This window comes from Sedimenticola thiotaurini (genome assembly GCF_001007875.1).
Classification (GTDB): domain Bacteria; phylum Pseudomonadota; class Gammaproteobacteria; order Chromatiales; family Chromatiaceae; genus Sedimenticola; species Sedimenticola thiotaurini.
The window spans coordinates 2,703,742-2,934,427 of the sequence record NZ_CP011412.1 but is presented as its reverse complement, the minus strand read 5'-3'; the positions used below and the strand labels follow the sequence as shown (position 1 = coordinate 2,934,427).

The window sequence follows — 230,686 nt, the reverse complement described above, 5'->3', positions numbered from 1 at the left end:
ACACCCGGCTGTACCATCGAGGCGCTGGAGTTCTCCGACCTGATGGATGAGTTCCAGTCACTGGATACGGATATCCTGGGTGTCAGCATGGACAACTGCCTCAGCCATGGGGACTTCCGGGACAACAACGGCCTGACCATCGGGCTGCTGGCCGATATCGACGGCACGCTGTGCCAGGACTATCACGTCTGGGCGGAAAAGGAGGCCCATGGGGAGAAGCGCATGGTGATTGTGCGCTCCACCTTCGTGATTGACAAACAGGGCATCATCCGCCACGCCCTTTACGACGTAAAACCGAAAGGCCACGCCCGTGCCGTGCTGGAACTGGTGAAGGCGCTCTAGACAGCCGCTTCCGAACGCCAGGGATGGCTTGAATCATTCGGTTTCCCCGGCAAACCCCAGACGCTCAAACAACCCCTTCAGCTCCCCATCGGGAGCAGCCGCAATGGAGAGATCCACCCCGCTGTAGGGGTGCCGGAACTCCAACCCGGTAGCCATCAGCAGCAGCCGATAGATCCCGAACTGCTCCCGGAACAGCTGGTTATGCCGCCCGTCACCGTGGGTGGTATCCCCGACAATCGGGTGGAAGATGTGCTTCATATGTTTACGGATCTGATGCATGCGCCCGGTGGCCGGACGTACTTCCAGCAACGAGTAACGGGCCGTGGCATAGCGCCCCACGGCGATCGGCAACTCCACGGTAGCCAGCCGGCGATAACCGGTCACTGCCGCCTGAGCGGGCTTATGCGGCTCCTCCCGCAGGGGATAATCGATCAGCGCCGCCTGATCCGTATAACCCCGCACCACCGCCAGGTAGCGCTTCTCCACCTGGCGCTGCTCAAACAGCTGCACCAGGCGCCGTGCTGCATCGGAATCAAGAGCAAACACCAGCACTCCGGAAGTGGGCCGGTCCAGCCGATGCACCGGGTAGACCCGGCGGCCGATCTGATCACGCAGCAGCTGAAGGACAAAGCGGTTGTCCTCCGAGATACGGGTCCGATGCACCAGCAGCCCGGCCGGTTTATCCACCGCGATGTAGTGTTCATCCTGGTACAGGATCGTCAGCTCACCCATCGGCGCATCATGCCACACTTTGCGGATCACAACGGCATGGGTTAATGTGCCGGGAACGGCATCCGCTTGGCCAGACAACGTGAAATTCCGCACCCAGATACTGCTGTTCTTTTTTGCCCTCGCCCTGACTCCGTTGCTGATTGCAGTGGTGATCAATCTGCCATTGGTGCTGGAGCGCATGGACCTGTTTTATCAGAAGGCCCATCTGCAGAACCTGCGTGCCGATTTCCGCGACCTGGATCAGCATCTGGCCAGCCGTCACGAAATGGTCCGCCTGCTGGCCAAATTACCCGAGCCGGGCGCGGTACTGGGGAACCAGAAGGAAAACGACAACGAGCAGAATATCGATCTGGCCCGCACCCGTTATATCCAGTGGATCAACCAGATCCTCCATGAACAGCTGGATATCGTGCAGATCGTGTTTCTCGACACCCAGGGCGATGAGCGGTTCTGGCTCGACCGGGATCCGGATGATCAGTCCTGGCAACCCACGGTAAAACGTCCCGGCCGCGCACCGAAGGCCCTGATCGAGGCCGCCCTGCAGGCCGAACCGGGCCGGGTGCTGGTCAGCGCCCTCAGCCTCAACCCGGATGCCGGCGCCCTGGACCCACGCCGTTTCATGACCCTGCGTCTGCTGACCCCGATCATCAACCGGGAGAACGGTGCCATCATCGGCGTGGTGATGCTGAATATCGACGTGGGTGGTATCGCCCGCTTCTACCGGGATACCCTGTGGGTCAACAATGACGGCGAGTTCCTGGAGATACCGGCCCCCGGCGCACCCAGTGGTGACGCCTTCACCCGTTACCCGGGACTGGAGTCACTGTTTGCACAGGAGAAACCGGCACTCTGGAAAGGCAGCGGCGAGCAGATCATGTGGGTACCCATGTTCCGTACCGAACAGTCCGGGGCACTGTGGGTAGGCAGGCTGGTCGATCCCTCTCCCATCGCCGAGTTCCGCAACGCCCTCACCCTGCGGGTATTGAGCATCGTGTTCCTGCTGACCCTGGGCACCTGGCTCGCCTCCCGTTGGCTGGCCAAGCGGGCGGAGCGCCTGAGCCGGGAGTTGACAGAGGGTATTCAGCAGATCCTGGAGCAGGAGAAGCCGGTGCGCTTCAACTGGAAGGGTCCCCGGGAGCTGAAACGGTTGGGCAGCAATCTCTCCCGGCTGGCCGAGGAGCATGTGCAGAACTCCCGTAACCTGCGCGCCCATGCCCGGGAGCTGGAGGCGTCCAACCGCTATAAATCCCAGTTTCTCGCCAATATCAGTCACGAGTTGAAGACACCGCTCAACTCCATCCTGCTGCTCTCCAAACTGCTGGCCAACGCCAGACAGGGGTTGAGCGAGGAGCAGCTCAAACAGGCGCGGGTGATCCATGAGGCGGGCAGTGACTTGCAGGCGCTGATCGACAATATCCTGGATCTGTCCCGCATCGAGGCGCGCCGTACCCCACTGCACGTGGAAACCGTCCACTTGGCGCCGCTGCTGCACAGCCTGGTGGAGCTGGTCCAGCCCCAGTTCGATGCCAAGGGGCTGGCGCTGCGTCTGGAGATCGCCGGCAATGCCCCCGGTCAGCTCATCAGCGACCCGGAAAAACTGCGCCAGATCCTCAAGAACTTCCTCTCCAACGCGGTCAAGTTCACCGCATCCGGCGAGGTCCTGATCCGGGCCGAGCCGGCGGATCCAAGCGCCGGTGAAACCTACTCCCTGCAGATCAGCGTCACCGACCAGGGCATCGGCATTCCCGCGGAAAAACAGGCTGAGATATTTGAGGCGTTCAAGCAGGCCGATGGCGCCACCAACCGCCGCTATGGCGGTACCGGCCTGGGACTCACCATCAGCCGACAGCTGGCCCGGCTGCTGGGTGGCGAGATCCGTCTGCACAGCAACCCGGGGGAGGGCAGCCGGTTCACCCTGCTGCTGCCGGCCGCACTGGATTCCAACCAGCCCGTTTCGCCACCGCCGGAGACGACCACCCAGCGGGACGAGACGGCGGCAGTGGCATCGTCGGATCGGATCGACTGCTATCTGGGCCGCCATTCAATCCTGGTGGTGGACGCCAACCTGCACAACCTGCTGCAGCTGACGCCTCTGCTGGAACAGGCCGGTCTCAGGGTCACGGCGGCTGAAGATGCCACCGAGGCGGCGGAACTGCTGGCGGATGAACCATTCGCCCTGGTATTGATTGACATCACTCTACCCTGCGCAGAGTGCTGTGATACGATAAAAAGCATCAAACAGGCCCAGTCGGTGCCGGTAATCGCCATACTTGCCGATGCGGACCCGGAGATTGAGGCCGCCTGCCGGGCCGCCGGTGCGGACGCCCTGATCCGACGCCCGTTCGATGGCAACCAGTTACACCGGCTGTTGAGGCAGTACCTGGCCGCAGACAGTAGATGATGCATAATTGGCAGGAGAGACAGTTTCCAGCGCTACAGGCCGCCCGCCGGTATACCACACAGGGATGTATCCCATGAAAAATTGGCAGAAGAGAGATTTTTCACGGCCGCAGACCGCCCGCCAGGGTAGGACGCAGAAGGGGGTTGCCGGGGGATGGGCCGCATGAACCGCTACAGCGGCTTTACTCTCCTGGCCGTGGATGACCATGAGCACAACCTGTTCACCCTGCGCACCCTGTTGCAGCAGCATATGGATGTGACCATCCTGGAGGCCACCTCCGGCCAACAGGCGCTGGACATTGCCCTGGGCGACGCCCATATCGACCTGATTATCCTGGATATCCAGATGCCGGAGATGGACGGCTTCCAGACCGCCTCCATGCTGAAGATTCGCAAAAAGACCCGGGATATTCCCATCATCTTCCTTACCGCCGCCTTCAAGACCCAGGAGTTTCAGCAGAAGGGCTATGAAGTAGGCGCAGTGGATTATCTGCTAAAACCGATCGACGACAACCAACTGATCAACAAGATCAGCACCTATTTCCGGCTGATCGAAAAAGAGCGCGACCTGAATCGGGAACTGGAACGGAAGGTTGCGGAACGCACAGCGGAGCTGGCCCAGGCCAAACAGCACCTGGAAAATATCATCAACTATATGGGTGAGGCGCTGCTGGTATTGAGCCCGGAAGGCAAGATCCGCGAAGTCAACCCGGCCCTGCGACGCATGCTCGGCTACAGCGATGAGGCGCTGCTGGGGATGGGTATCGGGGATATCTTTGAAGAGGAGGGGGACGAACAGGCCGGCGCCTTTATGGGCACCTGGCTGGAGGCTTTGATCCGGGTCGGCGCATTGAAGCAGATCGAAGCCCGCTTCATCGGCCACGACGGACGACGTATCCCGATCCTGTTCTCCCGCACAGCGATCAAGGACGACCAGGGAGAGATCTCCCATATTCTCTGTATCGCCAAGGACATGAGCGGCTACGTTCGCCAGGATACGGAGACCACGGATGGGCGGTCTCCCGGCAGCGGCATGCACCTTGAGTAGTAACTGGAGTTAATCATGAGTGACCAAAACAACTTCGACCTGGAAAATGAAGACACCACGCTGACGGCCAACGCCCTGAAAGCGATGGCCCATCCGCTGCGCTGGAAAATCCTCTGTTCGCTGGGCGATGATGAACTGTCGGTGGGAGAGATTGTAGAGCGCACCGGGACTTCACAGAGCAACATCTCGCAACACCTGGAGCAGCTCCGCAACAAGCATATCGTGGTCTCCCGGAAGGAGGCCAACCGCATCTATTACCGGATTCGCAACGGCCAGTTGCTGACTCTGATCGGCACCATGCGTACCGTGCTCTGTCCGGCCAACCTGGATGAACGCCGCCCGCCTGAAAAGGACTAGATTGGACTCCCCCAGACCGGGCATTTTTACCGCCAATCCGGTATTCTTGGCCGGATGACACCCGAGCAATTTTATCAACACCAGCTGCAGCAGGAAAACGTGCTGCCGGACCCGCAACAGGCAGCGGTGGTGGCGGAACTCCAGGCCCTCTACGACCGCTTGATCCAGCCCCCCGCACCGGCCCCTGAGCCGGACCTGCTACGACGCCTGCTGATGCGGAAAGCCACTCCGGTACGCCAACCGGTCACCGGTCTCTACCTGTGGGGAGGCGTCGGTCGGGGCAAGACCTGGCTGGTGGATCTGTTTTTCAACCGACTGCCGTTTAAAGACAAGTTGCGGGTCCATTTTCACCACTTCATGCGGGATACCCACGAAGCCCTGGCCCGACGCAAGGGGGTCAAGGATCCGCTCGACCAGGTAGCCGAATCCCTCGCTGCCCGCACCCGGATACTCTGCCTGGACGAGTTTATCGTCACCGACATCGGTGATGCCATGATCCTGGCCCGACTCCTCACCTCTCTGTTCAATCGGGGCGTCACCCTGGTCACCACTTCCAATACGGAACCGGATAATCTGTACCGCAACGGTCTGCAACGGGCCAGCTTCCTGCCGGCCATTGCGCTGATCAAACAGCACACCCGGGTGATCCATCTGGACAGCAGCACCGATTACCGGCTGCGCTATCTGCAACAGGCGACGGTCTACCACACGCCGCTGGCACCGGAGGTGGATGGACGACTCTGTGAAGAGTTTGAACGTCTGGCCCCGGAACCGGGCCAGGAGGGCGGCAGCATCTCCCTGTACGGACGGGAGATTCCGGTCCGGCGGGTGGCTGACGACCTGATCTGGTTCGACTTTTTCGCTATCTGCGGCGACCAGCGCAGCCAAGCCGACTACCTGGAACTGGCGCGCTGTTATCACACCGTCATTATCTCGGACATCCCGACCCTGACCAGCCAGTTGGATGACGCCGCACGACGCTTCGTGTTCCTGGTGGATGAGTTCTACGACCGACGGGTAAAACTGATAATCAGTGCGGCGAGCGGCCCGCTGCAACTCTACCAGGGGGAGCGGTTGCGTGCCGAATTTGAGCGCGCCGTCAGCCGCCTGCAGGAGATGCAATCTATTGAGTATCTATCACGGGAGCACCAGGCATGAGCAATGAAATCATCGACTTACAGTCCCGCCTCGCATTTCAGGAAGACGCCATTCAGGAGCTCAACCTGACGGTCTGCCAACTACAAAACCAACTCAACACCCTGCAACTGGCGATCCGGGAGCTGCATAAACAGATGCAGAATCTGGCGCCACCGGACGGCACTGGCACCAGCGCCACCGAAATCCCGCCGCACTACTGATTTGGTTCCGCACCAGCTTCCGACCTGCCACAGCTGTCCGCATAACAGCCGCGCTCCGGGTTGCCACCCGGAGCACGTCCGCCCTTGAACACGCCGTAGCTACAAAACCCCAGCGTCACAATCGCATCATCTTATCTTGACATGCTAATGATAATGATTATCATTTGTTCTTCGTTTAACAAGGAGAGACGATCATGCGATGTGTCATTGATGCCTGGCTGGAACGTAGCGACCCCTTCCTGCGACTGCTGGATGCCGAAACGGGTGAAGAGATCCTGCGTTGCGGTAGCGCCTGGGTTCGGCCCCTGCTGGAGAGCGGCGCCCTGAGCCTGGAGGAGATCCAGGATGAAGGGCTGAGCTATGCCGAACGGCTGGGACTCAATCTTCATCAACCCTCAACCTGCTCCATCTGACCATGTGCGACCTGATTAAAAAACCGTTTAAACCGCCCCGGACCGTCTCGACCCGGCGTCTCAAGCTATGGGAGACAGAGCGGAGATTTCACTGCGCCATCCTGGGTACCTGCCTGAGTCTGGCTGAGCTGCATAAAATCATTCGCCAGACCGGCATCCTGCAGGATCCCAGGCCCAGCGATTATGACGCCCACAACGCCCTGGTCGGATGTGCCGGCCAGGAGTGTCATGCTGCCCGCCATCTGACCCGTTTTCTGGACAAAAAGTATCGTACGCCGATCAATCAACTGGCCAAAGCCGACGCCAAGGAACTGGCCAACTATTGGCAGCAGGCTCTGCGCAGCGGCAATGTGGCCGGCCCCCTCTGGGCCCTGGCGACCCACCCGCACACACCGACCGAACTGCTCCGGCAGGTGTTTGGTGATGTACATATGCTTTCTCACCTCGCCGGGGCATCCAATCGCGCCGACCTGCAGCGGATGACCGCACTGGAAGAAACCGTCACCGAACTGCGGGAAACAGCCGCCCGTAACAAGCGCCAGCATCTGCAGCAGCTGGCGCAACGGGAGGCCGTTATCCAGCAACTGGAGGCGCAACTGCTGAACCGACTCTCCCGTGACAAAGGGACCGCCGAAGCGGGTCGCACCGATCAGGAGGAGCAGCTGGCCGCCAGTCGTCAGGAGCTGAGCCGGGTGGTGCGACAACTGGAACGGACCCGGCGCCGACTCACCACCCTGACTCGGCGCAACGAACAACTGCAGCAGCGACTGGCCAGTATGCGGACCCGGCTCAACAGACTGGAGGATGAGCAGCAGGCCAGTGAGCTGGCCCTGCAACAGCTGCTTAGCAGTGATAATACATCGGAGCAGCCGACCGCTGACCTGAGCGGCAGAAAAATCGTCTATGTGGGAGGACACCCCTCCCTGTCACCTCATTTTCGAGCCCTGGTGGAGAAGTGCCACGGACGATTCGAGCATCACGACGGCGGTGTGGAAGAGAGTCGTGCCAATCTGCACTGCCTGCTAAGCAAGGCAGACATGGTGTTCTGCCCCATCGACTGTATCAGCCACGATGCCTGCCAGAAGGTAAAACGCTTCTGCAAGCGGAACGCCAAAGCCTTCATCCCCCTGCGCAGCTCCGGCCTGTCGGCCTTTGCCAAAGAGCTGTCCCAGATCCCGCACACCCCGAACTGAACCCAACTGAGCAGCAAAACCATGACACCAAATATCGCCTTGAAACTACCCGCCCGCCATGAGCGCCGGCACAACACAGGCAAGCCCTCCGCCGGACTGCTCTGGGCCACCACCCTGACCGCCATCCTGCTGGCCGGGCTGGTGAGTCTGATAGGGCAGTAACCCATATTGGAAGGCCACTTTCTCTATCCATCCAGTCATCCACTACTAGGTGGTACAGATCTTTACAACAGCAACAACCTATCTACACATACTAAGGGGACAACGTGAAAAAGCACTTCTTAAACGCAGCCATTATCTCGCTACTAACCGCCAACAGCGTACAGGCCGATAATCTGGCCGATGCCTTCAGTAACGGTACCGTCAGCGGCGACCTGAATCTGTATTACAAAAATATCGATAGCCGCGTCGGTGCCGACGCCGGCTACAGTACCGGCAACCTGGGGTTGAAGTACGAAACGGCACCTCTGAACGGTCTGCAACTGGGTCTGGCCTTCCGTCACGGCAGCGAAGTAGACGAGGACAACCCGGGGGACTCGGACGAGGGTGTGGGCAGCCTGCTGACTGAAGCCTATATCAGTTACCAGGGCGACGGCTTCGGGGCCGTACTGGGCCGCCAGGCGATCGACCTAGAGTGGATCGGGGATTACCACGAGGCGGTCACCCTGACCAGCGATCTGCTGCCGGCAACCGAACTCACCGTCGGCTACAGCCGCAGTATTGCGGTGGCGGATGAGGATGATCTGCAACACAGCTTCACCGATATCGGCGATGATGGCGCCTGGTTCCTGGACGCCAGTATCAACCCGGCAGAGGGTCTGACACTCAACCCCTACTATATCCATGAGGACGAGGTGTTCGACGGTCTGGGCCTGAAGGCTGACTTTGAACACGCCTCCGGCCTGGGCATGACCGCCCACTACGCCACCTCGGATGTGGATGTGGCCGGAGAGTCTGACGGCGCCATCCTGCACCTGGAACTGCGCGGCACTCTGGGCGGTCTCGCCCTGGCGGCCGGCTATATCGACACCGACGATCAGGGGGGTGTGGGACACCTGGACGACCTGGGTGACAATATCAGCCCGCTGGAGGAGGGCAATCAGGTCTATGGACCCGATGCCCAGACCTGGTACCTGGGCGGTGAATACAGCATCGGCCGGGCAACCATCGGGGCGCTGGTGGGCAATACCGACTATGCCGGTAACAGCGAAGAGCAGGAGATCAACCTGATCCTGGGTTATGACCTGGCTGCTGTGGCCGAGAACCTGAGTGTGAGCCTGGTCTATGCCGACATCGATGCCGAAGCGGGCAACGATGACTATGAGAAGCTCACCCTGATGCTCAGTTACGGATTCTGAACCGTCCTATCGCTGGTCTCAGGACACAGAAAACCCCGGCCGGTTTCCCGGTCGGGGTTTATTTTGCAGGGTACTGACGACAGTCAGATTCAGTCGCTGCCCCAACTTTTTCCTTTCACTCCCGGGCTGTGATAGGCCTGACTCAGACGGTGCACCGCCTCCACCAGTACGCCGGCATGATCCGGGTTCACATCCGGATGGATGCCGTGGCCGAGATTGAACACATGGCCGGGTCCGTGGCCGTAGCTGGCCAACACACTCGCCACCTCTTCCTCGATACGCTTCGGGTCCGCATAAAGAATGCTTGGATCCACATTGCCCTGCAGTGCGACCCGATCCTTGACCTGAATACGGGCATCCGCCAGATCGGTGGTCCAGTCCACACCGAGCGCATCACAACCAGAGCGGGACATGGCGTCCAGCCACTGGCCACCACCTTTGGTAAACAGGATGACCGGCACCTTGCGACCTTCACTCTCACGCACCAACCCTTGGACAATGCGCTCCATATAGGCCAGAGAAAAGAGCTGGTAATCCCGTGGTGTCAATACGCCGCCCCAGGTATCAAACACCATCACCGCCTGGGCACCGGCGGCGATCTGGGCATTCAGATAGCTGATGACCGACTCGGTCACCTTGTCCAACAGGGTGTGCATCAGATCGGGCCGGTCGAACATCATCTCCTTCACCTTGGCGAAGTTCTTGGTGCTGCTGCCCTCCACCATGTAGGTCGCCAGGGTCCAGGGACTGCCGGAAAAGCCAATAAGGGGCACCCGTCCGTCCAGTTCACGACGGATAGTACGCACTGCATCCATAACGTAGCCCAGATCGTCCTCCGGATCGGGCACGCCAAGGGCAGCGACTGCCGCTTCATCCTGTACCGGCCGCTTGAACTTGGGTCCCTCACCCTCGGTGAAATAGAGCCCCAGTCCCATGGCATCCGGAATAGTCAGGATGTCGGAAAACAGGATCGCCGCATCCAACGGAAAGCGCTCCAGGGGTTGCAGGGTCACCTCGCAGGCAAGTTCCGGATTCATACAGAGATCCATGAAACTGCCCGCCCGGCTCCGGGTAGCTCGATATTCCGGCAGATAGCGCCCAGCCTGTCGCATCATCCAGACCGGAGTCATGTCGACGGGTTCACGTAACAGGGCGCGGAGAAATCGATCGTTTTTTAAGCTGGACACAGCGTATATCCTTTGTTGACACCAAGAGACCACCGGCCTGCGTTGCCGGTGAGAGTGCGAGTTTACACCTAAACAGCCCTTGAGACACGGCGCCCTTGGCATGGAATGCCAGCCAGTCCGCCCGGCTGCTACGTGAATCACGCTGGATGGGCGGCCAGCCCGGCACAATCGGTCGGGGAAAGCGTGTTTACCACCTTGGCGGCCTCCGCCACCGTGGAAAATTCCCACAGGCTTTCCGTACCCGATGTTCGGCCCAACGCGGCAAACCAGCCCATAAAAAAGGGTGGCGACCCTCCTGGCCACCACCCTTTTTTTCCAACCGCCTCCGGCGATATCTGGTTAACGGGGAAGTTCGGAACTCCCCATCAGGTACTCATCCACGGCCCGGGCGCATTGACGTCCTTCGCGGATCGCCCAGACCACCAGCGATTGTCCGCGGCGCATGTCGCCAGCGGAGAACACGCCACCAATGGAGGTGCGGTAAGCGTCTGTACCTTCGGTTCCGCCCTTGACGTTACCGCGATCATCCAGCTCCACGCCCAGTTCCGCAAGCATCCCCTCGTGCACCGGATGGACGAAACCCATCGCCAGGGTCACCAGGTCGGCCTTGATTTCAAACTCGGAACCTTCCACTTCGGTCATTTGCCAGCAGCCCGACTCATCCTTGTGCCACTCCACCTTGACGCAGCGAGCCGCCTTTACATTACCATTTCCATCATTCAGAAACTCTTTGGTAGCGACGCTCCACATGCGCTCACAGCCCTCTTCCTGGGACGATGAGGTGCGCATCTTGTTGGGCCAGTAGGGCCAGACCATCAGCTTGTCCTCCTTTTCGGGAGGACGGGGCAGTATTTCGATCTGGGTGACACTGGCAGCACCTTGCCGGTTGGCAGTACCAATGCAATCGGAACCGGTATCACCACCACCGATCACCAGTACATGCCTGCCCTCGGCAGAGATGAAATTCTCACCCACATCATCACCCTGCACCCGGTGGCTGTTCATGCGCAGGTAGTCCATGGCGAAGTGAACACCATCCAGTTCCCGCCCCGGCACCGGCAGATCCCGGGGTTTCTCTGCTCCGCCGGTCAGCACCACCGCGTCAAACTTGTCCACCAGGGTCTTGGCAGAGATATCCACACCAATATGGGTATTGGCGTGGAATTTGACGCCTTCCGTCTGCATCTGTCCCATGCGGCGGTCAATCACTTTCTTGTTCAGTTTGAAATCGGGAATTCCATAACGCAGCAGACCGCCAATCCGGTTCTCTTTCTCAAATACCGAAACCGAGTGGCCGACACGGGCCAACTGCTGGGCACAGGCCAGGCCGGCCGGACCGGACCCGACGATGGCAACCCTTTTACCACTCCGATGGCGGGCGATCTGGGGCTGAATCCAACCCTCTTCCCAGGCCCGTTCAACAATCGCCAGCTCGATACTTTTGATAGTGACCGGTTCATCCATCAGGTTAAGCGTGCACGCCTCCTGGCAGGGGGCCGGGCAGATACGCCCGGTGAACTCGGGAAAGTTATTGGTTGAATGGAGTACTTCAACCGCCGACTTCCAGTCCTTGTGATAAACCAGATCATTCCAGTCGGGGATCAGGTTATCCACCGGACAGCCCTGGTGACAAAAGGGAATACCGCAATCCATGCAGCGCGCACCCTGAATACTCAACTCATCCCTGCTCAGTTCGATGGTGAACTCGTCAAAATGAGTCAACCGGTCTGCGACCGGCGCGTAACTGCGGTCCTGACGTGGATACTCCTTGAAACCTGTTGGCTTACCCATGATTACTGACCCCCCTTGGCAACTTCACTACTACTCGCCTGCGCTGCCTGCATCTCCAGCAGGGCGCGACGATAATCCACCGGCATCACTTTGACGAACTTCGGCAGATACTCACTCCAGTTGTCGAGAATCTTCTTTGCAACTGCGCTGTTGGTGTAATGCAGATGGTTCTCCACCAGCTGCCTGAGTCGGATGGCATCAAACCGGGTCATGTCATGACTCACATCGACACGGCCCTTGGTCTCCAGATCTCCACCCTGATGATCCAGACTCTCCAGGGCATCGTCCTCATCCTTGATCGGCTCAAGTTCCACCATGGAGAGGTTACAGCGCTGTTCGAAGGTACCATCCTCATCCAGCACATAGGCGATACCGCCGGACATACCGGCGGCAAAGTTGCGCCCGGTGGAACCGAGACAGACCACCACACCACCTGTCATGTACTCACAGCCGTGATCACCCACGCCTTCGATGACTGCCGTCGCACCGGAGTTTCTTACTGCAAAACGCTCACCCCCGACGCCCCGGAAATAGCACTCGCCGGCGATCGCTCCATACAACACGGTATTACCGACGATAATGTTCTCTTCCGCCTTGCCGATGGCCGACTCCGCCGGCGGATAGACCACGATACGGCCACCGGAGAGTCCTTTGCCGACATAGTCGTTGCCCTCGCCAGCAAGTTCGATGGTTACGCCCTTCGCCAGCCAGGCACCCAGCGACTGACCCGCTGTGCCCCGTGCTTTGATGTAGATGGTGTCATCCGGCAGACCGGCATGGCCATAGCGCTCAGCAACCCGGCCCGAAAGCATGGTGCCGAATGTGCGATTGTAGTTATGGATGTCGATGTCGATCCTGACCGCTTCACCCTGCTCCAGGGCCGGCTTGGCCAGCTCGATCAGCTGGTGGTCAATTGCCGCATCCAGACCGTGATCCTGCACCTCGTTATTGAAGACAGCCACGCCCTCCTCTGCCACTGGCTTGGCCAGTACGCGGGAGAAGTCGAGCCCCTTCGCTTTCCAGTGATTGACCGCCTTGCGGGTATCCAGTCGATCGCTCTGGCCGATCATCTCGTTGAAGGTGCGGAAGCCCAGTTTCGCCATCAGCTGGCGCACCTCTTCCGCAACGAAGAAGAAGTAGTTGATCACATGTTCCGGTTTACCGGTAAATCGCTTGCGCAACTCCGGGTCCTGGGTGGCGACACCGACCGGGCAGGTGTTCAGATGGCATTTGCGCATCATGATACAGCCCTCAACGATCAGCGGTGCGGTGGCGAAACCGAACTCATCCGCGCCCAGCAGGGCGCCGATCACCACGTCACGCCCGGTGCGCAGACCACCATCCACCTGAACCGATATACGGCCCCGCAGCTTGTTCAGCACCAGGGTCTGATGAGTCTCAGCCAGTCCGATCTCCCAGGACGATCCCGCATGCTTGATGGAGGTGAGGGGCGACGCGCCGGTACCACCGTCATAGCCGGAGATGGTGACATGGTCGGCATGCGCCTTGGAGACGCCAGCGGCCACGGTACCCACGCCGACTTCGGAGACCAGTTTCACTGAAACCCGGGATTTGGGCTGCACATTCTTCAGATCGTGGATCAGCTGGGCCAGATCCTCGATAGAGTAGATATCGTGGTGTGGCGGCGGCGAAATCAGTCCGACGCCCGGGGTGGAGTGACGCACCCGGGCGATCTGGGCATTCACCTTGTGGCCGGGCAACTGACCGCCTTCACCGGGCTTGGCGCCCTGTGCCATCTTGATCTGAATATCGTCCGAGTTGACCAGATACTCGGTGGTCACACCGAACCGGCCGGACGCCACCTGCTTGATGGCAGAGCGCTGCGGATTGGGCGACCCATCGGGCAGTGGATTGAAGCGGCTCGGCTCCTCGCCACCCTCACCCGTATTGGATTTGCCGCCGATAGCATTCATCGCCACTGCCAGGGTGGAGTGCGCCTCGTAGGAGATAGAACCAAACGACATGGCTCCGGTGGCAAATCGTTTTACGATCTCCTTGGCCGGTTCCACCTCTTCCAACGGCACCGGCTCATTTGCCCAGTTGAAATCAAACAGCCCGCGAAACGCCAGAAGGCGTTCATCCTGCTCGTTAATCAAGCGTGAATACTCGGCATACGTTTTGGCATCATTGGCCCGCGCGGCGTGCTGCACCTTGGCGATGGTATCCGGAGTCCAGGCGTGCGCCTCACCCCGCAACCGGAAGGCGTAATCGCCACCCACATCCAGATGGTGGCGATAGATCGGGTTGTTGCCATAGGCATTGGTATGCAGACGTAATGCTTCCTGGGCCACTTCATCCAGTCCGGCACCTTCGATCATGCTGGTGGTGCCGGTGAAGTACTGCTCGATGAAACTGCTTGCAAGACCTACCGCGTCGAAAATCTGCGCACCGCAATAGGATTGATAGGTGGAGATGCCCATCTTGGACATCACCTTTTTCAGACCCTTGCCGATCGCCTTGATGTAACGTTTCTGCGCCTTCTCGAATTCCAACGGCTCAGGCAGAGATGGCAACAGGGATTGGATGGTGTCAAAGGCCACATAGGGGTTGATCGCCTCCGCACCGTAGCCGGCCAGGGTGGCAAAATGGTGCACTTCGAGCGCGGCTCCGGTCTCTACCACCAGACCCGATTCGGTCCGCAGACCTTTGCGAATCAGGTGATGATGTACCGCCGACACCGCCAGCAGTGCCGGTATGGCGGCGTGGTCGGCATCGACGCGCCGATCCGAAAGAATCAGGATATTGTATCCCTCCAACACCGCCTTCTCGGCCGCATGCCCCAGTGCGTCCAGGGCCAGTTTGAGGCCGGGCACACCCTTGGCTGCCTCGAAACAGATACTCAGGGTACGGGTACGGAAGGCACCACCGGTGTTATCTTCAATATTACGAATCCGCTCCAGGTCACTGTTGGTCAATATGGGCTGGTGCACTTCCAGCCGCATGGCGGGTTCGCTCTGGCCGATGCCTAGCAGATTGGGCCGGGGACCGATCAGAGACACCAGTGACATGACAATCTCTTCCCGGATCGGATCGATGGGCGGATTGGTCACCTGGGCAAAATTCTGCTTGAAGTAGGTCGACAGATGCCGGGGCCGGTTGGAAAGCACCGAGGGCGGATTATCCGCGCCCATGGAGCCGGTCGCCTCCTGGCCGGTCAACACCATCGGTGTCAACAGGAACTTGATATCCTCCTGGGTATAGCCGAACGCCTGCTGGGTATCCAGCAGGGTCTCGGGATCCGGTGACATGGCCCCCACCACCTCCGGCAGGTGATCCAGGTGAATCTGGGTCTGATCAAGCCACTCCTGGTAGGGGTGTTCCGTTGAGAGCTGCTGCTTGATCTCCGCATCATCAATGATGCGCCCCTCTTCCAGGTCGATCAGGAACATCTTGCCCGGCTGCAGACGCCACTTCTTGATAATGCGCTCTTCCGGAATATCCAGCACCCCCATTTCGGAGGCCATCATCACCATATCATCATCGGTGATCAGGTAACGGGCCGGACGCAGACCGTTACGGTCCAGGGTGGCACCAATCTGGCGGCCATCTGTGAAGGCAACCGCTGCCGGACCATCCCAGGGTTCCATCAGAGCGGCATGGTATTCATAGAAAGCGCGGCGGGAGTCATCCATCAGCGGATTACCCGACCAGGCTTCCGGGATCAGCATCATCATGGCGTGTGCCAGGGAGTAACCACCCTGCACCAGCAGTTCCAGTGCGTTATCAAATGAGGCCGAATCTGACTGCCCTTCCGGGATAAGTGGCCACACCTTGGCCAGATCCTCACCCAGGATCTTGGACGCCATGGAGTGCTTACGCGCAGCCATCCAGTTGACATTGCCCCGCAGGGTGTTGATTTCGCCATTGTGGGCGATCATGCGGAACGGGTGGGCCAGGTCCCAGGTCGGGAAGGTATTGGTGGAGAAGCGCTGATGCACCAGTGCCAGCGCTGACACCATGCGCTCATCCTTCAGGTCTGGATAGTATTCACCCACCTGATCGGAGAGCAGCATGCCCTTGTAGGTGATGGTGCGGGAAGAGAACGAAGTGAAGTAAAACGACTCCCCCTTCTGCAGGCCCGCCTCACGGATCACCTTCTCGATCTGCTTGCGAATCACGAACAGCTTGCGTTCAAATGCCGTCTGATCGGGGCAGTTATCACCACGTTGGATAAATAACTGCTTAATATAAGGTTCGGTTGGCTTGACGCTATAGCCCAATCCCTGGTTGTCCACCGGCACATCGCGCCAGCCGATAATCACCTGCCCCTCTTCCTCGACAAAACGACTGACCGTGCCCTCAGCCTGTTCCCTGGCTGCTTCGTCGCGAGGCAAAAACAGCATGCCGATTGCGTATTCGCCCGGTTCCGGCAGATCGAAATCGACTACTTCCCGGAAAAAGGTGTCGGGAATCTGAATCAGGATACCAGCGCCGTCACCAGCACGGGGGTCGGCACCAACCGCACCTCGGTGAGTGAGCCGTTCAAGGATCTCCAGCCCCTGCTCAACAATGGTGCGGCTCTTGCGGCCCTTGATATTGGCGACAAAACCGACGCCACAGGCATCGTGTTCGTTACGGGGATCATACAGTCCCTGCTTCGTTGGCAAACCGCCTAGACCCATCTTAAACCTCATCTTATCGGGGCAGAATACCGCAAAATAACTGCTCTCTACCCGTTGTAAACATGGACGCAAGCCCAATAACACAGACCCCAGGGTTCGTCCAAACTGGCTGAAAAATACCCACTATAGGAAATTCCGGCCGGAAAGAACTCTCCAGCATAATGGAAAACGCTGCTTCAAGCCAGTATTTTGCCAGTCAGCTTTAATTCCCCCTGCCGGGAAGGAGCGTACGGGGATGCCCTATCCGTTACTGACTTATGGCAGCCTGGATAGAGGCATAGGTGCGCGGCCAAGGCTCGCTCTTGCGCAGCGCGGTCGGCAATGAGTCACGACCCTTTATTGCCGCGACCCGATCCGGATAGACGCCATAAATAACCGAAAACCACGGCTGACCTGCCCGGATTGTCTTGAAGTAAGTGGCTTGCCCCGTCAGCTGGTGCCGACTGATGAAACGCTTGGCCGCCGCGACATCTTGCACACCAACCAGTTGCAGTGTGTACGCCTCTGGTCTCTGGGTCAATATCCATTTTTCGTCCTTGATGGGTTCGGACCCGACCACGGGCTGCCCAGGCGCCAACTTCTTGGGCGCTTCGTTCTGCTGCTGTGAAACTTGTGGCTGATCTTGCAACCCCTTCTCCCCATCATCAGGCGACGCAACAGCCATGCTGTCTGCTGCTTGATTCCCGGCGCTTTCCGTCTCTCCAACAACAGCGGCATCGTCCTTGCTGGTTGGTTGCACCGACAGGTCCGGGGCATACACGCCTTCTAACCCGGTATCCGCCCCAGCCACCGGGTCTGCGGGTGGCTGGTCCGGTTCAGCCTGACTGGATTCCGGCTCATTTTCCGGCGTGGGATTGGGCGGTAGCGGCAAGGGTGTGGCTTGGCGCCTCTCCGGTAAATCCACACTGGGTACGGCGGTCATCCCGACAGGCCGGTCATCTTCAAACAGAGAGCTCTGCTCCACTGGAGCCGGCCCGGTATCCGGCGACTGGTTACTGGCCAACGCGGGGAGTTTCAGCGGACGCAGGCCATCTGTTCGGACATTGGACGATTCATCCACTATCGGCGTTGGGCCATTCTGGCCAAACAGCTGGTTTATTTCATCCTGGTAGACCAGCGTCAGTATCAGTAACAGACCCAACAAGGGGGCACCGACCAAAACGGCCAGCGGGAGATCAGTCAGCACGGTGCGAATATCAAATGATCGTTTTCCAGCGGGATCTACAGGAACGGAACTGGTCGATTCTGGCGCATCGGCAAAAACCGTATGCAGTTGTGCCTCAAGCAGCCCAGGTACGCCGGCTGATTCCCGGATTATCCGTTCGAGCCGACCAGCCGCCAACTTCAATTCCCGCTGCTTACCTTCGCCGGCCAGCTGAAATTCCATAAATGCCTGCGCCTGATCCCTGTCAAACAGAGGCATATCAAGGGACTGGATAATCTGCAGATTCATCGCTTGAACCTGCGGCATCTGTAGATGGTTATTGATATCGGGAGAAGCAAACAGCACGACCCGAATCAATGCCCGACTTCCGGGACGACGCTCGAACAACCGGAACAGAGCGATCAGGGTAGCAACGGGCAACAGATGGGCATCATCTACAACGATTACAGGTAACCGTCCTGCCGCATGCAGCATTTCAAAACGCTTCAGCAATCCATTGATATTCGCGGTGGTAGGGTCGATTAGACCAAATCGGCGAAACAGCAGGGAGTAGAACTGATCAGGTTGCAGCATGGGGTCCGCTGTCAAACAACTCACCATCCATTCATCACGGGCCAGAATGCGATATTGCTGCAACAGGGTACTCTTTCCGGCACCCTCCACACCCTTGATCAAGAGGATTTTTTCGCTGTTATCGGTGAGATGTCGCAGCAGATCCAGGCGCTGTCTGAGTTCAGGTGTGGAAAAAAAGGTCGAAGTCACTTGCGAGGCGGGATCAGCGCCATGCGGATGAAATAGTGCGGCACGCTCTTCGGCGTCAGCCGGAAGCTCTTCCATACTCATTCAGAGTTACCTGCAATAGATTCGCATCAAAATCGTCAGTGACTGTCGCATAGCCCAACCGCTGCATCAGAACCAGGCGTATTTTCCGGGCCAGCACTTTTTTATCCACCGACATGATCTGAAGAAACTGTTCAGCACCTATCTCCTCTGGTGGGAGGATAGGAAGGCCAGCCCGGGCGACCAGAGCCTCGACCCGTGCTTGATCCGCCTCACTAATCCAACCCAGTCGGCGGGACAGATCGGCCGCCATACAGATGCCTGCGCCGACCGCCTCACCGTGTAGCCATTCACCATATCCCATACCGTTTTCGATGGCATGCCCAAAGGTGTGTCCCAGGTTGAGCAGGGCGCGATTACCCGCCTCCCGCTCATCAGCCGCAACTACGTCTGCCTTGTCCTGACAGGATCGTTCAATGGCATAGGCAAGTAGTTCCCGGTCACGGGCCATCAGCCCATCCATATTTTTTTCCAACCAGACGAAAAACTCCGGGTCGCCGATCAAACCGTACTTGATCACCTCTGCCAGCCCGGCGGAGAGTTGTCGGTCATCCAGGGTCGACAGGGTCTGAATATCAGCAATAACGCACTGGGGCTGATAAAAGGCGCCGATCATATTTTTACCCAACGGATGGTTAACGCCAGTTTTTCCTCCCACTGACGAATCCACTTGAGCCAGAAGGGTAGTAGGCACCTGTATAAAATAGACGCCACGCTGATAACAGGCGGCTGCAAATCCAGCCATATCACCCACTACGCCCCCACCAAGACCAACCACCGTGCAGTGTCGGTCGAAGCGATTTTCCAGTAGCGAATCAATGATCTGCTGCCACACTTCCAGCGTTTTATACTGCTCACCATCGGGCAGTATGACGGTCTCAACCTGATAATCCTGGAGCGCTGATTTAACCTTGTCCAGATAGAGTGGAGCTACCGTGGAGTTGCTGACCACCAGCACTTGCTGCCCATGGATATGGGGACGATATATGGCGCTATCTCCAACGAGATCTGAACCAATGTAGATAGGGTATGATCGCTCTGCAAGATCTACTTTCAGGATACTGGTTGGATTATTCATTGACTAACTGTTTCTTCCATCTCTTACAGAATCGCCTGCAATGGTAATACCCGACAGCGGGCAATCAGGCAAACAGCCCTAACATGACAGGACCATAGGCCTCATAACATTCCTATTAATCGCTTACCGGTTAACCAGGTTGGCGAACACGTTTCCGGATGATTCCGGGCAGACAGGCGTGTGGCCGGTTATGCATGTGCAACAATCGCCCACGATCAATCGGATCTGAGTTTTTTGACAATTTCATTGGCCACGGCCGATGCACTGCGCTTCTCTGAAGTAATGACGATATCGGCCGTCTCCCGGTATAACGGGTCCCGTTCTGCCATCAAAGCCTGTAGGGTACCTAATGGATCCGCGGTCTGCAGCAGTGGTCGGTTACGATCCCGTAATGTACGCTCATACTGCTGCTCAGGGCTACAGTAAAGATAGACGACGAAACCGCGGCTACTCAGGTTGCGCCGATTTTCCGAATTCAGGATAGACCCTCCTCCGGTTGCCAATACCAGACTGCCACGCTGGGTCAGCTCATCAATGACGGCACTCTCCCGCCGACGGAATCCCTCTTCGCCCTCGTAGTCAAAGATAGTTGGGATATCAACACCGGTTCGACGCTGTATCTCATGATCCGTGTCATCAAATTCAAGACCCAGCAACGATGCGACCTGGCGCCCAATAGTGCTTTTTCCTGCCCCCATGGGCCCGATCAGAAAAATGTTGTTAGGTTGATTCATAGAGCGCCAGGTATGACAGATTTTCCATCGACAGACAATTAGAAAAAGGGCAATTCAGCCATATTAGCCCATATTATAGCCACCAGGGCCGCTCTTGGAGCTGAATATTTAGGACCCAAACTAAGAAGGGTCTATCCAAGACAGACCCTTCCCGGTTCAACCAACTGCCCTGCGTATCAACGGGCGGCGGAGAGCGTATCCTTGAGGATTTTCGGGGTTACGAAAATCAACAACTCCTTGTTGTTGTCTGTGCGTAACTCCTGCTTAAACATGAAGCCGACATAGGGTAGATCTCCGAAGAACGGTATGCGCTCACTACCCACCGTCTCCTCGCGCTCGAATACGCCACCCAGCACCACGGTCTCACCATTTTCCACTAATACAGAGGTCTCAATGGAGCGGGTATCTAACGGCGGCACACCCAGTATCGAGCGAGTGAAGTCGGCATTATCCTTGTTGATACTCAGATCCATGATCACCCGGTCATCCGGAGTGATGTGGGGCGTTACTTCCAGCTTCAGGACCGCCTCTTTAAAGGACACGGAAGTAGCACCACTGGAGCTGGCCTCCTGGTAGGGGATCTCCACACCCTGCTTGATCACGGCGGTACTCTGATCCGAGGTCACTACCCGAGGACTGGATACAATCTCACCCTTGCCCTCCTGCTGCATGGCCGACAGTTCCAGCTGTAGCAAGTAAGAACCAATCTTGCCGGCGATGAAGTTCAAGGCGCCACCTCGATCGGTGCTCAACGTCTGGGGCAGATTTACTAACAGCCCCTCCATGCCATCTCCGGCAGGAGACTCCAGAGAGCCTTCGTGTAGCCCGGCAGTATTGCCGATATAGCCCTCTTCTGTACCGTTGATAGCAAGGAAATTACCATCCTGCTTCAATTGAGTACTGAGGCCGAAGCGAACACCGATATCCCGGGCAAAGTCATCATTGGCAATAACAACCCTGGACTCGATCAGCACCTGTCGTACTGCAATATCCAGTCGGTTGATCAGTCGACGGATATCATCCAGCTTGGCCGCTGTATCACGCACCAGCAGGGTGTTGGTCCGCTCATCATAGGTGACATTACCCCGTTCCGGCGTCAGCAGCTGGTTGCCTTCCGCTTTCAGCAGTTTCTGAATATCTTCCGCCTTAGCGTAATTGAGCTGAATATATTCTGAAAACAGCGGTGCCAGCTCCTCGATCTGCCGCTGGGACTCCAGTTCCAGCTTCTCCCGGGCTGCGATCTCCTCGGTCGGCGCAATCAGCAACACATTGCCATTCTGACGCATTGAGAGACCACGGGTCTTCATGATAATGCTCAGCGCCTGATCCCAAGGGACATTCTTCAGCCGCAGTGTAATGTTGCCAGTCACCGTGTCTGACGTCACCAGGTTCAGACCGGTAAAGTCCGCCAGCAACTGCAACACGGCACGCACCTCAATATCCTGGAAATTAAGTGACAAGCGCTCACCGGTGAAAGTCTCCTTGCGACGCTGTATCTCCTCTCTTTCCTCTTTAGTCAGAGCACGGAACTCCACCGTAAAGAGGTCGTTTGCCTGGTAGGCAAGATGTTCATACTCACCCTTGGTGGTTATCTCAATATGGACGTTGTCACCCTGGCTGGTAACTTCGAACTGCTTTACCGGAGTGGCAAAATCGCCCACATCGAACTTACGCATCAGGTTTTCCGGCAACGAGGTATCCAGAATATCCAGTACCACTCGCCCACCTTCCTCACGCAGGTCCACTGCCGCTGCCGGATTACCCAAGGTCAGAATCACCTGTCCTTCACCGCCATCACCCCGCCGAAAATCCACATTACGTAGACTGTCTGTAGACCCTTCGCCACCACCGGTGGCCCTGGCTACAGTACTGGCCATGGATCCACCGGAAGCGCTGCTCGACGCAACAGCAGCGCCACCTTTTATGGTGATTTCAAGCTGATTTCCATTAACCGCCACATCGTGACCAGTAGCCTCTATCAGATTGACTACCACCCGGGTACGATCCCCAGCTTCGATGGCGGTCACACTGCGCGCCATACCGATTCCGATCGCCTGGGTCTTTTTATCCAGACCATTCGACATACCGAAAAAATCCAACGCGATGCGCGCTGGGTTATCAGTAGTAAACATCTGCGGCTTCTCAATGGGCCCATCCGCCCGGAGGGTGATGACAACATCATCACCCGGCAATGCGGAGAAGGTCAGTTCCTTCAACGTATTTTCAGCCGCCTGAACGGAAGTTAAGAAGGTGGCGAACAGGAGAAAAACAGCCCAGAACATCCGCAGGGGATTCATTGAACCGCGCATAGTGCCCTCAGCATGGGTCCACCGTTTAAAATTAAGTGGTTTAGTATTCATCAACATAGCCCTGTTATTCTCCTGCCAATGCCAGCGAGGCCTGCCGCTCGCGGTAGCCGCCCTGACCGTCCGGAATAATCTCCGTCAAGTCCACCTGGTTCTCAGTAATCTGGGTAATCTGTCCATAGTTGGAACCGAGATAATTGCCCGTTTTTACCCGGTGAATCGTCTTCTCTTGTGTCTGTATCAACGCCCAGGTGACACCCATCTGCTCAAGCAGCCCAACCATCCGCAGCGAATCAAGTGGATAACTCTCCAACTCCTCCTTGGGACGGTTAAAATCGGGCTGCAGACCATTTGAGGCCACCTGCCCCATCGTCTCCTCACCCTGATCCTGGGATTCAAACGGGCTACGCCGCCCATCACTAATATAGGTGAAGGTTTCTATGGGTTTAATCTCAGGCAACGGCTCGATATGCCCAGCCTTTCTCGACTTAACCTCATCCACGTAGCTTTTCAGATCATGCATACTTCGATCTGCACAGGCGGACAACAACAATACCGACATCAGCGGTACGATCAGACGAATGATCTTTTTATACAGCATCAATTCGCCTCCTCTTCCAAATATCGATAAGTCTTTGCGGTTGCGGACATCTCCAACTCACCATCCTCACGGGGGGTAACCGATACATCGTGTATGGTGACAATGCGCGGCAACGCGGCCAGGCCGCTGATAAAATTGCCCAGCTCGTGATAATCACCAAACACCCGTAACTGAATAGGAAGTTCAGCATAAAACTCCCGTGGCACCTCTTCCTGTGGCTCAAACAGTTCAAATTCCAACCCGGAAGCCAAACCGGTTTGCGACACATCGACCAACAGGTCAGCAACTTCGGTCTTGTTCGGCAACTGCCGCAGCATGGCGCCAAAGGACTGTTTCATCTCCTCCAGCTGCTTTTTGTACTTCTCAAGGTTTACCGCTTTGGCCTGTTTGCTTTCAAACTCTGTCCGCAGCGCCAGCTCCTTCTTCTCTGCCGTCTCCAGATTGAGCAGCTGATCTTCCGTATTGAAATAGTACCAACCAACAGCAACCGCAACGCAGAGCAGCAGGATCACCAATCCCTTTACTGGTGTCGGCCAGTTCCCGATATTATTTAGGTCAAGCTCGTTCAACTCTTGAAGGTTCATTCCTGACCCTCCTTGTCCTTGTTGGGATCAATCTGTTTCGCCATCAAAGTGAACGTACCCTTCGAGTTATCGGTGCTCTCGATCACCTTTAGCGATGGATCTCCCATCCACTCGGATGCATCGATGTTACGCATGTAGGCGGAGACCCGGGCATTGGATTCAGCCACCCCATCCATGGTCACCCCATTACCTTTCTGCTCAAGCTTGGTGAGGTAAGTACCATCCGGGATGGTCGATACCAGCTCATCAAACAGATGGACAATCTGCGGCCGACTGCCCTGCAGTGACTGAATGACGTTCATACGGGCAATCAGTTGGGCCTTCTGCTTCTCCAGATCTTTAATCTCTTTGATCTTCTTATCAACAATCGCGATCTCTTGTCCCAGATAGCTGTTGCGAGCCTCCTGATGACTGATCATATCTTCGATGAAAAAATGCACACCACCAGCGGCAGCACCGGTCAGAATCAGTGCAAGCAGCACCGACATGCCAAAATCCTTTTGGCGTTTTTTTCTGAGATTTTCCCGCCAGGGAAGTAGATTAATATGAGCCATATCAGTCGAAACTCCTTAATGCGAGTCCGCAAGCAATCATCAGCGATGGCGCATCGTTACTTAAACCCTGGGGCTTAACGTTGGATGAAACAGACATGTTTGCAAAGGGATTGGCAACAATTGTCGGAGTACCGATCTTCTCCTCTATCAATTCATCCACTCCCGGTATCGATGAACTACCGCCTGCGAGGACGATATAGTCAACACTGTTGTAGGCACTTGAAGAGAAGAAGAACTGCAATGAGCGGCTGACCTGTTGCCCCATAGCCTCTTTAAAAGGCTCCAACACCTCGGGCACATAATTATCCGGAAGTCCGCCTTGCCGCTTGGCCATCCCAGCCTCTTCGTGGGAAAGCCCATACCGGCGTTGAATCTCCTCGGTTAACTGACGACCGCCAAAATTCTGTTCCCTTGTATAGATAATCTTGCCATTGCGCAGAACATTCAGGGTAGTGGTCGTGGCACCTATGTCCGCAATTGCTACTGTCTGATCATCGCCGCCATCCGGCAGTTGATCCGCGATCTGGGTAAAGGCGTTCTCCATGGCGTAGGCTTCCACATCCACTACACTTGCTGTCAGCCCGGCAATCTCTAGTGCAGCCACCCGATCATCAACATTTTCACTTCGGGAGGCCGCCAGCAACACATCCATCATTTCCGGATTCTTTTCCGATGAGCCGAGTATCTCAAAATCGAGATTCACCTCCTCAAGTGGATAGGGGATGTACTGATCGGCCTCAAGTTGAATCTGGCTCTCCATCTCCGAATCGGAGAGTGAGGCCGGCATAGTGATGATCTTGGTGATCACTGCGGAACCGGATACCGCCACAGCCGCCTGGCGCGCCTTACTGCCGGAGCGCCTAACCACATTGTGGATCGCTTGCCCGACAGCATCCACATCGGCGATATTTTTCTCGACCACCGCATTGGCCGGCAAGGGCTCTACAGCGTAGGCCTCCACACGGTACCGTGCACCCGATCTACCTGAGGACTTACTCAATTCAAGCAATTTTACTGCCGTCGAACTGATATCCAGCCCAAGCATTGCCTGCTTCTTGGATCCGAAAAAAGGGACCATCGCGTTTCCTTTCTCGCAATTATATTATGGCTTTACGGAGAACTTTTAGGTTTTCCTTTAATTAGAATAGTTAACTATATAGCAGCAAATGATTTTCTTGTGAAGTATTTTTTCTCTGAGACTGTCACAACAACACATTTTTGTTAAAATAGCCACATATCCCGGTCAATATTATTCTGGATCCCCATCAATCCTCAATCCGTGAACTGGCTCATGAAGTGGTTAATGAAACTAATCAGGCTCTTCCTTTGGCTCGGCCTACTGGGATCCGTCGCCGGCGCTATCACCGTAGCGTCACTCTACTATTACCTGGAGCCGACTCTCCCTTCCATTGAGAACCTGAAGAGTGTCAAATTCCAGGTTCCACTGCGCGTCTACTCCCACGACAACAAGCTAATCGCCGAGTTTGGCGAAATGCGCCGCATTCCCCTGGAGTATGATGCCATACCAGAGCCCATGATTCAGGCATTTTTAGCCGCCGAGGATGATCGCTTTTTTGAGCACCCGGGTGTGGATTACCGAGGCCTCATGCGGGCCGCCTATCAATTGCTGCTCACGGGGGAACGCCGTCAGGGCGGCAGTACGATCACCATGCAGGTGGCACGAAACTTCTTTCTTTCCAGCGAAAAGACCTTTACGCGCAAGTTCAGCGAGATATTCCTCTCACTCAGGATCGAGCATGAACTGACTAAACACGAGATTCTGGAACTCTATCTGAATAAGATCTATATGGGCAACCGGGCCTACGGGGTCGGCGCTGCCGCCATGGTCTACTACGGCAAATCGGTTGATCAGCTGACACTGCCCCAGGTGGCGATGATCGCCGGTCTGCCCAAAGCACCCTCCCGGTATAATCCATTGGCAGACCCCGAGCGGGCGCTGGAGCGACGCGACTATGTGCTTGGTCGGATGGCCAAACTCGGCTTCATCACCGATCAGGAGAGGGAAGAGGCCAAGGCAACCCCGGTGACCGCTTCCCTGCATACTGCCCAGACCGAAGCCGATGCCCCCTATATCGCCGAGATGGTCCGGGCGGAAATGTTTGAGCGTTATGGCAACGAAGCCTATACCACCGGCTTTAATGTCTACACGACGATTGACAGCCATTTGCAATCGGCTGCCAAACGGGCCGTCAGGAATAACTTGCAGGCGTACGATCTTCGGCACGGCTATCGGGGCGCCGAACAACACTTCGATCTTTCCGGAGACGAGACAACCGATGAGTTGGATGCACTGCTCCGGGATCACCGTATTGTGGGCGATCTGATGCCTGCTATCGTCACCGGTATCGACGAGAAGAGCGCCACGCTCTATCTTGGCGAAGGACGTTATGAAACCCTTCCCTGGGAAGGCTTGTCCTGGGCCAGACGGTTCGTAAACGAAAACCGGGTAGGCGCAAAACCCAAGAAGACCGATGAAATCATCACACCGGGGGACTTGGTGCGGGTATTGACAACGGAAACTGACAGTGGGCCCGGTTTACGGCTAGCCCAGATACCGGCTGCTGAAAGCGCCTTTGTGTCGCTGAATCCAGATAATGGTGCCATTCAGACGCTGGTCGGGGGTTACGATTTTTACCACAGTAAATTCAACCGGGTCACACAGGCGCTGCGCCAGCCCGGCTCTGGCTTCAAACCCATCATCTACTCGGCCGCCCTGGAGGCGGGCTTCACCGCTGCCAGCCTGATTAACGACGCGCCGGTAGTGTTTGACGACCCCAGCCTGGAGGGCGCCTGGCGACCGGAGAACTACAGCGGCAAGTTCTTTGGCCCCACCCGGCTGCGGTATGCACTAACCAAATCACGTAACCTGGTCTCCATCCGCCTGTTACGCTCCATGGGTATTGAACACGCCCTGGAGCACGCCGGAAAATTCGGCTTCAACCCGGACGACCTACCCCACAATCTTTCGCTGGCACTGGGCAGCGCCGCCGTCACCCCTCTGCAGATGGCCGCGGCCTACGCCATTCTGGCCAATGGTGGCTACAAAGTGGAGCCTTACTTTATTGAACGTATTGAGAGAGATAACGGGGAACTGCTGTTTCAGGCCACTCCGGCCACTGTTTGTGAAGCATGTGAAGAGTCCGAGTCAACTGAACTACCAATTGCACCAAGGGTTATCTCGCCACAAAATCACTATTTGATGAACTCGATGATGCGCGACGTTATTACCCGCGGTACCGGAATCAAGGCCCGCTCGCTGGGCCGCAGGGATCTGGCAGGCAAAACCGGCACCACCAATGACCAACGTGACGCCTGGTTTGATGGTTTTAACCGCTCCCTGGTCGCCATTACCTGGGTCGGGTTCGATTCAGCCAAACCGCTCGGTCGGGGCGAAGTGGGAGGACGTGCTGCGTTACCTGCCTGGATCGAATTCATGCAAACCGCCCTGAAGGACATCCCGGAACAACCACTAAAAGTGCCCACCGGCATGGTCACGGTACGCATCGATCCGCGCACAGGCATGCGCGCCAGCGTTGACCAAAAAGACGCTATCTTTGAGGTGTTCCGCAGCGAAAACGCCCCCAAGGAACTCCCCAGGGACAACAGAACCAATCCCGGCCCAGGCGCACCTTCCAAGGATGCTGCCAATGAGGAGCAGATTTTTTAACCAGGAGCAGCCACATGGCCCGTCGCTCAGCGCCCCGTGGGCTCAGACACCAGATCGCCATTGCGGCGGCTCAATTGATCGCTGAACAGAGCGACCTCAGTTTCGCTCAGGCACGCAACAAGGCGGCCAAACGACTGCGGTGCACTGATCAGCGGCAATTACCGGAAAACCATGAAATTGAACAGGCTCTGAAGAGCCACCTGGAACTTTTTCAGGCATCCTCGCAAGCCACGGAACTGCACCATCTGCGGGAGAGCGCAGTCGGTGCCATGCGCCTATTCAGCCAGTACCAACCACGCCTGATCGGCCCGGTTCTGACCGGTATCGCCAACCGGCACACCCCGATCACCCTTGTACTCTTTTCAGATACGGTCGAAACGGTGGCGATTTCCCTGATGGATTGGAAAATTCCCTGTCAACAACGGGATGTGCTGCTGGACTACAGCCATAAAAAAAGGATTGCCAGGACTGTTTTCAGCTTTCAGGCGGGTACCCACCAGGTGGACCTTCTGGTACTACCGAACACCGATCGACACAACCTGCCATTGGACCCTATAGAAGAACGCCCCCAGAAGGGGGCGTCATTGAACCAGTTGTTAGCACTGCTGGAGCAGGATTAACGTTTGGCTACCGGCACATAATCACGCATGGGCGCACCGGTGTAGAGCTGTCGTGGACGACCAATCCGGAACTCCGGATCGTTCATCATTTCCAGCCAGTGGGCAACCCAGCCAACCGTCCTGGCCACGGCAAACATCACCGTGAACATGCTGGTGGGAATCCCCAATGCCTGATAGATGATACCGGAGTAGAAATCGACATTCGGATACAGCTTGCGCTCAACGAAATACTCATCCTCCAACGCCACTTTTTCAAGCTCCAGCGCCAGCTCGAACAGAGGATTGTCATTATCCTTCATGTTCTCAAGCACTTCATGACACACTTCGCGGATCAGCGTAGCGCGCGGATCAAAGTTCTTGTAGACACGATGACCAAAGCCCATCAGACGGAATGGATCATCCTTATCCTTGGCCTTGGCGATGTATTTGTCGATCTGGGAAACGTCGCCGATCTCGTTCAGCATATCCAGCACGGCTTCATTGGCACCGCCGTGTGAAGGCCCCCAGAGGGACGCAATACCGGCAGCAATACAGGCGAACGGGTTGGCCTGGGAACTACCGGACAGACGCACGGTGGAAGTACTGGCGTTCTGCTCGTGATCAGCATGCAGGATGAACAGCGTATTGATCGCCTTCACCGCAACTGGGTCAGGGGTATACTCCTCACACGGATTACTGAACATCATGTGCAGGAAGTTTTCACAATAATCGAGATCGTTACGCGGATAGACAATGGGCTCGCCAACATTATGCTTGTAGCTGGCTGCCGCAATGGTCGGCATTTTTGCAATCAGGCGGTGGGCGGAAATTTCCCGATGCCGTGGATTATTGATATCCAGGGAATCGTGATAGAAAGCTGACAGAGAGCCGACTACGCCAACCATAATACCCATGGGATGGGCATCGTACTGGAAACCATCGAAGAAATTCTTCAGGGTCTCCTTGATCATGGTGTGATGACGGATAGTGCTCTCGAATTTCGTCAACTCGACAGCTGTCGGCAATTCACCATAAATCAGCAAATAAGCAACTTCGATAAAACTCGCCTCTTTGGCCAGCTGCTCAATGGGATAACCACGATAACGAAGGATACCCTTATCACCATCGATATAGGTGATGGCACTCCGGCAACTAGCCGTGGCGACAAACCCGGGATCGTAGGTAAACATCCCGGTGTGCTTGTAAAGGGTCGAGATATCTGCGACTTCCGGCCCTTCAGTGCCCTTATACACGGGTAGATCTACAGAGGTTCCATCCGCAGTGTTGGTTAAGGTTACTTTTTTATCTGACATAAGTTCACTTTCTCCTGCCATAAACTGGCTAATCCCCCTTTTATATAACAGTCAGACGATCAGAACAACCCCTGAAGCAAATAATAGGACGACCATCCTAACGATACTTCACCTTTTTCGCCTGATTATTAGTCCGTTTATACGCCAAAACTGCGCCATATTGCCCCGCAAAGCAGGAAACCTATCGATTTTACAGGCGCCGAAATGCTATCAAAACCATATTTGGACGCAATGACTGCATTATTTAATACAGTACATTGAAATAATGAATACTACTGAATAGCAAAAAAACGAGTGGAAACCGATCGAGCTCACTACGCGAACGCGTTAAGCATAGACCACCCTTGAGGGCATACGCGTTTTGTTATCAAGGTGCCCAGACTGACAAACCCTGGCTGCGCTCCGGACCACCTGCAGCCTTACTTTTTCAACCCATCCCGGACAAAATAAAAGGCACCGAGGTGCCTTTTATTTACTTCTGCATGCGTTACGCTTAACCGCGTGAGTAACGCTTACGGAACTTATCTACACGACCGGCGGTATCCATAATCTTCTGCTTTCCGGTGAAGAATGGATGGCAGGCTGAGCAGACTTCCACTTGCAGATCCTCACACAGCGTGGAACGGGTGGTAAATTCGTTCCCGCAGCTGCAAGCCACTTTAATCTCTTCGTACTTGGGGTGGATTTCCGCTTTCATGACAGCCTCTAAATGAACTCAAACTACCCGCAATCAGGACGGGGTGAACGGGGCATTATAATTATGGATAACCCTGGGCGCAACCCCCCTTAATCTCCGGGGGTTCTGTCTTTCGCCAGGGGAATCACCTTGGCACGCGCTGTTATACGACTGGAGCGGGGGAAACCTTCCTCGGTCAGTTCTTGCAGCCGTTCCAATAAACCATCCCGGCCCATCAGGCGATCCCACATCATTCGGGAGATCCGTACGCAAGCACCCATTGGGCTCTTACAGCGACGTCGCTCCTGGTCAATACGCCATTGCAGGCGCCGCAGCCGGTCCCGCTGCTCTTCCGATGCCTGCTCGATAACCTGGTTGATCAGGGTACGACGTAAGGCTTCAAAGGCCGGCATGTCGGTACTGGCCAGCTTCAGCCACTGATCGAAATCCACTTTCTGTTGATGAACTGCCGGTTGCATCCCCATCCCTCCTTCCCGGTAAGGGAACAGCCTTGCCACAGTTACAGGCTTGTAGTCTGTCAATGAAATCCTAGCACACAGATGCAACTACTGCCGTGAGTCGCACTTCCCGGTCAGTGGCGCCTTCACAATAACGCAGCCACCACATCATCCAGAAAAATCCATCCCGTTTCAGAGGTTTTCACCCTGCCATCGTGATGAACCAGCAACCCCTGCTCCAACAGACCTTCCAGTCGTGACCAGAGGTCAGCTTCCACCAGCCCGGTCCGCTCGGTAAAAAGCCCCACCTCAAAGCCTGCTTTTAAACGCAGGGCATTCATCAGGAACTCAATCAACCGGTCACTCGAGTCAAGCTCCCTGCGTCCCGATACGGCGGCAGCGCTGCCAGCACCCGCCATATAGGCTTCCGGACGCTTCACCCGCCAGCTCCGCTCTATGCAGCCGGTCAGGGCATTCGTCAGCTTGCCGTGGGCGCCCGCACCAATCCCGATGTAATCGCCGAAACGCCAATAGTTGAGATTGTGCTGACAGGCATACCCCTCCCGCATATAGGCAGAGACTTCATACTGTATATAACCGGCCGCCTCCAGCAACCGGCACCCGGCAGCCTGGATATCACCGGCCGTATCATCACTCGGCATGGCCCGGGGTAGCTTATGGTGGAACGCCGTATTCGGTTCGATGGTCAGCTGATAATAGGAGAGATGTTCGGGAGCCGCGGCCAATGCCAACTCCACATCGGCGCAGGCCATCGCCATGCTCTGCCCCGGCAGACCACACATCAGGTCCAGATTGATGGAGTCAAACCTGGCTCCACGGGCACTCTCAATCGCCTCGAACACCTCATCCCGACCATGAATCCGCCCCAATCGCGCCAACGAGTCCGAATGGAAACTCTGTACACCGATAGAGAGCCGGTTCACACCTGCCTGCCGATATCCCTGATAGCGCCCCTGCTCCAGGGTACCGGGATTCGCCTCCAGGGTTACCTCCATTCCTGGCGCACAGGTAATACGCTGCCGAACCCCCTCCAGCAGTTGATCTATCGAATCGGCGGAGAACAGACTGGGCGTACCGCCGCCGATAAACAGGCTCTGCAACTCGCGCCCCTGAATTGCAGCCAACGACAATTCAAAATCCAGATCGGCAAGCAGGGCAGTGATATAACCGGCCTCTGACATATCCAACCTCAACTCATGGGAATTGAAATCACAATAAGGGCACTTCTGCACACACCAGGGCAGGTGTATATAAAGCCCCAGGGGCGGCAATGACGACCAGCCACTCATCGGTTTTTTCTCTCCATCCGCACCATCAAAACAGGTTTTCGCCCCATCAACATTAACCACTTTGCAACACTACCCACAGGGAGTAGCATAATGGCCCATTTGTCAATAAATAACTCGCATGAGGGTAACAATGTTTGAACAGCTCAGCGCCGCCCCGGCCGATCCCATCCTTGGTTTGACGGAAGCCTTCAAGAAGGATACCCGTACCGGCAAAATCAACCTCGGCGTCGGAATATACAAAGATGAGGCGGGCACTACACCTATACTCTCATGCGTGAAAAAAGCTGAAGAGCAACTGCTGTCCCAGGAGACCACCAAAAGCTACCTGAGCATCGAAGGCACGCCAGAATATGGCCTGGGCGTGCAACGCCTGCTGTTCGGCAGCGACAGCGATATCATCAGCGCTGGCCGCGCCCGTTCGGCCCATGCCCCCGGCGGCACCGGCGCACTGCGTGTCTGTGCCGAATTCATTGCTCGCCACCTGCCCAGCAAGCGCATCTGGGTCAGCAACCCCACCTGGGCCAACCATGGCAATGTGTTCAAGGCGGCCGGCCTGGAAGTGGTCACCTACGACTACTACGATGCAGAAGCCAAGGACAAGGACTTCGCGGCCATGAAAAACTCCCTGCAGCAGGTCGCTGCGGGTGATACCGTACTGTTCCACGGCTGCTGCCATAACCCGACCGGCATCGATCCGACCGCCGAAGAGTGGGAAGAGCTGGCCAGGCTTTCCGCCGCCGGCGGCTGGCTACCCTTGTTCGACTTCGCTTACCAGGGATTCGGCAAAGGCATTGAAGAGGATGCTGCCGGTCTGCGTATCTTTGCAGAGCACAACCCGGAGCTGCTGATAGCCAGCTCCTTCTCGAAAAACTTCGGTCTCTATAACGAACGGGTGGGCGGCTTCACACTGGTCGCCAGGGATGCAACCCAGGCGGATAACGCATTCAGTCAGGTGAAATCGATCATCCGCGCCAACTACTCCAACCCACCGTTCCATGGTGGCGGCATCGTCACCACCGTTCTCAACAACGCCTCCCTTTACGCCGAGTGGGAGAAAGAGGTGGCCGAGATGCGGGACCGCATCCAGGGAATGCGCGATCTGTTCGTGGACACCCTGAAAGAGAAGGGAGTCAGCCAGGACTTCAGCTTCATCAGCCGCCAGTGCGGTATGTTCTCTTTCTCCGGGCTCAATCCGGATCAGGTGAAGCGGCTGAAAGACGAGTTCGCCATCTACATCGTCGGTTCCGGCCGGATCAGTGTTGCCGGCATGACGCGCAATAATATGGACGCCCTCTGCAGCGCCATTGCTCAGGTGCTGTAAAAAGGGCCTTTCCCCGGGATGACCCACTCACCTGCGTTTGCCGGGTGTGGTCCCGGGGGGAGGAGGGGAAACACAGCTCCATCTGGTGAGCCGGCCCGATCAGCAACAACCGATTATGAACCAGAATAAAAAAGCCCGGGTTAAACCCGGGCTTTTTTGCGCAGTGAACAGCTATTAACTGTTGGCAAACTCCACACCCTTGGCAATATTGCCTTCCAGGGTAGGCAGCATCTCATCAAACAGCTTCTGCTCATAGGCACTCAGGGTACCGGCCGGCAGAATCTCCTCAACGCCGTTCTTGCCCAGGCGAACCGGCAGGGAGAGGAAGCGGGTCGGCTGATTCTCAACCTCAACGTAGGTGCAGATGACTGACTCCTTACCATTCAATGCATCCAGCAGAACCAGCGCGAACCGCGCGCCCGCATCCGCCATAGAGAGGGTTGCCGATCCGCCACCCGCCTTGGCTTCCACCACCTCGGTACCTGCATTCTGAATCCGTGGAGTCAGACTCTCGATCTCTTCCTGGGTGAATTCAATACCGATCTGGGACAACAGCGGCAGAATAGTGTTGCCACTGTGGCCACCGATCACCGGAATATCCAGGCTGGTGGGATCCAGCCCTTTTAATTCGGCTACGAAAGTGTTGGAACGGATAACATCCAGGGTGGTGATACCAAACAGCTTGCGCTTGTCATAAACGCCGGCTTTCTTCAGTACCTCGGCGGCAATTGGCACAGTGGAGTTGACCGGATTGGTAATAATGCCGTAGCAGGCATTGGGACAGACTTTGGCACCGGTTTCGACCAGCGATTTCACGATACCTGCGTTGACGTTGAACAGGTCATCACGGGACATACCCGGTTTACGTGGCACACCTGCCGGAATAATCACGATATCGCTATCCGCCATCGCTGCTTCCAATTGATCAGCCCCATGACCGGTTACTTTCACCGGGGTCGGGATATGGCTCAGATCTGCCGCGACGCCAGGCACCATCGGATTAACATCGTACAACGCCAGCTCTGAACCGGCGGGCATGGCATTTTTAAGTAGGAGAGCCAATGGCTGGCCGATGCCGCCGGCAGCGCCAAGAACAGATACCTTCATGAGATTAATCCTCTGCAGTAGTGTTAAGAGTTAACTTAGAATAGCTGAAAAATCGGACAAAATAGTACGGCATTTCCAGATAAGAATCCATGTTCGATAGAAAAAACCGCACGAATAATAGGATGATTATACTATTTTTAAATTATTTTCCGTTGAGAATGCCAAAAAAATAACTAATAACTGCCATAATTCAGGTTACTATTTAATTGTATTGGTATAACCTATTCGATAAATCTATATTCATTATTGGTTTTTTTAATCCATATTTTTATTTAGTCCGAAATTTACAATCCTGTATATATAAAAGGTATCGAACATGACAGACGAGTTACGCGAAGCGTCACTTGATTATCACCGTTTTCCCAAACCCGGAAAGATGGAGATCGTTGCGACCAAGAAAATGGTCAATCAGCGCGATCTCGCGCTCGCTTATTCACCCGGTGTGGCGGCGGCTTGTGAAGAGATCGTCCGCGACCCGAACGAGGTGGCTAACCTCACTTCCCGCGGTAACCTGGTAGGCGTTATCACCAACGGAACCGCCGTGCTCGGTCTTGGTGCCATCGGCCCGCTGGCGGCCAAACCGGTAATGGAAGGTAAAGCGGTTCTGTTCAAAAAGTTTGCCGGGGTGGATGTTTTCGATATCGAACTCAATCTGAGTGACCCGGAGCAGATCATCGAGACCGTTGCCGCCATGGAGCCGACCTTCGGCGGCATCAACCTGGAGGACATCAAGTCGCCGGAGTGTTTCGAGATCGAGCGCAGACTGCGCGAACGCATGAAAATTCCGGTGTTCCATGATGATCAGCACGGTACAGCTATCGTAGTGGCGGCAGCCGTGCGCAACGGCCTGCGGGTGGCCGGTAAGAATATCGAAGAGGTGCGACTGGTCTGCACCGGCGCCGGCGCCGCAGCGCTGGCCTGCCTCAACCTGCTGGTGAGCATGGGGCTGAAAAAAGAGAATATCCGGGTCGTTGACCGGGACGGCGTAGTCTACAAAGGGCGCAAGGCCGACATGGACCCCTATAAAGAGGCCTATGCGGTTGAAACCGACGAACGCACCCTGGATGACGTAATCAAGGGCGCCGACATTTTCATGGGTCTGTCGGGACCGGGCGTCTTGAAACAGCACCAGGTCAAAGAGATGGCCAGTCCGCCATTCATTTTGGCCCTGGCTAACCCAACCCCTGAGATCACTCCTGAAGAGGTGCTCGAAGTGGCGCCGGACGCGATCATCGCCACCGGCCGTTCAGACTATCCGAACCAGGTGAACAATGTGCTCTGTTTCCCGTTCCTGTTCCGGGGCGCACTGGATGTGGGTGCCACCACGATTAATGAGGAGATGAAAATCGCCTGTGTGGAAGCGCTCTCCGATCTGGCCATGAAAGAGGCTTCCGATCAGGTGCAGGCTGCCTACGGTGGCCAGGCGCTCCACTTTGGTCGCGAGTACCTGATTCCCAAACCGTTCGACCCAAGACTGATGACCGAGCTGCCGATGAAGGTGGCCAAGGCCGCCATGGACTCAGGCGTGGCTACCCGACCGATCCAGGATTTCCACGAATATCGCCGCACTCTGCGTATGTTCGTGTTCCGCTCGGGCCTGGTTATGAAACCGGTGTTCGAACGGGCCATTGCCAATCCGCAACGGGTGGTATTCGCTGAAGGTGAGGCGACCCGGGTGCTGCAGGCGGTACAGGTGCTGGTGGATGACGGCATCTGCAAACCGATTCTCATCGGACGCCCGGAAGTGATCGCCGAGAAGGCCAGGAACCTCGGCTTGCGCTTCAAGCTGGGAGAAGAGGTCAAGGTCGTCAACATGAACGACAACCCGAACTTCGAACGGGACTGGCAGCATTATCATGAGATCGAAGGGCGCAACGGTGTCTCCCCGGCCTTCGCCCGCGGTGTCGTGCGCACCCGCTCCACCGTACTGGCCGCGTTGCTGACGCGTCAGGGGGATGCGGATGCGATGATCTGCGGTGTGGAAGGGGCCTACATCCAGCACCTGAAATATCTGCGCAGCATTATCGGCATGCGGGCCGACACCACTGACTGCTCCGCCATTACTATGCTGATTCTGTCCAAGGGTACCTTCTTCCTGACCGACACCCACGTGACCCCGGATCCCACGCCGAAACAGATTGCCAAGAAGACCGCCATGGCAGCCGACGTGGTGCGGCGCTTCGGCATGGCACCCAAGGCGGCGCTGCTGTCGCACTCCAACTTCGGCAGCCGGGACAACGTCTTCTCCCGCAAGATGAAGGAGGCTCGCCGTATTCTGCACGAACAGTATCCCGGCGTGGTGGTGGAGGGTGAGATGCATGCCGACTCGGCCCTCTCCGACGAGATCCGTGACAAGATTTTCCCGCACTCGCGTTTCAAGGGTGCCGCCAACCTGCTGGTGATGCCCAGCCTGGACTCGGCCAACATCGCCTACAACATGGTCAAGATGCTGGGTGATGCGGTGCCGGTGGGGCCCATGCTGACCGGCTTGAAATATCCGGCCCATGCGGTATCCGATTCAATCACGGTACGCGGCATTGTCAACATGAGTGCTGTGGCGGTGGTTGATGCACTGGATTGGAAGGCCGCACAAGAGGCCGGTTAATCCGCTTTAACAGATCGCACCTCATCAGCAGGGGGCACAACGGTTGAGGCCGTTGCGCCCCCTGCTTGTATCCGGCTCCAATGGTCCGTACCGGGCCAGATAAAAATGCTTGCAGATGTAACTGCTAAATCAGTAGCCGGATAAACCTTTGCCCGGCCGAACTACCCACAACGTGGCAACGGTTGAATCACGATTCAGTTTGCACTCACTGAATCAATCGCCTATATATAGATCTCCTATGCTGTTCCAATAATAACATCACCCAGACAGAGGAGCTCCAGATGAAACGTCGTGATTTTCTGAAAAAAGCCGCGGTTGGCGCGGCTGCCGCGAGCGCTGCTCCGGCGGTACTCGCCCAAAGCAAAAAGCGGATCCGCTGGCGTATGGCCACCAGCTGGCCGAAGGCGTTTGACATTATCTTCGGCGGTGCCGAATCGGTCGCAGCAAGAGTCAAAGCCATGACCGGTGGCCAGTTTGAAATCATCCCCTACGCCGGCGGTGAACTGGTCGGTGGTCTGGAGGTATTTGATGCGGTGTCCCAGGGTACGGTGCAGATGGGCCATACCGCCTCCTACTATTACATTGGCAAGGATCCCGCCCTGGCATTCGACGCAGCCGTGCCCTTTGGTCTCACCTTCCGCCAGCAGAACGCCTGGTTCTACCAGGGTGGTGGTCGTGAAGCGATGCGCGAGATTTTCGCCGAACACAATATTGTCAACTTCCCGGCCGGTAACACCGGTGTCCAGATGGGCGGCTGGTTCCGTAAAGAGGTCAATTCCCTCGACGACCTGAAGGGTCTGAAAATGCGTATCCCGGGACTGGGCGGCAAAGTGATGAGTCGCCTCGGCGTCACCGTGCAGGTGATGGCCGGCGCGGAGATCTATCCGGCCCTGGAACGGGGTGTGATCGACGCCACCGAGTGGGTCGGTCCCTACGATGACGAAAAGGCCGGCTTCTACAAAGTTGCCCCCTATTACTACTATCCCGGCTGGTGGGAGCCGGCACCGACCCTGAGCCTCTATATCAATCAGAAGGCGTGGGACAGCCTGCCCAAGGAGTATCAGGAGATCGTCGCCTCCGCCGCAGCGGAATCCAATCTGAATATGATGTCGGAATACGACACCCATAACTCGGCAGCGTTGAAGCGGCTGGTGGAGAAGGGCACCAAGATCCGCGAATACAGCACCGAGATTCTGGAGGCGGCACGGAAGGAGTCTCTCGCACTCTATGATGAACTGTCGGCGGAAAACGCCCGGTTCAAGAAGATTTATGCCGATTGGCGCGCCTTCAAGACGGACTCGGACACCTGGTTCAGTTCCAATGAAACCTCCTACGCCCGCTTCAACTACAAATAAGCGGCCCTGGCGTAGAAACTGAAAGAGGCCCCGGTACCGCATGGAACCGGGGCTTTTTTAAACGAGAGCCCCGTCCCCTTCACTGGATTACTTTTCGGGAAAAAGTAACCACAACCCTCGCGCCACCAAGCCACCCCGGCGGAGTTCCCTGCGGTTCTCGCCGGCACCGGGGCGCGCGGAAGTCGGATCACTCTGCGGAATCCAAACCCTGAATAACGTCTTTTATGATGAACAACCCGATTGGTGAGCTGCATGACAGTGCACTTCCCCGTTCAGCCTGTCGAGCATCACAGGAGTGAACGGAAACAGGCGCGAAATTGTCTGAGCCGCTCAGACCGAGAAGCGCAGAGTACCGGAAGGGCAGGCTGACCGGGGAGAGGCTTTGGGGCAGTGTTGGCTACAAAAGTACTTCGCCCAAAACCGTCAGGCCGGGCGAAGTTCCTTTAACAGCTCAATCCTCTCTTCACCGTCACCTGCGGAGAAACTTTTTTATGACAACACAGGCGACTGTGACCCGACCGATAGGGCGGCAGCGGTCAGCTAATAGGATTGACCGACCCCTTGACTCAACAAACCGGTCACCAGTTGAGGATAGTAGAACAGCGCCAGCAGACCGATCAGCTGAATCACGATAAACGGGATGGCCCCCCGATAGATATCCGCCGTAGTCACCGACCTCGGCGCCACGCCACGCAGATAGAACAGAGAGAATCCGAACGGCGGCGTCAGGAAGGACGTCTGTAGATTCATGCCGATCATCACACCGAACCAGACCAGAGCCATGCGTCCCGGTTCGTCAAACTCGGCAAACATCGGTGCCAGGATCCGCACCACCACCGGCGCCAGCAGGGGCACGATAATAAAGGCGATCTCAAAGAAGTCGATAAAGAAGCCCAGCACGAACACGGCCAGATTCACCAGGATAAGGAAACCCACCACACCGCCGGGCAGAGAGGTGAGCAGGTCCTCCACCCAGAGATCGCCATACAGACCCCGGAACACCAGGGAGAATGCCTGGGAACCGACCAGGATAAACATCACCATACTGGTCAGCTTGGCTGTTTCGGTCATACTGTCCAGCATCGACTTGAGGGTCAGGCGCCGTTTCATGAGGGCCAGAATCATGGCACCCACTGCGCCGAATGCGCCCGCCTCGGTGGGCGTTGCCCAGCCGCCAAAGATACTGCCCAGCACCACCACAATGAGCGCCAGCGGCGGAATCATCACCAGGCTGATTTCACGGCTCAGCTTTTTGCCTTCCATTGCGCGCGCCTCTTTCGGCATGGCCGGCGCCATGGCCGGGCGGAACATCGCCACCAGACCGATATAGGCCATATACATGGCCGACAACAGCAGACCCGGAATCAGTGAGCCGACAAACAGATCACCCACCGGCGCACCGAGCTGATCCGCCAGGACAATCAGCACAATACTGGGCGGAATCACCTGGCCGAGGGTACCGGAGGCGGAGATGATGCCGCAGGCGAGGGATTTGGAGTAGCGATACTCCAGCATGATCGGCAGGGCGATCAGTCCCATGGCCACCACTGTGGCACCCACCACGCCAGTGGCAGCCGCCAGCAGCGTGCCCACGATTACCACCGAGAAACCGAGTCCGCCCCGCACCCGACCGAAGGCGATACCCATGGTCTTGAGCAGATCCTCGGCCAAGCCGGTTCGCTCCAAAAGCATGCCCATCAGAATAAAGAACGGCACCGCCAGCAGGGTATAGTTCTGCATTACGCCGAAAATGCGTTGCGACATGGCCTGCAGCAGCACGAAATCGAACAGCTCCATGTTGATACCAATGACGGCAAAACCCAGGGCGGTGCCACCCAGGGCAAAAGCCACCGGATAGCCCATAAAGATCAATAACAGCGCTCCCCCGAACATGATGGGGCCCAGCAGATCCGGATTCATATCCCATCCTCCTCTTTTACCTGGCGGGGGTAGGGGATCAGGCCCCTGAGGAAAGCGATCTGTTTAATCAGCTCACTCAGCCCCTGAAAAATCAGCAATACGAAAGCGGTGGGTATGGCGCTCTTGATCAGGTAGCGCGGCAATCCGCCCGGATCGGGAGAACCTTCCAGGATGGCCCAGGAGTCCGCCGCATAGCTGTAGCTGACCCAGACAATCAGAACCGACAGGGGCAGCAGGAACAGGCAGGTACCAATGATATCGATCCACGCCTTGGTTCGTTCCGAAACCCGCGAATAGAGAATATCGACCCGCACGTGGGCCTGATGCTTCAGGGCGTAACCGGCGCCCCACAGAAACACCAGACTGAACATAAACCACTGCGCTTCAATATAGGCATTGGAACTGAAATCCATACCGATGGTCTGGCTCAACTTGCGCGTGACAGCGTTATAGACGCCCAGCAGAACCATGATCAGAACCAACCAGGATATCAGCCGCCCAACCCGTTCATTCACGGCATCGATCATGCCGGAAAAACGTAAAAGCATTTGCATAGAGTGAAGTCCCCTCGGGGTAATTATTATACTGCACTGCGCTTAAGCCCCTGAACAATACAAGATTCAACGACCGGACACCACCTTCGGGCCAACCTCACAGAAGCCGTGCCACGGCAGCGCTTTACGGCAATCCGGTTGTGGTCCAGAATTCCGCTGACCAATTCCACTGCACATGGGCCGAACCCACTGATGGTTGAAAAAATATTCTGGCAGGATCCCTATCTGTCACGGCTGGAAGCAACAGTGGCTTCCGTCCGGGACAACCATATCACCCTGGATCGCACCATCTTCTACGCCTTCTCCGGCGGCCAGGAGAGTGACCGGGGCACGATAGGCGGCCGGCCGGTTGTGAGCGCCGGCAAACAGGGGCATGAGATTATCTACACCCTGGATGCCGGGCATGGGCTTAAACCGGGTGACCTGGTAGGGATCGAAATCGACTGGCCACGTCGCTATCGACTGATGCGTCTGCATTTTGCCTGTGAACTGGTGCTGGAACTGGTTTACCGGGCGCACCCCGGGATTGAAAAAATCGGCGCCCATATCGCCGAGGAGAAGGCGCGGATCGATTTTCTCAGCGGCGAAAGTCTGGCCAGCCTGTTGCCGGAGGTGGCCGCCCAGGTGAATGCCCTAGGGGAAGAGGATCGGGCAATCATCAGCGACTTCAGCGACCGCGCCACCGAAAAACGCTTCTGGGCGATCGACGGCTTCTCCCCTGTGCCCTGTGGCGGCACCCATCTGAAACGGACCGGCGAGATCGGCACGGTAATCCTGAAACGCAAAAATCCCGGTAAAGGTAAAGAGCGTATCGAGATCCGGCTGGAGTGACCAGATGAAGCCAGCCGACCCCGGAACCTACCAGCCGCCACCCGATACCGGTCTCGATATCATCTACCAGGATGAGGCGTTGCTGATCCTGAACAAGCCCAGCGGCCTGTTGTCGGTGCCCGGCCGGGGGGTAGACAAGCAGGACTGCCTGGCCCGGCGGGTGCAGGCCAGAATAGCGGACGCCATGATCGTACACCGCCTGGACATGGACACCTCCGGCATCATGATCATGGCCCGGGGTGCTGACATGCATCGCGCCCTGAACCGCCTGTTCCAGCAACGGGAGATCGGCAAGCGCTATATTGCCCTGGTGGCCGGCCGGCTCGACCCACCCACCGGGACCATCCGCCTGCCGTTGATAACCGACTGGCCGAACCGGCCCAGGCAGAAGGTGGATCACCGCTTGGGTAAACCCTCCGTGACCCACTATCGATTGCTGAGCTACCAGCCGGAGCAGGTGTGCAGCCGGGTGGAACTGATCCCGGAGACCGGCCGCTCGCACCAGCTGCGGGTGCACATGCTGGCTCTGGGACACGTGATCCTGGGCGACAACCTGTACGCCGAGGGGGAAAACCGTCAACGGGCGCCACGCCTGCTACTGCATGCCAGTGAACTCTCCCTGCGTCATCCGCTGACTGGCGAGCCGCTGCGCTTTACTTCCGAGCCCCCCTTTTGACCGGATAACGGCCCGATTTTCGACCCGGCCAAACTCTGCCATAATTACACCATAGAGCGTAATAACGTCGGGTCACGCCACCGGCGGCCACACAAGGAAGACAAGTTCATGGCTGAACAGACCCTATTGCTACTGGAGGATGATGTCCCGCTGCGGGAGTACTACAGTCTGTCGCTGGAGGCCCGGGGCTACGCAGTGATCCAGGCGGAGGACAGCCGGGACATCCTGAATCTGGTCACACAGCACCAACCGGCCCTGATCATTACCGATCTGGTAATGCCGGATCACGACGGACTGGAAGGGATCTTCAAACTGATCGATCAGTGCAAGATCCCGGTGATCGTGATCTCCGCCTACCCGGAATTCATCCAGTTCGCCAAGCCGGTGGTGGTTGCCACCTTTATCAAGCCACTTTCGGCTGATGTGCTGATTGAAGCGGTAAACAATATCCTGCACCCGAAAGACACAACCCTGGCAGAGAAGATATAGCAAATAGCGCAGCTAGATCTGTTGCAGGTTGGCGTAGGCGACCACCAGCCACTTGGCACCCGCCTGTTCAAAGTTCACCTGTACCCGGGCGCTGCCGCCCTGACCCTCGGCATTCAGCACCACCCCTTCACCAAATTTCGGATGCAGTACCCGCTGGCCCAGCTGGAAACCACAGGCTTCATCGGCGAATCCACTGGATACCGCCCCCCCATAGACCGGACGACTCACCTGCGGACGGGAGCGAATCTCCCGTACCAGTTCAGCAGGGATCTCGCGCAGGAACCGGGAGGGCAGGGGATAGGATTCACTGCCATGCAGGCGCCGACTCTCGGCGTAGGTAAGGTATAGCTGCTCCATAGCCCGGGTCATCCCCACGTAGCAGAGTCGCCGCTCCTCCTCCAGCCGCTCGGGATCTTCCGCCGACATGCTGTGCGGGAACAACTTCTCCTCCACCCCGGCCATGAACACCAGCGGAAACTCCAGCCCCTTGGCCGAGTGGAGGGTCATCAGCTGCACACAATCCTCGAACTGGTCGCCCTGGTTCTCCCCGGCCTCCAAAGCCGCATGGGATAAGAACGCGGTCAACGGATCCAGCTCATCTTCTTCCGGAACCGTCTCGTAGGTGAACTGGCGCGCCGCGTTAACCAACTCCTCCAGGTTCTCCACCCGGTCCTGCCCCTTGCCGTCACGACTTTTGCGGAAATGCTCTGCCAGCCCGGAGGACGAGATCACCTGGTCGGCGATTTCGTGCAGCGCCAGCCCCTGGGTACTGGCCTGTTGCTCGGCGATCAGCTCCAGGAATCCGTTTAACGCACCGGCCGCCCGCTTGGCCATGGCACCACCTTCAACCAGCTCCCGGGATGCCTGCCACAGGGAGCAGCCGAAATCCCGGGCGTGGGCGCGGACCGCATCCAGGGTGCGCGGGCCGATACCCCGCGGCGGCTGATTCACCGCCCGCTCAAAAGAGGGATCTTCTTCCGGATTCGCCACCAGGCGCAGGTAGGCGAGGGCATCCTTGATCTCTGCCCGCTCGAAGAATCGCAGACCGCCATAGACCCGGTAGGGCAGCTGGGCCTGGATCAGGGCCTCTTCAAACTGCCGCGACTGGGCGTTGGAGCGGTACAGGATGGCACACTCATCCCGGCGGTGACCCTCTTCGGTGAAATGGCGAATCCGCTCCACCACGAAGCGCGCCTCATCCACCTCATTGAAGGCGTTATAGAGCAGAATCGGCTCACCCTCGCTGCCGTCAGTCCAGAGCTCCTTGCCCAGCCGGGACGGGTTGTTGGCGATCACCGCATTGGCCGCCTTCAGGATGGTGGCGGTGGAGCGGTAGTTCTGTTCCAGTCGCAGCAACGGCGCATCGGGGAAGTGTTTGCGGAAATCCCGGATATGTTCCACCCGGGCGCCGCGCCAGCCGTAGATGGACTGGTCATCATCACCCACGGCAAACAGGCGGTTATGTTCCCCGGCCAGCAGTCGCAACCAGGCGTACTGAATAGTGTTGGTGTCCTGGAACTCATCCACCAGGATATGCTGAAAGCGCTCACGATAGTGGTGCAGAATATCCGGTCGGTCGCGCAGCAGTTCATGGGCACGCAGCAGCAGTTCGGCAAAATCCACCACGCCACCACGATCACAAGTGGACTGGTACTCGGCGTAGATACGGATCATGGTGCGCAGATAGGGATCGCCTCCATCATCCATGTGCTGGGGCCGTACTCCCTCATCCTTGCGGCCGTTGATAAACCACTGGGCCTGCCGCGGTGGCCAGCGTGCCTCGTCCAGATCCATGGCCTTGAGCAGCCGTTTGATCATGCGGTACTGATCGTCAGAGTCCAGAATCTGAAAACTCTGCGGCAGATTGGCATCCTTCCAGTGCGCCCGCAGCAGACGATGGGCCAGACCATGGAAGGTACCGACCCACATACCACCCACCGGCTGGCCGAGCAGATCTTCAATACGCCCCTTCATCTCCCGGGCTGCCTTGTTGGTAAAGGTGACAGCCAGGATGTTCCAGGGCGACGCACCCACCACCTGCAACAACCAGGCGATCCGGTGCACCAGCACCCGGGTTTTGCCACTGCCTGCCCCGGCCAGCACCAGCATACCGCCCGGCGGGGCGGAGACCGCCTCCCGCTGGGCATCGTTCAAACCTTCGAGAATATGTGAAACGTCCATCGGATTATCTTAACAGTGGTTGCCCTGGATCACGACCTGTTGTGTGGCGGTAAACCCCAGTGGAACAAAGGTGCTTTAGTTGACCACTGTCATACCCATATGGATCTTCCTGTTTTATAAAGAAGTCGAATGCAGCCAAAAGATCGCCAACCAGCCGCTGCATTCGGTTAACAACAAACCCGCGTGCAGGGAGTCACGCAACAGGGATCCGGGAAGGAAGCTCACGGGCATTGATCGCGTCATGCCCGTCTTTTTTTGTCAGGGCAAAGCAGCCAGCCGCCTGCTCCAAACGGGCCGGTCGTCTCACGCTTCGCTCATGGCCCCATAACGCTTGCGCAACCGGGGCTTCTCGATCTTGCCGGTGGCATTACGCGGCACCTTGTCGAAGTGGAACCGTCGGGGTCGTTTATAGCGGGGCAGTCGCTCTGCATAGGCGAGCAGCTCCTGTTCCGTCAGGGAGCGTCCCTCCTTCATCTGGATAATGGCAGTGACCAGCTCTCCCAGTCGCTGGTCCGGCGTGCCGATCACCGCAATATCCTGAATATCCGGGTGCTCCAGAAAATAGTGCTCCACTTCTACCGGCGAGACATTCTCACCGCCGGTGATAATGAGATCCTTTTTGCGATCCACCAGCCAGATAAAGCCCTCTTCATCCTGGCGGGCAATATCACCGGTAAACAGCCAGCCATCCTGGAGTGACTCAGCCGTTGCCTCGGGATTGCGGTAGTAACACTCCATCACCCCGGGCCCTTTCACCAACAGCTCACCCGCCTCGCCCGGGGGTAACCGGTTACCCTCCGGGTCCACAATACAGGCCTCCCAGTCAAAACCGGGCTTGCCGATAGCGCCTACCTTGTGACCGTTCGACACTCCCAGGTGGACACAGCCGGGGCCACTGCTTTCGGTCAAGCCGTAGTTGGTATCGTACTCGTGGTGCGGAAACAGCTTGCGCCACGCCTTGATCAGATTGGGTGGCACCGGCTGGGCGCCGATATGCATAAGTCGCCACTGATCGAGCCGGTAGCGACCGAAATCCAGCTCGCCGTTCTCCCAGGCGATCAAAATATCGTGGGCCCAGGGCACCAGCAGCCAGACAATAGTCGCCTGCTCTTCCGAGACCGCCTCCAGAATCCACTCCGGCCGCGCCCCCTTCAGCAGCACCGCCTTGGCCCCCACGACAAAATTGCCGAACCAGTGCATCTTGGCGCCGGTGTGGTAGAGCGGCGGGATGCAGAGGAAGTTATCTTCGTGGGTCTGCCGGTGGTGTTGATTCTCCACATAGCAGGCGTGTTCCAGATTGCGATGGGTCAGGCTGACCGCCTTGGGCGTACCGGTGGTGCCGGAGGTGAAGTAGAGCGCCGCACTGTCGGTGATCTCCATCGACACGTCAGGCTGCCGGGCATCCGCTCCATCAACAAAACCGGCGTAGGGTGTGGCGAAGGCGGGACAATCACTCTCCGGGCCGACGTAGACGTAGTGCCGGATAGTCTCATCCAGTGCCGTTTTAACCGCCTCGATCCGCTCGATGAATTCCGGCCCGAACAGCAGTACACGGGCTTCGGCAATCTCGTTGCAGGTCTGGATAATCCCGGCTTCAAAGCGGAAGTTGAGCGGAGCGGCTATGGCACCCGCCCGCAGTATGCCGAAATAGCAGGGCAGCCACTCCAGGGAGTTCATCATCAGGTGCAACACCCGATCGCCCCGTTTCACCCCCTGCGCCAGTAGCGCGTTGGCCAGGCGATTGGCCTCCTGGTCGAACGATCGCCAACTGATCTCCCGCCGCAAGCCGGTGGCAGGGTCACGCTCCACCAGGGCAATTTCTTCGGCATACATGCGCCCGTTACGGGCCAAAATTTCGGTAATCAACATTTCTGGGACTGGCCTGCCACTTGGTTAACAGTGACCCCTGAGACAGCCCCATTTCTTTTTTGCGCAGGGGTTAACCAACACGGGCGGGCTGAAAACAACACAGGTCTTTTGGGGCTAATCTAACACAGAAGCCTGTGCCGATTCTCCTCATTGCGCCGGCTGGATCGTAGCGATGGCTCCCAAAGTGGCCTCAATATCGCTATAGCGCGGCAGATTGGCCCGGGGCAGATCGTCCATGGCATCGAAGCAGCGCAGGCGCATCACGTTGGGTTGCTGTTGCGACGAGAGCCAGAGATCGTAGTAACGCGCCACCGAAGGTGGACCACCGCCCTCGCGGCTGAAGGCCAACAGATTGAGCGCGGCAACCTGCACACGGGGCCAACCGACAATCTCGGTCTGGCCCTGCTGTACCCGCTCAACAGTAAAGGTATCCGGTGCAATCTGCTGGGGTTCCTGTACCAGATAACGGACCTCGAAATTGCAGTGGGGCCAATACTGGTCCAGATCTTTGAAGCGGGTCACTTCACCCCGCTGGATAAACACCCGGGTATGTCCCGGCCGGATCTCCAAAGGCTGGTGCAGAATAATCTGGCTACCGACCGGCACCTGGTAGAAGGGGGAGGCGGGGTCCCGCACTGCAGCCGGGGTACAGGCGGCCAGCAGGAGCGATGTGGCCAGGATCAGAATCCATTGCATCGGGTTGTTCATAATGGGCCTCACTGTGTTGACCAGATCGGCAGGCGATCCGGTCGAATAGGTTCTCTGCTGATTATAAGACCAGATGCCCCGGCGTGTCCCGGCTCTTCTCCGGTTTGCCGGGATCTTCACTGGCCGGGAGGATTTCCCCCCTGGCGCAGGGTGATCCACAATCCGTAGGCTCGCTCGATCCGCGAAGCGAGCGCCTGCAGGCTGAAACTCCCCGCCAGTTCCAGGTGCATCTGACCTTCGATAAACAGTTTCACCACCGGTAAGCTGAACACCCCCTGCTGCGCACAGATCTCCCGGCTCTGTTCACAATCCACATAGAGCAGCACAATCTCCGGAAAACGGGATGCCACCAGTTCAGAAAGCTTTGGTTTGAGTGCCTGACAGACACCGCAATGGGGGCCACCAAACAGCGCCAGCAGGGCGCCGCTGCGCTGCTGTTGTTGGAACTCCTCCAGCGTGGAGACTGTTTTCATCCGTTACCCATCCTGATTGTTCCAATACCTGATCAACAACCTGTGACTACTCCCGGTTCCGGGGATACAACTGCACAATACCACTCTTGCCGTTAAAATCACCCACGATCCAGATCTGCTCAAATGGATGCTTGCGCGGCACCTGGATGCGGTGCTGCATGGCCGCTATGACGTTGGAATTCCAGGCCGGGTGTGCATTCCGTATAACCAGCCAGACCCGCCGGGTTTTATACCGTTTGGTGGCCTTGTTAGCGAGGATGCGGTTCAGCGCATTGAGCAGACGGTGGTGGGGATCGGTATCCTGCTCCATTTTGCGCAACTCCTGGCGGGTTTTCCTGCTCAGGTTGCGACCCAGTATTTTCATCGCCTCCTGTTCCGTACCGTACAGATGGGCGATTTCCAGATCGAGCCGCTCCCCTTCAAACTGACAGGAGACGTCCGGTTTGATCGGCCGGTTATGCCAGATGTGCCGGATCGGTTTGCCCGTGTCATGTTCGTACCAGCGCATGAAGAGCTTGGCCGCCTGGTGCTCCAGTCGGATCTTCTCCTGTTGGCTGGTCTCGCTGGCCGGCATGGTCGGATATCTGATCGGCAATAGGGCTGAATGGATTAACTACCTGTTCAGAGCGTTGCGATAAAGGCCCGGATACCATCCAGGAGCATCTGGGTGGCGAGTATCACCAGGATCATACCCATCAGGCGAACCAGCGCCCGGGTCCCCCGGTTACCAATCACACTCAGCAGGTAGGGGGAGGCCACCAGCAGCAGGGTTGAACCGAGCCAGGCGATAAACAGCGCCACGCTCCACTCGAGGATCTGGCCGGGTTGATTGGAGCTCAACAACAGCAGGACCGCAATGGTGGACGGTCCGGCGATGAGCGGAACCGCCAGCGGCACGATGAAGGGGTCTTCATACTCGCTATCATCATCCCCGGTCTGGGCCGGAAAAATCATGCGCAGGGAGATAATAAACAGCAGGATACCGCCGGCGATACTCAGGGACGGCTGGGTCAGACCAAGAAACCCGAGAATGCTATTACCGGCGAGCAGGAAAGCGAGCAGGATCACCAGGGCGATCAGCAGCTCCCGGACCATCACCAGGCTGCGGCGGCGCCGCTCCAGTTTGGACAGCACGGCATTGAATACCGGCACATTCCCCAGAGGGTCCATGATCAAAAACAGCGTCACCGCCGCTGCTGCGATATCACTCCAGTTCAAGATATCCCCCTGTTTCCTTGTATCTCTGGTGATCAGCGAACGACCGACTTGATCGCCTGATTGTAGTGGCCATCCATACTCACAGCCCCCGGCGGGCCCGTCAACCACCGCTGCTGAGTAACAACCTGCGCCCTAGTCGGACAGGTAATACTCGACCGTTGAGACCACCCTGATCTTCTTGATATGGGGATTGTTCTTATCCCGTGCAGAGATGCTGAACTGGCCCTGGGATGCCCGCTTGATCTTGCCCAGGCTGCTGCGGGAGTCCGACGCAAACTTCTCGGCGACTTCCCGGGCCTTGGTGGTGGCCTCTTCAATCATGGCCGGTTTGATCTCATTCAGCCGGGTGAAGATATACTCGGTCTGGGACTGGTAGAGATCCCCGGTGAAGACAATACCCTGCTTCCCCAGTTCTGACAGGGAACCCATCAAATTTCGCACCGCCGGAATATTCTTCGAATAGACCGTCACGGTTTGCGAGGCCGTATAGCGGAACTCGGGCCGGGCACTGTTACCGTACTGCTGCGCGGATTTGTCCGTGATAGCGGGGGAAGTGAAGGAGACCTCTTCGGCAGCGATACCGTTTTCAACCAGAAAATTCTTGATCTTCCCGGCATTACCCTCCATCACATCGTAGAGGCTCTCCAGATCATTGCTGGCGGCCGAGAACTGGATCGGCCAGATCACGATATCGGCGTCATACTCCCGCTCCGACAACCCCTTCACCGTCACACTGCGATCAAACTGCTTGTATTGAATCGCCGCATTCGCCAGCAGATAACCCAATAGGGCCAGACCGACGCAGATGAACGCACCGAGAATAAAGGCGCTGCTCCTACCGGTTGATTGCACTTGCTACTCCTTCAGATTGGAACTCAATGGTTGATCGGACCCGGTCTTGAAAAAACGCCCGGCACAGATGTCCCCGCCGCACCACCATAACCACCGGTACAGCGCATGGGGGGTGCCGAACGGCGGTTCCAGTGAGTGGTGATCCTTGCCACCGGGTTAGCATAATCAGCTATTTCGACGGGGCACCCAGGTGCGTGTCTCGCCATTCGCCACCAGCGTCTCGCCAACCCACGCCGCCGCATCCAGGTAGACACGCTGCTTGTCCGGCTCAATACGGGTGACGGTCAGACTGGCCGTTACCGTATCGCCGATATGTACCGGCTTGAGAAAATTGATCTGCTGCCCCAGGTAGGCACAACCGGGGCCCGGCAGCCGCGTCCCCACCAGAGTCGACCAGAGACTGGTGGTCAACATACCATGCACAATACGCTCTTTAAAGCGGGTGCATTCGGCAAACTCCCGGTTCATATGCAGTGGATTATCGTCACCGGAGACAGCGCTGAACATCAGCACGTCGGCCTCGCTGATGGTCTTGGAGACAACCGCCTCCATACCCACCGTGATATCTTCCAGGTAGTAGCCGTGCAGTTTCCCGAATAGCTCGTCTTTCATCATCATTGGTTCTCCGCCTGATCCCGTTGATCATAGCGGAACCCGATCCGGCAGCAAACGGCCAGCCGGATAGGCCGGTGCCCTCGCCATGACAGATCGCTGCCACACATCTCTAGACGACCGGTCTAATTGAGAGTAGGGTACACCCATGGTTACCGAACCGACTGACATACGCCAACATATAATCGATACCGCCAACCCCCTGATTCTGGGTAAGGGGTTTACCGCCGTCGGGCTGAGTGAACTGCTGGCGGCGGCCGGCGTACCCAAGGGGTCGTTCTATCACTACTTCAAGTCCAAGGAAGCATTCGGCGAGGCGTTGCTGGAGGATTACTTTACCGACTACGAAGCACGCCTGAGAACACTGCTGAAGAGCGGCCAGGGCAGCGGCGCGGAACGCCTGATGCAGTACTGGCAGTTGTGGCTGGAGACCCAGTCCGGTGAGGGGACCGCAGGCAAATGCCTGGCGGTAAAGCTGGGCAGTGAAGTGTCCGACCTCTCTGAATCGATGCGCACCGCCCTGGAGCGGGGCACCAGCCGCATTATTCAACTGATCAGCGAATGTATCGAGGAGGGACAGGCGGATGGCTCTCTGCCCGGGAATCTGGATGCGGCCAACAGTGCCCTGACACTCTACAACCTGTGGCTCGGGGCCACGGTGCTGACCAAGATCCGCCACGACCAGACTGCCCTGGAAGCGGCCATGGCCACCACCCGGCAACTGCTCAGACAGACGGGTTGAACCGCCAGTCACTCTATACTTAACCACAAACCCTCGAATCTGGTTGCGTTTGCAGCACCTGATTTATCCAAATGCTAGACAACTGGTCCGATAATTGAGGAACCCATGCTGAATTTTGAATTTTACAACCCCACCAAAATTGTCTTTGGTGATGACACCATCGCCCGGCTATCCGACCTGGTGCCGGCCGACGCCCGCGTCCTGGTACTGTTCGGCGGCAGCAGCGCCCGGAAAAACGGCACCCTGAATGAGGTCACAGAAGCGCTTGGGAGCCGAACCGTCCACCAGTTCGGCGGCATCGAGCCCAACCCCTCCTACGAGACGCTGATGGAAGCGGTCACCCTGGTCCGCAATGAGAACCTGGATTTTCTGCTGGCGGTGGGTGGTGGCTCGGTCATTGACGGCACCAAGTTCGTCGCCGCGGCGGTCAACTTTGCCGGCGATCCCTGGGAGATCCTGCTGAACCACGGCACCAACGTGGCGGGCGCCTTGCCTTTCGGCACCGTGCTCACCCTGCCCGCCACCGGCTCGGAGATGAACTGCGGTTCTGTCATCACACGTCGGGAGACCCAGGCCAAGCTGGCGTTCCTGAGCCACCATGTGTTCCCGCAATTCTCCATCCTCGATCCGACCAAGACCTACACCCTGCCACCCCGGCAGATCGCCAACGGCGTGGTGGATGCCTTTGTCCATATCGTCGAGCAGTACCTGACCTACCCGGTGGGCGGTCGGGTCCAGGACCGGTTTGCCGAAGGCCTGCTGCAGACCCTGATTGAGGTGGGGCCCCTGGCGCTGGAGACGCCACAGGATGCCGACGCCCGGGCCAACCTGATGTGGACCGCCACCCTGGCGTTGAACGGACTGATCGGCGCCGGCGTACCCCAGGACTGGGCCACCCATATGATCGGCCACGAACTGACCGCACTGCACGGCATTGACCACGCCCGCACCCTGGCCATTGTCCTGCCGTCCCTGCTCAATGTGCAGCGGGAGCAGAAGCGCGCCAAGCTGCTGCAATACGCCAGCCGCGTCTGGCAGCTTAACGAGGGTGATGAGAATGAGCGTATCGACGCGGCGATCCGCCGCACCGTGCAGTTCTTCGAATCCCTCGGCATCAAGACCCGTCTGTCTGACTACGATCTGGGGCCGGACACCATCGATAAGGTCGTGGATCAACTGATCGCCCACGGCATGACGGCGCTCGGTGAACAAAAATCCATCACCCCCGAGGTGAGCCGCACCATCCTTGAAGGGGCACTCTGAAATGGCCACCACCCAGCGGCTGGAAAACGCCATTCCCCAACCTGGCCGGGGTGCGCCGCTGGCGCGGGTACGCTATCTCAGGCTTGATCCCTCTAGTCGGGCCCCATGAGCGATACGCCCGCCTAGAGGGCATGGGTTAGTATCAGAGAGTCTTTGGTGGACAGTCTGAAGCAGACACCACCAGCCGTGGTCGGCCTGCTGGAGGGACACAACTTTGGCAAACTGCTGATTGGTGTGGCTGGCACCTGACCGGGATTCGGCCGGGACTTTACAGAACAGGTAATCGGGTTTTATCGGGAACGTTTATGAGTCACAGTGAAGCGCACCGCTCACACCGATCGGGCTGGTTAAGGGCCGCCGTGTTGGGCGCCAACGACGGCATCGTCTCCACCGCCAGTCTGATTATCGGTGTGGCCGCGGCCAGCACCAGCCAGGAAGGGATTCTGCTGGCCGGCGTGGCGGGACTGGTCGCCGGCGCCATGTCCATGGCAGCCGGAGAGTATGTCTCGGTCAGTTCCCAGTCCGATACGGAAAAGGCCGATCTGGCCATGGAGAAGCGATCCCTGGAGCAGGATGTCGAGTTTGAACAGGCCGAACTGGCAAGCATCTATGAAGGACGGGGCCTTGAGCCGACCCTGGCACGCCAGGTGGCTGAACAGCTCATGGCCCACGATGCCCTGGATGCCCATGCCCGGGATGAGATAGGCATCTCGGTAACCGGTAACGCCCGGCCAGTTCAGGCGGCGTTCGCTTCCGCCGCCACTTTCACCATCGGGGCAGCCCTGCCGCTGCTGGTCGCCTGGAGCCTGCCGGGGGATCAGCTGATTCTCTTTGTGGCGCTGTTTTCACTGCTGTTTCTGGCCCTGCTGGGGGGTATTGCGGCCCGGGTGGGTGGCGCATCGATAACGGTTGGCGCGGTCCGGGTAACCTTCTGGGGCGCCCTCGCCATGGCACTGACTGCCGGGGTAGGGCGACTGTTTGGCGTTGACCTCTGAGGCGATACCCTTGCTGCCGGCTAGTCGTTCAGCAGCAGATCCTTGGCCTGATTGATCTTCGAAGCCAGATAAGTGGAACCGCCACGATCCGGGTGCAGTTTCTGCATCAGACTGCGATGGGCGGCACGGATCTCCTCCTCGCTGGCGCCCTCATCCAGGCCGAGAATCTCGTAAGCCTCCTGTCGAGTCATGCCGCCGGACGCTGCCGTTGAAGCGGATTCTCCCTGCGATGCCTGGGCGTCCTGCCACTCATCCCCATGCACCCGGTCCAGGTAGGCGCGCAACAGCTGCGCAGACTCCTCATCTTCCCGGGCACATTGGGCCAGCAGTTCCATCAGCTGCTCCATGGTCAGCTGATCCAGACGCCGACCGGCAAAAGTCCCCTCCAGCACCGCGCCGCTCATCTCGCCAGTGTCGTGATCCAGAGTCATGCGTAAAAAACGGCTCTCCACCACCGACTGCTGGCCGCTGGATGGCCCGGTTGCCCGGCCCACCTGGGCACCCTTGTACAGCTGATAGATGCGCTGCAGAAAAGGCGCATATCGTAACAACAGCAGCAGCAGACGCTGGACAAAAGGTAGCAGCGCACCCACCAGGGCGAACACCCAGTTCAGGCGACCGGTGGCGGCCAGCGCGATGAACAGCAGGCCAAAGGTAATGGCCGCTGCCTGCAACCGGGTCTTGGGGGGTTGTTTGAAAAACCAGCGAAAGGCGAGATAGCAACCGACAATCGCCGCCAGAATAATCAGTATTCGCACGGGCACTCAAACGCCTTGTTACCGAAACATAGCCAGACGGTGTTACCGCCGTTTGCCGATTTATTCTAACCAGTCGCCGGTGAGAAAGCTTGCGCTTTTGTCTGGCCGTGGACTACCCGCCGCATGGGGCAGGTCGACCCGGTGGCTAACCCTTGTTGATCTGGCTGGTGAGCAGCTTGGTCACACCTCCCCGGGTCTTGCTGAAGTTTTCCAGTGCACGGCGGCCACCCGCCGCGTAGACCGCCACCGCACTCAGCAGGTCACGGAGTTGCTGGGCACTGCTGGCATCGAACGGACAGTAGGCGCCATCGGTCAGCCGGGCGATCTGTTTAAAGGCCCGCTTTGCGGCGGGCTGGTTCCCCTCCTGGAACAGGAATACCGGCACATTGTGCAGCGCCAGTTCACCCGCCAACTGGCACAACTCGTCCACCTCTTCCTCCAGGCAATCGCCGACGAATACCACTGCGTCCACCGGCTTCTCACGGGTTTCACGAATGGCATGGCGCAGAACCTTGCGAATCTGGGTATGGCCACCGAGGCAGTGTACCGCCAGCATGCGCTGCTGCAGATCGGTTTTATTGGATAACCAGTCACTGGCGCTGAATTCGTTGAACCCCCGGTAGAAGCACAACTGGATGCTGAGACCACCGAGCGCCGCGGTCTCTTCGAACATCTGGGCCTGGATGTGGCAGGCGTGGTCCCAGGTAGGCTCCCGGCTGGCCGTGGCGTCCATGGCGAAGATCAGGCGCCCGGTGCGACCGGTTGGCTTTCGCACCGGTGTAGTGGCCACTTTTTTCAGGAAGGCGTCAATTTCGGAACGGTTGGATGTTTTGACCAGTTTGTCTTTTGCCATAATCTCCTCTTCGTCGCTGACTGCCGTTCTGCCATTCGACCCCAAAAACCGCCGTTCGTTAACCGGCGAGGCCCAGCCGCCACACCGGTTACCAGTTTGACCCGGATTACCCGCAGGTCAAGCCGTCTCCTTTTCGACACGGAAGCGGGGCAGTCCAAAGGATATCAGAACGGTCAGGGCCAACATGGCACCGGAGATCCAGAGACAGGCCGCTAATCCGGCGCTCCCCTGGCCGGCCATCTGGAACACCCAGCCGGACAGAAGGGTACCGATCAACCGCCCCATGGCGTTGGCCATGTAGTAGAAACCCACGTCCAGCGAGACGCCGTCACTACTGGCATAGCTCACGATCAGGTAGCTGTGCAGCGAAGAGTTGACCGCGAACACCGCGCCGAACAGCAGCAGGCCAGCGATCAGCACGGTTGCCCGGTCCAGTTCAGTAGACAGTCCAACGGCAATCAACACCGGCAGCAGGGTCAGCAGTGCAGCCCAGATAATGGCAGCCCGCCCATCCGGCACCCGGCCCGCCGCCTTCCCGGTAATGCGCGGCGCAAACGCCTGTACCAGGCCGTAGCCGATCACCCAGAGGGCAAGGAATCCACCGGTCTGCCAGTAGTCCCAACCCAGTGTTCCGGACAGGAAAACCGGCAACGCCACCACAAACCAGACATCCCGGGAGCCGAACAGGAACATACGGGCTGCCGAGAGCAGGTTGATCGCACGGCTTTTGGACAGGATGTCCCGGAAGCGGGGCTTGGTTGTTGCCTTACCCAGGGACTTTTTCAGCAGCACCAGGCTGAGCAGCCAGACCAGTGTCAGCATCACCGCCATGGCGACCACCGCACCACGAAAACCGATCCACATCAGCAGCCCGCCACCCATGAAGAAACCGGCCCCCTTGAGGGCGTTCTTGGAGCCGGTCAGGATCGCCACCCACTTGTACAGAGTGCCCTGGGCGTCACCCGGCACCAGCAACTTGATGGCGCTTTTGGCGCTCATCTTGTTCAGATCCTTGGCGATCCCCGACAACGCCTGCGCTGCCATCACCCAGGGCACGGTGAGCAGGGTCGCCGGCACCAACAGCATTGAGAGCGCCACTACCTGCAGGAACAGACCGATATTCATGGTGCGATTCAGGCCCAGGTGGGCACCGAGCCAGCCCCCCACCAGGTTGGTAATCACCCCGAAGATCTCGTAGAACAGGAACAGCAGGGCGATCTCCAGCGGCGTGTAACCCAGCCCGTGGAAATGCAGCACCACCAGCATTCGCAGGGCGCCATCGGTCAGGGTGAAGGCCCAGTAGTTGCCGGTCACCAGCAGGTATTGGCGAACCGCCGGGGAGAGCTGTTTCAGCATGCTCAGGCGCCCTTATCCAGTCGCGCCACTTTCAGTGCCAGCTCCGCGGTCCGGTTGGCGTAGCCCCATTCATTGTCATACCAGGCATAGATCTTTACCTGGGTGCCGTTCACCACCAGGGTGGAGAGGGCGTCAATAATGCTGGAGCGGGGGTCGGTCCTGTAGTCGACCGAGACCAGCGGGCGCTCCTCGTAGCCGAGGATATCCTTCAGTTCCGATTCCGCCGCCGCCTTAAGCAGGCCGTTGACCTCTTCAACAGTGGTCTCACGGGCCACTTCGAAGACACAGTCAGTGATAGACGCGTTGGCCAGGGGTACACGGATGGCATGTCCGTTGAGCTTGCCCTGCAGCTCGGGGAAAATGTGGGTGATGGCGGTGGCCGAACCGGTGGTGGTGGGGATCAGGCTCATGCCGCAGGCGCGGGCACGCCGCAGATCCTTGTGGGGTGCGTCCAGGATGGTCTGGGTATTGGTGATATCGTGAATGGTGGTCATGGAGCCGTGGCGGATGCCCAGCCCCTCATGGATCACCTTCACCACCGGCGCCAGACAGTTGGTGGTGCAGGATGCCGCCGTCACAATCGGGTGCTGAGCCGGATCGTAGCGATCATCGTTCACCCCCATGACCACATTCAGCACCCCCTCTTCCTTCACCGGCGCCGTCACCACTACGCGCCGCACTCCCTGATCCAGGTAGGCTTGCAGTAACGACCGGGTCTTCATCTTGCCAGAGGCTTCGATCACCAGATCACAGCCGGACCAGTCGGTTTCGGCAATGGCGGTGTTACGAGTGACACTGATTGAGGTTTCGCCGATCAGCAGGGTCTCCCCTTCGGTCCTGGCCTCATGCTGCCAGCGACCATGTACGGAGTCGAAATTGAGCAGGTGGGCCAGGATGGTGGCATCGCCGGCCGGGTCATTGATCTGCACAATCTGCACATCGGACTGCTCGAACAGCGCCCGCATGGAGAGCCGCCCCATGCGGCCAAAACCATTGATGCCGATTTTGATGGACATACTATTTGCTCCCGATATTTATCTCTGGCTATAGGAATAGGGGGGACCATCACTGGTTCCCGGGTTAGTGGTGTCTGTCACAATGCCGGCACGGTATAACGCCTTGCCCATCGCAAGGATGCCCCACCCGGGCGGATAGAAACCGCGCTGCTGCATCAACCGCACCCGGTTAAACAGGCTTCACCGGCGGCGGGACGGTGCGCCATCGCCTCCAGACGGGCGCTGGCGGCAGCGAAAAACTCCTGGTTATTTTCCGCTGTGGTGCGGATCACCGCTTTCATCCAGTCACTCATCAGGGGATGCAATCGGTAGAAGACCCACTGACCCTGGCGCCGGTCCAGCAACAGGCCCGTCTTGCGCAGCTGGGCCAGGTTGCGGGAAATCTTCGGTTGCGGCTGCTGCAGGGCTTCAACCAATTCACAGACACACAGCTCCTGGTCCCGCAGCAGCAGGAGGGTTTTCAGGCGCACCTCATCAGCCAGGGCCTTGTAGAACTCCAGGGGTGACAGGCTTGGATAGAGCGTGCCGGTCGCCTTGCTGTTCACCTCAATGAACAGCCGGATACGCTGAATGATTGCCTGGAGGGTCTTGGGGATGGCCTGGGGATCACTGCTGCTCCTGGGGTCATCGAAATCCCAGGCCAGTACCACACCGCTACCGGGCCAGTTACCGCACTCCTGGCGGGCTTTGCTGCACAGGGTGATGACGAAATCAAATGACTGGTCAGCAAACCGGTCCAACGGTTTGGCATGTAAACCGTTGCTACTGATACCCAGCTCTTGCAGCGCCTCCAGCACCCGGGGGTCCACCTGATCCGGCTCGGTGCCAGCACTGAACACCTGGAATTGACCCTCCCCGTAGTGGCGCAGCAGCGCTTCGGCCATCTGGGAACGGGCCGAGTTTTCGGTACAGACAAAGAGAACTTTTTTCACACGCCCACCCTGCGGTTGATTTGCCGGGCAGTATATATCTGTTTTATTGCATATTCATTAAATCGTATATGAAAAAGAGGCAGCACTCGATTATTCCGCTCATCTGCTCACCTGGAGCAGATGGATTCTTCCGATGCAGTGTGCTGCCAGCCGGTGGCGCTGTGGGACTTGTGAGTAACCGTTCCCTGGCCTGTTTGAATGGAATGTGGCGTTGTTGCGGTATCGGCATGGCGACCTGGCCATTGCCGGGAGAGAACCGGGTCGCTTTGATAAGCGGTGGTGCCGAGGAGTTAGTCGGACGAGCGTGATGGGCCACCCACACCAGACAACTTGACATGTCACCCGCTGGCGGGAAAACGGACCGGCTTCGGATGGCCCTTTTTCCGGTCCGATGAGTCAAACCGGATCGTGCCCCCGGTTCTTCCGCTGGTGAATGGAGAGAGGAGTTGGGTTACGTCACTATCGACGCAACCCAACCGCTTATCTGCGTGACGATTCGTCTCCTGGAACCAACTTAGGCGGCGGCACTTTCAGCCGTTTCCACGTTGTGGGTCAGCAGGTACTCGAACGCCGCCAGTGACGCCTTGGCCCCTTCGCCCATGGCAATCACGATCTGCTTGTAGGGCACCGTGGTCACGTCACCACAGGCGTAGATGCCGGGCGCAGAGGTTTCACACTTTTCATTGATCACGATCTCACCCCAGGGCTTGGTCTCGACCAGGTCGGCAACCACCTGGCTGTTGGGGACCAGACCAATCTGCACAAACACGCCGGCCAGCTCTTCCTGTTTCACTTCGCCGGTTTCCCGGTCCTCATATTCAACGCCGACCACTTTTCCATCTTCAGCCAGAATCTGCCTGGTGGCAGCATTGCTGATAATGGTGATGTTGTCCCGGGCGATCGCCTGGTCGATCAATACCTGGTCGGCCTTGAGTTGCGGCAGGAATTCGAACACCGTCACCGAGTGGACAATACCGGCCAGATCCAACGCCGCTTCGATACCAGAGTTACCACCACCGATCACCGCCACGTCCCTGCCTTTGAAGAAGGGGCCGTCACAGTGGGGGCAGTAGGCCACTCCGTTTCCAATATTCTCCTTCTCGCCGGGAACACCCAGTTCCCGCCAGCGCGCACCGGTTGCGACGATCAGAGTGCGGGTCGAGATCACCTCACCGCTGGTGAGGGTCACCTTTTTTACATTACCCTGCTCAACGCCGGTCACCCGCAAGTGCTCCTTGACAGTGATGTCGTAGTCATTGAGGTGGGTCTGCAGGGCACCGGCCAGCTCCGGGCCGGTCGTTTTGGGTACCGAGATCAGATTCTCAATACCCATCGTGTCCTTCACCTGACCACCAAGACGCTCTGCGATCAGGGTCACTTTTAAACCTTTACGTGCACTGTAGATGGCAGCAGCCACACCGGCCGGTCCGCCACCGATCACGGTGACATCCTGCAGTGGAAGTGCCGGTTGGTCCACGGCCTGGGTGATCTCCGGTTCATGCTCGATCAACTTGTCGAGCAGTTGCGCCGCATCCACCTTACCGTTGGCGAACAACTCCCCGTTCAGGTATACCGTGGGAACGCCCTGAATATCCCGCTCTTCGATAATTTCGGGAAACAGTCCGCCGTCAAGCATCTCCGAGGAGATGTCCGGATTCAGCAGGGCGAACTGGTTAAGTGCCTGCACCACGTCCGGGCAGTTGTGGCAGCTGAGACTGATGAACACCTCGAACTGCAAAGGCTTGCGTACCTGCTTGATCAGGTTGGCGATACTGTCATCCAGCTTCATATCGCTACCGGAGGCGTGCAGGATGGCAAGGATCAGGGAGTTGAATTCGTGGCCACCGGGAATACCGGAGAAGACTATGCCGGTCGGTTGGCCATCAACCTCCAGCGAAAAACTCATTGGGCTACGCAGTCCGGCATCACGCTCCTCGAAATTGACGTTGTCAGAGATGCCGCTTATGTCGGCCAGGAAACCGGCCTGTTCGCCACGCTTTGGGTGGTCGCCGGTCTGCAGCACCAGGGTGACCGGTTTCTGCATATTGGCGAAGTATCCGCTGAGGGCCTGTTTTATTTCGGGGGTGATCATGATACAGCTCCGTATTCTTTTTGGGCCGGGCGCCCTGACCAGCAGGGCACCCGGTAATGCGATGATTTAGATCTTGCCGACCAGGTCCAGGGAAGGCGCCAGGGTGGCCTCACCCTCTTTCCAGGCCGCCGGGCAGACTTCACCCGGGTGGTTGCGCACATATTGGGCGGCCTTGACCTTGTTCAGCAGGTTCTCGGCATCACGACCGATACCCTCGGCGGTGATCTCCACGGCCTGGATGATGCCATCCGGGTCGACCAGGAAAGTACCGCGATCAGCCAGACCCTGATCTTCCCGCATGTTCTCAAAATTGCGGGTGATGATGCCCATCTGGTCGCCCAGCATGGGGTACTTGATCTTGCCAATGGTCTCGGAAGCCTCGTGCCACGCCTTGTGGGTGAAGTGGGTATCGGTGGATACTGCGTAGATCTCCACGTCACGCTTTTGGAACTCTTCGTAGTGATCGGCCAGATCGCCCAGCTCGGTCGGGCAGACGAAAGTAAAGTCGGCCGGGTAGAAGAAGAACACAGCCCATTTACCCTCAAGGTCTTTTTCAGTGACCTGGAAGAAGTCTTTCTCACCGGCTTTGAATGCGGTGGCGGTAAACGGCTTGATCTTGGTGTTAATTACAGACATCTCTAATCTCCTACGGAATGAAGTCATCGGGTTATAAAATTTAATCCTGCGTCGTTAAGAGCAGATGGCAATACTGTACGGATAGGGCATGATACCGTAAATTAGATTGTATTGATAATAATGTTCTAATAAATTGAATAATGGATTGGGCCGGAGTAGACTGAACCCATGATCTCCCTGAAACAGATCCACTACGCCCTGGCGGTTGAACGCACACTGCATTTTAAAAAGGCAGCCGAGGCCTGCGCCGTTTCCCAGTCAGCGCTCAGCACTGCGCTTTCTGAGATGGAAAAGCAGTTGGGTTTTCAGATATTCGAACGCAACAACAAGCAGGTCCTGGTCACGCCACTTGGAAAACAGGTGCTGGAGAAGGCACAGCAGATCAAGTTCCTGATGGATGACATTGAGAAACTGGGCGAAGCACAACAGGAACCACTCAATACCACCATGTCACTGGGGATCATCCCCACCATCTGTCCCTATCTGCTGCCGGTGGTACTGCCGACCCTGCAGGCCCGTTATCCCCGGCTACAGCTGCATATTTCCGAAGAACAATCCCATGTGCTGGTGGAACAGGTACGCCATGGCGATCTGGATGCCGCCATCCTCGCCCTGCCATTCAGATGCGATGGCCTGCTGACCTTCACATTCTGGGCGGAAAACTTCTATTGGATCACCCATGTTGACGATGATCTGGCCCGCAAACAGCAGCTGAGCAAAGACGAGCTGGATCCGCAGCGGCTGATGCTGCTCAAGGAGGGACACTGCCTGAAGGATCACGCACTGGCGGTTTGCCACCTCCAGGAAGTCTCGGCAGACCACCTCAGCGCCACCAGTCTCAACACCCTAGTCCAGTTGGTGGCGAACGGCCTGGGTACCACCCTGGTGCCGGAAATGGCACTACCGCAACTGGTGGAGAGCAATCCCAGAATCGCCAAGGTACCCTTGGCTGAACCTGGCCCGCACCGTGAAATCGCCTTTGTGGTGAGGCCCAACTACCCCGGGCTTAAGAATATCGAGCTTTTGATGCAGCTGTTCCGGGATCAACTGAAGCAGTTATGATCAACCTTGTGCCGGGTTGGCAAGGTCAGTTGTACGAAGGAAATAATGTTGCTACTTAAGTCCTCTCTAAATTATTGATTTACTGCCATCTCAATAACCATATCCCGGTAAAGTCTCTACCTTCAGCAGAGCAAAGCTCATATTAAACCGTAATATCAAATAATAAAGATCGTACCAAATCTCTATCTAATTATTTTTACAAAATATTTGGCCGCACGGCATATGCCCAGATACACATTACCGGATTACCACTTTTCGGTAGGGAAATCGAGCCCTATAGCAAATAATTTCCACCCAGATACCTTCCTTGCTGCTATGAAAAAGTAGGATGCCGATGAACAGACATCTGACAGCCAAAAGAAGACTTCCGGTTAAACGACTTCACAGGCTGAAAACATCCAGAAGCTGCCATTTACCGCCATATTTAGTACCAAAAAAAGTACATCCCTAGGGCTAGGCACGGCCAAAACTCTTGGTACTTTTAACCTTTTTGCGAATAACCTTTTCAAGCATCTGAGTTGCAGCCAGCAGATCGTAGCCACTTATATTGACCACCAGGTTGGCATGCGTCTGGAGTTCTTCGAGCACGCACTGGCGAAAGCCTGGATCCAGTGTATCTATATCCTCCACTGTGGTACCACGGGCATGAAGGCGCCTTTGTCGTTCCGACTCGTTGAGTATCAGCAATACGCTCAAATCTGGCTGAATCAAGCTCTTGCTGAGTTGATCTAATTCGGCTGTGACACCACGAGCCTTCGCATACGCTATCGTCGAGGCCCAATAGCGATCCATGAAGACCCATTTGCCACTCTCTACCTTTTTGCGTGCCTTCCTGCCCTGGCTGGAAACACTGGCCGCATAAAACAATGCCTTAGCCAGCTCATCGTCCGAAAAATCATTCATGATCACCCTGCGACTATCGTGTAGCGCTTCGCCCGGTGTACTCATGGCAAGGCCGGAAAACTCTCTTGCCAGTTGCTCGACCAGTGTGGATTTACCAATGCCATCCAACCCTTCTACAGCAATAAAGTATCCCATCTCAATTCTCCTCCAACTCACGTGCAATGCGGGCCATCTCGACATGATCTTCTTCGGAAAAGGTGTTGCTGGAAACCACGATGGGAATAGGCTGATCTGAACTCTCCTTGAACCCATAGCGCTCTTTCTGCTCGTAGAGGGGCGTGCCGCGCAGCAGCATCAATGGCCATGCACGTATCCGCGGGATTTTCTGTTGCTTGCACCAGTCAACGCTCTCCAGAAAGCTTTTCAATGTCTGTTTTGGCAAGCCATAGATCAGAGATACCTCGAAATCGATCTGTCGCTCATGTAACTCTCGGATAACGCTGCTAACTTTCTTCATGCTGTTTGGGCGACCGATAGAACGATATTCGCCCTCTATGATCGTCTGCAAACCGAACTCCAGGGTCACGTTAAGACCTTCGAGCGCATCCAGAAACTGGGGAGTACACGCCTCAAAGCGGCACTGCAATGAAATCTGGGCACCCACACCAGCAGTCTTGATGCTGTTCAGTATGCGGATAGTTCGTGTTTGGTCGACATGAAAGACCGGATCAAGAACAGAAATTCGTTTCACACCTGCGGTAGCAAACAGTGCCAGCTCCCGCTCAAGGCGTTGCTCACCGAAGAAGCACCGGTCCTTTTGCCACTTACCTAGCTCCCTGTGCTGGCAAAAGGAACACTCGTATGGACAGCCACGTTGGGTCTCCCACCGAATGCTTTCGCGAATTTCGGCCGTCCCAAGCAGATAGGGTGAGGGCAAGTCCAGCAGCTCAAGTTCCACCTTAACACCCAGATCGGGTTCACCAGCGACGTGGATCCCACTGTTATCGGGCAGTATTTCACTAGCGAGGCCCACCATAGCCATCTCTCCATGGCCACGGACGAAATAGTCTGCATCCGGATACAAATCCTCCAGCTGACCTTTAGGCGTATTGGAGATCTGTGGCCCCCCCAGCACGATCTCTACGCCCGCACCTCTTAATTGACGGATCAAGTTACAAACCTCCAGATCGTTCCATACGTAAGTACTGAAGCCGACCAGACAACCTTCGCCTACCTCCTCAATGGCCTGAAACAGTTCGTCACGCACGTTAGCCAGGGAGAAATCGGGGCTGTTGATCTGGGCATCGATGATCCGCCAAGATACTCCAGCATCTTCGAGAGCTGCGGCGATTGAGCTGATTCCCAGACCGTACTTGCCGTCCTGTGGACGTGGATACTCCATAGAAACAAGAATGACCGACTTCATGGTGCAACCTCCTGGCATGCATCGTCCTGCCAGCGGTTTGCCAACGCAGTACTTGCCTTTGGGTAAGGGCCAAAGTGGCGCTCATATAATTCGACGGTCAAGGCAAAGCGGATTTGTTGTTCACGGTAGTCCTCCTTCCCATAGATACCGAAGTAGGGGTAGTGATCTATAAATCGGCCAAATACCTTCTCGCAATCCTCACGGTAAGCGCGAGTATCAAGGATATGAAAATGCCAGAGCTTGTCTACGTCATTGCTGGGTATCAGTGATATACCCGGATAGAAGAGCTTCAGGGCAAGAAAACGGCGGTATTCATGTTCGGTGCTATACCATTCCTCTGGAGTCATCTCTGCATCACTTGTGGCTGTGAACTTGTGTTTAAGGCGTTCGAAATCCAGCGCCTGTACCACAACAGGTAAGCCTGAGGTGTCATCCAGCTCCACATTCGCTGCAACTATTGAAATGCTTGTGTCAACAGTTTTCTTACTCATATTAATTTCCTTAAAAATATCGAATAAACAAAAAGTTATCGATGACATCACCTTCGCATAAGGATTTTTTGTAACTGTTGACGCGTGATCAGACAATACGGCACCATCACTCCCATTGCGCGAAAGTAGAGCAGCCGGAATCTACGACCTATTTTGAAACGGATGAGGTTAGGGTTATGGCGGATACGCTTCCCGCCTAGTTCGGTGTAGGGCGTTCCCTCAGATAGCTTTTTATCTAGCTCAAGGGCTTTTTGTAAGTAACAGAATGGAACCTGCGCAGAGCAGGTATTGAGAATGTCTTGTAGTGTTTGCATAACTGGCTCCTTTGTTTAGGTACAGGGCCAGTTTCGGGTTGCGTATTACGCAAACAACATGTTTTTACTCTAGTGAAGCTAACAGTTCGTCAAACTCTGATGCTTCTTCATATTCTTTTTTAATCAGTGACTTATATTTATTGACGGTCTCATTGCCTGAAGAGACCTGTTGTGCTGCTTTCCACGCCATTTCGATATCACCGGCCAAATAGTGGGCCATCATGCTGTCCGAAGCCGACAATGCGGCGGTTTGTGCCAGAAAGGCTTGAATGGTGTTCATTCCACTCTCTAACACGATCTGTGGAAGCGTCTCAAAAGGGTTCTTGAGGCGTACTTGAGTGAGATCAACATCACTACCAAGCACCTCGATAAATTCCAGGGTTTCAGTGGGTAGTAGGCTTATACCTAATAGCGTATTACGGCCTATCAGTATGATTTCTGCCAACTCCGCCATTTGTTTGCGGAAATCGTGGTTGTTCTCGGTCAATAGCCTGCGAACAGTGCGCGTTTCACTGAACAGTCCCTGTAATACAACGGCGTTAAAAAGAGTCGTATGTTGGTCATGGCTGATAGTTATATTGTCTTTATGGACCACTGTATCGCGATGTACAGGAATGAAACCGCTCTTCTCTCGGGTAAAATTATCCAGACAGTCCTTTATCTTTTTATGTCTGGACAGTTTAATCCCGAAAAGCAGGCTAATTACCTCCGGAATAGACATGCGATTTTCATTATTTGGCACAGGCATGATCCAGCATTCTTTCCACATTAGAGTAAGCATCCAGTTCTGCTATGGTCGATGCTATGTCATACCAGTTTCTATAACAGCTGTTGTGGTTGGTATGCTCTTCAATCATACCGCGACATATGCCTGCTCTCATTGCCTCGGCAACTGAGGTAGACATACCAGCAATAAATCGCTGCTCACCTTTCTTGTTGTATATAGCGATGAGTTCTTGGCAGTTTATTGCAAGCGCTTCTGCTGTAATTGACCCTGCTTGAGCTCCAGCGAATGGTGCTGATAATAGCGTTGTTACAACAGTAAACTTAGTCAGCAACATTGTGATACGGGAAGTAGTCATTTGCTCACCTCCGCGGGAACATCGTCACCGTTGTTCAACCCCTTATTTTTGCTTTTTACGGGAGCTGCAAGGTAGGTGCAGATTGCTACGCCAATATATTCAATAAATTGCAGAATATTTTCGTACCTGGAAATAAAGTTGACACTCTCTTGCTGAGCCGAAATAAAAATGATAGGTACCGAGAATAACAAGAAAAGCCACCCTAAGTTTCTAAGTGGCAGATACAGAGCTTTGATCCACGGCATCTTGTATTCTGAAGCAGCGTTGATATGCCTCCTTACAAGAAAAAAGAAAACAACAAAGAAGAACATCTCAAGAGAGGATATTTCGAGGAAGCTTATACTCTGCTCAAACGCTTCCCAAATAACACTAATAAACTCAAGAAAGCCAAAAAGAATGAGGATGGATTTCCCGATAAATAAAAACGCAGTTTTAATTATTTTTCTAGGTATTTTTGTTAAGGGAATTTGAGTTGTGTTATCCATGCTGTTTGTTCAATAGTTTTGTTGTGTTTATTCAATAATTAATTCCACAAACCAAACAACGGCAGCGCTACAATTCATATTGACAGTTGTGGCACTGTAACTGTCCATATTCGTCTGGTCAGAATACCTATTTACATATCGCGAACGAAAATATGATGTCAATAGCGGCTGATAGCTCAAACGACAGACCCCATCCAAAAGCAGACAGTTAACTCCCAGCATCAGCCGACCATCGTAGCAGCGTGAGGCTTGTGGTATTCGCCACAAACGAAACACCAGTCAGCTGGATGCAATTGTTATCCGCGATCATTTCTCCAAAGTCTCTGAATACTCGATTATTTCCGTCAACACATTAACAGGATGCCTTGGACTTATCATAAATCTATATGCCTTAGCCCATTGAACTTGATTGAAAGGTGCCCCATTTTTGACTTTGAGAGGATAATACTGAGAGGCAGGCTCCTCGAATTTGTCATCCATACATAGTATTCGCGTAGGACTTAATGGAAACGTGATAAGCGTTCCTTTTGTTCCAAGACCAAACCTTTCCCTTTCCTGGTTCTCTGCTATAACAGGATTGTCGGTTGTAATAAATACCGGAGCCTCAGAAATAACAACTGACCATCGCTTTTTAATGAGCAGTTCAGCAATTACGCCTGTTTCAGACTCAATAAGAGAAGTAAAAAATATTTGATGGTCATAATCTGTTGCATTCTTATAGTTATGCCATTCAGAGCTGTCTAGCTCGTATTCTTTCCCTTCATATATATAAGACCCGTACGGCCTACCTTCAGAATCTTTTGGAGCTTTTTCCCAAACCGACACCATCATGTCATGTATTTTTTTAACTTCTGCGATTTTACAGGGGTGGCGTAAAATCAGTGTGGCCACAAAAAGGGAAACAGCCATTCTTATGTGTTTATCTGACAAATTTACGTAGTCATGGGCAATCGTCGGCCATACCTTACTGATCAATTCTTCTAAGTCAGTCAACTTGTCATCCGTTTTCCAGTCTCTTTTACCTTCCGGACAAGCGGGAGTATATAGATGCCTCTGAGCAGCTATATCTTCCACGTTAACTAACAGTGGATCACCTTTCTCTCTATGGAATGCCCAAACCTTTTTCATTTTGGCATCTCTAGTTTCTGGAGTAGAAAACTCTTTCAAGTAGAACTGCGGAACCCAATGCTGTTTAACTGACTTTGACAAATCCTCCCCCCTGATGGACTTAGCTATGGGGCTGGCCGCCACGCAGCGGTGGCACATCCTAGCTGCCCAAAGGCAGCGACATGAGTACTTGTTAGGTTTTCTTCACTGAATTGATAAGAGTGTTTACGTGCTTTCTGGCTAGCATTCGCATTTCCTCTTCATTTTTCCCATTTAGAACGTGTGAAAATCGATACATTTCTTGTTCTTCCTGTAATTCGTAATTGCCATCCTTGTTGTATTGCTTCCAGGCGACCTCAATGCCCTGAACATGCTTCGATGGAACGGTTGCCTTTAACTTTAGATAGGCAGCCAAATGAATGGAATAGTTGTTTTGAAGGATTTCCAATGCTTCCCCGATTCCTGGCTCTTCAACCGGAGCATGGAGTTGCACCATTGTTTCGGTGAATGCAGCACAGAATTCTGCTTTGGCTTGTTGTATCATAAGATTTTTAGCTGTATTACTCGATAACCGAGCACCAATCCAGACACCGGCCAATGTTCCGGCAACCCCGATAATCGCCGCCCAGATTTCATTGGACATATATTTCTCCATGCTCCTTTCGAAACTTAAAATTTGATTACCAGCAAACTCGCACAATCAATTGCAATACTGGACTTATCGTTCCATCCAAGTTCTATTTTCGGGAGTAATATTGGCGCAAAGCATCCCACCCATGGAAGTTCATTCCTTAATATTTATGAGTTTATCAGCCGATAATCCTGATGAATAGCCACAAATGAACGGCAGCTCCATGTCGCCAGCATACCTTCGTCGCCTGACATCCAGAAGCTGCCGTTCATATCGATGTCCGTCTTGTCTGTAGAGAATAGATCGGTCCCTTTACTAGCCCAAAAAGCCTATTGATAGCATAATTCTTAATATTTACCGCTACTTAATGACACTTCCAAGTAAACCCATCAATTTAAAACGTCATTTAAAACCCGACACAGCATGACGTTTCGGCACAAACCATCCATACATCCGTAGAATCTTTTCTGAAACTTAGCCATCTACCACCAGAAGCATTGCTACCAAATTCAAGAAAGATTATCCTCAACAAGTACCATCTAAAGTTGGACTAGCATGTAATTCACTAAAAATATAAGCCCTAAATTGATTCGAGTGAAGGGAATAGCGAGATATAAATGAAAGGCAACTTATTAGGGGATATTAGAGCCGAGCACGACATTAATATGCTCGACCAAGCTTTTCTTGAAACCTCAGATTATAAGTCACTCTTGGAGTCTACCGACCGATGTGTTGTCGTAGGAAGGCGAGGAACAGGTAAAAGTGCACTAGTCCACAAGCTAAGCAAATATTGGCAAAAACAGAGCCGAACATTTGTCATAGTTGTGACCCCCCAGGAAGACCAAATAATTGGTTTGAGGGGCCTAATGAAAATCTTTGATCATAATTTCATGCAAATTAAAGCAACCGCAAAAATAGCATGGCGGTACGCTTTATACATGGAACTAATCACTAGATTGAGCGGTCATTACAAGCTTAGTAAATTAGTCGAAAAAGCCACACTAGCACCACATATAAAAGAGTGGGCAGGTAACCAAAAAAACATTTCAACTAAGCTACGACAGAAACTTCGTGCAGTAATTCGTGACGACCTTTCCGCAGAAGAAAATATTGCCGATCTGTCCATAAATCTCGATTTAGACGAAATCGAAGAAGCACTATCGAATGTTTTTGCAAGAAGCCAACAGAAATTTGTCTTATTGATTGACAAATTGGATGAAGGGTACTCCCCAGACGGGATGGGGGTAGCATTAGTTGATGGATTCGTACAAGCAGTTATAGACCTCAATTCACATTCACCCCAAGTTGCCAGAAGCTTAGTTTTCTTGCGCGACAATATGTACAGGTCTATCTCGATAAACGATCCTGATTTCACAAGAAACATAGAGGGCCAAGTTCTAAGGCTTCACTGGGATGATTACGGACTTTTTAATTTAGTATGCAATCGTTTAAGAGTGGCCACAAAATCTGACCAAGAAAATAACACGCGCGTTTGGAATGCACATACCGCTCGGGAGCTCAAAGGGAGGGAAGGGTTTCGAATTGCTCTACGACTAACCTTGTATAGACCTCGAGATATATTGGTACTCCTAAATAATGCATTTCTTCATGCAGTAGGACAAAATCGGCAAGAAATTATTCTTGAAGATATAAATTCCTCCGCAAAATCAATATCAGAGAATCGCCTAGTTGACCTGCACAAAGAATACGAGACAATTTTCCCAGCCCTGAATCTTTTTACTGCATCCTTTTCTTCAGGGAAGTCTGAGTTATCAATTAAAGATGCAAGATCAAACATTTCCCCCATCTTGCAAAAAGATGATCACTCTATAGATATACAAAGGGACCTTTCCATATTTGAGAATTCCACACAAGTCCTCCAACGCCTTTACGGAATCGGCTTCATCGGAGTGTATGATGAAAAAGCCAGCTCATTTGTTTTCTGCCATGATGGTAGGGATCCCGCAAAAGAAATCTTGAACGACTCCAGACTACTAATACATCCATGCTATTGGTTAGCCTTGAATTTGAGTGAAAATACGCTTGATCCAGATCAAGCGGAAGATATTTATGATGAGTATGATATTGAAATCAGCTCCATAAGCGAGGAGCAAAGACAAGCCAGAATCGGCCAAATATTAGAAGAGCTAAAAGCGATTGAAAAGGGAGAGAAAGGTTGTTATTCGTTTGAGGAATGGTGCCTACAGGCAGTGAGATTGATTTTCGCAGGTGTACTTTCAAATATAGAACTTCATCCGAATAAGAATGCACGACAACGCCGAGATATAGTAGCCACAAATATGACATCGGCACCAGTATGGAAGAGAATTCATTCTGATTATGGGACGCGACAAGTAGTTTTTGAAATAAAAAATTATTCCGACCTAAGTGCAAATGAGTATAGGCAAATGAATACTTATCTAGCCAACGATTATGGTCGCTTAGGATTCATAATTACTCGCGCGCAAGATAATAATCTTGAAAAGGGAAAGGAATTAGATTGGGCACGCGAACTTTACTTCAACCATGATAAAAAAATCGTCATCAAACTGTCAGAAAAATATCTACTTAAGCATCTCTCAAAACTGAGAAGCCCTCAAAAACATGACGCAGCAAACAAAGAGCTAAATAAGTTGATTGATACATATGTGAGGCGCTATCTCGTCCTTTGATCAAAAGAACGCATCCTGTACGTCGGTGTGAACTAGCACCACTTTGGACACTTTTACAAGAATAGCTTTTCATAATTCTCTGGTGATTGGTAGCCTATTCCTGAATGTAAACGCTCTCGGTTATAAAACTCAATATACTCAACCAGATGCGCCACCGCACTGATGTCATTTTCAAATAGCCTGCGATGAATGAATTCCGCCTTCATAGTGTGAAAAAATGATTCGACAAAGGCATTATCCAATGCAAAAAAAGGGGACGCATTTATTTTCCAGGCCCAAAGTCCGCTCCATGTCGATAGCTGCCTTTAGGTGGATTAATTTAGAAAAATTCTGACAAGACCTATCACTCAGATTCAGGTCTAACGGTAATCCCCCCGAAAAATAGTGGCGTTTATAAGTAGAATTTTCCAATATAGAGATTGAAGGAGAATCTACATGAAGAAATCCCGCTACAGTGAGTCCCAGATCATCAGCATCCTGAAGGAATCCGAGAGCGGTATACCAGTTGCTGAACTCTGCCGAAAACACGGAATGAGCGACGCTACCTTCTATAACTGGCGCTCCAAATTCGGGGGCATGGACGTCTCCATGATGAAACGGATGAAGGAGTTGGAAGAAGAGAACCGTCGCCTGAAGAAGATGTACGCTGAAGAGCGGCTGAAGGCAGAGATCATCCAGGAAGCGCTTGAAAAAAAGTGGTAAGGCCATCTCGCCGCAGGGAGATGGCCAGGCAAGCGGTTGAACAGCGACAGATTTCGATCCGTATGGCCTGCCGCCTGTTCGGTATCAGTGAAACCTGCTATCGATACCAGGTCAAGCTTTCGGGTGAAAATGCCCATATAGCGGACTGGCTGCTGAGATTGACGACCACTCACCGGACCTGGGGCTTCGGGCTCTGTTTTCTGTATCTGCGCAATGTGAAGGGCTATGGCTACAATCACAAGCGTGTGTACAGGGTCTACCGGGAGTTGGAACTCAACCTGCGAATCAAGCCAAAACGGCGCTTGAGGCGGGATAGGCCGGATGAACTGGCCGTGCCACGCCAGATCAATGATATGTGGTCAATGGATTTCATGCATGACAAATTGAGAGATGGGCGTAGCTTCCGCACCTTCAATGTGATCGATGACTACAACCGGGAGGGGCTGGGTATTGAAGTGGATTTGTCACTCCCGGCGCTGCGAGTCATCCGGAGCCTCGAGCGGATTATCGAATGGCGAGGAAAGCCCAAGGCGATCCGGTGCGACAATGGCCCGGAATATCTCAGTGGCAAACTAGTGGAATGGGCCAACAAGCAGCGCATTCAGCTTCAGTACATTCAGCCAGGAAAACCACAACAGAATGCTTATGTGGAACGATTCAATCGGACAGTCAGGCATGAGTGGCTGGATCAACACCTGTTTGAATCTATTGCTCATGCCCAGGATACAGCAACGAAATGGCTCTGGAGCTACAATAACGAACGGCCTAATATGGCACTTGGTGGAATAACCCCGATTCAGAAGTTAACCCGAGCTGCATGACCTCTACTTTTGAACGTCATTAAAAATGGGGGGATTACCTAACTGACTTCGAATTACTTTTGCCTACCCACTCTCCTCAGTGCCGGCGCAGTAATGCCACTATTGCTCGCTTGTCGATATCCAGATGCTTCCAGTCGTTTGTTGGGTGTAGGTTCGGAAGTTTCAATCAATGACATCAGCCGGTCAGTATCCCCCAATACTCTCGTTAAACGGACTCGGGTCGATACTTTTAAAGGGCATCCGGAATAGTCTGTGTTCAGCCCCGGCGAGACACTCCGATCCAGATTGCTGGTGAACGTAGATTCCGGCGGAATTAAAAGGCCCCAGAAATTCCAGATTGATATTGATCATCCCTGGTAGCTGATGACAATTCCGAGGCTTTTTTCGACCTGTGTGATTTGCTGAGCGGAGTTCGGAGACTTCTCAACGAGAGAACAGGTTGTTGCAATGAAGTTCATGCCTCTGCAACCACGCAGCAGCGCATCACCGGATGGAAGGCCGAAATCTAGACGAAAAACCCAGTACAAAGGGATGGCCTGCTTTTTCTCGATCAACTGCGAACCGGTTCCTTATTTTCCAGGTAAATACTTTATTTTCTCCGTACAACAGTTGCCCATTGGCTGCCCGTGCTACTCCACCGTGACCGATTTGGCCAGGTTTCTGGGCTGGTCCACATCGGTACCCTTGAGCAGGGCGACGTGGTAGGAGAGCAGCTGCAGCGGCACGGTGTAGACGATGGGGGCGGTGGTGGGGCAGATGTCGTCCAGGGTCAGGCTCTGGTAGTTATCCAGTTCGATCTTTACCCGCTTGTCACTGAACAGGAACAGTTCGCCGCCCCGGGCCCGTACCTCCTGCAGGTTGGAGAGCACCTTCTCCAGCAGCGGGTCATCGGGCAGGGCACAGACCACCGGCATCTCGGCGTCCACCAGGGCCAGCGGACCGTGTTTCAGTTCTCCGGCGGGGTAGGCCTCCGCGTGGATGTAGGAGATCTCTTTCAGTTTCAGGGCGCCTTCCAGGGCGATGGGGTAGAAGGGGCCACGACCCAGGAACAGGGCATGGCTGCGCTCAGCGAAACCTTGGGCCATCTCCTCGATCTGGTCATTCAGTTTCAGCACCACTTCCATCTGGCGGGGCAGGGCGTGCAGCTCTTCGACCCAGGTGTTGAGCTGTTCGGCATCGACACCCTGGCGACGGGCCAGCGCCAACACCAGCAAGCGCAGGGCCACCAGCTGGGTGGTGAACGCCTTGGTGGAGGCGACCCCGATCTCGGGGCCGGCACGGGTCATCAATGCCACATCGGACTCCCGTACCAGGGAGCTTTCCGGCACATTGCAGATCACCAGGCTGCCGATATAACCCTGCTGCCGGCTGCCGCGCAGGGCGGCCAGGGTATCGGCGGTCTCACCCGACTGGGAGATGGTGACAAACAGGGTATCCGGCGATACCACCGATTTTCGGTAGCGGTATTCGCTGGCCACTTCCACGTTGCAGGGGATACCGATCTCTTCAAACCAGTAGCGGGCCACCATGCCGGCGTGATAGGAGGTGCCGCAGGCGATGATCTGAATACGCTTGGTGCGGTCCAGCAGTGATTTGGTTTCGTAGCCGAAGCTCTCTTCCAGCAGGCGTCCCTTGTGGATGCGCCCCTCCAGGGTCTCGGCCACCACGGCCGGCTGCTCGAAAATCTCCTTCAGCATGTAGTGACGGTAGGGGCCCTTGTCGGTAGCGGTGGGGTTCAGCTTGGATGAGACCACCGGCCGTTCCACCGGGTTACCTTCGCTGTCGAACACCTGCACCCCTTCGCGGCGCACGTCGGCCAGATCACCCTCTTCCAGGAAGATAAAGCGCTGGGTTTCAGTGAGCAGGGCGAACACGTCGGAGGCGACAAAGTTCTCCCCGTCACCCAGGCCGACAACCAGCGGCGAACCGGCCCGGGCCACTACGATCCGGTCCGGATCATCGGGGCTGGCGACCGCCAGGGAGTAAGCACCTACTAGGCGCTTGACCACCGATTTGAACGCATTACAGAGATCATTACCGTCCTTCACCGCATCCGCCATCAGGTGGGCGATCACTTCAGTGTCGGTGTCGGAGGTGAACCGGTAGCCCTTGGCAATCAGCTCTTCACGCAGTTCGGCATGGTTCTCGATAATGCCGTTGTGCACCACCGCCACCTGCTCACCGCTCATGTGGGGATGGGCGTTGCGCTCAGCCGGCATGCCGTGGGTGGCCCAGCGGGTGTGGGCGATACCCAGTTCACCCTCGATAGGGTTCTCCTCCATACGCTGCTGCAAAGAGGCCACTTTGCCCACGGAACGAATCCGCTGGATTCTGCCGGCGCTGTCCCGAATAGCGATTCCGGCGGAGTCGTAGCCCCGGTACTCCAGGCGACGCAGACCTTCAATCAGGATGGGGGTAATGTTTCGCCGGGCTACGGCACCCACAATGCCACACATAGTTCGCTTTCCTTTTTTGTCGCTTCCATCGGCGTCATCAGGACGCCCGCTACATCGATTGGGTAATCAGTTGTCCTGCTTTTCCGGTCGTTTCCAACCCTTCAGGCTGACCTGCTTGGCGCGGCTCAGGGTCAGGGTCTCAGCCGGGGTATCCCGGGTGATGGTGGAACCCGCGCCGATGGTGGCGCCGGCTCCCACCTCAACCGGTGCCACCAGCTGGGTGTCCGATCCGATAAAGGCGTGGTCACCGATCACGGTGCGGAACTTGTTCACGCCATCGTAGTTGCAGGTGATGGTGCCGGCACCGATATTCACAGCGCGACCGATACTGCAATCGCCGATATAGCTGAGGTGGTTGATCTTGCTGCCGGCGGCCACGTCGCTCTTTTTCAGTTCCACGAAGTTGCCCACGTGCACCCCCTCGGCCAGGGTGGTGGCGGGGCGCAGCCGGGCGAAGGGACCGATAATGGAGTCGGCACCGACCACTGCATCCTCGATCACACAGTTCTCCTTGATCCAGACCCCATCGGCGATGCGGCTGTTGCGGATCACCGTGTTGGCGCCCACCCGGACACCGTTACCCAGGGTCACCTCACCCTCGATCAGCACGTTCACGTCCAGCTCCACGTCCTGGCCACTCTGCAGGCGACCGCGCAGGTCGAAGCGGGCCGGATCGCGCAGTGTCACGCCCTGGCGCATCAGCTGTTCGGCCTGCACCTGTTGATAACGGCGCTCCAGGGCCGCCAGCTGTACCCGGTCATTCACACCTTCCACTTCAAAGGCGTCCGCCGGATGGGCGGTTTTCACCTCGATCCCTTCCGCCACCGCCATAGCGACGATGTCCGTGAGGTAGAACTCGCCCTGGGCATTGTTGCTATCCAGACGGTCGAGCCAGTCGGCCAGCCGGGCCCGGTCGGCAATCAGGATGCCGGTGTTGATTTCGCAGATCTGCAGTTCGGCTTCGGTCGCATCCTTCTGCTCCACGATCCGTTTCACCCGGCCATCGTCCCGCACAATGCGGCCGTAACCGGCCGGGTTGTCCAGGGTAACGGTGAGCAGGGCCAGTGCACTGTCCCGGGCCTGTTCTATCAGACCGTGCAGGGTAGTCTGGGTAGTGAGGGGCACATCGCCATAAAGCACCAGCACCCGATCCATGTCGGCCATGGCGAACATCGCCTGTTCAACCGCGTGGCCGGTACCCAGTTGCTCCGCCTGCTCCGCCCAGACCAGGGCGGGATCATCAATCGCCTGCCGGACCAGATCGCCGCCATGACCATACACCACCGCCACCTTGTCGGCACCCAGCCCCCGTGCCGTATCGATCACGTGGCCAACCAGCGGTCGTCCGGCGATGCGGTGCAACACCTTCGGCTGTGCGGACTTCATCCTGGTTCCCTGTCCGGCTGCAAGGATCACAACACCCAGCTTCATATCTCTCCCTCTTATAAATTGCGCGCTGTTCGGCAACGTGCCGATCAGTTGATGGAACAGCCACCGGTGGGCGGGGCCATATCTTCCATGGTAGCGTCACGCACTTCTACAATCTTGATCATCACTTTCAGGGTCTTACCCGCCAGTGGGTGATTCCCGTCAACGGTCAGCTTGTTGTCTTCGATCTTGCTGACGTAGAAGGTGCGGGTCTCACCATCTTCATTCTGCATCTGCACCTCGGCTCCCAGCTGACGAAACTGGGGCGGCACATTTTCGATATCGTCGGTGAAGGTCAGCGCCGGATCATGCTCACCGAAACCATCTTCCGGTGGTACGATCATCTCCACTTCGTCACCGACGCCTTTGCCGGCCACCACTTTGTCCATGCTGCCGATCAACTCGGTCTCGCCGCCATGAACATAGCTGACCGGGATGTCATTCTGCTCCAGCACATTCCCTTCCAGGTCGGTAATGTGGTAGGTGAGAGAGACAAATTTTCCTGGTTTGATGACTTCGCTGGCCATAACTTACTGCTCCGCTTGAGTGAATAGAGCCTCCCGTAAGGAGGCCCGTGAGTATACCATCCGCAGCGCGCCACTGACTAAAGCGGAGCGGGATTTTCCCTGAGCCCGGATGTTGCTGGCTATCAGCGTCATTAAACACCCATTCAGACCATGGTTTTGGCGGATCGCCAACCATAGCAGGCGGCCAGATGGGCGGATTTCTACCCATTTGGTCAATCAGGCCGTTTTCCAGATTTCACCCCACATCCATGTATATCAGTAGGTTAGCTGACAACCACCGATTTAATAGTAATTGGCACCGCCTTTGCTAACCTTAAAAGACCGGTTCGACCCGCGATCTGTCTCTATCAGTGACCGGCAGGGACCTAAGATAAACATGCTAATCAGGAGGAATCCAATGCACAAAGCTCTGATCGGCCTCGCCGTTACTGCAGCACTCTCCATCTCGTCAGCCACCGCCTTTGCCAACTGTGACCCCGGCGAAATCGTCATCAAATTCAGCCACGTCACCAATTCCGATAAACATCCCAAGGGCATCGCCGCCTCCCTGCTGGAGAGCCGGGTCAACTCCGAGATGAACGGCAAGGCCTGCATGCAGGTGTTCCCCAACTCCACTCTCTATGATGATGACAAGGTGTTGGAAGCCATGCTGAATGGTGATGTGCAGATGGCCGCCCCTTCACTCTCCAAGTTCGAGAAGTTCACCAAGAAGTTCCGCATTTTTGATCTGCCCTTCCTGTTCGAGGATGTGGATGCTGTGGACCGGTTCCAGAACTCACCGGCCGGTGAGAAATTGAAGAGCTCCATGAAGCGACGGGGCCTGCTGGGTCTGACCTACTGGCACAATGGCATGAAGCAACTCTCCGCCAACAAGCCGCTGATCAAGCCGGAAGATGCCCGGGGACTGAAGTTCCGGGTGATGGCCTCGGATGTGCTGGTGGCCCAGTTCAACCAGCTTGGTGCCAACCCCCAGAAGATGTCTTTCAAAGAGGTGTACGGCGGTCTGCAGACCAAAGTGGTGGATGGTCAGGAGAACAGCTGGTCCAACATCTACGGTAAGAAGTTCTTCGAAGTACAGGACGGTGTAACCGCCAGTAACCACGGTATTCTGGACTACCTGGTGGTGACTTCCGACGAGTGGTGGGAAGGACTGCCCGCTGATATCCGCGCGCAGTTGTCCCAGATTCTTAAAGAGGTGACCGAAGCACGCAACTCCGAATCCGCCAAGGTCAACGCTGAGGCGATGCAGCGGATCAAGGATGCCGGTGGCGTGGTGCGCACCCTGACCCCGGAACAGCGTCAGGCCTGGGTCGATGCCATGAAGCCGGTCTGGAAAAAGTTTGAGGCCGATATCGGAGCTGACCTGATCGAGGCAGCGATGGCGTCCAACAAGCAGTAAGCAGCCTTTCCGCGTAACACCGGGCGACCACCAGCAGGCGGTCGCCCGGACTTGATAGAACCCCGGCTTAAACTGCCTTCGAGGAGGCTGTGATGCACCCCTTACCCCCATCCCGACTATCCAGAGCCATGGACCAGATAGAGGAGACAGCGATCGCCGTCTGCCTCGGTCTCATGACCCTGATCACCTTTGCCAATGTTATCGCCCGTTACCTGTTTAATAACAATATCCTCTGGGCTCTGGAAGCCACGGTGTTTCTGTTTGCCTGGCTGGTACTGATGGGTTGCTCCTACGGTGTCAAAAAACAGTTTCACATCGGCGTGGATGTAGTGATCAACATGGTGTCGCCCAAGTCGCGGCGGATTATGGCCATGTTATCGGTTACCGCCTGCCTGGCATTCGCTGTTTTGCTGCTGATCGGCTCCTGGGAATACTGGTATGCCTTTGCCACCAAACGCGCTTTCCTGGAGACCAATGACGTGCCGATGCCCGCTTTCCTGCAGTTTTTCGCCACCTGGCTGAATGAGGGGGAACTTTACGAAAAGATGCCCCGCTTTATTCCCTACGCCGCTTTGCCATTGGGCATGGGCCTGCTGACCCTGCGTTTTCTGGAAGTGGCCTGGAAGGTGATCAAGGGGGAGCAGGACTCCATCATCGCCAGCCATGAAGCGGAAGCTGCGGTCAGTGAACACCCAACCCATCACGCGGGAGAGAACTGAGCATGGATATTCTGATTCTCTTCGGTATGGTAGTTGGCTTCATGCTGATCGGCGTGCCGATCGCCATCTCCCTGGGCCTCTCCAGTGTGATTTTTCTCTTCATGCACTCCGACGCCTCTCTGGCCTCGGTGGCACAGACCCTGTTTTCCGCCTTCTCCGGACACTACACACTGTTGGCCATTCCGTTCTTTATCCTGGCCTCCAGCTTCATGTCTACCGGCGGCGTGGCACGGCGCATCATCCGTTTCGCCATCTCGGTGGTGGGCTGGTTTCCGGGTGGCCTGGCCATGGCCTCGGTGTTCGCCTGCATGATGTTCGCCGCGCTGTCGGGTTCATCCCCGGCAACCGTGGTGGCCATCGGTAGTATCGTTATCGCCGGCATGGTCAACGCCGGATACACCAAGGAGTTTGCCGCCGGTGTGATCTGTAACGCCGGTACCCTGGGCATCCTGATACCGCCCTCCATCGTCATGGTGGTCTACGCCGCAGCAACCGATGTGTCGGTGGGCCGTATGTTCCTGGCCGGTGTGATCCCCGGTTCATTGGCCGGCATCATGCTGATGATCGGCATCTATATCGCGGCCCGCATCAAGGGCCTGCCGTCCCAACCCTTTGCCGGTTGGGGCGAGGTATTTGCCTCGGCCCGGGACGCCGGTTGGGGCCTGATGCTGATTGTGATCATCCTGGGCGGTATCTACGGTGGTATCTTCACACCCACTGAAGCGGCTGCCGTTGCAGCGGTATACGCCTTCTTTATCGCCAACTTTATCTACAAGGATATGGGACCGCTGGCGGGCGAAAACCGGAGCAACTTTTTTGTCGGCCTGATCACGGTGTTTTGGCACAAGGATACCAAGCATACCCTGTTCGAAGCGGGCAAGCTGACCATCATGCTGCTGTTCATCATCGCCAACGCCCTGATCCTCAAGCATGTGCTGACCGAAGAGCGTATTCCGCAAATGATCACCGAGGCCATGCTCTCCGCCGGCTTCGGGCCGATCATGTTCCTGATCGTGGTGAACGTGCTGCTATTGATTGGTGGCCAGTTCATGGAACCCTCCGGTCTGCTGATTATCGTGGCACCCCTGGTGTTCCCGATCGCCATGACCCTGGGGATCGACCCGATTCACCTCGGCATCATCATGGTAGTGAACATGGAGATTGGTATGATCACGCCGCCGGTTGGCCTCAACCTGTTCGTAACCGCCGGTGTCTCCCACATGTCCATGATGCGGGTGGTGAAGGCGGCGGCACCCTGGCTGGCGATCATGTTCCTGTTCCTGATCATCGTCACCTATGTGCCCTGGATCTCCACCTGGCTGCCCACCCTGATGATGGGTCCGGAGATCATCACCAAGTAAAACCTGGAAACCGGCGCAGGAGCTATCACCTCCTGCGCCTTCCACAACCTCTATTGAGATTGACGCCATGAGCATCCCGACATTCAAGACCATTCTCTACGCCACCGACCAGGGCAAACATATGCGGCCGGTATTTCGCCACGCCATCAGCCTGGCACAGCATTACCAGGCCAAGATCATCATGCTGCATGTGGCGGAGCCGATCGGCAATACCGGCATGGCGGTGCTGGAGCTCTATGTCCCCGAGATGAGTGAGGATTTTGAACATGAAGAACTGAAGAGCATTCTCGGGAGGATGGAGCAGCGCCTGGAGAAATTCTATATCGAGGAGTTGGGTAAGGATTCAGACCTGGTTTCCGATGTCACCGTGGTTACAGGCAGACCTGCAGACGAAATCAACAAGTATGCCGCCGCCCACGATGTGGATCTGATCGTCATGGGTACCCACACCAATGACAGCTTCGGTGCATCCCTGCTGGGCTCCACTGCAAGAAAACTGATCAATATGACCGATCGACCGGTTTTGATCGTACCGGTAAAGAGTTAGTTCAAGCTGCCGCTAACACTCTTTCAAGGCGCAACCGTTGGCAATGGGGGCGACAAGGCGCGGTCCGCTTCGGCGGGCTGCGCCTTTTTTGTTGGCCCAAGCCCCACGGCAACCGATCCTGTCGGTTGATGTGTGGAGCAGGCAGCGCCCTATTTGAAATTACTTTTATCCAGGCCGTACTTCTTCATCTTGTCGTAGAGGGTTTTGCGCGGCACACCCAGTGCGGACATGGTCGCCTTGATATTTCCCTTGTGGCTGATCAGCACCTGTTCAATGACACTTTTCTCGAAACAGTCCACCTGTTCCGGCAACGCCACCTGGTTGGAGTTGCGCTCCTCGTCGGTGCCGTACAGCAGATGTTCCATGTCATAACCACAACTCTCACCCAACAGGGTGTAGCGTTCCGCAAGATTTCGCAGTTCCCGCACATTACCCGGCCAGTTATAGGTCAACAGGGTACGGATCTGCTGACTGGCGGGGAGGGGGGCCTCCATCTGATAACGGGCATTAGCCACCAGCAGGAAGTGATGGAACAGCAGGGGAATATCCTCCCGCCGATCCCGCAGGGGTGGAATCTCCAGGGTCACCACATTGAGTCGATAGAGCAGGTCCTGGCGGAAGGTGCCCGCCTCGCACGCCTCTTTCAGGTCGATCTTGGTGGCCGCCACCACCCGCATATCCAGCGGAATCAGCTTGTTGGAACCCAGCCGCTCAACTACCCGCTCCTGCAGCACACGCAGCAGGCGCACCTGCACCGGCAGGGGCATGCTCTCAATCTCATCCAGGAACAGGGTACCGCCGTTGGCGTATTCGAACTTACCGATGCGCCGCTCATTGGCGCCGGTGAAGGCACCCGGCTCGTGGCCGAACAGTTCACTCTCAATCAGGTTTTCCGGCACGGCGCCGCAGTTGACGGCGACAAAGTTTTTATCCTGCCGCGTAGAGTGTTCATGCAATGAACGGGAGACCAGCTCCTTGCCGGTACCGGTTTCTCCCATGACCAGGATATCCGCCGCCGCATTGGCCACCTGGGCAATGGTGGCGCGTAACCGCTGCATGGCCGGTGTGCGGCCGATAATACGGGGACCGGGAACATCCTGGGCCTCCAGTTCCCGGCGCAGCGAACGGTTTTCCAGGGTCAGGGCACGCTTGTCCAGCGCCCGGCGTACGGTCTCAATCAGTTTCTCGGCCGCGAACGGTTTCTCGATAAAATCGTAGGCTCCATCCCGGATCGCGCTGACCGCCATGGTAATGTCCCCATGGCCGGTGACCAGGATGACCGGGATATCCCGGTCGATCTGCAGGGCCCTGTCCAGAAACGTGAGACCATCCATACCGGGCATTTTAATGTCGCACACCACCACACCCGGCCACTCCAGTGACAACAGAGGTAATACCTTCTCCGCACTGTTGAAGCTCTGCACGGTAAAACCGGCCAGCTCCAGAGTCTGCTGGTTGGCCATGCGGATGTGCTTTTCATCATCGATGAAAAAAATGGTTGGATCGGCGTTATTCATTGTCTGGATAATTCAGCTTGCCTGGCCAAGTCTGCCTGTTCGGTTGTCTGCTGCCCCATATTCGCAATATTCAGTTGCAGGGTAAATATGGCACCCCCTTCCGGACAATTGGCCGCAGTCAGTGACCCGTCCATCATCTCGACAATTCGATAGGAGATAGAGAGGCCCAGGCCGAGGCCGCGATCCTCCGACTTGGTGGTGAAAAACGGGTCAAATATCCGTTCCAGGTTGGCTTTCTCGATACCCGGCCCGTTGTCCAGGATCTTGATAATTGCTTTGCCCTGCTGTCGTGCCACGGCGATCTCAATCCACCTTTCATCCTGCTGTTCCACCGCATGCACCGCATTGGTCAGCAGGTTAACCAGCACCTGTTCCAGCTGCACCATGTCCGACATGACATAGAGCTCTTCCTTGAGGACATTGCGACGCAGGGTGGTCCCGGTATCCTTCAGTTGGGGGCCGACAATTTTCAGGGCGTTATCGATAACCGCCCGCAGGGACACCACCACGATCTGGCCCGATGTTTTGCGGGAGAATACTTTCAACTGACGACTGATCTTGGCCATGCGCTCGGTCAGTTCAGCGATCTGTTCCAGATTCCAACAAGCCTCTTCCGGACGATCCCGGGTAAGCAGCGCCCGAGCGTTGTCGGCATAGGAGCGGATTGCCGCCAGCGGCTGATTCAGCTCATGGTTGATACCCGAGGACATCTGACCCAGTGCCGCCATCTTAGCGGCCTGGATCAGCTCATTCTGGGTCTGGCGTAGAGTTTCATCCGTACGCCGGTGCTCTTCAATCTCCTTCATCAGGCGCAGGTTGGCCTGGGTAAGATCGGTGGTCCGCTCCTGAACCCGGCGCTCCAACACCTGTTTAGCCCGCTTTTCAAACCGCGCCCGCTCCTTGATGCGCCGGCTGCGTTGCACGATGTAGAGCACCAGGAGGATGATGGCGATGTAGAGAATCGCGGCGAACAGTACTGACTTCAGCATCTGTCCGTTTACCACGTCAAGACTGGCAAACGTGTGGACCCGCCAACCGGCTTCCGCCATCTCCTGTACCAACATCAGGTGATCGGAGTGACGAGACACACCCATATTGACAACCTGAGCGGTTTCGTTAAGCCGGTCTTTACGGGTAATGGAGAGGGTGCCGATCTCCACATCCCCATAGCGACGACTGGCATAAATACGCTTCAGTACCTCGTCATCCAGGGGCGACAGGCTTTTATAACGCCACTCATCATTGGTGGAGACGAAGATCACCCCATCAGGATCGGTAACGACGAAGTTCTCTTTTAATCCACTCCAGCTCTCTTCAAATTCGTTGAACTCGATCTTCATCACCACGGCGCCCTGGATCTTCTTTTTGTCCCGCACCGGATAGGCAAAGTAGTAACCGCGTCGGTTAGAGGTTGAGCCAAGCGCGAAATAGCGGCCCAGTTTGCCCTGCATGGCCTGTTTGAAGTAGGGCCGGAAACCGAAGTTGCGGCCGATGAAAGGGCGATCAGAAAGCCAGTTGGATGCCGCGATGGTCCAGCCCTGGGCATTCATCAGGTAGGTATCGGAAGCGCCCGCCACATTATTGATGCTCTCCAGATACCGGTTCAGCGCTGTGATGGTGTTGACGTCGTTGGGGTACTGCAGGAAATTCAGCAGCAGGCTGTTGGTGGCCAGCAGCTCCGGCAGAATCTCATATTTCTGCAACTGGCCCTGCAGGCTGGCAACGAACAGTTTGAGTTGATGCTGGTTCTGGAGTTGCAGGTTCTCCAGTGCCAGTTGCCGGGACCAGTGCCCGGTAAGCCACAGCACCAGGGCAAACAGGACGGTTACCGCCACCAGCAGGAGTTTGCGGTGGGTTCTTTTCAGGCTGATATGAACGAATTTGATATCCATAATCCGAACTGAAGTATAGGCCCACGGGGGCGATTATTCCTGCACTCCAAACCCGCTCGAACCGGCACCGGACCTGGCGGTAGACCCGCTCGTTCACCGGGCGGGCGGGCTGTGCTCTGGTTCATTGCAATCGATACCCAGACCACCTGGATTATGTCAGGGGAAAAAAAACCCCGCCAATATGGCGGGGTCTTTTTGCACAGCATCTGAATCAGGACTTCTTGATCTTGCGAAGCTTTTCGATCGCCCGAAGTTGCGCCACAGCTTCGGCCAGTTCGGCCTGTGCCTTGGCATATTCGAACTGCTCTTTCTGACCAGCCAGAGCCTCTTCGGCGCGTCGTTTCGCCTCAATGGCCGCGGCCTCGTCTAGATCACTTGCCCGCACAGCGGTATCGGCCAGCACCGTCACCATATGCGGCTGGACTTCAAGAATGCCCCCGGAGACGTAGAAATGCATCATCTCCTTGCCGTTTTCCACTCGCACATCGCCGGGCTTCAGGCGGGTCACCAGCGGCGTGTGCCGCGGGGCGATACCCAATTCACCCATCACGCCGGGGGCGTAAACCATTTCGGCCTGGCCTGAATGGATCTCACCCTCTGCACTGACGATGTCGACATGTATAGTCATGGACATTTAGATTCTCCGGACTTGTTTAGTCGCCTGCACCGCGCTCGACTGCTTCCTCGATACCGCCGACCATGTAGAAGGCCTGTTCCGGCAGGTGATCATATTCACCTTCCAGGATCGCCTTGAAGCTGGCAATGGTATCTTTAACCGATACGTACTTACCGGGTGAACCGGTAAAGACCTCGGCCACGAAGAAGGGCTGGGAGAGGAAACGCTGCATCTTACGAGCACGGGCAACCGTCAGTTTGTCTTCTTCTGACAGTTCGTCCATACCCAGGATGGCGATAATATCTTTCAGTTCCTTATAGCGTTGCAGGGTACCCTGTACGCCACGGGCCACGCTGTAGTGCTCTTCGCCGACGATATGGGGATCCAGAATACGCGAGGTGGAGTCCAGCGGATCCACAGCCGGATAGATACCCAGCTCAGCGATCTGACGGGACAGTACCAGGGTCGCATCCAAGTGAGCGAAGGTGGTGGCAGGGGAGGGGTCAGTCAAATCGTCCGCCGGTACGTAGACCGCCTGGAACGAGGTGATAGAGCCGGTCTTGGTGGAGGTAATACGCTCCTGCAATACACCCATCTCGGCCGCCAGTGTCGGCTGGTAGCCCACCGCAGAAGGCATACGACCCAGCAGTGCCGATACCTCGGTACCCGCCAGGGTGTAGCGATAGATGTTGTCCACGAACAGCAGCACGTCACGACCTTCGTCACGGAAGTTCTCCGCAATGGTCAGACCGGTCAGGGCCACGCGCAGACGGTTTCCAGGGGGCTCATTCATCTGACCGTAAACCAGGGCCACTTTATCAAGTACGCCACCTTCAGCCATCTCGTGGTAGAAGTCGTTACCCTCACGGGTACGCTCACCCACACCGGCAAATACGGAGAATCCGGAGTGCTCGACAGCGATATTACGGATCAGCTCCATCAGGGTCACGGTCTTGCCCACGCCGGCGCCGCCGAACAGCCCGACCTTACCACCCTTCACGATCGGCATGATCAGGTCGATCACCTTAATGCCCGTCTCCAGGATTTCGGTAGCCGTGGACTGATCTTCCAGTTTCGGTGCGACACGGTGAATCGGCATAAACTCATCGGTCTTGACCGGACCGGCCTCATCCACCGGGTTACCCAGCACGTCCATGATCCGGCCCAGGGTACCCTGGCCGACCGGGACGGTTATGGGGGCGCCCGTATTGACTGCTTCCACGCCTCGCTTCAGACCGTCGGTTGAACCCATCGCAATGGTACGGGCGATGCCGTCACCCAATTGCTGTTGAACTTCAAGGGTCAGACCCACTTCTTCGATCTTCAGCGCATCGTAGACCTTCGGCATATGACCCATGGGGAACTGTACGTCCACCACAGCACCGATGATTTCCACCACTTTACCCGAACTCATCTCTGGTTCCTCTTGTCGCTGTCGACGACTCTCTAATGTTTAAAAACTTAACCTGTTCTACACAAGGACTTATACGGCGGCGGTACTTAAACTGCCGCGGCGCCGGCCACGATCTCGGAGATCTCCTGGGTGATGGCTGCCTGACGCGCCTTGTTATAGACCAACTGCAACTCATCGATAAGGTTACCTGCGTTATCGGTCGCCGCCTTCATGGCCACCATACGGGCAGACTGTTCGCAGGCACCGTTCTCAACTACTGCCTGGTAGACCAGCGACTCGATGTAGCGGGTCAGCAAGCCATCCAGCACCTCTTTCGAATCGGGCTCGTAGATGTAGTCCCAATGGTGCTTCAGCTCCTGCTCGGTTTCGCCGGCAATCGGCACCAGTTGCTCGATGGTTGGATCCTGGGTCATGGTATTCACAAAGCCGTTATAGGCTACGTAGATACGATCAATGTCACCATTCTCGTAGGCATCAAGCATCACCTTGATGGTACCGATCAACTGCTCGATACGGGGTGCATCGCCCATGTGCGTGGCCTGGGCCAGCACCTTGCCGCCAAAACGCTTGAAGAAGCCCAGTGCCTTGGATCCGATGGTGCAGAAATCAACCTGAATACCGGCTTCCTGCTGCTGGCGGATCTCCCGCACCAGCTTGCGGAACAGGTTGCTGTTCAAACCGCCGCAGAGTCCACGATCGGAAGAGATAACGATATAGCCGACCCGGCTCACGTCACGCTCTTTCATAAAGGTGTGGACATACTCCGGATGCGCGTGGGCCAGGTGACCAATGACGTTCCGCATCTTTTCCGCATAGGGACGGGTTGCGTCTTTTCGGTCCTGCGCCTTGCGCATCTTGGCAGCTGCCACCATCTCCATCGCGGAAGTGATCTTCTGCGTGTTCTTGATGCTGGCAATCTTGGTGCGTATCTCTTTTGCGCCTGCCATGATTAAACCTTATCTCTCAGCTTTAATGGACGTCATGCTTACCAGGTGTGGTTGGCCTTGAAGTCCTTGATGGCGTCATGCAATGACTGGGCAATCTCGTCATTGTAATCGGCCGATGCGTTGATCTGATCGCTCAGCTCTTTCTGATTGCTGCGCATATAGGAGTGCAGCGCCGCTTCAAAATCCACCACTTTGTTGGCTGGGATGTCATCCAGATAGCCTTCATTGGCGGCGAACAGCGAGGTGGCCATCTCAGCGATTGAAAGCGGCGTATACTGCGGCTGCTTCATCAGTTCGGTTACCCGCTCACCACGCTCCAGCTGGGCGCGGGTTGCGTCATCAAGGTCTGATGCGAACTGCGAGAAGGCTGCCAGCTCACGATACTGGGCCAACGCCAGACGTACACCACCACCCAATTTCTTAATGATCTTGGTCTGGGCAGCACCACCCACACGGGATACGGACAGACCGGCGTTGATTGCCGGGCGGATACCGGCGTTGAACAGGTCCGCCTCCAGGAAGATCTGTCCGTCGGTAATGGAGATCACGTTGGTCGGTACGAAAGCCGATACGTCACCACCCTGCGTCTCAATAATGGGGAAAGCGGTCAGTGAACCGGTCTTGCCCTTGACTTCACCGTTGGTGAACTTCTCCACGAACTCCTCGTTAACCCGGGCAGAACGCTCCAACAGACGGGAGTGCAGGTAGAAGACGTCACCGGGATAGGCTTCACGACCAGGGGGACGACGCAGCAACAGGGACACCTGACGATAGGCCCAGGCCTGTTTGGTCAGATCATCATAGATGATCATGGCATCCTGGCCGCGGTCACGGAAGTACTCACCCATGGTGGCGCCGGCGTAGGGAGCGATGAACTGCATGGCGGCTGAGTCGGCAGCCGGAGCGGCAACGATAATGGTGTGCTCCATGGCGCCGTGCTCTTCGAGCTTGCGTACCACCTGCGCGATGGTGGAGTTCTTCTGACCCACTGCCACGTAGATACACTTAACGCCGGTACCCTTCTGGTTGATGATGGCGTCGATGGCGATGGCAGACTTACCGGTCTGACGGTCACCGATGATCAGCTCACGCTGGCCACGACCTACCGGCACCATGGCATCGATTGCCTTGAGACCGGTCTGCACCGGCTGATCCACCGATTTACGATCGATCACACCCGGAGCCACCTTCTCAATCGGGGAGGTTTCAGTAAATTCCACATCACCCTTGCCGTCCAGCGGGTTACCCAGTGAGTCAACAACGCGACCCAGCAGGCCTTCGCCGATAGGCACTTCCAGTACGCGGCCGGTACATTTCACTGCGTCGCCTTCGGTCAGGTGAGTGTACTCACCCAGGATTACCGCGCCGACGGAGTCACGCTCCAGGTTCAGAGCCAGACCGTAGGTATTACCCGGAAACTCCAGCATCTCGTAAGACATGGCGTCTTCCAGACCATGGATTCGGGCAATGCCGTCGGTCAGACTGATGATGGTGCCCTCGTTGCGGGCTTCAGTCTTCAGATCGAACTTTTCGATCCTGTTTTTGATCAGTTCGCTGATCTCGGATGGATTGAGTTGCATGATGGCTTCTCGCTTAGATTCCTAATTCGTTCGCCAGTTGCTGCAGCTGCCCGCTGACGGAACCGTCAATCACCATGTCGCCAGCTCGAATGTGAACGCCACCTATCAGGTCTGCATTCTCTTCGCTGGTGATGGTTATGTCGTATCCCAGTTTGGCTTTCAGCGCATCGGCTATTTGGGTTTCCTGATTCGGCTCCAGGGCAAATGCAGAGGTTACGTGCACATGCTGTATCCGCTGACTTTTGGCTTTCAGTTGCTCGTAGAGTCTGGCTATCTCACCCGCCAGGGTAAGACGTCCATTGGCTACCAGTACCTTGACCAGGTTCTTGCCCTCTTCGTTGAAGCGGTCACCCCCGATTTCGATAACCAGATCCGCAAGATCTGACCGGTCGAATTTGGGATTGGTGATAACCCCGGCCATGGTTGGATCGCCAACCACTGCCTCAAGAAACTCAAGAGTTTCCGACCAGGGACCTAATGTATCGGTCTCTTTGGCCCGGTTAAATACCGCTTCCGCGTAAGGACGGGCTATTGTGGTTGTGTCTCCAGCCATAGCAGCGCCTTAGATCTTCTGAGCCAGTTGTTCGACGATATCCTGATGGGCAGAAGCGTCGATCTCCTTGCGGAGAATTTTGCTTGCACCCAATACCGCCAGCTCGGCTACCTGTTGACGCAGCTGTTCACGAGCACGATTGGTCTCCTGCTCGATCTCCGCCTGGGCAGCTGCAAGAATACGTTCGCTTTCGGCACGTGCGTTGCCCTTGGATTCATCAACGATCTCGGAAGCACGCTTCTGAGCCTGGTTAATGATTTCGGCTGCCTGGCTTTTCGCTTCGCGGATAGCCTCTTTAGCACGTTCCTTGGCCAACTCCTGTTCGTGCTGGCCGTGTTCTGCGGCTGCCAGTCCGTCTGCAATCTCCTTTCGACGAGTGTCGAGGGCGCCCATGATCGGGGTCCAGACAAACTTCATCGTGAACCACACAAACACCGCAAAGGAGAGAAGCTGACCAATAAGAGTCAGATTTATGTTCATCCCGGATTTACCTCGCTTTTGACGAGATGATAGTCAGTATGTTCGTTGATAACCAAAATTACCCGGCAACCGCGAACAAGACGTACATCGCCAAACCAACAGCGATCATGGGAACGGCGTCGACCAGACCCATAACAATGAAGAACTGGGTACGCAGCATCGGAATCAGCTCAGGCTGACGGGCTGCACCCTCGAGGAAACGGCCACCCAGCACACCGATACCGACTGCGGCACCCAGTGCACCCAGACCCATCATCAATGCACCAGCGATGTACAACAGTGCAGTTGCTTCAGTCATTTCTATCTCCCGTTTGTCGTGAGGTTGTTAAGTTAATCGAAAAAACTACAAAGAAATCAGTGTTCGTTATGCGCCATGTCCAGATAAACGATGGTCAGGGTCATGAAGATGAACGCCTGCAACGTGATAATCAGGATATGGAAGATTGCCCAGCCCAACTGCAGTACACCGCCGAACAGTCCCAGCACGATACCGGCGTTGTACATCAGGGCGATCAGAATGAAGATCATCTCACCGGCGTACATGTTGCCGAACAGTCGCAGTGCCAGGGAAATCGGCTTGGCAATCAGGCTGACGAATTCGAGGACGAAGTTGATCGGAATAAACAGCAGTTTGACGATCACATTGTCTGAAGAGAAGGGCTGCAGGGTCAGTTCACCCATGAAGCCGCCCACGCCCTTGATCTTGATGCTGTAGTAAAGCGTCAGCAGGAACACGCCGATCGCCATACCGAAAGTACCGTTGGGATCAGTCGAGGGCACCACTTTCATGAAGTGGATACCCAGGGCGCCGCTGATATAGGGGATCACGTCGACCGGCACCAGATCCATCAGGTTTTGCAGGAAGATCCAGACGAAGATGGTCAGCGCCAGGGGAGCCACCAGGGGATTGCGGCCGCTGAAGGAGCCGCGCACGCTGTCGTCGACAAACTCCACCAGCCACTCGGCGAAGTTCTGCAGGCCGCCCGGTACTTCGGAAGTGACCCGATCGGCGACCTTCTTGCCGAAGTAGATGAACAGGCCGCCCAGTAATATCGACCAGAACATGGTATCGACGTTAATGGCCCAGAAACCCATCTCTTTCGCCTCGGCCGCACTGTGGGCAAGGCCCCAGCTACCGTCGGCATGCTGACCGAAGGTCAGGTTGGTCAGATGGTGCTTAATGTATTCGCTAGAGGTAAGGGTATCGCCAGCCATTGTGCTATCACATAACCAAAATTTGATGTTAATCCAATAGTTGAACCACCACGATCGGCATCAACTGTACCAACAGAAAGATGCCCAACAGTGCGCCAACACTCAGTGGCTTGATCCAGAGGATGACCCCCGCAAAAAGCAAACCCGTCAACACGAGTTTCAAGATCTCTGCGCCGTAGAAGCGGGCCAGCAGTCTGCCCGGCTCCTGGGCGGTATACCGGACAAAAATCCGATAGGCAAACAGGACATTCCCCAGGGTTGCTATCAGCCCGCCCGCCAGTCCTGAGTAAGCATAAACACCGCCCGCGACCAGCAGCAGTATCAAGGCCGCAGTCAAGGACGTTACTAATTGTGCCAGGACGGTGCGGTAGGCTTGGCGCTTATCCGCCAGATGCATCGATCAAAGATCCCCAGCAGTTAAAACCGCACTCAAAAAGCCGGCGCAGTATAAATGTTGCGCCGCATAAGGTCAAACGATGGGCAAATAAGTTTTATGATTATACCGAAAATAAACATTGGTTCATCACCGGCATATCGCACCCAACCTACTGTATATGTTCCAGTATTCCGTCCAGTTCATCGAGACTGTTATAGCTGATCACCAGCTTGCCTTTGCCACCGTTACCCTGCTGCAACTTAACGCGGGCTCCGAGGCGCTCGGTAAGGCGGTTTTCCAACGAGCGGATGTTGGGATCTTCCCGTACCGGCTGTTTCGCCTTCGCTGATCCCTCACTTTCGCCCTGCAGGCGACGCACCAGCTTTTCGGTCTCCCGAACCGAAAGCCCCTGCAGGCTGACCTGCCGGGCCGCTTCGCTCTGCAGACCCCCCTTCAGGCCGAGCAGGGCACGGGCATGCCCCATCTCGATGCGCCCCTCTTCGATCATGCTCTTTACGTCCGCGTTCAGCTCCAGCAGCCGCAGCAGGTTGGTCACGGTGGTGCGGGATTTGCCCACCGCCCGGGCAATCTCCTGGTGAGTCAACTCAAATTCGTTCAGCAGCCGGTGCAGGGCACCGGCCTCTTCCAGCGGATTCAGATCGTCGCGCTGGATATTCTCAATCAGCCCCATGGCCATGGCGGCCTGGTCGTTAACATCCCGGATAACCACCGGTATCTCGCTCAGCCCGGCCTGCTGGGAGGCGCGCCAGCGCCGCTCACCGGCAATGATCTCATACTGATTGCCGTCCACCGGTCGCACCACGATGGGTTGTACCACGCCCTGGGCGGCGATGGAGTCCGCCAGCTCCTGCAGACTCTCAGGATTGAAATCCCGACGTGGCTGATAACGGCCGCGCCGGATCAGATCGACCGGCAGGGAGGTGAGGCTGTCGGCCGATTGGCCGGCCTCGCTTGATGATTGCTCCTCCTTACCCGTCGGATTCCCCAGCAGGGCATCCAGTCCGCGTCCGAGGCCTCTTTTTTTTGCTGCCATGTTCTGTTTCCGCATAGACGCACGCCACCAGGCATGCGTGATCTTGTCTTGTTCAGGCCGGTGCAGCCATGCGTTTTTCCTGTCTGCGCATCAGCTCGCTGGCCATGGCCAGGTAGGATACCGCACCGCGCGACGATTTATCATACAGTAAAACCGGCAGCCCGTGACTCGGCGCCTCGGCAACCCGGATATTGCGCGGGATGATGGTACGGAACACCTGGTCGCCAAAGTGCTGGATCAGCTGGGCCGACACTTCGTTGGTCAGGTTGTTGCGCGGATCGTGCATGGTGCGCAGGATGCCGTCAATCACCAACTGGCTGTTGCGGCTACCCTGGATCTGCCGGATGGTATTGATCAGGGCGGACAACCCCTCCAGGGCGTAGTACTCACACTGCAGGGGGATCAGCACGCCATCCGCCGCCACCAGGGCGTTGACGGTCAGCATGTTCAGCGATGGCGGACAGTCAATGACGATGTAATCATAACGATCCTTGGCTCCGGCCAACGCCAGGCTGAGGCGTTTCTCCTTCAGCGGGACATTCATCAGCCCCACCTCAGCAGCGGTCAGATCGGCATTGGCGGGCAGCACGTCGAAGCCCGCTTCGGGTGCCTTCACCACCGCATCATTGCAGTTCGCCTCACCCAGCAGCACATCGCAACTGGAGCTGTCGAGATTGTGCTTGTCCACACCACAGCCCATCGTGGCGTTGCCCTGTGGATCCAGGTCCACCAGCAATACCTTGCGCTTGAACGATGCCAGCGACGCCGCCAGATTAACCGCCGTGGTGGTTTTACCAACCCCACCTTTCTGATTTGCGACACAGATTATTCGACCCATAGCCCATTTCCGCGCTAGTACCCGGCCATGCCGGGTTTCCAAAACCCCCGCCCAGGTTGTCCTGGCGGGCCGCTCAGAATATCAGAAAGCGGGGCAGATGTACGAACTTTGCCCCGATCAGCAGACGTTGTGTGATGCGGATTGCACCGTCGGTGCCTCCCCGTGCCCGGTGTTACTTGAACAGCGCTTCCGCTGCCTGGCGATAATCCGCTCCACTGTCGCTCTCCGAGCGGGGATCGGCGGTCGCCTCGAAATAGTCACAGTAGTTGGCACGGGTCTTGTCCAGCACCTTATCCGCCTGGGGTTCCCGGCACTGGTTGGTGAAAGCCGGATCATACCAGCGGCAGTTTCGACACGCCCGGGTCGGCTTGCCGCACTTCAGACAGAGGGTCTCCCGACCATAATCGTACTTCGACAATTCAGTTCCGCACTGCCAGCACTTACCCGCCACGGTTGTTGTCATACCCACCTCTCTGTCGGGATTCCGATGACCCGGAAGATTATTACTCTTCGGTTTACGCAACGGCAAGCCGGATTGCCCATCCGGGCCGGATACACTCTCCTATACTGGGAGCAAACCACCCCATTTCCGGATGACCGGACCGCCATAGGAATGAACCGCAGCCAATGGAGCGATCGACTTGCAGTTCCCCGGGCACTAACGCATATTTAAGGGACCCGTGTCCCGGAGACGCCGCACGACGGCAAGGATTGATCCATGTATGAAACCTTAAACGAGCTGGGCGTTAGCGATCTCGACCAGATCGAACGTTATACCCTGCGGCAGGAGGGGGATGAAGACATCCTGAAGATCTACTTCAAACGCAAGAAAGGCGAGCTGTTCCCCCACAGCATGAAGTTCAGGCACGGGCGCTCGAAAAAGATGGTGCAGGTGGACAGCGGTACCCACAAGTACAAAGAGGTCAGTGAAATATCCCCCACCATGCTGAAGCTTACCCAGGAACTGGACCAGCTGGTGCACCATGAAGAGAATGTGGCCGATTTTAAAAAGCGCATCCTGAGCGATATCGATCACCTGGAGAAGGTGATGAAGCGCAAGCTGGATCAGCTCAGAAACGATATCGAAACCCTGGAGTAGGGGGTTCCGGCAACCGACTCAGGGTCCGCCTCGCACCAGGAAGCGATCCAACTGATTTGCGAAGGCCTGACGATCACTCTTGTCCAGGGCCGGCGGGCCGCCCGTATTAACGCCGCTGCTGCGCAACTCATCCATAAAGTTCCGCATCGCCAGCCGTTCCCGGATATTCTCCCGGGTATACAGCTCACCCCGGGGGTTAAGGGCGTAGGCACCCTTGTCGATCACCCCGGCCGCCAGCGGGATATCGGCGGTGATCACCAGATCACCGGCCTCTGCCTGGCGGATGATTTCGTTATCCGCCACGTCGAACCCGGCCGACACCTGAATGGAGCGGATATAGGGGGAGGGCGGGGTTCTGATCGCCTGGTTGGCCACCAGAATAACGGCTATCTTCATCCGTTCTGCCGCCCGGAACAGGATCTCCTTGATCACGTTGGGGCAGGCATCCGCGTCGACCCAGATCTGCATCTCATCCTCCAACGACTGCGTATCAACGCAGCCCATTAATATTGCTTACTCAGCCGACCGACCCGCCCGCACCCGCAGGGCGTGGCGCTGACCATCACTCCCCGGCACCCGCAACGGCACCACTTCAACCCGGTAACCCGCTGCCTCCAGTTCGGCAATCTCGTCTTTTGGCACGGTACCCTTCATGGCCAGCAACTGGCCCCGATCCGCCAGCAGATGCCGGGTCAGCTGCACCATCTTGGGCAGGGCGGCAAAGGCCCGTGCCGTAATGGTGTCAAAACCGGTCCCGGCCTGGTAAGCCTCCACCCGGGTGCGCACCACTGCCACATTGGGCAGTCCGAGAGTGACCAGGGACTGCTGGACAAAGCGGGTCTTCTTGCCGTTCGAATCGATCAGCACAAAGCGGCTGTCGGGTTGCGCCACCGCCAGGGGAATGCCCGGCAGACCCGGCCCGGTGCCCACATCCAGCACCCGTTCACCGGTCAGCAGGGGCAGGATCGACAGGCTATCGAGCAGCTGGCGGGAGACCATCTGCTCGGGATCGCGGATCGCGGTCAGATTGAACGCCCGGTTCCACTTCAGCAGCAGACCGAGGTAATCGAGCAACTGCTGCTGTTGCTCCAGGGAGAGGTCGATGGCCATGGCCCGCAGGCCATCGCTCAGCTGGTGCCGCCAGCGGGTCAGGTGTTCGGTCATGATTTACGCTTCAGATGGATCAACAGCAGGGAGATGGCAGCCGGAGTCAGGCCGGGAATCCGGCTCGCCTGGCCGATCGTGGCCGGGCGTCGCTTGATCAGCTTCTCCCGCACCTCCGCCGACAGGCCGCGCACCTTGGCATAGTCAAAATTGTCCGGCAGTTTCAGTGCTTCGTTGGCCCGCAGACGCTCGATCTCCACCTGCTGGCGCTTGATATAACCGGCATAACGGGCCTGAATCTCCAGCTGCTCCGCCGCCTCGTTATCGGTCAGCGCCGGGCCCAGGTCCGGCAGGCTGCAGAGCCGCTGGTAATCCACGTCCGGCCGCGCCAGCAGATCCAGCGCCCGGGTCTCCTTGGAGATGGGGCTGTCAAACAGCGCCGTCACCTGCTCGGCCAGGGGCGTCCGGGGTTGCACCCAGATATCCCGCAGCCGCTGCTGCTCCTGTTCGATCGCCTCGCGCTTCTGTTCAAAGCGCTGCCAACGCTCATCCGGCACCAGCCCCAGCCGGCGACCCTGCTCGGTCAGGCGCAGGTCGGCATTATCCTCCCGCAGCAGCAGGCGGAACTCGGCCCGGCTGGTGAACATACGGTAGGGCTCCTGGGTCCCCTTGCTGATCAGGTCATCCACCAGCACGCCCAGATAGGCCTCATCCCGGCGCGGGCACCAGGCCGCCTGGTCACGCAGTTTCAGTACCGCATTGAGTCCGGCCAGCAACCCCTGGGCCGCCGCCTCCTCATAGCCGGTGGTGCCATTGATCTGACCGGCGAAGTACAGCCCGTCGATGAAACGCGTCTCCAGGCTGGGGCGCAGATCCCGGGGATCGAAGAAGTCATACTCGATGGCGTAACCGGGCCGCATGATACGGGCCTCGGCAAACCCCTCCATGGAGCGCACCAACGCCAGTTGCACATCAAAGGGGAGGGAGGTGGAGATGCCGTTCGGGTAGACCTCGTTGCACTCCAGCCCCTCCGGTTCGATAAAGATCTGGTGGGAGCTCTTGTCGGCAAAGCGCACCACCTTGTCCTCGATGGAGGGGCAGTAGCGCGGACCAACCCCCTCGATCACCCCGGTATACATGGGCGAGCGGGACATGCCGCCGCGAATGATCTCGTGGGTGCGCTCATTGGTATGGGTGATGTGGCAGCTCACCTGGCGCGGATGCTCGTCACGGGAACCCAGAAACGAGAACACCGGCGCCGGGTCATCCCCCGGCTGTTCGGCCAGCTGGCTGTAATCAATGGTGCGGCTGTCGATACGGGGTGGGGTTCCGGTCTTCAGCCGCGACACATGAAACGGTAGCTCCCGCAGTCGCCGGGAGAGGGCATTGGCCGGGGGATCGCCGGCCCGGCCGCCTTCGTAATTGTTGAGTCCGATATGGATACGGCCACCAAGAAAAGTACCGGTGGTGAGCACCACAGCGTTGGCGCGGAACTTGAGCCCCATCTGGGTCACCACGCCAGTGACCCGCTCCCCCTCCACGATCAGGTCATCCACCGCCTGCTGAAACAGATCCAGGTCGGGCTGGTTCTCCAGGGCATAACGGATGGCCGCCTTGTAGCGCACCCGGTCCGCCTGGGCGCGGGTCGCCCGCACCGCCGGCCCCTTGCTGGCGTTAAGGATGCGGAACTGGATACCGGCCTGGTCGGTGGCCCGGGCCATGATGCCACCCAGGGCATCCACCTCTTTTACCAGGTGGCCCTTGCCGATGCCGCCGATGGCAGGATTGCAGCTCATCTGGCCCAGGGTCTCGATATTGTGGCTCAACAGCAGAGTACGGGCGCCCATGCGCGCCGCCGCCAGGGCCGCCTCGGTACCGGCATGGCCGCCGCCGACCACAATCACCTCGTAGCTGTCTGTATAGAACATAGTATCCCGAACCAAGATCGAATCAGCCGGGTAGTGTACCCCTTGTGGGCCGGTAGCTGGAACAGGCAGACAGCGGGAACAGTACCCTTGACTGAGCGGATAACGGTGCGGCACCCCGCCACAACCGGGGAATTGCGGTGCCGGTTGGCGTTATGGGGACACCATCATCCGGAACTCTTAAAAAAACTGGTACTCTTTCAACCGTATCAGAAAATCGGGAGTGATTATGAAGCAGTTGCTGGATCAAGCGGTGGCCCAGGCCGGTAAAATCATCGTCGGCAAGGAACATACAATACGGCTGGCCCTCACCTGTCTGTTGGCCAACGGCCATCTGCTGATCGAGGATCTGCCCGGGGTGGGCAAGACCACTCTGGCCCACACCCTGGCCCGTCTGTTGGGACTGCAGTACCAGCGCATCCAGTTCACCAGCGACCTGCTGCCGGCGGACATTATCGGCGTCTCCATCTACAACCGGGGTGACGAATCGTTCCAGTTTCATCCGGGACCGGTATTCAGCCAGCTGCTGCTGGCGGATGAGATCAACCGGGCCACCCCCAAGGCCCAGAGCGCCCTGCTGGAGGCGATGGAGGAGCGTCAGGTGACCAGCGATGGCCAGACCCGCAACCTGCCCCAACCCTTTTTTGTCATCGCGACCCAGAACCCGGCCCACCAGGTCGGTACTTTCCCCCTGCCGGAGTCGCAACTGGATCGCTTTCTGATGCGGATCCAGATCGGCTACCCGGATGCACAGGCGGAGCGGGTCCTGCTGGCCGGCGAGGATCGGCGCAACCTGCTGGAGCAACTCGCCCCCTGTCTGACCCTGGAACAGCTGCGGGAGTTACAGCAGCAGGTGACCCGGGTGCATGTGTCGAACGCTCTGCTGGACTACATCCAGGCCCTGCTCAAGTTCAGCCGCAGCAGCCCCCGATTCCAGCACGGCCTGTCGCCCCGGGCCGGCCTCGCCCTGATCAACAGCGCCCGGGCCTGGGCGCTGCTGGCCGGCCATCCCCAGGTACTGCCGGAGGATGTGCAGGCAGTGCTGGCAGCCACGGTGACCCATCGTCTGCAGGGAGGCGGTGACGGCGGGATGGCTGAAGAGCGGGGCCTGGCCCAGTATCTGCTGGAATCCGTGCCCCTGCCATGAGGCTGAAGATCCCGGACCGGTTTATCCGGCGCTGCCACAGCGATGCCCAGGGCAACACCAGCGTCGGTGCTCAGCAGATCTATATCCTTCCCACCCGCCAGGGGCTCGGTTTCGCCCTGCTGCTGTTACTGATGTGGATCGGATCGATCAACTACGCCAACAATCTCGGTCTGCTGCTCACGTTTCTGCTGGCCGGACTCGGCCTGGTGGCCATGCTGCATACCTGGCGCAACCTGCTCGGGCTGCAAATCCGTCCGGGACGCTGTGAACCGGTGTTCAAAGGACAGTCGGCCAGATTCGAGATCCTGGTCAGCCATACCGGACGGGATGAACGGCCCGGCATCCAGTTGCAGGTTGCTGCCGGCGAGCCGGTGGCGGACGATCTCCCGCCAGCGGGCGAACAGGCGTTTACCCTGCCGGTTCGAGCCGAGCGGCGCGGTCGACTACTGCTGCCCCGCTGCACCCTGAGTACCCGTTATCCACTCGGCCTGCTGTATGCCTGGAGCTACCTGGAACTGGAGGCGGAAACCCTGGTCTATCCGGCGCCGGGGCCACGCAGCCGGCTCACCAGTCAACCCAGTTATCAACCCAGTTCCCAGGGCGACAAGGGTGTGGGGAGCGACGACTTCATCGGCCTGCGGGGCTACCGGCCCGGCGACTCGCCCCGGCAGATCGACTGGAAAACGGAGGCCCGGGAGCAAGGGCTGCAGACCAAACAGTTTGGCGGTGACCGGGCCGACAGGTTGTGGATCGACTGGGCCAGCTATCCAGGCCTGGAGACCGAGGCCCGGCTCAGCGCCCTGTGCCGGGCGGTACTGGATGCGGCCGAACAGCAGCAGGCGTTCGGGTTGCGCCTGCCGGATCAGGAGCTGAAGCCGGCCCGGGGTGAGACACAGCTGCAGGCTGCATTGACTGCCCTGGCCCTGTACGGGGAGACGCCGGCATGAGTCAGCCGCTGCTCAGCAGCCGGACGCAGCTGTCACTCACCCTGATCACCCTGCTGGTGGTGGCCCCCCATTTCACCCGGCTTGATCTGCGTGTCAGCCTCGCTTTCATCGCGGTCATTCTGCTGCGGGTCGCCACCCTCTATCTGCCTCGCCTGCAGATCGGCCGCTGGCTGCTGCTGGCTATCACCCTGGTTGGCCTGGCGCTGATTCTGTCCCTCTATCCGCTGTTGATGGGCCTGCCGGCCAAGGTGGCGCTGCTGTCGCTGATGCTGGGACTGAAACTGCTGGAGTGCCGCCGTGGCCGGGATCTCTACGTCGTGATTTTTCTCGGCTACTTCTCCCTCATCACCCACTTTCTGTTTGACCAGACCATGCTGACCGTCGCCTATATACTGGTGATGGTGGTGGCACTCAGTGGTCTGCTGGTGGAGGCCGCCCACAGCCGCAGCCGGAGCGGCTGGCCGACCGCTTCGCTGCGTACCGCCGCCAGCATGGGCCTGCAGGCCATACCGGTGATGCTGGTGCTGTTCTTCCTGTTCCCACGCATCGATGGACCACTGTGGAACCTGGGCGTGGATAACTCCACCGGGCAGACCGGTCTCAGCGACAACATCACCCTGGGCAGCATCAGTCAGCTGATCCGCTCCCGGGCCGTGGTCTTCCGGGTCGAATTCGATCAGCAGGTCCCCGCGCCACCCCAGCGCTACTGGCGCGGCCCGGTGCTGTGGCGGACCGACGGCCGGCGCTGGAACCAGGCCCGGCTCAATGACACCGATGCGGTCAGGTACCGCAGCAGTGCAGCGCCGGTCAGCTACCGGGTAACCCTGGAGCCATCACCCAACAACTGGCTCTATGCCCTGGACCTGCCGGACAGCCTGCCGCTTGGGGCCGAACTGACGGCCGATTTTCAGATCACTGCCAAGAATATCCGCCAGCGGCGTTACCGCTATGCCGCCACCTCACGTCTGCAGTACCAGACCGGCCCGCTGAGCGAACAGCAGCGCCACCTCGGGTTGCAACTGCCCGGCAGCGTCACCCCGCGCATGCGGGCCCTGGTGAACCGTTGGCGGGCAGAGTCCGCCAACAACCGCCAGCTGGTCAATCGGGCACTGCAGTTTTTCCGCAATGAACCTTTCTACTACACCCTCAATCCGCCCCCGCTGGATGGGAACCCGATCGATCAGTTCCTGTTCGACAGCCGGCGCGGCTTCTGCGAACACTACGCCACCAGCTTCACTCTGCTGATGCGACTGGCCGGCATCCCGGCCCGGGTGGTGACCGGCTACCAGGGCGGTGAACTGAACCCCCTGGGTGACTACCTGATCGTGCGCCAGTCCGATGCCCACGCCTGGAGCGAAGTGTGGCTGGAACAGAGTGGCTGGACCCGCATCGACCCCACCGCCGCCGTGGCACCGGAGCGCATTGAGCGCTCCTTTGAATTCGATCTGCAGGAGAACAGCGCGCCCGGTTTTCCGGTCATCTTCTCGGCCGGGGACAACGCCCTGCTGAACCGGTTGGCAAAACAGTTCCGTCTCGGCCTGGATGCCGCCAACGCCTCCTGGCACCGCTGGATTCTCGGCTACTCCAGTGAACAGCAGCAGCACCTCCTGCAACTGCTGGGATTCGGCGCCCTCTCCGCGTTCAAACTGGCACTGACCATGATGCTGGCCATCGCCGCACTGGTTCCGTTGCTGATCCTGCTGTTGCGCTGGCGCGGCCGGGGCAGGGTCGATCCGGTACAGCGGGACTATGCAACCTTCTGCCGTCGCCTGGCCCGCCGGGGGCTGCGGCGTCTACCCCACGAGGGGCCACAGGATTTTGCCCGCCGGGTGATCCGGAAACGGCCCGATCTGCAGCGACCGGTGAGCGCCATTGTGAATCTCTACATCAGCTTGCGCTACGGCAGTGCGGATGATCCCCGGCAGCGCCGGCGCTTGCATCAACTGGTGCGCAGCTTTCGCGCCTGACAACAAACCCCGGCGGCAGGCTGAAGCGGTGGATAATCGCCGCCAATTGATGCAGCGCAACTCAACGGGAATATTTACCGGAATAACTTATTGCACTGCAACAAATGACGCGCAATACTGACCCCATTGATCATCCCATGATCAATTCAGCGAGCTTGACCAACCACCCGTACAGGCAACAGCAGCGGGTCGGGGTCACCCTCAGACCGGAGGCAAGGGAGCCGTTCCAGATCTGAGATCTGCTACGATTTCCCAGCCCTCAACAGCATCTGTAGTTGGCGCAAGGCCACAACAACCGGAACACGCCGTACCAGCGCCACTACGTGAACAGGTCGACACTGCAGAGGTCGATTTGTAGCCAGTGACGTTGCCCACCCCAATCCGGCCACGCCCGCTACAGGGATACTCCCAGTGATCACCACCAGGGAATGGCATCATGAGGCAAAGCTATATTGAGAACCGCACTTTCGATGAAATCCAGGTAGGCGACTCGGCGAGCCTGGAGCGCTGTCTGACACTACAGGACATAAAACTGTTTGCGGTGATGTCCGGCGATATGAATCCGGCCCGTGTGGACGAAGCGTATGCGAAAACCAGTCACTTCCACGAGATCATTGCTCACGGACTGTGGGGCGGCGCCCTGATCTCAACGCTCCTCAGCACCCAACTGCCGGGACCGGGCACCGTCTATCTCAACCAGTCATTAAGCTTTCACCGCCCGGTGGCGCTGGGCGACCGATTGACCGCCACGGTCACGGTCAAAACCAGGGATGCCAGACGACATCGACTGGTCTTCAACTGCCTCTGCACCAATCAAACGGGCCAGACCGTTATCCATGGTGAGGTGGAGGTACTGGCGCCAACGGAGAAAATCAGACGCCCACGCTGGCTGCTACCGGAAGTACAGCTGCCCGAACAGGTTCACCTGCAGCGATTGCTGACCCGCGCCAAGAGCTATCCGCCCCTGCGCACTGCGGTGGTGCATCCGGTGGACAAAACCTCCCTGGCAGGTGCCGTGGCGGCCGCCGAGAATGGCTTGATCGTGCCCACACTGATCGGTCCTGAAAGGAAGATTCAGGCAGTCGCCGCGGCAGAGAATATAGATCTGGCGCCTTACGAACTGATCACCACGGAGCACAGCCATGCGGCCGCCGAGCGGGCGGTTGAACTGGCCCGCGTGGGTAAAGTCGACGCCTTGATGAAAGGCAGCCTGCATACCGATGAGTTGCTCCACGCCGTGGTTGCGCAGGCTACCGGACTACGCACGGAACGGCGCCTGAGCCATGTGTTTGCCTTCGATGTACCAAGCTATGGCCAGCCGCTGTTTATCACCGACGCCGCCATCAATATCTATCCGACCCTGGCCCAAAAGCGTGACATTGCCCAAAACGCCATCGACCTGGCCCACGCACTGGGCAATCCGCAGCCCAAACTGGCCATTCTGTCAGCGGTGGAGACAGTGACACCCGCCATCCAATCCACCCTGGATGCCGCGGCCTTGTGCAAAATGGCCGATCGCGGCCAGCTCACCGGCGGCCTGATCGACGGTCCGCTGGCGTTTGATAACGCGGTTTCTCCCGAGGCGGCGGCGATCAAGGGGATCGTCTCACCGGTTGCCGGACAGGCAGATATACTCCTGGTGCCCGACCTGGAGGCCGGCAATATGCTGGCCAAGCAGCTGGAGTATTTGGGCGGCGCCACATCGGCGGGGATCGCCCTGGGTGCCCGGGTACCGATAATTCTCACCAGCCGCGCAGACCACACCATTGCCCGACTGGCCTCCTGTGCGCTGGCGGTGATGCTGGCCCATTATTTCCAACAGCGGAAACGGCCATGAACGGTAGTCCCTCAATACTCAACCACCGCCTGTCCAGCACCGTTTTTGTTCAGCCAATTTGCCGTTCAACCTAACCGAGTAATCCGTGATGTCCCAATCCACAGAGCCCACCAAACCAAGCCCCGAGGAACAGCGTGACGCCGGGACTGTACAGACCGCACCGCTGACCGGATTGACAACCGAACAGGCGGCGCAACGCCTGACCCGGTATGGTCCCAACGCCTGGAGTGAACGACACGTCAGTCGGTTGCGCCAGCTACTCGGTTATTTCTGGGGACCCATTCCCTGGATGATCGAGATCGCTGCCCTGCTGTCCGCCGTGGTGGGCCACTGGGCGGATCTGACCATTATCCTGGTCTTGCTGGGATTCAACGCCGGGGTCGGATTCTGGCAGGAGTACCAGGCCGGCAACGCCATTGCCCAGTTGAAAAAGAGTCTGGCGTTAACCGCTCGCGTGCTACGGGATGGCCAGTGGCGGGGAATCCCGGCCCGCGAGCTGGTGCCGGATGATGTGGTGAGAATACGCCTGGGCGATGTGGTGCCGGCGGATATTGAGCTGCTGCAAGGGGACTATCTCACCATCGATCAGTCGGCGCTGACCGGTGAGTCCCTGCCGGTGGATAAAAAAGCCGGCGACACCGCCTATTCCGGTACCGCGGTCAAGCAGGGCGAGATGGTCGGTCGGGTCACAGCCACCGGCATGCAGACCTACTTTGGCAAGACCGCCGGACTGGTCAGCTCGGCCAAAAGCGCGTCCCATTTTCAGAAAGCGGTCATGGCCATCGGCGACTACCTGATCTATCTGGCGCTGGCACTGGTAGTAATCCTGATTCTGGTCGGCCTGGAGCGTCAGTGGCCACTGCTGGAGTTGGCCCAGTTCGCCCTGATTCTGACCGTAGCCTCCATCCCGGTCGCCATGCCGGCGGTGTTATCCGTCACCATGGCAGTCGGCGCCCTGGCGTTGTCCCGCAGGAAAGCCATCGTCTCCCGACTGGAATCGATCGAGGAGATAGCCGGCATGGCAATTTTATGCTCGGACAAGACCGGCACCCTGACCCAGAACCGCCTCACCCTGGGCAACCCGGTCTGTTTCGCCGCAGCCGATAACGATGCCCTGATCCTGGCCGCCGCCCTGGCTTCCAAAGCGGAGAACGGTGATCCGATCGATCTGGCGGTGATTGCCGGGGTCCGCGACCCGGCAAGCCTGAACGCCTATCACCAATCCCACTTTATTCCCTTCGATCCGATCAGCAAACGCACCCAGGTGACGGTGCAAACCGACAACGGCAAACCGTTCAAGCTGAGCAAAGGGGCACCGCAGGTGATCATGCAGCGCTGCCAACTGGACGACGTCAGCCGGGCGGCGGCCGAACAGCGGATTGAACAGCTGGCCAACAAGGGCTTCCGCACACTCGGCGTTGCCCGGCAGGATGACCGGGAGTGGCAGTTCCTCGGCCTACTACCGCTGTTCGATCCACCCCGGGATGACGCAGCAGAAACCATTGCCAACGCCCGCCGCCACGGGGTGGACATCAAAATGGTCACCGGCGACAACCTGGCCATTGCCCGGGAAACCGCCGGCCAACTGGGACTGGGCGACCACATCCTGTCGGCAGATGGATTGAACCTGTCGCCGGACGGCCAACTGGCGCCGGAAGTGACCGCAACCCTGTCCCAGGCGGATGGCTTCGCCCAGGTGTTTCCGGAGCATAAGTTTGCCCTGGTGAAGGCGCTGCAGGAACAGGGCCATATCGTCGGCATGACCGGTGACGGGGTTAACGATGCCCCGGCCCTGAAGCAGGCTGATGTAGGCATTGCCGTGTCCGGCGCCACCGACGCCGCCCGTGCTTCCGCCGACCTGGTGCTGACCGCGCCGGGACTTTCGGTGATTGTGCAGGCGGTGGAGGAGGCGCGCCGGATCTTCCAGCGCATGAACGCCTACGCTATCTATCGCATTACCGAGACCATCCGCATCATGATCTTCATGGTCCTGGCCATTCTGATGTACGGCTTCTATCCCATCACCGCGGTGATGATCATTCTGCTGGCCCTGCTGAACGATCTACCGATCATGACCATCGCCAAGGACAACACCTGGCTGCCCCCGAAACCGGTGCGCTGGGAGATGACTCAGGTACTCAGTGTGGCCTCGGTGCTCGGCATCATGGGCGTGGCGTCCACCTTTTTGCTGTTGATCATTGCCCGCACCTGGCTGCAACTGGAGATGGATCAGATACAGACGGTGATATTTCTCAAGCTGGCTATCGCCGGGCACCTGACCCTGCTGGTGGCACGCACTCACCGACCGTTTTTCGCCCCACCATACCCGGCACCGATACTCTTGGTCGCCATTCTCTGTACCCAGTCGATTGCCGTACTGATTGCCGCCTTTGGCTGGTTTGTCACCCCGATCCCCTGGTCCATGATCGGTGGCATCATCCTCTATGCGCTGGCCTGGATGCTGATCAATGATCTGATCAAGCTCGCGGTTTATCGGGTAATAAATCGCCAGGCATCCCATCAGAAACGGTTTTTAAGTGCGCTAAAGCAGTCGTTCCACCAGCACCCGCCAGCACAATCCCGCTAGGAGTCAACCCATGACGGAACAATCCATACACAAGTCAGGCTGTGAAAACAGCGTACCCTTTTTCTGGCCTTTTGCCGCCGCCGCAGCCCTGGCTGAGAGTGAGTGGCAACTGCTGTTAGACAATCTGAAGTTTATTGCCGAGACGGAGAAGATCGACCACGGTCTGCAACCGGCATTCGCCACGCCAAACAGCATCGCGTTGGCACTGCACACCCTCAAGCTGCGGGACTTTTCCACACCGTCCAGCGCGGCCAACCGTAGCCTGGTACCCACCATCATCGACGCCCCCTTCGCCGGGCACAGCGCCACGATTGCCGATTATCACTCCGGCCAGAGCCTGGTCGAGACCCTGCTCGGCAACGGTTTGGAACGGATTCTGGTCACCGATTGGAACAGCGCCACGCCGCAGATGAAGGACTACGATATTGACAACTACCTGGCCGAACTGAATGTCTGTGTGGACGATCTGGGCGGCCGGGTCAATTTTGTCGGTCTCTGCCAGGGCGGCTGGATGGTGGCCATGTACGCCGCCCGCTATCCGCACAAGGTGAACTGCCTGGTGCTGGCCGGCTCACCCATCGACACTGCCGCCGGCAACGGACCGATCAAGCAGCTGGTGGACCGCTTACCGACCCGGTTCTACGAGCAGTTGGTGAAACTGGGTGACGGGTTGATGCCCGGCAGGTTCATGCTCCAGGGCTGGAAAAACATGCATCCCGACAAACAGTATGTGGAAAAATACATCGACCTGTACGAGCACATAGATGATCCCGCTTACCTGAGCAAACAGGAGACCTTCTCCCGCTGGTATGAAAACCCGCTGGATCTGCCCGGTCGCTGGTATCTGCAGGCGATCACCCAGCTGTTCAAGGAGAACCGCCTGGCAAAAGGGGAGTTTGTCGGTCTCGGCAAACGCCTGTCGTTAAAAGAGATCACCTGTCCGGTCTATCTACTGGCCGGGGCGGGGGACGATATCACGACCCGGGAGCAGGTCTTCAATGCGGAAAACTACCTGGGCACACCGGCCGGACAGGTGGTAAAAACCCTCGCTCCTGGGGGCCATATCGGTCTGTTCATGGGGGCTCGCACCCTGGCCGAATACTGGCCCGCCATCGCCCGCTGGATCGCCGCCGGTGGTAAGGAGGGAAACCAATGACCCGCACCTGCACAGCCCTGGCCCTGCAGGGTGGCGGGGCCCTCGGCGCCTACGAATATGGCGCACTCAAAGCGCTGTATGAACAGCCCGGTTTTAATCCGGCAGTGGTTACCGGCGTCTCCATCGGTGCATTCGCGGCCGCCGTGCTGGTAGGGCCCCGGGGTGATCCCATCCGCGCGCTGGGAAAAATGTGGCAGCAACTCACCCTGCCGGACGCGCCCTTTGTATCGGATACGCTTCAGGCCACTTTGTCTCTGTTCGGTAATGAGGCGATGTACCGACTCAATCCCGGTTACCTGACCGCGCCCTGGCTGGCTACCAGCGTGTACGACACCGAACCGTTGCGCGAATCACTGCTCCAGTGGGTCGATTTTGACCGTCTCAACAACAGCGACACATTCGTGGCGGTAACAGCGGTGGATATTGAGTCGGGGGAGCTGATCGAGTTCAACAACCGACAGGGACTGACGATCGACCACATTCTGGCCAGCGGCAGCCTGCCCCCCGGCTTCCCGGCGGTGACTGTGGACGGGCACACTTACTGGGACGGTGGGCTGGTCTGCAACACGCCACTGCGCGCCGCCATCAACGCCCTGGAACAGATCGCGCCGGCCGGGGCGGAGGTGCGACGGGAGCTGATCGTGATCGACGCTTTCCGTCAGCAGGCGCCGCTTCCCGGACAGTTTACCGACGTGATCGAGCGGGCCTTCGAGATCACCTTTGCCAGCAAGCTGAAACTGGACCTGAAGCTGTTCCGCAAGCTCAACGCCATCATCGAGCTGGTCGATGAGATCGACCAGGCGTTACCGGTGGATAGTCCGATCCGCCAGCTGCCCGCCTACCGGCGTTTACGGGACTATCGCCATATCGATCAACTGCTGGTGATCAGCAACCAGGCGGACGGGGAGTTGGGTGGGCCAGCCGACTTTTCCGCGGCCACCATTCAGCGGCGTATCGCGGCGGGCTACCGGGACGGCCAACAGGCGATCCAGGCCAATCAATCAGCCCCGTAAGATGGCCCGTTTTTATGCCCACAGGGGAGACTGACCGGATAGGCTGGTCAGGTTGTGTTTGCCCATGGGGAGACAGCAGATAACAAAAGGCCGGCATTGACCCCTACCCACCCGGCGCAACCGGGAATCTGTCCGGCTGCACTGGAAGGGTAGGCACGTTGATTGTGTCCACGGGAGAGCAGCGAGCCACTAAAAGGGCGGATACTGACCCGGGGATCGATCCGGTCTGTGGTTACCAGTTCTCGCCCAACAGCTCGAAGTGGGCCTGGGGATGGAGGCAGGCAGGGCAGATCTTGGGGGCCGCCTCGCCTTCATGCAGATAGCCGCAGTTGCGACAGCGCCACACCACCTTGCCGTTACGTTTGAATACCCGACCCGCTTCCAGGTTGTCGGCCAGATCCTTGTACCGTTTGTGATGCTGTCTCTCGGCCACACAGATCGCATCAAATGCCGCAGCGACCTGATGAAAACCCTCTTCCCGGGCCACTTCGGCGAAGGCCGGATACATATCGCTCCACTCGTGCTCCTCACCGGCGGCGGCGTGGCGCAGATTTTCCAGGGTGGTGCCGATCAGTCCGGCGGGGTAGGTTTCGGTGATCTCCAGATCACCCCCCTCCAGGAATTTGAAAAAGCGCTTGGCGTGCTCCTTCTCCTGATTGGCGGTCTCTTCAAAGATGGCGGCGATCTGCACCAGCCCCTCTTTGCGCGCCACACCGGCAAAGTAGTTATATCGGTTGCGCGCCTGGGATTCGCCAGCAAAGGCGGCAAGCAGGTTTTTCTCCGTCTGTGATCCCCGGATGCTCTTACTCATGATGTTACTCCCGCTGAAACCAGAAAATTAATGGGTTTATTTTACCCCTTCCCTCCCCGGGAATACCACCGGGAGACATAGGTAGCCAGCAGAATAGCCGTGAAGATGGTGGTCATACCGACCACGTGATAGGACTGGAAATGCTCGCCCAGAAAAATCACTGCCAGCAGGCTGGCGAACACCGAGATCAGGTTGGTGAACAGGGCCGCCTGGTTGGCACCACCCAGCAGTACCGCCTTGTTCCAGAAGTAGTAGGAGAGCAGCGAAGGAAAGATGCCCACGTAACCCAGAATCAGCGCCGTATCCATACTCAGGCTGAAGGTTTCACGACCCTGGATATCCCAGAGATAGAACGGCAGAATGCCGCAAATACCGAGCAGGATCAGCAACAGCAGCAGGCCCAGCCGGTCCAGCTCCGCAGGCAGCTTTTTCATCAACACGGAATAGATTGCGAAACCGGTCACCGCGATCAGCATCAGCAGATCGCCGGGATTCAGCTGCAGACTGGCCAGCAGTTGCAGATCCCCCCGGGAGACCACCCAGCAGACCCCCACCAGGGCCAGCAGCATACCCAGTTTCTGCAACCAGGTGGCCCGCTCATGACCAAACAGCCAGGTGAGCAGGAACACTTCCAGCGGCATAGTGGCACTGACCACCCCCACGTTGATGGCGCTGGTGAAGTGCAGCGCCACATACTGCAGGGAGTTGTAGAGGGACACACTGAGCAGGGCCAGCAGCAGCAGCAAGCGGAAGTGCCGGCGGTAGTAACCCATGTCCCGCAGGCAGGCACGCCAGGCAAATGGCAGCAGGATCAGAAACGCCAACACCCAGCGCCAGAACGACAGTTCGATACCCGACATGTAATTGAGAGCCAGCTTACCCACCACCGCGTTACCACCCCAGAACAGGGTGGTCAGGGTCAGCAGCAGGGCCGGGCGCTCCAGCCAATGGGTTGAACTCACGCCGTCAGCTCCAGCGGCACAGCCTCTCCCCAGGGCTGGTCATTCAGCCATGGCCGATAGCGACCCATCCCCATCATGGCAGGCAGGACTCGAAGTGATCCACCGACACCTCCAGCAGGGCGGAGTCCCGGATGGTGTCAGGCAGAGAGTCCACGCAGGCGGCGATAACCCCATCCGCATCGGCACCAAATGCACCCTGTTCCGTCATGAACCGGTCCAGACCGGCACTGCCGGCGCGGATCATCTCCCGTGCCACCGCGTGGGTGGCCAGGCTCTGGCCGGGATAGCGGTTCAGCAGATAGGAGAAGCTGAAGGCGGTATTGGTCATGGCCTGGATGGAGATGCGGGGCAAGCCGGCGGCTACCGCCAGACGGGCGGCATAGATCGCGTCCACCACTGCATGGTGGATACTGAAGCCCTGATCCCAGCTGTCACTGGCGATACCCTTGCCCAGGGCCACGTCCCACTGCCGGGTACCACCGGCGCCACCATTGAGAAAACCCAGGTAGTCGTACTGCCCGTCTCCGCCCAGTTGGCCCTGGTTGAAACAGTCGGCATGGATGGCCGCAGCGGTGGCAATACCGTTCAGGCCATTGAACACCATGTGATGCCCCACCAGCTTGGTAATGGCACCGGCGCCGGGCGCCGTACCAAAGTAACGGGGATGCCCCAGTCTCTGTAACAGGGGCAGCAGTCGCTGATAGAGTGCCTCGTCACCGCTGGCCAGGATCAGCATCCCCTTGGGATCCGCCCCGCCCAGTTGCGCCCCCAGGGGCCCCCCGGTGAGGGGATAGTTGACATAGTCCACCCGCCGCGCAGTACAGAAGGTGGTGGCGGCCTCGGCAAAGTCGGGGCTGACGGTGGAGAGATGCAGGATAAACGGACGCTGGCCGGCGACGGCGCTCAGCCGGCTGGTCAACTCACTGATGATCGCCACGTCATCGCCATTCTTACCGGCACAGACCACCACGCCATCCAGATCCCCATCGCCCACCAGTTGTGGCAGGGTCGGCACCAGAGCAGCGCCATGGGCCTGCCAGTCTGCCCGGTACCGGTCACGCAGACCACCCTTGCTGCCACGATCATGCACCCGAAGTACCCGGGCCGGCCCATCCTGGCCCAGATGTGTGGCGGCCGGTCCGGCCATCATTCCCAATCCACCGACATAAGCGAGTTTCAACATGTTCTGTTCCTGTTTCAGTGCACGATTTTGGCCGACTATGTTAGCAGACAGTCGGCAACTGGCGGGTTTGCAATGGCTGGAGTTTCCCCGATAGAGTAGGGCCATCGCAAGCTGAACCGGACACCACCCATTGATGAACAAGCCAATCCACCGGCTGCTGCTGGTCCTGCTGCTGATCGGGCTGGCGGCCTGCGCCTGGAAAATCTGGCAGCAGGCCACCGCCTATGAGCAGCAGACCCTGGCGATCATTCAGCAGTTGCAGGCCTCCAGCCAGCTGGAGAGCAGCGGCCGCCAGCTGCTGGAGGCATTGAGTTTCGGCCTCTATGACGGTTACAGCCAGCAACTGGAGGCGCTGAACCAGCAGAAATCCCTGCAGGCGGCCTACAAGGCCTCGGTCGATCAACTGACCCTGCTGTTTCTCGTGGATGGGGCCCTGCTCCTATTGATCGCCTGGCTGCTGCGACACCGCACCGGCGATCTGGGCTACGCCATGCTGACAGTGGGTGTGGTGGCATTGATGGTGGGCCTGACCACACCGATCCTGTCGGTGGAAGTAAGTAAGACCCTGCCAGTGCTGGGCGAGACCGTGCTGCAGTTCCAGTCGAAGGGGATACTCACCACCGTCAGTGGTCTCTGGGAACACGGCAACCGCTGGCTGGCGCTGTTGCTGCTGCTGTTCAGTGTGGTGCTGCCCCTGCTGAAGACCGGCGTCGCCTGGTTGACCCTGTTCAGCCGCACCCATCATCTCTCCCTGCGCGGTCTGCACCTGAGTCACCACCTGGGCAAGTGGTCCATGGCCGATGTGTTCGTGGTGGCCATCCTGGTGGCCTACTTCTCCAGTAACGCCGGAGGTCTGACCCAGGCGGAAGTGCAGGCCGGTCTCTGGTTCTTCGCCATTTACGTGGTACTGTCCCTGCTCGGTTCCCAGTTGATCAGCCGGCAACTGAGCCAGATGCCGCAACGGGAAGCGCCGCTCAGTTGACGCTGAGCATATCCGCTTTGGCCAGCAGCAGTTCCCAGGCGGTCTCAAAACGGGGCGGCACCACCTGCTTGCGGCGCTGACGCGGCAGATCATCCAGCAGGCAGGCCCCCGCCGGTTTATCCTTGGGAAACCGGCAATCCCCGGCAAACAGCACAATACCGCTGACCGGGATATTGGGCACCAGGGATTTCACCGTGGCACTGATCAGCTGCAGCTCATGCAGGGGATTGGGAAAACGGTTGGAGGCACCGCGCCACACCTGGGCCCACTGATCCGTATCCTTACCGCCGAAGATGTTGCCTTCGTACCAGTTGACCATGACCAGCAGAATCCCCTTGTGGGTCAACACCACATAGTCGGTTACCAGTACACCATCGAGACCGTCCGGCACCAGCAGATCCCGGTGTACCTTGGGGCCCAGGCGCCGGATGGCCTGACGGAGCTGATACTGTTTCAGGGAAGCCGACAGGCGTTGCCGGAACAGGAGCAGGGGAACTACCAGTACCAGGGCCGCCAAAGCCACCAACAGCCACTGAAACTGCACGGATGAGAGGGAGAACATGGTGTTATCTGAAAACCTGTCCGGAAAGTATCCAAAATTCAGGGTGCCGGGTACTCGGCCCAATAGTTGAGCGCAGAGTTTCGCCAACAAAGGGGATCAGAACAACCCCTCCATGATATTTTGTGAAGTTCAGCCGACGGTCGACGGCAAATTTGCCATACTAGTAAGGTTGTATTTAGGAATTAATAGAAGTTACTCTTCCTGTGATGTAGAAGAGAACGTACCTGTTATTCATCCGTGGAGACACAAGGAGGTCGGTATTCTGCGCATATTTCCCACCCACTTTGGCCTGATGCTCTGCCTGTTGTATAGCTGCTCCCTGCACGCTGCGGAGGCCATGAAGTTCGGCGTACTGAATCAACACCCGGTCACCGTGGCCGCCCAGATCTGGAACCCGATGCTGCTGGAGATCAGTCAGCAGACCGGTATCCCACTGGCCCTGTCTATGGGCCAATCCGCCCCCGAGACCACCCAACGCACCCTGGCGGGAGAGTATGACTTCGCCTATACCAATCACCTCTTCTCGCCGGAACGACAAAAGATCGGTTTCCAGGTCATAGCACGGCTTAATCGACCCGCCATCAGGGGTCAGATCGTGGTGCCCATCGATTCTCCGCTGCAGAAACTGGCCGATCTGAACGGCAAGAAAATAGTGTTTCCGTCCAAAGAGGCGTTCGTCGGATACCATGTACCGAGCCAGGCGCTGAGCCGGGCCGGTATCTCTGTCAGCAGCGCTTTTGCCGGCAACCAGGAGGGGGCGATGCGTCAACTGGCCACCGGCATAGTGGATGCCGCCGCCGTCAACGACCGGGTGATGCACGCCTTCGCCATGCGCACCAAATTCCGCTACCGGGTACTGTGGAGGTCGGAGCCTTACCCGGACCTGGCCGTCATGGCCCATCCCCGGGTACCGGCCGGAATGGTGGCGCGGGTCAGGGACGCCCTGCTCAGCATGCACCAACGGGACAGCGGTCGCAGGGCACTGGAGAACGCCAACCGGTTCCTCAGGAGCACGGAACCCTTGATCTTCGTCCCTGCCAGTAATGCCGATTACGCACCCTACAGCCGGTTCTGGCGCGAACAGGCCGAACAACCATGAACTCATGGCGCAGACTGTCGCTGTTCTGGAGACTGTTTCTACCCATTGCCGTAGTGGTGTTTTGTGCCGGAAACCTGCGCATCTGGACCTTTATCAACGAGGAGCGGATCAACCAGATCAGCACCCTGGAACACTCCCTGGAAGTGGCCGCCGCAACCCTGCAACCCATCATAGCCAGGGGCGCCATTACCGGTGACTATGCCACTGTCCAGGCCCAACTGGAGCGGGAGGTACGGCTGCGCCCCTACCTGGCCCGGGCTGAATGGCGCTTGGGCGACGGGCGTCTGAAGGCGGAATCCAAGCCTGCGAAACAGACCGTGCCGGCCTGGTTTGAACGACTCTCCGGTATCCAGTCGTTTGAAATTACCAATCGGGTGGAGCTGGGCGGCGTCGACTATGGCCAACTGATCCTCTCCTGTAACCCGCAACAGGCTCAGAGCCTGATCTGGGAACGGGTGGTGGCCCGGATAGTGAGCCTGGGGGTAATCATTTCTGCGCTGTTTCTTATGTTGGCACTCACACTGCGCACTTCCCTGAAGGCACTGACCCGGCTGGTGACTGCTTACCAACAGTTTCTGCAGGACCACGGTACCCGAGTCGTCGTTGGTGGTGCCCGGGAGATTCAGCAGCTCGGCAACGCCTTTAACACCATGGCCGACGAGGTGGAAGCGACTCTCAAAGCCCTGGCCGAAGCCCAGGCCAGTGTGGAGAAGGAGGCGGAGTTGAATCACGTGACCTTGATGTCCATCGGGGAAGGGGTCATCACCACCGACGCCAGCGGCCTGGTGTCCCAGATGAATCCGGTCGCCGAACAACTGACCGGCTGGCCCCTGGAGGAGGCGACGCAAAAACCCCTTGCTGAAGTGTTCCACATCGTGCGGGAGACGTCCCGGGAGGTGGTGATTAACCCGATCAGCCAGAAGCTCACCGGAGAAAAGAGCACCAAGAAGGAGAGCGGCATTCTGCTGATCAGTCGGGATGGCCGGGAGACTCAGATCGAGGACTCGGCCGCACCGATCCGTTCTGAAGACGGCAAGGTTTTCGGCTACGTTCTGGTTTTCAGTGATGTGGGCGAAAAAAAGGCGCTGCAGAAAAAAATCGGTTGGCAGGCAACCCATGACGCCCTCACCCAACTGCCCAACCGGTCACTGCTGGCGGATCGGTTAGCCCAGGCGGTGGCCCGCAGTGATCGGTCAAATCAGTTAATGGCGGTGGGCCTGCTGGATCTGGACGAATTCAAACCGGTGAATGACCGACTCGGCCACGCCAGTGGCGACCAGCTGCTTAAACTGGCTGCCGGCCGCATGCATGAGGCCCTGCGCAGCACCGACACGCTGGCCCGTCTGGGTGGAGACGAATTTGTGCTGGTGCTGTCCGACCTCACCTCCCTCGATGAAGCGGAAACCATATTTCAACGTCTGCTGAATCACCTGGCGGAACCCTATCCGCTGGATGAAGAAGTGGCGCGGGTTACCGCCAGTCTGGGATTTACCCTCTACCCACTGGACCAGGCAGACCCGGACACCCTGCTGCGGCATGCCGATGAGGCGATGTATGCAGCGAAACATGCGGGTCGCAACCGCTATCACCTGTTCGATGCCCAACACGACCAGAAACTGCAGACGCGCCGGGAACGGACAGGAGAGATACGGGAGGCGCTCAACAGCGGCCAGTTCGAGCTGTTTTATCAACCGAAAGTAGACATGCGCGAGGGCAGAGTAACCGGATATGAAGCCCTGGCGCGGTGGCGCCACCCGGAGCATGGCATTCTCTCGCCGGCAGAGTTCCTGCCCTACATGGAAGACAATGAGCTGGCCGGTGAACTGGGACGTTTCGCCCTGAAGGCTGCACTGAGCCAGATCGCAGAGTGGCGCGAAGCCGGCTACACTGACTGGTCGGTCGCAGTCAATATTGCTCCCTACCACTTTACATCCGTCGATTTCCTGGAAGATCTGACAAACGCCACGGAGCAATTCCCGGAGATCCCACCCGAATGCCTAGAGCTGGAGATCGTGGAATCGACCGCTATTGCCGATCTGCAACATGCCGCCAATGTCATAACCGCCTGCCATGACCTGGGTATCCGGCTGGCACTGGACGACTTCGGAGTCGGCTACGCCTCGCTCTCCTATCTCAAATGTCTGCCGGTGGATATGCTGAAAATCGACCAGAGCTTTGTCCGGGACGTGCTGCTCGACAAAGGCGATCTGGCGGTGGTGGAGGCGGTGATCACCCTGTCCAACCTGTTTGGACGCGAAGTGGTGGCAGAAGGGGTTGAGCAGGCGGAGCAGTATCTGTTACTGCTCAAACTGGGCTGCCACATGGCACAGGGTTACGGCATCGCCCGGCCCATGCCCGCCAACCTGGTGGCCGACTGGGCCGCGAACTGGCAGCTGGATCCGGATTGGCAATAACGGTAACCCCCGGCGGATCACTATGCCCAGGCAGGTTGAAATCTAATAAGTAGCGGCCGGGATTTTCAGGGATCTGGATATTGGCATCCCAAGCTCGTCTTTAGGCATCACTTTCCGATACAGAAACTGCTGAAGATCTGCCCCAGCAGATCATCGGCGGTGAACTCGCCGGTGATCTCACCCAGTGCCTGCTGGGCCTGGCGCAGGTCCTCGGCCAGCAGTTCGCCCGAGCCTTGATCCTGTAACGCGGCCTGCCCAGTCAGTAAGTGGTTACTAGCCCGTTCCAGGGCGTCGAGGTGGCGTCGGCGGGCAATGAACTCGCCCTCCTGGCCGCTCTGATACCCCATGCAGTGCTTGAGGTGTTCCCGCAACAGATCCACCCCGGCGCCGCTCCGGGCGGAGAGGGCAATCTCCACTGTGGCATCCGATTCCTGCAGCCCGGGCGGGGTGCCGGTCTGGTCAATTTTGTTGCGGATAAAGGTGACGGGTGTGTCACTGGGCAACAGGCTGGTATCGAACGCCTGGTGCTCGGGATCCAGCCTGTCATCGAAGATCCACAGGATGCGGTCGGCCCGGCTGATCTCTTCCCGCGCCCGCCGGATACCCTCCTGTTCCACCGCGTCACTGCTGTCCCGCAGGCCGGCGGTATCCACCAGGTGCAGCGGCATGCCGTCGATCTGAATCTGCTCCCGCAGCAGGTCCCGGGTGGTACCGGGGATGTCAGTGACGATGGCCGATTCCCGACCCGCAAGGCAGTTCAACAGACTGGATTTACCGGCGTTGGGCAGGCCGGCGATCACCAGGGTCATGCCGTCCCGCATCAGGCGGCCCAGTTGGGCGCTCTGGCGTACTCCGTCCACGCTGCGGATGATCTCTTCCAGGTCACCGGCCACCTTGCCATCGGTGAGAAAATCGATCTCCTCTTCCGGGAAATCGATGGCCGCTTCCACGTACATGCGTAGTAGCGTCAGCTGTTCCACCAGTTGATGAATACGCTGGGAGAACTCGCCCTCCAGGGAGCGTACCGCCAGACGGGCGGCGGCGGCGGTACCGCTTTCGATCAGGTCGGCCACCGCTTCGGCCTGGGCCAGATCCAGTTTGCCGTTCAGGAAGGCGCGCTGGCTGAATTCGCCCGGTTGGGCCAGACGCACACCACACGCCAGCACCCGTTGCAGCAGCAGATCCATCACCACCGGACCGCCATGGCCCTGCAGTTCCAGCACATCTTCGCCGGTAAAGGAGTGGGGACCCGGGAAATAGAGCGCCAAACCTTCGTCCAGCACCTGCCCATCGGCAGCGCGGAATCGGGCGAAGTGGGCCTTACGGGGTTCCGGCAGTTTGCCGGTGAGGGCGGTGGCAACGCTGGCGGCCAGCTTGCCGGAGATGCGGACGATGCCGACCCCGCCCATGCCGGGCGGGGTGGCTATTGCCGCTATGGTCTCCTGGGCGTCCACAAAATCAGACGCATCAGGCCTTGGCGTTAGCGGCATTCTCGATCTGACGGGTGATGTACCACTGCTGTGCAATGGAAAGCACGTTGTTGGTCACCCAGTAGAGCACCAATCCCGATGGGAAGAAGGCGAAGAACACGGTGAACACCACCGGCAGGGCCATCATGATCTTGGCCTGCATGGGATCGGGCGGGGCCGGGTTCAGTTTCTGCTGGATGAACATGGAGATGCCCATGATCAGCGGTAACACGAAGTAGGGATCCTTGGTGGAGAGATCCTGAATCCAGAAGATGAACGGCGCCTGGCGCAGTTCCACACTCTCCAGCAGTACCCAGTAGAGGGAGATAAACACCGGAATCTGCACCAGAATCGGCAGACAGCCGCCCAACGGGTTGATCTTCTCTTTCTTGTACAGCTCCATCATGGCGGCGTTGAGCCGCGCCTTGTCTTCTCCGTAGCGATCTTTCAGCGCCTGGATACGCGGCGTCATGCGCCGCATGTTAGCCATCGATTTGTAGCTGGTCTCGGAGAGCTTGTAGAACACCGCCTTGATCAGCAGGGTTAGCAGAATGATGGAGAGACCCCAATTGCTGACCAGGCTCTGGATCTGTTTCAGCAACCAGAAGATCGGCTGGGCGATGACTGTCAGCCAGCCGTAATCCACACTCAGATCAAGACCCTTGGAGATCGCCTTCAACTCTTCCTGCAGCTTGGGGCTGGCCACGAAGCCGGTGCTGAAGGTGTGGTCCTCGCCCTGTTGAACCGTCACGGCCGGGGTGTAAGCGCCCAGTACATAGCGCTTGCCGGACAACACATTGGTGTAGAAGGTGTCGGCCTGATCCACTGGCGGAATCCAGGCTCCCAGGAAGTAGTGCTGCAGCATGGCGATCCAGCCGCCTTTTACTTCACGGTTGAGCTTGGACTCTTCCATGTCCTCGAAATTGATCTTTTCGTACTTGTTCTCTTCGCTGTAGATGGCGCCACCGGTGTAGGTGTACAGCAGTTTGGACGCCGCACTGCCATCTTCAGCCGGGGTGCGCACCAGTTGGCGATACTCGCGGGCCACCCAGGGCTTGTCGGAGCCGTTCTCCACGATATGCTGCACCGTCACCAGGTAGCTGCCCCGCTGGTAGGTGAATCGCTTGGTTACCTTGACCCCTTCCGGGCTGGTCCAGTAAAGATCCACATTCAGCTGATCTTCACCATCGGCCAGTTGATACTCCGTATTGGCCGCCTGGTAAGGCGTCTCATGGGTGGGCGCCGTACTACCTTCACCGGCAATCAGGCCGGACTGGGCGATAAACAGGTTGGGTGGCTCCGGCTTCATCAGTTGGAAACTGTTCTGCTTGTCACCCAGGGTGGCGGGGTAGTCGTTCAGGAACACCTTCAGGACATTGCCGCCCACGGTGCCGATCTCCATGGAGTAGAGGTCGGTTTTTATTTTGATGGTGGCCGATGTGGGGGCGGGGATATTATCCGGTGCAGGGACAGCCGCGGTGGCTGAGACACTGGGTACCGCCGAGGGAATGCCATCGTCGGCCGCGGGCACGGCTGATGGTACAGCGGAGGAGGCGCTATCACTGCCGCTGACCGCTGATTCTACCGCCGCAGTGGCCGCTGGTTGGGGTCCATAATCCTTTTCCCACGCCTGCCAAAGCATCAACAGAATGAAAGCCAGCGCGAAAAACAGTATCAGGCGAAGATTATCCATGGACTATCTCAAACTCGAATTTGGAAGTTGCAGGAGCCAATTGGCAAAGCGCCTATTATGGCCTGAAATCATCTCCGGGCGCAGCCTTTTCCGACCTCAGTTCCCGACTGTCGAGATTGCCTGAACGGCCTTTTTCCAGTGCCTGTCGAGAGAGTCCCGCAGTTGATGCTTATTGGAAAGGTCGATTCCACGAGCACAGAGTACTACCAGATCTAAGCCCGCCAAATCATGCTGCTGGTGTCTGAAACTCTCCCTGATCAGACGTTTAACCCGGTTTCTGTCAACGGCCCGCTTCAGAATCTTTTTTGCCACCGCTGTTCCCAGGCGGGCATTGGACTTGCCATTGGCCCGGAACAGTACGGTGAAGCAGCGATCCGACGATCTGCGGGAGTTCTGAAACACCCGCTTGAATTGCGCAGGTTTAAGTAAACGCAGATCCCGACCGAAAGATGCCTTGCGATCTTGCAAAGCGGTGCCGGACTTCAGGTCGCCAGGCGGGCACGTCCTTTCGCACGGCGTGCATTTAAAATCTTGCGGCCATTGCGCGTTGCCATGCGGGCACGGAATCCATGATTACGCACACGCTTCAAATTGCTCGGCTGAAAAGTTCTTTTCATGACAAATACCAGGTAATTAGGTTTAAACGGGACTGTTTTGTGCTGGCGCACGAAAAAAGCCCTCGAAAAAGGGCGCGTATAGTACGACGCGGGAGCGCTGCATGTCAACAATATCGCCCCCCGGGATCGCCAGCTAACCCGCTGATTTCTCAGAAACTATGGGAGGGGGAGGGGAGAGGAGCGAAAATTCCCATCGAATCAACAACCTGTCCCCAAAGTTCCAGCGAACAATTAATAAATCTGCATAAAAAACATATTTTTAGCTTTCAGATAGTACTGGCGGCTGATTGATCCAGGACCTTTTTTATACTCGGTCAAAGCTATGGATAAGCCAGAAAAAGCGGAGTAAACTTTTGCCTCCGCAGTTCAAATTACTCGAACCTGGCTGACATTTCGGGCGAGGTCGCTGTGGCATTAGTAAACCAAAGGCATTCATCGAAGCGGGCCGACAACAGTAACTGGCGGATCCCCACATCACCACGAAAAGAGAATTTTCTTTCTCATTTTCAAACGAACAAGAGTGGATAAAGCGTGAATTTTTGGAGCAAGTGCATAGATCACCTCGAACATGATCTGCCACAGCAGCAATTCAATACCTGGATTCGTCCCCTACAGTCGGTTGAGGAAGCGCACAACATACGTTTGCTCGCGCCGAACCAGTTTGTCCTCAACTGGGTTCAGAACCACTATCTGGACAATATCACCAGCTATCTGCAAACCATCGCCGGAAGTAACGCACCCACAGTGTCGTTGGAGATCGGCAGCAGAGCCAACACCCGAAACAGCCAGGAACAACCGACAGGCTCCCCGATCAGTAGTCAGGATAAACCCAGGGCCAGGGCACCGCGCCCGGAAAACGACGCCCCCATGCCCAGTAACCTGAATCCCAATTTTGTATTCGATACCTTCGTACAGGGTAAATCGAATCAGCTCGCCCGGGCAGCTTCCATACAGATCGGCGAGAATCCCGGCACGGCTTATAACCCACTGTTTATCTACGGTGGCGTTGGGCTGGGTAAAACCCACCTGATGCACGCCATCGGCAATATGATCCTGGATAACAACCCCAAAGCGAGGGTGGTCTATGTCCACTCGGAAGGATTTGTTGCCCAGATGGTAAAGGCGCTCCAACACAACACCATCGACGATTTCAAACGCCGTTTCCGCAGCGTCAATGCGTTGCTGATCGATGATGTTCAGTTTTTTGCCGGCAAAGAGAGGTCGCAGGAGGAGTTCTTCCACACCTTCAATGCCCTGTTTGAATCCCAGCAACAGATCATCCTCTCCAGCGATCGCTTTCCAAAGGAGGTCTCCGGTCTGGAGGAGCGGCTCAAATCCCGTTTTGGTTGGGGACTGACCGTCGCTATTGAGCCACCTGATCTGGAGACACGGGTCGCCATTCTGAAAAGCAAGGCGGACCAGCTGTTCGGCGTGGATCTGCCCAATGAGGTGGCCTTTTTTATCGGCAAGCGGGTTCGTTCCAATATCCGGGAACTGGAAGGGGCGTTACGCCGCATTATTGCCAATGCGGAGTTTACCGGTCGTCCCATTACCCAGGAGTTTGCCAAGGACGCCCTGCGCGACATGCTGGCCGCACAGGATAAACAGGTGACTATCGAAAATATTCAGAAGACAGTGGCGGAATATTTCAAGATAAGGACTTCCGATCTGTTGTCATCAAAACGCAGCCGCACGATTGCCAGACCCCGGCAAATTGCCATGAGCCTGGCGAAGGAGCTGACAAACCATAGCCTGCCCGAAATAGGGGAGGCTTTTGGCGGACGGGATCACACCACTGTGCTCTATGCAACGCGTAAGATATTGGAGTTGAAAGAGAGCGATCATCGGGTCGAAGAGGATTATGGAAACCTGTTAAGAACACTCACCAGTTAATGTGGATAAACTGTTGATGTTTTTGAAACAAAACAGCATGCTTAAGTTATCCACAGACGACCAACACCTCTTACGGAATCGATACGGCTGTTATCAACAGGGGAAAATCAATATAACTTATTGAATAACAAGGGAATAACAAGGTTGATTAACAGAAAACCGGCTGTGTAATAATAACAGTAAGTCTATATAAATATTTTATATCTATTAAAGAGTGCTTCGCCATGAAGATCCTAACCACAAGGGATAATCTGCTAAAACCCCTACAACAGGTCAGTGGAGTTGTTGAGAGAAGACAGACTCTGCCTATACTCGCCAATGTCCTGATCAATGCAGGTCAAGGAAAGATCAATATCACAGCGACTGATCTGGAAGTTGAAATGAAAACCACCACGCTGATGGATTGTGACAGCGAATCGGATTTCACTCTGCCAGCCCGTAAACTGCTGGATATCTGCAAAGCACTTCCGGAAGACGCCAATATCGAATTAAACGTGGAGAGCGAACGGGTTGTAATCAAATCTGGTAGGAGTCGGTTCACATTGGGCGTACTCCCAGCCAATGATTACCCATCCATTGAGCCTACCGCCAGCAGCCATCGGTTCAGCGTTACCCAGAAGCTGTTAAAAAGATTGATAGAAAAAACCCAGTTCGCCATGGCTATCCAGGACGTTCGCTACTATCTGAACGGATTACTACTGGAGATGAGTCAGAATCAGATACGGGCTGTCGCTACCGATGGTCATCGTCTGGCACTCAGTGAAGCGGATTGTTCATTGAACCAGGAGACCGGACTACAGGTCATTCTACCTCGCAAAGCGGTTCTTGAACTGGCTAGACTTCTGTCGGACTCTGATGAAACCATTGATGTGGATGTCAGTAGTAACCACATCCGTTTCATTATGGGGGAGACCAGCTTCACTTCTAAATTGATAGATGGAAAGTTTCCCGATTATCAACGGGTCATTCCAACTAACATGGATAAGGAGATTACCGCGGATCGTGATCAGCTGAAGCAGGCCCTGATGCGGACGTCCATCCTCTCCAATGAAAAGTACCGCGGAATTCGTTTTCAATTCTCCAACGGATTGTTGCAACTGTTGGCACACAATCCTGAGCAGGAGGAGGCTGAAGATGAAATGGAGATCGACTATCAGGGCGATGAACTGATCATCGGATTCAATGTGGGCTATCTGATTGAAGTGCTGAATGTTATCGACACCGACTCGGTCAAGCTCTATCTCAGTGACTCCAATAGCAGCTGCTTAATCCAGAACAAAGACAGTGAACAGAGTCGTTACGTTATTATGCCCATGCGGCTTTAGTGTGAAGGCAACAAGAGAACCGGCAAACTCTGCCGGTTCTCGATACTCCTCTCTCTGCACCCGAAAAACGGGTACCTCCCGTGGCCATCAAACAGCTTAAAATTCAGCACCTCAGAAATATTACTGAGGCAGATGTTCAATTTTCCGATGGTATCAATTTTATCTCAGGCAGAAACGGCTCAGGAAAGAGTACGCTGCTTGAGGCTATCTACATGCTGGGGCGGGGCAGATCCTATCGAACGACGAAGTTTGGCCCGGTTGTACAGCAGGGTGAAAAGACAGTTTCCCTGTTTGCCATATCTTCTCTTGATCGGCTTTATCGAATTGGTCTGCAAAAAACGGCTACAACTACAGAAGTTAAAGTTAACGGAAGTAGTATAAACCGTTTATCAGACATTGCCCGCATCACGCCCCTGCAAATACTAACGCCACTCTCCCACGAGATACTGGAGAGGGGGCCCGAGTACCGTAGGCGTTTTATGGAGTGGGGTGTGTTCCACGTGGAACACTACTATTTCGAACTTCTAAAAAAATATTTGAAGGCGTTACGGCAGCGAAATTTTCTGCTTCGCTCTGATCCAACAACCGTACCCAGTTGGAATAAGATAGTTGGCGAGCTGGGCGAATCCCTTAATGCCATCCGAGAATCATACTTTGTTGAATTAAAAAGCGCATTTCAGGCAGAGATTAATGCGCTATGTTTACCCAACAACATTTCCCTCGGTTGGCGTCGGGGTTGGGACGACGATAAGAGTCTGGAAACAGTACTTGTAGAAAAGCAGCCGGTCGATATTAAACAGGGCTTTACCCATGTAGGGCCACATCGGGCAGATCTAAGAATAGTTTACGATGGTCGGTCGGCTTTCACCGGCATATCCCGGGGGCAGCAGAAAATGATTATATCTGCCCTTCACCTGGCTCAGGCACGGCTTACTCAAGATAAAACCGGTAACAAGCCTATTATTCTTTTCGACGATTTGGTTGCAGAATTGGACCGTGAAAATCGGGACATACTATTAAACCGGATTAATGACTTTGGCTGTCAGGCGTTTGTAACCTCCACCGATCCGTTAGGAAGCAGGGGGTTTTCTGACGAATTGCATCTAGGTATAGATCAGGGAATCGTAAACAGGGCGAATTGAGCCAATATATATACGGTGTTCCACGTGGAACACCGCTGATTTAGAAACAAATAAGAATGCGGGATGGTGTATAATAATCGGCTCGCAAATAGGAGTTTTTTATGACGTACGACTCATCAAACATCAGGGTGCTAAAAGGGTTGGACGCGGTGCGTAAACGGCCCGGTATGTATATAGGTGATACGGATGACGGAACCGGCCTGCATCACATGGTATTTGAGGTCGTGGATAATTCAATTGATGAGGCCCTGGCCGGTTACTGTTCTGAAATAACAGTGACGGTTATGGACGATGCCACCGTCAAGGTAACGGATAACGGTCGGGGTATTCCGGTAGATATTCATCCGGAAGAGGGAAGATCCGCTGCGGAAGTAATCATGACCATCCTTCATGCAGGGGGGAAATTTGATGACAACTCCTACAAGGTGTCAGGTGGATTACATGGGGTCGGTGTATCAGTGGTCAATGCCCTGTCCGAAAACCTCAAACTCTATATTCACCGCAACGGCCATACCCATTATCAAGAGTATGTGCATGGAGAACCCCAGGGGCCGTTGACTGTTATAGGCGATACCGATAAAACCGGTACCGAGATAATATTCAAGGCCAGTAAAGAGACGTTTACCAATATCGAATATCATTATGAATTGTTGGCCAAGCGTCTCCGTGAGCTCTCGTTCCTCAACTCCGGTGTACGTATCAAGTTGATGGACCAGCGCACCGACCGACAGGATGTGTTCGAATACGAAGGTGGCATCAAAGCGTTCGTTGAACATCTGAATCGCAAGAAGACACCCCTGCATGAAACCGTGTTTAGCTTCTCCATTGAGAAAGATGACGTGGTGGTAGAGCTGGCCATGCAGTGGAATGAGTCCTATCAGGAGAGTATTTTCTGCTTCACCAACAACATCCCCCAGCGGGATGGGGGAACCCATCTAGCCGGGTTCCGGGCAGGTCTTACCCGGACCCTGAACCAATATATCGACCAAGCTGGACTGGATAAGAAGCAGAAAGTGAACACTTCCGGTGATGACGCGCGGGAAGGTTTGACCGCCGTACTCTCTGTCAAAGTACCAGACCCGAAATTCTCCTCCCAGACCAAAGATAAGCTGGTTTCATCAGAAGTGAAAGGCATCGTTGAATCTGTTCTGGCTGATCGTCTAAGCGCGTTCCTGCTGGAGAATCCAACAGAGGCAAAACAGATAGCCGGGAAGATGATCGAAGCCGCCCGAGCCCGGGAAGCGGCTAGAAAAGCGAGAGAGATGACCCGTCGCAAGGGTGTACTGGATGTGGCGGGGCTGCCCGGTAAACTGGCTGACTGCCAGGAGAAAGATCCGGCGCTTTGCGAAATCTACCTGGTGGAGGGTGACTCCGCCGGTGGGTCTGCCAAGCAGGGCAGGGACCGCAGAACCCAGGCCATCTTGCCGTTGAAAGGTAAGATTCTCAATGTCGAGAAAGCTCGTTTCGATAAAATGCTCTCTTCCGCCGAAGTGGGAACCCTGATTACCGCACTGGGATGCGGTATAGGACGGGAAGAGTTCGATCCGGATAAACTGCGTTATCACCGCATTATTATCATGACCGATGCTGACGTGGACGGTGCCCATATCCGTACCCTGTTGCTGACCTTCTTCTATCGGCAGATGCACGAGCTGATCGAGCGGGGGCATGTCTATATTGCCCAGCCACCCCTGTACAAAGTAAAAAAGGGTAAGCAGGAACAATATCTAAAGGATGACAACGATCTGAACGCCTATCTGCTACAGGCGGCGCTGGATAATGCGGCTCTCCATGTCAGTAAGGATGCACCGGCCCTATCAGGGGTCTCCCTGGAGGAGCTGTCTAAACAGCATCTCGCAACCATGGCGACAGTGAAACGGTTGGCCAAGCGTTACGAGCCGTCGGTGATCGAAAAACTGATCTACATGCCGAGAGTGACCGACGAGCTGATCGCGGATGAAGCGGCCTTCTCAGCCTGGTTGCAGGAGTTGAACGCCCGGTTAAACGCCGAGCAGAATATATCGAACCGGTTCGATATCAACGTCCAGGCGGCGACGGAAGATCAGCCCGCACAGATCAATGTGATTCAGTATGTGCACGGCATCAATACCGAATCGGTCATACCACTGGAGTTCTTCAACAGCAACGATTATCGGCGCATGGCGGAGATGGGTGAGAAGCTGGATGGCCTGCTCTCCGAAGGTGCCTATATCAAACGGGGCGAACGGGAGTATCCGGTGCAGAGCTTTTCACAAGCGCTGGATTGGCTGCTGGAGGAAGCGAAACGGGGTCAACATATCCAGCGCTATAAAGGTCTCGGTGAAATGAATCCGGATCAGCTCTGGGAGACAACCATGAACCAGGAGTCGAGAAGACTGCTGCAGGTCAATATCGAGGACGCAGTTGGGGCGGACGAGATCTTTACGACCCTCATGGGTGACCAGGTTGAGCCGCGCAGGGACTTTATTGAGCGTAATGCACTGACGGTCGAGAACCTGGATATATAATCCATCGCCAATGTAAAAAAAGGGCCTTTAAGGCCCTTTTTTTACCTGTGCAGTAGTAATGAACTGGGTAACTATAGTAAGTACTTACATCCTGCTTATTGGATATGGGATAAGGTATTTTCTATCCAGGTTTCCACTTCCTTGTTGATATCAGCGGCCTTTTTTCCCTGACTGGAAATCGGATCACCCACCACTACCTTGATAACGCCCGGATATTTCCTAATATCACGGCGTCGCCAGAAAGTTCCGGCGTTGTGGGCAATGGGGATCACCGGTACGCCGCTCTTTTCTGCCAGCAGGGCACCACCCATGCCATACCGCTTGTGCTCTCCGGGGGCCACCCGTGTACCTTCGGGGAATATGATCACCAGTCTGTTCTGTTTTAAACGTTCCAGGCCGATTTCAATAACCTGCCGGGCTGCCTGACGCCCCGCCTTTCGGTTAATGGCGATGGGTTGCACCGTGGCGGCAGCCCAGCCAAAAAAGGGTACCCACATCAGCTCCCGCTTCAGCACCCATGCCTGCTCCGGTGGCAGCAGGGAGCGCAGTGCCATGGTCTCCCAGGCTGACTGGTGCTTAGCCAGAATGATGGCGCCCGATTCGGGAATCTTCTCCAGACCTTCAATTTCGTAGTCCAGCCGGCAAAGATGCTTGAGAAACCAGAGATTGACCGTGCCCCAGCTGTTGGCGATCAGGCAGCGTTGCCGGTAGGGTAGCAGCCAGCCCACTACGGACAGCACACTGGCCAGAATCACCGTCGTGATGACCAGGCTCACCAGGTAGAGTAGGGATCTAATCAGTATCATGATTCTCTATTCTTCTTGTTGTACCAGCGTTGCCACCAGATCACTCAGCGAGTTATAGACCGGTATGGTCGGGTCGAGGCGCGGATCTGTTTCTGTCTGTTCACCCCTGCCGGTGCGCACCAGTATGGGCTGGGCGTCGGCTGCCATGGCAGCCTGCAGATCTTCCAGGCTGTCTCCGACGCAGCGTACCTGCTCCAGGCAGACATGAAATCGTTCGGCGACCTGATTCAACAGGCCTGGGCTGGGCTTACGGCAATCGCAGTCTGAATCGGCACCATGGGGACAGAAGAAGAGGCCATCGACACGGCCCCCCTCTGCGGCCAGTGCCTGGCTCATTTTGTTATGGATGGCGTTCAGGGTATCGATAGTGAAACGCCCCTGAGCCAGACCGTCCTGGTTGGTGATGACCACCACTCGGTAGTCCGCCTGGTTCAGCTGGGCTATAGCCTCCAGGCTGCCCGGGATGGGAATCCACTCCCCGGGCGAGGCGATGAGATCATCTGACCGCTCATTGATGACACCGTCCCGACCCAGGATGATCAGCTTGTTGGTAGGCATGTTAGTTAGCACTCACTGGCGCTGGATTAAACGGCTCATCGTTATTCCGATATCATCTAGCCTGTAATAGAGATATATCGGCAACACCGAGGAACAGCTGGTTCAGACGATTGAGCAGGGCCAACCGGTTGCCCCGTATAGCCGGATCTTCCGCCATGACCATCACCTCATCAAAGAACTGATCCACCGGGGCCTGTAGAGTCGACAAGGACTGCAGTACCGATTCATAAGCCGTCTGTTCCATCAGGGGCGTGATCTCTTCCACTTTCTGTTCAATGACCCTGTGCAGATTTTGCTCCTGGGTTGAATCAAACAGTGCCGGGTCCACACTCGCCGGGATCGGCTGATCACTCTTTTTCAGAATATTGTGGATGCGCTTATTGGCAGCGGCCAACGCATCGGCCGCTGCCAGCTTGCGGAACCCGGCCACCGCTGCCACGCGGCGATCGAAATCGGCGACCGATTCTGGCCGTATGGCCGCCACGGCTTCAAACAGGTCCACCGGCAGTTGCTGCTCCAGGTAGATCCCTTTGAGACGTTCCAGCATGAAGTTATAGACCTGCTCCACACAGTCCGCCTCGGTTATGGCAGTCTGTAGTTGTTCTGCAGCTACTTCCAGCAACGCATGTAGATTCAGGTTAAGTGAGTGCTCACGCATGATGCGCAGGGCACCCAGGGCGGCGCGGCGCAGGGCAAACGGATCCTTGTCGCCGCTCGGTTTCATACCGATGCCGAAGATACCCACCAGAGTATCCAGCCGCTCCGCCAGTGACACTGCGATACCGGTTTTGGTCTGGGGCAGGCTGTCGCCGGAGTAGCGGGGCATATAAAACTCATCCAGGGCCTGGGCGATCTCGTCCGGTTCGCCGTCCCGTCGGGCCTGATAACGTCCCATGATGCCCTGCATATCGGGGAATTCGTACACCATCTCGGTCATCAGATCACACCGGCTCAACATGCCGGCCCGTTCCGCCATGGCGCTGTCGCCACCGATCTGCCCGGCAATCAGGCCGGCCAGGGTGGCCACCCGCTGGCTCTTGTCATGCATGGAGCCGAGTTTCTGCTGGAACAGCACACTCTTCAGCGAGTCGATGCGGCTGGCCAGGCTCTGTTTTCCATCCTGCTGCCAGAAGAACATGGCATCGCTCAGGCGTGGCCGGACGACCCGTTCGTTGCCCTCTTTGATCAGTTCCGGTTTCGGGCTGTCCACATTGGCGATGGTGATGAAGTGATTCATCAGCTGCCCCTGCTGATCCACCAGGTGGAAATACTTCTGGTTTTTCTTCATGGTGCTGATGAGGGCTTCATGGGGGACTTCCAGGAAGCGCTCTTCGAATCCGGCCGAGATGGGAACCGGCCACTCCACCAGTCCGGTCACTTCATCCAGCAGCGCCTCGTCAATCGGCGCCTGACCGCCAATGGCGGCGGCGGTCTGGCTCACCTGCTGGCGAATGCGTTCACGTCGCTCGTTGAAATCGGCAATTACGTAACCCGATTCCTGGAGCAGTTGCCGGTAGCGGTCCGGGCGATCCACCCGGATCGGCTGAGGGTGGTGGAAGCGGTGACCCCGGGTCTGATCACCCGCATCGGTGTCCAGCAGTCGACAGGGCACCACCTGTTCCCCCAGCAGAAACAGCAACCACTGAACCGGGCGTACAAACTGGGCCTCTGAACTACCCCAGCGCATACGCTTGGGGATGGGCAGACGGTTAAGCGCCTCCTCGGCGATACCGGGCAGCAGTTCCAGGGTCGGTTTGCCTTTTTCCTGGAATCGGTGCACCAGCCACTCTCCCTTGTCGGTGCTAAGGCGCTCAAGCTGATCCACCGTGGTTTGGCAGGAACGGGCAAAGCCCTGGGCGGCCTTGGTGGGATTACCATCGGCATCGAAAGCGGCCTGCACGGCAGGTCCGCGACGTTCGGTCTCCCGGTCGGGTTGGGCAGTGCTGCAGGACTCGATCCAGAGGGCAAGTCTGCGCGGCGTGGCGTAGGCATGCACCTCACCATGGGGCAGATTGGCGCGCTTGAGTCCATCCACAAAGGATTGGGTCAGGGCATCAGAAAGCTTTTTCAGGGCGACCGGAGGGAGTTCTTCGGTGCCGAGTTCGAACAGCAGATCGGCACAATCAGCCATGGGCCAGCTCCTTCTTGTTTTTCAGCATGGGGAAGCCCAGTTTCTCCCGGGCGTCGTAATAGGCCTGGGCGACAGCCCGGGCCAGGGCGCGCACGCGCAGAATGTAGCGCTGGCGCTCAGTTACAGAAATGGCGTGGCGGGCATCCAGCAGATTGAAGGCGTGGGAGGCCTTCAGCACCTGCTCGTAGGCCGGCAGGGGTAGACCCTGTTCAATCAGCTTGTTGCTCTCTTTCTCACACTGATCGAAATAGCTGAACAGGAAATCCACGTCGGCGTGCTCAAAATTGTAGGCTGACTGCTCCACTTCGTTCTGATGGAACACATCCCCGTAGGTGACCGGGCCATCCGGACCCTGGGTCCAGACCAGATCATAGACGCTCTCCACGTTCTGCAGATACATGGCAATGCGCTCCAGACCATAGGTGATCTCACCGGTCACGGGTCGGCAGTCGAGACCGCCCACCTGTTGAAAATAGGTGAACTGGGTGACTTCCATCCCGTTCAGCCACACCTCCCAGCCCAGTCCCCAGGCACCAAGGGTGGGGGATTCCCAGTTGTCCTCGACAAAACGGATATCGTGCACCTTGCTGTCCAGCCCGAGCAACTCCAGGGAACCCAGGTAGAGCTCCTGGATGTTCAGGGGCGAGGGTTTCAGTGCCACCTGGAACTGATAATAGTGCTGCAGCCGATTGGGATTCTCACCATAGCGGCCGTCGGTGGGGCGGCGGGAAGGCTGCACGTAGGCGGCACTCCAGGGCTCCGGACCGATGGAACGGAGAAAAGTGGCGGTATGGAAAGTACCGGCCCCCACTTCCATGTCGTAGGGTTGCAGGATCACACAGCCCTGTTCTGCCCAGTAGCGCTCCAGGGCGAAAATCAGGCCCTGAAAGGTCGATGTATCAGGACCATTAATCGAATTCGTCATAGTTAAGGTCGAGGCTCTTTATATAAGGAAAAACAGATCCGCCCAGTATATCGTTTCGGCGACGGATTGTTGAGTCTGGGCCCGGGACAATCTGGTCCGCCTCAGCCGTTCTAAGCGCCGTGGCGGCACCGGATGATGGCCCGACAGGGGATCAGGGTTTCTTACACAGTGATTTCAAGGTGCCTGAATGGGGCTTGGTGAATCGTTCTGGTCAGTCTCACCCGGGTTCAATGCGTACCAGGTATTGCACCACAACTCCTCGAAATAGGTGTGGATGGGCTCCTCGATGACCCCATCGAGACGCAGGCAGATCATTCGAATGACACCGCCGTAAGCGATCATGGCGGCACTGAGTGGTTGCATCGCTCTGATCTCACCACTGGTTACGCCCTGGTAAACAAAATCCCGCATGCGGGCAAACGGAGTGGATGAGCAGATGGCCGGTTCGTTTGGCAGAAACTCCTTGTGTCGGGCGTGGATAATGAAATCCATCACCTGTGGTGCGGACTCGGTCAGTTCGAACAGCAGCTTCGCCACACCCCGACAGCGTGACTCGGCATCACTGCAGCGATCCTCGATCAGGTTGATCTGTTGGGTCATGAAATCGAGTAACTGCTGGTAGAGAGCCCGGGCGATGCCCTCCTTGTCGCCAAAGTTGTTGTAAACAAAACCGATCGATACACCGGCCTGGTCTGTGATGTCATGGATCGAGGTGTTGAAAAAACCTTTGCTGACAAACAGACCCAGGGCCGTTGACAAGATGGCGGCGTGGCGGGGTGGAAGATCCGCAAAAAACGTTTCAGATAGATTTTCAGACATGGGCGCAAATTAGAAAGAGTGTTGATACTTGTCAAGGCGTGGCCCGATGACGGGGCGTTCAAGGGGAATAAACATTTCTTTGATGTGAACTAAGCCAAACGCTTACAATATCGGGCCGATCACCGCCAGACTCCTGATACCATCATGACTAAACAACGCAAGGCCGTAGCCCTCATCTCCGGTGGCCTGGATTCACTACTGGCCGCCAAGGTCATTCAGCAACAGGGCATCCATGTAGAGGGGATCAATTTTTTCACCGGATTCTGCGTGGAGGGTCACACCCACGCGATTCGCCAGAAGGATCGAGACCGGCCCAAGCGCAACAACGCCCTGTGGGTGGCGGAACAGCTGGGTATCAAGTTACACATTGTGGATATTGTGGAAGAGTACAAGGATATTGTGCTGAATCCCAAGCATGGTTATGGGGCGAATCTGAATCCCTGCCTGGATTGCAAGATCTTCATGGTGAAGAAGGCCCAGGAGTGGATCGAGACGCATGGGTTCGATTTCATTATCACCGGCGAAGTGGTGGGACAACGACCCATGTCCCAGCGCAAGGACACCATGCCGGTGGTGGCGCGGGATTCCGGAGCCGAAGATCGCCTGGTGCGGCCGCTGTCGGGCAAAAACCTGCCGCCGACTCTGCCGGAGCGGGAAGGGTGGATAACACGGGATAAGTTGTACGGTTTCAATGGCCGCAGTCGTAAGCCGCAGATGGCCCTAGCGGAAGAGTTCGGCCTGAAGGACTACGCTCAGCCCGCCGGAGGCTGCTGTTTCCTGACTGATGCCCAGTACTCGGTCAAGCTGGCGGATCTGTGGCAGGCCCGTGGTGAGAAACGCTACGAAATGGATGACATCATGCTGCTCAAGGTGGGAAGGCATCTGCGCCCCAGAGCCCATTTCAAAGTGATCATCTCCCGGGAAGAGGGGGAGGGCAATTTCCTGCAGGGTTATCGTAAACAGTTCGTCAGTCTGGCCACCACCAGCCATGCCGGGCCGCTGGCGCTGCTGGATGGCGAGGTGAATGATGATGATATCGAACTGGCCGCCCGGCTGGTGGCCCGTTACAGCCAGGGCAAGCAGGCGGACCAGGTGGAACTGACCGTGACCGGGTTGGATGGCAGCCGGCAGCAGCTGTCGGTGAAGCCGCTGGGCGCGGATGAGATTCCCCAGGAGTGGTATATATGAAACCGGTCATTGTGGATGCGCGTCGCCTGCTCTGTCCCATGCCGGTGATCCGGGTTCAGGACCGGGTCAAAGAGCTAGCGCCGGGAACCCGGGTGGAAGCGGTATGTACCGATCCCGGTGCCCTCAATGATATTCCGGCCTGGTGCCGCATCAATGGTCATAAACTGATCGAGACAAGGACCGAAGATAACGAGTACATCATCGTAGTCGAGGTGGGCGAGGACAACTGATTCAATGAACCAGGTTAGCGAACAGAAGCACCTGCGTTATCAGGCCATCCAACGGGTCACCATTGTCGGGGTGCTGGTCAACCTGCTATTGGCTGCCAGCAAGACCATTATCGGCATAGTTGCCCAATCCCAGGCGCTGGTGGCAGACGGCATTCACTCGTTGTCCGATCTGTTGTCGGACGGGCTGGTCTATTTTGCCGCCAAGCAGGCCAACCAGGGGCCGGACGCTGAACACCCCTACGGCCACGGCCGTTTTGAAACCGCTGCGACACTGGGTCTGGGTGTCCTGCTGTCGCTGGTGGCAATCGGTATCACCTGGGATGCGGTATCACGACTCTTTTCACCCGATGCCCTGTTGCACCCGAAACCCCTGGCCCTCTATGCAGCGCTGTTCTCAATCCTGGCCAATGAGGGGCTCTACCACTACACCGCTGCGGTAGCCCGCAAGATCAAGTCGGATCTGCTGCACGCCAATGCCTGGCATCACCGCTCCGACGCCCTATCGTCTGTGGTGGTGCTCATCGGTGTCGGGGGGACCATGGCGGGTCTGCCTTACCTGGATGCCATCGCAGCGGTGGGCGTGGGGCTGATGATTGCCAAGATCGGCTGGGATCTGGGCTGGCCGGCCTTCCAGGAGCTGGTGGATGAGGGACTGGATCAGGAGCGTCTGGAGAGCATCCGGCAGATTATCCACCAGATCGGCGGTGTGATGGATATCCACATGCTGCGGACCCGCCGTATCGGTGGCGAGGCCACGGTCGATGTGCATATCCTGGTGGAACCCTGGTTAAGTGTCTCGGAAGGACACATGATCGGCCAGATGGTGATTGATCGCCTGCTGAAAGAGATATCCGAAGTGATGGATGTCACGGTACATATCGATCCGGAAGATGATGAGAAGGCGATCCCCTGTGAAGGATTGCCCCTGCGGGCCCAGGCCGAGAAGTTGCTGGCCCAGCAGTGGTGCAGTATCCCCGGTGCGGAAAAACGGTTACGGGTGGTACTGCACTATCTGGCGGGAAAAATTAACGTGGATGTCTACTTCTCGCTGGCGGATCTGCCCGGGGAGGAGACGCGCCGGGAGTTCCAGCAGTCACTCCAGACGAAGGCGGCAGAGTTGCCGGAGTTCGGAGTGGTCCGGGTCTATTATGGATGATGCACTATAATAGTGCGCTATGGTCTGAAAACGCATCGATATGGTGCGCTCGTTCTCCAGGATAGTGCTCCCTCCGCTCCATGAGCGCCGGGACTGCCAGACAGGGGCTTCCATACAAACGGGGTTAATCCACTGTAATACAGTCTATTTCGTGCTTCGGCGTGGAAACGTAGTAAAATTACCCGGATGGTTCGGGTCGGGGGTAGACAGACACCTGAACTGTGGCACAGTACTTGCTAATTACAGGACATGCCTTGGCTGCCCCGTAACGGGGCATCCCAACTCGCAAGATTTAACATTGATGGCCACGCTGTGGTCCATTCAAATTTAATACTAACTGCTGGAGAACCTCATGGCCTCAAAAGTCCTGAAGATGATCAAAGACAACGAAGTCAAGTTCGTTGATTTCCGCTTCACTGATACCCGCGGTAAGGAACAGCATGTTTCTGTACCGGCCCACACCATTGATGAAGATCTCTTCACCGACGGCAAGATGTTTGATGGTTCTTCCATTTCCGGTTGGAAGGGGATCAACGAATCCGACATGATCTTGATGCCGGATGCGGAAACCGCTGTTCTTGACCTGTTTGCGGATGAAGTGACCCTTAACATCACCTGTGACATCCTTGAACCTTCCACCATGGAAGGCTACGAGCGTGACCCCCGTTCGGTGGCCCGCCGCGCTGAAGCCTACCTGGCCTCTACCGGCATCGCTGATGCCGCCTTCTTCGGTCCCGAGCCTGAATTCTTTGTACTGGATGACGTGCGTTGGGAGTCCGAGATGAGCGGCTCCTTCTACAAGATTGATTCCGAAGAGGCCGGCTGGAACTCCGAGCGGGTCTACCAGGATGGCAATATCGGCCATCGTCCGGGCACCAAGGGCGGTTACTTCCCCGTTCCCCCGGTTGATTCCCTGAACGATATCCGTGCCGCCATGTGTCTGGCCATGGAAGAGATGGGTGTGCCGGTGGAGGTGCATCATCACGAAGTGGCAACCGCCGGCCAGTGTGAGATCGGTACCAAGTTCGCTACCCTGGTGAAACGTGCCGACTGGGTACAGGTGCAGAAGTACGTCACCTGGAACGTGGCACACGCCTATGGCAAGACCGCCACCTTCATGCCGAAACCGCTGGTGGGTGATAATGGCTCCGGTATGCACGTACACATGTCCCTGGCCAAGGGCGGTGAGAACCTGTTCGCCGGTAACCTCTACGGTGGTCTGTCTGAAACAGCGCTCTACTACATCGGTGGCATTATCAAACACGCCCGTGCCCTGAACGCTTTCACCAACCCTTCCACCAACTCATACAAGCGTCTGGTACCGGGCTTTGAAGCACCGGTGATGCTGGCCTACTCCGCCCGTAACCGTTCTGCGTCGATCCGTATTCCGTTCGTGAACAGCCCGAAAGGCCGTCGTGTTGAGGTCCGTTTCCCGGATCCCACCGCCAACCCCTATCTGGCCTTCTCCGCTCTGATGATGGCTGGTCTGGACGGAATCCAGAACAAGATCCATCCGGGTGAGGCGATGGATAAGGATCTGTATGACCTGCCTGCCGAAGAGGCTCTCTCCATCCCGACCGTCTGCCACAGCCTGGATCAGGCCCTGGAAGCCTTGGATGCGGATCGTGAGTTCCTCACCGCCGGTGGTGTGTTTACCGATGACCTGATCGACGGCTTTATCGCTCTGAAGATGGATGATGTGACCCGTCTGCGTATGACCACCCATCCGGTTGAGTTTGATATGTACTACAGCCTGTAAACGATCCACTTAGCAGGGATTGTTGAGAAACGCCCCCATCCGGGGGCGTTTTTTTGTTCCGGGTTCATCACCACTGTCTCTGTTCCGGCGATGGCTGGACCAGCATGGGATAACGTCTATCGACTCTTTTATACCCCTGATCCGAACAGTAGTTGAGGCGGCCCCCGGTCTGGGCTATTCTCAATGGTATGAGAAGCATCCTGTTCATCTGTATCATGTCTCTGGCGCTGGGCAGTCAGGCAGCGATCTATAAATGGGTCGACCGCTCCGGTGCGGTGCACTATTCAGATACCCCGACACGGGATGCCGAGCAGATCCAACTCTCCGATCCCACCATCTATACTCCGGTGAGCAGTGACCTGGAAAACCGCACCGGTCAAGCCCCGTCACAAGCCGCCAAACCGGCTAAATACAGCAGTTTCACCATCGTGTCACCCGCCAGCAATGAAATGGTGCAGGCGAATGGCGGCACGGTCACTCTCGCTTTCCAGACAGAGCCGGCGCTGCAGAGCGGGCACTACATTCAGGTGGTGCTGGATGGACGGATTCAGGATCAGCACGCAACCGGCCTCCAGTTTCAGCTCCACAATCTCAGTCGGGGCGCCCATATGATCCATGCCAGTATCCATGATGCGGCAGGACGTCTGGTGGCGCGCTCCAATATTGTGCAATTCTTCGTGCGCCAGGTCACCGTGATTGAAGATGGTAAGTCCCCTGAACTGCCGCCGTCCGGCAGCTCTGGCAGCGGTGGTGATGCGCCCCAGTATGCGCCGGATTCCGGGTCGGACTACACTGGCGATGCGCCGACCCCGGGTGGTGCCGACGCCTTTAATCCGACCAGCAAACCGATTTCCTCCACGCCGGGCCGGACCAATCCCGCCTTCAGTCCAAACTATTGAGTGGTGGAAAGGGTCATATAGCGATTAAAATCGGCGATAGATATTCTATCTGTCGCTAACTGTAGTGATTATCAGCCATAATCACCTTACCAACCCCCATTTTATCCACCCCACTGGTTGTCCATTTGTTCCCTGATCCAAGCCGGTGATTTGGCGGGTGGTTGGGTTGCCTGAGCCAGCCTATGCACTAAAATAGTGCATAGGCTGGCTGGCCAACAACGTCGTCTTTTTGCGAAAAATCCCATCACGCCTTGGTTTTAAGCCAGTTCTCCCCAGAACCTATTCTTGGTTCGCTTTTTGCATCGGCTTTTGTGATGAAGGATATGATTCAGATAAACGAAATTTCCCAACAGCGGATTCTGGAGAACCTGAGCAGCGCCGTGCTGCTGTTTGACCAGTCACTCTGTTTGCAGTACATGAATCCGGCGGCAGAGATGCTGTTTGAAATCAGTTTTCGCCACACCGTGGGTAATTCGGCCGAGTCGATTATCCAGTGCCCCGGGGGACTGCCCCGGGAACATCTGGAACAGGCCCTGCGCACCGGTCACCATTTCACGGAGCGCGAGTTGTGTCTGCCGCTCCCGGATGGCAAACGGGCCACTGTGGACTGCACGGTCATCCCCCTGTCTGACAGTGAGGGTGAGACGGCCCTGCTGATCGAGATTCAACAGATTGATCGGCAGTTGCGCATCAGCCGCGAGGAACAACTGCTCTCCCAGCACCAGGCCGCCCAGGAGTTGATCCGTGGCCTGGCCCACGAAATCAAGAACCCTCTGGGGGGACTGCGTGGTGCCGCCCAGTTGCTGGAACAGGAGCTGGATGATCCGGGTCTGTGTGAATATACCCAGATCATTATCAATGAAGCGGATCGGCTGAAAAACCTGGTTAACCGGATGCTTGGATCCGACCGGCTGCCCAATCTGAAGCAAGTGAATATTCACACACTGCTGGAGCGTGTGCGCAATCTGGTGCTGGTGGAATCGGGTGAACGGCTGACCATAGAACGGGATTACGATCCCAGCATTCCCGATATTTGCGTGGACAGTGACCGGATCATCCAGGCCCTGTTGAACATCCTGCGCAATGCGGCACGTGAGATCGGCAACTCACCTGATGGCCGCATCCTGCTGCAAACCCGCATCCTGCGTCAGTTCACTATCGGTAATCGCCGCCACCGGCTGGTAGCACAGATCAGCATTGAGGATAACGGCCGGGGTATACCGGATTCGATCCGGGAAAAGCTGTTTTATCCCATGGTGACCGCCAGCGATGATGGCGTGGGCCTGGGACTCACCATTGCCCAATCCCTAATCAACCAGCACAGCGGACTTGTGGAGTGCAGCAGCGAGCCGGGAAAAACTGTATTTACTGTGTTGTTACCTGTGGAGAATCCAAATGCCACCAATTAACAGTGTCTGGGTGATTGATGATGACCGGTCGATTCGCTGGGTATTGGAGAAGGCATTCGAGAAAGCCGGAATGGCGGTCAGATGCTTCCCCAGTGCAGATGGCGTCATGGATGCCCTGGTGCATGAACAACCGGATGTGGTTGTGTCCGATATCCGTATGCCCGGTATGGACGGGCTATCATTACTGGAAAGAATCATTGCGGTCTATCCCGATCTGCCGGTGATTATCATGACCGCGCACTCCGATCTGGACAGCGCCGTAGCCGCATTTCATGGTGGGGCATTCGAGTATCTGCCGAAACCATTTGACGTGGATGAGGCGGTGGAACAGGTCTCCCGTGCCTGTCGCAAGAGTCGAAGCGGATCGGTTCAGGTGGAGGAGCTGCAGTCGAGTCCCGAGATTATTGGTGAGGCGGCGGCCATGCAGGAGGTGTTCCGGGCCATCGGTCGCCTGGCCCGTTCCAACATCACAGTGCTGATCAATGGTGAGTCGGGTACTGGTAAGGAGTTGGTGGCCCATGCGTTGCACCGGCACAGTCCACGCGCTAAACAGCCATTTATCGCCCTGAATATGGCTGCCATACCCCGGGATTTGATGGAATCCGAACTGTTTGGCCATGAGCGCGGGGCTTTCACCGGTGCCCAGGGTCGCCGGGTGGGGCGATTTGAGCAGGCTGATGGGGGCACGCTGTTCCTGGATGAGATCGGTGATATGCCGGCAGAGTTACAGACCCGGCTGCTGCGGGTGCTGGCCGACGGCGAGTTTTACCGGGTCGGGGGACATGAGCCGGTGACAGTGGATGTGCGTATTATCGCCGCCACCCACCAGAACCTGGAACAGTTGGTGAAATTGGGCAGTTTTCGAGAGGATCTGTTCCATCGACTCAACGTCATCCGTATCCACATCCCCTCTCTGCGGGAGCGGCGGGAGGATATCGGCCTGCTGATGCGCCACTTCCTCTCGCTGGCGGCGGAGGAGCTGGGGGTGGAGAGCAAGACCCTGCTGCCAGAGACACTGGCTACCCTGGAACAGTTGGATTGGCCCGGCAATGTGCGCCAGCTGGAAAATACCGCGCGCTGGCTGACGGTGATGGCCTCCAACCAGGAGGTACATGTCAAGGATCTGCCATCGGAGCTGTTGGAGTCGGAGAAACCCCAGACCCAGGATGATGACTGGCGGGCGTCGTTGCGCAGTTGGGCGCGCCAGCGTCTGCAGCAGGGACAGGTGGCGCTGCTGGATGAGGCCACCCCGGAGTTTGAAACCATAATGATTGAAACAGCCCTGGAACAGACTGGCGGCCGAAAGCAGGACGCTGCTAAACTACTGGGCTGGGGCCGCAACACCCTGACCCGGAAAATCAAGGAACTGGGTCTTGAGGCTGGCGATGCCTGATAGAAGTAATCATTAGGAATATCAAATGGATAGCAGCACTATTGAATTGCCTGGTTCGACCATAGAGAGCATCCGGGTAGAGGGCGATACGGTAACCGTACGCTTCTCACCCGCCATGATTATCAAGACGCTGTCCGGCTCTGTTGAGCGGACCCGCTGGCGCCAATCGGGTGAACTGGTCTTTACCGAAGCGACGCTGGAGGGTGAACCACCCGAAACGCCGGTGGTCTGTGCAGGTGGGGATGTAGGGCAGAGTGTCTACACTTACCGGGACATGATCCCGCTACCGTTTGAGGGGCGTGGCCGGGCCAATTGTGACCTGCGGTTTGAGGGTACCGATCGGCGTCTACAGGTCGTGGGTGAGGCGGTTAAGTTGAATATGGAAGATCGCCCCTACTACATCGAGCACATCCGTCCCGCCTGAGCCCTGCAATCTGTCCTGGCTGCTGTGCCGTGGAGCGAATCACTCAGCCGGCAGGGCCAGGCTGCGGATCGGCACCAGCAGCTCCGGCGCATCCCACTCCCGGCTGCCCAGGGCCCGGAACGCCAGACGTCCCTGTTTATCCACCACGTAGGTGATGGGCAGGCGGGTTGCCTCCCATGCGCTGGAGACGCGGCTGTCCGGGTCGAGCAGAACGGGGAAATCCATCTGCTGCTCCTTCAGAAACCGCTCCACCCGGGCCGGTTGTTCGCCCGAATTGATGGCCAGCATTTCCACATCGTATTTTCTCAGCCAGGCGGCCGCGCGGTTCAGCGATGGCATCTCCCGCCGACAGGGCGGGCACCAGGTTGCCCAGAAGTTGATCACCACCACTTTGCCACGGTAATCGGCGAGAGAGACCGGATTACCCAGGGTGTCCCGCAGTGTGAAAGCGGCGGCCTCTTCGGGAGGATCGATCTGGGTCAGCAGGCGGGCGGCGGATGCCGAACCCGAGCCCAGCAGCAACGCAAGGAGAAGCAGGCGGGCGTAAGTCTTTACAGCGTTCATTCGGTTTTCCTGGTGTGGTGTCTGATGCACGGCAGGCATCAAATATTTAGCAGCGCCTGGGCGTGTTGGATCTGATCCTTAGCCTGTTCCAGGATCTTCAGGCTCATCCGGGGAGTCAGTTCACCCAGCTCCAGACGGCTATGGGCCGGCACTTCATCAATTGCCGGCAGGTGGCGGCCCTTGTTGTCACCGATGTAGCTGTGCAGCTGGGCGATTATTACCAGATCGCAGTAATCCGGTGTCGTGCCCTTGTTACGCATCCACTCTTCACCCTCCAGCGCCGCGGTGACGAAGTCCGCGGAAAAATTCCATTTTTTAAGGATCATGCCGCCAATTTCAGCGCGCAAATTCTGCACGGCCTGATCGAGTGCTTCAGGGTCCATGGTCTCGTCGGGAAACTTCTGTGCATAGTTGATGATAGCCACCACGCCGATATCGTGCAGCAGCCCCACCAGCATGGCGTGCTCCGGTTTAAACCGGGAATCGTTGCCGGCCAGCACATAACAGATCGCCGCCACGTGGGTACTGTGTTTCCAGAGCGCCTTCATGCGATTCCGCAACAGCGCTGAATCGCTCTGGAACAGCTCCCGCAGGGCGAAGGAGAGCACCAGCTTCTGAGTCACATCGGCTCCCAGTCGAACCACGGCGGCACTGCAGGTCTCCACAGGCGTACGGCGTCCATAGATAGCGCTGTTTGCCGCTTTGATCAGCTTTGCAGTCATTACCGGATCGATCTGGATGATTTCAGCAATATCGTGGGCATCACTAACCCCATCTTCCAGCGCCCGGCCAATTCGCACAGCGACCTCCGGCAGACTGGGGAGCTTTAACCGATCATTTTTCAGATCGGTCAGTAACAGGTGTGAAAGTTGGTCTTCGAATGCGTTCGGGTCACTCTGGAAATCACCAATCACCTCGTACCCGTCCACACCGCAGGCGGTGCCGTGGTTGTGGGCAATATCTTCCAGGTAGGCATTATCGATCAGCAGGTAGCGCACTTCGGTGCGTGCGGTAACTTTGTATTTACGGGGGCGCAGCTGGGCGATGGGGGATTTGGCTGACGGGTCACCCGCACTGATCTCCCGTCGATGGTTATCCGCCGAGTCCAGGACCAGGGTTCCCTGGAGCAGGAAGTAGGTGTTGTTGTCATCACTGCCCAGCTCTATCAGTACCTCACCCGGTCGGGCGGTTTTAATCTCGGTAACCCCGGCCAGCAGTACCTGTTGCTGTTCGCTCAGTGCCTGCAGCGGAATAAACTGTTTCAACTCTTCTGTGGTGGGGTGATTTGATTGACGATCCATTTGCTAAACCCTATAAACGTCTGCCCGTCCTCTCCGGAAGCGGGTCCTGATTGATTCGAGCACACTGAAGCAACCTGGTGGGTAATAAATCTGCAAGTCAGCCTGTTCAGCAACACCGGGTTGCCGGTCGCGGACTGTTCAGCGTTAAAGTTCCGGTTAACTGTCTGACTGATGCCATATTGTGCTTTTCCAGATAGGCCTTTATACCACGGTTTATCTTCCCGCAGATCAACGGGTCGTAAAAGAGCGCGGTACCGATGCCGACTGCGGAGGCCCCCGCAATCAGGAACTCAATGGCGTCCTCGGCAGTGGTGATGCCACCCTGACCGATGATGGGAATACCGTGCTCCCGGCACACCTGGTACACCTGGTGGACTTTTAGTAGGGCGACCGGCTTGATGGCCGGGCCGGACAGACCGCCCTGATTGTTGCCGATAATGGGTGTGCGACTTTCAATATCAATGGCCATGCCCATCAGGGTGTTGATCACCGCAAAGGCGTCCGAACCGGCCTCGATGCAGCCCCGGGCATTGGCGGCGATATCGGTCTGGTTGGGCGAGAGCTTGGTGATCAGGGGTTTGCTGGTGGCCCGGCGACACGCCTCCACCACCCGGGCCGACATGGCTGGATCATTACCGAATGCGACGCCACCCTCCTTGACGTTGGGACAGGAGATGTTGATCTCGATGGCATCAATGGGTGAGTCATCAAAACGCCGGGTAACCTCTTCATACTCCTCGATAGTGGAGCCGGAGACGTTGGCGATAAAGCGGGTTTCGGAGAAATCCAGGGTCGGCAGAATCTCCCGTACCACCTTGTCCACCCCGGGATTCTGCAGCCCGATGGCGTTGAGCATACCCTCGGGGGTTTCGTAGATGCGGTGCGGGGCGTTGCCCAGCCGTGGCTCGCCGGTGGTCCCTTTCAGGCAGATGGCGCCCGCATCCCGGTTGCTAAAGCCGGCTACCCGCGTGTACTCTTCGCCGAAGCCTACACAGCCGGAGAGCAGCACCAGGGGAGTGTTGAAGTTGAGTCCGCAGAAATCAACGGCCAGGGGCGAGTCACTGATTGTCGTCATCGAATGGTTCCAATGTCATGTTTAACGTAGCACTGTATGAGCCGGAGATTCCGCCCAATACAGGTAATATCATACGCCTGTGCGCCAACAGTGGCAGCCGGCTCCATCTTATCCATCCGCTCGGTTTCACCCTGGAGGATCGCCAGTTGCGCCGGGCAGGACTGGATTATCACGACCTGGCCTGTCTGCAGGAGTATGCGGATATGGCGACCTTTCTCTCCCAGCATGCCCCCCGGAGGTTGTTTGCCTGCTCCACCCGCGGCAGCCGCTGTTACAGCGAGGTGGACTACCGGCCGGATGACACCCTGCTGTTCGGCCCGGAGACCCGGGGTCTGCCCCAGACCCTGCTGGACCAGTTGCCACCGGAGCAGCTGATCCGCATACCGATGCAGGCGGGCAATCGCAGTATCAATCTCTCCAATGCGGTGGCGATCATCCTGTTCGAGGCGTGGCGCCAGCAGGGGTTTGATGGCGCGGTTTAGTCCACCGGTCAACCGGCCTCGGGCCGGGGGTCTCGATCCAACAACGCCTGCACGGCGGTTCTGGGATCCAGTCCTTCGTAAAGTACCCGTTCGATCTGCTCAGTAATCGGCATCTCCACGCCCAGTGACCTGGCCCGCTTGTGGATCTCCCGGGTCGCCATCACCCCTTCCACCTCCTGGCCGATCTCCTGTTTCGCCTGGTCGATGGTCAGACCCCGCGCCAGTGCCAGACCCATGCGGCGGTTACGTGACTGGTTGTCGGTACAGGTCAGAACCAGATCGCCCATGCCGCCGAGACCGATAAAGGTCTCCATCTTGCCACCCAGGGCCAGCCCCAGGCGCATAATTTCACTCAGTCCCCGGGTGATCAGGGCGGCGCGGGCATTGGCGCCGAAGGCGAGGCCGTCAGAGATACCGGCACCGATCGCCATGACGTTCTTGGCCGCACTGCCGATCTCCAGGCCGATCACATCGCTGCTGGTGTAGGCGCGAAAACAGTCAGAGTGGAAATAGCCGGCAATCCGCTTGGCATAGTCGTGGGAGGTGGAAGCAACGGTGACTGCCGTGGGCAGACCAGCCGCCACCTCCTTGGCAAAACTGGGACCGGAGATGACCGCCGTGGGGCGCTCTGGACCCAGGATATCCTCCGCCACTTCGTGCAGCAGCTGACCTGAGGCGGGATCGAGCCCCTTGGTGGCCCAGCAGACCCCGGTCCGTTCCGCCAACAGGGGTTCAACCGATTTGAGAACCGCGGCGAACGCATGACTGGGGACGGCGATCAGGATCTCGTCGGCATCGCGCACCGCGTCCGCCAGTTCCACCGTCGGAGTCAGTCCGGGCGGGAACGGGATGCCGGGCAGGAAGGTGCTGTTTTCACCCTCCCGGGCCAGTTGGCGAACCTCTTCAGGCAGATGTCCCCAGAGCCGCACACGGATGCCATTGCGCGCCAGCAGGATCGCCAGGGCGGTACCCCAGGATCCGGCGCCGAGAACGGAAAAGACGGGTGCTGCGGACATGACGGATCAGTGCGGGGCCGGCTCGGCGGGTTGCTGCTTGCTGGCCTGCTCCTGCTGATGCTGGGCATAGAGCTGGTCGAAGCTCACCGGTGTGAGCAGCAGTTGGGGGAAACTCCCCTTGCTGACCAGATCGGAGACCACTTCCCGGGCATAGGGGAACAGGATGTTGGGACAGTAGGCACCCATCAGGTGACCCATCTCCGCTTCCGGGAAGTCCCGCACAGTGAAGATACCTCCCTGCTGCACCTCCACCAGGTAGGCGGTCTTGTCGCCGAGTTTGGTGGTCACGGTGACCGTCAACACCACTTCGTAAAGGTCTTCATCCAGCTTGCTGACAGCGCTGTTCAGACTCAGGCTCGATTCCGGTTTCCACTCCTGGGTGAAAATGGCCGGTGAGTTGGGTGTCTCGAAAGAGATATCCTTCACATAGATGCGTTGCAGTGAAAACTCGCGGCTGGGTGTGGTGGCTTGATCATTATCCGTCATGTCTTGAATCTCTGTGGTCTGTCGTTGTGTGGAATTCGGGGTTACTTTTTACTGATTGGCAGGCTGTCGTTCTGCCAGGCAAGCATGCCGCCCTGGAGATTATAGACCGGCTCGATGCCGGCATTCCGCAGCACCTTGCAGGCGGCGGCGGACTGCGCTCCGGAACGGCAGGCGACAATAATCGGCTTCCCCTTGTGTTTGGTCACCACGCTGATCTGGTTCTTCAGCGCGGTGCTGGGAATGTTGATGGCATTCACGATATGACCGTTGTTGAAGTCCGCAATCGGTCGCACATCCACTACCACGGCATCCTCCCGGTTGATCAACTGGGTGGCCTGTAATGGTGTGACAGAGGATTTTCCTCCCATCCCGGCCAGCAGGTTCTGCACGAGCAGTACCAGCACCACCACCAGGGCGGAGAACAGAATAATGTGGTTTGTGATGAATTCGATAAGCTGTTGCATGGATTTCGGCTGCTGGAAGTTGTTGGTAATGGATTCACAAAGGAGGCACATTCTAGACCAGGGGGCTACGCGGTACCACGCTTTGTGCGGAATATTACCCCGGATGAGTGATCGGTAGGCGACTATCGAGGATTATTCGGGCTGGAAATCGGGGGTTGCCACGGAGCCGGGAAGGTCTGCCGGTTCAGTTAGCTATCCGCAGCCTCGGGGGAAAAACGGACACCCGATAGCTCGTGTGTCCGTTTTCGATGCCCCTATCGGGATTCAGTGTCCGTGGGAACAGAACACCTCGCGCATCATGCCTATCAGCTTCAAGGTACGTGAATCACTCACCCGGTAGTAGACCCGGTTGGCGTCTTTGCGGGAGGCCAGGATGCCCTTGTCCCGGAGTATGGCCAGATGTTGCGAGATATTGCTCTGGGAGGTGCCGACATGTTCGACAATCTCCTGAACGCTCACCTCTTCATCACCCAGGGTGCAGAGGATCTTCAGCCGCAGGGGGTGTGACATGGCCTTGAGTGACCGGGATGCGCGTTCGATATCCTCGTCATCGGCCATCAGGTCGACGTCGGAGTCAAAGGCGTGCTTGGAGTCAAGCACCGGGACCTTGGGAGTTCCAAACTTATGTTCCATAAAATACCGGACCTTGGTTAATAATCAGCTGTAGTGATCTGGATGAACAAGCGTTGAATATCAGCTACTTAAGGCTGGGCGTGGCCCAGCAATAAAACGGGACCACAGGGGTTAAGCTTCACCCCTTTGCCTATCTCCGGTACTGCAGGCAACCAACTGAAACACAACGAGCCTTTATAAAAAAACAATAATAAACTGTTTTACGTAAATATATCCGCTTTTTCAATCAGTATAAATTGTTTTCCCATAATTAATAACTGGTTTTATTCAACCGGACTTAATGTTGAAGTGGTTAAAATGGTGTAATATCACCGCTATTTTCAATGGGTTAGCCGGGATATCCGGCGACCAATCTAACGGAGTCGGTAACGGAGATGTCTTTCAGAGCAAAACCAGCAGTGCTGCTGATCATGGATGGCTGGGGATACAGTGAAGAGGCCCGGTCCAATGCCATCATGGCCGCGGATACGCCGGTGTGGGACAGCCTCTGGGAGCGATATCCCCATACCTTGATCAACACCTCCGGTGCCGAGGTGGGATTGCCGGATGGCCAGATGGGTAATTCCGAGGTGGGGCATCTCAACCTGGGGGCTGGCCGGGTGGTCTACCAGGAGTTTACCCGGGTCAGCCGTTCGGTGCGCACCGGCTCCTTCTTCACCAACCGCACGCTGGTGGATGCGGTTGACGGGGCGATCAGGAAAGATCGAGCGGTCCATATTCTGGGTCTGCTCTCTCCCGGCGGCGTGCATAGCCATGAAGAGCACATTCACGCCATGGCAAAGCTGGCGGTTGAACGGGGTGCCAGCCGGGTTTACGTACATGCATTTCTGGATGGGCGTGACATGCCGCCGAAGAGTGCAAGCGCCTCCATCCAGGCCATGAACCGGGTATTTACCGAGCTGGGGGAGGGGCGTATCGCCTCCATTATCGGCCGTTTCTACGCCATGGACCGGGATAATCGCTGGGATCGGGTGCAGCGGGCCTTCCAGCTCCTGGTCGAGGGAGAGGCGGAGTTCACCGCACCCGATGCGGAGCTGGCGCTGCAACAGGCCTATCAACGGGATGAGACGGACGAGTTCGTTAAGGCCACCCGTATCGTGCCGCCGGGGGAGCAGCCGGTCACCATCGAGGATGGGGATGCGGTGCTGTTCATGAATTACCGCTCCGACCGGGCACGGGAGCTGACCCGCGCATTTATTGAACAGGACTTTGATGGTTTCGAACGACCACGGGTGCCCCGGTTGAGCAGCTTCGTCAGCCTGACTGAATACAACAAGGATTTCGATATCCCGGTGGCCTTCCCGCCCGAGCGGCTGGATAACGTATTTGGTGAATACATCTCCAAGTTGGGGCTGCGGCAGCTGCGCCTGGCGGAGACCGAAAAGTATGCCCACGTCACCTTTTTCTTCAACGGCGGCCGGGAGCAGGTGTTTGAAGGGGAAGATCGTATCCTGATCCCCTCGCCCAAAGTGAATACCTATGATCTGAAGCCGGAGATGAGTGCACCCCAGGTGACGGACGCCCTGGTGGAGGCGATCAAGAGCGACAAGTATGACGCCATTATCTGCAACTACGCCAACTCCGACATGGTGGGACATACCGGAAAGTTCGATGCCGCGGTAGCGGCTATCGAGGCGCTGGACCGCTGCCTGGGACGGGTGGTGGAGGCGATCGAGCAGAGCGGTGGTGAAATGCTGATCACCGCCGACCATGGCAATGCGGAGCAGATGGAGGATGTGGAGAATGCCCAACCCCACACTGCCCACACACAGAACCCGGTCCCGCTGCTCTATGTGGGACGTCCGGGGCAGCTCAACCAACGGGGCGCCCTGTGTGATATCGCGCCGACCCTGTTGACCCTGATGGGATTGGCGGTGCCCTCCGAAATGCGCGGACACAATCTGCTGCAGCTGACCGAACAGGAAGCCACGACTGGTTCACAGAAGGACTGATGGCTCCTGAGTTCTGCCGGCGCCTGGCCGTTATACTGATTCCGATAACGCTACTGTCGGGTAGTGCGCTGGCCGCCTCGGAAGATGGGGTGATCAGTAGCAGGGAAGGTGAACTGAAGCAGCTTCAGAAAGAGATCTCCACACTGCAGCAGCAACTTAGCGGTCGCGAGCGGGAACGCCAGGCCCTGCAGGAGCAGCTGCGCCGAGCTGAGAAGGCGATCGGTAAGACGACACGTGATCTGCGCGACCTGGCCGCCAGTCTGAAACGGCAGCAGCGGCTGCTGGATCAACTTCAGGCCCGGCGCACGGATCAGCTGAAGGCTTTGGAGGAGAACCGACAGGCATTGAAACAGCAGATGCGCTCGGCCTATGCCATGGGGCGTCAGGAGCGGCTGAAGATTCTGCTCAATCAGCAAGACCCTGCCGTGGTAAGCCGGCTGCTGATCTATTACGACTACCTCAACCGCTCCCGGGCCGAGCAGATCAGCCGGCTCGACCAGGCGCTGAAGGCGCTGCAGGAGACCGAATCGAACCTGCTTCTGGAGCGTGAGCGGATGCGCCAGACCCAGGCGCAGGTGCTGGCGCAACAGCGCAGCCTGGACCAGGAACAGCAGAAACGGCAGCAGGTGTTGGCGCTGCTGAACCAGGATATCGAGAGTAAGGGAGAGGTGCTCAAAGGCTACCAAAGGGATGCCCAGCAGTTGCAGAATCTGCTCAAGAAACTCCAGGCAGAGATCGTCAATCTGCCGATCGAAACTGAAAAACACAAGCCATTCAAACAGCTGAAGGGTCGCCTGAAGTGGCCGATCAAGGGTCGCCTGGCCACCCGGTTCGGTACCTCCCGGGCGGGCGGCCTGAAGTGGGATGGTGTGGTGATCGCCGCCCGGGAGGGGGTGGAGGTTCGGGCAGTACACCACGGCCGGGTCGCTTTTGCTGACTGGTTGCGTGGTTTTGGCCTGTTGATGATTATTGACCATGGTGATGGCTACATGAGTCTTTATGGCAATAACCAGAGCCTGTTCAAGGAAGCGGGCGACTGGGTAGAACCGGGTGAGCCGGTGGCGCTGGTGGGTAACAGTGGTGGCCAGGCCAATCCGGGGGTATATTTTGGTATACGCTACAAGGGTCGCCCGGTAAATCCGAAGCGGTGGTGTGAAGCAACGCAAGGTAACCGGGTAGGTGCCTTGGGACGCGACGCCTTGACGGGACTGGTGCAACTGGCCACCCTGCACCTTTCTGATCCCGCCGCCAGCATTGCGATGTCACGCGGCAATCGAAGCAGAGAAGCAAGATATGAAGAGAAGATTTGACTCGGCACGTGCACTGATTCTGGGCTTGATTCCTGGAGTGTTGCTGATCCTGGCCACAGGCGTTTCCGCTGAAGAGCCGAAAGCGCCCCTGCCGATGCAGGAGCTGCGTGCCTTCGCCGAGATATTCGGGCGAATCAAGGAGAGCTACGTGGAGCCGGTGGATGACAAGGCGCTGCTGGAGTCTGCCATCCGCGGCATGTTGGCGGGGCTGGATCCCCACTCATCCTACCTGAACGAGGAGGAGTTTGACGATCTGCAGGCCGGCACCAGTGGTGAGTTCGGCGGGCTGGGCATCGAAGTAGGCCAGGAGGACGGCTTCGTCAAGGTGATCTCCCCCATCGACGACACCCCCGCCCAGCGGGCCGGCGTGAAGGCCGGTGATCTGATCATCCGGCTGGATGAGAAGCCGATCAAAGGCATGAGCCTGGAAGAAGCGGTCAATCTGATGCGTGGCAAACCCGGTACCAAAGTGGTGCTCACCATTGCCCGGGAGGGGGAAGAGAAGCCGCTGCGTATAACGGTGGTGCGGGACATCATCAAGGTTGCCAGTGTCAAGGGGCGTATGCTGGAAGAGGGCTTTGCCTATGTGCGACTCTCCCACTTCCAGTCCCGTACCACCGAGGACATGCTGAAAAAGATCAGTGAGCTGAAGGCCGAGTCCAAAGTGGGCATCAAGGGCCTGGTGCTGGATCTGCGCAACAACCCGGGTGGCATTCTGAACGGAGCGGTCTCCGTCAGTGACGCCTTCCTGACCGATGGTATCGTGGTCTATACCCAGGGGCGTGACGAAGAGTCACGGCTTGATTTCAATGCCGCCCCGGATGATGTGCTGGATGGGGCACCCATGGTGGTATTGGTCAACGGCGGCTCCGCATCCGCTTCCGAGATTGTGGCCGGCGCCCTGCAGGATCACCGACGGGCTATCATCATGGGTAGTCAGACCTTCGGCAAAGGTTCGGTTCAGACCATCATCCCGGTCAGCCAGACGGCAGCAGTGAAGCTGACCACGGCGCGTTATTTCACACCCTCCGGCCGCTCCATTCAGGGCGAGGGGATCAAACCGGATATCGTGCTGTCTGACGCCAAACTGACCCGCAACGAGACGGATGACGCGATCCGTATCAAGGAGGCGGATCTGGCCGGTCACCTGGAGAACGGTAATGGCAAGAGCGAGCCGGAAGAGCAATCGGACCAGCCCGGACCCGATGTGGGTGACGACTACCAATTGAGCGAAGCCCTCAACCTGTTAAAGGGCATCGCCATATTCAATAACTGGGACTGAGATGACCGCAACAGGTGGGTGCCGACTGACTCTGCTGCTACTGTTGTTGGGCTTTGCCTGGCCAGCAGGATCGGCCGGTGCCGCCGCCACTCCGGTGATTACCATCATTATCGATGACATGGGTAACCACGGGGGGTGGGGCGATGCTGCTCTGGCGGTGCCGGGTCCGGTGACCTATGCGTTCCTGCCTCACACCCCCCACGCCAACCGGTTGGCCCTTAAGGCTCACGCTGCAGGCAAAGAGGTGATGTTGCACCTGCCCATGCAATCCCATGATGGCAATGCCCTGGGCCCCGGCGCCCTGACCCTGCACATGACCGAGACCGCCTTCAAGCGCACCCTGGAGGAGAATCTGAAAGCGGTTCCCTACGTCAAAGGCATCAACAACCACATGGGCAGCCTGTTGACCCGCCACCCCGGCGCCATGGCCTGGCTCATGCAGGGAATACGTTCCCGGGGCGATCTGTTTTTTATCGACAGCCGCACCACCCTGGCCACAGTGGCCAGGCAATTGGCAGTGGAGTACCAGGTGCCGAGTGCCAGTCGGGATGTGTTTCTGGATAATAGTCGCGATCCGGCGGCTATCAGTCGCCAGTTCGACCAGTTGTTGAAGCGGGCCCGCCGCCAGGGTTACGCCATCGGTATCGGTCACCCCTATCCGGAAACCAGCCAGGTGCTGGCGCAACGGTTGGCGGATATGGAGGCACTGGGTGTGCGCCTGATACCCGCCTCGGAAATGATCAACTACCAAAGGAGCAGAACCCTATGGCACGCATCCTCGTCCCCCTCGCCCACGGTTGCGAAGAGCTTGAAGCAGTAACCATTATCGACCTGCTGCGTCGGGCCGGTCAGGAGGTGGTCACGGCGGGTCTGGAACCGGGACCGGTGACCGCCAGTCGTGGCGTGGTACTGCAACCGGATGTGACGCTGGATGAGGTGCTGGAACAGCCCTTCGATATGGTGGCACTGCCGGGGGGATTACCGGGTGCCGACCACCTGGATCGGGATCCACGTATTCATGCGCTGCTGGAACGGGTGGCGTCACACCAGGGCTTCACGGCGGCGATCTGCGCGGCGCCTAAAGTGCTGGCTAATGCAGGACTGCTGAATGGCCGTCAGGCCACCGCTTATCCGGGGGTGTTGGAGGGCATGCAGCTGGGCGATGTGCAGCTGGCCGCATCCGCGGTGGTCAGGGACGGTCAGGTCATCACCTCCCGGGGTCCCGGTACCGCGATGGATTTCGCTCTGACCCTGGTCGAGGCGCTGGCCGGCCGGGAAAAACGTGATGAGGTGGAGGCGGGGCTGGCGCGTTAGCTACCCCACCGTCACCGTTTCAATCCCCCAGGCTGGTGCCGACACGGCGGGCGCTGAGGATCCAGGGATGATCCAGGGGCACCAGCTTCTTCACACCGGCCACCTCCTCCAGGGGTACCGGGACGGCTGCTTCCCCGGCCGCCGCCACCATCACTCCGTAACACTTCTGCTGAATCAGGTCGGCACAGGCGCTGCCCAGGCGGGTGGCCAGCAATCGGTCCGCCGTCGACGGTGAACCACCCCGTTGCACATGGCCAAGGATGGTGACCCGACTCTCCAAACCGGTGAGTTGCTCCAGCTGTTCCGACAGCCGGACGGTGTGATTACCCAGGTGATCCGCCTCCAGCGCCGCCAATTTTTCCCTGGCGCGCTGTTTGTCATGCTTGTTGGAGGCCTTCTTTTTGCGTTTTTGAATAGCCCGGAACCTGGCTACCTGTTGTAACGAGCGGGCGCCCTCCGCCACTGCCACGATACTGAAGCGCTTGCCGTTCCGGGCACGCTGGCGGATCGCTTCAGCGACCCGCCGGATATCATAGGGGATCTCCGGTAACAGAATCACGTCGGCTCCCCCGGCGATACCGGCCCCCAGGGCGAGCCAGCCGGCCCGGTGCCCCATGATCTCCACCACGATGACCCGGTGATGGCTGTGGGCGGTACTGTGCAACCGGTCGATTGCTTCGGTGGCGATACCCAACGCGGTATCAAAACCGAAGCTGGTGTCCGTCCCAGCCACATCGTTATCAATGGTCTTCGGCAGGGTGATGATATTGAGTCCCTGCTGTTTCAGGCGCAGGGCGTTCTTCTGGGTGCCGCCACCGCCCAGGCAGATCAGCACATCCAACCGGTGTTGCCGATAGTTGCGCACAATGGTTTCGGTCATGTCGGTGGGCTTACCGTTCACCAGCATGCGGTGCGGCTTGTCCCGACTGGTACCGAGAATGGTGCCACCTTGGGTCAGGATACCGGACAACTGCTCCCCATCCAGGCGCATGGAGCGGTTCTCCATCAGGCCCCGAAAACCGTCCCGAAAGCCGATCAACTCCATGCCGTAGTGTCCCTGCACGCTCTTGCCAACGCCCCGAATGGCGGCATTGAGTCCCGGGCTGTCACCACCGGCGGTGAGGATACCAACTTTTCTGGTCACGCTAATTATCCCTGGTATGGGTAAATCGATGTATGACAAGATAGCAAAACATGGCGGGGAACGGCAGCGCTCCCCGGCCCATGGCCACAGCATAAGAACAAGCACGGAGGTAGCCATGCCCCCCGATAAGCTTTGCCGGTGGTATCTGCACTTGACCCTGATCGCCACGATAGTGGTTCACCCGGTGTTGGCCGACGGTTATGACGTGGTGACCCTGAACAATGGTGATATCTATAACGGCACGGTGGCTCAGCCTTACTTTACCCTGGTGACCCGCTATGGAGAGGTAACCATCCCCTATGCGCAGATGGCGCTCCTGCGGCGGGGTGGGGCGGATCAGTCAGATCTGATCCAGACCCATCGGGGCGATCGTTTCAGCGGCCGATTGAAGGAGCGGAGAGTCACCGTACTGCGGGTACTGGATCCCCTGTTACCGGTGGCAACGGAGGATATCTCCGACATTCTGTTCGCCCACCGCCAGTTTCGCCCCAGGCCCTTTCGGAGCCCGGATTCGGTAATTACCCGGAGTGGTGACCGCTTTGCCGCCCGTCTCCTGACCGGGCTGTTACCCCTGATCGGTCAGGATGGACCCAGGTTGACCAATCCCGATGAAATCCAGCGGCTGGATGTGGCCACGGACGATGAGGGTGACGACTACCTGGCCCAGATAGTGACCAATACCGGTGAAGTGCTACAGGGAAAATTCAATCTGGAGAGCGTGGTGGTGGAGACCGCTGTTGGTGTCACCCTGACAATTCCCATCACCGAACTGAGCCAACTGGCGCTGCGGGTCAACCGCCCCGGTCACCCGCCGCTGTTTCGATCTCTGCAGCGACTCAACCCGGCCAACCTGATCCAGGATCGGATGCGGGATGGTACACCGGGACCCCAGATGCGGGTGCTGCGGGGGGGCCGTTATACCCAGGGTGACCTGCAGGGTGACGGGGATGGCGATGAGCGCCCGACCCGTCTGGTCTCCCTGCAACCCTTCGCTATCGGAGTCTACGAGGTGACATTCGAAGAGTATGACCGGTTCTGCCGGGATACCGGTCATCGCCGGCCGGACGACCAGGGTTGGGGGCGGGGCGACCGCCCGGTAGTCAATGTGACCTGGGTAGATGCCAATCGCTTCGCCGACTGGCTCAGTCGTCGGACCGGGCAACGCTACCGGTTGCCGACCGATGCAGAGTGGGAGTACGCCGCCCGTGGTGGCACCAGCAGTCGCTACTGGTGGGGTGACGATGTTGTCCCCGGGCAGGCCAACTGTGCCGACTGCGGCAGTCTCTGGGATGGGGAGAAGAGTGCCCCGGTAGGACGGTTTCTGCCCAATCCCTTCGGGTTGCACGATACGGCCGGTAATGTTTTTGAATGGGTTCAGGAGTGTTGGCGGGATGATTTTTCCATCCCCCCCGGTCAGGACGCCGGAGTAGGGGATGGCAAGTGCGGTAAGCGGGTCATCCGGGGCGGCGCCTGGAGTTTTCCCCACCAGGAGGTGCGTCCAGCCAATCGCTGGCGGGACTTTCCCACCCGCCGGAGCGATGACACCGGTTTCCGGTTGGTACGGGAACTGCGCGCCGATTGAAACAGGTCGGCTCTCCGGTTGCGGAAAATTGTCGATGATGGACAGAATCGACCGGTGCTTCGTGGTAACTTTAGGCTATTTTGCACCAATCTTAATAGGGAACGTTTATGGCATATACCCTGGCCCTGCTTGGCGGGGTGATTTCCGCCGGATTACTGGGCACATCGGCGGCGATATTTGGTGCTCTTATCGGTTTTCTGCTGGGTACGGCTTACCGCCAGGGTCGACGGCTGGAGCAGCTGGATCGGGAACTGGAGCAGTTGCGCAGCCGTCTGGCGCACCCGGCGGAGGCCACTGCCGGGGAAGCGGGCGAGGTCCCGCCGGCGACATCGGCAGCGGCTTTGTCAGCGGAACCGGAAGAGCTGGACTTCGACCTGGAACTGGTGGAGGAGACGCCGCCACCCCGTTCCCCATCCCGCCCATCGGTGCGGCCAACACCGGAACCCCACGCAGCCAATCTGTTCGACCGGGCGGTGGCATGGATTCGGGATTACTTTACCGGTGGCAACCTGATTGTCCGGGTCGGAGTGATCGTACTCTTTTTCGGTGTCGCCTTTCTGCTCAAATATGCCGCCGAGCACAGCCAGATCTCCATCGAGTTCCGCCTCATGGGGGTGGCGGTGGCCGGTATGGTTCTGCTGATCCTGGGCTGGCGCCTGCGCAGCCGGCGGGCGCTTTATGGTCTGGCGTTGCAGGGCGGCGCTGTCGGTCTGCTCTATCTCACCGTGTTCTCGGCCCTGCGCCTCTACAGCCTGCTGCCGGCAACGCTCGCCTTCGGCATGCTGTTGCTGTTCGTCACCCTCACGGCCCTGCTGGCCCTGCTACAGAACGCCAGTTCCCTGGCGATTCTGGCCACGGCGGGGGGATTTCTGGCCCCGGTGCTCACCTCCACCGGGGAGGGGAGCCACGTCGCCCTGTTCAGTTACTACCTGCTGCTCAATGGAGGTGTACTGGCGATCGCCTGGTTCAAGTCCTGGCGCCTGCTCAACCTGGTGGGGTTCGGATTTACCTTCGTGATCGGAGCGCTCTGGGGTTATCACTATTACCAGCCTGAATTCTTCACCAGCACCGAGCCCTTCCTGATCGCCTTTTTCCTCATGTACGCCGCCATTGCGGTGCTGTTTGCCTGGCGCCAACCGCCCAACCTGAAAGGGGTGGTGGATGGCACCCTGGTGTTTGGTGTGCCGCTGGCCAGTGCCGGCCTGCAGGCGGCGCTGGTGCGGGACATGCCCTACGGCCTGGCGTTCAGCGCCGTTGCGCTGGGCGGGTTTTACATCCTGTTGGCCAGCCTGCTGTTCAAACGGGGCGGTCATCCGCTGCGTATGTTGTCGGAGAGTTTCCTCGGTACCGGCGTGGTGTTTGCCACCCTGGCGATTCTGTTTGCCCTGGAGGGTCGGCTCAGCTCCGCCTTCTGGGCGCTGGAAGGGGCGGCCATGATCTGGATCGGCATCCGTCAGTCGCGGCGCCTGCCGCGGCTGTTTGGCCTGCTGCTGCAACTGCTGGCCGGCCTGCTCTACCTGGATGACAGTCGCTGGATGGGTGATGCGTTGCCGCTGGTCAACAGCCAGTTCCTGGGGGCCGGGCTGATAGCGCTGGGTGGTTTGTTCACTGCCTTCTACCTGGATCGCCATGCGGACAAGCGGGCTGACTACGAAAAGTGGGTGCCGCCGCTGTTCTTCTTCTGGGGTGTGCTCTGGTGGCTGGGTGCCGCTATCCAGGAGCTGGATCGTTACGCGAACGGCTACATCGAATGGGTATGGCTGCTGGTAATGCTGGCCCTGACGGCCGGGCTGGCGGAGTGGTTGCGATTGCGCCTGCCCTGGGGACGGCTGCGTCTGGTTACCCTGGGTCTGTTGCCCGCCCTGGGTCTCGTGGTGCTGGGCGTCTGGTTGGATCTGTCCCATCCGCTGAAAGGTATGCTCCTGCCGGCCTGGCTGCTGGCCTTTGTCGTCCAGTATGGCCTGCTCTATCGCCAGGATAGCGACACAACTTCGATCCGGCCGCTGTGGCATGGCGGCAGTTTCTGGTTGCTGACCTTCCTGCTTACTGTTGAAGCGGCCTGGCAGCTGGACCAGGCGATCGCCGGCAGCCATCTGTGGGAGATGATCCCCTGGGGTGCGGTGCCCATGCTGCTGGCCCTTGGACTGCTGACGTTGGGACAACGTCTGCGCTGGCCGGTACAGCGCCATCTTCTGGCTTACAACATCCAGGTGTTGGCACCAGTGCTGGTCTATCTGCTCGGTTGGGCCATGCTGGCCAATGTGGTCAGCCCGGGCAATCCCTGGCCGATCGATTATCTGCCGGTCCTCAACCCGTTGGATCTGACTATCCTGGCGATCCTGTTGCTGCTGCTCAAGTGGTGGCAACGGACTGACGACTGGCTGGAACAGCACGGCGTCCGGCCCGGTTACTATTTCGCGGGTCTCGGAGTGGCCCTGTTCCTCTGGCTGAACGGCATGGTGGTTCGGGCCGTGCACCACTGGGGCGGAGTGCCGTTTGACGCTGATCTGCTGATCCAATCCCAGGTGTTACAGGCGGCGCTGGCGGTACTCTGGGCCAGCATCGGCCTGGGCAGTATGCTGGCGGGGACCCGCACCGGTCGCCGATCGCTGTGGCTGTCGGGAGCCGGCTTGATGGGGCTGGTGGTGCTGAAGCTGTTTTTGGTGGATCTCTCCAATACCGGTACGGTGGCCCGTATCGTCGCCTTTATTGGTGTCGGGGTGTTGTTATTGATCGTGGGATACTTCTCGCCCGCACCGCCCCGCCAGAGCGGGAAGGTGGCATTGAATCAGGAGGAAGGATGATGAGATGGGTCTGTCTGATGTTGACCCTGCTGTGCGGTGGCCAGTTGCTGGCCGATTCGCCTAAGGGCCTGGAACAGGACGACTTCGCCTGGGGTATCCGGCTGCAACCGGCGGCCGCCAGTCCGTTCTACCAACTGGAATTACCCCTGGCGGTCTACCGGGGTGTGCAGCGTGCTGACCTGGGTGATCTGCGTCTGTTTAACGGCCAGGGGGACCGGTTACCCCATGAACTGACACTGCCGACGGCGCAGCTGCCGGATCGTGAACGGATTGAGCCGGTGGCCCTGTTCCCGCTGTATGGCAGTCGGACGGCGGATCTGCAACTGCTCTCCATGCGCATCAGCCGACAGGACAGCTCCGGCTCCATGAGCCTGGAACAACACCAGCTGCAGCGCGACCGGGAGGAGGTGTTGCGCGGTTATCTGCTGCAGCTTTGGCAGGGCGAGCGACCGCTCACGATCCGTCGACTGCAGCTCCGTTGGGCGGATGCGTCAACCGGTTTCATCAAACGACTCCGGTTGGAGCAGAGTGACGACCTGACCCACTGGCGTGCGCTGCCGGGGGCGGCGGTTATGGCCGATCTGGCGTTTGCCGGTGAACGCTTGGTGCGGGCCGAGATCCCGCTGCAGGGTGTGACCCAGCGCTTTCTCCGCCTGACCCCGGTCAGCGGCGACATGCCCCTGGCGTTGAGCGCCGTTGATGCCGTGATCCAGGAGAATGGTTCAGCGCGGCCACCGGTGCTGTTGGCGGTTGACACACTCTATTCCGGTGCACAGGAGGGAGAGTACCTGTTCGAGTTGCCCGGTCCGTTGCCGGTGCGCGCGGTCGAACTGCTGCCGGCGGAGTCCAATACCATCACCCGGGCCACGCTCTATTCCCGTCCTGCGCCGGGGTCCCCCTGGGTGCAGCGCGCCCAGGGTACCATCTACCGGCTGCTGGTTCAGGAGACACCCCTGGAACAGACGGCCCTTCCGGTCGGGCGCGTCACGGACCGTTACTGGCGTTTGACCGTGGATGCGGCCAGCGGTGGGCTGGGTCGTCAACAGCCCACCATCCGGGTTGGCTGGACTCCCCACCGGCTGCGCTTTTCCGCCCGGGGTGACGGCCCCTACCTGCTGGCCTACGGCAGTGCAGCGGCCGGCTTGCCGTCAGCCAGCTCCCTGCTGGCCGATTTCAGCGAGCTTGAACGTGGCCAACTGGTGAGTGAACAGATCCGTGCCGGCCAACCGTTTGAGCTGGCCGGGCGGGCCGCCCTGGAAATTCGTCAGGTGTACGACTGGAAGCAGTGGTCTCTCTGGGGAGTGCTGATACTGGCCACACTGTTGCTGGGCTGGATGGCCTGGTCGACGTTACGCCAGATGAACCGCAAGGATTCGGCGTCCGGCGACTCCTGAGAGGTGCGGTCAGGCCTTGAACCAGGTGCGGATCAGGGCCAGGCCGCCCAGGCCCGCAAGACCGATACCGGCGGGGGTGACTACGCTGGCGGGCAGCAGTTGACCGGGACCGAGCAGCAGTAGCAGAGTACCGGTCAGCAGCAGGCTGGCGCCGCTGATGGCGGTCAGCAGATGGCGTTGATGGCGTCGGTTGTCCTGGCGCAGCTGCTCCAGCTCAGCCGATTTCCAGTTCAGTTGCAGGCGACCCTCGGCCGCGTCCAGCAGCACCTTGTGCAGCAGGATCGGCATGTCGGCGGCATACTCGGTCATGATGGGCAGGTTCTTTTTCAGCTTGCGGGTGAACGCCTTGGGGCCCACCTGCTCTTTCATCCAGCGCTCCAGGAACGGTTTGGCGGTGGCCCAGAGATCCAGTTCCGGGTAGAGCTGTCGGCCCAGTCCCTCGATATAGAGCAGGGTCTTCTGCAATAGCACCAGCTGGGGCTGCACCTCCATATCGAAGCGGCGCGCGGTCTGGAACAGGTTGATCAGGAAGTGGCCGAAGGAGATCTCCCGCAGGGGCTTGTTGAAGATCGGCTCACAGACCGAGCGGATGGCCGATTCAAACTCCTCCACCCGGGTGCCGGCGGGCACCCAGCCGGATTCCACATGCAGCTCTGCGACCCGGTAGTAGTCCCGGTTGAAGAAGGCCAGCAGATTCTCCGCCAGGTAGCGCTGATCCTCGGTGGTCAGGGAGCCGACAATACCGAAATCCACCGCGATGTAGCGGCCACCGGGTTCCACGAAAATATTGCCCGGATGCATGTCGGCATGGAAGAAGTTGTCCCGGAACACCTGGGTGAAGAAGATCTCCACCCCCTGGATACCGAGCTGCTCCATGCTGATGCCGGCGGCCTTGAGGGCGGCGATATTGCCCACCGGGATGCCGTGGATGCGCTCCATCACCAGTACATTATGGCGGGTGTAATCCCAGTAAATCTCCGGTACGAACAGGATGTCACTACCTTCCCAGTTGCGCCGCAGCTGAGCGGCATTGGCCGCTTCCCGCTGCAGGTCCAGCTCGTCCAGGATGGTCTTCTCATAATCCCGCACCACCTCGATGGGACGCAGACGGCGGCCATCCTTCCAGTAGCGATCGGCCAGCCCGGCAATGATATAGAGCAGGCCCACATCGCGCCGGATGATCCGCTCGATATCCGGGCGCAGCACCTTGACCACCACCTCTTTACCATCCTTCAGGGTGGCGGTATGGACCTGGGCGATGGAGGCCGAGGCGAGGGGCGTCTCATCGAAGGAGTCCAGCACGTCTTCAATGGGGTAGCCGAACGCCTGCTCGATGATGCGTCGCGCCTGTTGGCCGGAGAAAGGTGGCACCGCGTCCTGCAGCTTGGCCAGTTCATCGGCGATATCAGCCGGTAGCAGGTCGCGGCGGGTGGAGAGGATCTGGCCGAACTTGATGAAGATCGGTCCCAGGTCTTCCAGTGCCCGGCGAATGCGCACCGGGTAAGGCGGCAGCTTGCCCCGACGCAGCCAGTAGAAGGGCGACAGGTAGAGCAGAAAACGGACCGGTCGGAACAGGTGGGTGGCCAGGATCACTTCATCCAGGCCATGGCGCAGCAGCACCCAGTTGATATGCAGCAGGCGCAGCGCCTCGGTGGGACGGATCACGGGGTCTCCTCGTGGGGATTGTGCTTGTTGGGTTCCAGCAGTTTGAGCCGGGCTTCCAGGCGTTCCACATCGTCCCGCAGCGCATCCACCGCGGCCAGAAACTGTTCCACCTCACTCCGTTCCGGGAGTATCTTCAGCTCCTTTTGCAGCAGTTCCTGCAGGTCCAGCTCCAGGGTATCCAGGGTGCGGCGACCCCAGCCACCCAGCTGGCGGACCACACCGGCCACATCTTCGGCCACCAGGCTGCCGGTGTAGCGGCCCAGCTGGGCCTCCCAGTCGATCGACATGCCGCCCAGGATCTTGCCCAGTTGATGGGCGAGGTCGGTATCACCGCTGATCTTCACCGCGCCGCTGAACAGCTGGTCGGAACTGGTGGCCTGGTTGCCCATGCGGGCCAGGGCCAGCGGTGTGCCCTGCAGGGTGCAGTCCGGTTCATCTTCGCAACGGGTGAACAGCTGTACGCCGGCGGGACCGGGGATCAGGTAGATGGTCTGGTTCAGCCCGGACAGCTCGAAGGCGATCACTTTACCGTGCAGCCGGGCCATCTTTGCCGCAGCCGCCGGATCCAGGTTGAGATAGCGGTTGAAGGCCTGTTCGAGGCCGGCGATGGCGACTCCGGAGAGACTCATGGCTGTCGCGTCCGGTTAAAGCTTGAAACCACGATGGACGGCGACGATGCCGCCCGTCAGGTTGTGATAATCGCAGCGCTCCAGGCCGGCCTGCTCCATCATGCCCTTGAGGGTATCCTGGTCCGGATGCATACGGATAGATTCCGCCAGATAGCGGTAGCTGGCCTCGTCATTGGCCACCACCTTGCCGATCTTGGGCAGGAATTTGAAAGAGTAGAAGTCATACAGGCTCTGCAACGGTTTACCACGGGGGTGGGAAAACTCCAGCACCAGTACCCGGCCGCCCGGTCGCAGAACCCGATACATCTCGTTCAGTGCCTGCTGTTTGTCAGTCACGTTACGCAGGCCGAAAGCGATGGTGATGCAGTCGAAACTGTTGTCGGGAAACGGGATCTGCTCGGCGTTTACCTGGGTGTAACAGACATTGCCCACCAGCCCTTCATCGGCCATGCGAACCCGGCCCTGATTGAGCATGGATTCGTTGATATCGGTCATCACCACCAGCCCATCGGGCCCCACCAGGCCGGCGAACCGGGCCGCCAGATCGCCGGTGCCGGAGGCCAGATCGAGGATCTTCTGACCGCGCCGGATGCCCGCCAGCTCCACCGCAAAACGTTTCCAGAGCCGGTGAATGCCAAACGACATCAGGTCGTTCATCAGGTCATAGCGGGACGCCACGGAGTCAAACACGGCCCGCACGCGTTGTGCCTTTTCCTCGGCCTTGATGGTCTGGAAACCAAAGTGGGTGGATTCATTCTCCGTCATGTTGCTGCCTTGAACAGATTGAGTGGTGGATGCAGTGACTGCTGAATGGTGCAGAGTGTATAGGGTTTTTGCCATTTCAGGAACAAATGGCCGGCTTTCCGGATTACCCAGGCCCGCCGGATGCCCAACGGCATCCGATTGCGGACCCGGTCAGTTGGTCGCCTTACGCTGGTGGCCGGCCTCTTCCAGGCGTTTCAGATAGCTCTGCCAGTTCTGCTCATAGTTGGCGCCCAGGCTGTAGAGATACTCCCAGGAGTAGATGCCGGTGTTGTGCTCGTCATCGAAATGGAGCACCACCGCGTAGTTACCCACCGGGGTGATCTGGGCGATATTCACATCCTCCTTGCCGATCTGCAGCACCTCCTGCCCGGGCCCGTGGCCCATCACCTCGGCGGAAGGGGAGAAGACCCGCAGGTATTCGCACGGCAGTTTGAATCTGGCGCCGTCGTCAAAGCTCACTTCGAGAACGCGTGAGTGCTGGTGAAGATTAAGTTCAATGGGTACGTGTTTGGACATCTCATCTACTCCTACAGGATGAACCGGCTGAGATCCTCATCCGAGGCCAGCTCGGAGAGATTGTTGTCTACATAGGCGGCATCGATGGTGACGCTGCTGCCGGGTACCTCGGTGGCGGTGAAGGAGATACCCTCCAACAGCCGTTCCATCACCGTATGCAGGCGGCGGGCGCCGATATTCTCGGTACCTTCGTTGACCTGCCAGGCGACCTCGGCAATACGCCGGATGCCCTCCTCGGTGAAATTGAGTTTGACCCCCTCGGTCGCCATCAGGGCGATATACTGTTCGGTCAGGGAGGCATCCGGTTCGGTCAGGATACGGATGAAATCCTCCGTGGTCAGGGCATCCAGCTCGACCCGGATCGGCAGCCGCCCCTGCAGCTCGGGGATCAGGTCCGACGGCTTGGCCAGGTGGAAGGCGCCGGAGGCGATGAACAGGATGTGGTCGGTGCGCACCATGCCCTGTTTGGTGGAGACGGTACAGCCCTCCACCAGCGGCAGCAGATCCCGCTGAACGCCCTGGCGGGAGACATCGGGACCACCGTGCTCGGAGCGGGCGGCCACTTTGTCCAGCTCGTCCAGGAACACGATACCCTGCTGTTCCACCTTCTCCAGGGCCTGCAGCTTCAGGTCCTCGTCATTGACCAGCTTGGCCGCCTCTTCATCCTGCAGGATGCGCAGGGCGTCCTTGACCCGCAGCTTGCGCTTCTGGGTGCGCCCGCCACCGATGTTCTGGAACAGCCCCTGCAGCTGGCTGGTCATCTCCTCCATGCCCGGCGGGGCCATGATCTCTACCCCGAGGGCGGCGCCCGAGACCTCGATCTCGATCTCCTTCTCATCCAGCTCGCCGTTACGCAGCTTGACCCGGAACTTGTCCCGGGTGGAGGCGCCCACCGCACTGCTGCTGTCGCTCTCCCAGCTGCTGGGGCGGGGCAGCAGTACATCCAGCACCCGCTCTTCCGCCGCGTCGGCGGCCTGATCCTTGACTTTCTCCAGCGCCTGCTCCCGCACCATCTTCATGGCGGAATCGGCCAGGTCCCGGATAATGGAGTCCACATCCCGGCCTACGTAGCCCACCTCGGTGAACTTGGTGGCCTCGATCTTGATAAAGGGCGCGTTGGCCAGTTTGGCCAGACGTCGGGCGATTTCGGTCTTGCCGACTCCGGTGGGGCCGATCATGAGGATGTTCTTCGGTGTGATCTCACTGCGCAGCGCCTCATCCACCTGGCTGCGCCGCCAACGGTTACGCAGGGCGATGGCAACGGCGCGCTTGGCGGCCGACTGGCCAATAATGTGCTTGTCCAGCTCCTGGACGATCTGTTGGGGTGTCAATTCAGGCATGATGTTCAGGAATTACTCTTCTGCATCGAGTTCTTCGATGACGAGGTTGTGGTTGGTGAAGACGCAGATATCGGCGGCGATGCCGAGACCCTTCTCGACAATCTCCCGGGCGCTCAGATCGGTGTTGTGCAGCAGCGCCTTGGCCGCTGCCTGGGCGAAGGGACCGCCGGAACCGATGGCCATCAGGTTATCTTCCGGCTCGATCACGTCACCCAGGCCGGTGATCATCAGCGAAGCGGTTTTGTCTGCCACCAGCAGCAGCGCCTCCAGCTTGCGCAGGGTCCGATCGGTGCGCCAGTCCTTGGCCAGTTCCACTGCGGCACGCATCAGGTGGCCGTGGTGTTTCTCCAGTTTCGCCTCAAACCGTTCAAACAGGGTGAAGGCGTCGGCGGTGGCACCGGCAAAGCCGGCCAGTACCTGGTTTTTGTAGAGCCGGCGCACCTTGCGGGCATTGCCCTTCATGACGGTGTTGCCCATGGAGACCTGGCCGTCGCCGCCGATCACCACCTTGCCGTTACGGCGGATTGAGAGAATTGTTGTGCCCTTGATCGGCTCCACTGCGTTGCCCCTTGTTAATCAGTAATGGCTATTCTAACCGATCCAACATGGGGAGAATAACCGCCATTTTCAAGGCTATTGGCCGGGGCGATCCGGTACGACCTTTTTACGGGTATAATCCGCGCCTGTCCCGGGACTGTCCTGTCGTTTAGCCTTTGCGGAGTTCACATGAGCATCATCCACTGCATCACCCACCAGTTGCATCCCGACGAGAGCGGCGCGCCGGCCCTGCGTCTGCGCGACGCCGAGCTGGCTGTGGATGGGGCGGTGGAGGAGCTGGCGGCAGAGCTGAAACGGGCCTACCTGGGCCGTATCAATCGGGAGCACGGACGCTTTTCGGATGCCGCCCGGGAGAGCGGAATGGCCCATGAGCTGGAGCGGTTCGTGACCGGCCAGCAGGATTTCGTCGCCCTCAGCAGGCAACTGGCCCAACAGCTGTTGCAGCAGTTGCAGGAGCAGGGTGCCGAGTTGCGCGGTCACCTGGTTCTGCTGCTGGAGCAGCAGCATGAGCAGCAGGCGTTCTACCTGTTTGTGGTGAGCCAGCGGGTGGCCAGCCGCATCAATGACCGGCAGGAGATCGAGCCGGTGCTGACCCTCGATTTCGGTGCCTCGATGATGGCCCTGAAGGTGGATCTGACGCTGTGGCAGGGGGATGAGGGGGGCGCCTATCTCTCCATGAGCCCCTCCCGGGCCCGGGGCATGGCGGAACTGCTGGAGCAGCTGGCCGGTTTCAGCGCCGGTGTGGACAAGGCCGCGGCCACCCGGGACTTTCTGGAGCGGATCGAGACCTTCTCCCAGCAGCTGCCGGAAGAGCAGGTGAGTGATTTCCGCAACCAGGTGGTCAACTACTGCGTGGAGCAGGATCGGCAGGATGCCCCGGTGGCCATCAACGAGCTGTCCCAGGCACTCGATGGGGTGGACAACGCCGCCTTCTCCAACTACCTGGCGGACCATCTGCCCGCCGATGAGGGTCGGCTGTTACTGGACCGCAAGAGCCTGCAGCGCTATGTCCGGTTTGCCGGCCGGGAGCGGGATCTGGCGATCAGCTTCTCCTCCAACCAGCTCAACAAGCGGGTCCATTATCAGCCCGAGACCGATACCCTGAGCATCACCGGTCTGCCGAAAATGCTGCGCAGCCAGCTGCTCGGGCATGGAGAGGAGTAGGCCCCGACATCCCGCCTATCCGCCCGCTTCCAGGCGGGCCAGTTCGTTGTCACTGAAACCACACTGCCGCCGTGCTGCATGATTGAACGGGCCGCGCGGGACATGGCCCAGGTAGCGCTGCAACAGCTGGAAGAACGTGTCGTCCGGGTCCAGCCCCTGCTGTTCACAGCGGTAGCGGAACCAGCGGGTGCCGGCGCTGACGTGGCCGATCTCATCGTTGGCGATGGTGGTCAGTATGGAGACGGTACGGCTGTCGCCCAGCTCCCGGAACTTCTCCAGGGTGCCCGGTATCACATCCAGCGCCCGCGCTTCGAAAACCCGGTGCACGATACCCATGCGGTCCATCAGCTCATGGGCGGTCTCCACCGCGCTGCCCCACAACTGGTCATGGGCGCTGAAATCACCATAGTCAAAACCCATGGCGCGCAGCTGGCCGCGCAGGGCGAGGAAGTGCTCACTCTCCTCACCGGCACACTGCAGCCAGTCTTCGTAATACTCCCGGGGCAGACCACGAAACCGGTAGATGGTGTCCCAGGCCAGGTTGACCGCCGTCAGCTCGATATGGGCCAGGGCGTGGATCAGGGCCGCCCGCCGGGTCAGGGAGCCGAAGCCCCGTTTGCTGACCTGTTGCGGCGGCACCAGGATGGGGCGCTCCAGGCGGCCCGGTTGCATGAACTGCTCGGGCTCATCATCACTGTCCCAGTTCAGATTGCCGGCCCGCCAATCGGCCACCAGGGCCAGGGAGGCGTCCAGCTTCTCATCCGGATCGGCGAGCAGAAAACAGTGTTTGGCGGCGGCGAAAAGATTGGTCAAACCGGACTCCCGGGTGTTGGTTGCAGGGCGCATTTCAGGGTTGGACGGAGCGCGCCCGGTTATTGTACCGACTCCGGCTGCCGCCAGACAGATGAACTGGCATATACTGGAGACATCGAGTCAGGCTGTGGTCAGCGGGATGCAAAACATGCGTGAAGAGAACGAAACCCACCTTATACTGCGCGTTATCGAGCAGGAGGATTATGCCCAGGTTGCCGAGTTGATGGATCTGGTCTATGCCGATATCGGCGGTGCCTGGCCGAAGGAGACCATCCAGGCACTGATCAAGGCGTTTCCGGATGGCCAGATCTGTATCGAGGATAACGGCAAGATCGTGGCCGCCGCCCTGACCATCAAGGTCGATTACCACCGCTACTCCTTTGTACACAAATACCGTGATCTGGTCAGTGATCAGCACATCGCCCGCCACAACGAGAAGGGTGATGCCCTGTACGGCCTGGATGTGTTTGTGCACCCCGATTACCGGGATTTCCGGCTGGGCCGGCGGCTGTACGATGCGCGCAAGGAGTTGTGCCGTGCCCTCAACCTGAAGGCGATTCTGGCCGGGGGGCGTATCCCGGGTTATAACCGCCACGCCAATGAGTGCAGCGTGGCGGAGTATATCGACAAGGTGAAGCGGCGTGAGCTGCACGATCCGATTCTGTCGTTCCAGCTCGCCAATGATTTTGATGTCAAACGGCTGATGTCCGGTTACCTGCCGGAGGATACCAAGTCCCGGGGGTTCGCCACCCTGCTGGAGTGGCACAACATCCTGTTCGAAGAGGATGGGGACTTCAGCCATGGCGCCGAGAAGAGCATTGTCCGTATCGGCATCGTGCAGTGGCAGATGCGGGCGGTGATCTCGCTGGAGGATCTGTTGAGCCAGGCGGAGTTCTTTGTTGACTCCCTGTCCGATTACCAGTCCGATTTTGCCCTGTTCCCGGAGTTTTTCAGCGCCCCCCTGATGGGGCTGGCGCCGGAGAAAAATTCGGTTCAGGCAATCCGCTTTCTGGCTGGTTTTACTGAGCAGATCCGGGCACGATTCTCCCAGATGGCGGTCACGTACAACATCAATATTATCGCCGGCAGCATGCCGGTGATGGAGGGCGACCAGCTCTACAATATCGCCTACCTGATGCATCGGGATGGTCGGATTGACGCCCAGCACAAGATCCACATCACCCCCCATGAGCGGCGCGACTGGGTGATCGACGGTGGCGGAGACGTATCGGTATTCGATACCGACGCCGGCAAAGTCGGCATTCTCACCTGTTACGACGTGGAGTTTCCCGAGCTTGCCCGCCTGCTGGCCGACCAGGGGGTGCAGATCATTTTCGTGCCGTTCTGGACCGATACCAAGAACGGTTATCTGCGGGTACGTATCTGCTCCCAGGCGCGGGCGATTGAAAACGAGTGCTACGTGGCGATCGGCGGCAGCGTGGGCAATCTGCCCCGGGTGGACAATGTGGCCATCCAGTATGCCCAGTCGGCGGTGTTCTCCCCGTCCGATGTCTATTTCCCCCATGATGCGACCATCGCCGAGGCGACCCCGAATGCGGAGATGATCCTGTTTGCCGACGTGGACCTGGAGAAGCTGAAGCTGCTGAGTACCGAAGGTTCGGTCACCAACCTGAAGGATCGCCGACTCGATCTCTACCGGCTGGGCCTGGATAAGTCCGGGACGGCCGGGGAGTGAGCCGGCCCGGTCAGTCGTCGTCCTTTTTCCGGCGCGCCCGGGGATGGGCGCTGTCATAGACCTGGGCCAGATGCTGGAAATCGAGATGGGTGTAGATCTGGGTGGTGCTGATATCGGCATGTCCCAGCAGCTCCTGGACCGCCCGCAGGTCGCTGGAGGACTCCAGCAGATGGCTGGCGAAGGAGTGGCGCAGCATGTGCGGATGGAGTTGCTGCTGACAGCCCTGCTGTCGGGCCCACTGGCGTAGGCGTTGCTGGATGCTGCGGGGGCGTAACCGGGTGCCCCGCTGGCTGACGAACAGCGCCTGCTCATCCGGTCGGGCCAGCTGGTTGCGCACCTGCCGCCAGGCCCGGATGGCGGCCAGCGCTTTGCTGCCCACCGGCACCCGGCGACTTTTCGCCCCCTTGCCGATCACCTCCAGGGTGGCATCGTCCGGGTCGATATCGTGCAGATTGACCGAAACCAGCTCCGCCAGCCGCAGGCCGGAGGAGTAGAGCAGCTCCATAATGGCCAGATCCCGCAGCACCAGGGGGTCGTCACTGCTGACGTCCAGCAGATTGCCCAGCTGATCCACGTCCAGGGTGGCGGGCAGGTGGCGCTCGGTTTTCGGGGCACGAATTCCGCTGGCGGGGCAGCTTCTGGCCCGGCCTTCCCGGATCAGGAAGCGGAACAGGCTGCGCAGGGCGGAGAGTTCCCGTTGCAGGCTCTTGCCGGAGATGCCGCTGCGATGGCGTTTGGCCACGTAGGCGCGCACCTGGTGGGCGCTGAGCTGGTCCCAGTCGGGTAGGGGGAGTGTGCGGCACCAGTCGCTGAAACGCTCCAGATCACGCCGGTAGTTGCTCAGGGTGTGCCGGGAGAGACGCCGCTCGAACTGCAGGTGGGAGAGAAACGCCTGCAGTCCCTGTTGCAGCCGGTCGGCAGGGGGCATCAGCTGCCCGGTTCCGACACCACTTCCAGGGTCTTGCTGACAATCTCACCCAGCCGGATCAGGTAGTCGGTGCCCATGCCGGGATGGAAGCGGTGCTCGCTGTGGCTGCCGATCGCCAGCACCCCCAGCAACCCCTCACCCCGGATCGGAATCAGGGCGGTGGAGGCGATATCCTCCGCCTGGGGGCCGAACAGGTATTCCAGGCGTTCGGCCGGCAGTCGGCCGCAACGGGGCCGGTTGCCGTCGAGAAAATCCCGGAAACCGTCCAGGTCCGGGTTGCTGGCGTGCTCCATCGCGCTGGCGGAGTAGAGATGCAGCTCCACCGCCTCGGCGCGGAAATCATCATGCAGCAGATCCTGCAGGGTGTTGATCACCTCTTCAAAGTCACAGCACTCGATCAGTTTCACCGTCAGGCGGTGCAGCCGCTCATTCAGCAGCTCGTTCTCCCGGGCGATGGCGACAAACTCTTCCAGCTTCTGCCGATCCTGCTCGGCCTGTTCCCGCAAGACGGCGACCTGACGCTCGATCAGGGAGACGGTGTTGCCGTTGTTGTGCGGCAGCTCCAGCTTGGTCAGCAGCTCCGGGTGGCGGTCAAAAAAATCGGGATGGTTGTTCAGATACTCAATCAGATTCTGTTCGATCTGGGGATAATCCGGGGTTGGCTCGGGTTGTGAGCTCATAGTTCGATGCTTCCTTCAAAAACCGAAGCGGCCGGACCGTACATCAGCACAGGCGCCTGTTCGTCAGGCCACTCTATCATAAGTGATCCGCCCGGCAAGCTGACCTTGACGGTTTTGTTAAGTAGTCCCCGCAGCCGGCCCGACACCACAGCGGCACAGGCACCGGTGCCGCAGGCCAGGGTCTCGCCCACGCCGCGCTCGAAAACCCGCAGGGCGATGGCATCTGCGGAGAGGATCTGCATAAAGCCCACATTGACCCGCTGGGGAAAACGGGGATGCTGTTGCAGGGCGCTGCCGATCTGCTCCAGGGGCGCATGCTCCAGGTTGTCCACCACCATCACCGCATGGGGGTTACCCATGGAGACCACGCCCAGGGTCAGGGTCTCGCCCTGCACCTCGACCTGATACTCGGCAGCCGCTTGATCGGCTACAAAGGGTATCTGGCCAGGCTCCAGTACCGGGACGCCCATGTTGACCCGGATCATATCGTCCGCTTCCATCAGGAGCGTGATCACGCCGGCCTTGGTGCCGACCCGGATCTCCCGCTTGTCGGTCAAGCCCTTGTCGTGCACATAGCGGGCAAAACAGCGGGCACCGTTGCCGCACTGTTCCACCTCGTCCCCGTCGGCGTTGAATATGCGGTAATTGAAGTCGGTGTCCGGCAGGGTGGGTGGCTCCACCAGGAGAATCTGATCGCAGCCGATGCCGAAGTTGCGATCACCGATATGGCGGAACTGTTCGGGGGTCAGTTCCAGCGGCTGGCTGAAGGCGTCAAACACGACAAAGTCGTTGCCCAGTCCGTGCATCTTGGTGAAGGCATATTTCATTATGGTATCCGGCTAGTTGTCCTGGCTCTCTTCCTGCTGCTGGGTGGCCGGGTCCGGCAGATAGAGTGCACCCTTCTGGCCGCAGGCGCTGAGCATGCTGCTGGTACCCAGCACCAGAATGACCAGCCAGAGAAGATAGCGAGACCAGCAAAACATGGCGTGTAGCTCCGAATTTTTTCAACAGCCGGCATTGTAACCCTGGCGGTGGCCAAACCCAACCGGATTTGCTGCTGGGCCTCGCCGCAGGTGGGATCGGATCACTGTTGCAGCTTGAACAGTGCCTGATTGAGACGCTCCTCCAGCCGCTTCTTGAACTTCAGAAACTGGATCGTGGTGGCATCTTCTTCAGAACCGATGCCGGAGAGCTCCAGGCTGGTGAGGTAGATGGGGTAGGCCTTGTGACCGATACGCTGTTCCAGCAGATGTTGTGCCACGGTGCTGTAGAGTGTGTCACCGTACTCCAGTGAGCTGAACTCCCGTTCCCCGCAGATCAGCAGGTGGGGGGCCTGGTTCAGATCCAGGCCCTCACTGACCAGGCGCAACTCCATGTAGCTGTCGGGCAGGCGGTGGCGCGGCGGGGTTCGTGGCTCGGCCAGGTGTTCCCCATTGTGGTGGCGTTGCAGCTGGTAGAACTCCGGTGCATCCAGCAGGTAACGCTGGGCCGGCTGGTCTCCCGGCAGGCTCAGGCTGCGTTGCAGCAGCATCCCTCTGAAAAAGCGCTGTTGCTGCACCAGCAGGTAGTGTTCGTCCGCCTCCGGCATCTGTTGATGGAACAGTGCACCGTGCTCGTCCAGGATATACAGCTCGGTCTGACCCTGCTCGATACGGTAAAAAATCTGAATGGTGCCGGCCCGGTTGTGGCGCAGGATGCAGGGCAGCGGCGTGCTGGCCAGATTGATACTGTCGATAGTGGTGGGGCGGTAGCTGCGCTGGGGTTCCGCCAGTATGTCCAGCAGCTCCTGAAGATCGTTGAGCGGAAAGTAGGAGAACTTGTCGTTCTGATAGTGGATCAGGTAGAAATCATCTTCGATCTGCTGCACATAGCGACTCTCCAGTCCGCTGCCCGCCGGGCTGAAGCAGTGCAGGACGTCGTTGAACAGCTTTTCCACCCGTCTGGCGGTGCTGCTGCCCCGTACCGAATTGTAACAGTGGGCGGTGGCGCGCGGCGGTTGCCGGGCTGGGTCGCCCTGCAGGCTCATGCGCAGGAAATGGCACAGACACTCCAGCAATCCCCGGGTGCCCTGGTGATAGGTGACCAGGGTCTCACCCCAACTGGTGGTGATCAGCTGCTCCACGGTGGCCACCAACGAGCTGTGCGCTGAACCGAAACTGAGCGGGTCACTGCGCTCCGTGGTGAGCTGTTTGCCCACTTTCGCCAGGTAGCCCATCGGGTCGATACCGGTATTGATGAACAGGGTGCAGGAGAGGGCGTAGGGGGGCTTTTTCAACCGGCTCATGGGCACCGCTACGGTCTCATGGGGCGGATAGGCGTTATGCAGTGCGCCGACCAGGGCCGCCAGTTCCGCCTGACTGACCGGATTCTCCTTGGGATAGAGGGTGATGATGGTGTTCAGGTTGATCAGGCGGTTGAGGTGGCACCAGGCCAGCACCTCACCCAGGCAGGCGGCACTCTTGAGTGGACTGGTGACCCGGGCAGCCTGTTCATTCACTTCACCCAGGTAGAGAAACCAGGCGTACTGATCGCCCTGGGTGCGACTGTAGTGGAGCGATACCCGCTCTTCGTAAAGACCGCGGGTAATGCCGGGATTGATACTATCTATCTTGCCCGGGCGTTTCTCCAGGGCGGTATAGAGTTTGCGCCCGAGCAGGCTGAGCTCGGCCGGGTCGATGGTCTGGGTGGAGGCGTACTCCCGGGCGAAGTCGGTCAACAGCCGGTAGCTGTAGCTGAGCTCCCGGACCAGGTTATCCCGTTCATCCATCACCTGGTCGATCTTCCAGCTCTGGCGGGCATCCAGATTGACCAGCAGGCCCTCACCCCATCCCCACTCCCTGGTCAGGGATGTCACCATCTCCCGCTTCCAGTCCTGCCGGCTACGCAGCGGGGCGCGGCTCAGGACCTGCTCGGATTTGAAGTAGAGGCAGCGCCGCGCCAGCTCCAGCCGTTCCGGTTCACCGCGCTCCAGCAGATACTCCTCCACCCGCCGGTACATCAATACATAGGGATCCAGCTCGCGCCGGTCCAGTTCACCACTGTAGATAGCTTTTTTGGTCTCCAGGCAGAGCCAACGGATATGGGGGTATTCCCGGGCATAGGCTTCGGTCAGGAACAGCTTGAGAATGGTTTTGTAGGGCGACTCCACACCCTTGAACAGCTGCCAGTGGGCGGCGCCGACAAACTCCTCCACCGGGATCGCCTCCAGACTGCCGAAGTCCAGGCAGTCGAGGGGGTCGACGAAGCGCTTGTGGAACAGCATCTGCACGTAGCTGGTGTAGTTCGACTCCTCCTCCGGTGGCACCATCCACCAGATCGGGTAGCGTCCGGCCAGCAGTACGCCGGTGCGGTAAAACTCCTCCAGCAGCAGGTGGGGCTGGGTTGTGCCACTGCTCTCATGGGACAGGTCATCCAGCCGGCCGGCGCGGAAGGCATCCACATCCATGAGGAAAAAGTGCACTTCCAGGTTCAGCTCTTTACCCCACGCCTCCAGTTTGCGGGCCTTGGCACGCAACTGTTGGCGCTGATCGTGATCGAGCTCCGGATCGTGGCAGAGCCAGATATCGAAATCGCTGCCCCGGGTGTGGGCGATACTGCCGATGCTGCCCATGAGATAGAGCGCCTGGATATGAAACCGCCGCCGGGCACGCTTTTTATATTCAAAACTGCGGCTCAGTTTGCGCGCACTGCGCAGTACCCCCAGGGTGGGTGTGTAGTCGGGAATACCGATGGGTGTTTCGCTGCCGGCAAAGCCCGGCAGGGTGGGATGGTTGATGTGAAACAGCAGGGGCAGAAGGTCAACAAAGACCCGTTGGCTCGGGGTCAGCTCACGGGCAATGACCCGCAGCCGCTCCCGGTGCAGTCCCATAAAGCGGCGGCGTACGGTCAGCAGTTCCCGACGACCGATGCCGTCCTTGTATGAGACCGCATCGGCCACTGTTCACCCCTCAGGCCGGGCCGTCGCCGGCACCGTTTTCGGCCAGGTTGGCGAACGCCTGCTTCATCAGCAGTCGGGCGTCCTGGCCTTTGCGCCACTCGGCCAGTCCGAACTGCAACGCCAGGGAACCGGTGGTATGGGGCGCTGGCAGTGCCAGCTCCGAGAAACTGGCCAGCATCTTGTCCATCAGGTCGTGGCCCTGCTGCAGGCTGGTTTCCGGCAGGATGATAATAAACTGGCTCTCTTCCCAGCGGGCGATCATATCGACCCAACGGAGCCGGTCGCGCAGGTAACGGCTCACCGCCAGGATCACCTCATCCGGTATCGCGCCGGCACCGTCCCTGTCCGCCAGCTGAATAACCGCCAGGGTGAGCGGGTTCTGGTAGCGTCGACTGCGGGCCACCTGGGAGTTCAGGGCCCGGGTCAGTGCCTGACGGTTAGCCAGGCCGGTCAGCTCGTCGGTGATGGCCAGCTCCTGCACCTGCTGGTTAAGGCGCTGATTCTCCTCCTGTAACTGCACCAGTTCGGTAATATCCTGGAAGAATTTTACCTGGTACATGTCCGGATCGGTGGCGGGCGGGGTGACCACGGTGCACTGCAGCCAGCGCTCCTGTTCCACGCCGCTGCCGAACAGGTGCATCAATCCGCTCTCCTTGAACAGACCCCGATGGGAGGTGAAGGGGAACTGCTCCCGGGACTGTCCCACCAGCTGGTCGGCGGTCAGTCCCAGCATGCGTTCCAGGGCCGGATTGAGCCAGCTGATGCAACCGTCCCGGTTGAAAAACATCACCCCGCAGGGCGCATCCTGTAGCGCCTGGCGGGTTGTACTGCTTGCCTGAGTCAAAACCAAGATCCTCCAAACCGTATGTCCGGGTTGGCGCCGGATAAGCCCATCCGTCGTCCGCGCCTGTGAATACCTGCAAGTTACTCAAAATTGGTGGCTGATCGTCACGTCACACGCCAGCGCTGACCGCTGGCGGTTAAAGATCGACCTTCAACAGACTATAATGCGTCCGAATGTAGTTAAACTTTAGTCCCTAACACTCCGGGCAGTGGATCATTTTTCCGACCAACCCGGTTGGTACAAGGAGGCCGGATGGAAACGAGCGATCTCGTCACTGGTGCGGAGTGGCATCCGGGAGACCCGCTATGGCGACGTGTCCCCACCGCTGACCCCGGTGGTAAGTATCTGGCGGATTTCATGCTGCTGATACCGGGCCTGAAGCGTTGGGCCCCGCAGCGCCTGGAACAGCTGCATAGGGAGCTGCATACACTGTTCCGGCAGCATGCGGAACAGGTGGTATTTGCCGACCTGAATATGAAACTGAATCTGCTCTGGATCAGCCACCGGCAGGGTAAGGGGGTGTCGCTGACCCTGTTCGAGGCTATTCGGGAGCGGGTACCGGAGGCGGTATTGGTGGCTAACCAGGCCGAGGTGGAGCTGGGTCTGCAGCGCCGACGACGGCGCTGGAGTCTCCGCCGGCTGCTGGGTCATCATGGCGGCTGAATCCTGACCCCGGCTATTGAGCCGGGTCGTCGTACTCACCGGCCCGACGTGCGTCCCCGTATACTTTCTCTGCCGGGTAACGGGTTTCGTTGATGGCAATCTTGCGGTTGGCAGCTTCGATCAGGTCGATATCCAGTCGCTCGGCAGCACGGATCAGGTAGATCAGGATATCCGCCATCTCCAGGGCCACCTGCTCCCGCTTCTGTTCCGACAGCTGCTGGCTCTGCGCCTCACTCAACCATTGGAAATGCTCCACCAGCTCGGCACATTCGGCGATCAGCGCCATGGCCAGATTCTTCGGGGAGTGGAACTGTTCCCAGTTCCGCTCCCGGGCAAATGCCAGCAGGCGCGCGTTCAGCTGGGCCAGCGAATCGGTCGTTTCGTCACTCATCGGTAAACCATACCTGGAGTTCCGCGATGCGCTGTTCCAGCTCGGCGGCCGGGTAGGGCTGTCGTTCACCACAGCCCCATACCGGGCCCGGCCAGCAGGGGTCATCGGTCCGTCTGGCCACCACGTGCCAGTGCAGCTGCGGGACCAGGTTGCCCAGGGCGCCCAGGTTGGTCTTGGCTGTCCCGTAGCACTGCTCCAGGACCCGTGCCGCGTGACTGCTTTCAATGATCAGCAGGCGCTGATCACTCTGCTCCAGCTGGTGCACCTCGGTCACCCCGGGGCGCTGCGGAACCAGAATCAGCCAGGGGAAGCGGCAGTCATTCATCAGCCGCACTTCACACAGGCTCAGGTGGCAGATCAGCCGGGTATCGGCAGACAACCGGGGGTGGAGTCGAAACACCGTCTACCGGTCCTGCCAGTTAGGCGGACGTTTTTCCGTAAAGGCATCAATACCTTCGCTGACATCCGCGAACATCATGTTGTCGGCCATCGCGGTACTGGCAAACTGGTAGGCCTGCTCCACCCCCATCTCCAGCTGCTTGTAGTACATCGCCTTGCCGTGGGCAATGGAGGCTCGTGACTTGTTACAGATGGTGCGGGCCAGTTTGAGTACCTCTTCGTCCAGCTGCTCCAGGGGGACGGCGCGATTGATCAGGCCCTGAGCAGCGGCCTGCTGGGCGGAGATAAAGCCACCGGTGAGCAGCATCTCCATGGCCTGTTTGCGTCCCACGTTACGGGACAGGGGCACGCTGGGGGTACCGCAGAACAGACCCACATTGATACCCGAGACGGCAAAGCGTGATCCCTCTTCCGCGATGGCCAGGTCGCAGGAGGCTACCAGCTGGCAGCCGGCGGCTGTGGCGATGCCGTGTACCCGGGCGATGACCGGTTGTGGCAGGCTGGTGATGCGGGTCATCACCTGACCACAGTGATCGAACAGCTGTTGAAAGTATTCCCGTTCGCTCTGGGTGCGCATCTGCTTCAGATCGTGTCCGGCGCAGAAGGCGCGACCATTGCCGGCGAGAACCACCACCCGCACGCTTTCATCTTCCGCGATGGCGTCCAGGGTGCTGTGGAGGGCATCCAGCAGCTCTTCCGACAGGGCGTTGAACTGGTTGGGACGATTCAGCGTCAGGTAGGCGATGTTGTCACGATCTTCGCGTAGCAGCACGGCTTGGTCAGCGGCAGTTTGGCTCATGGGCTCCTCTCTCCTGTTTGGTTTCTGTGGTAACTATACATGCAACGGCCAGGAAAATGCAGGCGCCTGGTGGCAGGTAGGGTGGGCGCCCTGTTGTGCCACCCTGCGGAGATCCCATCCTGAACAGGCGCCTGTAGCCGGGCTCGGTCAGTCAGTATTCACTCACTGTCCAGCCGCTGACGGGCACGGCTGATAGCCGCCCGCACCTGGGCCGGTGCGGTGCCACCAATATGGTCGCGGGCCGCCACCGAACCCTCCAGGGTCAACACCTGGAACACGTCATCGTCGATCTGCTCGGAGAATCCGCGCAGCTCTTCCAGGCTCAGATCGGCCAGGTCACACCCTTTGCTGACGCCCAGCGCTACGGCCTTGCCCACCACTTCGTGGGCATCCCGGAACGGGGTTCCCTTGCGCACCAGGTAGTCGGCCAGGTCGGTGGCGGTGGCGAAGCCTTTCATGGCCGCTTCACGCATGCTGTCCGGTTTGCAGGTGATGGCCGGAATCATGTCGGCGAACACCTTCAGCGAGCCCTTCAGGTTGTCCACGGTGTCGAACAGCGGCTCCTTGTCCTCCTGGTTATCCTTGTTGTAAGCCAGGGGCTGGCCCTTCATCAGGGTCAGCAGACTCATCAGGTGACCAAATATGCGGCCGGTCTTGCCCCGCACCAGCTCCGGTACGTCGGGGTTCTTTTTCTGCGGCATGATGGAGGAGCCGGTGCAGAAGCTGTCGGAGAGATCGACGAAATTGAACTGGGCCGAGGACCAGATGATCAGCTCTTCCGACATGCGCGACAGGTGCATCATGATCAGGGCGGCGGCAGCGCTGAACTCGATGGCGAAATCCCGGTCGCTGACCGAATCCAGGGAGTTCTCGCTGGGCCGGGCAAAACCGAGCAGTTCAGCGGTGTAGTAACGGTCGATCGGGTAGGTGGTGCCGGCCAGGGCGGCGGCGCCCAGCGGCATGATGTTGACCCGTTTATTGCAGTCCGCCAGCCGCTCACGATCCCGCTCCAGCATTTCGAACCAGGCCATCAGATGGTGGCCGAAGGTGACCGGCTGGGCGGTCTGCAGGTGGGTGAAGCCGGGCATGATGGTGTCTGCCTCCTGCTCCGCCTTGTCCAGCAGGGCCTGCTGCAGGCGCAGGATTTCGGCCCGGATGGTTTCGATCTCGTCCCGCAGGTAGAGTCGTACATCGGTGGCCACCTGGTCGTTGCGCGAGCGGCCGGTATGCAGTTTCTTGCCGGCGTCGCCAATGGCGCTGGTGAGGCGCGACTCCACGTTCATATGCACATCTTCCAGCTCCACCGACCACTCGAACTGACCGGCTTCGATCTGGGCCTGGATCTGTTGCAGGCCGGCGATAATGGTGTCACGCTCCTCGACGGTCAGGATACCGGCCTTGGCCAGCATGGTGGCATGGGCGATAGAGCCCTGGATGTCGTAGCGGTAGAGGCGCTGATCGAACTCCACAGAGGCGGTGAACGCCTCCACAAAGGCGTCGGTGGGTTCGCTGAAGCGGCCGGACCAGAGTTTTTTATCGCTCATGAGACTAATATTCCTGCGTGAGAACCAGGCATCGGCTGGATGGGTGATAGAGAGTGTAAGATATTAGCCCGAATTATCTTGCAGGGGCGCGGGACGTGCAAAGCGGGCTGAGTAGCGAAAGCTGCTACAGGCTCTTTTCCGATGGTTGCGGTTCGCGTCTGTATCAGCACGGGTTTTCTTTGCGTTCCTGGCGTCTTTACGAGAAATTGGTCATAAAATTCGGGTTAGTCCATGGCCTTTGACTGATCGCAAAGAGAATAAACGAACAGGTAGCTGCCAGGGCGGTGCGATTGTATCAGGAATCGGAGCCAGGTTAACGCCTGAAGGGGAATTGCCGGGGCATGAAGCAGAAAGGATTAAAGGGGAACGTACCGGAACGGCGCCAGACCACCTATCTGCCCAACTTCTGCAGTATCCGCATGGTGTTCGGGGTGGTGATCTCGGCGGAACTGCTGGCGGTGATACTGACCCTGGCTGCGATCGACTCGTTCAGTGAGTTTGCCAGCGAACTGAGTCTGCGCTCTCTCTACATCCAGTGGATCGCTCTGGTGGGCAGTGCCCTGATCTGCCTGTTGCGGCCCTGGATCAGCCATCTGCGAACCTGGCAGGTGGGCCTGATTATCTGGTGCAGCCTGATGGGGGTCACCCTGGCCGTCGCGCTGCTGGCCATCTGGGCCCTCTCCATGCCTGCCGGGGAGACCTTCCTGCTTAAAAGTCTCGTCATCAGCGCCATTGTCTGCGCGGTGCTGATGCACTACCTCTCGATCCAGTATCGCTGGCGCCTCCAGGTGGAGGCGGAATCGAAGGCCCATCTGCAGGCTCTGCAGTCACGCATCCGGCCCCATTTTCTGTTCAACAGCATGAACACCATCGCCAGCCTGACCCGTACCGATCCGGCCCTGGCGGAGGAGGTGGTGTATGACCTCTCCGACCTGTTCCGGGCCTCGCTGGCGGATGCCCAACGCATGTCCAGCCTGGGGGAGGAGATTGAACTGTGCCGTGGCTACCTGCGAATTGAAGGGCAGCGGCTGGGGGACCGCCTGCGGGTCAAATGGGATCTGGAGGCGCTGCCGTTGGATGCGGAACTGCCGGCACTGATCCTGCAGCCGCTGCTGGAGAATGCCATTTATCACGGCATCGAACCCTCCACCCAGCCCGGCCTGATCCAGATTACCGGGCGCTACCGGCGCAAGCGGGTCAACATCAGCATCCGCAACACCCTGCCGGTGGGTGGCAACAAAGCGCGTCGTCCGGGTAACCGGATGGCCCTGCAGAATACCCGTGAGCGATTGCAGGGATTTTTTGCCGAAGAGGCCTCCCTGACAGTTGGTGAAGTGGATGGTGATCACCAGGTGCGGGTGGTGTTCCCCCATCCCTGGAAGGAGCAGTGAGGTGGCTCGATGAAAATATTGATTGTTGATGACGAAGCCCATGCCCGGGCGCGTCTGCGCAGCCTGATCGAAGAGATAGGCCCGCCCTGTCATGTGGTGGGGGAGGCGGACAACGGTCGGGATGCGGTACAGTTTTCCCAGCGCAGCGAGGTCGATCTGGTGCTGATGGATATCCGCATGCCAGGGATGGATGGGCTGGAGGCGGCTGCTGCGCTGACCGCTATGGCGACGCCGCCGGCGGTCATTTTTGTCACCGCCTATGATGAACACGCACTGGCCGCCTTCGAGCGCCATGCGGTGGATTACCTGTTGAAACCGATCCGCCGCGAGCGCCTGCAACGGGCTATGGAGAAGGCTGTCACCCTGAGTCGACCCCAGTTACAGGCGCTGCAGGCGTTGCAGTCGCCGCTGGAGGAGGCCTATATCAGTGTCAGTTTCCGGGGCGGCCTGCAACGGATTCCCCTCAGCGAAGTGATCTATTTTCAGGCCGACAACAAGTATGTGACAGTTTGCCACACCGCCGGCGAGGCGTTGCTGGAGGAGTCGCTGAAATCACTGGAAGAGCGGTTTTCCGAGCGACTGATCCGTATCCACCGGAACGCCCTGATCATGCAGGAACGGCTGCTTGGCCTGAAACGGCTCGACGGTGGAACCTGCGCCGTGACCCTGGCCGGCAGTGCGGCGGAGCTGGAGGTGAGCCGGCGGCATTTGCCGGAGGTGCGGAAACTATTGCGGGGACGGGCGTGACGGGGTTATCCGGCGGCTGTTGGCAGAGCGCTTAATCCGCCATCACCGCCAGGCAACCGGGGCTTTTCTTGGCCTGGTACATGGCCAGGTCGGTGCGCTTGATGAAGGTGGAAACTGACTCATCCTCCCGGTATTGGGCAATGCCGATACTGAGTGAGACCGGCTTACCCTCCCGTGATATCTGCACCAGGTTGGCCGGCATATGGCGGGAAAAATGGTCTATCAGGCGCATGGTGAGATTTTGCGCCTGCTGTTGCGGGGTTTCCGGCAGCAGCAGCATGAATTCGTCGCCGCCGTAGCGAAAGCCGTAGTCGCTGTTGCGTAACAGGGTAGCGATGCAATCGCCGACATAACGCAACGCCAGGTCCCCTTCGATATGGCCCAGGGAATCATTGACCGATTTAAAGTTGTCCAGGTCGATGCAGATCAGGCTGAGGGGGTGTTTATAACGGTTGCTGCGACCGATTTCCCGCTTCAGCACGGTCTGAAAATGGCGTTGGTTGTAGAGGCCGGTCAGGTTGTCGGTAACGGTCAGCAGCTTCAGTGAGCGTTCCAGTTCCAGGCGTTCGGTGAGGTCCCGGAAGAAGCCGATACTGCCCACTTCCCGGCCATCTTGTTCCACCAGGCTGGCTGAGAGCTGGATCGGGATGCGTTCGCCGCTTTTTGATAGCAGGTGGGTATTGTGACCGATAATCTGCCCCCGGATACCCTTGCTGTCGGAGTACATCAGGCGTTTGATCTCGCGGGCGCTCTCCCGGGATGGATAGAGTTTGGCCACCTGCAGCTGTCCGATCACCTCATCCCGGCTGTAACCCAGCATGCGTTCCGCTGCGGGATTGAACAGCGTAATAATACCGTTTCGCCTGATGCCGATTACCGGGTCCGGACAAATCAGTGCCAGTTCGTCATTGAGCACATTGGATACCATAGGATTGGTGTGTCAGACAGGGGTCGGACCAGACTATCGGCATGATTGATGTAACCTTGAGTTTGGTGAAGCAACCCGACGGGCCGGTGAATCCGGCACGTCAACCGGGGGCTGGTATTTGCCTGTACCAGCCAGAGATTATAGCATGCGCCTTTTTTCACCGAGAAAACTGTGATGTCCCAGCCCTTACGAATCGCTACCCGAAAATCCCCGCTGGCCATGTGGCAGGCGGAGCATGTCGCCAAGCTGCTGAAAGAAACGCATCCCGGCCTGGAGGTGGAACTGGTCGGTATGAGCACCCAGGGTGACAAAATCCTCGATACCCCGCTGGCCAAGATCGGTGGCAAGGGACTTTTTGTCAAGGAGCTGGAACAAGGCATGCTGGATGGGCGGGCCGATATTGCCGTCCACTCCATGAAGGATGTGCCGGTCGAGTTGCCCGACGGGCTGCACCTGGCGGTCATCATGGAGCGGGAAGATCCCCGTGACGCCTTTGTCTCCAGTCGCTACAGTCGGTTGGAAGAGCTGCCGGAAGGCTCGGTGGTCGGTACCTCCAGCCTGCGGCGCCAGTGTCAGTTGGCGGATCGGCGGCCCGATCTGAAAATAGTTCCCCTGCGGGGCAACGTCAACACCCGGCTGCGCAAGCTGGATGAGGGCGAATTTGACGCCATTATCCTGGCTGCAGCGGGTCTCATCCGGCTCGGCTACCAGCCACGCATCGCCTCCTACATCGAGACCGGGGATAGCCTGCCGGCGATTGGTCAGGGCGCCATCGGCATCGAGTGCCGGATCGATGATGAACGGGTCAATGCCCTGATTAAGCCCCTGCACGATGGGGATACCGCCTGTTGTGTGGAGGCGGAGCGGGCCATGAACCATCGCCTCATGGGGGGCTGCCAGGTACCCATAGCCGGCTTTGCGGTGCTTAACAACGGCAAACTGTTCATGCGCGGCCTGGTGGGTGAACCGGATGGAAGCCGTATTATGCGGACCGAGCGCAGTGCTCCGGCCAGTGAGGCGGACTCCCTGGGTATCGCTGTGGCGGAGGATCTGCTTGGGCAGGGCGCAGACCAGGTGCTCAAACACCTGTATGAGAAGTGAGACGATAGCCATGTCCTTTCTCCCATCCACCTCCGACTGCAATCTGTCCGGTGTTGGCGTGCTGGTGACCCGCGCTGAACATCAGGCCACGACCCTGTGTCGCATGATTGCTGCCCGTAACGGCCGGGCAGTGCGTTTTCCGGCGGTGGAGATTATCGATCCGGCCGATCCGCAGCGGGTGGCTGAACAGCTGTCCCATTTCGCCGACTACCAGATGGCGGTCTTTGTCAGTCCCAATGCGGTTCTCTGGGGAATAAAGCAGTTGCCGGATCAGAAAATACCGCCCGGCGTCGCCCTGGCCACCGTGGGTAAACGGACCGCCCAGACCCTGGCGGAAGCCGGTTATGCGGTGGATGTGGTACCGGAAACCTCCTTTGACAGTGAGGGGCTGCTGGCGACTCCGGAGCTGAAGGATGTGGCCGGCAAACGCATTCTTATCCTGCGCGGAAATGGTGGTCGTGAACTGCTGGCCGATACCCTGGTGGAGCGTGGTGCGACGGTGGATTTTGTCGAAGTGTATCAACGTCGCTGCCCCGACACGGATCCGGATCCCCTGATTCGGCGCTGGCGGGATGACGTGGACGTGGTTACAGTGAGCAGTAATATCCTGCTGGATAACCTGTTCACCATGCTGGGTGAGGCAGGCCAGCCGCTGCTGCAACAGACACCCATGATCGTGATCAGCGACCGGATGCGCCAGCATGCCCGGGAGCTGGGGTGCCATGAAGTCTATCTGTCACGCAGTGCGGACGAGCAGGATCTGTTTGAGGCGATCTGCCTGTGGGCCGGAAATCGCTGACGGCCCGGTCTGCCCTGTTTGTCGGGCAGAGCCCGGGTCACAGTGTCCACGGGGTATTCCGAGTATTCCGACAGGTGGTGCTTTGCTAGACTACTAAGGACTCCGTACCGCAACTTGATGAACGAAACTGCAGTGAAGCGGCGCCACGACGGGGACCTCCGGCGCGCTGCATCCATACCAACCGGTCAGCCCGGTTGCCACACACAACCAGACGGAAAAGTGAATGAGCAAGAAAGACGCGAAAGATCCAGACAAGGATGAGGCGGTCCTGGACGCGGCGCCAGCGATCGAGGATGCCGAAATCATTGAAACGACAGAGGCCGTGCAGGAGCCGACGCCGAAGGTTGCCAGCAACAAGTCCGCATTGCCGAAACTCTCCCTGGTCTTTTCACTCGTCGCCCTGATTCTGGTTTTCGTTGCACTGGGCTACGGCTATCAGTACTGGACCGGTTTGCAGGCGTCGCTGCAGCAGATGAACCAGGCACTGGGCAAGGCGGACACGGAACAGCAGGCCCTGCAGGACAAGCTGGCAACCGTGTCCCAGGCATTCGAGCAGCAGAAGCAGGCGTTTGATGAGCAGCGCGGTGCGCTGGAGAAGCAACAGCAGATACTGGCCGAAGCACGTGAACGCCTCAGCCAGCAAGCCAGCGAGATGCAGAACTCCCTGGAGACCATCTACAGCCGGGTCGGACGCAGCAGCAACGCCTGGATGGCGGCCGAGGCGGAGTACCTGATGCGGGTGGCCAACCACCGGTTGCGCCTGGCGGGTGATGTGAATACCGCCATCCGCGCCCTGGAGGCGGCCGACGGTCGGTTGCGGGATAGCGGTGATCCGGGCTGGATCGAAGTCCGGGAACAGCTGGCCAAGGAGATCGCCACCCTGAAAACAGTGGGCCAACTGGACCGGGTGGGATTATCGGCCCGGCTGAACGGGCTGAAAGATCAGATCCAGGCACTGAAACTGGTGGGACTCAGCTACTCCCCGCCGCAGCCGGCGCCGAATGAGAGCCAGGACGCCGACCGGGAACGCAGCGTGGAGAGCCTGTTGAAGGATGGCTGGGAGGGTTTCAAATCGATCATGGTGATCCGGCACCGGGACAAACCGGTCAGCGCCATGCTGCCCCCGGAGCAGCAGTTTTTTGTCTATCAGAATCTGCAACTGCAACTGGAGGCGGCCCGCCTGGCGCTGCTGAAGGGTGACACCCAGCTGTATGGCTCCAGTCTGGCGCAGGCAGCCAGCTGGGTTGGTGAATTTTTTGATCCGGATGCAACCGCCACCCAAGCGGTCCAGCAGGAGATCAGCGCGCTGCAAGCGGTGGATATAAATCCCCAATTGCCGGATATTTCCCGTTCCCTGGCTGCCCTGCAGGCGCGCATGAAGGCGGCCGGAGAAGAGGATGCCCAATGAGATTTCTGATACTTGGATTGCTCGGTTTAGCTGTGTCAGTACTGCTGGCGCTGGCGGTAAAAGAGGATAACGGCTACATCCTGATCGGTTACGGGCAGTGGACCGTGGAGGGGAGTCTGGCTTTCTTCCTGATAATGAATCTGCTGCTGTTCGGTCTACTCTATCTCACTTTGCGGATCCTCTCGCGGCTGGGTGCTACGCCGCGAAAATTCCATGACTGGCGTCAGGTTCGCGGTGCCAAGCGTGCCCGGAAATCACTCATCCACGGTTTGGTGGAGCTCTCTGAAGGTGACTGGAAACGGGCCGAACGGGATCTGGTGCGTCTTGCCGACAAGTCGGAGACCCCCCTGTTGAACTACCTGGCGGCGGCCCGTTCCGCACAACAGCAGAACGCCCATGATCGGCGCGACCACTATCTGCAACTGGCCCATGAAAGCATGCCGGAGGCGGATGTGGCGGTGGGCCTGACCCAGGCGGAGCTGCAGCTTGATCATGCCCAGCTGGAGCAGGCGCTGGCCACACTCAAACATCTGCGGGAGATCGCCCCGCGCCACACCCATGTACTGAAACTGCTGAAGGAGCTGTATCAGCGGTTGGGTGACTGGCGGGAGCTGGGGCTGCTGCTGCCGGAGCTGAAGAAGCGCAAGGTGGTGGAGCCGGAGGAGCTCCAGGCGCTGGAGCTGCGGGTATACCAGAACCAGATCACGGAGGCGGCCCAGGATGAGAACCTCACCCAGCTGCAGACGGTCTGGAACCGCATTCCGTCGGCGATCCGCCTGCGTGAGGAGATGGTGACCACCTATGCCAACCATCTGATGAACCGGGGCGAGCACAACCAGGTGGAGCGTGTCCTGCGTGACGCCATTGAACGCAACTGGAGCGAGGATCTGGTGGAGCTTTATGGACGAGTGCCGGCGGATGATCGGGCCCGCCAGCTCTCCATGGCCGAAGCCTGGTTGAAGAACCAGCCCCGCAGTCCGGTGCTGTTACTGACCCTGGGACAGCTCTGCCTGGCAAACAAGCTCTGGGGCAAGGCGCGGACCTACCTGGAGACCAGCATCGCCATTGAACCGAGCAGCGCCGCCTACCGGACCCTGGGCACCCTGCTGGAGAAGATGGGTGAAAAGGAGAAGGCGTTCGACTGTTTCAAGGCCGGACTGGAACTGGGCAGCGAACACCCCGCCTCGGTCCATCTGCCAGCGTCACTGACACTGCCGGGGGCCGCTTCGGAGCAGGAGGACGGAGAACCGGAGACACCACCCAAGCTTGAGGTGGTCAACCGGCAGTAGCTAATGGCACGCCCGTACCAATTGTGCGAACGGCGTGAGCTGCGAAAGGTGCTGCGATCGCAGCTCACGCCGTTGCTACTGTCAGGATGACGTGGCGAGCCAGTCGGTATATGGGCAGCCGCCAGGTTTACTTGTTGGGATTGTCCTGGGCCCACTCGAATACGTCAGAGAACATCCGGTCCCGATCCAGACCCGCTTCCACAAAGGCGTCCCGGGCCGCAAAAATCATCACCGGCGGGCCACTCATGTAGAGATCGAACGGACTCATGTCCGGGTGATCCCGCAGCACCGTCTCATGCACAAACCCCCGGGCTCCCTGCCAATCCGCGTCCGGTTCGGATAGCACGGCGGTGTAGTCGAGTTGGGGATGTTGTTGGGCCCACTGTTCGGCCAGTTCTCCCAGGTAGAGATCCCGCTTGCTGCGGACTCCCCAGTAGAGATGGATCGGCCGTTTATCACCAATATGGAACGCGTGTTCGATAACCGCCTTCAGGGGGGCGAAGCCGGTGCCGCCAGCCATGAAAATCAGCGGCCGGTCGGAATCCTCCCGCAGGTAGAAGCCGCCCATGGGTGCGGCAATCTCCTGGCGATCCCCGACCTGCATCTTCTCGAATACGTAGTCGGTAAATTCGCCCCCGGGGACATGGCGGATGTGCAGCTCGATCAGCTCATCGTCGTGCGGGGCGTTGGCCATGGAGAAGGCGCGCCGGCGACCATCCTCCAGGATAAAATCAAGATACTGACCGGCCAGGTACTGCAGCCGTTCGTTCTCCGGCAGTCGCAGGAAGACGCGCATCACGTCATGGGAGAGCTGATCCATCTGCTCTACGGAGCAGATCAGATTGCGCACCTCTTCATCCGACTCCGTTTCGATCTCATGGGCGCGCAGGGTAATATCGCTACTGGGTATGGCCTGGCAGGTGAGACAGTAGTCGTCCGGCTTGTCGCTGGTGATTATCTCGTCATCATCAGGATAGATGACCGTGCCGGAGACCAGGGTACTGGCACAGCTGCCACAGGCACCATTACGGCAGCCATAAGGGAGGGAGATCCCGTGGCGGTCAGCGGCCTCCAGGATAGTCTCGCCCTTTTCGGTGGTAAAGCTGTGTCCACTGGGTTCTACTGTTACTACAAAACTCATAAAAATCCTTCATTTTTTTCCAGGCTATCGTGGAATTCTCTACTATTTTACTGTGAAATACAAAAGTGATGACACATAAGGTGATATTTGGCTGCGGCTATCTGGGCCGCCGCGTCGCCCAGGCCGAGCTGCAGGATGGGGCTTCGGTAACGGGCATTGTACGCACTCAGGCCAGCGTGGCAACGCTGCAGATGGCTGGAATTCCGGCCAGAATCCTGGACCTGGATGCAGCACTGCCGACGGTCGACATACCGGATCTGCAGGGTACGGAGCTCTACTATTTTGCCCCGCCACCCCGACAGGGTGTGGCCGAGACCCGGGTCGGTCGATTGATTGCCGGCTTTGCCCGGACCGGCCAGCCCCGCCGGGTGGTCTACCTCAGCACCACCGGAGTGTATGGCGACTGCGCCGGCGATTGGGTGGATGAGACCCGGCCGGCCCATCCCCAGGTGGATCGCGCCCGCCGACGCTGGGATGGTGAACAACAGTTCCGGGCCTGGAGCCGCTCCACAGGTGGGCAACTGGTTGTTCTGCGAGTGGCGGGCATCTACGGCCCGGACAAGCTGCCGCTGGCTCGCCTGGAAAGGGGTGAGCCGACGGTGCAGGAGTCGGAGGCGCCCTTTACCAACCGCATCCATGTTGATGATCTGGTGCAGGTGTGCCGGGCGGCCATGGCCCGGGGCGGTGACGGCGAGATCTACAACGCGAGTGATGGCTGTCCCGGCAATATGACCGACTACTTTAACCGGGTGGCCGACTGGGCCGGACTGCCGCGTCCGCCACAGATTTCCCTGGCGGATGCGGGTTCCCGGCTCTCTGCCGGCATGCTCTCTTACCTGCAGGAGTCCCGCCGCCTGGACAGCCGCAAGTTGCAGCGGGAGTTGGGGGTGAAGCTGCGTTATCCGGATCTGCAAAGCGGACTGGCGGGGTGTCGTTGAAGGTTATGATAAGCCTGGTTGCCGGGCTCACCTGAGTAAAGGGTTATTTAGGGGCTTTTGCCCAGCCTTCGGTCAGGTACTTTTGTGGCTAGACCCAGATGAGTGAGGGAAGTACAGGCGCACCCTTGATTCCTTCCAGACCTTCAGCCACATGTTGGCGGTAGAGTTCAGCGTGTTAGTTGATTATGAGACATTGTGTCGCTTCGCGACGCTGCTTCAGTATACGGGGGATCCGGCCCCCTTCGCCGGGTTACTTTTACGGGTAAAAGTAACCAAAACCCCCGCTCCACCACGCCACCCCTGCGGGGTTCCCTGGGTTTCTCGCCAGCGACGGGGCGCGCATAACTCGCTGCGCTCAGACAAATGGGCGCCAGTTTCCGTCACTGGCTGCGATACTCGGTGGCGTGGAAGTCGGATCATCCTTCGGTGCCCGAACTTCGATTGAAGTTTTTGAATGAAGAACAAGCCGATTGGCAGGCGGTATGGCAGTGCACCTCCCCGTTCAGCCTGTCGAGCATCGCAGGGCTGAGCGGAAATACGCGTGAAATTGTCTGAGCCGCACAGCGGCGAGTTTTTTCACGCGCCGCTCAGGCCGAGAAGCGCAGAGTACCCGCAGGGCAGGCTGACCGGGAAAGGGTTTTGGGTACTTTTGGCCACAAAAGTACCTCGCCAAAAGGCCGTAGGCCGGGCGAAATTTCTTTTAAAATGAGGATTCCGGTCCTGTGGACCGGGTTACTTTTACGGGTAAAAGTAACCAAAACCCTCTCTCCACCACGCCACCCCTGCGGGGTTCCCTGCGTTTCTCACCAGCGACGGGGCGCGCATAACTCGCTGCGCTCAGACAAATGCGCGCTATTTTCCGTCGCCGGCTGCGATACTCGGTGGCGTGGAGGTCGGATCATCCTGTGGAACCCAAACTTCGAATGAAGTTTTTATATGAAGAACCGCGGATTGGCAGGCTGTATATTCGTGATATTCGTGCGCCGCTCAGGCCGAGAAGCGCAGAGCACCCGTAGGGCAGGCTGACCGGGGAAAGGGTTTTGGGCAGTTTTGGCCACAAAAGTACCTCGCCAAAAGGCCGTAGGCCGGGCGAAATTTCTTTTAAAATGAGGATTCCGGTCCTGTGGACCGGGTTACTTTTACGGGTAAAAGTAACCAAAACCCTCTCTCCACCACGCTACCCCTGCGGGGTTCCCTGCGTTTCTCGCCAGCGACGGGGCGCGCATAACTCGCTGCGCTCAGACAAATGCGCGCCTGTTTCCGTCGCCGGCTGCGATACTCGGTGGCGTGGAAGTCGGATCATCCTGCGGTGCCCAAACTTCGATTGAAGTTTTTGAATGAAGAACAAGCCGATTGGCAGGCGGTATGGCAGTGCTCCTCCCCGTTCAGCCTGTCGAGCATCGCAGGACTGAGCGGAAATACGCGTGAAATTGTCTGAGCCGCACAGCGGCGAGTTTTTTCACGCGCCGCTCAGACCGAGAAGCGCAGAGTACCCGCAGGGCAGGCTGACCGGGAAAGGGTTTTGGGTACTTTTGGCCACAAAAGTACCTCGCCGAAGGCTGGGCGGGAAGTGATTCAACCGAAGATCAAGCGTTGTTTATAAAAAATCACTGATGGGGTCAGACACTCCAGCCAAATCGGGTTACTGATTCTCCAGCCAGGCCAGTATCGGATCCCACAACTCCTCGTCCTGCCACACCATGGATGGCGCCATCTCGAAAATACCCAGGCCCCGCTCGGCGGCCCGGATATAGTTCTGGCTCTCCCGCAGATGGGTCAGGAATGGTACGTTCAGATGGGCCAGATACTCTTCCAGCTGCCGGTAGATCAGGGTGTTTTCCCGTACCCGGTTGGCCACGATGGCGATTTGGGTCTGCTGGCGTGATACCCGGCCGCTGCGCAGCAGCTCCTCCAGAAAACGGCTACAGGCGCGCATGTCAATCGGCGAGGGGAGTACCGGTACGATCAGGGACTGAACCCGTTTCAACATGCTGTTGATCTCGCTGCCGTGGGTGCCGGCGGGTGCGTCCATGATCAGGATATCGGTGCCCCGGGCCGGTCTTACCGGGTTTCGGGTGGCATCGATGCCCTGGATATCCGGTATGCCCTCGTAGTCCTTGCGCGCTTCCAGCCAGTCCAGCGAGGACCCCTGTGGATCGAAGTCGGCAAGCGCAACGGTAGCGCCCTCATCGGCGAACCAGGTGGCGATATTGGTTGCCAGTGTGGTCTTGCCACAACCCCCCTTGGCATTCATCAACATGATGGTACGCATCCTGACTTCTCCTCTGTTCTTGTTCTCAGTGGTCCGCAATTATAGCCCCAGAGCAGTGGCCCGATTCAATCATTCGGATTGCTGATATCCAGGCTCTCCCAGATCTCGTCCACCCGTTGTTTCACCGCTGCATCCATGGTGATGGGACGGCCCCACTCCCGCTGGGTCTCGCCGGGCCATTTGTTGGTGGCGTCGAAGCCGATCTTGGAACCGAGGCCGGAGACCGGCGAGGCGAAATCCAGGTAGTCGATCGGCGTGTTCTCGATCAGGGTGGTGTCCCGGGCCGGGTCCATGCGGGTGGTCATGGCCCAGATCACATCATTCCAGTCCCGCACGTTCACATCGTCATCGGTGACAATGACGAACTTGGTGTACATGAACTGGCGCAGGAATGACCAGATGCCCAGCATCACCCGCTTGGCATGACCCGGGTACTGTTTTTTCATCGATACCACCGCCATACGGTAGGAGCACCCCTCCGGCGGCAGGTAGAAGTCGACGATCTCCGGGAACTGCTTCTGCAGGATCGGCACGAACACCTCGTTCAGGGCCACCCCCAGGATGGCCGGCTCGTCCGGTGGCCGGCCGGTGTAGGTGCTGTGGTAGATCGGGTCGCGCCGGTGGCTGATGCGCTCGATGGTGAACACCGGGAAGTGGTCCACTTCGTTGTAGTAACCGGTGTGATCGCCGAACGGCCCTTCGGGGGCCATGTCGTCGGGGTAGAGATAGCCCTCCAGGACAAATTCGGCCGAGGCGGGTACCTGCAAATCGTTGGTCAGGCAGTGGGCTACCTCGGTGCGGCTGCCGCGCAACAGGCCGGCAAAGGCGTACTCGGAGAGGGTGTCCGGTACTGGTGTGACCGCCGCCAGGATAGTGGCCGGGTCGGCCCCCAGGGCGACACTGACCGGAAACGGCTCGCCCGGATGGCGCTGTTGCCACTCCCGGAAGTCCAGTGCACCGCCCCGGTGTGACAGCCAGCGCATGATCACCCGGTTTTTGCCGATCACCTGCATGCGGTAGATGCCCAGGTTCTGCCGGCTCTTCTCCGGCCCCCGGGTGACCACCAGGCCCCAGGTGATTAGCGGCCCCGCATCCCCGGGCCAGCAGGTCTGGATCGGCAGCTCTGCCAGGTCGATCTCCGGCTCTTCCAGTACCACCGCCTGACAGGGTGGCCGTTTGACCTCCTTGGGCGCCATGTCCAGCACCTTGCGGAATACCGGCAGCTTGGACCAGGCATCCTTCATCCCCTTGGGTGGTTCCGGCTCCTTCAGCATGGCCAGCAGCCGGCCCACCTCCCGCAGCGCCTCCACCGACTCCTCGCCCATGCCCAGTGCCACCCGGCGGGGCGTGCCGAACAGGTTGCCCAGCAGCGGAAAGCGGGAGCCCTTGACCCGCTCAAACAGCAGGGCCGGTCCCCCGGCACGCAGGGTGCGGTCGCAGATCTCGGTCACTTCCAGGTGGGGATCCACCTCGACCCTGACCCGCTTCAGCTCGCCCAGCGCCTCCAGTTGTTCAATAAAGTCACGCAGATCTGAATATTTCATAAATTCCTAGACCCGGAGGCCGCCATAGCGCCGCGCCAGGCGGTAATTTTTAAACGCCACACCGCCGATAAAGCTGAACAGCATGGCCAGCAACAGCAGTGGCAGTTGCCACGCCTCGAAGCGGTCCGGGGATCCGCCGGCTGGCAATGGCTGATTGCTGCCGGCCAGCCGGGCGATCTGGGCCAGACGCTGTTCCAGATTCTCATTGGCCTGGCGCAGCCGCTCCAGCTCGCTGTTGTCGGTGGTCCCGGCGGAGGTGGCTGCCAGCTGTTGCTCCAACTCGGCGATCCGTTCCAGCAACGGACCGTTGTCCCGGGGGGCAGGTTGGGTTTTCAGCCGGGCATTCTCGGCCCGGGCATCCGCCAGTTGCTGTTTCAGGCTGTTCAAAACCGTATCATCGGCACTGCCGTTGTCGACCGCTTGATCCTTGCCCTGGGCTTTCAGCTGCTGTTCCGCCGCCCGCAGCTGCTGTTGCAACTGGCTGTTTTTAGCCTGCAGCTCCAGCAGCATGATGCGGGCCGGTTTCTCATCGGTGATGAAGCGGCTCTCCACCCAGCCCTCACTGCCGTCGCCCAGGCGGACGCGGGTGAAGCTGCCCTTTTTTTCCAGCCGCTCCAGCGGCGTGTCGCTGGGCAGGACCCGAATCGGTTGGGTGCTGTTATCCGGCTCCGCATAGAAACCGGCCAGCAGTTTGTCGGTGATGCGGGCGCCCTGGGCGCTGCCGAGGGTCAGGCCACCCAGCAGCAGGGCCAGCAAAACGCCTCTCAACGCCCTGCCTGTCATGGGCTGATCCCGCTGTGGCGCAGCAGGGCGTCAATCTGGGGCTCCCGGCCGCGGAAGGCGACGAACAGCTCCATGGCATCCTTTGAGCCACCCTGTTCCAGGATGTTGTGCAGAAACGACTGGCCGGTCTCCCGGTCAAATATGCCGCGCTCTTCAAACAGGGAGAAGGCGTCCGCCGAGAGTACTTCGGCCCACTTGTAGCTGTAGTAGCCGGCCGCATAGCCGCCGGCGAAGATGTGGGAGAAGCCGTGGGCAAAGCGGTTGAACGGGGGTGGCTTGATCACCGCCACCTGCTCCCGTACTTCGTTCAGAATGTCGTAGATGCGCCCGCCCCGGGCCGGGTCGTACTCCCGGTGCATGCGGAAGTCGAACAGGCTGAACTCCAGCTGCCGCACCATCTGCATGCCGGACTGGAAATTCTTCGCCGCCATCATCTTCTCATACAGTGCCTGGGGCAGCTTTTCACCGGTTTCGAAGTGGGCGGCGAACAGGTCCAGGGCCTCCCGCTCCCAGCACCAGTTCTCCATGAACTGGCTGGGCAGCTCCACCGCGTCCCAGGCCACGCCATTGATACCGGCTACCCCCGGGTAGTCGACCCGGGTCAGCAGGTGGTGCAGGCCGTGGCCGAACTCGTGGAACAGGGTCTCCACTTCGTCATGGGTGAACAGGGCCGGCTTGTCGCCCACCGGGGGCGAGAAGTTGCACACTAGGTAGGCCACCGGGATCTGGTCACAGCCGGGGGTGAACATGCGGACCATGCATTCGTCCATCCAGGCGCCGCCGCGCTTGTTCGGGCGGGCGTACAGGTCCAGGTAGAACTGGCCCTGAAGGGAGCCGTCGGGATTGCGGATTTCAAAAAAGCGCACCGTGGGGTGCCAGGTCTCCACGTCGGTCACTTCGCTGATCTGGATGCCGTACAGCTTCTGCACCACGGCGAACATGCCGGAGACCACCTGGTGCTCGGGGAAGTAGGGTTTCAGCTCCTCCTGGGTGATGGCGTAGCGGTGCTGGCGCAGCTTCTCGCTGTAGTAACCGATGTCCCAGGCCTCCAGCTCCGTGACACCGTGCTGCTCCCGGGCGAACGCCTGCAACTCCGCCAGCTCCCGCTCGGCCTGGGGCTTGGAACGCTCCGCCAGGTCGGTGAGAAACTCGATCACCCGGTCGGTACCGGGGGCCATCTTGCGGGCCATGGAGCGTTCAGCATAGTTGTCGAAGCCGAGAATCTGTGACTGCTCGTGGCGCAGGCGCAGGATCTGCTCCATCACTTCGCTGTTGTCCCACTTGCCGGCATCGGGGCCCTGGTCGGAGGCGCGGGTGGCGTAGGCCTCGTACAGCTCCCGGCGCAGCTCCCGGTTATCGGCATAGGTCATCACCGGCATGTAGGAGGGGAAGTCCAGGGTCAGCATCCAGCCGCTTTGACCGCGCTGTTCGGCGGTCTGGTGGGCCAGGTCCAGGGCGCTTTGGGGAAGACCGGCCAGTTGGTCCGGGTCGCTGATCAACTTGCTCCAGGCGTTGGTGGCGTCCAGCACATTCTCGCTGTACTTGCTGGTCAGGCTGGAGAGCTCCTGGCTAATCTCCTTGAAGCGCTGCTTTTTGTCCGCCGGCAGGTCAACACCGGAGAGGTGGAAGTCACGCAGGGCATTCTCCAGCAGTTTGCGCTGCGCCCCGTCGAGCGAGCTGTCCTGCTCATAGACTGCCTTGTAGGCGGCGAACAGCTCCGCGTTCTGGCCCATCTCGGTGCCGTAGTCGGAGAGCTTCGGCAGGCAGGCGTTGTAGGCCTGGCGCAGCTCATCGCTGTTGAGTACCGAGTTGAGATGGCTGACCGGCGACCAGGTGCGGTTGAGGCGGTCCTCCATGATCTCCAGCGGCTCCACCAGATTGGCCCAGGTGAATGGCGGGGTCTGGGCCAGCAGTTTTTTGGTCAGGGCGCGGCTGTCGGCCAGCAGTTGATCGATGGCCGGTTCCACGTGTTCGGCGCGTATTTTACTGAAGGGGGGCAGCCCCTCCAGGTTCAACAGGGGGTTATCCATGGTATTCAGGGTTCTCCGAAGGCATACGGCATTGGGTATTTATTCTGACATAAATCGGCACAGGGGGTGAGAGGCCCGGGCTATGGTTCCGGATGCTAGTGGCTGAAGGCCTGGCCCAGGAGCCAGACAGCGGCGCCGCCGGCGATAAAAAACAGTGCGATGGCGCCGAACGCCTTGAGCCGGTAGCGCCGCACCAGCTCAAAGTCCTCCAGGGTGGAGAGCAGAAACGGCTGGCGACTGGAGTCGGGTGCACTCAGACGGTTTTCAATCAGGTTACTCTGCTGCTCAGCCAGCTCCAGGCGGGCCTGGGCCTGGGCCGCCTTGCGGGCGGTCTCCCACTCCCGGTGGTCGATCTGTCCGTCACCGTTCAGATCGAACCGGCCCAGCAGGGTGGCCCGGTCACGTTTCCACTCCCGCAGCAGGCTGCGGGTCAGATCCGCCCGGCTCTGCCGGTGATCCAGCTCATCCAGGCTCTTGAACTGGCCGATGGCGTAGAGCCGGTCACCGGGGTAGATGCGCTCTTCAGTGTAGCGGTAGCGACTGAAACCGATCTGGCGGTTCAGCACACCGAGCAGCTTCAGCAGGGGGGTACGCTGTACCCGCTGCCGGCCTGGCGAGCGATCCAGCGGATAGCGGGTGTTGCCATACCAGACACTGCGATCGCTGGGCGTTACTTCGGCCCCCTCGGGATCGACCAGGCAGTGGCCGGTCTCGTCCTCGAGCAGGAACAGGCCATCACTGGTTTCGCTCTCCACCGTGCGCCAGTTCTTGTCGCCGCTCTTTTCGATCCTGTAGCGGTACCAGCAGCAGGCGCTGCCGGTGAGGGGGGCCAGGATCGGCTCGCCGGCCATGGGCCGGGCGTTGCCCGACAGTTCCACGTAGCCCTGGTGGGCGGAGCGGATCTTTGCCGTTGGTGCGTCCTCGATCAGCCGGGCGCGCCCCAGCCAGCGGAAGGCGTAGTAGAAACCACCCAGGGCCGCTACCGTGCAGAACAGCAGCAGCGCCCAGAACTCAAAAACCGAAAAGTGGATGAATTGGGTGTTCAGACTCATCCGTTAAACAGGGATTTCAGATCCACATCCTGGATCTCCTCGGGGGAGAACTCCAGCAGTTCGGCGGCCTTGAAATTGAACAGCCGGGCGATGATCAGGTCGGGGAACTGCTCGATGCGCACATTGTTGTTGTTGACGCTCTCGTTATAGAACTCGCGCCGGTCGGCGATACTGTTCTCCAGGCCGGAGATGCGGCTCTGCAGGTGCTGGAAGGTCTCGTTGGCCTTCAGGTCGGGATAGGCCTCGGCCACTGCAAACAGGTTGCCCAGTCCCAGTCGCAACTGGTTCTCGGCTCCGCCCAGGGCACCGATGTCCCCCTGTTCCCGGGCGCTGGAGACGGCGGCCCGGGCCTTCATCACCTGCTCCAGGGTCTCCTGTTCATACTGCATGTACTGTTTGCAGGTCTCCACCAGCTTGGGCAGCTCATCGTGACGCTGCTTCATCAACACATCGATATTGGCCCACGCCTTGGTGACGCCGTGTTTGAGATTGACCAGGCCGTTGTAGATGGCAATGGCGTAAACGGCGATGGCGACCAGAATACCCAGGGTGACGAAAGTACCGATTTCCATAGAGAGCTCTCCCGAGTGAGCGGTTATTGTTCCGGGGTCACTATACCATCCCGACAGGCAGTGTGGTTGTGGTGACAGGACAAGTTCTGCTCTCCGCCTTTTACTTACCGGACAACCGCTTGTCCGGCCGTTTACCGAGAAGTTGGCCCAACAGCTGCTTGGAGCGGGCGGCAATGGAAGCTTCGCTGAGTTGGCGCTCCCGCAGTAACAGCCGCTCCATCACGAAAGACTCCTGGTAGAGGATATGCTCGGCGGGCGGGCTGTAGGGGGTATTGATGGTGATACGGGCGATGCGGCCCAGATTGATGCCCCGGCCATCGTCCAGCAGGATCAGGTGGGGAGCCAGTCCCCGGGCGGGGTCGGGGCGGGGAAAATCGAGTACATCAATCAGCTCGAACGGGGTGTCGGAATAACGCACGCCCAGGTTGATCGCCTCCGGTTTCAGCTCCACCAGGTAGATCATGCTGCCGATGGAGCGACGTAACCGCTCCACCTGCTGACTGTAGTCGGCCGAGGGCCAGAGCCGCTCCCGGGCCAGGGATCCCATAGTGATCTCCTGGCGATTGTCCTGTCCCATTCAGCCTCCCGATCGCTATCCGTTTGATGACGACAGCCCGCAGCATAGCCGGTTTAGGGCGACCATTTCCAGACCGTGACGGCGTTAGTCGCGCTGGTTTCAGGGGCCGGGTTTTGTTCCGGCGGTTGAGCCACTAGACTAACGGTATTGATTAACAGCGCCTGTGACAGGAGATGCCCATGTCCAATATCCGTACCTTCGATGGCAAGTCCCCTCAACTGGGTACCTCGGTCTGGGTTGATCCCAGTGCAGTGATCATTGGTGATGTGGTGATCGGCGATCAGGCCTCCATCTGGCCCATGACCGCCATCCGGGGCGACGTGAACAGCATCCGTATCGGTGCCCGCACCAATATCCAGGACGGCAGTGTGCTGCACGTCACCCACGCCGGTCCGAGCGCACCGCATGGCCACGCCCTGACTATCGGCAACGATGTGACCGCCGGCCACAAGGTGCTGTTACACGGCTGTACCATCGGTGATCGTTGCCTGGTGGGTATGGGGTCGATCGTGATGGACGGGGCAGTGCTGGAGCCCGACCTGATTCTGGCGGCCGGCAGCCTGGTGACCGAGGGGAAGGTGCTGGAGAGTGGTTATCTCTGGTGCGGTTCCCCGGCCCGGCGGCTGCGCGAGCTGACCGAGAAAGAGCTGGGGTTTCTGCCCTATGTGGCGGAGCATTACGTGAAACTGGCGCAGAAGTACCGCGCCGGCTGAGCGGGTTCCCAAGTTTTGCGGGGTGGGCCGGTGGCCGCTCCTGCTTCCAGTGTTGGATGTTCCGCGTGGGCACAAAAGCCGTGCCCACCCTACCGGTTTGGGGGGAAGTGGCGCGCGGGTTGGGCGCCTAGTCTGTGCCTATCTCTTCTCCGAATATCGTATCTCTCGCGTGGGCAAAAAAAGCGTGCCCACCCTAGCGGCCGGCTGACTTGGTCCCGAAGGCGTTGTCAGGCGCGCAGCTGCGCCATGACCGGGCCGGTGTCTGGGCGCACGCCGCGCCACAGGAAGAATGACTCCGCCGCCTGTTCCACCAGCATGCCCAGTCCGTCCAGCGCCTTGCCGGCGCGATGGGCCTTCCCCCAGCGCACAAAGGCGGTGGGTTCGTTGGCATACAGCATGTCGTAGATCCAGCCGCCGGGTGTCAGGATGTTGTCCGGGATTGGTGGTACCGCGCCCTGCAGACCGGCGGCGGTGCCGTTGATGATCAGGTCGTACTCTCCCCCCTCCAGTTCATCCAGACCACAACCCTGCACCGGTCCCAGGGATTGCAGCGCAGTGGCCAGCTGGCGCGCCTTGGCGGCGGTCCGGTTGGCGATCACCAGCTGTTCCGGGCCACACTCCAGCAACGGTCGTACCACGCCCTTGGAGGCGCCCCCGGCGCCCAGCAGCAGCACCCGGCAGCCACTCAGCAGGTAGCCGTGATTGACCGTCAGATCCCGCACCAGTCCGGCACCGTCGGTGTTGTCGCCGCGCAGCCGCCCATCTGCCAGGCGGATCAGGGTGTTGACGGCACCGGCGCTCTCGGCCCGGGGCGTGCGCTCATCCGCCAGCGCCCAGGCCCGTTCCTTGAATGGCACGGTCACATTCAGTCCCTGGCCACCGCCGGCAAAAAAGCGCCGCACATCGGCTTCGAAATCATCCAGATGGCCCAGCAGCCGCCCGTAACTGAGCGTCTCGCCGGTCTGTTCGGCGAAGGCCTGGTGAATCATCGGTGACTTGCTGTGTTCGATGGGATTGCCGATTACGGCGTATCTGTCGGTCATGGGCTGGATCTGCGATAGGGCAAGGGGATCGGTGCCGGCTCCGGCACCGATCCCGGGTAACTATTCCGCCAGCCACTCGGCCGCGGTCTTGGCGAAGTAGGTGAGGATACCGTCCGCACCGGCCCGCTTGAAGCAGAGCAGGGACTCCATCACCACTGCCCGTTCATCCAGCCAGCCGTTCATGGAGGCGGCTTTGAGCATGGCGTATTCGCCGCTTACCTGGTAGGCGAAAGTGGGGACGCCAAAGCTCTCCTTGACTCGGCGCACAATGTCCAGATAGGGCATGCCCGGTTTCACCATCACCATGTCGGCGCCCTCGTTCAGGTCCAGCTCCACCTCCCGCAGCGCCTCGTCGGAGTTGGCCGGGTCCATCTGGTAGGTGTACTTGTTGCCGCCGCCCAGGTTGGCCGCGGAGCCGACCGCGTCCCGGAACGGGCCATAGAAGCTGGAGGCGTACTTGGCTGAGTAAGCGAGGATCCGGGTATGGATATGTCCGGCCGACTCCAGAGCAGAACGTACCGCACCGATGCGTCCGTCCATCATGTCGGAGGGGGCCACCACGTCGGCACCGGCAGCGGCATGGGAGACCGCCTGTTTCACCAGTACCTCGACAGTCGCCTCGTTCATCACATAGCCGGTCTCATCCAGCAGACCGTCCTGGCCATGGGTGGTGAAGGGGTCCAGGGCCACGTCGGTGATCACCCCCAGATCCGGCAGGGCATCTTTCAGGGCCCGCACCGCGCGCTGGGCCAGCCCGTCCGGATTGAACGCCTCCCGGGCATCCAGTGACTTGGCGCTTTGCGGTGTGACCGGAAACAGCGCCATGGCCGGGATACCCAGGGCAGCCACCTCCCGGGCCTCCTTGACCAGCAGATCGATACTGAGGCGCTCCACCCCCGGCATGGAGGTGACGGCCTCCCGTTCACCGCTCCCCTCCAGCACAAATACCGGGTAGATGAAGTCGGCTGGGGTGAGCCCGTTTTCCCGCATCAGCCGGCGGGAGAACTCATCCCGGCGCATACGGCGCGGGCGGGCGGCGGGGAAACGGGCGGAGAGGGCGGTTTTACTCTGCATCGGTCTAGCTCCAGGATGTCGCTGGGATTAAGGGTGTGGATTGGCCAATCAATCCCATAAGATACCCCACACAGCCGGTCCGGCTCCACCCGCAGTTGTGCGATGTGGTATCTTTGCCCGGCTTCGATAGGCAGGTAGGAGTCAGAGGGCTATGCAGCAGTCACCCTTTATATTTGATGTGGATGTGGACGGGTTTGAGCAGCGGGTGCTGGCGGCATCGGCGCAACAACCGGTGCTGGTGGACTTCTGGGCCGAGTGGTGTTCACCCTGCCTGGCTTTGGCACCCGCCCTGGAGCGGGTTGTGGTTGAGCGCGCCGGTGAGGTGCTGCTGGCCAAGGTGGAGGTGGATGACAATATGAAGCTGGCGGGGCACTACCGGTTGCGGGGTTTCCCCACGGTGATCCTGTTCCATCACCAGCAGGAGCTGGCCCGCTTCAGTGGCGCCCGTGCCATTCACTGGATCGATGAGTGGATCGATCAACACCTGACCTGACGATACTCAATCCTCACCGGGCGTGGTTTCTGAAAAATCTTACAGGCAGCTAGGGATAGTTACGCAGGTGGAGTGCCTGTGGCGGTTTACACTGCTACGGCAATTAACCCGATGAATCTGAACAAGATTCCCGATTGCCGGAAATCAGCCGGAGATGTTAAAGAAACTCCATGGGGTTCCGCTACACAACTGACTGTTCCCGGTTTCTTATAGATTTTAATTACTCCTGGAGAGGGATCTACAGGATTTGTGGAGACAATAGCGATGGAAAAAACAGCATCGATTTCATTGGCACGCCGTCGGATTATCTTCGTGCTGCTGCTGGTCTGTCTGCCATTCACCGCGGTTGCGGAAGAGCTGGCCGGCCCCCAACAGGTAATTCAGCGGATCTCCGATGAGTTACAGGTAGTCCTGATGGAGAACCAGGCGCGCATGCAGGAGGATCCCGCATTTGTCTACCAGCTGGCCAATGATGTGCTGCTCCCCCATGTGGATTTCCACCGTGTCTCCAGTCTGGTACTGGGTAAGTACTGGCGGCGGGCCACGGCCGAGCAGAAAAAGGCCTTTTCCCGTGAGTTTCAGCGTCTGCTGGTCCGCACCTACGCCACCGCTTTCAGGGAGTTCCAGGGCTGGGAGATCAGTTACGCACCGCTGCGTATGAGCGAAGGGGACAGTGATGTATCGGTGCATACCCAGGTGAAGCGCGCCGGCGCTGCACCGGTGGAAGTGGTCTATCGCATGCACATCCGGGATGGTGACTGGAAGGCCTATGACGTAAAGATCGAAGGGATCAGCCTGGTCACCAACTACCGCAGCAGTTTCGCCAAGGAGGTGCGTCGCAAAGGTATGCAGGGGTTGATTCAGCGCATCACCGAGCTGAATGACAGCCGGGTTAAACAGGTCGCTGACAAGGGCGCGAGTTGATCCATCGGGATAAAAAACCCCAAACAGATCACATAAATTGGCTATAGTTTTGGCCCGAATGGCCGTTACAGTCAGTGAAGGTTGCAGTGCAGGCTTTCACGCTAGATCCGGTAGTTTGAAGTTTCATTGTCGTATCGATGGGGTGGTGTCAGCGCCCCTGAATATACTCCTCCAGCGCTTGTAAAGGCGCATTCGGACTCATCCCCTTCCCATGATGAGTCCGTTTTTTTTACCGGCAAAAGTAACCAAAACCCGCGCTCCACCACCCCACCCCTGCGGGGTCCCCTGGGTTTCTCGCCAGCGACGGGGGAAAGGCTTTTGGGCAGTTTTGGCCACAAAAGTACCTCGCCACAGGCCGTCAGGCCGGGCGAAATTCCTCTAGTAGGTCAACCTGTTTTTAACTCGGGGAAACCAGCCCTTCGGGCCGGGTTACTTTTACGGGTAAAAGTAACCAAAACCCCCGCTCCACCACGCCACCCCTGCGGGGTCCCCTGTGTTTCTCGCCAGCGACGGGGCGCGCATAACTCGCTGCGCTCAGACAGATGCGCGCCTGTTTCCGTCCCTGGCTGCGATACTCGGTGGCGTGGAAGTCGGATTACCTTGCGGAACCTGAATCTCGGGGGCTGTTTTCTGATGAACGAGCAGATTGGCAGGCTGTATATTCGTGCGCCTCCCCGTTCAGCCTGTCGAGCATCGCAGGGCTGAGCGGAAATACGCGTGAAATTGTTTGAGCCGCACAGCGGCGAGTTTTTTCACGCGCCGCTCGGACCGAGAAGCGCAGAGTACCCGCAGGGCAGGCTGACCGGGAAAGGGTTTTGGGTACTTTTGGCCACAAAAGTACCTCGCCAAAAGGCCGTAGGCCGGGCGAAATTTCTTTTAAAATGAGGATTCCGGTCCTGTGGACCGGGTTACTTTTACGGGTAAAAGTAACCAAAACCCTCTCTCCACCACGCCACCCCTGCGGGGTTCCCTGCGTTTCTCGCCAGCGACGGGGCGCGCATAACTCGCTGCGCTCAGACAAATGCGCGCCGTTTTCCGTCGCTGGCTGCGATACTCGGTGGCGCGGAAGTCGGGCTATCCTACGAAGCCCAAACTTCGATTGAAGTTTTTATCTGAAGAACCAGCGGATTGGCAGGCTGTATATTCGTGCGCCGCACAGGCCGAGAAGCGCAGAGCACCCGAAGGGCAGGCTGGCCGGGGAAAGGCTTTTGGGCAGTCTTGGCCACAAAAGTACCTCGCCACAGGCCGTCAGGCCGGGCGAAATTCCTCTAGTAGGTCAACCTGTTTTTAACTCGGGGAAACCAGCCCTTCGGGCCGGGTTACTTTTACGGGTAAAAGTAACCAAAGCCCCCGCTCCACCACGCCACCCCTGCGGGGTCCCCTGGGTTTCTCGCCAGCGACGGGGCGCGCCTAACTCGCTGCGTTCAGGCAGATGCGCGCCTGTTTCCGTCCCTGGCTGCGATACTCGGTGGCGCGGAAGTCGAATCATCCAGCGGAACCCAAACTTCGAATGAAGTTTTTATATGAAGAGCAAGCGGATTGGCAGGCGGTATGAGAGTGCACCTCCCTGTTCAGGCCGAGAGGCGCAGAGCCTTTTTTGTCCTGTCCGCCGATGCTTGGCGTATTAGCCGCGCAGCACCCGACCAGTCGCCCCGTCACGGATGGTGGAGGGTGCCCGGTTGCCACCCAGTGAGCCATTCAGAATATAGTCCACCCCCCGGCCGAGCCGCAGCCGCACTTGAAGTGGGGAGCGGGCCGGGTGCTGTCCGCTGCGGTTGGCGCTGGTGGATACAATGGGGGAGTTGCAGGCCTGGCAGAGGGCGGCGGCCAGCGGATGGGCAGTGACCCGGACAGCCAGACTGTCATGCTTGCCGGTGAGCCACTCCGGCAGGTTGTCAGCGGCGGGTAGCAGCCAGGTATGAGGTCCGGGCCAGCTGGCCAGTATGGGCTCCATCCGTGGTTCAGCCAGGGGTTTGATGAATGGACGCAACTGGTCGAAATGGGCCGCAATCAGAATCACCCCCTTTTCAACCGGGCGCCGCTTGAGATCAAGCAGGCGTCCCATGGCTGCACCGTTTAGCGGATCGCAGCCCAACCCGAAGACCGCTTCGGTGGGATAGGCGACGAGGCCGCCGCTGATAATACAGCGTGCGGCCTCGCGGATTTTCCAGGGGTTAACCGATCGGCTCATGCGCCGCCCGGTCTAGAGGGTTGCCTGCAACTTGGCGTCTTTCTGAATGACCGCGGTTGCGTTGGCTTCCCGGTCTTTTCTGATCCGGGCGGCCAGATCGGGGTCGGACAGCGCCAGGATCTGTGCCGCCAGGTAGCCGGCATTCTTGGCGCCGGGTTTGCCCACCGCCACGGTGGCGACCGGAATGCCGCCGGGCATCTGGACGGTGGAGAGCAGTGCATCCATCCCCTGCAGGGGACCGGAGTCGAGCGGAATACCGATCACCGGTTTCAGGGTCAGACCGGCCACGGTGCCGGCCAGATGGGCCGCCAGTCCGGCAGCACAGATAAATGCCGCGCAGCCGCGGGCATCCGCATCCTTCACATAGGCGTGGGTTACATCCGGGGTACGGTGGGCCGAGGTGATTTTGGCCTCAAACGGAATACCGAGGGAGTTGAGAACATCCATCGTAGACTGAAGTACCGGCAGGTCCGAGTCGGATCCCATCAGAACTGCGACAAAAGGTTTGCTCATGGTTCACTACCCAAATTGATTTGAAAATGAGCAGTTCACGATACCGGATTTTATTTGGCCCGGCTATGGGGCAGGGCCATTTCTAACGTGGCCACAATTTTAATTCATTACGATTTGTCAATGCATCCAGCGGCGCATCTCTGTTTTCATAGAGAAAAGAGGTGCGCGGTACAGCTTTAGGCACCGACAGATAGCTAAGGGATTAATTTACCATGTACATAAACAAGCAGACTGCAGGCACAACCGCCTGGCTCCTTGCTGCACTATTTTTCACCCCGCTGGTGTTGGCAGATGCCCAGGCGGCGGTAGAGATAGAGCGGGGTATAAACGAGTATGTGGATACCAGTGAGTCACACTTGAGGAAGCCGGATGATCCACAACCGGCCGTCCGGGTTAGCAGCTCTACGACGGATCATTCCAAGCTCAAGCCCTTGCAGGGGCCGTTCAGCAGCGGTCCGGAAGTGACCCAGGCCTGCCTCAAGTGTCACAACGAGGCAGGGCACCAGTTCATGAAGGGTATCCACTGGACCTGGGAGTACAAGCACCCGGTGACCGGCCAGACCCTGGGCAAGAAGCATCTGGTCAACAATTTCTGCACCAACGCCCGGGGCAACGAGGGGATGTGCGCCCAGTGCCATGCCGGCTACGGTTGGAAAGATGAGAGCTTTGATTTTACCGACCAGACCAAGATCGACTGCCTGGTGTGTCATGATTCGACCGGTACTTACTACCGCACGCCAAACTCCCAGGGCAATGAAGCCTGTACCAGCATGTTCGTGGACCGGCCGCCGATCGAGTGGACCAAGGTGGCCCAGAGCGTCGCCCTGCCGGATCGCTCCAACTGCGGTACCTGCCACTTCTACGGCGGTGGTGGTGACGGGGTAAAACACGGTGATCTGGACTCTTCCCTGAAACATCCGGACAAGGCGCTGGATGTGCACATGGATGCCCAGGGGCTCAACTTCAGCTGTACGGAGTGTCACCAGGGCGAGGGCCACCAGTGGTCCGGCAGCCGCTACAACATGATGGCGCGGGATACGGAAGGCACTGGTAAACCGGGCGAGCGCCGCCAGGTGGCCACCTGCGAGAGTTGCCACGGCAATTCGCCCCATCCCGGCAACAACCTGAAGGCGCTGAAGCTGAACGGCCACACCGACCGGGTGGCCTGTCAGACCTGCCATATCCCGACTTTTGCCCGGGGTGGTGTGGCCACCAAGATCGACTGGGACTGGCGCTCTGCCGGCAAGTTGAAGGATGGCGAAGGTTTCAATATCAAGGACTACACCCAGGGTAATGGGGAGCACCGGGCCACTTACAAGTCGATCAAGGGCAATTTCAAGTATGGCGAGAACCTGAAACCCACCTACGCCTGGTTCGATGGGGTAATGGACTACACCACTATCGATACCCAGTTCGTCCCGGACAAGGCACCGATAGCGATCAACAGTTTCAAAGGCGCTTACGACGATCCGGACTCCCGTATCTGGCCGTTTAAAGTGATGAACACGATCCAGCCCTACGACAAGGGCAACAACACCCTGGTGTACATGCACCTGTGGGGTGACGATTCGGATGCATTCTGGGGGAACTACGATTTTGCCCGAGCCATCAAGGTGGGCATGGAGAAGAACGGCAAGCCCTACTCCGGTGAATACGATTTCATCCCCACCGTCTCCTACTGGCCGATCACCCACATGGTGGCGCCCAAGGAGGATGCAGTGAAGTGTGGCGAGTGCCACGCCGAGGATGGACGACTCAGTGAACTGGAGGGCTTTTACATGCCGGGCCGTGATGGCTTTGGCTGGCTCGACATACTCGGCTACATGGCTGTGATCGGTGCACTGCTGGTGGCATTTGTGCACGGTCTGATACGGTTCGTGATGTGCAAGAAGCGGGTCACGGAACACTGCCGGGACAAGGAGTAAAGGACATGGCAAAACGAGAGAAACACGCGGTAACCATCTACACCCGTTATGAACGGTTCTGGCACTGGACCCAGGCGTTGCTGATCTTCATGCTGGCGTTTACCGGCTTCGGGCTGCATGGCACCCACGATCTGCTGCGCTTCGACCAGGCGGTGATGCTGCACACCTACGCCGCCATTGCGCTGATCGTATTGTGGATCTTCACCACTTTCTGGAATTTCACCACCGGCAACTGGCGCCAGTTCATGCCCACCACCAAGGGGCTGTTTGCGGTGATCCGTTACTACGCCTGGGGAATTCTGTTTGGAGCCGATCATCCGCATAAAAAGACCCTGCGGCGCAAGCAGAACGCCCTGCAGGGGCTGGCCTATCTCACCTTCATGGTGCTGATCGGGCCGGCACTCTGGATCACCGGCATCATCTACCTGCTGTACGATCTCTGGAACGAGATCCCCGGTGCGGCAGATGCCCTGTTCGTGGTCGCCTTCCTGCACACCGCGGCGGCATTCCTGATGGTCACCTTTGTCATTATCCATATCTATATGACCACCACCGGTAAGACCCCCACACACTACATCAAGACCATGATCACCGGCGTGGAGTGTATCGAGCTGACCGAAGTGGAGCGCGCCTACCTGGCCGAAGACCACCCGGAACGGCTGAAGGAGTGACACCACTTTCGCGCTGAACAATACCGCCGGTCTGCCCGCCCTCCTGCCAGACAGGACAGGGCGGGCAGAGCGCCGGGCAGCCCCCTGTAACGGGGCCTGCCGTTTCCCCCCGACCCTCCCCGCAGCCCGCCCCGGGCTTGACTCCACCCCCCGTGCATGCCCAAATGGCCCGACAAAGACCCTGTGTAGTCAACAAAAAAAGGTCCCTACAATATGAAAAATGTCTACCGTCTGTTGTTCTCTTGTGCACTGCTTCTGTTATCCGTTCAGGCCGGCGCGGCGTCTGATCTGGCCCTGCAGAAGGTCGCCGACAATGTCTATGCCATTGTCGGTGAACTGAGCAACCGCTCCCCGGAAAACCTGGGTAATAACGCCACTTTCGGTTTTGTGGTCACCTCCGAAGGGGTGGTACTGATCGACTCCGGTGGCACCTACCAGGGGGCGAAACGCATTCACCAGGTGATTCAATCCGTGACCGATCAGCCGGTGGTCACCGTGATCAACAGCGGTGGACAGGATCATCGCTGGCTCGGCAACGGCTATTTCAAAAAACAGGGTGCCCGGATTGTGGCCAGTGCGGACGCGGTGGCTGATCAGCAGGCGCGCAGTCGGGATCAGTTTATTATGCTGGGTAACCTGGTGGGTGAGGCCGGCCTGGCCGGCACAGAAGCGCAGCATGCGGATCAGACCTTCGATGAAGAACTCCGTCTGGAAATCGGTGGTGTGAAGTTTGAGATCTACCATACCGGGCAGGCCCATACACCGGGTGACAGCTATATCTGGCTGCCTGAACAGCAGGTGATGTTCACCGGCGATATCGTCTACGTGGAGCGCATGCTGGGGGTGGGCAGCCAATCCAACAGCAAGAGCTGGATCGAGGTTTACCAGTCCATGGCGGCCTTCTCACCCAAGGTGGTGGTGCCCGGACATGGTCACCCCGCCACCCTGGAGAAGGCCAATGCCGATACCCTGGGTTACCTGAAATTTCTGCGCAACAAGGTCACCGGGTTTTATGACGATGGGGGCGATATCTCTGAAATCGGCTCCATTGACCAGTCCCGTTATCACTACCTGCTGAATCACGAAACCCTGGCGGGCAGAAATGCCCAACAGGTCTATACCGAGCTGGAGTGGGAGTAGCTGAGCAGAACCGTTAAGGAAACTGCGCACCTCCGGCCGCGCTGTCCGCCGGGCGAATGCGCCAGAAGGTGGGAAAGCGCGGTTTGCCGTGGCGCGTCCAGCCGTGATGTTTGAACGTGATCAGGGAGCCGATCGGTGGCGGGTTGCGCCGTTCTGCATCGCTTAAGCCGGAACCAACCGCAAAGCGGGTGCCATCCGGCAGCTCCACATTCAGGGAGCCGACCATGCCGGCGTACTTGCCCCGGCCGGGGTTGTAGCCCACCACCCTGGCCTCGGCATCGTCGAAGCGTTTGTACTTGCGCAGATAGGGGCTGCGGCCTGACTGGTAAGGGGAGCCCGCAGCGCGCAGCATCACCCCCTCGCCGCCCTGGGCCTCGATGCTGTCCAGTACCTGTTCCAGATGGGTCGCGCCCAGACAACGGGTCTGGCTCGCCAGGGCGACGTAGACCGGGTCCTGCCGGGCCAACCACTGTTCCACCCTGCGGATCCGTTTTTCAAACGGGCCGGGCTGCTCCGGTGCATCAAAAACCAGGTAACGGATATTCTCCCAGCCGGGACCGGGCTGGCTGTCCCGCACCGTGGATAGTGTCTCTGCAAAGCGGCCGCGCCCGGCCCATAACTCCCCATCCAGGGCGAAGGGCGGCAGGGCAGTCCGAAACGCGGCCGGCAGGATGATAGGCGCGCCGCCCCGGCTCAACATCTGCTGGCCGTTCCAGTAACCACGCACACCATCGTATTTCTCACTCAGCCACCAACCGGTCGGATCGTCGCCCGGTTGCCAGGGTGTGGCCAGCATCAAGCGGGGTGCACCGGCCAGGGTGGAACCACAGAGCAACAGCAGCAAGACCAGACAGGCCGTTTTTACCAGGCAGGAGAGGGCAGGGATTCTCATGGTCAACAAACTCCTTTTGTTGCGTTACTGAGCGGTTATCAATGTACCAGCCGGGCGGGTGGTTGCAATGCCATAGCGGGGAGAAAAACCAGTTTGATGTGATTCATCGGTGATACGTCCATGTCACCGAGGGATTTTCTGGAAAGCATGGGATGAATGTTTTGGACTGTTTTTGTTTACAGCGACTGGCGTGAATTGCTTTTGCAGGGAAATGTTGATATTTAGGATCAACATGCCTGTATCAGCGAGCGGAAGTATCGAACCTGTTCCACTGGATCGCAAAACAAGACTAACCACAAATATGCGCACAGACTGATTGGATGGAACCGAACCCGGACTCAGTTAATTTCAGTTTTCTGGCTGAATATGATCCGATATTTCTACAGCTTGTCGCTGCGGCGGAAGGTGCGTTTGCGAGCGATCCCAATACCACCCTGATCAAGCTCCGACAGTTTGGCGAAGCGCTGGCGCAGGATCTGGCCGTCCGCTCCGGTGTGCAGTTTGACGAGACCACCACCCAAGCCGACCTGCTCGGGAGACTGCACCGGCAGATACGGCTCGACCCCACCATCCGGGAACTGTTCCATACGTTGCGGGTAGAAGGAAACAGGGCCACCCATCAGTTTCGAACCCGGCACAAAGAGGCCATGGATGGGCTGAAAATGGCCCGTGATCTGGCACTCTGGTATCACCACTGTTTTGGCCAACCGGACGCAAGCTTCAAACCTGGACCATTTACACCACCCCCGGATCCAACCGTAGAAGAGAAAACGCAGGAAACGCACGGCCTGAAAAAAGCGCGGGAAGCTCGACCAGAGACAACGAATTGTCAAGGCGTAACGGAAGCTACACCCGGCCATTGAGCCGGGACCACGAACTGATGATTACCTCCGGTGTTAAGCAGCGACGGTAATGACATCAACAATAGACGGTTAAAAATTATGACGCCCGATCTCACACAGGATGATCAACTGAAAAAGGTGCTCGAATCCATCAATCCAGCGGAGAGACGACCCGATTGGCTCGCTGGGCTCGAACAATTCCTTGCCGATATACAGCAGGCGGATCTGGAGAGCCGTAAAACCAAACAGTTTCATCAGCGCATCTGGGAGGACAATCCGGTCAGTAGTGTGGGCATGGGCACGGTGGATATCAGCGCGGCCATTGATGACCCCGGATTCCGTGCCTGGCTGGCAGAAGAGTCATTCAAGCCGCTGGGCGACACTTCCCAGGCCAGAATAGCGCGGCTTCGCGCCCTGTATGATGAGATTGTTGAACGACTCAAGGCGTTCTCCAACCGGACCCCCCACGTAAAAATATTTCGCGTGCTGGCGGCGCTGTTTCCCCGCTATATCACCACCGTTGCGGATAGACAGAAGGCACTGGCTTGTCATCGCGCCCTGTTTGGGAAACGAAAAAAGCCGGGCGCGGTACAACGCCAAGTGGAGATACGGGAACGTATTGATCAGCTGCTCGGGCCTTACGGGGATACTCCGGAAGAGCTTGCCGCGCGGATGACCTATGGCTGGTTTATCTACGTGGATTATGCGGACACCCAACATGGATCACCCCCTGACGACACAAAAATTGTCCAAGATCCAGATCTCAAGCCCTTACCCGCAGCACAGCGCCGCAAGGGCTTGACCAGTATTCGGGGAGGACTGGATACGCTCGCCAGCGCACTCAGTTTCGTGATGGAGGGAGTGACACGGGAGGATCTGCTGGATTTCCTGCGCGCGGAGTTTCCCGATCACCGGGACAGCTCTCTGCGAACGCTGATCAATATTCTCAAGAACGAGTTCTATGTTATTCAGGAGGTGGATGGGGTTGTTTCGCCCACGCCCCGGGGAGAACTCTTTATCGAGACCGGGGAGGCGGAAGAGCTGATCCCGCCACTCCTGACACGCATTCTGGGTGTGGATCATGTGCTGGTGGCGTTAGCAAAAGAGCCCCTCTCTACCGGTGAATTGCTGGCGCTGCTCAAGCAGGTCAATCCGGGCTGGACCAGTGATTTTGCGCCCCGCGCCATGTTGAAGTGGCTGCGTGATTTCGGTTTGATGCAGGTTGATGGCCTGGGTGTCTATAGCCTGACCGGGAGCGGCCAGTCATGGGCCGGAGAGATTAAATGGCAACCGGAATGTCTTGAACCGCTCGACAATGGCGAAGTGATTGATACCCCGCTGACCGAGGCGCAACTAGATGTAGGCCAACTGGATCAGGGTGTGTTGATAGAGGCGGTTGTGCAGGGGGCAGCATTTTTACCATCCTTGGTGCAGCAGCTCCATATCGGCCTCTGGGCCAATCCGCGGCGTCACTTTGCCATCCTGGCCGGACTCTCCGGGTCGGGCAAGACCCTGTTGGCCCGGCGCTATGCCAGCGCCATCGCGGCACAGTTTATCGACAACCCGGAGAAGAACGTTTTCATCCAGGCGGTGCAGCCCGGCTGGTACGATCCGGCGCCCCTGTTTGGCTATATCAATCCCCTGATGCCGGACAGCTATGTCCGGCCACCCCTGCTGGATTTTTTACTCACTGCTGCCCGGCACCCGGATCAGCCGTTTACCGTCATCCTGGATGAGATGAACCTGTCGCACCCGGAGCAATACTTCGCCCCGGTACTCTCTTCAATGGAATCGGGAGAACGGCTGCGGCTGCACAATGAGGGAGACTCTTTTGACGGGGTCCCCAGTACTATTGCCTATCCGGCCAACGTCGCTTTCATCGGCACGGTGAACATGGATGAGACCACCCACGGCCTGTCGGACAAGGTGCTGGATCGCGCCTTTACCCTGGAGTTCTGGCATGTGAATCTGGACGATTATCCCCGCTGGCAGAACCATGGCCTGAACCCGGCGGATATTGCGATTGTCCGGGCCTGCCTGGGGGATCTGCTGCAAGCCCTGGCCCCGGAGCGTCTGCACTTTGGCTGGCGCACCGTGGAGGATGTGCTCTCGTACCTGGCGCTGGCCAGCCAGGGCAACGATTTCGATCTGATCAGCGCACTGGATGATGTGGTCTACGCCCGTGTGCTCCCCAAGCTGAGAGGGTCGGAGAGCAATAGGCTCCATGAAGCCCTGCAAAAAACCATTACGGTTTTGCAAACGCATGGTCTTCAGCGCAGCCGTGACAAGGTGAAGACACTCCAGGCGGATCTGACCGATACCGGGATGATGAGATTCTGGCGTTGAACACGCAACTGGAGCTCTTCTGCAGTCGGCAGGGTGTGTTGACCCCGGTGGGCTTGCTCACACCCGGTTGCACCTTGGGTGGCCTGGAGGAGAAGCAACAGTACCTTATCCGGGTGAATACCCCAGACGCCCGCCTGTTCGTCGACGATGCCCCGGTGGCGATGGATGCCCATCGTCAATACTGGTGCTGGTCGCCCGGTTTCTACGCCGGGGAAGTGGTGGTGGAGCTGGAGCTCCCGGATCGCCACGAACCTATCCGCTATCGGGTGGATGTGGCGCCATCATCCAGCAAATCGGGACGTGCGCAATATGTCGAGTACATCTCCCAGGTCGCCGGCTACGCCCCGCAGCTGCTGATGGGTCGTGAACCCGCCCGACATGCCCTGGGTGGTCGCTCCCGTCTCGGCCTCTCCCACTGGATTCGCTATGCCCGTCTGAGATGCTTTATTGATGCCTATCTCACTGCACTCAGGGCCGTCTGTGAGCGACCCCTGGTGCGCAACCGTTATCAACGGGAACAGCTGCCTGTTCACCTGGCCCGCCGGGTGGATGTGAATACGGTTCGACGCCTGGAGGCCAATCCCAAGTTGATTGCGGCCCTGGCCGGTCAGCAGTCGGGGCGTGATGATCTGAACCTGGGCGATAACCGGCTGAATGTCCCTTTCAACGAACCGACACTGGATCACCCGGCGAACCGGTTGCTGGCACAACAACTGGATGCTGTGTTAAGACTCACAACCCGGCTGGTGGCGGAGTTTTCCCGGCAGGGGGCGACCAACAGCGAGACAGAGACCGATGTGCAGGCTCGCATGCCGCGTCGGATTGCCTATCTCAATAACATCAAGAAACAGCTCCTGAAGCTGTCGCGGCTGTCGCCCTTCAATGCCATCAGCAGGGTGCAGCCGGGCGTGGCGGGCATCAACGCCATATCCGGCAGTCCGCACTATGACAGGTCCTACCGGCTGGGCATGCGCCTGTTGCGGGAAGGTGTATCCGGGCTGGCGGATGACGAGCAACACTACCTGGCGCCAACCTGGCAGGTTTATGAAGCCTGGTGCTTTGTCTCCCTGGCGCGGCAACTGGAACAACAGCTACCGGAGTACCACTGGGAGTTGAAGACTGAGACACAGTGGGCGGACATGATCCTTGAGGGAAAGCATGCCGATTCGACGATCCGGTTGTATACCCAGCTGGTCTGCCCGGCGCTGGAGCAGCCGAATCGCTACGGGTACTGCTCCATCAGTCGGGAACGCAGGCCGGACCTGGTTCTGGAATATGCGGATGGGGAAGACACCAGGTTCATCTGCCTGGACAGTAAATACAGCGCGTCCCGCAGCGGTATCCTAAATGCCATGGCGTCGGCCCATATCTACCGGGATGCCATCAAACACGCAGAGACGGCGCCCCGTTATTCCCTATTGCTGGTGCCGGACAGTTCGGCTGTCTCCCTGCTCGCATCGGATGACTACCTGAAACGTCACCGCGTGGGCTGCCTGCCCCTGGTGAACGATGCCGATGCGGCCCAGGCAATTTTCCGGTTGTTAGCCAGTCTCAGTTTCAAATTTACCGGTTAACCGGGTACAGGTTGTACTCCCCGAACACCTGCCCCCGACTCACGTTTCCCCCGCTGCCGGAAAAGGCTTACTTTCTCCATGTGATCAGGAGGCACTTTGCTGCCTATGCTCTCTCTGTGGTCGTCCTGAATCCCATTGCCAGGCACGCAGCAACCCCAGGCAGGATCGTGCCCCGGCGGTGAGTTTCATCCAGCCTGTCATCAAGGAGCGATTCAATGAACAAGCGTCTATTCTCACGGTTGCTATTCCTGTTACTGATCACCATGCCGGTTCTCGCGGCAATGGCCCGCACCCCATCACCGGCGGGTGCGTCGGTCTACATCATCTCACCGATGGATGGTGATACGGTGCCCACCACTTTTACAGTCCATTTTGGCTTGAAGGGGATGGGGGTGGCACCGGCCGGTACGGATAAGCCGAACACCGGGCATCACCATCTGCTGGTGGATGGCACAGGGATGCCGACGCTGGATCAGCCGATGGGGGGTGATATTCAACACTTTGGCGGCGGTCAGACGGAGACCGAACTGACCCTGGAGCCCGGTGTGCATACACTCCAGCTGATCCTGGGGGACCAGGCCCATGTGCCGCATGATCCCCCCGTGGCATCGGAAGTGGTCACCATTACGGTGCGTTAGGCGCGCCCTCGGCGGGTTGACCGCACTGGATACAGTAGCGGTTGCCGGCAATCAGTTCGGCGCCGCAGTGGATACAGAAGCCGGGCTGCTTTTTACGTCGCAGGGCGCTGTCGGGCGCAAGATTCCGGTCCAGCTCCTCAATCAAACGGTCAACGCCGTTATGGAAGTAGGGTTCGCCCGGTATGATGATGGCATTGCGATAGGCCAGCGGTTGCAGGCTGTGCGGCAGCTCATCCGCATCCGGCATGGTGCTGTTTTTGACCAGCACGGGAATGACCGGGATCTTTTGCTGCAGGGCGGTTTCGATCTCCACCCGCAGCGGGTCGCTGTCCAGCTCCAGCCGGCGTTCACTTTTTGCGTTTTGTGCGTTCAGCCAGCGAGTGCCAATGATGGCCAGCAGTACCTGGCACTGGCCGATGGTGTTGTTGATGTGGTCCCGGAAATCGACCCCGGCGGGTATGGAGTCCACGTCCCGGAAAATGGTCTCCTTGCCGAACTCTCCATTCAGGCGGTCGCAGATTCTGCCGGTGATTTCCCGGCTGTCCTCCCGGCGGTAAGAGATAAAAATAGCCCCGCTGCATTTGGCTGATTTCGCCTTGGCGGGGGGGCGTTCAGCCGCTGCTGTTGCGGGTGGCGGAGAAGGCTGTTGTTCGGCCGGCTCCACGTACAGGTACTGGCTGGGTTTGATCACCGAGTTGAGCGACTTTTCAAGTCCCTTCAAGGTGAAAACTTCCTTCAGGTTTTCTGGTGAACGATCGCCACACACCAGCGCCAGGGTCTGGTTGGGGGCCAGGTGAATCTGCAGCAGTTTGCTTTTGTACAGGTCCAGCCGGATTCCGATCAGGTGGGAACCGGCGGCGAGCCTGAAGCGCTTGGTCTGGCCCGCGCCGATTTTTCCCACCGGCTGGTTGTCCAGGGTGATGCTGAACCGGCGCAGTTGGTTGGAGCTGGTCTTGTTTCGCTGCAGGGTGATGAAGGCGGGCAGGGTGCTCATCGCTGGATGGTCTCCGCGCCGCTAGAATTCGCCGCTGAAGGCCAGATAGAAAATCATCACCGCGATACTGGTGTAGAGCCACAGTTTGCCCACCGCCTTTTTCGCCTCCGTACTGTCCTGGAGCAGGTAGACGATGCCCATGATCAGGCCGAGGAACGGAATGAACAGGGTGCCGAACAGAATGCCGTATTTCAAACCGTCGGAAACGGCGGCCGGATCGCTGTCTATCTCCACTACCGGGGGGGAGGGTTGGCTGGCCGGAGTGTCTGATGCAGTGGCCAGCGGATGCCGGCAGTTGCCGCAGAAACGGGCGTTATCTGGGTTCTCGGTTCCACACTCCGGGCAAAACATGACGCACTCCTTCTGTAACCTGACGCGTTGAATCAGAATGCCCGTCCCATGGACCATCACCGGGCTCACTTGGCTGTGATGCCGGGCACCTCAGTGAAAATTGTAGACCACGGATCGGGTGCCGGTGCGGCGCCGCCGTGGGGGGATGGCTGCTTGACTATACTCAGCCTAGCGACGGCGCGGACAACCGGTAGCAGGGGCGGTTGTCCGCCGACAAACAGGGGGGCGGCAGGGTGGAAAAACGTAAGGCGATCAGTTCGGTGCTGGTGGGCCGGGTGCAGTCAGTGCTGCGCGGCCAGGCGATGGCAGTTGATGAGGTGGATCGGCTCGCCGGGGAGTTGATCGGGATCGATATGCACTACTGGGCCAGGCGCCTGTTGCTGAAGGTGTTGGCGCGCACGGATATCCAGCGTGCCGACCGGGTGCGCCTGGTACAGGCGCTGGCGCTGGCGACCTACAAGGACGATACGCTGCTCCAGCTGAGCGCGTTTGATCAGGCCCAGGCACTGCTGGCAGCGGAGTTTGATCTGCATAACACCGAAGACCAGGAGACCCTTGGCCTGGTCGGTGCACTGTACAAGCGGCGCTGGCGGATTGATAGTCGGCGTCAGTGGCTGGAGCAGGCGCTGCACTACTATCGGCGTGGCTTCGAGTGCGGGGTGTCTGATGATGGCGGCTACACCGCCATCAATACCGCCTATATACAGGATGTGCTGGCCTGGCTGGAGGGCCGGGCCGACGCCGGAGAGCGGGCCACTGAAAGCGCCCGGGCACGCCGCCGGGACGCACAGCTGATCCGTCGGCAGGTTATGGAGACTCTGGAACCCCGGTTGCCGCCGGCCAGCCAGACAAGCCAGCAGGACTACTGGTTGCTGGTCACCCTGGCGGAGGCCTGTCTGGGGGCCGGGGAGCCGGACCGGGCCGATGGTTTGTTGCAGCGAGCGGCGCAACTGGATGGGGTGCCGGACTGGTGGCGCAAGAGTACGGTGGAGCAGCTGGTCCATCTGGTGCAGATGCAGTCGCCGACGGATGATCCGGCCCGGCTGCACAATTCCGATGCCTGGCGGGCCATCGTCGCCCTGCTGGGGGAGTCCAGCAGCCGGGCCATGCAGACCCTGGCCCTGGGCAAGGTGGGACTGGCCCTCTCCGGCGGCGGTTTCCGGGCCTCGTTCTACCACCTGGGGGTGTTGGCCCGGCTGGCCGAGCTGGACATGCTGCGCCATCTGGAGGTGCTCTCCTGTGTCTCCGGTGGATCCATAGTGGGTGCTCACTACTACCTGGAGCTACGCCGCCTGATGCAGTTTGGTCGACACCCGACGGGTGGTGTGCGACAGGGCCTGCGGGATGAGCAGATCAGCCACCAGGATTATCTCGACCTGGTGGAGAAGCTGATCGATGATTTTCTCGACGGGGTGCAGAAGAACCTGCGCATGCGCGTGCTGGCCAACCCCTGGGCCAATCTCAAGATGCTGTTTCTGCCCACCTATTCACGCACCGAGTACCTGGGCGAACTGTACGAAAAACAGCTCTACAGCCGGGTCGATGATGATGCCCCGGCCGCCCGCACTCTGGACCGGCTGTTCATTCAGCCGCCGGATGAGGCGGACGGTTTTCGCCCCGGCGAGGTGAACTGGCGCCGCTGCCACAAGATTCCCCAACTGGTGCTCAACGCCACCACCCTGAACACCGGCCACCTGTGGCAGTTCACCGTCAGCTGGATGGGCGAGTCACCCAATATCGTCAACCGGGCCGTCGATAAGAGTCCCCGTCTGCGCCGGCTCTACTACCAGGAGGCACCGGAGCCGCGCTATCGCCACTATCGGTTGGGTCATGCGGTGGCGGCCTCCTCCTGCGTGCCGGGGCTGTTTGAGCCGATTGAACTGCCGCGACTCTACGCGCGGCGCAATATCCGGCTGGTGGATGGGGGCGTGTATGACAACCTGGGGGTGGCGGCGCTCACCGAGCAGGACTGCGCCGTGATGATCATCAGCGACGCCAGTGGCCAGTTGAGCCCGGACGACGATCCCGCCGGCGGGATCCTGGGGCCGGTACTGCGCAGTATGTCGGTGATGATGGGGCGTATTCGCGGCAGTGAATATGAAGACCTGCACATGCGGGCAGCCAGTGTGCAGTTGAAGGGCATGACCTATGTGCACCTGACCCAGGGCCTGGAGGGCAGTGAAGTGGACTGGCAGGGCAGTGGCGTCGCCACCGAAGCGCCGGACCGGATCTCCCTGACCAGTTACGGCATCCGCTGTGACATACAGCAGCGCCTGGCTGCCGTACGCACCGATCTGGACTCCTTTACCGATGTGGAAGCCTTTGTCCTGATGAACAGTGGTTACCACGCCATGTGTGACGCAGCCGATTCCCTGCAGGCGTTTCCGCTGGTGCGGGATCGGACCCACCCGTGGGCATTCCGTCAACTGGACGGGGCGATGTGTGCCGGCGACGCCGCCGGGCCCGGTCTGGCGGCCAGCGATTTGGATCGTCACCTGGGGGTTTCCCATCTCAAGTTTTTCAAGGTGTGGCGGCTGCATGGCGGCCTGACCGTGCTGGCGATTCTGCTGGGCGTGTTGCTGCTGGCGGGAGTCGGTTACTGGTTCATCTCCGGGCTGTTGAACAATCCCTCCATGAGCCTGATGCAGACGGCCACCATGCAGGCCCTGCTGGGTTGGCTGGAGCGCACCCTGACCTTGGGCAACCTGGCTGCCGGTCTGGCCATGTTGCTGGCCGGTTACCTGGTGCTGGCGCTGTTTGGCCAGCGTTTCGGCAAGCGCATCATGCAGTTCTTCAGACTGCGCTCGATTCTGCGCCGGGCCGCGATCGGGGTGGGGATCGGCCTGGTGGGCTGGATTATTCCGGCCCTGCACCTGGGGCTGTTCGATCGCCTGTTCCTGCGCCTGGGGCGGCTGCGTCGGGCCGGCGTCAGCCGAGCAGGAGACGGAACTCCCTGAACCAGCGGGCCAGCCGTTCGTGGTAGTGATGGGCGGCATATTTGGGCCCGTTGTAGAAGCGTGCCACCCGGTGAAAATCGGCCTCATCGGGCTGACCTTTTCCGGTCTCTGCCTGGCGCGGCTTCAGGAAACGGGCCACGAAAGCCACCTGCTCATCCACCGGCGCGCTAAACAGGGCGCGGGCATCCGGGGCGCCCACAGCGTCATAGTTACACCCCATGATCTGGCCCAGTCCCAGGCTCATGGACTGCATGCGCAGCTCCTCCAGGTCGCTATCGGGGTGGCGTTGGTTGAGCCGTGACAGGTAGTGCTGTTCAAAGCGCGGTCGAATGATCCCCGCCGTCTCCTGGCGGATGATGGACAGGATCCACTCCGGCCGGATCTGGATGCCCTTCTGCTGCTGCGCCCGTGCAGCGGTCAGGGCGGCGTCACCGTAGCGCTCCAGGATGGCGCGACAATCGAGAAAGCGGTGTTTATGCAGGGCGTTGAGATGGAAGATCGCCAGCTCCACATCGCCGCACATGACCTGGTTCTGCTCACAGCGCTGATAGGCGGTCTGCAACATCGCCTGCAATGTGGCCTGGTCCAGGCTGGTCTCCGGGATGCTGTCGATCAGGCGCCGGGCGTTGTTCCACCGGCAGGGGTAACAGAGCCGTTCACGGTCCGGCTTGCCGCCAAGACCGTGATCGTACTTGAACTGGGCGACGCCCCGGTTGGTGCCCCGGCCAAAGTCGCCGTCGATCAGAAAGGCGCCGCTGGCGGCGGTGGAGTAACCGAGAAAAATCATCAGCCGTTGCAGTGCGGCGATGGCGGATTCACCGGCCGATTGCCGGGTCAGTTCGATGTCGGCAGCGAGCAGGCGTTGCAGTGCACGCTGCCAGATGCTGCTGTCATCTTCGGGGTGAGACAGTATCCGCTGAATGCGCGTATCCCTGACCAGCGAAACAATATCCATGTTGATGTTCCATCCTCTGGTTGGCTGTTTAAGAGGATAGCAGTGTGTGGCCGGCTGTCTCAGGTTGGGGCGGGTTAATCCGTTTCGTCCGGTTCGTACAGGGCGTGAAACTGCTCCGCTGTCATGCAGTAGCCATCAGTTGCATCGGGCTGGTTGAACACCAGGTAGTCACCGGCGGCGAAGTGTGACTCCCCTTCCCGGGTAGGCAGTGCGCCCGGCCGGGTCGCCCGGCGGGCCCAGACCGGTGTGGCCTTGATAAACCGACCCGGGGAGACCTGTCGGTAGGTGCGGGCGAAGACATCGGCCGCCACGGTGTAGATGTCGCCGTTATTGTCCACCAGCCAGTCCCCCGGTGCGGCAAACTGTTCGGCTCCCCATTTGTGATAGCGAAGGCCGTCGCTCTCCAGCGCCAGCTGGATGGCGGTAATCGCCTGGTCGGGACGTCTGTGATAACGGCGCAGCGTGCTCATAGGCTCAATTTAGCATGCCCGCAGGTATCTGCCGAACGGGACGATTCATAACCGTGCGTTGTGCCCCGGGTTGGTGCAGTTCATTGGATGGAGTCAGGCCTGTCCGAGCTGTTACGACCCCCTTGTCGGCCGGCATATGGGTTGGTTCGGAAAGCCATTTATCCGGATGGGTCTTGACAAGTTAGCTGTTGGTATCGGAATTGCTTTCGAGTTTTTCTCAACCGGGAGTTTGTCATAAGAATTAAAGACTTATCGGTTATGTTAGTCATCACTAAAGCGTGGATAGATCAGTTATGTTCCGTTATTATTACCACAATTATCGTATTGAAAAATCGATGCCCAGCTGTGGTTCAGTTATCTGCCTTACTGCCGAATGAATCTTTAAGCCATTTGGCTGTATGGACGCGGTACCCACCAATTTTCGCCAGCGGAATAAGAAAGGACGGTAATTCATGAAGATCAATCATCCCGTCACCGATGTGGAAAAGCAGTTCAGCATCGATGCCAACATACTCTCCACAACCGATCTGAAGGGTGCGATCACCTATATCAATCCGGATTTTATCGACATCAGCGGTTTCCCCGAAGATGAGCTGCTGCACAAGAACCACAACGTGGTTCGTCATCCGGATATGCCGCCTGCCGCGTTTCAGAGCCTCTGGGATACGGTGAAATCGGGCCGACCGTGGATGGGGATGGTGAAGAACCGCTGCAAGAACGGCGACTACTACTGGGTCGATGCCCTGGTCACACCGATCGAACAGAATGGCAAGACGGTGGAGTATCAATCGGTCCGATATAAACCGGAGCAGGCGTGTGTCGAACGGGCCAAGGGTATCTACCAAAAGCTGCGGGAAGGCAAGGATTACAAACCCAGTCTGCGGGCCCGGATCGGGTTACGCAATCTGCTGATTCTGTCCAACCTGCTGGCACTGCTGCCGGCCGCCGTGACCAGCCTGAACGCATCACTGCAGTCCTACAGTATCTGGGGCTGGTTGCTCAGCGCCGGTCTGATCGTCGGGGTCAATACCATCCTGATGATGCCCATGGCAGCCATGGTGGAGTGGGCCCGGTCCATCTTCTACCATCCGGTGATGTGCAAGGTCTACACGGACCGGGATGATGAGTTCGGCCAGATAGCTTTGGCCATGCGCATGCAGCGTTCCAAGCTGAATGCGGTGATCGGGCGCTTGTCGGATACCACGCGGATCTTGCGGGAGACCGCCGATGTCACCTCGGAAGCGGCCAATCGCACCAGCCAGGGGGTGGATACCCAGCAGCAGGAGATAACCCAGGTGGCCACCGCCATGACCGAGATGTCGGCCACGGTGCAGGATGTGGCGAAAAATGCCGCCATGACCGCTGAACAGACCACGGACAGCCTGAAGGAGAGCCAGGCCGGCCAGGCGGTTGTGGAAGAGACCATCACCGCTATCCATCAACTCAGTCAGGAGATTCAGCAATCCTCCAGCGTGATTCAGCAACTCTCCGGTTACAGTGAAAATATCGGCAGTATCCTTGCCGTGATCAAAGGCATTGCCGAACAGACCAACCTGCTGGCCCTCAATGCCGCCATCGAAGCGGCCCGGGCCGGTGAGCAGGGGCGCGGTTTTGCGGTGGTGGCGGATGAGGTGCGAACCCTGGCCAGTCGCACCCAGGAGTCGACCCAGGAGATCGAGACCATGATCGACTATCTGCAGAATGGCTCCAGGGAGGCGGTGCAGGTGATGGACCGGAGCCAGGCCAGCGCAGATAACTGTGTCGATATCGCCGGGCGCGCAGGCACTGCTCTGCAGGCGTTGGCCGAGACCATCAACACCATCAGCGACATGAACATCCAGGTGGCCACCGCATCGGAAGAGCAGAGCGCTGTGGCGGATGATATCCAGCGGAACATCGTCAATATCAGCCAGGTTTTTGAAGAGATATCCCTGGGCGCCAAGCAGAGTGCCGATGCTACCGAACAGATGGTCGAGTCGATCATCCAGCTGGATGGCCTGGTGGACCAGTTCATGGACAAGAGTGTCTGAGCCGTTCCCACAGGGGTCAGGGGGAGCGGAACAGGGCTGGACAGATTGCCAGCCGCACTGGTTGAATGGAGGCTTACCTCTGCAATCAGGTGAGCCTATGTATCAACAAGAGCCAAGCCGGCGCGGTGTCTTTCCGGACAAGCGCTGGTTTGAGGACTTTTCGATTGGTGAACAGTTCGAATTCGGCGACTGGGAGATGTGTCGCCAGGAGATGATCGAGTTCGCCACCCTGTATGACCCGGAGCCGTTTCATGTGGATGAGGCGGCCGCCGTGGCCCTGGGCTGGGGCGGTCTGATCGCCTCCGGTCCCCAGGTGCTGTCCATCTGGCGACGCCTCAGCAAGGAGGCGTTTCCCAATGCCAAGACGGTCATCTCGCCCGGCTGGGACAATATCCGTTGGCTGCAACCGGTGCATGTGGGAGACCGGCTCTTTTCCCGCACCGAACTGGTCGAGATGCGTCCCCTGGCCAGTCGTCCCGGCGAGGGTATGATCAAGTTCCGGGTCGAGATCCGGCGCCAGGAGGAGCAGTTGGTCACCACCCTGGATTCCACCTGGTTTGTGCGTCGTAATCCCGACCTGAACGCCTGAGCTGTGCCGATTGTCCCGGCGGTCTATACTATCCGCCAGGGTCGGGCTGACGAGACACCCGCTGGCGGGATCATCCAGCCGGTGCGCATTATTCAGGAGTAGTTATGAAAATTCAGCGTGTGGTGGTTCTGGGACTCTGTCTGCTGCTGCTGGCGGGATGCGCGACGGTGCAGGAGCGGCGCGATCGCCGCATCGCCGACAACCAGGAGCTGTTCGACAGCTTCCCGGAGGAGATCCAGACCCAGATCCGGCAGGGCAGTGTGGAGGTGGGATTCACACCGGACATGGTACGCCTGGCCTGGGGACCGCCGGACCATGTGTTTACCCGGGTGACTGAAGCGCGTCGCGCCACCATCTGGGGTTATACCCGGGTCCAGTACTACCCTTACTGGGACCGCATGACCGTTCCGGTTTACTTTATCGATGGCGCTGGCCGGCGCCGTATCCGTTATCACAGTGTCTGGTTCAATGCGGAGACCCAGGAAGAGTACACCGTGGCGCGGGTGGAGTTCGTGGATGGAAAGGTCGCCGCCATCGAGCAGTTGCAGACAGACGGGGCCGCCGGCTCGCCCGAGTAGGCGGGCTACAGTCCGTGCTGCAGTTTCAGGCGTAACTGGAGTTTCTTGGCCTGCTTGAACGCCTCTTTGAGCATCAGCCGGTGCAGCTCATTCAGAGTATCGGGATCGACCCGGTTGACGTCGTCCGGATCCTCCGCCACCAGCTGCTGACGAAACCGGAAGCGCTGGATCAGGTAGAACGACTCCACCTCACCGGCCACCTGCTCGGCGGACAGATTGAGCGGCTCCGCCACCGCCCGCAACCGGTCACCGGTACTGGTGGCCCAGACCCCGTACATCAGGCTCCAGATCCGTGCCGCATCGACAAACGGCCGTGCTCCAAACCGTTTCAGATCGATACTGTGGGGGTGTTCGATCCCGCCGTCATAGACAAATCCGCCGGTCCAGCCCAGGGGCGGTCCGCAGCTCAACGCCTCCACCGCCAGGGCGCGCAGAAAGCGGGGATGCTCCGGTGGTTGGGGCAGCAGCCAGTTGCGCAGCTCATCCACCAGTTCATAGCGGCCATACAGGGGCCGGAAATCGAAAAAGATAGCGCTGTGCAGCAGGGCCTTCGGATCGGGTGTGCGCATCCAGTCGCTGAAGCGTGCCTGCCACTCCGCCAGGCTCAGGCACCAGGCCGGGTTGCCGGCCATGATACCACCCCGGCAGAGGGTGAAGCCGCAGGCGTCCAGCCCCTTGTTGACGGCCCGGGCAAACGGCAGAAACGCTTCCCGCAGCCGGATCGCGGCGCTGGCATCATCGGCCTGGAACACCAGGCCATTGTCCTGATCGGTGGCGAAGGTCTGCTCCAGCCGCCCCTCGGAACCCATTACCATCCAGCACCAGGGCACCGCTGGCAGGTCGAACTCGTCCTCAATCAGCTCGATCACCCGCATCACCACCAGGTCGTTCAGGGCCGACATCCAGTGGCAGATCGCCTCCGCGCCCATACCGGCGGCGAACAGTTCACTGCCCCGTTGGCGGATGGCCGCGGCGGCCTGGGCCATCTGTGCCACATCCATGGCAGCGGTGACCGACTCCGCCAGCAGGTCGGCCCCGCCGCCGCGCAGGCCGAACAGATCGGCCCGGGAGATCACATTGCAGAGGCGCCCATCCGGCTCCAGCAGCACGATATGGCGCACGCCCCGTTTCGCCATCAGCACGGTGGCGCGATGGGTGGGGGCATCGGCCGGCAGACTCAGGGGCGCGGCGGTCATCATGCCGGCAACCGGTTCTTCCAGGCCGCCGCCATCCAGGGTGATGGCATACACCAGGTCATTCAGGGTAACGATACCGAGGGGCAGCTGCTCCTGCTCATCCACTACCACCAGGGTTTCGGCCTGTTGCTGGTTCATGCCGGCCAGTGCCTCGCGCACCGTGGCGGACGGGGGCAGGGTGAGGGGTGGTCGTTGCGCCACCTGGCGCAGTGAGCCCTCCACCAGGCCCGGCCCGCTGGCCTGGCTGTAGCCACCCCTGCTATCAAGTGTCGCTTCTCTGTTGGCCATCCTGGGCTCTCCTGTTTATGCCGCCGGTGCGAGCAGCGCCTTGATCTGGCTGACCAGTTCCCGGGTGGAGAAGGGTTTGGTGATGTAGGCGTCGGCACCCAGTGCCAGGCCCTTCTCTCGCTCCGCATCCCGCCCTTTGGCGGTCAGCATGACAATGCGGATACCGGCCAGTGCCGGATCCTGTCGGACCGCCTCACAGACCTGAAAACCGTCCAGCCTGGGCATCATGATGTCGAGCAGCACCAGGTCGGGTCGCTCCTCCCTGATCAGTCGTAGACCCTCTTCGCCGTCATGGGCCACCGATACCGCGTAGCCCTCCCGGCGTAGCAGGTAATCGACCGAGATGGCGATATTCTTCTCATCATCAACAATCAGTATGTGTTGGCTCATCTCTCGATCCCGTCTCGCTTGCCGGCAACCGCTGGCTGCCTTTTGGCATCCTAAAGGAAAAGATAGCACCCTTTTCGGGATGGCTCTCAGCCCACAACCGGCCGCCGAAGTGCTGGATAATCTGGCGGCTGATCGGCAGGCCCAGGCCGGTGCCCATGGGGTTGCCGGCGCTGCTGCTGTCACCGGACTGGAATTTTTCAAATATGGCCTCCTCCTGGCCCGGCTCTATGCCCGGGCCGTTGTCCGCCACGCTGATCCGGTAGTCCCGGCTCTCTTCGGAGAGGGTGATACGGACCCGGCCGCTGTCGGCGGGGACGAACTTGACCGCGTTGGCAAGCAGGTTGAGCATCACCTGCAACAGCCGGTCGGAATCGGCCCAGACCCGGAAATTCCCCGTCGGAATATCGGTTTCGACCCGGGCACCGTGATCCCGATAGAGTTGGCTGGTGGTTTCGATGGACTGCTCGATCAGGGCCACCAGGTCCACTTCGCCGGTGGTCCACTCGCCTTGCCCCGCCTCGATCCGGGCCAGGTCCAGCACCTGGTTGACCAGCCGGGTGAGCCGTTCGGTCTCGCTCACGATGATGCCCAGGAAGCGCTTGCGATCATCCAGTGCCATGCGCGGATCATCCAGCAGCATCTCCGAGAAGGCGCGGATCGAGGTCAGGGGTGTGCGCAGCTCATGGGTCACCGAGGACATAAAGTCGTCCTTCAGCTGGTCCAGCTCCCGCAGTCGGGTGTTGGCGGCGCGCAGTTCGCTGGTGGCGGCCTCCAGCTCCCGGGACTTCTGTTCCAGCTCCTTGCTGTAGGCGCGGATACTGGAGGCTTCATCCAGAATACCCATCACCTCGTCCAGGCCCAGGGGCTCCTCCTGGGCTACCGACGCCACCATGACCCGGGCCGAGGCGCTGCCGATAGCGCCGGTCAGGAGGGTCTCGGCAAAATGGACGGTCTCCGCATCCGCCGGTTGCCCCGGCGCAAAAGGCCTGCCCCGGCTGGCAAAGAACTGGTTGAAGGCCGTATCCACCTTGCGGTTGCCCAGAAAGCGGCTGGCCAGCCGTTTCAATTCCGCCACATCGGCATTGCCGCGCCACAGACCGATGGCGGGGCGATCATGTTTCATGGCGTCCACGAACAGGCTGGCCTGGGCGGTCTCCTCCGCATTGGGTGATTTGACCAGGGAGACCGCCAGGTAGGCCGCGATATTGGCGGTCAGGCTCCAGAACAGGCAGTGGCTGATCTCGTTCATGTCCTCCAGGCCGAACAGAGCCTGGGGTTTCAGCAGGGCCAGGCCGAACGGGCCGTACTCCAGGAATGCGCTGGGCAGCCAGCCGGACTTGGCAAATGAGGGGATCAGCAGGGTGTAGAGCCAGATGCTGAAACCGGCCCCCAGTCCGGCCAAGGCGCCGGCCCGGGTGCCGCCACGCCAGTAGAGACCGCCGATCATGGTGGGTGCGAACTGGGCCACTGCGGCGAAGCTGATCAGGCCGATGGAGACCAGGGCATAGGCCTCCCCGGCCACGTGGAAGTAGGTGAAGCCGAGCAGCAGGATGCCGAAAATAGCGCCGCGCCGCACCCGCAGCAGTACCTTGCTCAGATCAACCGGGGCCGGGCGGTTGCGCCAGTAGCGCAACAGCACCGGCATCACCAGATCATTGCAGACCATGGTGGAGAGGGCGATGGTCTCAACGATCACCATGCCGGTGGCCGCCGACAGGCCGCCCAGATAGGAGAACATGGCCAGCCACTCCTGACCCTGGGCAATCGGCAGGGTCAGCACGAAGGTGTCGGCGTCCACTGTGCCGCCGGGAAAGGCCAGTTGCCCCGCCAGGGCGATGGGCAGCACGAAGATGTTGATCAGCAACAGGTAGAGGGGGAACAGCCAGATGGCGCGGGGGATGTGGCGTTCGCTGCTGTTCTCCACCACCGCCACCTGGAACTGGCGCGGCAGCAGGATCACCGCCATGGCAGCCAGAAAGGAGAAGGCGAACCAGTTCTGGTCAGAGACCGTGGATGCACCCAGCATCGACTCCATCAGACCGGCCGCCCGGGCCTGCTGCATGATATCGGTAAAGCCCCCATAGAGGCCGTAGGTGACGAACAGGCCAACCGCCGTCAGGGCCGCCAGCTTGACGATCGATTCAAAGGCGATGGCCGCCACCATCCCCTCATGGCGCTCGCTGGCATCCAGATGGCGGGTGCCGAACAGAATGGTGAACAGGGCCAGCAGCAGGGCCACGTAAAGGGCGGTATCCTGCCAGAACGGCAGGGCGGTGACACTGCCGGGCATGCGGATATGGGGGTATTGCATCAGGATGGTGAAACTGTTGGAGACCGCCTTCAGCTGCAGGGCGATATAGGGCACCACGCCCACCACGGCAATTACCGTTACTAGCCCCCCCAGCAGGTGGCTCTTGCCGTGCCGTGAGGAGATGAAATCGGCGATGGAGGTGATGCGCTGGGATTTGCTTACCCGGATCATCTTCAGCAGCAGGAACACCCAGAGTGCCGCCCCCAGGGTCGGCCCCAGGTATATGGGCAGGAAGCCGACGCCGCTCTGCACCGCCCGTCCGACGCTGCCGTAGTAGGTCCAGGCGGTGCAGTAGACCGCCAGGGAGAGGGCGTACACAGTGGGGTGGGCGATCACCGAACGTCCCTGGTCGGCGCGCCGGTCGGCCCAGTAGGCGATGGCAAACAGCAGGCCGAGGTAGAACAGGGAGACCAGGATGATCAGTGGACCGCCCAGCATCACTTCTGACTGCCGATGATCAGCGCCATGGCCAGGATCAGAACGGCCCAGACGGTTAACAGGTAGAGGTAGATGAGCGGGATGCCGAACCAGAACTCGGGTCGGTCGAACAGGGAGACAATGGGGGAAAAGAGCAGCAGCATGCCGGCCAGAAACACCGCCAGCAGCCGTTGACTGGTGAGAATCGCCCGTCGCATCCCAGCCTCCCTTCAGTGACTTTTATTCACCTCAGTATAGGATAAAGAGAACCGCAGCGGCTGGCCGCCGGGCGTTCTGCTGTTTGCCAACTGGCTGGTGAGGACAGGGTGGCGCGTGGGATCCGGCTGCCGGACTGATCAATGGACCGACCCGGCAACCGGATGCACGTTGGGCTGGCGTGGGGTTAACGGGCGCCGATCAGTTCGATGGGATAGCCGTCCGGGTCCTCCACGAAGGCGATAATGGTGCTGCCGGCATTCATCGGTCCGGCGTCACGCAGGATCTTGCCGCCCTGGGCCTTGATCTGCTCGGTGGCCTGGTAGACATCATCCACCTCGATGGCGATGTGGCCATAGCCGGTGCCCAGGTCGTAGCTCTCCTGTCCCCAGTTGTAGGTCAGCTCGATCACACTCTGTTCCGACTCGTCGCCATAACCGAGGAATGCGAGGGTGAACTCCCCCTCCGGGTAGTCCTGCTGACGCAGTAACTGCATGCCCAGCACCTTCGTGTAGAAATCGATGGAGCGTTGCAGGTTGCCGGTACGCAGCATGGTGTGGAGTATTCTCATCTGTCTGGCCTTCTGGTTGGAATGGATAGTCTGATTATTGGTGCATATTCTGTGGAAGCAAGCGGTTTTCCAGCTCATCGCGCAGGCGGACCGGGGTATGGTTGTGCGGGTGGGCGCCAACCACACCATCGAAGAAGCCGCGGATCTGTTCCATATCGGCCCGGATATCGCCGCTGGGTTTGAAGCAGAGGCCCACCCGGACCGTTTTGCGGGAGAAATCCAGTGACACGCACAACAGCGGTACGTCGGCCGCCAGGGCAATGCGATAGAAACCCGATTTCCAGTACTCCCGTGGACCCCGGGTGCCGTCCGGAGTGATGGCCAGCATCATGCGGTCGGCTGCCCGGAGCTGACCGGCCAGCTGCTCCACCACACCGTGGGGGTTGGACCGGTCCACGCCGATGCCGCCCAGCCAGCGCATGAAGCCACCAAAGGGCCAGCGGAACAGGGTGTGTTTGCCGACCCAGTTGACCTTCAGCCGCACCAGGTAGGCGGCGGCAATACCGACCGGGAAATCCCAGTTGCTGGTGTGGGGGGCGCCGATCAGGACAAACTTGCGGCCCGGTGGAATGTTCCCCTCCACCCGCCAGCCCATCAGGGTCAGCAGAAGACGCCCGATCCAGTAGCTGATCAGGCCGGTGGTGGGGCAGTCATGGGCAACGCGGGCACTGCGCATGGGCTAATCTGTTATCTGCCCGGTCCGCATAGCCGGGGCGTCGGGGTGGCGGCAGGGAGTAATCACTCGTCGATACAACCCAGGTCGAAACGGACACCCTGACTGGTCACCCCCAGGTGACGGCGGCCGTGCTGTTCAAACAGTTCGCCCAGCTCCACCAGTTCCAGGTAGACGCTG

212 protein-coding genes (2 of these 212 running past the window's edge) are annotated in these 230,686 nt (G+C 58.5%); 84 read left to right on the top strand and 128 right to left on the bottom strand.

Going from position 1 to position 230,686, the window contains the following annotated elements:
• Window positions 1-342: the 3' portion of a peroxiredoxin gene (locus AAY24_RS13455; RefSeq protein WP_046860128.1), read on the top strand. 123 nt of this gene lie to the left of the window's left edge; only the last 342 of its 465 coding nucleotides appear in the window; its start codon lies off the left edge, out of view; the stop codon is at window positions 340-342.
• Between the two features lie 33 nt (window positions 343-375).
• Here AAY24_RS13455 and AAY24_RS13450 read toward each other — a convergent pair whose 3' ends face one another.
• Window positions 376-1,152 carry a pseudouridine synthase gene (locus AAY24_RS13450; RefSeq protein WP_335337174.1) on the bottom strand — a complete coding sequence of 259 codons (777 nt, stop codon included), beginning with the start codon at window positions 1,150-1,152 and terminating at the stop codon, window positions 376-378.
• Between the two features lies 1 nt (window position 1,153).
• Here AAY24_RS13450 and AAY24_RS13445 point away from each other — a divergent pair, with 1 nt between their 5' ends.
• From AAY24_RS13445 to AAY24_RS13410, 9 genes are all read left to right on the top strand, one after another.
• Window positions 1,154-3,475: a hybrid sensor histidine kinase/response regulator gene (locus tag AAY24_RS13445; protein WP_046860127.1), complete on the top strand. Its 2,322-nt coding sequence runs from the start codon at window positions 1,154-1,156 to the stop codon at window positions 3,473-3,475.
• A gap of 162 nt (window positions 3,476-3,637) precedes the next feature.
• Entirely contained in the window at window positions 3,638-4,522 is an 885-nt protein-coding gene (locus AAY24_RS13440; protein ID WP_046861310.1) for a response regulator, read from the top strand.
• Between the two features lie 15 nt (window positions 4,523-4,537).
• Window positions 4,538-4,879, top strand: coding sequence for an ArsR/SmtB family transcription factor (locus tag AAY24_RS13435; RefSeq protein ID WP_046860126.1), 342 nt, complete (start codon window positions 4,538-4,540; stop codon window positions 4,877-4,879).
• A 54-nt stretch (window positions 4,880-4,933) separates the two neighbouring features.
• On the top strand, window positions 4,934-6,037 hold the full coding sequence (gene zapE / locus AAY24_RS13430) for a cell division protein ZapE (RefSeq protein WP_046860125.1): 1,104 nt from the start codon (window positions 4,934-4,936) through the stop codon (window positions 6,035-6,037).
• On the top strand, window positions 6,034-6,237 hold the full coding sequence (locus tag AAY24_RS13425; protein ID WP_046860124.1) for a SlyX family protein: 204 nt from the start codon (window positions 6,034-6,036) through the stop codon (window positions 6,235-6,237). The genes zapE and AAY24_RS13425 overlap by 4 nt, the downstream gene beginning before the upstream one ends.
• A 194-nt stretch (window positions 6,238-6,431) precedes the next feature.
• Window positions 6,432-6,650 carry a hypothetical protein gene (locus AAY24_RS13420; RefSeq protein ID WP_046860123.1) on the top strand — a complete coding sequence of 73 codons (219 nt, stop codon included), beginning with the start codon at window positions 6,432-6,434 and terminating at the stop codon, window positions 6,648-6,650.
• Window positions 6,651-6,652: 2 nt separating this feature from the next.
• Window positions 6,653-7,843, top strand: a complete 1,191-nt coding sequence (locus AAY24_RS13415) for a DUF2325 domain-containing protein (RefSeq protein ID WP_046860122.1) — start codon at window positions 6,653-6,655, stop codon at window positions 7,841-7,843.
• 21 nt (window positions 7,844-7,864) lie between these two features.
• On the top strand, window positions 7,865-8,005 hold the full coding sequence (locus tag AAY24_RS19245) for a hypothetical protein (RefSeq protein WP_199930381.1): 141 nt from the start codon (window positions 7,865-7,867) through the stop codon (window positions 8,003-8,005).
• A gap of 104 nt (window positions 8,006-8,109) precedes the next feature.
• Window positions 8,110-9,201, top strand: coding sequence for an Opr family porin (locus AAY24_RS13410; protein ID WP_046860121.1), 1,092 nt, complete (start codon window positions 8,110-8,112; stop codon window positions 9,199-9,201).
• A gap of 89 nt (window positions 9,202-9,290) precedes the next feature.
• Here AAY24_RS13410 and hemE read toward each other — a convergent pair whose 3' ends face one another.
• The 11 genes from hemE to AAY24_RS13355 all read right to left on the bottom strand — a co-directional run bounded on the left by hemE (window position 9,291) and on the right by AAY24_RS13355 (window position 25,762).
• Complete coding sequence (hemE, locus tag AAY24_RS13405; RefSeq protein ID WP_046860120.1) at window positions 9,291-10,388, bottom strand: uroporphyrinogen decarboxylase; 1,098 nt, start codon at window positions 10,386-10,388, stop codon at window positions 9,291-9,293.
• A 339-nt stretch (window positions 10,389-10,727) separates the two neighbouring features.
• Window positions 10,728-12,179, bottom strand: a complete 1,452-nt coding sequence (locus AAY24_RS13400) for a glutamate synthase subunit beta (protein WP_046860119.1) — start codon at window positions 12,177-12,179, stop codon at window positions 10,728-10,730.
• 2 nt (window positions 12,180-12,181) lie between these two features.
• On the bottom strand, window positions 12,182-16,822 hold the full coding sequence (gltB, locus tag AAY24_RS13395) for a glutamate synthase large subunit (protein WP_046860118.1): 4,641 nt from the start codon (window positions 16,820-16,822) through the stop codon (window positions 12,182-12,184).
• A 247-nt stretch (window positions 16,823-17,069) separates the two neighbouring features.
• Window positions 17,070-18,830 carry an SPOR domain-containing protein gene (locus AAY24_RS13390; protein ID WP_046860117.1) on the bottom strand — a complete coding sequence of 587 codons (1,761 nt, stop codon included), beginning with the start codon at window positions 18,828-18,830 and terminating at the stop codon, window positions 17,070-17,072.
• Window positions 18,805-19,905, bottom strand: coding sequence for a 3-dehydroquinate synthase (gene aroB, locus AAY24_RS13385; RefSeq protein ID WP_046860116.1), 1,101 nt, complete (start codon window positions 19,903-19,905; stop codon window positions 18,805-18,807). The genes AAY24_RS13390 and aroB overlap by 26 nt, the downstream gene beginning before the upstream one ends.
• A 215-nt stretch (window positions 19,906-20,120) precedes the next feature.
• Window positions 20,121-20,639, bottom strand: a complete 519-nt coding sequence (aroK, locus tag AAY24_RS13380; RefSeq protein WP_046860115.1) for a shikimate kinase AroK — start codon at window positions 20,637-20,639, stop codon at window positions 20,121-20,123.
• 176 nt (window positions 20,640-20,815) lie between these two features.
• Window positions 20,816-22,948 (bottom strand): type IV pilus secretin PilQ, encoded by a 2,133-nt coding sequence (gene pilQ, locus AAY24_RS13375; RefSeq protein ID WP_046861309.1) that lies wholly within the window; start codon window positions 22,946-22,948, stop codon window positions 20,816-20,818.
• A 64-nt stretch (window positions 22,949-23,012) separates the two neighbouring features.
• Window positions 23,013-23,546: a pilus assembly protein PilP gene (locus tag AAY24_RS13370; protein ID WP_046860114.1), complete on the bottom strand. Its 534-nt coding sequence runs from the start codon at window positions 23,544-23,546 to the stop codon at window positions 23,013-23,015.
• Window positions 23,546-24,130, bottom strand: coding sequence for a type IV pilus inner membrane component PilO (locus AAY24_RS13365; RefSeq protein WP_046860113.1), 585 nt, complete (start codon window positions 24,128-24,130; stop codon window positions 23,546-23,548). Before AAY24_RS13365 ends, AAY24_RS13370 begins: the two co-directional genes overlap by 1 nt.
• Window positions 24,127-24,618 (bottom strand): PilN domain-containing protein, encoded by a 492-nt coding sequence (locus AAY24_RS13360; protein ID WP_234422177.1) that lies wholly within the window; start codon window positions 24,616-24,618, stop codon window positions 24,127-24,129. The genes AAY24_RS13365 and AAY24_RS13360 overlap by 4 nt, the downstream gene beginning before the upstream one ends.
• A 67-nt stretch (window positions 24,619-24,685) precedes the next feature.
• A complete protein-coding gene (locus tag AAY24_RS13355; protein ID WP_046860111.1) occupies window positions 24,686-25,762 on the bottom strand; it encodes a pilus assembly protein PilM in 1,077 nt (358 codons plus the stop codon).
• Between the two features lie 225 nt (window positions 25,763-25,987).
• On the opposite strand from AAY24_RS13355, the gene AAY24_RS13350 reads away from it, so the two are divergent.
• A complete protein-coding gene (locus AAY24_RS13350) occupies window positions 25,988-28,372 on the top strand; it encodes a penicillin-binding protein 1A (protein ID WP_234422176.1) in 2,385 nt (794 codons plus the stop codon).
• A 14-nt stretch (window positions 28,373-28,386) separates the two neighbouring features.
• The gene (locus AAY24_RS13345) at window positions 28,387-28,992 is read left to right on the top strand and encodes a hypothetical protein (protein ID WP_046860109.1); all 606 of its coding nucleotides are present in this window, start codon (window positions 28,387-28,389) and stop codon (window positions 28,990-28,992) included.
• Here the strand turns inward: AAY24_RS13345 and AAY24_RS13340 are convergent.
• From AAY24_RS13340 to hemW, 4 genes are all read right to left on the bottom strand, one after another.
• Entirely contained in the window at window positions 28,989-30,284 is a 1,296-nt protein-coding gene (locus AAY24_RS13340; protein WP_046860108.1) for a citrate synthase, read from the bottom strand. The two genes, AAY24_RS13345 and AAY24_RS13340, sit on opposite strands and share 4 nt — an antisense overlap.
• A gap of 493 nt (window positions 30,285-30,777) precedes the next feature.
• Window positions 30,778-30,981 carry a 50S ribosomal protein L31 gene (gene rpmE, locus AAY24_RS13335; protein ID WP_046860107.1) on the bottom strand — a complete coding sequence of 68 codons (204 nt, stop codon included), beginning with the start codon at window positions 30,979-30,981 and terminating at the stop codon, window positions 30,778-30,780.
• Between the two features lie 89 nt (window positions 30,982-31,070).
• On the bottom strand, window positions 31,071-31,439 hold the full coding sequence (locus AAY24_RS13330) for a DUF3135 domain-containing protein (RefSeq protein ID WP_052761244.1): 369 nt from the start codon (window positions 31,437-31,439) through the stop codon (window positions 31,071-31,073).
• Window positions 31,440-31,564: 125 nt separating this feature from the next.
• Window positions 31,565-32,788 (bottom strand): radical SAM family heme chaperone HemW, encoded by a 1,224-nt coding sequence (gene hemW, locus AAY24_RS13325; RefSeq protein WP_335337173.1) that lies wholly within the window; start codon window positions 32,786-32,788, stop codon window positions 31,565-31,567.
• Between the two features lie 70 nt (window positions 32,789-32,858).
• Here hemW and AAY24_RS13320 point away from each other — a divergent pair, with 70 nt between their 5' ends.
• A complete protein-coding gene (locus tag AAY24_RS13320; protein ID WP_046860105.1) occupies window positions 32,859-34,049 on the top strand; it encodes an amino acid aminotransferase in 1,191 nt (396 codons plus the stop codon).
• A 174-nt stretch (window positions 34,050-34,223) separates the two neighbouring features.
• On the opposite strand, the gene mdh is transcribed toward AAY24_RS13320, so the two are convergent.
• A complete protein-coding gene (gene mdh / locus AAY24_RS13315; RefSeq protein ID WP_046860104.1) occupies window positions 34,224-35,156 on the bottom strand; it encodes a malate dehydrogenase in 933 nt (310 codons plus the stop codon).
• Window positions 35,157-35,472: 316 nt separating this feature from the next.
• On the opposite strand from mdh, the gene AAY24_RS13310 reads away from it, so the two are divergent.
• Window positions 35,473-37,761, top strand: a complete 2,289-nt coding sequence (locus tag AAY24_RS13310; protein WP_046860103.1) for an NADP-dependent malic enzyme — start codon at window positions 35,473-35,475, stop codon at window positions 37,759-37,761.
• A 281-nt stretch (window positions 37,762-38,042) separates the two neighbouring features.
• Complete coding sequence (locus AAY24_RS13305; protein WP_046860102.1) at window positions 38,043-39,116, top strand: TRAP transporter substrate-binding protein; 1,074 nt, start codon at window positions 38,043-38,045, stop codon at window positions 39,114-39,116.
• A 540-nt stretch (window positions 39,117-39,656) separates the two neighbouring features.
• On the opposite strand, the gene AAY24_RS13300 is transcribed toward AAY24_RS13305, so the two are convergent.
• Together AAY24_RS13300 and AAY24_RS13295 are read right to left on the bottom strand one after the other, a co-directional pair.
• Window positions 39,657-41,036 (bottom strand): TRAP transporter large permease, encoded by a 1,380-nt coding sequence (locus AAY24_RS13300; RefSeq protein WP_046860101.1) that lies wholly within the window; start codon window positions 41,034-41,036, stop codon window positions 39,657-39,659.
• On the bottom strand, window positions 41,033-41,590 hold the full coding sequence (locus AAY24_RS13295; RefSeq protein WP_046860100.1) for a TRAP transporter small permease subunit: 558 nt from the start codon (window positions 41,588-41,590) through the stop codon (window positions 41,033-41,035). Before AAY24_RS13295 ends, AAY24_RS13300 begins: the two co-directional genes overlap by 4 nt.
• Before the next feature lie 192 nt (window positions 41,591-41,782).
• Between AAY24_RS13295 and AAY24_RS13290 the strand changes: the two genes are divergently transcribed.
• From AAY24_RS13290 to AAY24_RS13280, 3 genes are all read left to right on the top strand, one after another.
• Window positions 41,783-42,421 carry an alanyl-tRNA editing protein gene (locus AAY24_RS13290; RefSeq protein WP_046860099.1) on the top strand — a complete coding sequence of 213 codons (639 nt, stop codon included), beginning with the start codon at window positions 41,783-41,785 and terminating at the stop codon, window positions 42,419-42,421.
• A gap of 4 nt (window positions 42,422-42,425) precedes the next feature.
• Window positions 42,426-43,097, top strand: coding sequence for an RluA family pseudouridine synthase (locus AAY24_RS13285; RefSeq protein WP_046860098.1), 672 nt, complete (start codon window positions 42,426-42,428; stop codon window positions 43,095-43,097).
• A 108-nt stretch (window positions 43,098-43,205) separates the two neighbouring features.
• Complete coding sequence (locus AAY24_RS13280; RefSeq protein ID WP_046860097.1) at window positions 43,206-43,586, top strand: response regulator; 381 nt, start codon at window positions 43,206-43,208, stop codon at window positions 43,584-43,586.
• A 12-nt stretch (window positions 43,587-43,598) separates the two neighbouring features.
• Here AAY24_RS13280 and uvrD read toward each other — a convergent pair whose 3' ends face one another.
• The 8 genes from uvrD to AAY24_RS13240 all read right to left on the bottom strand — a co-directional run bounded on the left by uvrD (window position 43,599) and on the right by AAY24_RS13240 (window position 51,505).
• Window positions 43,599-45,767 (bottom strand): DNA helicase II, encoded by a 2,169-nt coding sequence (gene uvrD, locus AAY24_RS13275; RefSeq protein ID WP_046860096.1) that lies wholly within the window; start codon window positions 45,765-45,767, stop codon window positions 43,599-43,601.
• A gap of 303 nt (window positions 45,768-46,070) precedes the next feature.
• A complete protein-coding gene (locus AAY24_RS13270) occupies window positions 46,071-47,600 on the bottom strand; it encodes an AMP-binding protein (protein WP_335337172.1) in 1,530 nt (509 codons plus the stop codon).
• Between the two features lie 183 nt (window positions 47,601-47,783).
• On the bottom strand, window positions 47,784-48,344 hold the full coding sequence (locus AAY24_RS13265) for a hypothetical protein (protein ID WP_052761243.1): 561 nt from the start codon (window positions 48,342-48,344) through the stop codon (window positions 47,784-47,786).
• Window positions 48,345-48,460: 116 nt separating this feature from the next.
• On the bottom strand, window positions 48,461-48,817 hold the full coding sequence (locus AAY24_RS13260; protein ID WP_046860094.1) for a thioredoxin family protein: 357 nt from the start codon (window positions 48,815-48,817) through the stop codon (window positions 48,461-48,463).
• A gap of 46 nt (window positions 48,818-48,863) precedes the next feature.
• Window positions 48,864-49,391: a hypothetical protein gene (locus AAY24_RS13255; protein ID WP_046860093.1), complete on the bottom strand. Its 528-nt coding sequence runs from the start codon at window positions 49,389-49,391 to the stop codon at window positions 48,864-48,866.
• Window positions 49,392-49,438: 47 nt separating this feature from the next.
• Entirely contained in the window at window positions 49,439-50,035 is a 597-nt protein-coding gene (locus AAY24_RS13250) for a YhgN family NAAT transporter (RefSeq protein WP_418064567.1), read from the bottom strand.
• 132 nt (window positions 50,036-50,167) lie between these two features.
• Entirely contained in the window at window positions 50,168-50,887 is a 720-nt protein-coding gene (locus tag AAY24_RS13245) for an SIMPL domain-containing protein (RefSeq protein WP_046860092.1), read from the bottom strand.
• Between the two features lie 165 nt (window positions 50,888-51,052).
• Window positions 51,053-51,505 (bottom strand): MaoC family dehydratase, encoded by a 453-nt coding sequence (locus AAY24_RS13240; protein WP_234422175.1) that lies wholly within the window; start codon window positions 51,503-51,505, stop codon window positions 51,053-51,055.
• A 142-nt stretch (window positions 51,506-51,647) separates the two neighbouring features.
• On the opposite strand from AAY24_RS13240, the gene AAY24_RS19455 reads away from it, so the two are divergent.
• From AAY24_RS19455 to AAY24_RS13225, 3 genes are all read left to right on the top strand, one after another.
• The gene (locus AAY24_RS19455) at window positions 51,648-52,241 is read left to right on the top strand and encodes a TetR/AcrR family transcriptional regulator (RefSeq protein ID WP_046860091.1); all 594 of its coding nucleotides are present in this window, start codon (window positions 51,648-51,650) and stop codon (window positions 52,239-52,241) included.
• Between the two features lie 105 nt (window positions 52,242-52,346).
• Complete coding sequence (locus AAY24_RS19450; protein ID WP_046860090.1) at window positions 52,347-53,504, top strand: iron-containing alcohol dehydrogenase; 1,158 nt, start codon at window positions 52,347-52,349, stop codon at window positions 53,502-53,504.
• A 305-nt stretch (window positions 53,505-53,809) separates the two neighbouring features.
• Window positions 53,810-54,499, top strand: a complete 690-nt coding sequence (locus AAY24_RS13225) for a VIT1/CCC1 transporter family protein (protein ID WP_046860089.1) — start codon at window positions 53,810-53,812, stop codon at window positions 54,497-54,499.
• Between the two features lie 20 nt (window positions 54,500-54,519).
• Here AAY24_RS13225 and AAY24_RS13220 read toward each other — a convergent pair whose 3' ends face one another.
• The 7 genes from AAY24_RS13220 to ahpC all read right to left on the bottom strand — a co-directional run bounded on the left by AAY24_RS13220 (window position 54,520) and on the right by ahpC (window position 62,142).
• Entirely contained in the window at window positions 54,520-55,257 is a 738-nt protein-coding gene (locus tag AAY24_RS13220; protein ID WP_046860088.1) for a DnaJ domain-containing protein, read from the bottom strand.
• A gap of 145 nt (window positions 55,258-55,402) precedes the next feature.
• A complete protein-coding gene (locus AAY24_RS13215; RefSeq protein WP_046860087.1) occupies window positions 55,403-56,110 on the bottom strand; it encodes a P-loop NTPase family protein in 708 nt (235 codons plus the stop codon).
• Between the two features lie 117 nt (window positions 56,111-56,227).
• Window positions 56,228-57,466, bottom strand: a complete 1,239-nt coding sequence (gene arsJ / locus AAY24_RS13210) for an organoarsenical effux MFS transporter ArsJ (RefSeq protein WP_046860086.1) — start codon at window positions 57,464-57,466, stop codon at window positions 56,228-56,230.
• 2 nt (window positions 57,467-57,468) lie between these two features.
• Complete coding sequence (locus AAY24_RS13205; protein ID WP_046860085.1) at window positions 57,469-58,482, bottom strand: ArsJ-associated glyceraldehyde-3-phosphate dehydrogenase; 1,014 nt, start codon at window positions 58,480-58,482, stop codon at window positions 57,469-57,471.
• 155 nt (window positions 58,483-58,637) lie between these two features.
• Window positions 58,638-59,414, bottom strand: a complete 777-nt coding sequence (locus tag AAY24_RS19585) for a metalloregulator ArsR/SmtB family transcription factor (protein WP_052761241.1) — start codon at window positions 59,412-59,414, stop codon at window positions 58,638-58,640.
• Window positions 59,415-59,928: 514 nt separating this feature from the next.
• On the bottom strand, window positions 59,929-61,506 hold the full coding sequence (gene ahpF, locus AAY24_RS13195; protein ID WP_046860084.1) for an alkyl hydroperoxide reductase subunit F: 1,578 nt from the start codon (window positions 61,504-61,506) through the stop codon (window positions 59,929-59,931).
• A 66-nt stretch (window positions 61,507-61,572) separates the two neighbouring features.
• Window positions 61,573-62,142: an alkyl hydroperoxide reductase subunit C gene (ahpC, locus tag AAY24_RS13190; protein WP_046860083.1), complete on the bottom strand. Its 570-nt coding sequence runs from the start codon at window positions 62,140-62,142 to the stop codon at window positions 61,573-61,575.
• 168 nt (window positions 62,143-62,310) lie between these two features.
• Between ahpC and AAY24_RS13185 the strand changes: the two genes are divergently transcribed.
• Window positions 62,311-63,204 (top strand): hydrogen peroxide-inducible genes activator, encoded by an 894-nt coding sequence (locus AAY24_RS13185; protein WP_046860082.1) that lies wholly within the window; start codon window positions 62,311-62,313, stop codon window positions 63,202-63,204.
• A 453-nt stretch (window positions 63,205-63,657) separates the two neighbouring features.
• Here AAY24_RS13185 and AAY24_RS13180 read toward each other — a convergent pair whose 3' ends face one another.
• The 9 genes from AAY24_RS13180 to AAY24_RS13145 form a co-directional block, all read right to left on the bottom strand.
• Window positions 63,658-64,242 (bottom strand): dTMP kinase, encoded by a 585-nt coding sequence (locus AAY24_RS13180; RefSeq protein ID WP_052761240.1) that lies wholly within the window; start codon window positions 64,240-64,242, stop codon window positions 63,658-63,660.
• Window position 64,243: 1 nt separating this feature from the next.
• Window positions 64,244-65,473 (bottom strand): B12-binding domain-containing radical SAM protein, encoded by a 1,230-nt coding sequence (locus AAY24_RS13175; protein ID WP_052761239.1) that lies wholly within the window; start codon window positions 65,471-65,473, stop codon window positions 64,244-64,246.
• On the bottom strand, window positions 65,470-65,964 hold the full coding sequence (locus AAY24_RS13170; RefSeq protein ID WP_046861302.1) for a glycine-rich domain-containing protein: 495 nt from the start codon (window positions 65,962-65,964) through the stop codon (window positions 65,470-65,472). Before AAY24_RS13170 ends, AAY24_RS13175 begins: the two co-directional genes overlap by 4 nt.
• Before the next feature lie 47 nt (window positions 65,965-66,011).
• Complete coding sequence (locus AAY24_RS13165) at window positions 66,012-66,278, bottom strand: ParE family toxin-like protein (protein WP_052761238.1); 267 nt, start codon at window positions 66,276-66,278, stop codon at window positions 66,012-66,014.
• Between the two features lie 64 nt (window positions 66,279-66,342).
• Window positions 66,343-67,020, bottom strand: a complete 678-nt coding sequence (locus AAY24_RS13160) for a hypothetical protein (protein WP_199930380.1) — start codon at window positions 67,018-67,020, stop codon at window positions 66,343-66,345.
• A complete protein-coding gene (locus tag AAY24_RS19235) occupies window positions 67,010-67,360 on the bottom strand; it encodes a hypothetical protein (RefSeq protein ID WP_199930379.1) in 351 nt (116 codons plus the stop codon). Before AAY24_RS19235 ends, AAY24_RS13160 begins: the two co-directional genes overlap by 11 nt.
• Complete coding sequence (locus tag AAY24_RS13155) at window positions 67,357-67,845, bottom strand: hypothetical protein (protein WP_046860079.1); 489 nt, start codon at window positions 67,843-67,845, stop codon at window positions 67,357-67,359. Before AAY24_RS13155 ends, AAY24_RS19235 begins: the two co-directional genes overlap by 4 nt.
• 306 nt (window positions 67,846-68,151) lie before the next feature.
• Window positions 68,152-69,012: a DUF4238 domain-containing protein gene (locus tag AAY24_RS13150; protein WP_199930378.1), complete on the bottom strand. Its 861-nt coding sequence runs from the start codon at window positions 69,010-69,012 to the stop codon at window positions 68,152-68,154.
• Between the two features lie 133 nt (window positions 69,013-69,145).
• Entirely contained in the window at window positions 69,146-69,595 is a 450-nt protein-coding gene (locus AAY24_RS13145) for a hypothetical protein (RefSeq protein ID WP_199930377.1), read from the bottom strand.
• 605 nt (window positions 69,596-70,200) lie between these two features.
• Between AAY24_RS13145 and AAY24_RS13140 the strand changes: the two genes are divergently transcribed.
• Entirely contained in the window at window positions 70,201-72,255 is a 2,055-nt protein-coding gene (locus AAY24_RS13140) for a P-loop ATPase, Sll1717 family (RefSeq protein ID WP_046860076.1), read from the top strand.
• 53 nt (window positions 72,256-72,308) lie between these two features.
• Here AAY24_RS13140 and AAY24_RS19705 read toward each other — a convergent pair whose 3' ends face one another.
• On the bottom strand, window positions 72,309-72,461 hold the full coding sequence (locus AAY24_RS19705; RefSeq protein ID WP_199930376.1) for an IS3 family transposase: 153 nt from the start codon (window positions 72,459-72,461) through the stop codon (window positions 72,309-72,311).
• Between the two features lie 229 nt (window positions 72,462-72,690).
• On the opposite strand from AAY24_RS19705, the gene AAY24_RS13130 reads away from it, so the two are divergent.
• Window positions 72,691-73,778, top strand: a protein-coding gene (locus AAY24_RS13130) for an IS3 family transposase (protein ID WP_199930375.1) whose coding sequence is annotated in 2 segments (ribosomal slippage) — window positions 72,691-72,946 and window positions 72,946-73,778 — 1,089 coding nt in all. Because the reading frame shifts where the segments join, the coding sequence is not laid out codon by codon here.
• 347 nt (window positions 73,779-74,125) lie between these two features.
• On the opposite strand, the gene AAY24_RS13125 is transcribed toward AAY24_RS13130, so the two are convergent.
• The 4 genes from AAY24_RS13125 to AAY24_RS13110 all read right to left on the bottom strand — a co-directional run bounded on the left by AAY24_RS13125 (window position 74,126) and on the right by AAY24_RS13110 (window position 78,189).
• Entirely contained in the window at window positions 74,126-74,332 is a 207-nt protein-coding gene (locus tag AAY24_RS13125; RefSeq protein WP_046860073.1) for a hypothetical protein, read from the bottom strand.
• Window positions 74,333-74,407: 75 nt separating this feature from the next.
• Complete coding sequence (glmS, locus tag AAY24_RS13120) at window positions 74,408-76,234, bottom strand: glutamine--fructose-6-phosphate transaminase (isomerizing) (protein ID WP_046860072.1); 1,827 nt, start codon at window positions 76,232-76,234, stop codon at window positions 74,408-74,410.
• A 66-nt stretch (window positions 76,235-76,300) separates the two neighbouring features.
• The gene (gene glmU, locus AAY24_RS13115) at window positions 76,301-77,665 is read right to left on the bottom strand and encodes a bifunctional UDP-N-acetylglucosamine diphosphorylase/glucosamine-1-phosphate N-acetyltransferase GlmU (RefSeq protein ID WP_046860071.1); all 1,365 of its coding nucleotides are present in this window, start codon (window positions 77,663-77,665) and stop codon (window positions 76,301-76,303) included.
• Between the two features lie 44 nt (window positions 77,666-77,709).
• Window positions 77,710-78,189, bottom strand: coding sequence for an FKBP-type peptidyl-prolyl cis-trans isomerase (locus AAY24_RS13110; RefSeq protein ID WP_046860070.1), 480 nt, complete (start codon window positions 78,187-78,189; stop codon window positions 77,710-77,712).
• A gap of 397 nt (window positions 78,190-78,586) precedes the next feature.
• Here AAY24_RS13110 and AAY24_RS13105 point away from each other — a divergent pair, with 397 nt between their 5' ends.
• The 4 genes from AAY24_RS13105 to AAY24_RS13090 all read left to right on the top strand — a co-directional run bounded on the left by AAY24_RS13105 (window position 78,587) and on the right by AAY24_RS13090 (window position 82,215).
• Window positions 78,587-79,588: a TRAP transporter substrate-binding protein gene (locus tag AAY24_RS13105; protein ID WP_046860069.1), complete on the top strand. Its 1,002-nt coding sequence runs from the start codon at window positions 78,587-78,589 to the stop codon at window positions 79,586-79,588.
• A 92-nt stretch (window positions 79,589-79,680) separates the two neighbouring features.
• Window positions 79,681-80,307: a TRAP transporter small permease gene (locus AAY24_RS13100; protein WP_046860068.1), complete on the top strand. Its 627-nt coding sequence runs from the start codon at window positions 79,681-79,683 to the stop codon at window positions 80,305-80,307.
• Between the two features lie 2 nt (window positions 80,308-80,309).
• On the top strand, window positions 80,310-81,668 hold the full coding sequence (locus AAY24_RS13095; protein WP_046860067.1) for a TRAP transporter large permease: 1,359 nt from the start codon (window positions 80,310-80,312) through the stop codon (window positions 81,666-81,668).
• Window positions 81,669-81,735: 67 nt separating this feature from the next.
• Window positions 81,736-82,215, top strand: coding sequence for a universal stress protein (locus AAY24_RS13090; protein WP_046860066.1), 480 nt, complete (start codon window positions 81,736-81,738; stop codon window positions 82,213-82,215).
• Between the two features lie 149 nt (window positions 82,216-82,364).
• Here the strand turns inward: AAY24_RS13090 and AAY24_RS13085 are convergent, their stop codons facing one another.
• The 14 genes from AAY24_RS13085 to AAY24_RS13020 all read right to left on the bottom strand — a co-directional run bounded on the left by AAY24_RS13085 (window position 82,365) and on the right by AAY24_RS13020 (window position 95,160).
• Window positions 82,365-83,732: a sigma-54-dependent transcriptional regulator gene (locus tag AAY24_RS13085; RefSeq protein ID WP_046860065.1), complete on the bottom strand. Its 1,368-nt coding sequence runs from the start codon at window positions 83,730-83,732 to the stop codon at window positions 82,365-82,367.
• Window positions 83,729-85,624 (bottom strand): sensor histidine kinase, encoded by a 1,896-nt coding sequence (locus AAY24_RS13080; protein ID WP_052761237.1) that lies wholly within the window; start codon window positions 85,622-85,624, stop codon window positions 83,729-83,731. The genes AAY24_RS13085 and AAY24_RS13080 overlap by 4 nt, the downstream gene beginning before the upstream one ends.
• A gap of 211 nt (window positions 85,625-85,835) precedes the next feature.
• Window positions 85,836-86,258, bottom strand: a complete 423-nt coding sequence (locus tag AAY24_RS13075; RefSeq protein WP_046860064.1) for a F0F1 ATP synthase subunit epsilon — start codon at window positions 86,256-86,258, stop codon at window positions 85,836-85,838.
• A gap of 19 nt (window positions 86,259-86,277) precedes the next feature.
• Window positions 86,278-87,654, bottom strand: a complete 1,377-nt coding sequence (gene atpD / locus AAY24_RS13070; protein WP_046860063.1) for a F0F1 ATP synthase subunit beta — start codon at window positions 87,652-87,654, stop codon at window positions 86,278-86,280.
• An 86-nt stretch (window positions 87,655-87,740) separates the two neighbouring features.
• Complete coding sequence (gene atpG, locus AAY24_RS13065) at window positions 87,741-88,601, bottom strand: F0F1 ATP synthase subunit gamma (protein WP_046860062.1); 861 nt, start codon at window positions 88,599-88,601, stop codon at window positions 87,741-87,743.
• Window positions 88,602-88,639: 38 nt separating this feature from the next.
• Window positions 88,640-90,181 carry a F0F1 ATP synthase subunit alpha gene (gene atpA, locus AAY24_RS13060; RefSeq protein ID WP_046860061.1) on the bottom strand — a complete coding sequence of 514 codons (1,542 nt, stop codon included), beginning with the start codon at window positions 90,179-90,181 and terminating at the stop codon, window positions 88,640-88,642.
• 13 nt (window positions 90,182-90,194) lie between these two features.
• Window positions 90,195-90,734 carry a F0F1 ATP synthase subunit delta gene (locus AAY24_RS13055; RefSeq protein ID WP_046860060.1) on the bottom strand — a complete coding sequence of 180 codons (540 nt, stop codon included), beginning with the start codon at window positions 90,732-90,734 and terminating at the stop codon, window positions 90,195-90,197.
• A 9-nt stretch (window positions 90,735-90,743) separates the two neighbouring features.
• Window positions 90,744-91,214: a F0F1 ATP synthase subunit B gene (locus AAY24_RS13050; RefSeq protein WP_046860059.1), complete on the bottom strand. Its 471-nt coding sequence runs from the start codon at window positions 91,212-91,214 to the stop codon at window positions 90,744-90,746.
• Window positions 91,215-91,272: 58 nt separating this feature from the next.
• Complete coding sequence (gene atpE, locus AAY24_RS13045; protein WP_046860058.1) at window positions 91,273-91,512, bottom strand: F0F1 ATP synthase subunit C; 240 nt, start codon at window positions 91,510-91,512, stop codon at window positions 91,273-91,275.
• A 56-nt stretch (window positions 91,513-91,568) separates the two neighbouring features.
• Entirely contained in the window at window positions 91,569-92,429 is an 861-nt protein-coding gene (gene atpB / locus AAY24_RS13040) for a F0F1 ATP synthase subunit A (protein WP_046860057.1), read from the bottom strand.
• Window positions 92,430-92,457: 28 nt separating this feature from the next.
• Window positions 92,458-92,826, bottom strand: a complete 369-nt coding sequence (locus AAY24_RS13035) for an ATP synthase subunit I (RefSeq protein WP_046860056.1) — start codon at window positions 92,824-92,826, stop codon at window positions 92,458-92,460.
• 148 nt (window positions 92,827-92,974) lie between these two features.
• Complete coding sequence (locus AAY24_RS13030; RefSeq protein ID WP_046861299.1) at window positions 92,975-93,859, bottom strand: ParB/RepB/Spo0J family partition protein; 885 nt, start codon at window positions 93,857-93,859, stop codon at window positions 92,975-92,977.
• Window positions 93,860-93,911: 52 nt separating this feature from the next.
• A complete protein-coding gene (locus AAY24_RS13025) occupies window positions 93,912-94,697 on the bottom strand; it encodes a ParA family protein (RefSeq protein ID WP_046860055.1) in 786 nt (261 codons plus the stop codon).
• A gap of 172 nt (window positions 94,698-94,869) precedes the next feature.
• Window positions 94,870-95,160, bottom strand: coding sequence for a hypothetical protein (locus AAY24_RS13020; protein WP_046860054.1), 291 nt, complete (start codon window positions 95,158-95,160; stop codon window positions 94,870-94,872).
• Window positions 95,161-95,415: 255 nt separating this feature from the next.
• On the opposite strand from AAY24_RS13020, the gene AAY24_RS13015 reads away from it, so the two are divergent.
• On the top strand, window positions 95,416-95,796 hold the full coding sequence (locus AAY24_RS13015; RefSeq protein WP_046860053.1) for a DUF3461 family protein: 381 nt from the start codon (window positions 95,416-95,418) through the stop codon (window positions 95,794-95,796).
• Between the two features lie 18 nt (window positions 95,797-95,814).
• On the opposite strand, the gene AAY24_RS13010 is transcribed toward AAY24_RS13015, so the two are convergent.
• The 3 genes from AAY24_RS13010 to mnmG are packed head-to-tail and all read right to left on the bottom strand — an operon-like array spanning window position 95,815 to window position 98,828.
• A complete protein-coding gene (locus AAY24_RS13010; protein WP_046861298.1) occupies window positions 95,815-96,264 on the bottom strand; it encodes a YaiI/YqxD family protein in 450 nt (149 codons plus the stop codon).
• Between the two features lie 45 nt (window positions 96,265-96,309).
• Window positions 96,310-96,960, bottom strand: a complete 651-nt coding sequence (gene rsmG / locus AAY24_RS13005; protein WP_046860052.1) for a 16S rRNA (guanine(527)-N(7))-methyltransferase RsmG — start codon at window positions 96,958-96,960, stop codon at window positions 96,310-96,312.
• Window positions 96,957-98,828 carry a tRNA uridine-5-carboxymethylaminomethyl(34) synthesis enzyme MnmG gene (gene mnmG, locus AAY24_RS13000; RefSeq protein ID WP_046860051.1) on the bottom strand — a complete coding sequence of 624 codons (1,872 nt, stop codon included), beginning with the start codon at window positions 98,826-98,828 and terminating at the stop codon, window positions 96,957-96,959. Before mnmG ends, rsmG begins: the two co-directional genes overlap by 4 nt.
• A 226-nt stretch (window positions 98,829-99,054) precedes the next feature.
• Between mnmG and AAY24_RS12995 the strand changes: the two genes are divergently transcribed.
• The 7 genes from AAY24_RS12995 to AAY24_RS12965 all read left to right on the top strand — a co-directional run bounded on the left by AAY24_RS12995 (window position 99,055) and on the right by AAY24_RS12965 (window position 109,479).
• Complete coding sequence (locus AAY24_RS12995) at window positions 99,055-99,972, top strand: AAA family ATPase (RefSeq protein ID WP_046860050.1); 918 nt, start codon at window positions 99,055-99,057, stop codon at window positions 99,970-99,972.
• Complete coding sequence (locus tag AAY24_RS12990) at window positions 99,969-100,919, top strand: DUF58 domain-containing protein (protein WP_046860049.1); 951 nt, start codon at window positions 99,969-99,971, stop codon at window positions 100,917-100,919. Before AAY24_RS12995 ends, AAY24_RS12990 begins: the two co-directional genes overlap by 4 nt.
• Window positions 100,916-102,886: a transglutaminase TgpA family protein gene (locus AAY24_RS12985; RefSeq protein ID WP_046860048.1), complete on the top strand. Its 1,971-nt coding sequence runs from the start codon at window positions 100,916-100,918 to the stop codon at window positions 102,884-102,886. Before AAY24_RS12990 ends, AAY24_RS12985 begins: the two co-directional genes overlap by 4 nt.
• Window positions 102,887-103,322: 436 nt before the next feature.
• Entirely contained in the window at window positions 103,323-104,723 is a 1,401-nt protein-coding gene (locus AAY24_RS12980) for a bifunctional enoyl-CoA hydratase/phosphate acetyltransferase (protein WP_046860047.1), read from the top strand.
• 88 nt (window positions 104,724-104,811) lie between these two features.
• On the top strand, window positions 104,812-107,310 hold the full coding sequence (locus AAY24_RS12975) for a plasma-membrane proton-efflux P-type ATPase (RefSeq protein ID WP_046860046.1): 2,499 nt from the start codon (window positions 104,812-104,814) through the stop codon (window positions 107,308-107,310).
• A 10-nt stretch (window positions 107,311-107,320) separates the two neighbouring features.
• Window positions 107,321-108,466: an alpha/beta fold hydrolase gene (locus tag AAY24_RS12970; protein ID WP_046860045.1), complete on the top strand. Its 1,146-nt coding sequence runs from the start codon at window positions 107,321-107,323 to the stop codon at window positions 108,464-108,466.
• Window positions 108,463-109,479 carry a patatin-like phospholipase family protein gene (locus tag AAY24_RS12965; protein WP_046860044.1) on the top strand — a complete coding sequence of 339 codons (1,017 nt, stop codon included), beginning with the start codon at window positions 108,463-108,465 and terminating at the stop codon, window positions 109,477-109,479. The genes AAY24_RS12970 and AAY24_RS12965 overlap by 4 nt, the downstream gene beginning before the upstream one ends.
• A gap of 232 nt (window positions 109,480-109,711) precedes the next feature.
• Here AAY24_RS12965 and rbr read toward each other — a convergent pair whose 3' ends face one another.
• The 3 genes from rbr to AAY24_RS12950 all read right to left on the bottom strand — a co-directional run bounded on the left by rbr (window position 109,712) and on the right by AAY24_RS12950 (window position 112,435).
• Window positions 109,712-110,290, bottom strand: coding sequence for a rubrerythrin (gene rbr / locus AAY24_RS12960; RefSeq protein WP_046860043.1), 579 nt, complete (start codon window positions 110,288-110,290; stop codon window positions 109,712-109,714).
• A gap of 41 nt (window positions 110,291-110,331) precedes the next feature.
• Entirely contained in the window at window positions 110,332-111,252 is a 921-nt protein-coding gene (locus AAY24_RS12955) for a DMT family transporter (protein WP_052761236.1), read from the bottom strand.
• Window positions 111,253-111,325: 73 nt separating this feature from the next.
• Complete coding sequence (locus tag AAY24_RS12950; RefSeq protein ID WP_046860042.1) at window positions 111,326-112,435, bottom strand: NAD(P)-binding domain-containing protein; 1,110 nt, start codon at window positions 112,433-112,435, stop codon at window positions 111,326-111,328.
• Between the two features lie 133 nt (window positions 112,436-112,568).
• On the opposite strand from AAY24_RS12950, the gene AAY24_RS12945 reads away from it, so the two are divergent.
• Entirely contained in the window at window positions 112,569-113,417 is an 849-nt protein-coding gene (locus AAY24_RS12945) for a paraquat-inducible protein A (RefSeq protein ID WP_063370463.1), read from the top strand.
• Here AAY24_RS12945 and AAY24_RS12940 read toward each other — a convergent pair.
• Complete coding sequence (locus AAY24_RS12940) at window positions 113,410-113,979, bottom strand: nuclease-related domain-containing protein (protein ID WP_046860041.1); 570 nt, start codon at window positions 113,977-113,979, stop codon at window positions 113,410-113,412. The two genes, AAY24_RS12945 and AAY24_RS12940, sit on opposite strands and share 8 nt — an antisense overlap.
• Window positions 113,980-114,316: 337 nt before the next feature.
• On the opposite strand from AAY24_RS12940, the gene AAY24_RS12935 reads away from it, so the two are divergent.
• A complete protein-coding gene (locus AAY24_RS12935; protein ID WP_199930374.1) occupies window positions 114,317-115,078 on the top strand; it encodes a phosphate/phosphite/phosphonate ABC transporter substrate-binding protein in 762 nt (253 codons plus the stop codon).
• The gene (locus AAY24_RS12930; RefSeq protein WP_052761235.1) at window positions 115,075-117,492 is read left to right on the top strand and encodes a putative bifunctional diguanylate cyclase/phosphodiesterase; all 2,418 of its coding nucleotides are present in this window, start codon (window positions 115,075-115,077) and stop codon (window positions 117,490-117,492) included. Before AAY24_RS12935 ends, AAY24_RS12930 begins: the two co-directional genes overlap by 4 nt.
• A 107-nt stretch (window positions 117,493-117,599) precedes the next feature.
• Here the strand turns inward: AAY24_RS12930 and mnmE are convergent, their stop codons facing one another.
• The 4 genes from mnmE to rpmH all read right to left on the bottom strand — a co-directional run bounded on the left by mnmE (window position 117,600) and on the right by rpmH (window position 121,271).
• A complete protein-coding gene (gene mnmE / locus AAY24_RS12925) occupies window positions 117,600-118,982 on the bottom strand; it encodes a tRNA uridine-5-carboxymethylaminomethyl(34) synthesis GTPase MnmE (protein ID WP_046860039.1) in 1,383 nt (460 codons plus the stop codon).
• Window positions 118,960-120,654 carry a membrane protein insertase YidC gene (gene yidC, locus AAY24_RS12920; RefSeq protein WP_046860038.1) on the bottom strand — a complete coding sequence of 565 codons (1,695 nt, stop codon included), beginning with the start codon at window positions 120,652-120,654 and terminating at the stop codon, window positions 118,960-118,962. Before yidC ends, mnmE begins: the two co-directional genes overlap by 23 nt.
• A gap of 96 nt (window positions 120,655-120,750) precedes the next feature.
• Complete coding sequence (gene rnpA / locus AAY24_RS12915) at window positions 120,751-121,056, bottom strand: ribonuclease P protein component (protein ID WP_234422295.1); 306 nt, start codon at window positions 121,054-121,056, stop codon at window positions 120,751-120,753.
• An 80-nt stretch (window positions 121,057-121,136) separates the two neighbouring features.
• Window positions 121,137-121,271 (bottom strand): 50S ribosomal protein L34, encoded by a 135-nt coding sequence (rpmH, locus tag AAY24_RS18950; RefSeq protein ID WP_082117145.1) that lies wholly within the window; start codon window positions 121,269-121,271, stop codon window positions 121,137-121,139.
• Window positions 121,272-121,802: 531 nt separating this feature from the next.
• Between rpmH and dnaA the strand changes: the two genes are divergently transcribed.
• The 4 genes from dnaA (at window position 121,803) to gyrB (ending at window position 128,138) form a co-directional block, all read left to right on the top strand.
• Window positions 121,803-123,164, top strand: a complete 1,362-nt coding sequence (dnaA, locus tag AAY24_RS12910) for a chromosomal replication initiator protein DnaA (protein ID WP_046860036.1) — start codon at window positions 121,803-121,805, stop codon at window positions 123,162-123,164.
• A gap of 224 nt (window positions 123,165-123,388) precedes the next feature.
• Window positions 123,389-124,489: a DNA polymerase III subunit beta gene (dnaN, locus tag AAY24_RS12905; RefSeq protein WP_046860035.1), complete on the top strand. Its 1,101-nt coding sequence runs from the start codon at window positions 123,389-123,391 to the stop codon at window positions 124,487-124,489.
• 80 nt (window positions 124,490-124,569) lie between these two features.
• The gene (recF, locus tag AAY24_RS12900) at window positions 124,570-125,631 is read left to right on the top strand and encodes a DNA replication/repair protein RecF (RefSeq protein WP_046860034.1); all 1,062 of its coding nucleotides are present in this window, start codon (window positions 124,570-124,572) and stop codon (window positions 125,629-125,631) included.
• A 101-nt stretch (window positions 125,632-125,732) separates the two neighbouring features.
• Window positions 125,733-128,138 (top strand): DNA topoisomerase (ATP-hydrolyzing) subunit B, encoded by a 2,406-nt coding sequence (gyrB, locus tag AAY24_RS12895; protein ID WP_046860033.1) that lies wholly within the window; start codon window positions 125,733-125,735, stop codon window positions 128,136-128,138.
• Window positions 128,139-128,233: 95 nt separating this feature from the next.
• On the opposite strand, the gene AAY24_RS12890 is transcribed toward gyrB, so the two are convergent.
• The 5 genes from AAY24_RS12890 to AAY24_RS12870 all read right to left on the bottom strand — a co-directional run bounded on the left by AAY24_RS12890 (window position 128,234) and on the right by AAY24_RS12870 (window position 133,377).
• Window positions 128,234-128,944, bottom strand: a complete 711-nt coding sequence (locus tag AAY24_RS12890) for a lysophospholipid acyltransferase family protein (protein ID WP_046860032.1) — start codon at window positions 128,942-128,944, stop codon at window positions 128,234-128,236.
• 6 nt (window positions 128,945-128,950) lie between these two features.
• Entirely contained in the window at window positions 128,951-129,502 is a 552-nt protein-coding gene (gene gmhB, locus AAY24_RS12885) for a D-glycero-beta-D-manno-heptose 1,7-bisphosphate 7-phosphatase (RefSeq protein ID WP_046860031.1), read from the bottom strand.
• 52 nt (window positions 129,503-129,554) lie between these two features.
• Window positions 129,555-131,633 carry a glycine--tRNA ligase subunit beta gene (gene glyS, locus AAY24_RS12880; protein ID WP_046860030.1) on the bottom strand — a complete coding sequence of 693 codons (2,079 nt, stop codon included), beginning with the start codon at window positions 131,631-131,633 and terminating at the stop codon, window positions 129,555-129,557.
• Window positions 131,626-132,558 carry a glycine--tRNA ligase subunit alpha gene (glyQ, locus tag AAY24_RS12875; RefSeq protein ID WP_046860029.1) on the bottom strand — a complete coding sequence of 311 codons (933 nt, stop codon included), beginning with the start codon at window positions 132,556-132,558 and terminating at the stop codon, window positions 131,626-131,628. The genes glyS and glyQ overlap by 8 nt, the downstream gene beginning before the upstream one ends.
• Before the next feature lie 174 nt (window positions 132,559-132,732).
• Window positions 132,733-133,377: a TetR/AcrR family transcriptional regulator gene (locus AAY24_RS12870; RefSeq protein ID WP_046860028.1), complete on the bottom strand. Its 645-nt coding sequence runs from the start codon at window positions 133,375-133,377 to the stop codon at window positions 132,733-132,735.
• Between the two features lie 144 nt (window positions 133,378-133,521).
• Between AAY24_RS12870 and AAY24_RS12865 the strand changes: the two genes are divergently transcribed.
• The 8 genes from AAY24_RS12865 (at window position 133,522) to AAY24_RS12830 (ending at window position 141,835) form a co-directional block, all read left to right on the top strand.
• Window positions 133,522-134,565, top strand: coding sequence for a tRNA (5-methylaminomethyl-2-thiouridylate)-methyltransferase (locus AAY24_RS12865; RefSeq protein WP_046860027.1), 1,044 nt, complete (start codon window positions 133,522-133,524; stop codon window positions 134,563-134,565).
• Entirely contained in the window at window positions 134,562-134,795 is a 234-nt protein-coding gene (locus AAY24_RS12860) for a sulfurtransferase TusA family protein (RefSeq protein ID WP_046860026.1), read from the top strand. Before AAY24_RS12865 ends, AAY24_RS12860 begins: the two co-directional genes overlap by 4 nt.
• 4 nt (window positions 134,796-134,799) lie before the next feature.
• Window positions 134,800-135,951 carry a cation diffusion facilitator family transporter gene (locus AAY24_RS12855; RefSeq protein ID WP_046860025.1) on the top strand — a complete coding sequence of 384 codons (1,152 nt, stop codon included), beginning with the start codon at window positions 134,800-134,802 and terminating at the stop codon, window positions 135,949-135,951.
• A 352-nt stretch (window positions 135,952-136,303) separates the two neighbouring features.
• Complete coding sequence (glnA, locus tag AAY24_RS12850; RefSeq protein ID WP_046860024.1) at window positions 136,304-137,710, top strand: glutamate--ammonia ligase; 1,407 nt, start codon at window positions 136,304-136,306, stop codon at window positions 137,708-137,710.
• A 188-nt stretch (window positions 137,711-137,898) separates the two neighbouring features.
• Window positions 137,899-138,609 (top strand): DUF4124 domain-containing protein, encoded by a 711-nt coding sequence (locus AAY24_RS12845; RefSeq protein ID WP_046860023.1) that lies wholly within the window; start codon window positions 137,899-137,901, stop codon window positions 138,607-138,609.
• A 314-nt stretch (window positions 138,610-138,923) separates the two neighbouring features.
• Window positions 138,924-140,018, top strand: a complete 1,095-nt coding sequence (gene glnL / locus AAY24_RS12840; protein ID WP_082117143.1) for a nitrogen regulation protein NR(II) — start codon at window positions 138,924-138,926, stop codon at window positions 140,016-140,018.
• Window positions 140,005-141,411 (top strand): nitrogen regulation protein NR(I), encoded by a 1,407-nt coding sequence (ntrC, locus tag AAY24_RS12835; protein WP_046860021.1) that lies wholly within the window; start codon window positions 140,005-140,007, stop codon window positions 141,409-141,411. The genes glnL and ntrC overlap by 14 nt, the downstream gene beginning before the upstream one ends.
• Window positions 141,412-141,436: 25 nt before the next feature.
• Window positions 141,437-141,835: a hypothetical protein gene (locus tag AAY24_RS12830; protein WP_046860020.1), complete on the top strand. Its 399-nt coding sequence runs from the start codon at window positions 141,437-141,439 to the stop codon at window positions 141,833-141,835.
• Window positions 141,836-141,874: 39 nt separating this feature from the next.
• Here the strand turns inward: AAY24_RS12830 and AAY24_RS12825 are convergent, their stop codons facing one another.
• From AAY24_RS12825 to AAY24_RS12815, 3 genes are all read right to left on the bottom strand, one after another.
• Entirely contained in the window at window positions 141,875-142,399 is a 525-nt protein-coding gene (locus AAY24_RS12825) for a TlpA disulfide reductase family protein (RefSeq protein WP_046860019.1), read from the bottom strand.
• Between the two features lie 38 nt (window positions 142,400-142,437).
• On the bottom strand, window positions 142,438-143,700 hold the full coding sequence (locus AAY24_RS12820; RefSeq protein ID WP_046860018.1) for an HDOD domain-containing protein: 1,263 nt from the start codon (window positions 143,698-143,700) through the stop codon (window positions 142,438-142,440).
• A 106-nt stretch (window positions 143,701-143,806) separates the two neighbouring features.
• Entirely contained in the window at window positions 143,807-144,775 is a 969-nt protein-coding gene (locus AAY24_RS12815; protein WP_046860017.1) for a dihydroorotate dehydrogenase, read from the bottom strand.
• Window positions 144,776-144,792: 17 nt separating this feature from the next.
• Here AAY24_RS12815 and trmL point away from each other — a divergent pair, with 17 nt between their 5' ends.
• Window positions 144,793-145,257 carry a tRNA (uridine(34)/cytosine(34)/5-carboxymethylaminomethyluridine(34)-2'-O)-methyltransferase TrmL gene (gene trmL, locus AAY24_RS12810; RefSeq protein WP_046860016.1) on the top strand — a complete coding sequence of 155 codons (465 nt, stop codon included), beginning with the start codon at window positions 144,793-144,795 and terminating at the stop codon, window positions 145,255-145,257.
• Between the two features lie 8 nt (window positions 145,258-145,265).
• Here the strand turns inward: trmL and AAY24_RS12805 are convergent, their stop codons facing one another.
• From AAY24_RS12805 to AAY24_RS12790, 4 genes are all read right to left on the bottom strand, one after another.
• Entirely contained in the window at window positions 145,266-146,273 is a 1,008-nt protein-coding gene (locus AAY24_RS12805; RefSeq protein WP_046860015.1) for an NAD(P)H-dependent glycerol-3-phosphate dehydrogenase, read from the bottom strand.
• A gap of 6 nt (window positions 146,274-146,279) precedes the next feature.
• Window positions 146,280-146,759 carry a protein-export chaperone SecB gene (secB, locus tag AAY24_RS12800; RefSeq protein WP_046860014.1) on the bottom strand — a complete coding sequence of 160 codons (480 nt, stop codon included), beginning with the start codon at window positions 146,757-146,759 and terminating at the stop codon, window positions 146,280-146,282.
• Between the two features lie 41 nt (window positions 146,760-146,800).
• Window positions 146,801-147,223: a rhodanese-like domain-containing protein gene (locus AAY24_RS12795; RefSeq protein ID WP_046860013.1), complete on the bottom strand. Its 423-nt coding sequence runs from the start codon at window positions 147,221-147,223 to the stop codon at window positions 146,801-146,803.
• Between the two features lie 264 nt (window positions 147,224-147,487).
• A complete protein-coding gene (locus AAY24_RS12790; RefSeq protein ID WP_037374648.1) occupies window positions 147,488-147,781 on the bottom strand; it encodes an ArsR/SmtB family transcription factor in 294 nt (97 codons plus the stop codon).
• A gap of 449 nt (window positions 147,782-148,230) precedes the next feature.
• Here AAY24_RS12790 and gpmI point away from each other — a divergent pair, with 449 nt between their 5' ends.
• The 5 genes from gpmI to AAY24_RS12765 are packed head-to-tail and all read left to right on the top strand — an operon-like array spanning window position 148,231 to window position 153,714.
• Window positions 148,231-149,808, top strand: a complete 1,578-nt coding sequence (gene gpmI / locus AAY24_RS12785) for a 2,3-bisphosphoglycerate-independent phosphoglycerate mutase (RefSeq protein WP_046860012.1) — start codon at window positions 148,231-148,233, stop codon at window positions 149,806-149,808.
• Entirely contained in the window at window positions 149,808-151,118 is a 1,311-nt protein-coding gene (locus AAY24_RS12780) for a murein hydrolase activator EnvC family protein (protein WP_052761233.1), read from the top strand. The genes gpmI and AAY24_RS12780 overlap by 1 nt, the downstream gene beginning before the upstream one ends.
• Complete coding sequence (locus tag AAY24_RS12775; RefSeq protein ID WP_046860011.1) at window positions 151,102-152,400, top strand: S41 family peptidase; 1,299 nt, start codon at window positions 151,102-151,104, stop codon at window positions 152,398-152,400. The genes AAY24_RS12780 and AAY24_RS12775 overlap by 17 nt, the downstream gene beginning before the upstream one ends.
• 1 nt (window position 152,401) lies before the next feature.
• A complete protein-coding gene (locus AAY24_RS12770; protein ID WP_046860010.1) occupies window positions 152,402-153,220 on the top strand; it encodes a divergent polysaccharide deacetylase family protein in 819 nt (272 codons plus the stop codon).
• On the top strand, window positions 153,166-153,714 hold the full coding sequence (locus AAY24_RS12765) for a DJ-1 family glyoxalase III (protein ID WP_046860009.1): 549 nt from the start codon (window positions 153,166-153,168) through the stop codon (window positions 153,712-153,714). The genes AAY24_RS12770 and AAY24_RS12765 overlap by 55 nt, the downstream gene beginning before the upstream one ends.
• Before the next feature lie 19 nt (window positions 153,715-153,733).
• Here AAY24_RS12765 and AAY24_RS12760 read toward each other — a convergent pair whose 3' ends face one another.
• Window positions 153,734-154,858, bottom strand: coding sequence for a 6-phosphofructokinase (locus AAY24_RS12760; RefSeq protein WP_046860008.1), 1,125 nt, complete (start codon window positions 154,856-154,858; stop codon window positions 153,734-153,736).
• A 115-nt stretch (window positions 154,859-154,973) separates the two neighbouring features.
• Between AAY24_RS12760 and AAY24_RS18585 the strand changes: the two genes are divergently transcribed.
• The 3 genes from AAY24_RS18585 (at window position 154,974) to AAY24_RS12745 (ending at window position 160,638) form a co-directional block, all read left to right on the top strand.
• A complete protein-coding gene (locus tag AAY24_RS18585; protein ID WP_199930373.1) occupies window positions 154,974-156,440 on the top strand; it encodes a formylglycine-generating enzyme family protein in 1,467 nt (488 codons plus the stop codon).
• Between the two features lie 107 nt (window positions 156,441-156,547).
• Entirely contained in the window at window positions 156,548-159,244 is a 2,697-nt protein-coding gene (locus tag AAY24_RS12750; protein WP_046860007.1) for a DUF2339 domain-containing protein, read from the top strand.
• Window positions 159,241-160,638 carry a DUF3999 domain-containing protein gene (locus AAY24_RS12745; RefSeq protein ID WP_082117139.1) on the top strand — a complete coding sequence of 466 codons (1,398 nt, stop codon included), beginning with the start codon at window positions 159,241-159,243 and terminating at the stop codon, window positions 160,636-160,638. The genes AAY24_RS12750 and AAY24_RS12745 overlap by 4 nt, the downstream gene beginning before the upstream one ends.
• 9 nt (window positions 160,639-160,647) lie before the next feature.
• On the opposite strand, the gene ubiB is transcribed toward AAY24_RS12745, so the two are convergent.
• The 6 genes from ubiB to hslV form a co-directional block, all read right to left on the bottom strand.
• Entirely contained in the window at window positions 160,648-162,303 is a 1,656-nt protein-coding gene (ubiB, locus tag AAY24_RS12740) for a ubiquinone biosynthesis regulatory protein kinase UbiB (protein ID WP_046860005.1), read from the bottom strand.
• Entirely contained in the window at window positions 162,300-162,932 is a 633-nt protein-coding gene (locus AAY24_RS12735) for a ubiquinone biosynthesis accessory factor UbiJ (protein ID WP_046860004.1), read from the bottom strand. The genes ubiB and AAY24_RS12735 overlap by 4 nt, the downstream gene beginning before the upstream one ends.
• 15 nt (window positions 162,933-162,947) lie before the next feature.
• A complete protein-coding gene (ubiE, locus tag AAY24_RS12730; protein ID WP_046860003.1) occupies window positions 162,948-163,697 on the bottom strand; it encodes a bifunctional demethylmenaquinone methyltransferase/2-methoxy-6-polyprenyl-1,4-benzoquinol methylase UbiE in 750 nt (249 codons plus the stop codon).
• 150 nt (window positions 163,698-163,847) lie between these two features.
• The gene (locus tag AAY24_RS12725) at window positions 163,848-164,213 is read right to left on the bottom strand and encodes a gamma-butyrobetaine hydroxylase family protein (protein ID WP_046860002.1); all 366 of its coding nucleotides are present in this window, start codon (window positions 164,211-164,213) and stop codon (window positions 163,848-163,850) included.
• Window positions 164,214-164,224: 11 nt separating this feature from the next.
• Complete coding sequence (gene hslU, locus AAY24_RS12720; protein WP_046860001.1) at window positions 164,225-165,553, bottom strand: ATP-dependent protease ATPase subunit HslU; 1,329 nt, start codon at window positions 165,551-165,553, stop codon at window positions 164,225-164,227.
• Between the two features lie 12 nt (window positions 165,554-165,565).
• On the bottom strand, window positions 165,566-166,111 hold the full coding sequence (hslV, locus tag AAY24_RS12715) for an ATP-dependent protease subunit HslV (RefSeq protein WP_046860000.1): 546 nt from the start codon (window positions 166,109-166,111) through the stop codon (window positions 165,566-165,568).
• 168 nt (window positions 166,112-166,279) lie between these two features.
• Here hslV and AAY24_RS12710 point away from each other — a divergent pair, with 168 nt between their 5' ends.
• The gene (locus AAY24_RS12710; protein WP_046859999.1) at window positions 166,280-167,275 is read left to right on the top strand and encodes a nucleoid-associated protein; all 996 of its coding nucleotides are present in this window, start codon (window positions 166,280-166,282) and stop codon (window positions 167,273-167,275) included.
• Between the two features lie 15 nt (window positions 167,276-167,290).
• Here AAY24_RS12710 and AAY24_RS12705 read toward each other — a convergent pair whose 3' ends face one another.
• A complete protein-coding gene (locus tag AAY24_RS12705; protein ID WP_046861292.1) occupies window positions 167,291-168,088 on the bottom strand; it encodes a ferritin-like domain-containing protein in 798 nt (265 codons plus the stop codon).
• Between the two features lie 148 nt (window positions 168,089-168,236).
• Here AAY24_RS12705 and AAY24_RS12700 point away from each other — a divergent pair, with 148 nt between their 5' ends.
• Window positions 168,237-169,784, top strand: coding sequence for a bifunctional GNAT family N-acetyltransferase/carbon-nitrogen hydrolase family protein (locus AAY24_RS12700; RefSeq protein ID WP_335337171.1), 1,548 nt, complete (start codon window positions 168,237-168,239; stop codon window positions 169,782-169,784).
• Window positions 169,785-169,794: 10 nt separating this feature from the next.
• On the opposite strand, the gene xerC is transcribed toward AAY24_RS12700, so the two are convergent.
• The 6 genes from xerC to AAY24_RS12675 form a co-directional block, all read right to left on the bottom strand.
• Window positions 169,795-170,712, bottom strand: coding sequence for a tyrosine recombinase XerC (gene xerC / locus AAY24_RS12695; RefSeq protein ID WP_046859998.1), 918 nt, complete (start codon window positions 170,710-170,712; stop codon window positions 169,795-169,797).
• Window positions 170,712-171,392 carry a DUF484 family protein gene (locus AAY24_RS12690; RefSeq protein WP_046859997.1) on the bottom strand — a complete coding sequence of 227 codons (681 nt, stop codon included), beginning with the start codon at window positions 171,390-171,392 and terminating at the stop codon, window positions 170,712-170,714. The genes xerC and AAY24_RS12690 overlap by 1 nt, the downstream gene beginning before the upstream one ends.
• Window positions 171,389-172,219 carry a diaminopimelate epimerase gene (gene dapF, locus AAY24_RS12685; protein WP_046859996.1) on the bottom strand — a complete coding sequence of 277 codons (831 nt, stop codon included), beginning with the start codon at window positions 172,217-172,219 and terminating at the stop codon, window positions 171,389-171,391. The genes AAY24_RS12690 and dapF overlap by 4 nt, the downstream gene beginning before the upstream one ends.
• A 12-nt stretch (window positions 172,220-172,231) precedes the next feature.
• Complete coding sequence (gene lptM / locus AAY24_RS18945; protein ID WP_082117138.1) at window positions 172,232-172,375, bottom strand: LPS translocon maturation chaperone LptM; 144 nt, start codon at window positions 172,373-172,375, stop codon at window positions 172,232-172,234.
• A gap of 101 nt (window positions 172,376-172,476) precedes the next feature.
• Complete coding sequence (locus AAY24_RS12680; RefSeq protein ID WP_046859995.1) at window positions 172,477-175,329, bottom strand: class I adenylate cyclase; 2,853 nt, start codon at window positions 175,327-175,329, stop codon at window positions 172,477-172,479.
• Window positions 175,330-175,339: 10 nt separating this feature from the next.
• Window positions 175,340-176,173 (bottom strand): sensor domain-containing diguanylate cyclase, encoded by an 834-nt coding sequence (locus AAY24_RS12675; protein WP_199930372.1) that lies wholly within the window; start codon window positions 176,171-176,173, stop codon window positions 175,340-175,342.
• Window positions 176,174-176,425: 252 nt separating this feature from the next.
• Between AAY24_RS12675 and AAY24_RS12670 the strand changes: the two genes are divergently transcribed.
• Entirely contained in the window at window positions 176,426-176,836 is a 411-nt protein-coding gene (locus AAY24_RS12670; RefSeq protein ID WP_199930371.1) for a hypothetical protein, read from the top strand.
• Window positions 176,837-176,849: 13 nt separating this feature from the next.
• Here AAY24_RS12670 and AAY24_RS12665 read toward each other — a convergent pair whose 3' ends face one another.
• The 4 genes from AAY24_RS12665 to argH form a co-directional block, all read right to left on the bottom strand.
• Window positions 176,850-177,227: a nucleotide pyrophosphohydrolase gene (locus AAY24_RS12665; protein ID WP_046859993.1), complete on the bottom strand. Its 378-nt coding sequence runs from the start codon at window positions 177,225-177,227 to the stop codon at window positions 176,850-176,852.
• On the bottom strand, window positions 177,220-177,627 hold the full coding sequence (locus AAY24_RS12660; protein ID WP_046859992.1) for an HIT domain-containing protein: 408 nt from the start codon (window positions 177,625-177,627) through the stop codon (window positions 177,220-177,222). The genes AAY24_RS12665 and AAY24_RS12660 overlap by 8 nt, the downstream gene beginning before the upstream one ends.
• 3 nt (window positions 177,628-177,630) lie before the next feature.
• A complete protein-coding gene (locus tag AAY24_RS12655; protein WP_046859991.1) occupies window positions 177,631-178,425 on the bottom strand; it encodes an enoyl-CoA hydratase in 795 nt (264 codons plus the stop codon).
• Window positions 178,426-178,583: 158 nt separating this feature from the next.
• Complete coding sequence (argH, locus tag AAY24_RS12650; RefSeq protein WP_046859990.1) at window positions 178,584-179,969, bottom strand: argininosuccinate lyase; 1,386 nt, start codon at window positions 179,967-179,969, stop codon at window positions 178,584-178,586.
• 341 nt (window positions 179,970-180,310) lie between these two features.
• On the opposite strand from argH, the gene AAY24_RS12645 reads away from it, so the two are divergent.
• Window positions 180,311-181,360: a sensor histidine kinase gene (locus AAY24_RS12645; protein WP_046859989.1), complete on the top strand. Its 1,050-nt coding sequence runs from the start codon at window positions 180,311-180,313 to the stop codon at window positions 181,358-181,360.
• A gap of 9 nt (window positions 181,361-181,369) precedes the next feature.
• Window positions 181,370-182,107 (top strand): LytR/AlgR family response regulator transcription factor, encoded by a 738-nt coding sequence (locus AAY24_RS12640; RefSeq protein ID WP_046859988.1) that lies wholly within the window; start codon window positions 181,370-181,372, stop codon window positions 182,105-182,107.
• 31 nt (window positions 182,108-182,138) lie between these two features.
• Here the strand turns inward: AAY24_RS12640 and AAY24_RS12635 are convergent, their stop codons facing one another.
• Window positions 182,139-183,023, bottom strand: coding sequence for a GGDEF domain-containing protein (locus tag AAY24_RS12635; RefSeq protein WP_199930370.1), 885 nt, complete (start codon window positions 183,021-183,023; stop codon window positions 182,139-182,141).
• 186 nt (window positions 183,024-183,209) lie between these two features.
• On the opposite strand from AAY24_RS12635, the gene hemC reads away from it, so the two are divergent.
• The 4 genes from hemC to AAY24_RS12615 all read left to right on the top strand — a co-directional run bounded on the left by hemC (window position 183,210) and on the right by AAY24_RS12615 (window position 187,632).
• The gene (gene hemC / locus AAY24_RS12630; protein WP_046859986.1) at window positions 183,210-184,136 is read left to right on the top strand and encodes a hydroxymethylbilane synthase; all 927 of its coding nucleotides are present in this window, start codon (window positions 183,210-183,212) and stop codon (window positions 184,134-184,136) included.
• Window positions 184,126-184,935: a uroporphyrinogen-III synthase gene (locus tag AAY24_RS12625; RefSeq protein WP_234422174.1), complete on the top strand. Its 810-nt coding sequence runs from the start codon at window positions 184,126-184,128 to the stop codon at window positions 184,933-184,935. The genes hemC and AAY24_RS12625 overlap by 11 nt, the downstream gene beginning before the upstream one ends.
• A gap of 223 nt (window positions 184,936-185,158) precedes the next feature.
• Window positions 185,159-186,343, top strand: coding sequence for a uroporphyrinogen-III C-methyltransferase (locus AAY24_RS12620; protein WP_046859984.1), 1,185 nt, complete (start codon window positions 185,159-185,161; stop codon window positions 186,341-186,343).
• Window positions 186,340-187,632, top strand: coding sequence for a heme biosynthesis protein HemY (locus tag AAY24_RS12615; RefSeq protein WP_046859983.1), 1,293 nt, complete (start codon window positions 186,340-186,342; stop codon window positions 187,630-187,632). Before AAY24_RS12620 ends, AAY24_RS12615 begins: the two co-directional genes overlap by 4 nt.
• 127 nt (window positions 187,633-187,759) lie before the next feature.
• Here AAY24_RS12615 and AAY24_RS12610 read toward each other — a convergent pair whose 3' ends face one another.
• Window positions 187,760-188,773 (bottom strand): CDP-6-deoxy-delta-3,4-glucoseen reductase, encoded by a 1,014-nt coding sequence (locus AAY24_RS12610; protein WP_046859982.1) that lies wholly within the window; start codon window positions 188,771-188,773, stop codon window positions 187,760-187,762.
• A 68-nt stretch (window positions 188,774-188,841) separates the two neighbouring features.
• On the opposite strand from AAY24_RS12610, the gene AAY24_RS12605 reads away from it, so the two are divergent.
• The gene (locus AAY24_RS12605) at window positions 188,842-189,711 is read left to right on the top strand and encodes an SDR family oxidoreductase (RefSeq protein ID WP_046859981.1); all 870 of its coding nucleotides are present in this window, start codon (window positions 188,842-188,844) and stop codon (window positions 189,709-189,711) included.
• A 1,642-nt stretch (window positions 189,712-191,353) separates the two neighbouring features.
• Here AAY24_RS12605 and AAY24_RS12600 read toward each other — a convergent pair.
• The 7 genes from AAY24_RS12600 to AAY24_RS12570 all read right to left on the bottom strand — a co-directional run bounded on the left by AAY24_RS12600 (window position 191,354) and on the right by AAY24_RS12570 (window position 198,541).
• Window positions 191,354-191,983, bottom strand: a complete 630-nt coding sequence (locus AAY24_RS12600; RefSeq protein ID WP_046859980.1) for a nucleotide-binding protein — start codon at window positions 191,981-191,983, stop codon at window positions 191,354-191,356.
• A 65-nt stretch (window positions 191,984-192,048) separates the two neighbouring features.
• The gene (gene ubiD, locus AAY24_RS12595; RefSeq protein ID WP_046859979.1) at window positions 192,049-193,527 is read right to left on the bottom strand and encodes a 4-hydroxy-3-polyprenylbenzoate decarboxylase; all 1,479 of its coding nucleotides are present in this window, start codon (window positions 193,525-193,527) and stop codon (window positions 192,049-192,051) included.
• 6 nt (window positions 193,528-193,533) lie between these two features.
• Entirely contained in the window at window positions 193,534-194,310 is a 777-nt protein-coding gene (locus tag AAY24_RS12590) for a TIGR04211 family SH3 domain-containing protein (protein WP_082117137.1), read from the bottom strand.
• A complete protein-coding gene (prlC, locus tag AAY24_RS12585) occupies window positions 194,307-196,340 on the bottom strand; it encodes an oligopeptidase A (RefSeq protein WP_046859977.1) in 2,034 nt (677 codons plus the stop codon). Before prlC ends, AAY24_RS12590 begins: the two co-directional genes overlap by 4 nt.
• 95 nt (window positions 196,341-196,435) lie before the next feature.
• The gene (locus AAY24_RS12580) at window positions 196,436-197,392 is read right to left on the bottom strand and encodes a GIDE domain-containing protein (RefSeq protein ID WP_046859976.1); all 957 of its coding nucleotides are present in this window, start codon (window positions 197,390-197,392) and stop codon (window positions 196,436-196,438) included.
• Window positions 197,389-197,964 (bottom strand): LemA family protein, encoded by a 576-nt coding sequence (locus tag AAY24_RS12575; protein ID WP_046859975.1) that lies wholly within the window; start codon window positions 197,962-197,964, stop codon window positions 197,389-197,391. Before AAY24_RS12575 ends, AAY24_RS12580 begins: the two co-directional genes overlap by 4 nt.
• Before the next feature lie 100 nt (window positions 197,965-198,064).
• A complete protein-coding gene (locus AAY24_RS12570) occupies window positions 198,065-198,541 on the bottom strand; it encodes a hypothetical protein (RefSeq protein WP_234422173.1) in 477 nt (158 codons plus the stop codon).
• Between the two features lie 179 nt (window positions 198,542-198,720).
• On the opposite strand from AAY24_RS12570, the gene AAY24_RS12565 reads away from it, so the two are divergent.
• Window positions 198,721-199,254 carry a gamma carbonic anhydrase family protein gene (locus AAY24_RS12565; RefSeq protein WP_046859974.1) on the top strand — a complete coding sequence of 178 codons (534 nt, stop codon included), beginning with the start codon at window positions 198,721-198,723 and terminating at the stop codon, window positions 199,252-199,254.
• A 227-nt stretch (window positions 199,255-199,481) separates the two neighbouring features.
• Here the strand turns inward: AAY24_RS12565 and aroE are convergent, their stop codons facing one another.
• Both aroE and hemB read right to left on the bottom strand, forming a co-directional pair.
• Entirely contained in the window at window positions 199,482-200,297 is an 816-nt protein-coding gene (gene aroE, locus AAY24_RS12560) for a shikimate dehydrogenase (protein ID WP_046859973.1), read from the bottom strand.
• A gap of 60 nt (window positions 200,298-200,357) precedes the next feature.
• A complete protein-coding gene (hemB, locus tag AAY24_RS12555) occupies window positions 200,358-201,371 on the bottom strand; it encodes a porphobilinogen synthase (RefSeq protein WP_046859972.1) in 1,014 nt (337 codons plus the stop codon).
• Window positions 201,372-201,522: 151 nt separating this feature from the next.
• On the opposite strand from hemB, the gene AAY24_RS12550 reads away from it, so the two are divergent.
• On the top strand, window positions 201,523-201,864 hold the full coding sequence (locus AAY24_RS12550; protein ID WP_046859971.1) for a thioredoxin family protein: 342 nt from the start codon (window positions 201,523-201,525) through the stop codon (window positions 201,862-201,864).
• Window positions 201,865-202,128: 264 nt separating this feature from the next.
• The gene (locus tag AAY24_RS12545) at window positions 202,129-202,788 is read left to right on the top strand and encodes an MlaC/ttg2D family ABC transporter substrate-binding protein (RefSeq protein WP_052761231.1); all 660 of its coding nucleotides are present in this window, start codon (window positions 202,129-202,131) and stop codon (window positions 202,786-202,788) included.
• Between the two features lie 1,624 nt (window positions 202,789-204,412).
• Here the strand turns inward: AAY24_RS12545 and tsaC are convergent.
• Both tsaC and purE read right to left on the bottom strand, forming a co-directional pair.
• Window positions 204,413-204,979 (bottom strand): L-threonylcarbamoyladenylate synthase type 1 TsaC, encoded by a 567-nt coding sequence (tsaC, locus tag AAY24_RS12540; protein ID WP_046859970.1) that lies wholly within the window; start codon window positions 204,977-204,979, stop codon window positions 204,413-204,415.
• A gap of 12 nt (window positions 204,980-204,991) precedes the next feature.
• The gene (purE, locus tag AAY24_RS12535) at window positions 204,992-205,492 is read right to left on the bottom strand and encodes a 5-(carboxyamino)imidazole ribonucleotide mutase (RefSeq protein WP_046859969.1); all 501 of its coding nucleotides are present in this window, start codon (window positions 205,490-205,492) and stop codon (window positions 204,992-204,994) included.
• A gap of 212 nt (window positions 205,493-205,704) precedes the next feature.
• Between purE and AAY24_RS12530 the strand changes: the two genes are divergently transcribed.
• The 3 genes from AAY24_RS12530 (at window position 205,705) to AAY24_RS12520 (ending at window position 209,228) form a co-directional block, all read left to right on the top strand.
• Window positions 205,705-207,417 (top strand): tetrathionate reductase family octaheme c-type cytochrome, encoded by a 1,713-nt coding sequence (locus AAY24_RS12530; protein ID WP_052761230.1) that lies wholly within the window; start codon window positions 205,705-205,707, stop codon window positions 207,415-207,417.
• Window positions 207,418-207,422: 5 nt separating this feature from the next.
• Complete coding sequence (locus AAY24_RS12525; protein ID WP_046859968.1) at window positions 207,423-208,088, top strand: cytochrome b/b6 domain-containing protein; 666 nt, start codon at window positions 207,423-207,425, stop codon at window positions 208,086-208,088.
• Between the two features lie 213 nt (window positions 208,089-208,301).
• Window positions 208,302-209,228, top strand: coding sequence for an MBL fold metallo-hydrolase (locus tag AAY24_RS12520; RefSeq protein ID WP_052761229.1), 927 nt, complete (start codon window positions 208,302-208,304; stop codon window positions 209,226-209,228).
• A 13-nt stretch (window positions 209,229-209,241) separates the two neighbouring features.
• Here AAY24_RS12520 and AAY24_RS12515 read toward each other — a convergent pair whose 3' ends face one another.
• The gene (locus AAY24_RS12515; RefSeq protein ID WP_046859967.1) at window positions 209,242-210,120 is read right to left on the bottom strand and encodes a DNA ligase; all 879 of its coding nucleotides are present in this window, start codon (window positions 210,118-210,120) and stop codon (window positions 209,242-209,244) included.
• A 320-nt stretch (window positions 210,121-210,440) separates the two neighbouring features.
• Here AAY24_RS12515 and AAY24_RS19700 point away from each other — a divergent pair, with 320 nt between their 5' ends.
• The 4 genes from AAY24_RS19700 (at window position 210,441) to AAY24_RS12495 (ending at window position 215,520) form a co-directional block, all read left to right on the top strand.
• Window positions 210,441-210,983: a DUF4145 domain-containing protein gene (locus tag AAY24_RS19700; protein WP_046859966.1), complete on the top strand. Its 543-nt coding sequence runs from the start codon at window positions 210,441-210,443 to the stop codon at window positions 210,981-210,983.
• Between the two features lie 78 nt (window positions 210,984-211,061).
• On the top strand, window positions 211,062-213,308 hold the full coding sequence (locus tag AAY24_RS12505; RefSeq protein ID WP_052761228.1) for an McrB family protein: 2,247 nt from the start codon (window positions 211,062-211,064) through the stop codon (window positions 213,306-213,308).
• The gene (locus AAY24_RS12500) at window positions 213,305-214,882 is read left to right on the top strand and encodes a nuclease domain-containing protein (protein ID WP_046859965.1); all 1,578 of its coding nucleotides are present in this window, start codon (window positions 213,305-213,307) and stop codon (window positions 214,880-214,882) included. The genes AAY24_RS12505 and AAY24_RS12500 overlap by 4 nt, the downstream gene beginning before the upstream one ends.
• A gap of 215 nt (window positions 214,883-215,097) precedes the next feature.
• Complete coding sequence (locus AAY24_RS12495) at window positions 215,098-215,520, top strand: DUF4399 domain-containing protein (protein WP_046859964.1); 423 nt, start codon at window positions 215,098-215,100, stop codon at window positions 215,518-215,520.
• Here the strand turns inward: AAY24_RS12495 and AAY24_RS18580 are convergent.
• Window positions 215,507-216,514: a TIR domain-containing protein gene (locus AAY24_RS18580; protein ID WP_052761227.1), complete on the bottom strand. Its 1,008-nt coding sequence runs from the start codon at window positions 216,512-216,514 to the stop codon at window positions 215,507-215,509. The genes AAY24_RS12495 and AAY24_RS18580 overlap by 14 nt on opposite strands.
• 21 nt (window positions 216,515-216,535) lie before the next feature.
• The gene (locus AAY24_RS12485) at window positions 216,536-216,865 is read right to left on the bottom strand and encodes a zinc ribbon domain-containing protein (RefSeq protein WP_046859963.1); all 330 of its coding nucleotides are present in this window, start codon (window positions 216,863-216,865) and stop codon (window positions 216,536-216,538) included.
• Window positions 216,866-217,098: 233 nt separating this feature from the next.
• Between AAY24_RS12485 and AAY24_RS12480 the strand changes: the two genes are divergently transcribed.
• Window positions 217,099-219,822, top strand: coding sequence for a tetratricopeptide repeat-containing protein (locus tag AAY24_RS12480; RefSeq protein WP_234422172.1), 2,724 nt, complete (start codon window positions 217,099-217,101; stop codon window positions 219,820-219,822).
• Here the strand turns inward: AAY24_RS12480 and AAY24_RS12475 are convergent.
• Window positions 219,794-220,777, bottom strand: coding sequence for an N-acetylmuramidase domain-containing protein (locus tag AAY24_RS12475; RefSeq protein ID WP_046859961.1), 984 nt, complete (start codon window positions 220,775-220,777; stop codon window positions 219,794-219,796). The two genes, AAY24_RS12480 and AAY24_RS12475, sit on opposite strands and share 29 nt — an antisense overlap.
• Window positions 220,778-220,851: 74 nt before the next feature.
• Window positions 220,852-221,247, bottom strand: coding sequence for a hypothetical protein (locus AAY24_RS12470; RefSeq protein ID WP_046859960.1), 396 nt, complete (start codon window positions 221,245-221,247; stop codon window positions 220,852-220,854).
• 452 nt (window positions 221,248-221,699) lie between these two features.
• Here AAY24_RS12470 and AAY24_RS12465 point away from each other — a divergent pair, with 452 nt between their 5' ends.
• The 3 genes from AAY24_RS12465 (at window position 221,700) to AAY24_RS18575 (ending at window position 224,444) form a co-directional block, all read left to right on the top strand.
• On the top strand, window positions 221,700-223,277 hold the full coding sequence (locus AAY24_RS12465; RefSeq protein ID WP_046859959.1) for a methyl-accepting chemotaxis protein: 1,578 nt from the start codon (window positions 221,700-221,702) through the stop codon (window positions 223,275-223,277).
• A gap of 97 nt (window positions 223,278-223,374) precedes the next feature.
• Window positions 223,375-223,866 carry a MaoC/PaaZ C-terminal domain-containing protein gene (locus tag AAY24_RS12460; RefSeq protein ID WP_046859958.1) on the top strand — a complete coding sequence of 164 codons (492 nt, stop codon included), beginning with the start codon at window positions 223,375-223,377 and terminating at the stop codon, window positions 223,864-223,866.
• 104 nt (window positions 223,867-223,970) lie between these two features.
• Complete coding sequence (locus AAY24_RS18575) at window positions 223,971-224,444, top strand: hypothetical protein (protein ID WP_052761226.1); 474 nt, start codon at window positions 223,971-223,973, stop codon at window positions 224,442-224,444.
• A 5-nt stretch (window positions 224,445-224,449) separates the two neighbouring features.
• Here AAY24_RS18575 and AAY24_RS12450 read toward each other — a convergent pair whose 3' ends face one another.
• From AAY24_RS12450 to AAY24_RS12420, 7 genes are all read right to left on the bottom strand, one after another.
• Complete coding sequence (locus AAY24_RS12450; protein WP_052761225.1) at window positions 224,450-225,928, bottom strand: DUF294 nucleotidyltransferase-like domain-containing protein; 1,479 nt, start codon at window positions 225,926-225,928, stop codon at window positions 224,450-224,452.
• Window positions 225,929-225,943: 15 nt separating this feature from the next.
• Window positions 225,944-226,318: a response regulator transcription factor gene (locus tag AAY24_RS12445; RefSeq protein WP_046859957.1), complete on the bottom strand. Its 375-nt coding sequence runs from the start codon at window positions 226,316-226,318 to the stop codon at window positions 225,944-225,946.
• Window positions 226,293-229,067 carry a sensor histidine kinase gene (locus tag AAY24_RS12440; protein WP_046859956.1) on the bottom strand — a complete coding sequence of 925 codons (2,775 nt, stop codon included), beginning with the start codon at window positions 229,065-229,067 and terminating at the stop codon, window positions 226,293-226,295. The genes AAY24_RS12445 and AAY24_RS12440 overlap by 26 nt, the downstream gene beginning before the upstream one ends.
• A complete protein-coding gene (locus tag AAY24_RS12435; protein ID WP_046859955.1) occupies window positions 229,067-229,264 on the bottom strand; it encodes a hypothetical protein in 198 nt (65 codons plus the stop codon). The genes AAY24_RS12440 and AAY24_RS12435 overlap by 1 nt, the downstream gene beginning before the upstream one ends.
• Window positions 229,265-229,449: 185 nt before the next feature.
• Window positions 229,450-229,833, bottom strand: coding sequence for a lactoylglutathione lyase (gloA, locus tag AAY24_RS12430; RefSeq protein ID WP_046859954.1), 384 nt, complete (start codon window positions 229,831-229,833; stop codon window positions 229,450-229,452).
• 34 nt (window positions 229,834-229,867) lie between these two features.
• Window positions 229,868-230,509: a lysophospholipid acyltransferase family protein gene (locus AAY24_RS12425; RefSeq protein ID WP_046859953.1), complete on the bottom strand. Its 642-nt coding sequence runs from the start codon at window positions 230,507-230,509 to the stop codon at window positions 229,868-229,870.
• A gap of 62 nt (window positions 230,510-230,571) precedes the next feature.
• A protein-coding gene (locus AAY24_RS12420; RefSeq protein ID WP_052761224.1) for a DUF1285 domain-containing protein crosses the window boundary here: on the bottom strand, window positions 230,572-230,686 show its 3' end. It continues 443 nt past the right edge of the window; 115 of the gene's 558 nt are visible here — the last part of the coding sequence; its start codon lies off the right edge, out of view; it ends in the stop codon at window positions 230,572-230,574.

Excerpts from the sequence above, each read along its gene's own strand:
- AAY24_RS13440 (WP_046861310.1), top strand. The coding sequence starts at position 3,638 with ATGAACCGCTACAGCGGCTTTACTCTCCTGGCCGTGGATGACCATGAG.
- AAY24_RS13435 (WP_046860126.1), top strand. The coding sequence starts at position 4,538 with ATGAGTGACCAAAACAACTTCGACCTGGAAAATGAAGACACCACGCTG.
- zapE (WP_046860125.1), top strand. The coding sequence starts at position 4,934 with ATGACACCCGAGCAATTTTATCAACACCAGCTGCAGCAGGAAAACGTG.
- AAY24_RS13425 (WP_046860124.1), top strand. The coding sequence starts at position 6,034 with ATGAGCAATGAAATCATCGACTTACAGTCCCGCCTCGCATTTCAGGAA.
- AAY24_RS13420 (WP_046860123.1), top strand. The coding sequence starts at position 6,432 with ATGCGATGTGTCATTGATGCCTGGCTGGAACGTAGCGACCCCTTCCTG.
- AAY24_RS13415 (WP_046860122.1), top strand. The coding sequence starts at position 6,653 with ATGTGCGACCTGATTAAAAAACCGTTTAAACCGCCCCGGACCGTCTCG.
- AAY24_RS19245 (WP_199930381.1), top strand. The coding sequence starts at position 7,865 with ATGACACCAAATATCGCCTTGAAACTACCCGCCCGCCATGAGCGCCGG.
- AAY24_RS13400 (WP_046860119.1), bottom strand. The coding sequence starts at position 12,179 with ATGGGTAAGCCAACAGGTTTCAAGGAGTATCCACGTCAGGACCGCAGT.
- gltB (WP_046860118.1), bottom strand. The coding sequence starts at position 16,822 with ATGGGTCTAGGCGGTTTGCCAACGAAGCAGGGACTGTATGATCCCCGT.
- AAY24_RS13390 (WP_046860117.1), bottom strand. The coding sequence starts at position 18,830 with ATGAGTATGGAAGAGCTTCCGGCTGACGCCGAAGAGCGTGCCGCACTA.
- aroB (WP_046860116.1), bottom strand. The coding sequence starts at position 19,905 with ATGAATAATCCAACCAGTATCCTGAAAGTAGATCTTGCAGAGCGATCA.
- aroK (WP_046860115.1), bottom strand. The coding sequence starts at position 20,639 with ATGAATCAACCTAACAACATTTTTCTGATCGGGCCCATGGGGGCAGGA.
- pilQ (WP_046861309.1), bottom strand. The coding sequence starts at position 22,948 with ATGCGCGGTTCAATGAATCCCCTGCGGATGTTCTGGGCTGTTTTTCTC.
- AAY24_RS13370 (WP_046860114.1), bottom strand. The coding sequence starts at position 23,546 with ATGCTGTATAAAAAGATCATTCGTCTGATCGTACCGCTGATGTCGGTA.
- AAY24_RS13365 (WP_046860113.1), bottom strand. The coding sequence starts at position 24,130 with ATGAACCTTCAAGAGTTGAACGAGCTTGACCTAAATAATATCGGGAAC.
- AAY24_RS13360 (WP_234422177.1), bottom strand. The coding sequence starts at position 24,618 with ATGTCGGTGCTGCTTGCACTGATTCTGACCGGTGCTGCCGCTGGTGGT.
- AAY24_RS13355 (WP_046860111.1), bottom strand. The coding sequence starts at position 25,762 with ATGGTCCCTTTTTTCGGATCCAAGAAGCAGGCAATGCTTGGGCTGGAT.
- AAY24_RS13350 (WP_234422176.1), top strand. The coding sequence starts at position 25,988 with ATGAAACTAATCAGGCTCTTCCTTTGGCTCGGCCTACTGGGATCCGTC.
- AAY24_RS13345 (WP_046860109.1), top strand. The coding sequence starts at position 28,387 with ATGGCCCGTCGCTCAGCGCCCCGTGGGCTCAGACACCAGATCGCCATT.
- AAY24_RS13340 (WP_046860108.1), bottom strand. The coding sequence starts at position 30,284 with ATGTCAGATAAAAAAGTAACCTTAACCAACACTGCGGATGGAACCTCT.
- rpmE (WP_046860107.1), bottom strand. The coding sequence starts at position 30,981 with ATGAAAGCGGAAATCCACCCCAAGTACGAAGAGATTAAAGTGGCTTGC.
- AAY24_RS13330 (WP_052761244.1), bottom strand. The coding sequence starts at position 31,439 with ATGCAACCGGCAGTTCATCAACAGAAAGTGGATTTCGATCAGTGGCTG.
- AAY24_RS13320 (WP_046860105.1), top strand. The coding sequence starts at position 32,859 with ATGTTTGAACAGCTCAGCGCCGCCCCGGCCGATCCCATCCTTGGTTTG.
- mdh (WP_046860104.1), bottom strand. The coding sequence starts at position 35,156 with ATGAAGGTATCTGTTCTTGGCGCTGCCGGCGGCATCGGCCAGCCATTG.
- AAY24_RS13310 (WP_046860103.1), top strand. The coding sequence starts at position 35,473 with ATGACAGACGAGTTACGCGAAGCGTCACTTGATTATCACCGTTTTCCC.
- AAY24_RS13305 (WP_046860102.1), top strand. The coding sequence starts at position 38,043 with ATGAAACGTCGTGATTTTCTGAAAAAAGCCGCGGTTGGCGCGGCTGCC.
- AAY24_RS13300 (WP_046860101.1), bottom strand. The coding sequence starts at position 41,036 with ATGAATCCGGATCTGCTGGGCCCCATCATGTTCGGGGGAGCGCTGTTA.
- AAY24_RS13295 (WP_046860100.1), bottom strand. The coding sequence starts at position 41,590 with ATGCAAATGCTTTTACGTTTTTCCGGCATGATCGATGCCGTGAATGAA.
- AAY24_RS13290 (WP_046860099.1), top strand. The coding sequence starts at position 41,783 with ATGGTTGAAAAAATATTCTGGCAGGATCCCTATCTGTCACGGCTGGAA.
- AAY24_RS13285 (WP_046860098.1), top strand. The coding sequence starts at position 42,426 with ATGAAGCCAGCCGACCCCGGAACCTACCAGCCGCCACCCGATACCGGT.
- AAY24_RS13280 (WP_046860097.1), top strand. The coding sequence starts at position 43,206 with ATGGCTGAACAGACCCTATTGCTACTGGAGGATGATGTCCCGCTGCGG.
- uvrD (WP_046860096.1), bottom strand. The coding sequence starts at position 45,767 with ATGGACGTTTCACATATTCTCGAAGGTTTGAACGATGCCCAGCGGGAG.
- AAY24_RS13270 (WP_335337172.1), bottom strand. The coding sequence starts at position 47,600 with ATGTATGCCGAAGAAATTGCCCTGGTGGAGCGTGACCCTGCCACCGGC.
- AAY24_RS13265 (WP_052761243.1), bottom strand. The coding sequence starts at position 48,344 with ATGAACAACCCGATGCAATGGATTCTGATCCTGGCCACATCGCTCCTG.
- AAY24_RS13260 (WP_046860094.1), bottom strand. The coding sequence starts at position 48,817 with ATGAAAACAGTCTCCACGCTGGAGGAGTTCCAACAACAGCAGCGCAGC.
- AAY24_RS13255 (WP_046860093.1), bottom strand. The coding sequence starts at position 49,391 with ATGCCGGCCAGCGAGACCAGCCAACAGGAGAAGATCCGACTGGAGCAC.
- AAY24_RS13240 (WP_234422175.1), bottom strand. The coding sequence starts at position 51,505 with ATGATGATGAAAGACGAGCTATTCGGGAAACTGCACGGCTACTACCTG.
- AAY24_RS19455 (WP_046860091.1), top strand. The coding sequence starts at position 51,648 with ATGGTTACCGAACCGACTGACATACGCCAACATATAATCGATACCGCC.
- AAY24_RS19450 (WP_046860090.1), top strand. The coding sequence starts at position 52,347 with ATGCTGAATTTTGAATTTTACAACCCCACCAAAATTGTCTTTGGTGAT.
- AAY24_RS13225 (WP_046860089.1), top strand. The coding sequence starts at position 53,810 with ATGAGTCACAGTGAAGCGCACCGCTCACACCGATCGGGCTGGTTAAGG.
- AAY24_RS13215 (WP_046860087.1), bottom strand. The coding sequence starts at position 56,110 with ATGGCAAAAGACAAACTGGTCAAAACATCCAACCGTTCCGAAATTGAC.
- arsJ (WP_046860086.1), bottom strand. The coding sequence starts at position 57,466 with ATGCTGAAACAGCTCTCCCCGGCGGTTCGCCAATACCTGCTGGTGACC.
- AAY24_RS13205 (WP_046860085.1), bottom strand. The coding sequence starts at position 58,482 with ATGTCCATCAAAATCGGCATCAATGGTTTTGGCCGCATGGGGCGGCTC.
- ahpF (WP_046860084.1), bottom strand. The coding sequence starts at position 61,506 with ATGATCACCCCCGAAATAAAACAGGCCCTCAGCGGATACTTCGCCAAT.
- ahpC (WP_046860083.1), bottom strand. The coding sequence starts at position 62,142 with ATGTCTGTAATTAACACCAAGATCAAGCCGTTTACCGCCACCGCATTC.
- AAY24_RS13185 (WP_046860082.1), top strand. The coding sequence starts at position 62,311 with ATGATCTCCCTGAAACAGATCCACTACGCCCTGGCGGTTGAACGCACA.
- AAY24_RS13180 (WP_052761240.1), bottom strand. The coding sequence starts at position 64,242 with ATGGGATACTTTATTGCTGTAGAAGGGTTGGATGGCATTGGTAAATCC.
- AAY24_RS13175 (WP_052761239.1), bottom strand. The coding sequence starts at position 65,473 with ATGAAGTCGGTCATTCTTGTTTCTATGGAGTATCCACGTCCACAGGAC.
- AAY24_RS13170 (WP_046861302.1), bottom strand. The coding sequence starts at position 65,964 with ATGAGTAAGAAAACTGTTGACACAAGCATTTCAATAGTTGCAGCGAAT.
- AAY24_RS13165 (WP_052761238.1), bottom strand. The coding sequence starts at position 66,278 with ATGCAAACACTACAAGACATTCTCAATACCTGCTCTGCGCAGGTTCCA.
- AAY24_RS19235 (WP_199930379.1), bottom strand. The coding sequence starts at position 67,360 with ATGACTACTTCCCGTATCACAATGTTGCTGACTAAGTTTACTGTTGTA.
- AAY24_RS13155 (WP_046860079.1), bottom strand. The coding sequence starts at position 67,845 with ATGGATAACACAACTCAAATTCCCTTAACAAAAATACCTAGAAAAATA.
- AAY24_RS13145 (WP_199930377.1), bottom strand. The coding sequence starts at position 69,595 with ATGTCCAATGAAATCTGGGCGGCGATTATCGGGGTTGCCGGAACATTG.
- AAY24_RS13140 (WP_046860076.1), top strand. The coding sequence starts at position 70,201 with ATGAAAGGCAACTTATTAGGGGATATTAGAGCCGAGCACGACATTAAT.
- AAY24_RS19705 (WP_199930376.1), bottom strand. The coding sequence starts at position 72,461 with ATGAAGGCGGAATTCATTCATCGCAGGCTATTTGAAAATGACATCAGT.
- glmS (WP_046860072.1), bottom strand. The coding sequence starts at position 76,234 with ATGTGTGGCATTGTGGGTGCCGTAGCCCGGCGAAACATTACCCCCATC.
- glmU (WP_046860071.1), bottom strand. The coding sequence starts at position 77,665 with ATGAAGCTGGGTGTTGTGATCCTTGCAGCCGGACAGGGAACCAGGATG.
- AAY24_RS13110 (WP_046860070.1), bottom strand. The coding sequence starts at position 78,189 with ATGGCCAGCGAAGTCATCAAACCAGGAAAATTTGTCTCTCTCACCTAC.
- AAY24_RS13105 (WP_046860069.1), top strand. The coding sequence starts at position 78,587 with ATGCACAAAGCTCTGATCGGCCTCGCCGTTACTGCAGCACTCTCCATC.
- AAY24_RS13100 (WP_046860068.1), top strand. The coding sequence starts at position 79,681 with ATGCACCCCTTACCCCCATCCCGACTATCCAGAGCCATGGACCAGATA.
- AAY24_RS13095 (WP_046860067.1), top strand. The coding sequence starts at position 80,310 with ATGGATATTCTGATTCTCTTCGGTATGGTAGTTGGCTTCATGCTGATC.
- AAY24_RS13090 (WP_046860066.1), top strand. The coding sequence starts at position 81,736 with ATGAGCATCCCGACATTCAAGACCATTCTCTACGCCACCGACCAGGGC.
- AAY24_RS13085 (WP_046860065.1), bottom strand. The coding sequence starts at position 83,732 with ATGAATAACGCCGATCCAACCATTTTTTTCATCGATGATGAAAAGCAC.
- AAY24_RS13080 (WP_052761237.1), bottom strand. The coding sequence starts at position 85,624 with ATGGATATCAAATTCGTTCATATCAGCCTGAAAAGAACCCACCGCAAA.
- AAY24_RS13075 (WP_046860064.1), bottom strand. The coding sequence starts at position 86,258 with ATGTCCATGACTATACATGTCGACATCGTCAGTGCAGAGGGTGAGATC.
- atpD (WP_046860063.1), bottom strand. The coding sequence starts at position 87,654 with ATGAGTTCGGGTAAAGTGGTGGAAATCATCGGTGCTGTGGTGGACGTA.
- atpG (WP_046860062.1), bottom strand. The coding sequence starts at position 88,601 with ATGGCAGGCGCAAAAGAGATACGCACCAAGATTGCCAGCATCAAGAAC.
- atpA (WP_046860061.1), bottom strand. The coding sequence starts at position 90,181 with ATGCAACTCAATCCATCCGAGATCAGCGAACTGATCAAAAACAGGATC.
- AAY24_RS13055 (WP_046860060.1), bottom strand. The coding sequence starts at position 90,734 with ATGGCTGGAGACACAACCACAATAGCCCGTCCTTACGCGGAAGCGGTA.
- AAY24_RS13050 (WP_046860059.1), bottom strand. The coding sequence starts at position 91,214 with ATGAACATAAATCTGACTCTTATTGGTCAGCTTCTCTCCTTTGCGGTG.
- atpE (WP_046860058.1), bottom strand. The coding sequence starts at position 91,512 with ATGACTGAAGCAACTGCACTGTTGTACATCGCTGGTGCATTGATGATG.
- atpB (WP_046860057.1), bottom strand. The coding sequence starts at position 92,429 with ATGGCTGGCGATACCCTTACCTCTAGCGAATACATTAAGCACCATCTG.
- AAY24_RS13035 (WP_046860056.1), bottom strand. The coding sequence starts at position 92,826 with ATGCATCTGGCGGATAAGCGCCAAGCCTACCGCACCGTCCTGGCACAA.
- AAY24_RS13030 (WP_046861299.1), bottom strand. The coding sequence starts at position 93,859 with ATGGCAGCAAAAAAAAGAGGCCTCGGACGCGGACTGGATGCCCTGCTG.
- AAY24_RS13025 (WP_046860055.1), bottom strand. The coding sequence starts at position 94,697 with ATGGGTCGAATAATCTGTGTCGCAAATCAGAAAGGTGGGGTTGGTAAA.
- AAY24_RS13020 (WP_046860054.1), bottom strand. The coding sequence starts at position 95,160 with ATGACAACAACCGTGGCGGGTAAGTGCTGGCAGTGCGGAACTGAATTG.
- AAY24_RS13015 (WP_046860053.1), top strand. The coding sequence starts at position 95,416 with ATGTATGAAACCTTAAACGAGCTGGGCGTTAGCGATCTCGACCAGATC.
- AAY24_RS13010 (WP_046861298.1), bottom strand. The coding sequence starts at position 96,264 with ATGCAGATCTGGGTCGACGCGGATGCCTGCCCCAACGTGATCAAGGAG.
- rsmG (WP_046860052.1), bottom strand. The coding sequence starts at position 96,960 with ATGACCGAACACCTGACCCGCTGGCGGCACCAGCTGAGCGATGGCCTG.
- mnmG (WP_046860051.1), bottom strand. The coding sequence starts at position 98,828 with ATGTTCTATACAGACAGCTACGAGGTGATTGTGGTCGGCGGCGGCCAT.
- AAY24_RS12995 (WP_046860050.1), top strand. The coding sequence starts at position 99,055 with ATGAAGCAGTTGCTGGATCAAGCGGTGGCCCAGGCCGGTAAAATCATC.
- AAY24_RS12990 (WP_046860049.1), top strand. The coding sequence starts at position 99,969 with ATGAGGCTGAAGATCCCGGACCGGTTTATCCGGCGCTGCCACAGCGAT.
- AAY24_RS12985 (WP_046860048.1), top strand. The coding sequence starts at position 100,916 with ATGAGTCAGCCGCTGCTCAGCAGCCGGACGCAGCTGTCACTCACCCTG.
- AAY24_RS12980 (WP_046860047.1), top strand. The coding sequence starts at position 103,323 with ATGAGGCAAAGCTATATTGAGAACCGCACTTTCGATGAAATCCAGGTA.
- AAY24_RS12975 (WP_046860046.1), top strand. The coding sequence starts at position 104,812 with ATGTCCCAATCCACAGAGCCCACCAAACCAAGCCCCGAGGAACAGCGT.
- AAY24_RS12970 (WP_046860045.1), top strand. The coding sequence starts at position 107,321 with ATGACGGAACAATCCATACACAAGTCAGGCTGTGAAAACAGCGTACCC.
- AAY24_RS12965 (WP_046860044.1), top strand. The coding sequence starts at position 108,463 with ATGACCCGCACCTGCACAGCCCTGGCCCTGCAGGGTGGCGGGGCCCTC.
- rbr (WP_046860043.1), bottom strand. The coding sequence starts at position 110,290 with ATGAGTAAGAGCATCCGGGGATCACAGACGGAGAAAAACCTGCTTGCC.
- AAY24_RS12950 (WP_046860042.1), bottom strand. The coding sequence starts at position 112,435 with ATGTTGAAACTCGCTTATGTCGGTGGATTGGGAATGATGGCCGGACCG.
- AAY24_RS12945 (WP_063370463.1), top strand. The coding sequence starts at position 112,569 with ATGAACAAGCCAATCCACCGGCTGCTGCTGGTCCTGCTGCTGATCGGG.
- AAY24_RS12940 (WP_046860041.1), bottom strand. The coding sequence starts at position 113,979 with ATGTTCTCCCTCTCATCCGTGCAGTTTCAGTGGCTGTTGGTGGCTTTG.
- AAY24_RS12935 (WP_199930374.1), top strand. The coding sequence starts at position 114,317 with ATGAAGTTCGGCGTACTGAATCAACACCCGGTCACCGTGGCCGCCCAG.
- AAY24_RS12930 (WP_052761235.1), top strand. The coding sequence starts at position 115,075 with ATGAACTCATGGCGCAGACTGTCGCTGTTCTGGAGACTGTTTCTACCC.
- mnmE (WP_046860039.1), bottom strand. The coding sequence starts at position 118,982 with ATGCCGCTAACGCCAAGGCCTGATGCGTCTGATTTTGTGGACGCCCAG.
- yidC (WP_046860038.1), bottom strand. The coding sequence starts at position 120,654 with ATGGATAATCTTCGCCTGATACTGTTTTTCGCGCTGGCTTTCATTCTG.
- rpmH (WP_082117145.1), bottom strand. The coding sequence starts at position 121,271 with ATGAAAAGAACTTTTCAGCCGAGCAATTTGAAGCGTGTGCGTAATCAT.
- dnaN (WP_046860035.1), top strand. The coding sequence starts at position 123,389 with ATGAAGATCCTAACCACAAGGGATAATCTGCTAAAACCCCTACAACAG.
- gyrB (WP_046860033.1), top strand. The coding sequence starts at position 125,733 with ATGACGTACGACTCATCAAACATCAGGGTGCTAAAAGGGTTGGACGCG.
- AAY24_RS12890 (WP_046860032.1), bottom strand. The coding sequence starts at position 128,944 with ATGATACTGATTAGATCCCTACTCTACCTGGTGAGCCTGGTCATCACG.
- gmhB (WP_046860031.1), bottom strand. The coding sequence starts at position 129,502 with ATGCCTACCAACAAGCTGATCATCCTGGGTCGGGACGGTGTCATCAAT.
- glyS (WP_046860030.1), bottom strand. The coding sequence starts at position 131,633 with ATGGCTGATTGTGCCGATCTGCTGTTCGAACTCGGCACCGAAGAACTC.
- glyQ (WP_046860029.1), bottom strand. The coding sequence starts at position 132,558 with ATGACGAATTCGATTAATGGTCCTGATACATCGACCTTTCAGGGCCTG.
- AAY24_RS12870 (WP_046860028.1), bottom strand. The coding sequence starts at position 133,377 with ATGTCTGAAAATCTATCTGAAACGTTTTTTGCGGATCTTCCACCCCGC.
- AAY24_RS12865 (WP_046860027.1), top strand. The coding sequence starts at position 133,522 with ATGACTAAACAACGCAAGGCCGTAGCCCTCATCTCCGGTGGCCTGGAT.
- AAY24_RS12860 (WP_046860026.1), top strand. The coding sequence starts at position 134,562 with ATGAAACCGGTCATTGTGGATGCGCGTCGCCTGCTCTGTCCCATGCCG.
- AAY24_RS12855 (WP_046860025.1), top strand. The coding sequence starts at position 134,800 with ATGAACCAGGTTAGCGAACAGAAGCACCTGCGTTATCAGGCCATCCAA.
- glnA (WP_046860024.1), top strand. The coding sequence starts at position 136,304 with ATGGCCTCAAAAGTCCTGAAGATGATCAAAGACAACGAAGTCAAGTTC.
- AAY24_RS12845 (WP_046860023.1), top strand. The coding sequence starts at position 137,899 with ATGAGAAGCATCCTGTTCATCTGTATCATGTCTCTGGCGCTGGGCAGT.
- glnL (WP_082117143.1), top strand. The coding sequence starts at position 138,924 with ATGAAGGATATGATTCAGATAAACGAAATTTCCCAACAGCGGATTCTG.
- ntrC (WP_046860021.1), top strand. The coding sequence starts at position 140,005 with ATGCCACCAATTAACAGTGTCTGGGTGATTGATGATGACCGGTCGATT.
- AAY24_RS12830 (WP_046860020.1), top strand. The coding sequence starts at position 141,437 with ATGGATAGCAGCACTATTGAATTGCCTGGTTCGACCATAGAGAGCATC.
- AAY24_RS12825 (WP_046860019.1), bottom strand. The coding sequence starts at position 142,399 with ATGAACGCTGTAAAGACTTACGCCCGCCTGCTTCTCCTTGCGTTGCTG.
- AAY24_RS12820 (WP_046860018.1), bottom strand. The coding sequence starts at position 143,700 with ATGGATCGTCAATCAAATCACCCCACCACAGAAGAGTTGAAACAGTTT.
- AAY24_RS12815 (WP_046860017.1), bottom strand. The coding sequence starts at position 144,775 with ATGACGACAATCAGTGACTCGCCCCTGGCCGTTGATTTCTGCGGACTC.
- trmL (WP_046860016.1), top strand. The coding sequence starts at position 144,793 with ATGTTTAACGTAGCACTGTATGAGCCGGAGATTCCGCCCAATACAGGT.
- AAY24_RS12805 (WP_046860015.1), bottom strand. The coding sequence starts at position 146,273 with ATGTCCGCAGCACCCGTCTTTTCCGTTCTCGGCGCCGGATCCTGGGGT.
- secB (WP_046860014.1), bottom strand. The coding sequence starts at position 146,759 with ATGACGGATAATGATCAAGCCACCACACCCAGCCGCGAGTTTTCACTG.
- AAY24_RS12795 (WP_046860013.1), bottom strand. The coding sequence starts at position 147,223 with ATGCAACAGCTTATCGAATTCATCACAAACCACATTATTCTGTTCTCC.
- AAY24_RS12790 (WP_037374648.1), bottom strand. The coding sequence starts at position 147,781 with ATGGCCGATGACGAGGATATCGAACGCGCATCCCGGTCACTCAAGGCC.
- gpmI (WP_046860012.1), top strand. The coding sequence starts at position 148,231 with ATGTCTTTCAGAGCAAAACCAGCAGTGCTGCTGATCATGGATGGCTGG.
- AAY24_RS12780 (WP_052761233.1), top strand. The coding sequence starts at position 149,808 with ATGGCTCCTGAGTTCTGCCGGCGCCTGGCCGTTATACTGATTCCGATA.
- AAY24_RS12775 (WP_046860011.1), top strand. The coding sequence starts at position 151,102 with ATGAAGAGAAGATTTGACTCGGCACGTGCACTGATTCTGGGCTTGATT.
- AAY24_RS12770 (WP_046860010.1), top strand. The coding sequence starts at position 152,402 with ATGACCGCAACAGGTGGGTGCCGACTGACTCTGCTGCTACTGTTGTTG.
- AAY24_RS12765 (WP_046860009.1), top strand. The coding sequence starts at position 153,166 with ATGGCACGCATCCTCGTCCCCCTCGCCCACGGTTGCGAAGAGCTTGAA.
- AAY24_RS18585 (WP_199930373.1), top strand. The coding sequence starts at position 154,974 with ATGCCCCCCGATAAGCTTTGCCGGTGGTATCTGCACTTGACCCTGATC.
- AAY24_RS12750 (WP_046860007.1), top strand. The coding sequence starts at position 156,548 with ATGGCATATACCCTGGCCCTGCTTGGCGGGGTGATTTCCGCCGGATTA.
- AAY24_RS12745 (WP_082117139.1), top strand. The coding sequence starts at position 159,241 with ATGATGAGATGGGTCTGTCTGATGTTGACCCTGCTGTGCGGTGGCCAG.
- AAY24_RS12735 (WP_046860004.1), bottom strand. The coding sequence starts at position 162,932 with ATGAGTCTCTCCGGAGTCGCCATCGCCGGCCTCGAACAGGCCTTCAAC.
- ubiE (WP_046860003.1), bottom strand. The coding sequence starts at position 163,697 with ATGACGGAGAATGAATCCACCCACTTTGGTTTCCAGACCATCAAGGCC.
- AAY24_RS12725 (WP_046860002.1), bottom strand. The coding sequence starts at position 164,213 with ATGTCCAAACACGTACCCATTGAACTTAATCTTCACCAGCACTCACGC.
- hslU (WP_046860001.1), bottom strand. The coding sequence starts at position 165,553 with ATGCCTGAATTGACACCCCAACAGATCGTCCAGGAGCTGGACAAGCAC.
- AAY24_RS12710 (WP_046859999.1), top strand. The coding sequence starts at position 166,280 with ATGAGCATCATCCACTGCATCACCCACCAGTTGCATCCCGACGAGAGC.
- AAY24_RS12700 (WP_335337171.1), top strand. The coding sequence starts at position 168,237 with ATGCGTGAAGAGAACGAAACCCACCTTATACTGCGCGTTATCGAGCAG.
- xerC (WP_046859998.1), bottom strand. The coding sequence starts at position 170,712 with ATGCCCCCTGCCGACCGGCTGCAACAGGGACTGCAGGCGTTTCTCTCC.
- AAY24_RS12690 (WP_046859997.1), bottom strand. The coding sequence starts at position 171,392 with ATGAGCTCACAACCCGAGCCAACCCCGGATTATCCCCAGATCGAACAG.
- dapF (WP_046859996.1), bottom strand. The coding sequence starts at position 172,219 with ATGAAATATGCCTTCACCAAGATGCACGGACTGGGCAACGACTTTGTC.
- lptM (WP_082117138.1), bottom strand. The coding sequence starts at position 172,375 with ATGTTTTGCTGGTCTCGCTATCTTCTCTGGCTGGTCATTCTGGTGCTG.
- AAY24_RS12670 (WP_199930371.1), top strand. The coding sequence starts at position 176,426 with ATGGAAACGAGCGATCTCGTCACTGGTGCGGAGTGGCATCCGGGAGAC.
- AAY24_RS12665 (WP_046859993.1), bottom strand. The coding sequence starts at position 177,227 with ATGAGTGACGAAACGACCGATTCGCTGGCCCAGCTGAACGCGCGCCTG.
- AAY24_RS12655 (WP_046859991.1), bottom strand. The coding sequence starts at position 178,425 with ATGAGCCAAACTGCCGCTGACCAAGCCGTGCTGCTACGCGAAGATCGT.
- argH (WP_046859990.1), bottom strand. The coding sequence starts at position 179,969 with ATGAGCGATAAAAAACTCTGGTCCGGCCGCTTCAGCGAACCCACCGAC.
- AAY24_RS12645 (WP_046859989.1), top strand. The coding sequence starts at position 180,311 with ATGAAGCAGAAAGGATTAAAGGGGAACGTACCGGAACGGCGCCAGACC.
- AAY24_RS12640 (WP_046859988.1), top strand. The coding sequence starts at position 181,370 with ATGAAAATATTGATTGTTGATGACGAAGCCCATGCCCGGGCGCGTCTG.
- hemC (WP_046859986.1), top strand. The coding sequence starts at position 183,210 with ATGTCCCAGCCCTTACGAATCGCTACCCGAAAATCCCCGCTGGCCATG.
- AAY24_RS12625 (WP_234422174.1), top strand. The coding sequence starts at position 184,126 with ATGAGAAGTGAGACGATAGCCATGTCCTTTCTCCCATCCACCTCCGAC.
- AAY24_RS12620 (WP_046859984.1), top strand. The coding sequence starts at position 185,159 with ATGAGCAAGAAAGACGCGAAAGATCCAGACAAGGATGAGGCGGTCCTG.
- AAY24_RS12615 (WP_046859983.1), top strand. The coding sequence starts at position 186,340 with ATGAGATTTCTGATACTTGGATTGCTCGGTTTAGCTGTGTCAGTACTG.
- AAY24_RS12610 (WP_046859982.1), bottom strand. The coding sequence starts at position 188,773 with ATGAGTTTTGTAGTAACAGTAGAACCCAGTGGACACAGCTTTACCACC.
- AAY24_RS12605 (WP_046859981.1), top strand. The coding sequence starts at position 188,842 with ATGACACATAAGGTGATATTTGGCTGCGGCTATCTGGGCCGCCGCGTC.
- AAY24_RS12600 (WP_046859980.1), bottom strand. The coding sequence starts at position 191,983 with ATGCGTACCATCATGTTGATGAATGCCAAGGGGGGTTGTGGCAAGACC.
- ubiD (WP_046859979.1), bottom strand. The coding sequence starts at position 193,527 with ATGAAATATTCAGATCTGCGTGACTTTATTGAACAACTGGAGGCGCTG.
- AAY24_RS12590 (WP_082117137.1), bottom strand. The coding sequence starts at position 194,310 with ATGACAGGCAGGGCGTTGAGAGGCGTTTTGCTGGCCCTGCTGCTGGGT.
- prlC (WP_046859977.1), bottom strand. The coding sequence starts at position 196,340 with ATGGATAACCCCCTGTTGAACCTGGAGGGGCTGCCCCCCTTCAGTAAA.
- AAY24_RS12580 (WP_046859976.1), bottom strand. The coding sequence starts at position 197,392 with ATGAGTCTGAACACCCAATTCATCCACTTTTCGGTTTTTGAGTTCTGG.
- AAY24_RS12575 (WP_046859975.1), bottom strand. The coding sequence starts at position 197,964 with ATGGAAATCGGTACTTTCGTCACCCTGGGTATTCTGGTCGCCATCGCC.
- AAY24_RS12570 (WP_234422173.1), bottom strand. The coding sequence starts at position 198,541 with ATGGGACAGGACAATCGCCAGGAGATCACTATGGGATCCCTGGCCCGG.
- AAY24_RS12565 (WP_046859974.1), top strand. The coding sequence starts at position 198,721 with ATGTCCAATATCCGTACCTTCGATGGCAAGTCCCCTCAACTGGGTACC.
- aroE (WP_046859973.1), bottom strand. The coding sequence starts at position 200,297 with ATGACCGACAGATACGCCGTAATCGGCAATCCCATCGAACACAGCAAG.
- hemB (WP_046859972.1), bottom strand. The coding sequence starts at position 201,371 with ATGCAGAGTAAAACCGCCCTCTCCGCCCGTTTCCCCGCCGCCCGCCCG.
- AAY24_RS12550 (WP_046859971.1), top strand. The coding sequence starts at position 201,523 with ATGCAGCAGTCACCCTTTATATTTGATGTGGATGTGGACGGGTTTGAG.
- AAY24_RS12545 (WP_052761231.1), top strand. The coding sequence starts at position 202,129 with ATGGAAAAAACAGCATCGATTTCATTGGCACGCCGTCGGATTATCTTC.
- tsaC (WP_046859970.1), bottom strand. The coding sequence starts at position 204,979 with ATGAGCCGATCGGTTAACCCCTGGAAAATCCGCGAGGCCGCACGCTGT.
- purE (WP_046859969.1), bottom strand. The coding sequence starts at position 205,492 with ATGAGCAAACCTTTTGTCGCAGTTCTGATGGGATCCGACTCGGACCTG.
- AAY24_RS12530 (WP_052761230.1), top strand. The coding sequence starts at position 205,705 with ATGTACATAAACAAGCAGACTGCAGGCACAACCGCCTGGCTCCTTGCT.
- AAY24_RS12525 (WP_046859968.1), top strand. The coding sequence starts at position 207,423 with ATGGCAAAACGAGAGAAACACGCGGTAACCATCTACACCCGTTATGAA.
- AAY24_RS12520 (WP_052761229.1), top strand. The coding sequence starts at position 208,302 with ATGAAAAATGTCTACCGTCTGTTGTTCTCTTGTGCACTGCTTCTGTTA.
- AAY24_RS12515 (WP_046859967.1), bottom strand. The coding sequence starts at position 210,120 with ATGAGAATCCCTGCCCTCTCCTGCCTGGTAAAAACGGCCTGTCTGGTC.
- AAY24_RS19700 (WP_046859966.1), top strand. The coding sequence starts at position 210,441 with ATGGAACCGAACCCGGACTCAGTTAATTTCAGTTTTCTGGCTGAATAT.
- AAY24_RS12505 (WP_052761228.1), top strand. The coding sequence starts at position 211,062 with ATGACGCCCGATCTCACACAGGATGATCAACTGAAAAAGGTGCTCGAA.
- AAY24_RS12495 (WP_046859964.1), top strand. The coding sequence starts at position 215,098 with ATGAACAAGCGTCTATTCTCACGGTTGCTATTCCTGTTACTGATCACC.
- AAY24_RS18580 (WP_052761227.1), bottom strand. The coding sequence starts at position 216,514 with ATGAGCACCCTGCCCGCCTTCATCACCCTGCAGCGAAACAAGACCAGC.
- AAY24_RS12485 (WP_046859963.1), bottom strand. The coding sequence starts at position 216,865 with ATGTTTTGCCCGGAGTGTGGAACCGAGAACCCAGATAACGCCCGTTTC.
- AAY24_RS12475 (WP_046859961.1), bottom strand. The coding sequence starts at position 220,777 with ATGGATATTGTTTCGCTGGTCAGGGATACGCGCATTCAGCGGATACTG.
- AAY24_RS12470 (WP_046859960.1), bottom strand. The coding sequence starts at position 221,247 with ATGAGCACGCTGCGCCGTTATCACAGACGTCCCGACCAGGCGATTACC.
- AAY24_RS12465 (WP_046859959.1), top strand. The coding sequence starts at position 221,700 with ATGAAGATCAATCATCCCGTCACCGATGTGGAAAAGCAGTTCAGCATC.
- AAY24_RS12460 (WP_046859958.1), top strand. The coding sequence starts at position 223,375 with ATGTATCAACAAGAGCCAAGCCGGCGCGGTGTCTTTCCGGACAAGCGC.
- AAY24_RS18575 (WP_052761226.1), top strand. The coding sequence starts at position 223,971 with ATGAAAATTCAGCGTGTGGTGGTTCTGGGACTCTGTCTGCTGCTGCTG.
- AAY24_RS12450 (WP_052761225.1), bottom strand. The coding sequence starts at position 225,928 with ATGGCCAACAGAGAAGCGACACTTGATAGCAGGGGTGGCTACAGCCAG.
- AAY24_RS12445 (WP_046859957.1), bottom strand. The coding sequence starts at position 226,318 with ATGAGCCAACACATACTGATTGTTGATGATGAGAAGAATATCGCCATC.
- AAY24_RS12440 (WP_046859956.1), bottom strand. The coding sequence starts at position 229,067 with ATGCTGGGCGGTCCACTGATCATCCTGGTCTCCCTGTTCTACCTCGGC.
- AAY24_RS12435 (WP_046859955.1), bottom strand. The coding sequence starts at position 229,264 with ATGCGACGGGCGATTCTCACCAGTCAACGGCTGCTGGCGGTGTTTCTG.
- gloA (WP_046859954.1), bottom strand. The coding sequence starts at position 229,833 with ATGAGAATACTCCACACCATGCTGCGTACCGGCAACCTGCAACGCTCC.
- AAY24_RS12425 (WP_046859953.1), bottom strand. The coding sequence starts at position 230,509 with ATGCGCAGTGCCCGCGTTGCCCATGACTGCCCCACCACCGGCCTGATC.